Source organism: Sinorhizobium sp. P24N7 (assembly GCF_042436655.1).
Lineage (GTDB): Bacteria > Pseudomonadota > Alphaproteobacteria > Rhizobiales > Rhizobiaceae > Sinorhizobium > Sinorhizobium meliloti_A.
In genome coordinates, this window is sequence record NZ_JBHMIW010000012.1 from 1 (window position 1) to 229,457 (window position 229,457).

General features: G+C 62.2%; 203 protein-coding genes and 2 pseudogenes (1 of these 205 running past the window's edge). 127 read left to right on the forward strand and 78 right to left on the reverse strand.

Features of this window, described 5'->3' with window-relative positions; translation table 11 throughout:
- The 7 genes from ACFHWW_RS20870 to ACFHWW_RS20900 form a co-directional block, all read right to left on the reverse strand.
- Positions 1-283: hypothetical protein (locus tag ACFHWW_RS20870; protein WP_379940564.1), on the reverse strand; the 283-nt coding region annotated here is incomplete at its 3' end.
- A 50-nt stretch (positions 284-333) separates the two neighbouring features.
- Positions 334-1,698 carry an FAD-binding oxidoreductase gene (locus ACFHWW_RS20875; protein ID WP_324763844.1) on the reverse strand — a complete coding sequence of 455 codons (1,365 nt, stop codon included), beginning with the start codon at positions 1,696-1,698 and terminating at the stop codon, positions 334-336.
- Between the two features lie 110 nt (positions 1,699-1,808).
- On the reverse strand, positions 1,809-2,912 hold the full coding sequence (locus ACFHWW_RS20880; protein ID WP_338283863.1) for a sulfate/molybdate ABC transporter ATP-binding protein: 1,104 nt from the start codon (positions 2,910-2,912) through the stop codon (positions 1,809-1,811).
- A gap of 15 nt (positions 2,913-2,927) precedes the next feature.
- Positions 2,928-3,803, reverse strand: a complete 876-nt coding sequence (gene cysW, locus ACFHWW_RS20885) for a sulfate ABC transporter permease subunit CysW (RefSeq protein WP_018097152.1) — start codon at positions 3,801-3,803, stop codon at positions 2,928-2,930.
- Positions 3,793-4,659: a sulfate ABC transporter permease subunit CysT gene (gene cysT, locus ACFHWW_RS20890; RefSeq protein WP_379940567.1), complete on the reverse strand. Its 867-nt coding sequence runs from the start codon at positions 4,657-4,659 to the stop codon at positions 3,793-3,795. Before cysT ends, cysW begins: the two co-directional genes overlap by 11 nt.
- A complete protein-coding gene (locus tag ACFHWW_RS20895; RefSeq protein ID WP_324763842.1) occupies positions 4,656-5,681 on the reverse strand; it encodes a sulfate ABC transporter substrate-binding protein in 1,026 nt (341 codons plus the stop codon). Before ACFHWW_RS20895 ends, cysT begins: the two co-directional genes overlap by 4 nt.
- A 266-nt stretch (positions 5,682-5,947) precedes the next feature.
- Entirely contained in the window at positions 5,948-7,006 is a 1,059-nt protein-coding gene (locus ACFHWW_RS20900; RefSeq protein WP_324763841.1) for a D-TA family PLP-dependent enzyme, read from the reverse strand.
- 157 nt (positions 7,007-7,163) lie between these two features.
- Between ACFHWW_RS20900 and ACFHWW_RS20905 the strand changes: the two genes are divergently transcribed.
- The 6 genes from ACFHWW_RS20905 to ACFHWW_RS20930 all read left to right on the forward strand — a co-directional run bounded on the left by ACFHWW_RS20905 (position 7,164) and on the right by ACFHWW_RS20930 (position 11,455).
- A complete protein-coding gene (locus ACFHWW_RS20905) occupies positions 7,164-8,006 on the forward strand; it encodes a transporter substrate-binding domain-containing protein (protein WP_102764196.1) in 843 nt (280 codons plus the stop codon).
- A 63-nt stretch (positions 8,007-8,069) separates the two neighbouring features.
- Positions 8,070-8,732 (forward strand): amino acid ABC transporter permease, encoded by a 663-nt coding sequence (locus ACFHWW_RS20910; RefSeq protein WP_026168824.1) that lies wholly within the window; start codon positions 8,070-8,072, stop codon positions 8,730-8,732.
- A gap of 5 nt (positions 8,733-8,737) precedes the next feature.
- Positions 8,738-9,397 carry an amino acid ABC transporter permease gene (locus ACFHWW_RS20915; RefSeq protein ID WP_324763840.1) on the forward strand — a complete coding sequence of 220 codons (660 nt, stop codon included), beginning with the start codon at positions 8,738-8,740 and terminating at the stop codon, positions 9,395-9,397.
- A gap of 13 nt (positions 9,398-9,410) precedes the next feature.
- Entirely contained in the window at positions 9,411-10,178 is a 768-nt protein-coding gene (locus tag ACFHWW_RS20920; RefSeq protein WP_338283864.1) for an amino acid ABC transporter ATP-binding protein, read from the forward strand.
- 36 nt (positions 10,179-10,214) lie between these two features.
- Complete coding sequence (locus tag ACFHWW_RS20925; protein WP_100670589.1) at positions 10,215-10,610, forward strand: RidA family protein; 396 nt, start codon at positions 10,215-10,217, stop codon at positions 10,608-10,610.
- Positions 10,611-10,642: 32 nt separating this feature from the next.
- Positions 10,643-11,455, forward strand: a complete 813-nt coding sequence (locus ACFHWW_RS20930) for an IclR family transcriptional regulator (RefSeq protein WP_198516650.1) — start codon at positions 10,643-10,645, stop codon at positions 11,453-11,455.
- Positions 11,456-11,492: 37 nt separating this feature from the next.
- Here the strand turns inward: ACFHWW_RS20930 and ACFHWW_RS20935 are convergent, their stop codons facing one another.
- From ACFHWW_RS20935 to ACFHWW_RS20960, 6 genes are all read right to left on the reverse strand, one after another.
- Complete coding sequence (locus ACFHWW_RS20935) at positions 11,493-12,575, reverse strand: ABC transporter ATP-binding protein (RefSeq protein ID WP_100670585.1); 1,083 nt, start codon at positions 12,573-12,575, stop codon at positions 11,493-11,495.
- Positions 12,572-13,513 (reverse strand): PfkB family carbohydrate kinase, encoded by a 942-nt coding sequence (locus ACFHWW_RS20940; RefSeq protein ID WP_198516649.1) that lies wholly within the window; start codon positions 13,511-13,513, stop codon positions 12,572-12,574. The genes ACFHWW_RS20935 and ACFHWW_RS20940 overlap by 4 nt, the downstream gene beginning before the upstream one ends.
- Positions 13,510-14,535, reverse strand: coding sequence for an SIS domain-containing protein (locus ACFHWW_RS20945; RefSeq protein ID WP_338283866.1), 1,026 nt, complete (start codon positions 14,533-14,535; stop codon positions 13,510-13,512). The genes ACFHWW_RS20940 and ACFHWW_RS20945 overlap by 4 nt, the downstream gene beginning before the upstream one ends.
- Positions 14,532-15,377, reverse strand: coding sequence for a carbohydrate ABC transporter permease (locus tag ACFHWW_RS20950; protein ID WP_338283867.1), 846 nt, complete (start codon positions 15,375-15,377; stop codon positions 14,532-14,534). The genes ACFHWW_RS20945 and ACFHWW_RS20950 overlap by 4 nt, the downstream gene beginning before the upstream one ends.
- Complete coding sequence (locus ACFHWW_RS20955) at positions 15,377-16,258, reverse strand: carbohydrate ABC transporter permease (RefSeq protein ID WP_379940573.1); 882 nt, start codon at positions 16,256-16,258, stop codon at positions 15,377-15,379. The genes ACFHWW_RS20950 and ACFHWW_RS20955 overlap by 1 nt, the downstream gene beginning before the upstream one ends.
- 244 nt (positions 16,259-16,502) lie before the next feature.
- The gene (locus tag ACFHWW_RS20960; RefSeq protein WP_018097137.1) at positions 16,503-17,741 is read right to left on the reverse strand and encodes an extracellular solute-binding protein; all 1,239 of its coding nucleotides are present in this window, start codon (positions 17,739-17,741) and stop codon (positions 16,503-16,505) included.
- A 224-nt stretch (positions 17,742-17,965) separates the two neighbouring features.
- Here ACFHWW_RS20960 and ACFHWW_RS20965 point away from each other — a divergent pair, with 224 nt between their 5' ends.
- From ACFHWW_RS20965 to ACFHWW_RS20995, 7 genes are all read left to right on the forward strand, one after another.
- Positions 17,966-19,195: an ROK family transcriptional regulator gene (locus tag ACFHWW_RS20965; protein ID WP_324763833.1), complete on the forward strand. Its 1,230-nt coding sequence runs from the start codon at positions 17,966-17,968 to the stop codon at positions 19,193-19,195.
- Between the two features lie 207 nt (positions 19,196-19,402).
- Complete coding sequence (gene cysD, locus ACFHWW_RS20970) at positions 19,403-20,302, forward strand: sulfate adenylyltransferase subunit CysD (RefSeq protein WP_100670571.1); 900 nt, start codon at positions 19,403-19,405, stop codon at positions 20,300-20,302.
- Complete coding sequence (nodQ, locus tag ACFHWW_RS20975; protein WP_018097134.1) at positions 20,302-22,203, forward strand: bifunctional sulfate adenylyltransferase/adenylyl-sulfate kinase NodQ; 1,902 nt, start codon at positions 20,302-20,304, stop codon at positions 22,201-22,203. Before cysD ends, nodQ begins: the two co-directional genes overlap by 1 nt.
- Positions 22,200-23,039, forward strand: a complete 840-nt coding sequence (gene cysQ / locus ACFHWW_RS20980; RefSeq protein WP_324763832.1) for a 3'(2'),5'-bisphosphate nucleotidase CysQ — start codon at positions 22,200-22,202, stop codon at positions 23,037-23,039. The genes nodQ and cysQ overlap by 4 nt, the downstream gene beginning before the upstream one ends.
- Positions 23,040-23,084: 45 nt before the next feature.
- Positions 23,085-23,825 carry a PHP domain-containing protein gene (locus ACFHWW_RS20985; RefSeq protein WP_324763831.1) on the forward strand — a complete coding sequence of 247 codons (741 nt, stop codon included), beginning with the start codon at positions 23,085-23,087 and terminating at the stop codon, positions 23,823-23,825.
- Positions 23,822-24,817 carry an ATP-grasp domain-containing protein gene (locus ACFHWW_RS20990; protein WP_379940576.1) on the forward strand — a complete coding sequence of 332 codons (996 nt, stop codon included), beginning with the start codon at positions 23,822-23,824 and terminating at the stop codon, positions 24,815-24,817. Before ACFHWW_RS20985 ends, ACFHWW_RS20990 begins: the two co-directional genes overlap by 4 nt.
- Positions 24,818-24,822: 5 nt before the next feature.
- On the forward strand, positions 24,823-25,749 hold the full coding sequence (locus tag ACFHWW_RS20995; protein WP_324763829.1) for an NAD(P)-dependent oxidoreductase: 927 nt from the start codon (positions 24,823-24,825) through the stop codon (positions 25,747-25,749).
- A gap of 88 nt (positions 25,750-25,837) precedes the next feature.
- Here ACFHWW_RS20995 and ACFHWW_RS21000 read toward each other — a convergent pair whose 3' ends face one another.
- The 5 genes from ACFHWW_RS21000 to ACFHWW_RS21020 all read right to left on the reverse strand — a co-directional run bounded on the left by ACFHWW_RS21000 (position 25,838) and on the right by ACFHWW_RS21020 (position 33,248).
- Positions 25,838-27,001 carry a calcium-binding protein gene (locus ACFHWW_RS21000; protein WP_324763828.1) on the reverse strand — a complete coding sequence of 388 codons (1,164 nt, stop codon included), beginning with the start codon at positions 26,999-27,001 and terminating at the stop codon, positions 25,838-25,840.
- A gap of 259 nt (positions 27,002-27,260) precedes the next feature.
- Positions 27,261-28,343, reverse strand: a complete 1,083-nt coding sequence (locus ACFHWW_RS21005; protein ID WP_379940579.1) for a glycosyltransferase family 4 protein — start codon at positions 28,341-28,343, stop codon at positions 27,261-27,263.
- A gap of 64 nt (positions 28,344-28,407) precedes the next feature.
- Positions 28,408-29,634 carry a glycosyltransferase family 4 protein gene (locus ACFHWW_RS21010; RefSeq protein WP_324763826.1) on the reverse strand — a complete coding sequence of 409 codons (1,227 nt, stop codon included), beginning with the start codon at positions 29,632-29,634 and terminating at the stop codon, positions 28,408-28,410.
- Positions 29,635-29,840: 206 nt separating this feature from the next.
- On the reverse strand, positions 29,841-31,928 hold the full coding sequence (locus ACFHWW_RS21015) for a nucleoside-diphosphate sugar epimerase/dehydratase (RefSeq protein WP_324764629.1): 2,088 nt from the start codon (positions 31,926-31,928) through the stop codon (positions 29,841-29,843).
- Positions 31,929-32,309: 381 nt separating this feature from the next.
- Positions 32,310-33,248 (reverse strand): methionyl-tRNA formyltransferase, encoded by a 939-nt coding sequence (locus tag ACFHWW_RS21020; RefSeq protein WP_324763825.1) that lies wholly within the window; start codon positions 33,246-33,248, stop codon positions 32,310-32,312.
- A 21-nt stretch (positions 33,249-33,269) separates the two neighbouring features.
- On the opposite strand from ACFHWW_RS21020, the gene ACFHWW_RS21025 reads away from it, so the two are divergent.
- From ACFHWW_RS21025 to ACFHWW_RS21050, 6 genes and pseudogenes are all read left to right on the forward strand, one after another.
- A complete protein-coding gene (locus tag ACFHWW_RS21025) occupies positions 33,270-33,740 on the forward strand; it encodes a hypothetical protein (RefSeq protein ID WP_379940582.1) in 471 nt (156 codons plus the stop codon).
- A 131-nt stretch (positions 33,741-33,871) separates the two neighbouring features.
- Complete coding sequence (locus ACFHWW_RS21030) at positions 33,872-34,261, forward strand: hypothetical protein (protein ID WP_379940584.1); 390 nt, start codon at positions 33,872-33,874, stop codon at positions 34,259-34,261.
- 151 nt (positions 34,262-34,412) lie between these two features.
- Positions 34,413-35,285 (forward strand): ATP-binding protein, encoded by an 873-nt coding sequence (locus ACFHWW_RS21035; protein ID WP_164866880.1) that lies wholly within the window; start codon positions 34,413-34,415, stop codon positions 35,283-35,285.
- A gap of 67 nt (positions 35,286-35,352) precedes the next feature.
- Positions 35,353-36,291, forward strand: coding sequence for a sulfotransferase (locus ACFHWW_RS21040; protein WP_324763824.1), 939 nt, complete (start codon positions 35,353-35,355; stop codon positions 36,289-36,291).
- Between the two features lie 40 nt (positions 36,292-36,331).
- Positions 36,332-37,780 carry a pectate lyase gene (locus tag ACFHWW_RS21045; RefSeq protein ID WP_379940586.1) on the forward strand — a complete coding sequence of 483 codons (1,449 nt, stop codon included), beginning with the start codon at positions 36,332-36,334 and terminating at the stop codon, positions 37,778-37,780.
- A 90-nt stretch (positions 37,781-37,870) separates the two neighbouring features.
- Positions 37,871-38,790, forward strand: a pseudogene (locus ACFHWW_RS21050) (IS630 family transposase).
- 118 nt (positions 38,791-38,908) lie between these two features.
- Here the strand turns inward: ACFHWW_RS21050 and ACFHWW_RS21055 are convergent.
- From ACFHWW_RS21055 to ACFHWW_RS21075, 5 genes are all read right to left on the reverse strand, one after another.
- Complete coding sequence (locus ACFHWW_RS21055; protein ID WP_379940588.1) at positions 38,909-40,897, reverse strand: polysaccharide biosynthesis tyrosine autokinase; 1,989 nt, start codon at positions 40,895-40,897, stop codon at positions 38,909-38,911.
- Between the two features lie 314 nt (positions 40,898-41,211).
- Positions 41,212-42,504 carry an O-antigen ligase family protein gene (locus tag ACFHWW_RS21060; RefSeq protein WP_379940590.1) on the reverse strand — a complete coding sequence of 431 codons (1,293 nt, stop codon included), beginning with the start codon at positions 42,502-42,504 and terminating at the stop codon, positions 41,212-41,214.
- A 50-nt stretch (positions 42,505-42,554) separates the two neighbouring features.
- Entirely contained in the window at positions 42,555-43,790 is a 1,236-nt protein-coding gene (locus ACFHWW_RS21065) for a glycosyltransferase family 4 protein (RefSeq protein ID WP_379940592.1), read from the reverse strand.
- Positions 43,791-43,849: 59 nt separating this feature from the next.
- Entirely contained in the window at positions 43,850-44,689 is an 840-nt protein-coding gene (locus ACFHWW_RS21070) for a sulfotransferase (RefSeq protein WP_324764628.1), read from the reverse strand.
- 327 nt (positions 44,690-45,016) lie between these two features.
- Complete coding sequence (locus ACFHWW_RS21075) at positions 45,017-46,369, reverse strand: lipopolysaccharide biosynthesis protein (RefSeq protein ID WP_379940594.1); 1,353 nt, start codon at positions 46,367-46,369, stop codon at positions 45,017-45,019.
- Between the two features lie 419 nt (positions 46,370-46,788).
- Here ACFHWW_RS21075 and ACFHWW_RS21080 point away from each other — a divergent pair, with 419 nt between their 5' ends.
- The 4 genes from ACFHWW_RS21080 to ACFHWW_RS21095 all read left to right on the forward strand — a co-directional run bounded on the left by ACFHWW_RS21080 (position 46,789) and on the right by ACFHWW_RS21095 (position 50,782).
- Positions 46,789-48,042 (forward strand): polysaccharide biosynthesis/export family protein, encoded by a 1,254-nt coding sequence (locus ACFHWW_RS21080; protein WP_379940596.1) that lies wholly within the window; start codon positions 46,789-46,791, stop codon positions 48,040-48,042.
- 61 nt (positions 48,043-48,103) lie between these two features.
- Positions 48,104-48,784: a sugar transferase gene (locus ACFHWW_RS21085; protein WP_379940599.1), complete on the forward strand. Its 681-nt coding sequence runs from the start codon at positions 48,104-48,106 to the stop codon at positions 48,782-48,784.
- Between the two features lie 52 nt (positions 48,785-48,836).
- Positions 48,837-49,523 carry a PIG-L deacetylase family protein gene (locus ACFHWW_RS21090; RefSeq protein ID WP_275599002.1) on the forward strand — a complete coding sequence of 229 codons (687 nt, stop codon included), beginning with the start codon at positions 48,837-48,839 and terminating at the stop codon, positions 49,521-49,523.
- A gap of 68 nt (positions 49,524-49,591) precedes the next feature.
- A complete protein-coding gene (locus ACFHWW_RS21095) occupies positions 49,592-50,782 on the forward strand; it encodes a DegT/DnrJ/EryC1/StrS family aminotransferase (protein ID WP_379940601.1) in 1,191 nt (396 codons plus the stop codon).
- A gap of 37 nt (positions 50,783-50,819) precedes the next feature.
- Here ACFHWW_RS21095 and ACFHWW_RS21100 read toward each other — a convergent pair whose 3' ends face one another.
- A complete protein-coding gene (locus tag ACFHWW_RS21100) occupies positions 50,820-51,662 on the reverse strand; it encodes a sulfotransferase domain-containing protein (protein ID WP_324763814.1) in 843 nt (280 codons plus the stop codon).
- Positions 51,663-52,163: 501 nt separating this feature from the next.
- On the opposite strand from ACFHWW_RS21100, the gene ACFHWW_RS21105 reads away from it, so the two are divergent.
- The 4 genes from ACFHWW_RS21105 to ACFHWW_RS21120 all read left to right on the forward strand — a co-directional run bounded on the left by ACFHWW_RS21105 (position 52,164) and on the right by ACFHWW_RS21120 (position 57,667).
- A complete protein-coding gene (locus tag ACFHWW_RS21105) occupies positions 52,164-53,354 on the forward strand; it encodes a glycosyltransferase family 4 protein (RefSeq protein ID WP_379940604.1) in 1,191 nt (396 codons plus the stop codon).
- Positions 53,355-53,614: 260 nt separating this feature from the next.
- On the forward strand, positions 53,615-55,726 hold the full coding sequence (locus tag ACFHWW_RS21110) for a mechanosensitive ion channel family protein (protein ID WP_379940606.1): 2,112 nt from the start codon (positions 53,615-53,617) through the stop codon (positions 55,724-55,726).
- Between the two features lie 76 nt (positions 55,727-55,802).
- Complete coding sequence (locus ACFHWW_RS21115) at positions 55,803-56,900, forward strand: glycosyltransferase family 4 protein (protein WP_324763811.1); 1,098 nt, start codon at positions 55,803-55,805, stop codon at positions 56,898-56,900.
- Positions 56,897-57,667 carry a polysaccharide deacetylase family protein gene (locus ACFHWW_RS21120; RefSeq protein WP_379940609.1) on the forward strand — a complete coding sequence of 257 codons (771 nt, stop codon included), beginning with the start codon at positions 56,897-56,899 and terminating at the stop codon, positions 57,665-57,667. The genes ACFHWW_RS21115 and ACFHWW_RS21120 overlap by 4 nt, the downstream gene beginning before the upstream one ends.
- Positions 57,668-57,688: 21 nt before the next feature.
- On the opposite strand, the gene acnA is transcribed toward ACFHWW_RS21120, so the two are convergent.
- Positions 57,689-60,337 carry an aconitate hydratase AcnA gene (gene acnA, locus ACFHWW_RS21125; RefSeq protein ID WP_379940610.1) on the reverse strand — a complete coding sequence of 883 codons (2,649 nt, stop codon included), beginning with the start codon at positions 60,335-60,337 and terminating at the stop codon, positions 57,689-57,691.
- Positions 60,338-60,520: 183 nt separating this feature from the next.
- Between acnA and ACFHWW_RS21130 the strand changes: the two genes are divergently transcribed.
- The 10 genes from ACFHWW_RS21130 (at position 60,521) to ACFHWW_RS21175 (ending at position 71,084) form a co-directional block, all read left to right on the forward strand.
- Complete coding sequence (locus tag ACFHWW_RS21130) at positions 60,521-61,447, forward strand: GntR family transcriptional regulator (RefSeq protein WP_100670507.1); 927 nt, start codon at positions 60,521-60,523, stop codon at positions 61,445-61,447.
- Between the two features lie 86 nt (positions 61,448-61,533).
- Positions 61,534-62,628 carry an isocitrate/isopropylmalate dehydrogenase family protein gene (locus ACFHWW_RS21135; protein WP_379940612.1) on the forward strand — a complete coding sequence of 365 codons (1,095 nt, stop codon included), beginning with the start codon at positions 61,534-61,536 and terminating at the stop codon, positions 62,626-62,628.
- 123 nt (positions 62,629-62,751) lie between these two features.
- Complete coding sequence (locus ACFHWW_RS21140; protein WP_379940614.1) at positions 62,752-63,858, forward strand: ABC transporter substrate-binding protein; 1,107 nt, start codon at positions 62,752-62,754, stop codon at positions 63,856-63,858.
- A 63-nt stretch (positions 63,859-63,921) separates the two neighbouring features.
- Positions 63,922-65,682, forward strand: coding sequence for an iron ABC transporter permease (locus ACFHWW_RS21145; RefSeq protein WP_100670500.1), 1,761 nt, complete (start codon positions 63,922-63,924; stop codon positions 65,680-65,682).
- Positions 65,675-66,751, forward strand: a complete 1,077-nt coding sequence (locus ACFHWW_RS21150; RefSeq protein ID WP_324763806.1) for an ABC transporter ATP-binding protein — start codon at positions 65,675-65,677, stop codon at positions 66,749-66,751. The genes ACFHWW_RS21145 and ACFHWW_RS21150 overlap by 8 nt, the downstream gene beginning before the upstream one ends.
- Before the next feature lie 44 nt (positions 66,752-66,795).
- On the forward strand, positions 66,796-67,455 hold the full coding sequence (locus tag ACFHWW_RS21155) for an aspartate/glutamate racemase family protein (protein ID WP_379940616.1): 660 nt from the start codon (positions 66,796-66,798) through the stop codon (positions 67,453-67,455).
- 90 nt (positions 67,456-67,545) lie between these two features.
- Positions 67,546-68,817: a 3-oxo-tetronate kinase gene (gene otnK / locus ACFHWW_RS21160; RefSeq protein WP_379940618.1), complete on the forward strand. Its 1,272-nt coding sequence runs from the start codon at positions 67,546-67,548 to the stop codon at positions 68,815-68,817.
- 124 nt (positions 68,818-68,941) lie between these two features.
- Complete coding sequence (locus ACFHWW_RS21165; protein WP_379940621.1) at positions 68,942-70,342, forward strand: NAD-dependent succinate-semialdehyde dehydrogenase; 1,401 nt, start codon at positions 68,942-68,944, stop codon at positions 70,340-70,342.
- 11 nt (positions 70,343-70,353) lie between these two features.
- Positions 70,354-70,770 (forward strand): cupin domain-containing protein, encoded by a 417-nt coding sequence (locus ACFHWW_RS21170; protein ID WP_379940624.1) that lies wholly within the window; start codon positions 70,354-70,356, stop codon positions 70,768-70,770.
- Positions 70,767-71,084, forward strand: coding sequence for an antibiotic biosynthesis monooxygenase family protein (locus ACFHWW_RS21175; protein WP_379940626.1), 318 nt, complete (start codon positions 70,767-70,769; stop codon positions 71,082-71,084). The genes ACFHWW_RS21170 and ACFHWW_RS21175 overlap by 4 nt, the downstream gene beginning before the upstream one ends.
- 61 nt (positions 71,085-71,145) lie before the next feature.
- Here the strand turns inward: ACFHWW_RS21175 and ACFHWW_RS21180 are convergent, their stop codons facing one another.
- Positions 71,146-71,976 (reverse strand): MBL fold metallo-hydrolase, encoded by an 831-nt coding sequence (locus tag ACFHWW_RS21180; RefSeq protein WP_379940628.1) that lies wholly within the window; start codon positions 71,974-71,976, stop codon positions 71,146-71,148.
- Positions 71,977-72,205: 229 nt separating this feature from the next.
- Here ACFHWW_RS21180 and ACFHWW_RS21185 point away from each other — a divergent pair, with 229 nt between their 5' ends.
- Positions 72,206-73,408 (forward strand): DUF3095 domain-containing protein, encoded by a 1,203-nt coding sequence (locus ACFHWW_RS21185; RefSeq protein ID WP_379940630.1) that lies wholly within the window; start codon positions 72,206-72,208, stop codon positions 73,406-73,408.
- Here ACFHWW_RS21185 and ACFHWW_RS21190 read toward each other — a convergent pair.
- Positions 73,398-74,735 carry a nucleotide sugar dehydrogenase gene (locus ACFHWW_RS21190; protein WP_379940633.1) on the reverse strand — a complete coding sequence of 446 codons (1,338 nt, stop codon included), beginning with the start codon at positions 74,733-74,735 and terminating at the stop codon, positions 73,398-73,400. The two genes, ACFHWW_RS21185 and ACFHWW_RS21190, sit on opposite strands and share 11 nt — an antisense overlap.
- 448 nt (positions 74,736-75,183) lie before the next feature.
- On the opposite strand from ACFHWW_RS21190, the gene ACFHWW_RS21195 reads away from it, so the two are divergent.
- The 9 genes from ACFHWW_RS21195 to ACFHWW_RS21235 all read left to right on the forward strand — a co-directional run bounded on the left by ACFHWW_RS21195 (position 75,184) and on the right by ACFHWW_RS21235 (position 87,395).
- Positions 75,184-76,533: an adenylate/guanylate cyclase domain-containing protein gene (locus tag ACFHWW_RS21195; RefSeq protein WP_100670486.1), complete on the forward strand. Its 1,350-nt coding sequence runs from the start codon at positions 75,184-75,186 to the stop codon at positions 76,531-76,533.
- 8 nt (positions 76,534-76,541) lie between these two features.
- Complete coding sequence (locus tag ACFHWW_RS21200) at positions 76,542-77,510, forward strand: polysaccharide lyase (RefSeq protein ID WP_379940635.1); 969 nt, start codon at positions 76,542-76,544, stop codon at positions 77,508-77,510.
- A gap of 220 nt (positions 77,511-77,730) precedes the next feature.
- Complete coding sequence (locus tag ACFHWW_RS21205) at positions 77,731-79,623, forward strand: ABC transporter ATP-binding protein (RefSeq protein ID WP_100670482.1); 1,893 nt, start codon at positions 77,731-77,733, stop codon at positions 79,621-79,623.
- Positions 79,620-81,521 carry an ABC transporter substrate-binding protein gene (locus ACFHWW_RS21210; RefSeq protein WP_275599016.1) on the forward strand — a complete coding sequence of 634 codons (1,902 nt, stop codon included), beginning with the start codon at positions 79,620-79,622 and terminating at the stop codon, positions 81,519-81,521. Before ACFHWW_RS21205 ends, ACFHWW_RS21210 begins: the two co-directional genes overlap by 4 nt.
- 1 nt (position 81,522) lies before the next feature.
- Positions 81,523-82,521: an ABC transporter permease gene (locus ACFHWW_RS21215; RefSeq protein ID WP_003531312.1), complete on the forward strand. Its 999-nt coding sequence runs from the start codon at positions 81,523-81,525 to the stop codon at positions 82,519-82,521.
- Positions 82,518-83,693, forward strand: a complete 1,176-nt coding sequence (locus tag ACFHWW_RS21220; protein WP_379940639.1) for an ABC transporter permease — start codon at positions 82,518-82,520, stop codon at positions 83,691-83,693. Before ACFHWW_RS21215 ends, ACFHWW_RS21220 begins: the two co-directional genes overlap by 4 nt.
- Positions 83,694-83,772: 79 nt before the next feature.
- Complete coding sequence (locus ACFHWW_RS21225; RefSeq protein ID WP_275599019.1) at positions 83,773-84,987, forward strand: glycosyltransferase family protein; 1,215 nt, start codon at positions 83,773-83,775, stop codon at positions 84,985-84,987.
- A 6-nt stretch (positions 84,988-84,993) separates the two neighbouring features.
- Positions 84,994-86,241: a glycosyltransferase family 4 protein gene (locus ACFHWW_RS21230; RefSeq protein WP_275599020.1), complete on the forward strand. Its 1,248-nt coding sequence runs from the start codon at positions 84,994-84,996 to the stop codon at positions 86,239-86,241.
- A complete protein-coding gene (locus tag ACFHWW_RS21235; RefSeq protein WP_379940641.1) occupies positions 86,223-87,395 on the forward strand; it encodes a glycosyltransferase family protein in 1,173 nt (390 codons plus the stop codon). The genes ACFHWW_RS21230 and ACFHWW_RS21235 overlap by 19 nt, the downstream gene beginning before the upstream one ends.
- A 127-nt stretch (positions 87,396-87,522) precedes the next feature.
- Here the strand turns inward: ACFHWW_RS21235 and ACFHWW_RS21240 are convergent.
- A pseudogene (locus ACFHWW_RS21240) lies at positions 87,523-87,934 on the reverse strand (class I SAM-dependent methyltransferase); the annotation flags it as partial.
- Positions 87,935-88,206: 272 nt separating this feature from the next.
- On the opposite strand from ACFHWW_RS21240, the gene ACFHWW_RS21245 reads away from it, so the two are divergent.
- From ACFHWW_RS21245 to ACFHWW_RS21290, 10 genes are all read left to right on the forward strand, one after another.
- On the forward strand, positions 88,207-90,918 hold the full coding sequence (locus ACFHWW_RS21245) for an ABC transporter transmembrane domain-containing protein (RefSeq protein ID WP_379940643.1): 2,712 nt from the start codon (positions 88,207-88,209) through the stop codon (positions 90,916-90,918).
- Positions 90,919-91,013: 95 nt separating this feature from the next.
- Entirely contained in the window at positions 91,014-91,478 is a 465-nt protein-coding gene (locus ACFHWW_RS21250; protein WP_100670470.1) for a cyclic nucleotide-binding domain-containing protein, read from the forward strand.
- A gap of 80 nt (positions 91,479-91,558) precedes the next feature.
- Entirely contained in the window at positions 91,559-92,308 is a 750-nt protein-coding gene (locus ACFHWW_RS21255; RefSeq protein WP_275599021.1) for an FkbM family methyltransferase, read from the forward strand.
- Between the two features lie 113 nt (positions 92,309-92,421).
- Complete coding sequence (locus ACFHWW_RS21260; protein WP_379940645.1) at positions 92,422-93,516, forward strand: LacI family DNA-binding transcriptional regulator; 1,095 nt, start codon at positions 92,422-92,424, stop codon at positions 93,514-93,516.
- Positions 93,513-94,535: an ABC transporter substrate-binding protein gene (locus ACFHWW_RS21265; RefSeq protein WP_379940647.1), complete on the forward strand. Its 1,023-nt coding sequence runs from the start codon at positions 93,513-93,515 to the stop codon at positions 94,533-94,535. The genes ACFHWW_RS21260 and ACFHWW_RS21265 overlap by 4 nt, the downstream gene beginning before the upstream one ends.
- Before the next feature lie 88 nt (positions 94,536-94,623).
- Positions 94,624-95,451, forward strand: a complete 828-nt coding sequence (locus tag ACFHWW_RS21270) for an ABC transporter permease (RefSeq protein ID WP_018097071.1) — start codon at positions 94,624-94,626, stop codon at positions 95,449-95,451.
- On the forward strand, positions 95,448-96,227 hold the full coding sequence (locus ACFHWW_RS21275) for an ABC transporter permease (RefSeq protein WP_018097070.1): 780 nt from the start codon (positions 95,448-95,450) through the stop codon (positions 96,225-96,227). Before ACFHWW_RS21270 ends, ACFHWW_RS21275 begins: the two co-directional genes overlap by 4 nt.
- Positions 96,220-97,248: an ABC transporter ATP-binding protein gene (locus ACFHWW_RS21280; protein ID WP_100670460.1), complete on the forward strand. Its 1,029-nt coding sequence runs from the start codon at positions 96,220-96,222 to the stop codon at positions 97,246-97,248. The genes ACFHWW_RS21275 and ACFHWW_RS21280 overlap by 8 nt, the downstream gene beginning before the upstream one ends.
- Before the next feature lie 6 nt (positions 97,249-97,254).
- Positions 97,255-98,178: a nucleoside hydrolase gene (locus ACFHWW_RS21285; RefSeq protein ID WP_379940650.1), complete on the forward strand. Its 924-nt coding sequence runs from the start codon at positions 97,255-97,257 to the stop codon at positions 98,176-98,178.
- On the forward strand, positions 98,175-99,956 hold the full coding sequence (locus tag ACFHWW_RS21290; RefSeq protein ID WP_379940652.1) for an adenine deaminase: 1,782 nt from the start codon (positions 98,175-98,177) through the stop codon (positions 99,954-99,956). The genes ACFHWW_RS21285 and ACFHWW_RS21290 overlap by 4 nt, the downstream gene beginning before the upstream one ends.
- A gap of 6 nt (positions 99,957-99,962) precedes the next feature.
- On the opposite strand, the gene ACFHWW_RS21295 is transcribed toward ACFHWW_RS21290, so the two are convergent.
- A complete protein-coding gene (locus ACFHWW_RS21295) occupies positions 99,963-101,132 on the reverse strand; it encodes a M20 aminoacylase family protein (RefSeq protein WP_379940654.1) in 1,170 nt (389 codons plus the stop codon).
- A gap of 151 nt (positions 101,133-101,283) precedes the next feature.
- Between ACFHWW_RS21295 and ACFHWW_RS21300 the strand changes: the two genes are divergently transcribed.
- From ACFHWW_RS21300 to ACFHWW_RS21315, 4 genes are all read left to right on the forward strand, one after another.
- Positions 101,284-101,994, forward strand: coding sequence for a phosphoribosyltransferase (locus ACFHWW_RS21300; protein WP_379940656.1), 711 nt, complete (start codon positions 101,284-101,286; stop codon positions 101,992-101,994).
- A 278-nt stretch (positions 101,995-102,272) separates the two neighbouring features.
- Entirely contained in the window at positions 102,273-103,565 is a 1,293-nt protein-coding gene (locus tag ACFHWW_RS21305; RefSeq protein ID WP_014530473.1) for an NCS2 family permease, read from the forward strand.
- A 169-nt stretch (positions 103,566-103,734) separates the two neighbouring features.
- Positions 103,735-103,974, forward strand: a complete 240-nt coding sequence (locus ACFHWW_RS21310) for a DUF4160 domain-containing protein (RefSeq protein WP_018097064.1) — start codon at positions 103,735-103,737, stop codon at positions 103,972-103,974.
- On the forward strand, positions 103,967-104,374 hold the full coding sequence (locus ACFHWW_RS21315) for a DUF2442 domain-containing protein (protein WP_102762372.1): 408 nt from the start codon (positions 103,967-103,969) through the stop codon (positions 104,372-104,374). Before ACFHWW_RS21310 ends, ACFHWW_RS21315 begins: the two co-directional genes overlap by 8 nt.
- Positions 104,375-104,484: 110 nt before the next feature.
- Here ACFHWW_RS21315 and alc read toward each other — a convergent pair whose 3' ends face one another.
- Positions 104,485-105,507, reverse strand: coding sequence for an allantoicase (gene alc, locus ACFHWW_RS21320; RefSeq protein ID WP_379940659.1), 1,023 nt, complete (start codon positions 105,505-105,507; stop codon positions 104,485-104,487).
- A 9-nt stretch (positions 105,508-105,516) separates the two neighbouring features.
- Positions 105,517-106,932: an allantoinase PuuE gene (gene puuE / locus ACFHWW_RS21325; protein WP_379940661.1), complete on the reverse strand. Its 1,416-nt coding sequence runs from the start codon at positions 106,930-106,932 to the stop codon at positions 105,517-105,519.
- Between the two features lie 167 nt (positions 106,933-107,099).
- Here puuE and uraH point away from each other — a divergent pair, with 167 nt between their 5' ends.
- Genes uraH through xdhC form a run of 4 tightly spaced genes read left to right on the forward strand, consistent with a single transcriptional unit; the run spans position 107,100 to position 112,198 of the window.
- Positions 107,100-107,471 (forward strand): hydroxyisourate hydrolase, encoded by a 372-nt coding sequence (gene uraH, locus ACFHWW_RS21330; protein ID WP_102762375.1) that lies wholly within the window; start codon positions 107,100-107,102, stop codon positions 107,469-107,471.
- Positions 107,472-107,476: 5 nt separating this feature from the next.
- Positions 107,477-108,958, forward strand: a complete 1,482-nt coding sequence (gene xdhA, locus ACFHWW_RS21335) for a xanthine dehydrogenase small subunit (protein ID WP_102764245.1) — start codon at positions 107,477-107,479, stop codon at positions 108,956-108,958.
- Between the two features lie 13 nt (positions 108,959-108,971).
- A complete protein-coding gene (gene xdhB, locus ACFHWW_RS21340) occupies positions 108,972-111,305 on the forward strand; it encodes a xanthine dehydrogenase molybdopterin binding subunit (protein ID WP_379940664.1) in 2,334 nt (777 codons plus the stop codon).
- Positions 111,306-111,340: 35 nt separating this feature from the next.
- Positions 111,341-112,198, forward strand: a complete 858-nt coding sequence (gene xdhC, locus ACFHWW_RS21345; RefSeq protein WP_379940795.1) for a xanthine dehydrogenase accessory protein XdhC — start codon at positions 111,341-111,343, stop codon at positions 112,196-112,198.
- Here the strand turns inward: xdhC and ACFHWW_RS21350 are convergent.
- Positions 112,188-112,580, reverse strand: coding sequence for a winged helix-turn-helix transcriptional regulator (locus ACFHWW_RS21350; RefSeq protein ID WP_379940666.1), 393 nt, complete (start codon positions 112,578-112,580; stop codon positions 112,188-112,190). The two genes, xdhC and ACFHWW_RS21350, sit on opposite strands and share 11 nt — an antisense overlap.
- Positions 112,581-112,680: 100 nt before the next feature.
- On the opposite strand from ACFHWW_RS21350, the gene ACFHWW_RS21355 reads away from it, so the two are divergent.
- Positions 112,681-113,661, forward strand: coding sequence for a zinc-binding alcohol dehydrogenase family protein (locus tag ACFHWW_RS21355; RefSeq protein ID WP_379940668.1), 981 nt, complete (start codon positions 112,681-112,683; stop codon positions 113,659-113,661).
- An 11-nt stretch (positions 113,662-113,672) separates the two neighbouring features.
- On the opposite strand, the gene ACFHWW_RS21360 is transcribed toward ACFHWW_RS21355, so the two are convergent.
- Positions 113,673-114,620, reverse strand: coding sequence for a LysR family transcriptional regulator (locus ACFHWW_RS21360; protein WP_018097054.1), 948 nt, complete (start codon positions 114,618-114,620; stop codon positions 113,673-113,675).
- Positions 114,621-114,769: 149 nt separating this feature from the next.
- Between ACFHWW_RS21360 and ACFHWW_RS21365 the strand changes: the two genes are divergently transcribed.
- Together ACFHWW_RS21365 and guaD are read left to right on the forward strand one after the other, a co-directional pair.
- Positions 114,770-116,008, forward strand: coding sequence for a urate hydroxylase PuuD (locus tag ACFHWW_RS21365; RefSeq protein WP_379940670.1), 1,239 nt, complete (start codon positions 114,770-114,772; stop codon positions 116,006-116,008).
- Complete coding sequence (guaD, locus tag ACFHWW_RS21370) at positions 116,005-117,348, forward strand: guanine deaminase (protein ID WP_379940672.1); 1,344 nt, start codon at positions 116,005-116,007, stop codon at positions 117,346-117,348. The genes ACFHWW_RS21365 and guaD overlap by 4 nt, the downstream gene beginning before the upstream one ends.
- A 187-nt stretch (positions 117,349-117,535) precedes the next feature.
- On the opposite strand, the gene ACFHWW_RS21375 is transcribed toward guaD, so the two are convergent.
- The gene (locus ACFHWW_RS21375; protein WP_379940674.1) at positions 117,536-118,042 is read right to left on the reverse strand and encodes an Hsp20/alpha crystallin family protein; all 507 of its coding nucleotides are present in this window, start codon (positions 118,040-118,042) and stop codon (positions 117,536-117,538) included.
- Between the two features lie 119 nt (positions 118,043-118,161).
- Complete coding sequence (locus tag ACFHWW_RS21380; protein ID WP_275599763.1) at positions 118,162-118,641, reverse strand: Hsp20 family protein; 480 nt, start codon at positions 118,639-118,641, stop codon at positions 118,162-118,164.
- Positions 118,642-119,016: 375 nt separating this feature from the next.
- Here ACFHWW_RS21380 and ACFHWW_RS21385 point away from each other — a divergent pair, with 375 nt between their 5' ends.
- From ACFHWW_RS21385 to ACFHWW_RS21405, 5 genes are all read left to right on the forward strand, one after another.
- Positions 119,017-119,322 (forward strand): DUF982 domain-containing protein, encoded by a 306-nt coding sequence (locus ACFHWW_RS21385; RefSeq protein ID WP_018097049.1) that lies wholly within the window; start codon positions 119,017-119,019, stop codon positions 119,320-119,322.
- A 95-nt stretch (positions 119,323-119,417) separates the two neighbouring features.
- Positions 119,418-119,636 carry a hypothetical protein gene (locus tag ACFHWW_RS21390; RefSeq protein ID WP_379940677.1) on the forward strand — a complete coding sequence of 73 codons (219 nt, stop codon included), beginning with the start codon at positions 119,418-119,420 and terminating at the stop codon, positions 119,634-119,636.
- A 35-nt stretch (positions 119,637-119,671) separates the two neighbouring features.
- A complete protein-coding gene (locus tag ACFHWW_RS21395; protein WP_379940679.1) occupies positions 119,672-119,905 on the forward strand; it encodes an AbrB/MazE/SpoVT family DNA-binding domain-containing protein in 234 nt (77 codons plus the stop codon).
- A complete protein-coding gene (locus ACFHWW_RS21400) occupies positions 119,902-120,306 on the forward strand; it encodes a type II toxin-antitoxin system VapC family toxin (protein ID WP_379940681.1) in 405 nt (134 codons plus the stop codon). Before ACFHWW_RS21395 ends, ACFHWW_RS21400 begins: the two co-directional genes overlap by 4 nt.
- Before the next feature lie 71 nt (positions 120,307-120,377).
- Complete coding sequence (locus ACFHWW_RS21405; protein ID WP_379940683.1) at positions 120,378-120,644, forward strand: DUF982 domain-containing protein; 267 nt, start codon at positions 120,378-120,380, stop codon at positions 120,642-120,644.
- 39 nt (positions 120,645-120,683) lie between these two features.
- On the opposite strand, the gene pbpC is transcribed toward ACFHWW_RS21405, so the two are convergent.
- Positions 120,684-122,828, reverse strand: coding sequence for a penicillin-binding protein 1C (gene pbpC / locus ACFHWW_RS21410; protein WP_379940685.1), 2,145 nt, complete (start codon positions 122,826-122,828; stop codon positions 120,684-120,686).
- Between the two features lie 8 nt (positions 122,829-122,836).
- Positions 122,837-128,284 carry an alpha-2-macroglobulin family protein gene (locus tag ACFHWW_RS21415; RefSeq protein WP_379940687.1) on the reverse strand — a complete coding sequence of 1,816 codons (5,448 nt, stop codon included), beginning with the start codon at positions 128,282-128,284 and terminating at the stop codon, positions 122,837-122,839.
- A 263-nt stretch (positions 128,285-128,547) separates the two neighbouring features.
- Here ACFHWW_RS21415 and ACFHWW_RS21420 point away from each other — a divergent pair, with 263 nt between their 5' ends.
- The 6 genes from ACFHWW_RS21420 (at position 128,548) to ACFHWW_RS21445 (ending at position 134,670) form a co-directional block, all read left to right on the forward strand.
- The gene (locus ACFHWW_RS21420) at positions 128,548-129,291 is read left to right on the forward strand and encodes a DeoR family transcriptional regulator (RefSeq protein WP_018097046.1); all 744 of its coding nucleotides are present in this window, start codon (positions 128,548-128,550) and stop codon (positions 129,289-129,291) included.
- 130 nt (positions 129,292-129,421) lie between these two features.
- The gene (deoC, locus tag ACFHWW_RS21425; protein ID WP_275599044.1) at positions 129,422-130,426 is read left to right on the forward strand and encodes a deoxyribose-phosphate aldolase; all 1,005 of its coding nucleotides are present in this window, start codon (positions 129,422-129,424) and stop codon (positions 130,424-130,426) included.
- A 4-nt stretch (positions 130,427-130,430) separates the two neighbouring features.
- Positions 130,431-132,815 carry an aldehyde dehydrogenase family protein gene (locus ACFHWW_RS21430; protein ID WP_379940690.1) on the forward strand — a complete coding sequence of 795 codons (2,385 nt, stop codon included), beginning with the start codon at positions 130,431-130,433 and terminating at the stop codon, positions 132,813-132,815.
- Positions 132,816-132,939: 124 nt separating this feature from the next.
- Positions 132,940-133,395 (forward strand): RbsD/FucU family protein, encoded by a 456-nt coding sequence (locus tag ACFHWW_RS21435; RefSeq protein ID WP_100670404.1) that lies wholly within the window; start codon positions 132,940-132,942, stop codon positions 133,393-133,395.
- Between the two features lie 19 nt (positions 133,396-133,414).
- A complete protein-coding gene (locus ACFHWW_RS21440; protein WP_379940692.1) occupies positions 133,415-133,843 on the forward strand; it encodes an OsmC family protein in 429 nt (142 codons plus the stop codon).
- Between the two features lie 32 nt (positions 133,844-133,875).
- Positions 133,876-134,670, forward strand: coding sequence for a dimethylarginine dimethylaminohydrolase family protein (locus ACFHWW_RS21445; protein WP_379940694.1), 795 nt, complete (start codon positions 133,876-133,878; stop codon positions 134,668-134,670).
- Between the two features lie 221 nt (positions 134,671-134,891).
- Here the strand turns inward: ACFHWW_RS21445 and ACFHWW_RS21450 are convergent, their stop codons facing one another.
- Complete coding sequence (locus ACFHWW_RS21450; protein ID WP_379940696.1) at positions 134,892-136,265, reverse strand: FAD-containing oxidoreductase; 1,374 nt, start codon at positions 136,263-136,265, stop codon at positions 134,892-134,894.
- Between the two features lie 238 nt (positions 136,266-136,503).
- On the opposite strand from ACFHWW_RS21450, the gene ACFHWW_RS21455 reads away from it, so the two are divergent.
- The 12 genes from ACFHWW_RS21455 (at position 136,504) to ACFHWW_RS21510 (ending at position 148,389) form a co-directional block, all read left to right on the forward strand.
- Positions 136,504-137,421: an ABC transporter substrate-binding protein gene (locus ACFHWW_RS21455; protein WP_018097039.1), complete on the forward strand. Its 918-nt coding sequence runs from the start codon at positions 136,504-136,506 to the stop codon at positions 137,419-137,421.
- Between the two features lie 78 nt (positions 137,422-137,499).
- Positions 137,500-138,699 carry an ABC transporter permease gene (locus ACFHWW_RS21460; protein ID WP_379940698.1) on the forward strand — a complete coding sequence of 400 codons (1,200 nt, stop codon included), beginning with the start codon at positions 137,500-137,502 and terminating at the stop codon, positions 138,697-138,699.
- Positions 138,696-139,634, forward strand: coding sequence for an ABC transporter ATP-binding protein (locus tag ACFHWW_RS21465; protein ID WP_018097037.1), 939 nt, complete (start codon positions 138,696-138,698; stop codon positions 139,632-139,634). The genes ACFHWW_RS21460 and ACFHWW_RS21465 overlap by 4 nt, the downstream gene beginning before the upstream one ends.
- Positions 139,634-140,371 carry an ABC transporter permease gene (locus ACFHWW_RS21470; RefSeq protein WP_100670392.1) on the forward strand — a complete coding sequence of 246 codons (738 nt, stop codon included), beginning with the start codon at positions 139,634-139,636 and terminating at the stop codon, positions 140,369-140,371. Before ACFHWW_RS21465 ends, ACFHWW_RS21470 begins: the two co-directional genes overlap by 1 nt.
- 187 nt (positions 140,372-140,558) lie before the next feature.
- The gene (locus tag ACFHWW_RS21475) at positions 140,559-141,719 is read left to right on the forward strand and encodes a Gfo/Idh/MocA family oxidoreductase (RefSeq protein WP_338283904.1); all 1,161 of its coding nucleotides are present in this window, start codon (positions 140,559-140,561) and stop codon (positions 141,717-141,719) included.
- 12 nt (positions 141,720-141,731) lie between these two features.
- The gene (locus tag ACFHWW_RS21480; protein ID WP_100670386.1) at positions 141,732-142,616 is read left to right on the forward strand and encodes a carbohydrate ABC transporter permease; all 885 of its coding nucleotides are present in this window, start codon (positions 141,732-141,734) and stop codon (positions 142,614-142,616) included.
- Positions 142,613-143,470, forward strand: a complete 858-nt coding sequence (locus ACFHWW_RS21485) for a carbohydrate ABC transporter permease (protein WP_100670384.1) — start codon at positions 142,613-142,615, stop codon at positions 143,468-143,470. The genes ACFHWW_RS21480 and ACFHWW_RS21485 overlap by 4 nt, the downstream gene beginning before the upstream one ends.
- A 29-nt stretch (positions 143,471-143,499) precedes the next feature.
- The gene (locus ACFHWW_RS21490) at positions 143,500-144,729 is read left to right on the forward strand and encodes an ABC transporter substrate-binding protein (RefSeq protein ID WP_379940702.1); all 1,230 of its coding nucleotides are present in this window, start codon (positions 143,500-143,502) and stop codon (positions 144,727-144,729) included.
- Positions 144,730-144,817: 88 nt separating this feature from the next.
- On the forward strand, positions 144,818-145,948 hold the full coding sequence (locus ACFHWW_RS21495) for an ABC transporter ATP-binding protein (RefSeq protein WP_379940704.1): 1,131 nt from the start codon (positions 144,818-144,820) through the stop codon (positions 145,946-145,948).
- 2 nt (positions 145,949-145,950) lie between these two features.
- The gene (locus ACFHWW_RS21500) at positions 145,951-146,451 is read left to right on the forward strand and encodes a GNAT family N-acetyltransferase (RefSeq protein WP_379940706.1); all 501 of its coding nucleotides are present in this window, start codon (positions 145,951-145,953) and stop codon (positions 146,449-146,451) included.
- A gap of 147 nt (positions 146,452-146,598) precedes the next feature.
- Positions 146,599-146,982, forward strand: a complete 384-nt coding sequence (locus ACFHWW_RS21505; RefSeq protein ID WP_379940708.1) for a VOC family protein — start codon at positions 146,599-146,601, stop codon at positions 146,980-146,982.
- Between the two features lie 461 nt (positions 146,983-147,443).
- A protein-coding gene (locus ACFHWW_RS21510; RefSeq protein WP_379940710.1) for an IS630 family transposase occupies positions 147,444-148,389 on the forward strand; the annotation gives its coding sequence in 2 pieces (ribosomal slippage) (positions 147,444-147,782 and positions 147,784-148,389; 945 coding nt in all).
- Positions 148,390-148,479: 90 nt separating this feature from the next.
- Here ACFHWW_RS21510 and ACFHWW_RS21515 read toward each other — a convergent pair.
- The 5 genes from ACFHWW_RS21515 to exoT form a co-directional block, all read right to left on the reverse strand.
- On the reverse strand, positions 148,480-149,004 hold the full coding sequence (locus ACFHWW_RS21515) for a GNAT family N-acetyltransferase (protein WP_100670374.1): 525 nt from the start codon (positions 149,002-149,004) through the stop codon (positions 148,480-148,482).
- Positions 148,997-149,287 (reverse strand): DUF1778 domain-containing protein, encoded by a 291-nt coding sequence (locus ACFHWW_RS21520; protein ID WP_018097027.1) that lies wholly within the window; start codon positions 149,285-149,287, stop codon positions 148,997-148,999. Before ACFHWW_RS21520 ends, ACFHWW_RS21515 begins: the two co-directional genes overlap by 8 nt.
- 145 nt (positions 149,288-149,432) lie before the next feature.
- On the reverse strand, positions 149,433-149,690 hold the full coding sequence (locus tag ACFHWW_RS21525) for a hypothetical protein (protein WP_324763764.1): 258 nt from the start codon (positions 149,688-149,690) through the stop codon (positions 149,433-149,435).
- 76 nt (positions 149,691-149,766) lie between these two features.
- Positions 149,767-150,285, reverse strand: a complete 519-nt coding sequence (locus ACFHWW_RS21530; protein ID WP_379940713.1) for a thermonuclease family protein — start codon at positions 150,283-150,285, stop codon at positions 149,767-149,769.
- A 375-nt stretch (positions 150,286-150,660) separates the two neighbouring features.
- Positions 150,661-152,145, reverse strand: a complete 1,485-nt coding sequence (gene exoT, locus ACFHWW_RS21535) for a succinoglycan biosynthesis transport protein ExoT (RefSeq protein ID WP_379940715.1) — start codon at positions 152,143-152,145, stop codon at positions 150,661-150,663.
- 123 nt (positions 152,146-152,268) lie between these two features.
- On the opposite strand from exoT, the gene exoW reads away from it, so the two are divergent.
- Together exoW and exoV are read left to right on the forward strand one after the other, a co-directional pair.
- Complete coding sequence (gene exoW, locus ACFHWW_RS21540; protein ID WP_018097022.1) at positions 152,269-153,228, forward strand: succinoglycan biosynthesis glycosyltransferase ExoW; 960 nt, start codon at positions 152,269-152,271, stop codon at positions 153,226-153,228.
- Between the two features lie 114 nt (positions 153,229-153,342).
- Positions 153,343-154,293 (forward strand): succinoglycan biosynthesis protein ExoV, encoded by a 951-nt coding sequence (gene exoV, locus ACFHWW_RS21545; RefSeq protein WP_379940717.1) that lies wholly within the window; start codon positions 153,343-153,345, stop codon positions 154,291-154,293.
- Here the strand turns inward: exoV and exoU are convergent.
- Positions 154,284-155,312 (reverse strand): succinoglycan biosynthesis glycosyltransferase ExoU, encoded by a 1,029-nt coding sequence (gene exoU, locus ACFHWW_RS21550; RefSeq protein WP_379940719.1) that lies wholly within the window; start codon positions 155,310-155,312, stop codon positions 154,284-154,286. The genes exoV and exoU overlap by 10 nt on opposite strands.
- 133 nt (positions 155,313-155,445) lie before the next feature.
- Entirely contained in the window at positions 155,446-155,742 is a 297-nt protein-coding gene (gene exoX / locus ACFHWW_RS21555) for an exopolysaccharide production repressor ExoX (RefSeq protein WP_379940721.1), read from the reverse strand.
- 770 nt (positions 155,743-156,512) lie between these two features.
- Here exoX and exoY point away from each other — a divergent pair.
- Genes exoY through exoZ form a run of 4 tightly spaced genes read left to right on the forward strand, consistent with a single transcriptional unit; the run spans position 156,513 to position 160,831 of the window.
- Positions 156,513-157,193, forward strand: coding sequence for an exopolysaccharide production protein ExoY (gene exoY, locus ACFHWW_RS21560; RefSeq protein ID WP_100670362.1), 681 nt, complete (start codon positions 156,513-156,515; stop codon positions 157,191-157,193).
- A gap of 53 nt (positions 157,194-157,246) precedes the next feature.
- Positions 157,247-158,512: an exopolysaccharide production protein ExoF gene (gene exoF / locus ACFHWW_RS21565; protein ID WP_100670360.1), complete on the forward strand. Its 1,266-nt coding sequence runs from the start codon at positions 157,247-157,249 to the stop codon at positions 158,510-158,512.
- 7 nt (positions 158,513-158,519) lie between these two features.
- Positions 158,520-159,827: an O-antigen ligase family protein gene (locus ACFHWW_RS21570; RefSeq protein WP_379940724.1), complete on the forward strand. Its 1,308-nt coding sequence runs from the start codon at positions 158,520-158,522 to the stop codon at positions 159,825-159,827.
- The gene (exoZ, locus tag ACFHWW_RS21575; protein ID WP_379940726.1) at positions 159,824-160,831 is read left to right on the forward strand and encodes an exopolysaccharide production protein ExoZ; all 1,008 of its coding nucleotides are present in this window, start codon (positions 159,824-159,826) and stop codon (positions 160,829-160,831) included. Before ACFHWW_RS21570 ends, exoZ begins: the two co-directional genes overlap by 4 nt.
- Positions 160,832-160,918: 87 nt before the next feature.
- Here the strand turns inward: exoZ and galE are convergent, their stop codons facing one another.
- Entirely contained in the window at positions 160,919-161,905 is a 987-nt protein-coding gene (gene galE / locus ACFHWW_RS21580; protein WP_379940728.1) for a UDP-glucose 4-epimerase GalE, read from the reverse strand.
- 530 nt (positions 161,906-162,435) lie between these two features.
- Here galE and ACFHWW_RS21585 point away from each other — a divergent pair.
- Positions 162,436-164,250 (forward strand): ABC transporter ATP-binding protein, encoded by a 1,815-nt coding sequence (locus ACFHWW_RS21585; protein WP_379940730.1) that lies wholly within the window; start codon positions 162,436-162,438, stop codon positions 164,248-164,250.
- 156 nt (positions 164,251-164,406) lie between these two features.
- On the opposite strand, the gene ACFHWW_RS21590 is transcribed toward ACFHWW_RS21585, so the two are convergent.
- The 3 genes from ACFHWW_RS21590 to ACFHWW_RS21600 form a co-directional block, all read right to left on the reverse strand.
- A complete protein-coding gene (locus ACFHWW_RS21590; RefSeq protein ID WP_102762409.1) occupies positions 164,407-164,853 on the reverse strand; it encodes a hypothetical protein in 447 nt (148 codons plus the stop codon).
- A gap of 11 nt (positions 164,854-164,864) precedes the next feature.
- Positions 164,865-165,242 (reverse strand): hypothetical protein, encoded by a 378-nt coding sequence (locus tag ACFHWW_RS21595; protein ID WP_379940732.1) that lies wholly within the window; start codon positions 165,240-165,242, stop codon positions 164,865-164,867.
- 64 nt (positions 165,243-165,306) lie between these two features.
- Positions 165,307-165,846: a hypothetical protein gene (locus ACFHWW_RS21600; protein WP_018097010.1), complete on the reverse strand. Its 540-nt coding sequence runs from the start codon at positions 165,844-165,846 to the stop codon at positions 165,307-165,309.
- 414 nt (positions 165,847-166,260) lie between these two features.
- On the opposite strand from ACFHWW_RS21600, the gene queC reads away from it, so the two are divergent.
- From queC to queE, 3 genes are read left to right on the forward strand one after another with little or no spacing between them, the layout of a single operon-like run.
- Positions 166,261-166,971 (forward strand): 7-cyano-7-deazaguanine synthase QueC, encoded by a 711-nt coding sequence (queC, locus tag ACFHWW_RS21605; protein ID WP_100670351.1) that lies wholly within the window; start codon positions 166,261-166,263, stop codon positions 166,969-166,971.
- Positions 166,971-167,327, forward strand: a complete 357-nt coding sequence (queD, locus tag ACFHWW_RS21610) for a 6-carboxytetrahydropterin synthase QueD (RefSeq protein WP_026168810.1) — start codon at positions 166,971-166,973, stop codon at positions 167,325-167,327. The genes queC and queD overlap by 1 nt, the downstream gene beginning before the upstream one ends.
- The gene (queE, locus tag ACFHWW_RS21615) at positions 167,324-168,061 is read left to right on the forward strand and encodes a 7-carboxy-7-deazaguanine synthase QueE (RefSeq protein ID WP_379940735.1); all 738 of its coding nucleotides are present in this window, start codon (positions 167,324-167,326) and stop codon (positions 168,059-168,061) included. Before queD ends, queE begins: the two co-directional genes overlap by 4 nt.
- Before the next feature lie 46 nt (positions 168,062-168,107).
- On the opposite strand, the gene ACFHWW_RS21620 is transcribed toward queE, so the two are convergent.
- Positions 168,108-169,928, reverse strand: coding sequence for an ABC transporter ATP-binding protein/permease (locus ACFHWW_RS21620; RefSeq protein ID WP_379940737.1), 1,821 nt, complete (start codon positions 169,926-169,928; stop codon positions 168,108-168,110).
- A gap of 837 nt (positions 169,929-170,765) precedes the next feature.
- Here ACFHWW_RS21620 and ACFHWW_RS21625 point away from each other — a divergent pair.
- On the forward strand, positions 170,766-171,017 hold the full coding sequence (locus ACFHWW_RS21625; RefSeq protein WP_018097005.1) for a helix-turn-helix domain-containing protein: 252 nt from the start codon (positions 170,766-170,768) through the stop codon (positions 171,015-171,017).
- 86 nt (positions 171,018-171,103) lie between these two features.
- Here the strand turns inward: ACFHWW_RS21625 and ACFHWW_RS21630 are convergent, their stop codons facing one another.
- Together ACFHWW_RS21630 and ACFHWW_RS21635 are read right to left on the reverse strand one after the other, a co-directional pair.
- Positions 171,104-171,487 carry a response regulator gene (locus ACFHWW_RS21630; protein WP_379940739.1) on the reverse strand — a complete coding sequence of 128 codons (384 nt, stop codon included), beginning with the start codon at positions 171,485-171,487 and terminating at the stop codon, positions 171,104-171,106.
- Positions 171,484-174,207, reverse strand: a complete 2,724-nt coding sequence (locus ACFHWW_RS21635) for a PAS domain S-box protein (protein WP_379940741.1) — start codon at positions 174,205-174,207, stop codon at positions 171,484-171,486. Before ACFHWW_RS21635 ends, ACFHWW_RS21630 begins: the two co-directional genes overlap by 4 nt.
- A 176-nt stretch (positions 174,208-174,383) precedes the next feature.
- On the opposite strand from ACFHWW_RS21635, the gene exsH reads away from it, so the two are divergent.
- Entirely contained in the window at positions 174,384-175,781 is a 1,398-nt protein-coding gene (exsH, locus tag ACFHWW_RS21640; RefSeq protein ID WP_379940743.1) for an endo-1,3-1,4-beta-glycanase ExsH, read from the forward strand.
- Positions 175,782-175,840: 59 nt separating this feature from the next.
- Here exsH and ACFHWW_RS21645 read toward each other — a convergent pair whose 3' ends face one another.
- Positions 175,841-176,830, reverse strand: a complete 990-nt coding sequence (locus ACFHWW_RS21645) for a sugar-binding protein (RefSeq protein WP_004434499.1) — start codon at positions 176,828-176,830, stop codon at positions 175,841-175,843.
- Between the two features lie 417 nt (positions 176,831-177,247).
- Between ACFHWW_RS21645 and ACFHWW_RS21650 the strand changes: the two genes are divergently transcribed.
- Together ACFHWW_RS21650 and ACFHWW_RS21655 are read left to right on the forward strand one after the other, a co-directional pair.
- Complete coding sequence (locus tag ACFHWW_RS21650) at positions 177,248-177,988, forward strand: ATP-binding cassette domain-containing protein (RefSeq protein ID WP_018097000.1); 741 nt, start codon at positions 177,248-177,250, stop codon at positions 177,986-177,988.
- A 29-nt stretch (positions 177,989-178,017) separates the two neighbouring features.
- On the forward strand, positions 178,018-179,016 hold the full coding sequence (locus tag ACFHWW_RS21655; RefSeq protein WP_379940746.1) for an ABC transporter permease: 999 nt from the start codon (positions 178,018-178,020) through the stop codon (positions 179,014-179,016).
- Positions 179,017-179,068: 52 nt separating this feature from the next.
- Here ACFHWW_RS21655 and ACFHWW_RS21660 read toward each other — a convergent pair whose 3' ends face one another.
- Complete coding sequence (locus ACFHWW_RS21660; RefSeq protein WP_379940748.1) at positions 179,069-180,319, reverse strand: S41 family peptidase; 1,251 nt, start codon at positions 180,317-180,319, stop codon at positions 179,069-179,071.
- Positions 180,320-180,485: 166 nt separating this feature from the next.
- Here ACFHWW_RS21660 and ACFHWW_RS21665 point away from each other — a divergent pair, with 166 nt between their 5' ends.
- Entirely contained in the window at positions 180,486-180,968 is a 483-nt protein-coding gene (locus tag ACFHWW_RS21665; RefSeq protein ID WP_379940797.1) for a DUF1772 domain-containing protein, read from the forward strand.
- A gap of 8 nt (positions 180,969-180,976) precedes the next feature.
- Here the strand turns inward: ACFHWW_RS21665 and ACFHWW_RS21670 are convergent, their stop codons facing one another.
- A complete protein-coding gene (locus tag ACFHWW_RS21670; RefSeq protein ID WP_379940750.1) occupies positions 180,977-181,474 on the reverse strand; it encodes a DUF1772 domain-containing protein in 498 nt (165 codons plus the stop codon).
- A gap of 121 nt (positions 181,475-181,595) precedes the next feature.
- The gene (locus tag ACFHWW_RS21675) at positions 181,596-182,717 is read right to left on the reverse strand and encodes a site-2 protease family protein (RefSeq protein ID WP_379940752.1); all 1,122 of its coding nucleotides are present in this window, start codon (positions 182,715-182,717) and stop codon (positions 181,596-181,598) included.
- A 277-nt stretch (positions 182,718-182,994) separates the two neighbouring features.
- On the opposite strand from ACFHWW_RS21675, the gene ACFHWW_RS21680 reads away from it, so the two are divergent.
- The 7 genes from ACFHWW_RS21680 (at position 182,995) to ampC (ending at position 191,317) form a co-directional block, all read left to right on the forward strand.
- Positions 182,995-184,515, forward strand: a complete 1,521-nt coding sequence (locus tag ACFHWW_RS21680) for an alpha-N-arabinofuranosidase (RefSeq protein ID WP_102764459.1) — start codon at positions 182,995-182,997, stop codon at positions 184,513-184,515.
- Positions 184,516-184,576: 61 nt separating this feature from the next.
- Positions 184,577-185,665 carry an ABC transporter ATP-binding protein gene (locus ACFHWW_RS21685; protein WP_379940754.1) on the forward strand — a complete coding sequence of 363 codons (1,089 nt, stop codon included), beginning with the start codon at positions 184,577-184,579 and terminating at the stop codon, positions 185,663-185,665.
- A gap of 85 nt (positions 185,666-185,750) precedes the next feature.
- Complete coding sequence (locus tag ACFHWW_RS21690) at positions 185,751-187,019, forward strand: ABC transporter substrate-binding protein (RefSeq protein ID WP_275599076.1); 1,269 nt, start codon at positions 185,751-185,753, stop codon at positions 187,017-187,019.
- A gap of 79 nt (positions 187,020-187,098) precedes the next feature.
- Positions 187,099-187,974, forward strand: a complete 876-nt coding sequence (locus ACFHWW_RS21695) for a carbohydrate ABC transporter permease (RefSeq protein WP_018096985.1) — start codon at positions 187,099-187,101, stop codon at positions 187,972-187,974.
- A 3-nt stretch (positions 187,975-187,977) separates the two neighbouring features.
- The gene (locus tag ACFHWW_RS21700; protein WP_004434537.1) at positions 187,978-188,802 is read left to right on the forward strand and encodes a carbohydrate ABC transporter permease; all 825 of its coding nucleotides are present in this window, start codon (positions 187,978-187,980) and stop codon (positions 188,800-188,802) included.
- A 126-nt stretch (positions 188,803-188,928) separates the two neighbouring features.
- Positions 188,929-189,849 (forward strand): transcriptional regulator, encoded by a 921-nt coding sequence (locus tag ACFHWW_RS21705; protein ID WP_324763743.1) that lies wholly within the window; start codon positions 188,929-188,931, stop codon positions 189,847-189,849.
- A 277-nt stretch (positions 189,850-190,126) separates the two neighbouring features.
- Entirely contained in the window at positions 190,127-191,317 is a 1,191-nt protein-coding gene (gene ampC, locus ACFHWW_RS21710) for a class C beta-lactamase (protein ID WP_324763742.1), read from the forward strand.
- Positions 191,318-191,402: 85 nt separating this feature from the next.
- On the opposite strand, the gene ACFHWW_RS21715 is transcribed toward ampC, so the two are convergent.
- Together ACFHWW_RS21715 and ACFHWW_RS21720 are read right to left on the reverse strand one after the other, a co-directional pair.
- Positions 191,403-191,702: a hypothetical protein gene (locus ACFHWW_RS21715; protein WP_100670339.1), complete on the reverse strand. Its 300-nt coding sequence runs from the start codon at positions 191,700-191,702 to the stop codon at positions 191,403-191,405.
- A gap of 199 nt (positions 191,703-191,901) precedes the next feature.
- The gene (locus tag ACFHWW_RS21720; RefSeq protein WP_100670338.1) at positions 191,902-192,951 is read right to left on the reverse strand and encodes a LacI family DNA-binding transcriptional regulator; all 1,050 of its coding nucleotides are present in this window, start codon (positions 192,949-192,951) and stop codon (positions 191,902-191,904) included.
- A gap of 223 nt (positions 192,952-193,174) precedes the next feature.
- Between ACFHWW_RS21720 and ACFHWW_RS21725 the strand changes: the two genes are divergently transcribed.
- From ACFHWW_RS21725 to ACFHWW_RS21750, 6 genes are all read left to right on the forward strand, one after another.
- Positions 193,175-194,206 (forward strand): Gfo/Idh/MocA family oxidoreductase, encoded by a 1,032-nt coding sequence (locus tag ACFHWW_RS21725; protein WP_324763741.1) that lies wholly within the window; start codon positions 193,175-193,177, stop codon positions 194,204-194,206.
- Positions 194,207-194,219: 13 nt separating this feature from the next.
- Positions 194,220-195,122, forward strand: a complete 903-nt coding sequence (locus ACFHWW_RS21730) for a sugar phosphate isomerase/epimerase (RefSeq protein ID WP_100670336.1) — start codon at positions 194,220-194,222, stop codon at positions 195,120-195,122.
- Positions 195,123-195,185: 63 nt separating this feature from the next.
- Positions 195,186-196,418 carry a sugar ABC transporter substrate-binding protein gene (locus ACFHWW_RS21735; RefSeq protein ID WP_324763740.1) on the forward strand — a complete coding sequence of 411 codons (1,233 nt, stop codon included), beginning with the start codon at positions 195,186-195,188 and terminating at the stop codon, positions 196,416-196,418.
- A 114-nt stretch (positions 196,419-196,532) separates the two neighbouring features.
- Positions 196,533-197,435 (forward strand): sugar ABC transporter permease, encoded by a 903-nt coding sequence (locus tag ACFHWW_RS21740; RefSeq protein ID WP_324763739.1) that lies wholly within the window; start codon positions 196,533-196,535, stop codon positions 197,433-197,435.
- Entirely contained in the window at positions 197,432-198,259 is an 828-nt protein-coding gene (locus ACFHWW_RS21745) for a carbohydrate ABC transporter permease (protein WP_004434577.1), read from the forward strand. Before ACFHWW_RS21740 ends, ACFHWW_RS21745 begins: the two co-directional genes overlap by 4 nt.
- Positions 198,256-199,407, forward strand: coding sequence for an ABC transporter ATP-binding protein (locus tag ACFHWW_RS21750; protein WP_379940760.1), 1,152 nt, complete (start codon positions 198,256-198,258; stop codon positions 199,405-199,407). Before ACFHWW_RS21745 ends, ACFHWW_RS21750 begins: the two co-directional genes overlap by 4 nt.
- Positions 199,408-199,538: 131 nt before the next feature.
- Here the strand turns inward: ACFHWW_RS21750 and ACFHWW_RS21755 are convergent, their stop codons facing one another.
- From ACFHWW_RS21755 to ACFHWW_RS21800, 10 genes are all read right to left on the reverse strand, one after another.
- Entirely contained in the window at positions 199,539-200,273 is a 735-nt protein-coding gene (locus tag ACFHWW_RS21755; protein ID WP_018099140.1) for a FadR/GntR family transcriptional regulator, read from the reverse strand.
- 18 nt (positions 200,274-200,291) lie between these two features.
- Positions 200,292-201,260: a galactofuranose ABC transporter, permease protein YjfF gene (yjfF, locus tag ACFHWW_RS21760; RefSeq protein WP_018099141.1), complete on the reverse strand. Its 969-nt coding sequence runs from the start codon at positions 201,258-201,260 to the stop codon at positions 200,292-200,294.
- Positions 201,257-202,270, reverse strand: coding sequence for an ABC transporter permease (locus ACFHWW_RS21765; protein ID WP_033047861.1), 1,014 nt, complete (start codon positions 202,268-202,270; stop codon positions 201,257-201,259). Before ACFHWW_RS21765 ends, yjfF begins: the two co-directional genes overlap by 4 nt.
- Positions 202,271-202,278: 8 nt before the next feature.
- Positions 202,279-203,796 (reverse strand): galactofuranose ABC transporter, ATP-binding protein YtfR, encoded by a 1,518-nt coding sequence (gene ytfR, locus ACFHWW_RS21770; RefSeq protein WP_018099143.1) that lies wholly within the window; start codon positions 203,794-203,796, stop codon positions 202,279-202,281.
- Positions 203,797-203,938: 142 nt separating this feature from the next.
- Complete coding sequence (gene ytfQ / locus ACFHWW_RS21775) at positions 203,939-204,901, reverse strand: galactofuranose ABC transporter, galactofuranose-binding protein YtfQ (protein WP_004434596.1); 963 nt, start codon at positions 204,899-204,901, stop codon at positions 203,939-203,941.
- Between the two features lie 160 nt (positions 204,902-205,061).
- Positions 205,062-206,108: a glutathione synthase gene (locus tag ACFHWW_RS21780; protein WP_275599086.1), complete on the reverse strand. Its 1,047-nt coding sequence runs from the start codon at positions 206,106-206,108 to the stop codon at positions 205,062-205,064.
- Positions 206,109-206,119: 11 nt separating this feature from the next.
- Positions 206,120-208,009, reverse strand: coding sequence for a flavohemoglobin expression-modulating QEGLA motif protein (locus tag ACFHWW_RS21785; RefSeq protein WP_379940763.1), 1,890 nt, complete (start codon positions 208,007-208,009; stop codon positions 206,120-206,122).
- Positions 208,006-208,863 (reverse strand): N-formylglutamate amidohydrolase, encoded by an 858-nt coding sequence (locus ACFHWW_RS21790; protein ID WP_324763735.1) that lies wholly within the window; start codon positions 208,861-208,863, stop codon positions 208,006-208,008. Before ACFHWW_RS21790 ends, ACFHWW_RS21785 begins: the two co-directional genes overlap by 4 nt.
- 39 nt (positions 208,864-208,902) lie before the next feature.
- Positions 208,903-209,115: a hypothetical protein gene (locus ACFHWW_RS21795; RefSeq protein ID WP_018099148.1), complete on the reverse strand. Its 213-nt coding sequence runs from the start codon at positions 209,113-209,115 to the stop codon at positions 208,903-208,905.
- Positions 209,116-209,481: 366 nt separating this feature from the next.
- Entirely contained in the window at positions 209,482-210,573 is a 1,092-nt protein-coding gene (locus tag ACFHWW_RS21800) for a glycosyltransferase family 4 protein (protein ID WP_018099150.1), read from the reverse strand.
- A gap of 272 nt (positions 210,574-210,845) precedes the next feature.
- On the opposite strand from ACFHWW_RS21800, the gene ACFHWW_RS21805 reads away from it, so the two are divergent.
- Positions 210,846-211,292 carry a YqaA family protein gene (locus ACFHWW_RS21805; RefSeq protein WP_018099151.1) on the forward strand — a complete coding sequence of 149 codons (447 nt, stop codon included), beginning with the start codon at positions 210,846-210,848 and terminating at the stop codon, positions 211,290-211,292.
- A gap of 14 nt (positions 211,293-211,306) precedes the next feature.
- Here the strand turns inward: ACFHWW_RS21805 and ACFHWW_RS21810 are convergent, their stop codons facing one another.
- The 5 genes from ACFHWW_RS21810 to ACFHWW_RS21830 all read right to left on the reverse strand — a co-directional run bounded on the left by ACFHWW_RS21810 (position 211,307) and on the right by ACFHWW_RS21830 (position 217,548).
- A complete protein-coding gene (locus ACFHWW_RS21810) occupies positions 211,307-213,526 on the reverse strand; it encodes a copper-translocating P-type ATPase (RefSeq protein WP_324763734.1) in 2,220 nt (739 codons plus the stop codon).
- A 25-nt stretch (positions 213,527-213,551) separates the two neighbouring features.
- Positions 213,552-213,995, reverse strand: coding sequence for a Cu(I)-responsive transcriptional regulator (gene cueR, locus ACFHWW_RS21815; protein WP_026169068.1), 444 nt, complete (start codon positions 213,993-213,995; stop codon positions 213,552-213,554).
- Positions 213,996-214,056: 61 nt separating this feature from the next.
- A complete protein-coding gene (locus tag ACFHWW_RS21820) occupies positions 214,057-216,540 on the reverse strand; it encodes a heavy metal translocating P-type ATPase (RefSeq protein WP_379940767.1) in 2,484 nt (827 codons plus the stop codon).
- 199 nt (positions 216,541-216,739) lie between these two features.
- A complete protein-coding gene (locus ACFHWW_RS21825) occupies positions 216,740-216,961 on the reverse strand; it encodes a heavy-metal-associated domain-containing protein (RefSeq protein WP_324764626.1) in 222 nt (73 codons plus the stop codon).
- Positions 216,962-217,224: 263 nt separating this feature from the next.
- A complete protein-coding gene (locus tag ACFHWW_RS21830) occupies positions 217,225-217,548 on the reverse strand; it encodes a hypothetical protein (RefSeq protein WP_018099156.1) in 324 nt (107 codons plus the stop codon).
- 174 nt (positions 217,549-217,722) lie between these two features.
- Here ACFHWW_RS21830 and ACFHWW_RS21835 point away from each other — a divergent pair, with 174 nt between their 5' ends.
- Positions 217,723-218,088, forward strand: coding sequence for a helix-turn-helix transcriptional regulator (locus ACFHWW_RS21835; protein ID WP_100670321.1), 366 nt, complete (start codon positions 217,723-217,725; stop codon positions 218,086-218,088).
- A gap of 1 nt (position 218,089) precedes the next feature.
- Complete coding sequence (gene arsK, locus ACFHWW_RS21840; protein ID WP_102764473.1) at positions 218,090-219,295, forward strand: arsenite efflux MFS transporter ArsK; 1,206 nt, start codon at positions 218,090-218,092, stop codon at positions 219,293-219,295.
- A 39-nt stretch (positions 219,296-219,334) separates the two neighbouring features.
- Here the strand turns inward: arsK and ACFHWW_RS21845 are convergent, their stop codons facing one another.
- The 3 genes from ACFHWW_RS21845 to ACFHWW_RS21855 form a co-directional block, all read right to left on the reverse strand.
- Positions 219,335-220,318, reverse strand: coding sequence for a L,D-transpeptidase (locus ACFHWW_RS21845; protein WP_324763732.1), 984 nt, complete (start codon positions 220,316-220,318; stop codon positions 219,335-219,337).
- 98 nt (positions 220,319-220,416) lie between these two features.
- Complete coding sequence (locus tag ACFHWW_RS21850; RefSeq protein ID WP_379940770.1) at positions 220,417-221,418, reverse strand: ABC transporter substrate-binding protein; 1,002 nt, start codon at positions 221,416-221,418, stop codon at positions 220,417-220,419.
- 99 nt (positions 221,419-221,517) lie between these two features.
- Positions 221,518-222,144: a TetR/AcrR family transcriptional regulator gene (locus ACFHWW_RS21855; protein ID WP_018099161.1), complete on the reverse strand. Its 627-nt coding sequence runs from the start codon at positions 222,142-222,144 to the stop codon at positions 221,518-221,520.
- A gap of 143 nt (positions 222,145-222,287) precedes the next feature.
- On the opposite strand from ACFHWW_RS21855, the gene ACFHWW_RS21860 reads away from it, so the two are divergent.
- Positions 222,288-224,324 (forward strand): FAD-dependent oxidoreductase, encoded by a 2,037-nt coding sequence (locus ACFHWW_RS21860; RefSeq protein ID WP_379940772.1) that lies wholly within the window; start codon positions 222,288-222,290, stop codon positions 224,322-224,324.
- Positions 224,325-224,583: 259 nt separating this feature from the next.
- Here the strand turns inward: ACFHWW_RS21860 and ACFHWW_RS21865 are convergent, their stop codons facing one another.
- Entirely contained in the window at positions 224,584-224,856 is a 273-nt protein-coding gene (locus tag ACFHWW_RS21865) for an usg protein (protein WP_018099163.1), read from the reverse strand.
- Positions 224,857-225,136: 280 nt separating this feature from the next.
- Here ACFHWW_RS21865 and groES point away from each other — a divergent pair, with 280 nt between their 5' ends.
- Together groES and groL are read left to right on the forward strand one after the other, a co-directional pair.
- Positions 225,137-225,451 (forward strand): co-chaperone GroES, encoded by a 315-nt coding sequence (gene groES, locus ACFHWW_RS21870; RefSeq protein ID WP_026169069.1) that lies wholly within the window; start codon positions 225,137-225,139, stop codon positions 225,449-225,451.
- A 46-nt stretch (positions 225,452-225,497) separates the two neighbouring features.
- A complete protein-coding gene (gene groL, locus ACFHWW_RS21875; RefSeq protein ID WP_324763729.1) occupies positions 225,498-227,126 on the forward strand; it encodes a chaperonin GroEL in 1,629 nt (542 codons plus the stop codon).
- A gap of 199 nt (positions 227,127-227,325) precedes the next feature.
- On the opposite strand, the gene ACFHWW_RS21880 is transcribed toward groL, so the two are convergent.
- Positions 227,326-228,072, reverse strand: a complete 747-nt coding sequence (locus ACFHWW_RS21880) for a thioredoxin family protein (RefSeq protein ID WP_018099166.1) — start codon at positions 228,070-228,072, stop codon at positions 227,326-227,328.
- 271 nt (positions 228,073-228,343) lie between these two features.
- Between ACFHWW_RS21880 and ACFHWW_RS21885 the strand changes: the two genes are divergently transcribed.
- On the forward strand, positions 228,344-228,880 hold the full coding sequence (locus tag ACFHWW_RS21885) for a transcriptional regulator (RefSeq protein WP_379940775.1): 537 nt from the start codon (positions 228,344-228,346) through the stop codon (positions 228,878-228,880).
- Between the two features lie 134 nt (positions 228,881-229,014).
- Positions 229,015-229,457: the 5' portion of a Spy/CpxP family protein refolding chaperone gene (locus tag ACFHWW_RS21890; RefSeq protein WP_379940777.1), read on the forward strand. The gene runs 109 nt beyond the window's last position; 443 of the gene's 552 nt are visible here — the first part of the coding sequence; it begins with the start codon at positions 229,015-229,017; its stop codon lies off the right edge, out of view.

Sequence of the window (229,457 nt, forward strand, 5' to 3'; positions counted from 1 at the left end):
TTGCACTGTTTGGCACAGGCGTTGCGGAAACCATCTTGGCCAGTGGCCCTGTGCGGCCACACCGAAAGGCCGAACATATGGAAGCAAGCGATCCGATCAAAAAATCTGCAAAAAACACTTGCAAGGGAGAGCCGTCCACATAAGGGATGAGGACGGAGGAGAGATTGCATGTTTTTGTCCATTGATCGGCTACGATCAACAGCAGTGGCGCACCGTCGGTACTCAAGGAATTCAAGCGCATCGCCATGCGTGCCGACAAAACCGACCAGAGCTTCAACGCCATTATCCATCTCGCAGCAGCCGTCATAAACTCAAAATGAATCTCAACAGGCCTTAGGCTAAGACCTTGCCGGCATTGAGAATACCGTTCGGATCAAAGGCATTCTTGATGCGCCGCATGAGTTCGAGTTCGGCCGAACTGCGGGAGCGATCGAGAAAGTCGCGCTTCAGGAGGCCGATCCCGTGCTCGGCGGAAACCGAGCCGCTATAGGTGCCGACCAGTCCGTAGACGACGGCGTCGACCGCGTGGGCCGTTTCCTCGGTTGCGCCTGGAACGGAAAAGGCGATGTGAAGGTTGCTGTCGCCGACATGGCCGAAGAACGACACGTGCGCTTCGGGGAACTTGGCCCGGAGCGCCGTGCCGCAATCCTCGGCGAAGCTGCCGATTGCGCCGATCGGCAGGCTGACATCGAAGTTGAGAAGCAGGGGCAGCCGATCCAGCGCGTGACCCTCGCGAATACGCCAGAAGGCTTGAGCCTCTTTTTGCGATTGCGCGATCAGCGCGTCGCCGATTACGCCGTCCTCCAGGGCTCGCCCGAGAAAGATTTCGAACCGTTCGCGTTCCGCTTCATGGCCCTGCAGGTCCTCTTCGACGATGACGGCGAAAGCGGGAGAGGCTTCGAAAAGCCTGAGCCCTTCAGCCTCGCAGTTGAAACGGAAATAGCTCTCCCACATCGCCTCATAGGCGGAGAGGCCGGCGAGTTCCTTCTGTGCCCGCTTGAGCAGAGCGACGACATTCTCATAGCTGTCGAGCGCGCAGAGCGCCGTCAGCCGCCCGGCCGGTAGCGGGCGCAGGCGCAATACCGCCCGCGTGATGATGCCGAGCGTGCCTTCCGAACCGATGAAGAGCTGCCGCAGGTCGTAGCCCGTGTTGTTCTTGATCATCTTGTTCATCGACGAAATCACGGTTCCGTCCGCAAGAACGGCCTCGAGCCCCAGCACATTGTCGCGCGCGACACCGTTGCGGATCACCCGGATGCCGCCGGCATTCGTGGCCAGATTGCCGCCGATCTGGCAAGAGCCGCGCGCCCCCAGATCGATCGGCAACAGGAAGCCGGCATTCTCGGCCGCGCGCTGAGCGACTTCGAGGGGTGTTCCGGCGAGCACCGTCATCGTACCTGCCGCAGCATCGATCTCCTCGATGCCCGAAAGTCTCTCCAGCGATATGGCAACGTCGCCAGCGCACGGATTGGCGCCGCCGGCGAGCCCGGTCAAGCCACCCTGCGGCACCACGGTCTGGCGATGCGCGTTGCAGATCCTCAGCGCGTCGGCGACCTCGGCAACGCTTGCCGGGCGAACGACCGCCAGGGGGAGGATCCGGCCCGTGAGGCTCGCATCGCCGCGGTGACGTTCGGCGATCCGGTCGCCGGTGAGCACGGCATCGCCGAGTGCGCTCGTGAGATCATCGATAACAGACATTGGACGGTTTCTAGCGCAGGATTCATTCGATCGGAACGATTAATTCGGCAGATCAACGCCCGGCGTCCAGACCGGGCGAATCCGCGCTTCCAAAGCCCGGGTTCACCGCCTCACGTGCCGGTGGCCGCGAGCACCGGCGCCTCCGCCTCTATCGGCGGTGCTTCCTTTTGTCCGCCCTTGCGGAATAGCTTCCATCGCGTCGGCCGGAAGGCGATGCGCGTGTGGTCGGTGGAGGCGGCGCGTTCCGGCGGCAGCTCGATCTCGACCGGAGGGTGCGTACGTCCGAGGTCGAGTTCCAGATGCCGGGTGCCCGCCACGCGCCGGCTGGCCGTGACGAGGCCGGCGAGGCAACCGCCGCAGCCGTCGATGAGTTCCACGTCGTGCGGGCGGAAATAGAGGGTTGCGGCGCCGTCCGGTTCGTTCCCGGCACGAAGGCCGATCGGGCGGTCCTCATGCCAGATTTCGCCATTGGCGAGGGTGACGTTGAGGCAGTTGGACTGACCGATGAAGCCGTAGACGAAGGGCGAGACCGGATGGTCATAGATCTCGTCGGGTGTGCCGACCTGCTCGATCGCGCCCTTGCTCATCACGACGACGCGGTCGGCAAGCTCGAGTGCTTCCTCCTGGTCGTGAGTGACGAAGATCGTGGTGTGGCCGGTGCGATCGTGGATTTCGCGCAGCCACCGCCTCAGCTCCTTGCGCACCTGCGCATCGAGCGCGCCGAAGGGCTCGTCGAGGAGCAGAACGTTGGGTTCGACGGCCATGGCGCGGGCGAGTGCGACGCGTTGGCGCTGCCCGCCCGAAAGCTGGGCCGGGTAGCGTTTCTCCAGTCCGGAGAGTTGCACGAGTTCCAGCAGGTCGAGCGCCCTGCGGCGGATGTCGGCAGCCGTCGGCCGTCGTTTGGCGGGCCGCACCTTCAGACCGAAAGCGACGTTGTCGAGCACCGTCATGTGGCGGAAAAGCGCATAATGCTGGAAAACGAAGCCGATGTTGCGCTCCTGCACGGTCTTCTTCGACGCATCCTCGTCGCCGAAGAAAATCGTGCCTTCGGTCGGGCTTTCGAGCCCGGCGACCAGCCTGAGCAGCGTGGTCTTGCCGGAGCCGGAGGGGCCGAGGAGCGCGATCAGTTCACCCGAGCGGATGTCGAGGGAAACGTCCTCGAGCGCGGGAAAACGGCCAAATTCCTTGCGAATATTCTGGACGCGGACTTCCATGGAGGTCTGGACCTTTCAGTGCCTGCGGCTGGCAGCGATCTCGTCGCTGTAGCGAAGTTCAAGAGCAGTCTTCAAAACGAGCGTTACCAGCGCCAGGAGCGCCAGGAGCGCCGCCACCGCGAAGGCGGCGACGAAATTATATTCATTGTAGAGGATTTCGACCTGCAAAGGCATGGTGTTCGTTTGCCCGCGAATATGGCCGGACACGACCGAGACCGCACCGAATTCGCCCATGGCGCGGGCATTGCAGAGAAGCACGCCGTAGAGCAGGCCCCATTTTATATTGGGAAGCGTCACATGCCAGAAGGTCTGCCAGCCGGTGGCGCCGAGCGAAAGTGCCGCCTCCTCGTCGGCCGTTCCCTGTTCCTGCATCAGCGGGATCAATTCACGCGCGACGAAGGGGAAGGTCACGAAGACGGTGGCGAGCACGAGACCCGGAACGGCAAAGAGGATCTGGATGCCGTAGCTCTGCAGGATCGGCCCGAGCGCGCTGTGAGAGCTGAATAGCAGCACGAAAACGAGGCCGGAGATCACTGGTGAAACGGAGAAGGGCAGGTCGATCAGCGTCGTTAGAAACGCCTTGCCCTTGAACTCGAATTTCGCGATGGCCCAGGCGGCCGCCACCCCGAAGACGAGATTGAGCGGCACGGCGATCCCCGCGACGAGCAGTGTCAGACGGATCGCGGAAAAGGTCTCGGGGTCGCCAAGCGCCGTGAAGAACTCCATCGCTCCTTTGCGGAACGCCTCGATGAACACCGTGGCGAGCGGCAGAAGCAGGAAGAGCGCGACGAAACCAAGCGCAACGGCGGTCAGGACAACGCGTGAAAGCGGCGTTTCCGAGGTTGCAGCCGTCACAAGCGTATTAGAAGCGTAGCCGGCATCATGCGCCATAACCATATCTCCGTCTGCTCCACGCCTGGATCACATTGATGACCAGCAGCATCATGAAGGAAAGCAGGAGCATTACCGCGGCGATCGCGGTTGCTGCCGGATAGTTGAATTCCTCGAGGCGGATGACGATCAGAAGCGGCGCGATCTCCGAGACATAGGGAAGGTTGCCGGCGATGAAGATCACCGAACCATATTCGCCGACGCCGCGGGCAAAGGCGAGTGCGAAGCCGGTCAACCCGGCAGGCAGGAGACCGGGCAACAGGACCCGGCTGATCGTCTGGAAGCGGGTGGCGCCGAGGGTCGCAGCCGCCTCTTCGACTTCCTTGTCGATCTCTTCCATGATCGGCTGCACGGTACGCACGACGAAGGGCAACCCGACGAAGATCAGCGCCACGACGATCCCGGCCGGAGCGAAGGCTATCTTGATGCCGAGCGGAGCGAGCAGCGAGCCGATCCAGCCGTTCGGCGCATAAAGCGTCGTGAGCGCAATGCCGGCGACCGCGGTCGGCAGGGCGAAGGGCAGATCGACCATGGCGTCGATCACGCGCTTGCCGGGGAAGCGATAGCGCACGAGAACCCAGGCGAGGAGCACGCCGAAGACCAGGTTGACAACGGCGGCGATGAAGGCCGTGCCGAAGCTGATCGTCAATGCGTTGACCGTGCGCTCGTCAAGCGCCAGTTCCACGAATTTCGACCATCCGAGGCCGCTCGAGCGCCACAGCAGTCCGGAGAGAGGAATGAGAACGATGATGGTGAGCCATGCCAGCGTCACGCCGAGCGCCAATCCGAAACCCGGAATGACGCTCGGCTGCCGAAACCGCCACCGCGTGTTGCTGCGAGCGGCCATCGATATCATTGCCCCGGCCTGTAGATCTGATCGAAGACCCCGCCATCGCCAAAGAACTTCGGCTGAGCTTCCTTCCAGCCGCCGAAGTCGTCGATCGTGACGAGCTTCAATTCGGCGAAGCGCGCGGTGTCCTTGGGATCCGCCAGTTCAGGCTTGAACGGCCGGTAGTAGTGTTTGGCCGCGATCTTCTGCCCGACATCGCTGTAGAGATAGTCGAGATAGGCCTCGGCGACCTTGCGGGTACCCTTGCTGTCGACGTTGCCATCGACCAGCGCAACGGGGGGCTCCGCCTTGATCGAGATCGACGGCGTGACGATGTCGAAATTGTCGGGGCCCAGCTCTTCCAGTGACAGATAGGCTTCGTTTTCCCAGGCCAGCAACACATCGCCAAGGCCGCGCTGGACGAAGGTGGTCGTCGCGCCGCGCGCGCCGGTGTCGAGAACCGGCACATGCTTGAAGAGCTGCGCCACATATTCCTGTGCCTTCGCATCGTCCCCGTTATTGGCGGCACGTGCCCAGGCCCAGGCGGCCAGGAAGTTCCAGCGAGCGCCACCCGAAGTCTTCGGGTTGGGCGTAATTACCTGCACATCCTCCCTGACGAGATCGCCCCAATCCTCGATTCCTTTGGGGTTGCCCTTGCGGACGAGGAAGACGATGGTCGAGGTATAAGGCGCGCTGTTGTTATCGAAGCGGGACTTCCAATCGGCGGGAATTTTGCCGCTTTCCTTGGCGATCGCGTCGATATCCGCTTCGAGGGCCAGCGTCACGACGTCGGCCTCCAGCCCGTCGATGACCGAACGGGCCTGCTTGCCGGAACCGCCATGCGATGTCTGGATCGTCACGGTTTCGCCGGTGTCGGCCTGCCATTTTTCGGCAAAGGCCGCGTTGAACTCCTTGTAAAGTTCCCGAGTCGGGTCGTAGGACACGTTCAGGATCGTCGTGTCCGCAGCCGCGAGGCCAATCGAGCCAAGCTGCAGGCTTCCGACGATAAGCGCTAATTTGACTATTCCGGCAAGACTATTCGAGCTCATTTCGACCTCCATCTTTTGCCAGATAAAGCTATCGATTTGGTAGACTACTTCAACGCAAACTTATGACGCCTGGAGGCGGTTTCTTGAAAAGTCCTGTCAATATGCGAGCTGCTGAAAGAATGCCGTGCCCGTTATCGGTCTTGGCTCTCTGCCGCCGATAAAATAGCACGACATTTTAGAAATGCACTAAAATTGTGGACTAATGGTTTTCGGCTCCCCAACGGGCTCTTAAGGCTCGCCGAGCGCGGTCGTGACCGGGAGCCCGCTCAAAGGACGCGGCCGCGGGCGACGACCGTCCATGTTCCTTTTGGCATGCCGCTCTCGATGACGTGGACCGCGTCGACCATGTTGGTCACGACGCAGGCATGGTTCGGAACGATGCGGACCTGTTCGCCGACCTTTAGCCCGATCGGACCGTCCGAGACAAGGCGGCCATGCTCCTCGGAGAGCTGATCGATACGTATGTCGTCGCGGCCGAGCACGTGGCCGTAGCCGGTGAGACCCAGCAGGTCGGAGGTCAGGACCTTGCTGCCGGCATCGATGATCGCCCGGTTTTCGCTGGGAACCGAGACCACGGTCGCGAGAACGGTGAGGGCGCAGTCGTCCCATGACGCCACGCCACGGGCAACCAGCGACCGGTCGTTATAGATATACGTACCCGGCCTGTGCTCGCTCGCTATCGGCGCCTCGGCTGCCTGCATCATACCGGGCGTGCCCCCTGATGTAATGCACGGAACTTCGAGCCCCTCTGCCTCGATCAGCCGCTTCGCATCGCTCATGAAGGTCTGGACGCGTGCGGCGCCATCGGCCGGCGGATAGGTCATCAATCCGCCGAAGCGCAGCCCCGGTGCCTCGGCTATGCGCCGGGCAAGGCGCGCCGCCTCGGACGGAGTCCCGACGCCGCAGCGATCTGCCCCGGTGTTGCATTCGACAAGTACGGTCAAGGGCTTGCCGGCATCGGCGAAGAAAGCTGCGAGCCCGTCGACGACGGTCGCATTGTCCGCGACGACGCTGACCGTCGCCTTTTCGTTCAGTCGCGCGAGCCGCGCGAGCTTCTCGGTCCCGAGGAGGTTGTAGGTGATCAGCACATCCTCGATCCGGACGCTGCCGTCGACCATCGCCTCCGCCTCCGTCACCTTCTGGCAGGTGATGCCGATCGCCCCTGCATCGAGCTGCAGCTCGGCCATCTGCGGAAGCTTGTGGGTCTTTATGTGCGGGCGCACGCGGATGCCGTTCCGGTCGGCATAGGCTTGAAACGCAAGGACATTGCGCCGGGCGATATCGAGATCGACCAGCACGGCGGGGGTTTCGATCGGCAGTGTCATGCGGGCGTTTCCTCGATGCGAAGTGGATCGGCGGCGAATGTAGCCGATCCTGCTTGACAAGTAATGGCCCAAGGCATTTGATGGGTCAATCCGTTATTCAGGACGCATGTCCATTATACCGGAATATACGAGTGGGAGCGAAAGGGGAGGTCTTTCAATGATCAGCAAATTCACGGTCGCCGCGAGCTTCATCGCGGCCGTGCTGGCGGCCATGCCGGCGCAAGCACAACAGGCATCGAGCAAGCTCGATGAGATTCTGAGCCGCGGCCATCTGATACTCGGCACCGGCAGCACCAACGCGCCGTGGCACTTCAAGAGCGCCGAAGATAAGCTCCAGGGTTTCGACGTCGACATGGGCCGCATCATCGCAAAGGCGCTCTTCGGGGACCCGGAGAAGATCGAGTTCGTCAACCAGTCGTCCGATGCTCGTATTCCGAACATCACCACCGGCAAGGTCGATATCACCTGCCAATTCATGACGGTTACCGGGGAACGCGCTCAGCAGATCGCCTTCACTATCCCTTACTACCGGGAAGGCGTCGGCCTGATGCTGAAGGCGGACGGCGAGTATGCCGATTATGAAGCGCTGAAAGCTGCCGGCTCTTCGGTGACGATTTCCGTATTGCAGAACGTCTATGCCGAGGACATGGTCCATGCGGCCTTGCCGGAGGCGACGGTCGACCAGTATGAATCCGTCGACCTGATCTATCAGGCGCTCGAATCCGGCCGCGCCGATGCCGCCGCGACCGACCAGTCCTCGCTCGCCTGGTACATGACCCAGAACTCGGGGCGCTATAAGGACGCCGGCTATGGCTGGAACCCGCAGACCTATGCCTGCGGCGTCAGGCGCGGTGATCAGGACTGGCTGAACTTCGTCAACACGGCGCTGCACGAAGCCATGACCGGTGTCGAATTCGATTTCTATGCGAAGTCGTTCAAGACCTGGTTCGGCAAGGACCTCACCCCGCCGCAGATCGGTTTCCCCATCGAGTACAAGTGAGCCCTGCCAATGGCGGCTCCGCCTCTTGGTGGAGCTGCCTTGTTCCACGAAACGGCTGCTTCCATGACATATTCCTTGAACTTCGCGGCCGTGTGGCGCTCGTTCGACCTGCTTCTCGAAGGTCTGGCGCTCAGCCTCGGCCTTGCATTTGTCGCGATCCTCGCGGGTTGCGTGATCGGGTTGATCACGGCCTTTGGGCTCGTTTCCAGAAGGGCATTGCTGCGCAAGCCTGCCGGGCTCTACGTCACCGTGATCCGCAACACGCCGATCCTCGTCCTCGTCCTCTTCAGCTATTTCGCGCTTCCTGAACTCGGAGTCCGTCTCGGCAAGATCGAGAGCTTCGTCGCGACGCTTGCAATCTACTCGGGGGCCTATCTTGCCGAAGTGTTTCGCGGCGGCCTCATCGCCATACCGCCGGGCCAGCGCGAGGCGGGGCTCGCGATCGGGCTTACGGAGATGCAGATACGCACGTCGATCATCATTCCGCTGATGCTGCGCAGCGTCCTGCCGTCGCTTAGCAGTACGATGATCTCGCTCTTCAAGGACACCTCGCTCGCCGCCGCGATCGCGGTTCCGGAACTCACTTTCGAGGCACGCAAGATCAACGTCGAGACCTTCCGCGTCATCGAGACCTGGATCGTTGCGAGTTGCCTCTATGTCGCGACCTGCTCGTTGCTGGCCGCGCTTATGCGCGCCGCCGAGCGGCGTCTTGCAGTGCCGAGGTGACCGTCATGGATTTCTCGTTTCTCGACCAGCTCTGGCTTGCCCGGATACCGCTCCTCAAAGGGCTCGGCGTCTCCGTCTCGATATCGCTTCTCTCGATCGTCGTCGGCACCGTGCTGGGTGTCTTCGTCGGTCTGGCGCTCGTCTACGGGTTTCGTCCCTTCAAATGGGTCGTGCGCGGTTACACCGATTTCATCCGCGGCACGCCGGTGCTCGTCCTGGTGCTCGCAAGCTACTACGTCCTGAGCACGATCGGCATCGATCTCGGACCGTTCCAGGCCGGTGTTCTGGCCCTTGCCGTCTTCTGCAGCTCGCATGTCGGCGAACTGGTGCGCGGCGCGCTGCAATCGATCCCCAAGGGGCAGACCGAAGCCGCCAAGGCGATCGGTTTGACCTTTGCGCAAACCTTCGCCTATGTGCTCGCCCCGCAGGCGTTGCGGCAGGCACTTCCTGCCTGGGTCAACACAGCGGCCGAGATGGTCAAGGCATCGACGCTGCTTTCGATCATCGGCGTGAGCGAGTTGCTGTTGCGGACGCAGGAAGTGATCTCCCGCACCTTCATGAGCCTCGAATTCTATTTCTTCGCAGGCTTTCTCTATTTCGTCATCAATTACGGCATCGAGCGCTTTGGCCGTTACGTCGAGCGCAAGACCGCCGTTCCATCGTGAGGCTCGCAATCCGATGACCAACCTTCTCGAAATCCGCGATCTTCACAAACGCTACGGCACGGTCGAGGTGCTGAAGGGCGTCGATTGCTCGATGCGCCAGGGGGAGGTGATCAGCATCATCGGCTCCAGCGGCTCGGGCAAGACGACGATGCTTCGCTGCATCAACATGCTGGAGGAGTTTCAGGGCGGCACGATCGCCATCGACGGCCAGGAGATCGGCTACGAGACGGCAGGAGGCGCCCGCCGGCGCAAGTCCGAGCGGGAGATCGCCCGTCAGCGCGCACTGACCGGCATGGCCTTCCAGCAGTTCAACCTGTTTCCGCATATGACCGCCGCGGCCAATGTCATGCTCGGGCTTGTCAAAGTGAAAAAGATGGGCCGCGACGAGGCGAGGGTGCTTGCCGAGAAATGGCTCGACCGGGTCGGCCTGCTCTCGCGCAAGGATCATTATCCGGGGCAGCTTTCCGGCGGCCAGCAGCAACGCGTGGCGATCGCCCGTGCCATCGCCATGAATCCGAAGCTCATGCTCTTCGACGAGGTCACTTCGGCGCTCGATCCGGAGCTCGTCAACGAGGTGCTGCAGGTCATCAAGGGTCTCGCCGAGGATGGGATGAGCATGCTGATCGTCACTCACGAGATGCGCTTTGCCTACGAGGTCTCGTCCCGGGTGATCTTCATGAACCAGGGGCGCATCGGCGAGGAGGGGGATCCGCGCGAGATGTTCCTGAAACCAAGGACCGAACGCCTGGCGGAGTTTTTGAAGACCTCGACGTTCAACTGAGCAAGCAATGAATTTGATGAAGAAGTGGAGTGAAGCGTGACGATCAAGCGTTATGGAACGGGCGAAACCGGTGCGGGCAAGCAGCCCCTGCCATTTGCACGCGCCGTGGAGGCGAACGGGTGGCTCTATGTTTCCGGTCAGGTCGCCATGGAGGCGGGCGAGATCGTCGGCGGCGGGATCGTCGCGGAAAGCCGCAAGGCGATCGAAAACATGATCGCAATCCTGCACGAAGCCGGCTATGGGCTCGAAGATGTGGTGCGTGTCGGCGTCTGGCTCGACGACCCCCGTGACTTCTGGACCTTCAACGGCGTCTATGCGGAGTATTTCGGCGCCAACCCGCCGGCCCGCGCCTGCGTTCAGTCGCGCATGATGGTCGACTGCAAGGTCGAAGTTGACTGCGTCGCCTACAAGGCTAATCGAGGTCAATTCTGAAGGACCGGAATAGAAGCGGCAAGGAGGGCGCGGTGGTGGAGGCGGAAGACACGATAAATCGCAGGGCGAGGGGTCTCGACCGGGCTTTCGAAATCCTCGATTTCCTGCGTCTGCGGCGTCAGCCCTTGCGCCCCAACGAGATCGCGCAAGGGATCGGCGCGCCGCGTTCGTCGGTCTATGAGCTCGTCAACCTGCTCGTCCGCCAGGGGATCATCGAATATCGCGGCGATGACGGCCGCGTCTTTCTCGGGCGCAAGCTCTATTTCCTCGGCGCGGCCTATGCCGAACAGTTCGACCTGATGCGCGAAAGCGAGCATCTTCTGGCGCGGATCGCCGAGGAGACGCGCGAGACGGCGCAGATGTGCCAGCTCGAAGGCAACAAATATGCCGTCGTTCTGATGAACGAGGGGAGCCGCCCGTTCCGAATCTCCACCAATATCGGCGAACCGGTCGCCATTCCGTGGACCGCATCCGGCCGTCTCCTGGTGGATCACATGAGCGACGAGGAGATCCTGGCCTTCATACCGCAGGAGGATTTCGTCCTGCCGGATGGCACGCGCCTCGAGCCCTCCGAATTCATCGCTCAAGTCCGCAAAGCCAAGAAGGAAGGCTATTTCACCTTCAACAGCATCGTCGACAGCTTCACCCATTGCTTCGCCGTCCCGGTCTACGACGCGGAAGCGGTCTGCATCGCGACGCTCTGCCTCGTAGCACCGAAAGAGGACGGTCTGCGCAATCGCGAGGCCTATCTTCGCGTGCTGATCGACGGAGCTGGCGAGCTCTCCGAGAAGCTTGGCTATCGCAGTGACCGGGAGGCTTCTGCACGAGCGGCTGCCGGACGGTGACAGCCGTCTCCGCATTGGTGGTAGGTCGCTCTCCTCTCTATTCCATTCTGAGCGAGCGGCCGCTTTCCGGATCGAACAGATGCAGGGCCGTCTCGTCGAAGGTGAAGGCATGAGCCGATCCCATTCCGACTGCCGTGCGCGGCGGCAGGCAGGCGGTGATGCGCTGTCTGCCGACTGTGGCCGTGGTCACGAGTTCCGGCCCTGTGAGTTCCACAACCTCGACATGCGCGGTCAATCGCCGAGCCTCTGACCCGGCTGCGAGCCGCAATGCCTCCGGTCGAATGCCGACCTTCACGCGCCGTCCGGCCGAGGCGGCCCCGTTAAAGGCTGCCGGCAGGGGAAGCACCTCCTCGCAACCGTCGAGCTTCAGGCCTCTTGCGGTCACCTCGGCGTCTAGAATGTTCATCGGCGGCGAGCCGACGAAGCCGGCGACATAGAGTGTCGCGGGGCGGTCGTAGACCTCTTCCGGCGTGGCGAGCTGCTCGATGCGACCGTCGCGCATCACGGCGATGCGGGTTGCGAGCGTCATCGCCTCGATCTGGTCGTGGGTCACATAGACGACCGTCGTCTTCAGCATCTGGTGCAGGCGTTTGAGTTCGGTGCGCATCTCCATCCGGAGCTTGGCGTCGAGGTTCGACAGCGGCTCGTCGAAGAGGAAGACCTCGGGGTTGCGCACCAGGGCCCGGCCGATCGCGACGCGCTGGCGCTGGCCGCCGGAAAGCTGGCCGGGCTTCCGGTCGAGCAGGTTCTCGATCTGCAGCAGCCTTGCGGTGTCGCGCACCGCCTTGTCGCGCTCGGCCGGCGGCACGCGGCGCATTTCGAGGCCGAAGCCGATGTTTCGGGCGACGCTCAGGTTCGGATAGAGAGCATAGGACTGAAACACCATCGCAATGTCGCGATCCTTAGGATGGACTCCGAGGACCGAACGCTCGCCGATCAGGATGTCGCCGCCGCTCGGTTCGGCAAGCCCGGCAATGATGTTGAGCAGCGTGGACTTGCCGCAGCCGGAGGAACCGAGCAGCACGAGGAACTCGCCGCTTTCGAGCGCGATGTCGATGCCCTTCAGCGTTTCCACTTCGCCGTAGCGCTTGTGGATGTTGCGGATTTCGAGAGCGCTCATCGCCTGGATTCCTCGAGAAAGGCAGAAAGGGGCTTGCCGTAGCGGCGCGGAAGGGTGGAGATCGCTTCCGAGGCGATCGCAACCCCGGTCTTGAGGCAGGCTTCGAGCGGCATGTCGGCGGCGAGTGCCGCCAGGAAGCCCGCATTGAAGACGTCGCCGGCGCCGATCGTATCGACGACCTGAACCTGCGGCGCCGGCACGGAAAAAATTCCGCCGTCCCGATCGATGGCGAGCGCTCCATTGGGGCCGCGCTTGACGACGACGATGGCGTCCGCAGGCATTTCGCCCTTCAGGCTCAGCGCGGCTTCGGCCGGGTCGGACAGACCCGTAAGCGTGGTCGTCTCCACCTCGTTGAAGAGGGCGCAATGACAGCGTTTCAGCCAGCCGAGCGCCTTGAGCCGGTTGGTCTCCGTCCAGCCCTCGAGCGGCCACCCGGTGTCGAGACCCACTGCGATGTCGTGGGCGTCCGCCCAGTCGAAAAGCGCGTCGTAGGCAAGGGTGAGCGCGTCCGTCAGGAAGGAACCGGAAAGCAGCGCATAGCCGCCTCGAAGTCGGTTGCCGTCTAGCATCGAGTGCACTTGCGGGAAGCTGAACAGCGGCAGATGGCCGCGCGTCGTGAAGAAGGTGCGTTCGCCATCGGGGTGGGTGATGCCCACCGAAAGCGTCGTGCCGACCGCTTCCACCGGCCAGTCGTGCGAGCGCTTCCCGAACGCCTCCTTCAGCCAGGTGCCGAACTGATCGTTGCCGACATTGGCCGCAATCACATAATCCACGCCGAGCGAATCCCAGGCAAGAGCGTTGTTGCCGGCGCAGCCGCCGACGCGCAGTTCGTCATGATCGACGATGACCTCGGTGCCGGGCTTCGGCCAGGGTTCGGCCGGGCCGAGTATCAGATCGACGTTGACGTTGCCGATGGCTGCAAGCGGACGCATCGTCATTCGCTCCGGGTGACCTTGGTGGATCGCACCGGCGTCCCGGCGTTTTCGACGCGGGCGTCGGCAAAGGCGATCATCAGGGATTGTGCGACCGGAAGCATGGCGAGGATCGCGGCCATGCCGGCCGCCGGCTTGAAGGGGATTGTCGTGGCACCCGCGGCCGGAGGCTCGCCCGATGCGTCGAAGACGATAACCGGCGAGCCGGCTTCGGCTGCCGAGGTTGCCATGGCTCCGACGAGCTTGGCGGTCGGATCGGCGGCGCGGAAGAGGACGACGCCGACAGGAGGCCCCAGCATTTCCATCGGCCCGTGGCGCAACTGCCCGCCTTCGAGCGAAAAACAGGGCAGACGTGAGAGTTCCGTAAGCCCAAGGGCGATCGCTTCGGCGAGCCCCTGCAGTTTGCGGCCGGAGGTGACGATCGCGCCGACATCGGCGAGCGTTGCGAGCGCGCCGTCGATTGCCGGCGCCTCGGGATCCTTGAGGGCGTGAAGTGCGTCGGCCGGATCGGCGCCGAGGGCGGCGAGAACCGCCAGGTGCAGCGCAAAGGTCACCGTCAGGCTGCGCGTTGCCGCAAAGGCCCGCTCCGTCCCGCCTGATCCGACGAGCGAAGGCACGGCCTTGGCTAGGAATGCGTCTTCTTCGAGCGTCAGCCCGAATGTCTCGCTTGCGCCGCCGCCCGTTTCGCGGAACCAGCGCAGCACTTCCGCGCTTTCGCCCGATTGCGAAGTGACGAGAACGGTCTTGCCTTCGATCGATAGCGGTTCGCCGAGTTGTTCGGAAAGCGGGACGGCGACCGCCTCGATGCCAAGGGCGCGATAGAGCGGTTCGACGGCGCGGCCGACGGCATGCGAGCCGCCCATGCCGAGAAGCAGAAGCCGGCCCGTCGCTTTCAGCGATGCGGCGATCCGCTGCGCTGTGGCCGTCGCTCCCTCGTAGGAAGCGATCGCGTCGGCATGCTGGCGCGCCATCTCCCGGTCGATTGCAATGAGCCCTGCCGGGCGGTCCTTCGATATGCTCATGGTCATCCCTTGACGCCGCCGCTGGTGAGCCCGGAAATCAGGGCTCTTTGCATGATAAGGCCGATCAACACCGGGGGCAGGGCGGCAAGGACCCCGGCGGTTGCAATCAGCCCGTAATCCGAAACACGGCCGCCGGCGAGGTCGGCGATGGCGACCGTGAGGGTCTTGGCGCGCTGGTCGGAGGTGAAGAGCAGCGCGTAGAAGAATTCGTCCCAGGCGAGCAGGAAGGCAAAGAGCGCCGAGGTCGCCATGACAGGGGCGGCAAGCGGCAGCGTCAGGAGCCTCAGGATCTGGTCCAGCCGCGCGCCGTCGATCATCGCCGCGCTCTCGATCTCCCGCGGTATGGAATCGAAGCCCGATTTCAGGAGCCAGGTCGTGAAAGGGGCGAGAATGGTGAGGTAGACGAGCGCTAGGCCGAAGACGGAATTGAGCAGGCCGAAATAGGCAAGACCCATATAGAGTGGCACGGCAAGGGCGACAGGCGGCAGCATATAGGTGGCGATTACGGCATAGAGCGACCAGGCGACGGCCGGCGTGCGCGACACGGCCCAGGCGGCCGGAATGGCAACGACCACAGCGGCGAGCGTCGCCATTCCGGCGACCTTGAGGCTGTTCAGGAGCGAGGCGATGAAGGCCGCACCGGCACTGTTCTCGACAGCCGACAAAAGCGTGCGGTACCGCGAGAGGTCGATGTCGCTCGGCCACCAGGCCAGCGGTTTGGCACTGAGGTCCGCGGCAGGCGAAATGCTCATGATCAACAGCCAGGCGACCGGCGCGAGGATGACGACGGCCAGAAGCAGGGCACTCGCATGGATGAAGACGGAAAAGAGGGGGCTTTGGCGTTCCATCACGAAGCTCCGGCGGCCTTTCGAAGGAGCGCCGTATAGGCGGCGGCAAGAATTGTCACGAGCAGGGTGACGATGAGTGCAAGCGACGCGCCGGAGCCAGCGCGTTGGAAGGAAAACGCTTCCTGATAGACGAGGATCGAGAGCGTGCGCGTGCTGTTTGCCGGTCCGCCGCGCGTCATCACCCAGATGATGTCGAAGACCTTGAAGGCCTCGATGGTTCGCAGCACCAGCGCCACCAGCAGCGGGCCGGCGAGATAGGGCATGATGACGAAGCGGAAACGGTTGAACGGACCGGCCCCATCGACGAGAGATGCAGCGGTGATGTCGCGCGGCACGGCCTGGAGCGCGGCGAGTGCGATCAGCGCCACCAGCGGAAAGTTCTTCCAGCAATCCGCGACGATCAGCGCGGCGAGCGCCGTTCCCGGCTCGCCGAGCCAGGAGCGATAGCTGTCGAGGAGGCCGAGCTGCGTCAGCGCGGCATTGAGCGCGCCATACTCCGGATTGTAAATGAGCCGCCAGAGGGTCGCGTTGACCACCGTCGGCAGTGCCCACGGCAGGATCATCAATGCACGAAGCGCCGTTCGCCCGCGGAATTGCTGGTTGAGAAGGAGCGCGGCAAGGACGCCGAGCACCATTTCTGCGGCAACCGAAATGACTGCGAACCAGGTCGTGGTGACGAGTGCCCGCTGAAAGTTCGATCCGGTCAGCATTTTGATGTAGTTCGCCGGTCCTATGAAACCGCCCTCGGTGCCGACGAGCTTCGCATCTGTGAAGGAGAGCCGAACGGTGTCGACGAGCGGCCAGCCGATGACGGCGGTCATCACCACGAGGAGCGGCAACATCAGAAGCCAAGCGCGGGTCGAAATCCAGGTGCCGGTCATGAATTGAAACCTCTTCTTCGGTAGCTACCGGCAATACGCAATCAGGACCCTCATTCCTGTGCCTGTCACAGGAAACCAGCCAGCCCAGGTTCCTGGGCTGAAAGCTCCTTCAGCGCCGCAGACGCGGCGCCGAAGGATCGCTGTGACAAGCACAGGAATGACGAGGAAACGCCGTCGCCGCACCGACCGCGCGCTGGGGCGCCGGCCCGGACGGCGAACGCGTCCGCGACCGATCGAGCCGTCATCAGAGACCGCTGTTCTCGGCGGCACTCTTCAGGGCATCTTCCGCAGAAGACTGGCCGAGCAGTGCTTCCTGGATCGCCTGCTGCAGGGCGGTCGAAAGCTCCTGATATTTTGGCGTCGTCGGGCGCGGATACATGGCGGCAAGTCCGCGCTTGGCGGCAGCGATCAGTTCCTCCTGGCCCTTCGTCACTTCGGGGTCCTCATAGGAAGAGGCCCAGATCGGAAGGCTCAGCTTGGCATAGTCGTTCTGCGTCTCCTGCGAGGTCATATGGACGATGTATTTCCAGGCTTCTTCGGGGTGCTTGCTGGTCGCGGTGATGCCGAGCCCCATGGAGCCGTTGACCGCCGAAACCTCGCTCTTGCCGGCAGCGCCCGGGGCCGGAACGACGCCCACCTTGCCGGCCACCTTGCTCTCTTTGGGATCGTTGGCGAGATTGTACATGTAGGTCCAGTTGAGCGCGAAGGCGGCTTCGCCGTTCTGGAAGACCTTCCGTACATCCTCCTCGAGGAATTCCTTCGAGTTCGGGTTGGTGAGCCCCGACGTGTAGCTCGTTACCATGTAGTTCAGCGCATCGAGCCCGCCGCCGGTGGTGAAGGCCGGCTTGCCGCCGTCGAGGAATTTGCCGCCATAGGCGCTGACCAGCGTCGTGTAGTCGCAGATCGCCGCTTCCGCCTGAGACCAGCTCCAGGCGATCGGGCTTTCGAGCAACCCCTTGTCCTTGATCGCCTTGGCTTGCTCGGCAAGTTCCTCCCAGGTCTTCGGCGGTTCCTTGATACCGGCTTTGTCAAGGATTTCCTTGTTGTAGAAGAGATACTTCGTGTCGAGGATCCACGGCATTCCGTAGCGTTTGCCGTCATATTCCACGGTCGTCCATGCTCCCGGCAGGACGCCTTTGTTCATCTCGTCCGTGACGCGGTCCGTAACGTCGAGGAGGACGTTGTTGGTCGCGTATTCGGCAGGCCAGATCACGTCGAAGAGGACGACGTCATAGCCGCCGCCGGAACCCTGGGCGAGCACCGTCTTGTCGTGCAGTCCCTCATAGGGAACGAATTCGAGATTGACCTTGATGTCCGGGTTGGCCTTGGCGAAAGCCTCCGTCATGGCGCGGACATCGGCCTCGCTATAAGCGGCCTGTGCCATGAACAGCGCGTTCAGCGTCGTCTCGGCCTGGGCATGGCCGGTGAAGCCAGCCCCGATGAGGGTCGCGCCGATCAAAGCGTTGCGGGTGGATTTCAACATTGTCGCCTCCAGTAGCTGACCGTTGCAGTCTTCGCTGCGCGCCTGCCGCGCGCCGAACAGGAATTCCGCCGCTTCTCCGCGGCCGCCATCGACAAATCAAACCGGAGCGTTCGCGGGCATTTCGGGCCGCTTTCGTTCCCCCGAGGTTCTTCGACCTCTTAATAAGTCAATTGTCTTGACTTATTTCTTGTTCAATAGTCCAGATGTGTCAAGAGGATTTGTTCATGAACGAGATCCGCCCGATCCGGGCGAAGAGCGGCACCAATCAGGAAGGCGCGAGCGCACACAACCGCCGCGTCATGATTGACGCTCTGCGGCTGAACGGGCACTTGTCGCGGGCCGACCTGGCGCGTGCGACCGCACTCACCAAGCAGGCCGTTTCCAACATCATCGAGGAGCTCGAGAACGACGGGCTCGTGGCGTCGCTTGCCGCGGTGCGCAAGGGGCGGGGGCAGCCATCGACGCCCTATCGGCTGGTGCCGGAGGGCGCTTTTGCCATCGGTCTTCAGATCGACCGCCACGTGACGCGCACGGTCGCCGTGGACCTGGTCGGCACAGTCCTCGCCCGCAACGAGGTAATCCTGCCAGCCGGCGGTCCTGAGACGGGTGTCGGGGCCATACTGACGTTGATCGACGAAACACGGCAGGAACTTTCGGCCATCGCACCGCAATCCAGGGACCGTCTCGTTGGTCTGGGTGTTGCTATGCCCGGCCCGTTCGGCGTCGACGCCGAGGCCGACGATCCCTGGATGATGGCTGCCTGGCAAAGCTTTCCCTTGCTTGAAAGGCTCTCGGCGGGGACCGGTCTCGACGTGCGCCTCCAGAACGACGCGGCGGCGGCCGCGACCGCGGAAAAGATGGTCGGCGCTGCCCATGGAGTGGACCACGCCCTCTGCGTCTATCTCGGTTACGGGCTTGGAGCGGGGCTGATCCTCAATGGCGAACTCTATCGCGGCTCGCATGGCAATGCCGGCGAGATCGGCATGATTCTGAGCAGGCCGCGTGGCGGCGCCGACGACGGGAGGGCACCGCTGGAGCATCGCATATCGATCGCCTCGCTGTGCAAGATTCTCGAGATCGATCCCGCCGATGGCGATCTCTACGGTCGCATCGACGCCATTGCTTGTTCGAAGGATCGTCGCGTAGCTGCCTGGATCGCAGACGCGGCGTTCGAATTGCGGGCGACGATCCAGTTGCTCGAAACGGTTTTCGATCCGCAGACGATCATTCTGTGCGGCGGCATGCCGTCCGGGCTCGCCCGCCTTCTCATGGACGCTCTCCACCCGCTGCTGCCATCGATCGCCGAGCGGAGGCAACGCAGCGCGCCGCGGCTGCAACTGGGTTTCACGGACCCGTGGGCGGTTGCGATCGGTGCCGCGGCCGAGCCGATCAGTCGGACCTTCGATCCGCGGTTCTCGGCGATCCTGAAGACGCGGGCCGTGGGGTTGCCCTGAGCGCTGCCGGGGCGCCGAATCGCTCGCGGAAATAAGGATTGTTATTCTTACTTGAAATATTGCCGATATAGCGCTTAAATGCGCACCAGTCGGCGGGATCACATTTAACTGCTGCACGATTATTTGATTGCGTCTGCAACATTTCGCAGGCGGCTACTTTTTTATTTGCATGCCATTTTTATTATTTAAAATCAGAGGGATTGCGATATGTCTCTTCCCCATCTTCGGCGGCTCGAAGCCGAAGCGATCCATGTCATTCGAGAAGTTGTTGCAACATTCTCAAACCCGGTCGCGCTTTACTCGATCGGCAAGGACTCCTCGGTATTGCTGCACCTGGCGATGAAGGCGTTCTACCCCGCCAAGCCGCCATTTCCATTCCTGCATGTAGATACCAAATGGAAGTTCCGGGAAATGATCGAGTTTCGCGACCGGATGGCGCGAGAGCTCGGCTTCGATCTCCTCGTTCACGTCAATCAGGACGGGATAGATCAGGGCATAGGCCCTTTTACCCACGGCTCCAACGTGCACACCCATGTCATGAAGACGATGGGGCTCCGGCAGGCGCTCGAGAAATACGGTTTCGACGCGGCGCTCGCGGGCGCGCGGCGCGACGAAGAGAAGTCGCGGGCCAAGGAACGCATCTTCTCGATCCGCAGCGCACAGCACGGCTGGGATCCCCAGCGCCAGCGGCCCGAGATGTGGAAGACCTACAATACGCGGGTCGGGCAAGGCGAGACGATGCGGGTTTTCCCGCTCTCCAACTGGACCGAATTCGATATCTGGCAGTACATCCTGCGCGAAGAAATTCCGATCGTGCCGCTTTATTTCGCGGCCAGGCGCCCGGTTGTCAAACGAGACGGCATGCTGATCATGGTCGACGACGACCGCATGCCCATCCAGCCCGAAGAGGAGGTTACCCGACAGCTGGTGCGTTTCCGCACGCTTGGCTGCTATCCGCTGACCGGGGCGGTCGAGTCCGACGCCGTCACTGTTCCCGAGATATTGCGGGAAATGCTGACGGTGCGCACGTCCGAACGGCAGAGCCGACTGATCGACACGGATGAAGTCGGGGCGATGGAGAAAAAGAAGCGGGAGGGCTACTTCTGATGTCGTATGTTCAATCCATACCGCCGCATGACATTGAAGCGCATCTGGCCGAGCACGACAACAAGTCGATCCTCAGATTCATCACTTGCGGTTCGGTCGACGACGGCAAATCGACCCTGATCGGGCGGCTGCTTTACGATGCGAAGCTGGTCTTCGAGGACCAGCTCGCGAACCTCGGGCGCGTCGGCTCTCCCGGCGCCGCCAACGGCAAGGAAATCGATCTCGCCTTGCTTCTCGACGGGCTTGAGGCCGAGCGCGAGCAGGGCATCACCATCGACGTGGCCTATCGCTATTTTGCCACGTCCAAACGCAAGTTCATCGTCGCCGATACGCCCGGCCACGAGGAATATACGCGCAACATGGTGACCGGAGCTTCGACGGCGGATCTCGCCATCATCCTCATCGACAGCCGGCAGGGCATTCTCCAGCAGACCCGGCGCCATTCCTATATCGCTTCGCTGCTCGGCATCCGCCATGTCGTGCTGGCCGTCAACAAGATCGATCTCGTCGATTTTCAACAGCAGGTGTACGAGGAAATCGTCGCGGACTACATGGCTTTCGCCAAAGAGCTCGGTTTTGCCAGCATACGGCCGATCCCGATCTCGGCGCGCGACGGCGACAACGTCATCTCGGCTTCGGCCAATACGCCCTGGTACAGAGGGGCGGCGCTGCTCGAATATCTGGAAACGGTAGAACTCGAGCCAACGGACCAGGCAAAGCCTTTCCGCTTCCCGGTTCAAATGGTCATGCGGCCGAACGCGGATTTTCGCGGCTATGCCGGGCAGATCTCCTGCGGGAGGATTTCCGTGGGCGATCCGGTCGTCGTCGCGAAGACGGGGCAGCGCACATCGGTCAAGGCGATCGTGACCTATGACGGGGAGCTTGCGACGGCAGGGGAAGGCGAAGCGGTGACGCTGGTTCTCTCTGACGAGGTGGATGCGTCCCGCGGCAATATGCTCGTCGCCCCCGGTGCCCGGCCCTTCGTGGCGGACCAGTTCCAGGCGCATGTGATCTGGTTCGATGCGAACCCGATGATGCCGGGACGAAGCTACATCCTGCGCACGGAGACCGACAGCGTCAGCGCGACGGTCACCACGCTCAAGCACCAGGTCAACATCAACAGCTTCATCCGTGAGGCGGCGAAGTCGCTGCAGATGAATGAAGTCGGTGTCTGCAACATCTCGACACAGGCTCCGATCGCCTTCGACGCTTACAAGGACAACCGGGCGACGGGCAATTTCATCATCGTCGACCGGGTGACGAATGCCACGGTCGGTGCGGGGTTGATCGATTTTCCCCTCCGGCGTGCAGACAACGTCCACTGGCATGCGCTCGAGGTGAACAAGAGCGCGCGCAGCGCCATGAAAAATCAGCTCCCTGCCGTTCTCTGGTTCACCGGGCTTTCCGGCTCCGGAAAATCGACCATCGCGAACGAGCTCGACAGGATCCTCCACGCCCAGGGCAAGCACACCTACCTGCTCGACGGCGACAATGTACGTCACGGCCTCAACCGAGACCTCGGCTTTACCGAGGAGGACCGGGTAGAGAACATCCGCCGCGTGGCGGAGGTGGCCAAGCTCATGGCCGATGCCGGTCTGATCGTTCTCGTCTCCTTCATCTCGCCGTTCCGCGACGAACGGCGCATGGCGCGGGAATTGATGGAGGAGGGCGAGTTCATCGAGATCTTCGTCGACACGCCGCTCGACGAGTGTGCGCGCCGCGATCCGAAGGGGCTCTACGAGAAGGCCCTCGCCGGCCAGATCGCGAACTTCACTGGCGTATCCTCGCCCTATGAGGCCCCGGAAAATCCGGAACTCCATATACGCACCGTCGGCCACGAACCGACCGACCTGGCGCTCGCGATCGAGGAATTCCTTGACCGCAGGATGGAGGAGAAATGACGCCCCTTTGCGAAATGCTGGAGCGCATGGCGCTCGATGCGGGTGCGGCAATTCTCGACGTCTACGACGCCGGTCCCCAAGTCTGCTACAAGGACGATCAATCGCCCGTCACCGAGGCCGACGAGCGGGCCGAAGCGATCATTCTCGAGAGACTTGCGGCGGCGTTTCCGCACATCCCCGTGGTTGCCGAGGAGTCTGTTTCCTCGGGCCGCGTCCCGGATATTAGCGGCGGCACGTTCTTTCTCGTCGATCCGCTCGACGGCACGAAGGAATTCATCAATCGCCGCAACGACTTCACCGTCAATATTGCCCTCATCGAGGGCAATGTGCCGGTTGCCGGCATCGTCTATGCACCCGCGCAGCGCTGTGCCTATGTCGCCGATGGCGGCAGGGCGGAAAAGCTTCTGCTCGATCCCGCATGGGCACTCGAGCACCGGCAGCCGATCCGCGTGCGGATGCGGGGTGCGGAACTGACGGCGGTCGCCAGCCGCTCGCACAACAGTTCCGAGACCGAGGCCTTCCTCACCGGCCATGGCGTGATGAATTACGCTTCCGTGGGATCGTCGCTGAAATTCTGCCTGCTGGCGGAAGGCAAGGCGGACGTCTATCCGCGGTTCGGCCGCACGATGGAGTGGGATACGGCCGCCGGCGACGCGGTGCTGAAAGCTGCCGGCGGATCGGTCGTTCGCTTGGACGGCTCGCGCCTCCTGTACGGCAAGACGGTGCAGGAGGAGGACAGCGCCTTCGCAAACCCGCACTTCATCGCCTGGGCGGATATGTCCTTGCTACACCTGTCCGGTGCCGAGGGTCTTTCGCCGGCTTACGCGCTGTTGTGAACAGCGAGATGTCCGCCGTAGCGTTGTCAAAGGGACGAGTGACGCATGAATGGACAGGACAAGATCTGTGCTGGCAGCCCTGCGTTCTGCCGGTATCGGGATCTCAGCCGAGAGCAACTGAACGTGGAGTTCCAGGTCCATACGAGTTGGACCGACGGGCAGGCGACGGCGCTTGAAATCCTTCAAGCGGCCAATGAACGCGGTCTCGCCGCGCTGGCGTTCACCGAGCATGTGCGCGAGGACACGTCGTGGTTTCCGGAATTCAGGGACGAGATTCTCTCCGTTGCACGGGGTTTCGGCCATATGAGCGTCTATGTCGGCTGCGAGACGAAGGCCATGGCTGAAGACGGCAGGCTGGATGTATCGCAGGACGTGCTGGATCAATGCGATATCGTTCTCGGCGTCGTTCACCGGCTCCCGGACGGCCGCGGCGGCTATCTGGATTTCAAGCAGCTTTCCTATGAAGAGACGGCCGAGATCGAGTTCCGCCTGTCGATGGGAATGGTCAGGAACGCGCCCATCGACATCCTGGCCCATCCGGGCGGCATGAGCCTGAGGCGGCACGGGCGTTTTCCGGAAACCTATTTCAGGGACTTGATGAGAGCGACCCTCGAACGGCGGATCGCGATCGAGATCAACTCCTCCTACCTCGTCGACATGCCGGCGTTTCTGGCTCTGTGCGAGGACGTCAATCCATTCGTTTCGATCGGTTCCGATGCACACCGGTTGGACGAACTGGGCCATTGCAGAGATCAGTTAATCGAATTGGGAGCAGGGCGGTCATGAAGGTCTTTATCACAGGGGCAGGCGCCCTGCTCGGGCAAGGCATCATTCGCGCCCTGCGGCGCTCGACGTTGAACGCGAGGGTAATCGTGGGAGACCCAAGTCCGCTCTCGGCCGGGCTTTACTGGGGGGATGCCGCCTATCTCGTGCCGATGGCCAGGGACCCTTCCTATCTGGACCGGCTTGGCGAACTCCTGGGTGCCGAACGGCCCGACATCCTCATTCCGGGAACCGATGTGGAACTTCCGATCCTCGCGGCGAACAGGGAGGCGATCGAGAGAACCTACGGAACCAAAGTGATCATCAGTTCGCCGCGGGTGGTGTCGATTGCCAACGACAAATGGCTGACCTCCGAGTTCTTTCGCGAACGGGGCCTGGGATATGTTCCCTCCTGTCTGCCGGGCGACGAAGACACGCTGATCGAGGAATGCGGATTTCCGCTCGTCGTCAAGCCGAGAGTTGGCGCCCGTTCGATCGGCTTTAGTGTCGTGCGCAATCGGGAGCAACTGGCGCGCGCAATCGAGGAGCAGCCAGGCATCGTGATCCAGAAACATGTCGGCTCCGAAACGAGCGAGTACACCGCCGGGACGCTGACTTTCGACGGGAAATGCCGTGCGACGATCGTCATGCGCAGGGACCTTCGGGACGGCAACACCTACAGGGCATTTGCCGAGCCTTTCCCGGCGCTGAACAAGGCCATGGCAGAAGCTGCCGATGCCCTCGGCGCCTATGGCCCGGCGAATTTCCAGTTTCGTTTGGACGACGGTGTTCCCCGCATCTTCGAGATCAATGCGCGGTTCTCCGGAACGACGGCGGTCAGGATTCATGCGGGCTTCAACGAGGTGGAAATGTGCATCCGCCATCTCCTCTTCGACGAGCCGATCGAGCAGCCGCAGATCACGCCGGTGACGATATTGCGGCACTGGTCTGAAACCGTAGTGAGACCCGGCGATCTGCTCACTGCTTCTTCTGCGAAGCTCGACGAAACGGTGTAGGGGAAATGCGGCTGGCAGTTACCGGCGCGACCGGGTTCATCGGTGCCAGGTTGATCGATCGAGCCCTATCCAGGGGCTACGAGGTCACCGCACTTGCGCGCGATCCGGAGCGGGTGGCAGCCGGAATGGGCTCGGGCCTCCGGATCGAGAGATGGTCGGTTGGCGATCCCCTCCCGCCGCTCGGTCGAACCGATGCGGTCCTTCATCTTGCCGCCTACATTCCCGCCGATCTCAGCGATGCGCGTCAGGCCGCCAGATGTTTCGAGATCAACACGACCGGAACCATCCAGGTCGGCATGCAAGCGGCATCGCAAGGCGTGAAGCGATTTGTTCTGTTCGGATCGGCGCAGGTCTATGCTCCTGGCGCGGGCCTCGCTTCGGAAGCGAGCCCGGCCTTTCCCGTGCACCGCGCGAGCTATTATCTGGCGAGCAAGCTCGCCGCCGAAATCTGCCTGCTCGCCCTCGGCAAATCCAATGCCATGCCGGTGACGGTGCTCCGCCTCGCATCGGTTTACGGTCCCGGCATGCATGACACCGGCATGGTGCCTGTCTTCGTGCGGACGCTCGGAAACGGGCGCTCCCTGGTCATTCAGGACGGGGGCCAGTACAGCGTCGACCTCGTTTATGTCGACGACGTCGTGACGTTGGCGCTCGAGGCTGCGGAGAGAGCCGAAGGCGGCGTCTTCAATGCGGGGAGCGGGCGTGCTTCTACTTCACTGGAGGCCGCCCAGATCGTCGCCGATGCCGTCGGAGCAGAACGGCAGCTCATTGCCGTCGAGGGCGGCAGCACCGATGCGGCGCCGCGCGGCTTCAGGGCCCTCAATGTTTCCAAGGCCGCAAACGAACTGAACTATGCGCCGCTCTCCTTCCGTGAGGGGATCGAAGCATGGAAATCGATGACCGGCCTGACGGATTTCAGGACGGGAGCGTGAACGCTTAGAGGCTTCGAACAGGCAATTGGTTGAAGCGCTGCGCCGCGTGTCCATACGCGCGGCGCAGCTCCGACCCTTCCTTCACCGATCAGGCGAAAAGGAAATCGCTGCTCGAAAAGTTCGCGGCGCTAAGGGTGCCGTTGGGATCGTCCAGCAGAATGGAGAAGGCTTTGCCGGAGGAGTCGTAGCCTTTTACCAGCACGTCGCCTCCGGTGCCATCATAGGCGTAGACGGTGCCTGCAGCGCCTGAGCTGGAGTATTGCTTGATCCCGAGCTTCTCTATCACGAGGAAATCGACACCATCCTGGAAATCCATGACGGTATCCTGGCCGCTGAGCGCTGGGGCGCCTTTGAAGACGAAACGATCGGCGTCGGCTCCGCCCCATAGAATATCGGTTCCCGCCTCGCCAACGAGGACGTCCTGGCCGGCGTCGCCGCGCAGGGTATCGTTGCCGTCGCCGCCGAAAATGCGGTCGTAGTTGTTGCCGCCGCTCAAGGAATCGTTGCCGGTTTCGCCGTACAGCATGTCGTCGCCGTCATCCCCGAAGACCCGATCGTCGCCGGCGCCGACGAAGATCTTGTCATTGCCGCTGCCCCCGTGGGCCTCGTCGATGCCGCCCTCGGAGTCCAGCACGTCATGACCGTCGCCGCCGTCGAGATAGTTGTTCCCGTCTCCGCCATCGACGATGTCATTGCCGATGCCGCCATAGACCCAATCGTTGCCGGATTGGCCCTTGAGAGCGTCGTTGCCCTCTTCGCCATATATCCTGTCGTGGCCGGCGCCGCCGGCAACGGCCTGCTGCGTGACCTGTCCGGTCGCGGGATTTACCCGATTGTTGAAGCCGTCGTCTCCCGAACCAGCATAGATGATGTCATCGCCATCGCCTGCGTCGATATAATCTTCTCCTGCGCCGCCGAAAATCTTGTCGTGGCCCCGGCCGCCCAGGATTTGGTCATGGCCGTCGCCGCCATCGAGGATGTCGCTGCCATCGCCGCCATCTAAGATGTCGTTCCCCAATCCGCCCTTTAGCGTGTCGTGGCCAAGGCCGCCGTCGATCCGGTCGTTACCCACGCCGCCTTCGGCATAGTCGTCGCCGGGTCCGCCGACGATGAAGTCGTTGCCATCGCCGCCAAAAAGCTTGTCATTGCCCTCGACGCCATCGAGATAATCGTCGCCCGCGTAGCCCCAAAGCTCATCGTCGCTCAGAGCGCCGCGGATCGTGTCGGAAAGATTGGTTCCCTTCAGAATCATTTTAATTTCCTCTAGCTTTGGGCCGGAGGGCGGGTAAATTGAGAATAGGTCGCAAAGTGATACTTATCCTATAGTCTCTTGCCGCCATCAGGAATTATTTACGCTTCCAATAAAAATATATTAATACTATTTTTCCTAGAAATCATCAATTACTTTCAACTGCACAGAAAGATTTGATGAAATTCTCTTGTATGAACCTCACTGGAAAAACGATGTTGGGCCATAATTAAACGGGATAGTCATATGTATTTTCTTGTATTCAAGCCGCCAGAAAATCTGAATATTTTGCGGTCACCGCAGCAATCGCATACTCACTTTCGATGCGTTCGCGCGCCGCGCGCGCATAACGCGCATACTCCGCCTCCGGCAGGTCGAGAAAGGCACGCATCGCACCGGCAAGCGCTTGCGGGTCGCGCGCCGGTACTGCGATACCGGCCTTTCCGGCGATCGCGGCCGCGTCACCGACATCCGTCGTGACGATGGGCTTGCCGAAGCTCATCGCCTCCGCGATGACGTTCGGGAAGCCTTCGGTCCGCGAGGAGAGGACCAAAAGATCGATGCTTTGATAGAATGCAGGCATGTCGCCGATCTCCCCCCGGAGATCGACGGCGTGGGCCGGAAGACCGGCTTGTGCCATCAGCTCGACGACGGCCGGGTTGTCGCGGACCAGGCCATTGCCGGCCGCGGAGAAGACTGCCTGCGGGTGGGTCTTCACCACCTGAGCGGCCGCCTTGAAGAAGGTTCCGTGATCTTTCTGCGGGTGGAAGCGACCCACTATACCGATCCGCCGGGCCGTTCGCGGTTCGGGAGCCCCGACTTGCGGAAGGTCGAAGCCGTTGGGAATGACGATCGCGTTCCGATTTGCGTATCCGTAGGCGCGATGCAGTTCGAGCGCGCGGGCGCTGTTGTAGATGATGCCGCTCGGCCGGTGCGACAACAGTTTCGCGGCCGCAATCGCGACGCGGGAACTGCGCGTAAGGGAAGCGGGATCGTCCAGCGACTGGCGCACGTTCCAGAAGACCGGCGCTCCATGCCGAGCCATGCCTGCCGCCAGGGTGCCGGCGACCATCGCGTGGTACATCCAGCAGAGGATCACGTCGGGCTGCTCCTTCCGGATCAGCCGGGCAAGCCGCAGGATCGCGCCCGGAAGCGCCGCGAGCGAAGCGGCGCCTAGCGAGACATAAGCGACCCTCGGATTGTCGGCGAGGCGACGGTTGCGCTCGGAAACGCCGATGAGAGAAACCACGACGATGCGCTCGTCCGTCGCTCCGTGCAGCAGCCGTGCCAGCATCGTTTCGGCTCCGGCACTCGCGGTGAAATTGGTGATGACATGCATTATCATCGCGGTGCCCCATGTCTGTCGCGGCGACGTTCTACATGGCTGATCTGCAGCACCATGAAATCCCTCAGTCGGCCAGGTGCATGCCGGCAAACAGCATCCTGTTGATCATGTGGACGTCAAACTTGGATTCCGCGAGCTCTCGCGACCGCTTTCCCATTTTCTCCGCCAGGTCCGGGTCCCGCGCAAAAGCGGCCATGGCGTCGGCGAGCGCTGCGACGTCGCGCGCCTTTACGACCATCCCGTTGGTTCCCGGCTGCACGGTGTCTCGGCAGCCCGGCAGATCCGTCGTGATTACCGGGCGTCCCGTCGCCAGGGCCTCGAGAATGCTCCGCGGAATTCCTTCACGGTAATAGGAAGGCAGGACGAAAACGTTGGACGCCGCGAGATAGGGCCGCACGTCCACTGTCGTGCCGAGGTAGTCGAGTATTCCCTCGCGTACCCAGCCATCGATTTCCTCGCGCGAAATCGCCGTCGGGTTGCTGTCGAAATGGCCGAGCAGCTGAAATCTGGCATGCGGGAAAGAACGGCGCACGATCCGTGCGGCTTCGACATATTCGACGACGCCCTTGTCGCGCAGCAGCCGGGCGACCATCAGGAAAGTTGGCCCGCCCCGAGGCGGCTTCGAGAATTCGAAATGGTCGAGATCGACGCCCGATCCGGAGATCATCGTCGGCGAGAGGCCGCCCTGCAACATTCGGTAGCGGCGAATGTCGTCGTCGTCCGCGTCGTTGTAAACGAAGACGACGCGGGCACCCCGCAGCGCCGAACGGTATAGCCGGACACACAGGTGTCGTATTGCCCGCGCCTTGAGCGAAGCACCGGCGGCTTCCGAGAATATATGGCCGAGCCCCGTGACGAGGAAGCAGCGCTCCTTTATCCCGAGCGTCCTGGCCGCGATCCCGGCGTAGATGATCGGCTTCATGGTATAGGGAAGGACGATGTCGGGCTGCAGGCGGGCGAAGTGGCGCCGCAGCGTCCAGAAGGTCCGCAGGTCCTCCAGCGGGTTGAGCCCGGTGCGCGCCATGGGGATCTGGATGAAGCGCACGCCGATGCGCGCAAGCTCCTGCTCGACCCGGGGGTCGTGTTCGGGTGCGAAGGCTATGACATCGTGCCCGGCGGCGACCAATCGCTTCAGCAGCTCGAGCCGAAAGATTACGAGAGAGGCTGTCAGGCTGGCGACGACGGCAACAACGCGCTTCTGCCGCAACGGGCGCGCCACTCCGTCGTGTTTTGCCGAACGGTCCGTAAAGTTCTCGGCTTCGGTTCGAGAAACCTTTTCAACAAGATCCACTGCTCGTCTCCCGGGATCGGCTCCACCGTCGAGCGGTGGTATTCAACGTTCAACTTCCAACTGCGTCGGCCGTACACGCGTGCCGCGCGGGGTGCGCCGACTGGTCTGCTGCAAGATCGGCGCGCGACACGGCTTCCGATCGGCGGACTTTCGCAGGCGGCCGCAATGCCGTCCCGATGTATCCGCACCGATCGTGTACGCCGTCGTCACCTTCCGGGCAGGCGGACCTCCGCGCCGTAGCCGCGTGGTGATTTCGCTGCCTTGGCCCTGATCCGGCTCTTCGGCCGCAACGGCGTGCGTGTGCTCGCCGCCGCCGTTTTTAAATCCGCCTCGTGCTCATATCGCGGCAGCAATTCGCGCATGACCGCCACGACGCTGGCCTCGTTGCCACGTTCCGAATAGCGCTGCAGGCGCGCGAACGCGTCCCTCAGCGTCGGCAGCGGAATGGGTTCAGGCACCGCTCCAAGGACGCCCGGCACCGGCGAGCTTATGCGCTTGTCGGTCTCGTCGAAAAGCTCCTCGAAGAGCTTTTCACCCGGCCGGCAGCCGATGATCTTGATTTCGATCTCCTGGTCCGGCGTGAAGCCGGCAAGCCGGATCATCCGGCGGGCGATATCGATGATCTTGATCGGCTCGCCCATGTCCAGCACGAAGATTTCGCCCTGGCCCAGCTGCTTTTCAAAGCCATAGGCGGAAGCCTGCAGGGTGAGTTCAACCGCTTCGCGGATCGTCATGAAGAACCGCGTCATATTCGCATCGGTCACGGTCAGCGGGCCGCCCCGGGCCAATTGACGCTTGAAGAGCGGGATCAGCGAACCGCTGGAACCCAGCACGTTGCCGAAGCGGACCGTCATGAAGCGCGGGCCGAGACCCGTTTCGATGCCGTTCAGGTCGAGCGCCTGGCAGTAGAGTTCGGCAAGACGCTTCGTCGCGCCCATGACGCTCGTCGAATTGACGACCTTGTCGGTCGACACCTGGACCATCGCGAGCGTGCCATATTTCTTGGCGGCGTTGGCGACATTCATGGTGCCGACGACATTGGTGAGCACGCCCTCGCAAGGATTCATCTGCACCATGGGCACGTGTTTCAGAGCCGCGGCATGAAAGACGAGTTCAGGCCGGTGCCGCTCGAATATCTCCTCGACCCGCTGGCTGCGGCGGACGCTGCAAAGATAGCTCCACCGCGGCACTTGGGGGAAGCTTTCCGTGAGCGTCATGTCGATTGCGTAGAGATTGTATTCCGTGTTGTCGATCAGGACGATCTCCGCCGGATCGCAGGCGGCGACCTGGGTCGTCAACTCGCTGCCGATCGAGCCGCCGGCCCCGGTGATGAGTATCCGGCGCCCGCGAACGAGGCGACCGATCGCCTCCCGGTCGAGCGCTGCCTGCGGCCGCTCCAGGAGGTCGGTCAGTTCGATCGAGCGCAGCTCGTAGGGGTTGTCGCCCTTGGCCCGCTTCAGCTCCGTCATCTGCGACAGGCGCGAGACGGCGATGCCCAGCCTTTCGGCGGATCGCAGCAGGCCGTCGGAGGCCTCCTCTCCAAAGGCCGCAGGGGCCTCGGTGAAGACGATATGACGGGGTTGCTTGCCCTGTTGCTGCAACTCCGCAACCACCCCTTCGAAGTCCTGGATACGGCCGGCGATCGGCACGCCGCGCAGGCTCATGCCGATCTGATCCTCGCTTCTGTCGAGGCATGCGACGGGCGTATAAGTCGCGTTGGGATCGCGTGCGAGAGCGCGAAGATAAAGGTCGGCGGCATCGCTCGCACCGATAAGCAGCAGCGGAATTCGGTTGTCGTCCTGCGCGTCCTTGCTGCGCCCGGGCCGCCTCAGCGCGAGTTCCTCGGCGCGGAAGCTCAACCTTGCTGCTGCCAGGAAGGCGATGAGCAGGAGAGACTGCATCGGAACGACGGTGCGCGGGATGTCGGTGAGCCTGGTGGAGAAAAACAGCAGCGTGACGAGCAGCAGGGAGGTCAGCAACACCGCCCGCAAAATGATGAAGAGGTCGGAAATGGAGCCATATTTCCAGTTACGGCTGTAAAGGCCCGAGAGGGGGAAAACGAGTGCGCATATAGCGAGGTATTGCGCACCGGACCAGAACAGCACCGAGGCGGTCTCCGGTCGTGCGGAAAGCTCTCCGACGCCGTAGCGCAGCAATAATGCCATCGCGAGCGCGACGCCGACCGATGCCAGGTCGGTGAGATAGAGGGCAGGATATTTTTGAACGCTGCGGACCGCTCCCCTTATCCGCCTGAAGCCGATATCGAGGGCGGCTCCGCAGATCGCCCAGAATATTCTGGCCGGTGCTCTGCTGCCCCCCTCTCTTCCCAAAATAGTCGGTAACGTCAGGAAATGATTACGAACTGCCTTCGCGGCGGCGTGTATACGCTGCATGACGGCCCCTTCCAATACTTATAAGCCCTACAGCTCCGCCGAACGACGAACGCACGACCCCCAAAGCTCTTATGGTGGCTAAGAACAGTGCGTCTGTTGTGTGTCTGTTCGACCAGCTCGAAAGGCTAGATAAAATGAATTCAACAAAAATAGGCGTTCGCGATCATTCCAACCGCAACGCAAAATTCCTTGGCATATTCGAATACCGTAATAAAAAAGCACGTCTTTAATGGGTTGTAAACAGTTTTCCAGTATTGGCCCAATTATAGTTTTCTACTGTTCTTATGTATTTTGCCCAGAAGCCTGGACCGGCTCCGACCCACCGAGCTTGCCGTGAACCGGGGGCCGCCTGTCCGAGATCCATTTCCATGCGTGCACCTCGATGCATTCCCCGTCGCCGCAAAGCACGATGAACCCTCGCTCCGTATGCGCCTGAATCTGCCCCCTCAGGCCGATATATTGCCTGGAGTTCTCGACCGGGGTTGCCGTATCGATGCGTATTTTCTGGCCTTTGTAGAATGTAAAGGCGCCCGGATAGGGATCTCCGACCGCGCGGATCAGCCGCAAGATGGATGCGGCCGGGTCATGCCAATCGATCCGGCCGTCCTCCGCGGTGCGCTTCGCGCAATAGCTTGCCTCCGCTTCGTTCTGCCCGATCCGGGCCGCGTTTCCCGCTTCCACCTGTGCCGCCGCCACGACGACCATCTCAGCCAGGTTTTCGGTGTGCCTTGTATAAAGACTGCGCGCTGTTTCGTCCGGGGCGACGGGAAATTGCCGCTGTAACAGGATCGGTCCCGAGTCGATGCCGTCGTCCAGCCAGAAAAGGGTCGAGCCCGTTCGTTCCTCACCCCGGAGGATGGTCCAAGGGATGACGCCGCGGCCCCGCAGACGCGGCAAGGCTGCCGGGTGAAAACCGACGGTGCCCGCGCGCGCCACATCCCTGAACGGGCGCCGGCAGACCTGCGACCAGCCGATAACGAGCGAGAGATCCGGGGCGGCCGCTGCAACGGCCTCCAGCGTCGCCTGGGAATTTATGTCTGTCGTGTAATGGATCGCGCTTCCGGCCGCCCGCCCGATCTCCCTGAGGTCCACAAAATCGGAATGGCGCCCCGCCGCTTCGGGCGGCAGCGTTATTACGAGCACCGGTGTGCGCTTTGCCCTTATCAGCGCTTCCAAAGCAATCTTGGAACTCTCGACGGCGCCGATGAATACGATTCGCATGGTCACACCATAAAGCTGAATGTGAAATCACTGACTGCCCTCGAGGGGGACTTCAAAGAAATGCAAGATCAATATCGCCCCATCGAACACAATTGCTACGGGGAAGTCCAGAGTCGTTCCGGGAAAAGCACTTTCGTCGTGAACCCGTGCATTTGCAACAGTTTGGGGAGTTTCGGTGTCGGCGAGGAGGCGTTCGATGCCGGCTGCCTGCAGCCCCTCGACGCAATCTTCTCGCCCGAGGTGCTTGCAGAATCGCAAGGAACTGTATCGGCCCCACCTTCGATAGGTACCGCTTTGCAGGCAAGCATTGGGCTTTGCCTCTCGATGCGGCGACGCAAGTCTCGGCAAATCGGCCGGATTTTGCTGAGTTGCTCCGCGCCCGTTACATGGGACGAAGCCGTCACCTTGTCTCGCAGCAGCAGCGGCGGCCTGGAAACTGCGATGTCTTGCGACATTCGCGTCGTTTCGGAACTCACAGTTTGCCGCGCCTGAGATCAAGCTCGGCTGGATAGGGGGCGGCGGCATGGCGGCACATCTGACGCATTCGATCAGGGCTTCGAATGCTGCTCTCATGCTTCTGACGGGGATCTCGTCAGCGCAAAAAGGGTCTCGCATGGGGGCTGGTGAGTGAAGTGGTCCCGCAAGGGGAGCTGATGGCGCGGGCACGGGCCATCGCAGTGTCATTGTATCGCGGCACCGCGACGGCCAAGGCGAATCTGAAGGCCGCGGTCTCGATGCCACTCGAAAAGGCGATTGAATACGAACGGGATCTGCAGACGATCTGTTTCGCGACGGAAGACGGGGCGGAAGCGCCGGATTTAAGGAAAAGCGCAGCCCGGTTTTCCGGCGCAGATAAACGGCCCGGCGGCATGGGCCGTCAGGACCGAGATCGGAAACATGCGGTGCACAGAATGCTCCGGCGTCTGCGGCCTGAATGGCGGCCGAATAAATCGGCACCACCAGCTAACGTTGCAAATTGCTGCGCCTCGGAAATTATGATACGTCTTGGCTGAGCGGATAACGCCGCCAGTCATTAGATAAGTTTTTGAATATTAAAAACGCATAAGAAGACGCCACGTCGTGGCAAATTTTTTAAGAGGGCGACACCCGCCCTGCGACGGAACGGTATTTCAAGTTCCGAGAAAAATATTCGCTTTTGGTTGAATGGATACGGATTGTCACGCCATGACCGTAAGTGCCAAAAAATTTTATTCATTGAGTTCCAACACGTTCGATCTGGTCTCGGAGTCAGCTTTTTTCGCCCGGTTGAAGATGCGTAATGGCACCTTCAAACTGACTCAGCCGTCCCGATTTCGGGAGCTGGAGGTCGCGTTCCGTCCGTTCATCGCCGAGCGCGCTACTTTCCTCCACGACATCCTGGATGTGGGTGTCTCCACCGGACTGACGACGGTGGAACTGTCAAAATTTCTCGAAAGTTGCGGCGCCGCGGTCCACATTACAGCGACCGATCTATTCGTAGAGGCCCACATCGTCGAATTTTCTCCCGGAATCACGGTCTTTTGCGATCCGGAAGGCTGGCCGCTACAATATGATCTGCGCGGCGTCGCTGTTCGGCCCTGGATCAGAAGGCTTGACTACGTGACGCTGGCATTTGCCCCGCTCCTGTTGGCGCGCGTCCTCTTGCAACCGCGCCTTCGCGACCGCGTACGGGAAGGCAAGAGCAGGCAGGTGCAAATGATCACGCGATCATTGCCCGAGAACGGCAAAATAAATTTCGTCGAAGACGATATTATGAGCCGGTCGCAGCACCTTGCCGGTCGGTTCGATCTCGTGAGAGCCGCAAACATTTTGAATACGAACTACTTCTCGCTGGATCAGATCCGGACAGCAATCGAAAACATCCACTCCTATCTCCGCGGTCCGGGCGCCCTGGTCGTGGTGACCCGAACGAACCGCGCGCAGGAAAACGCCGGAACCTTGTTCGAGCTCAAGGAGGATGGTTCTTTCGCCGCGCTGGAACGCGTCGGGGGCGGATCGGAGATCGAAAAGCTTCTGCTGGACTTCCGGGCATCGTGAGGCGGAGCCATACACGGCCGGAATGGAACGTCGCGGTCTCCCGAAGCGGAGATCAAACTTCTAGAGAATGGAAGGCTTCATGATGCCCTCGCAACCAGTTCGCATCGCTTATATCGCAGGTTACGGACGCAGCGGGTCGACCATACTCGACATTGCGCTGGGACAGCATGCTGCTGTGGTGGGGGCCGGAGAGATAACGTCGCTCACACGTCACGTCTGGCGTCACAACGAATATTGTGCGTGCGGCAATGCAATTCGCGACTGCTCCTTCTGGAGTTCAGTCCGCCGGGAGTGGTCCGCCGGCCAGGAACCCGGACTAATGGAGGAGTATTGCGCCCTTCAGCAAAAGTTCGAAGGGCTTTCGATGATGACGAGATTGCTCGGCGGCATGGGTCTCGGAAAACAATTTTCTCTTTATATGCTTCATACGAAGCGCCTGTTCAGCGCAATGCAGTCATGCTCGGGCCGGCAGGTGATCGTCGATTCCTCGAAGCTGCCGGGGAGGGCGATGGCCGTTGCACAGATACCCGGGATCGACATGCGGGTCATTCATCTGGTGCGTGACGGGCGCGGTGTAGCCTGGTCGTTGCTGAAGGGTTACGAGCGCGATGCCAAATCGGGCTTACAGAAGGAAATCAAGCCGAAATCGGTATTCAGGACAGCCTTGCGCTGGAGCATGGTCAATCTTGCGGTCGAATATCTCTCGCGAAAATTGGGCTCTGAAAAGGTCATGCGTGTCAGATACGAGGATTTCGCGTCTGACCCTGTTGCCGTTATGCAGCAAATCGGGACGTTCCTCGAGCTTGACCTCAGTCAGGTGGGTACATCGCTGCAGAATGGCGAGGCCATGGGGCCGGGACATCAGGTGGCAGGCAATCGGCTGCGCATGAACGCGTCGATCGCGCTCAACAAGGATGAAACGTGGCGAACACGGATGCCGACCCGTCAGCAGGTTTCGTTCGAGCGGCTGGGCGGCTGGATGCTTCGACGCTACGGCTATCGTTGAAGGTCGGTGTCATATTTCTGCGGGTTGGCGGCGCAAGAGCATGACGGTAATCTACCAGGCGCATGACGTAAGGGCATTTAGTTTCACAATAGCGCGTTGCCTGATGCTGGCGGGGTTGGTCTGCGGATCATGGGTCGCCTTCTCGCGGGAAGCTCTAGCCCAGGCGGCACTGGCCGAGCCCCTTTCACCCAAGCTTCCAGACGGGAGACAACGTGCCTTTCCCACGGCCGAAGGCTTCGGCGCCGGCTCTCTTGGAGGGCGGGGGGGCAAGGTGATCTATGTCGTCAACACGAACGAGTCGGGGCAGGGCTCCTTGCGTGCGTGCATCGAGGCATCCGGCCCGCGCATTTGTATTTTCCGCACGGGCGGCACCATTGTTCTTCGCGAAAGATCGCTGGTCGTTCGACATCCATTCCTGACGATTGCCGGAGAGACGGCACCGGGCGGCGGGATCGCCATCCGGAACGGCGAGACGCAAATACGCCCTTCAATCGAAATCGTGACCAATGACGTGATCATCAGGCACATTCGTCTTCGCCCCGGTCCGCATGCCGTGAAGGCTTGCTGTTCCGGAGGCCTCGGAATGTATTCCAACTCGGCGAAGGATATTATGCTTGATCATATCTCCGCCAGTTGGGGATCAGACGAGACGATCGATTCGGAAGACGCGAGCAACTTCACCTGGCAGTGGGGTATTGCGAGCGAACCGCTGCTGCGTGGCGGCCCCGGGAAAGACAAGCGTGCGCGCAACATGTTGTTCACGAAAGGCGGCAACGTCTCCGTGCATCACTCTCTCTTCGCTTTCGGCCAGTTCAGAAATCCGCTGATAAAGATGAAAATTCCCGGCGCCGTCGCGGATGTCGTGAACAACGTGTTTTTCTCGCCGAAGTGGCAATATGTCCTGAGCTTCGGCGATGAATGGGCGCGGATCCAGGCCAATGTGGTCGGCAACTACAAGATCGCTGGGGAAAAGCTGCGAAACGACCATATGGTTCATCTCTTCGAAGAAAGCGGACGCGGGCACGCGATTTACCTGAAGGACAATTACGACGAACCCTATCGCACCGGTGCCAGTCAGGATGACAGCCTCGTTTTAGCCGAGAAACAAAGAAGATTCGTTTCAGCCTCGGCATTTGATGCACCCGCGGTCCGCGCCTCTGCACCCGAAATTGCTTACGAGGACGTCCTGACGGGTGCCGGTGCGACGAAGCCCCGCCGCGACGCCGTCGATCGCCGCATCACCGAGGCGGTCAGGAACCGCAGCGGGCGATTGCTCGTGAACGATCCGCAGGACGTCGGCGGTTGGCCGGACCTCGATGCCGGGGTGCCGTATCCGGACAGCGACATGGACGGTATCTCGGATGACTGGGAGGTCGAAAACGGTACCGACCCGGCAGATGCCAGCGACGGTCGACAAGACTTGGATGGCGACGGATGGACGAATCTCGAAGCATTTCTCCATTTCATGGCGGGCGATACCGTGGACTAGAGTCGGTCAGCCTTAAGCTGAATCGAACCGGGATTCCCTTTTTGTTGCGATTGTAATTCAAGATCATTGCTGGTGCGGAGGGCAGCAATGATGGCGCGACCTCTTTCTCTGATTTACGCCAGCGCGTCGCCGACGCCTTGGCAGGAGGCATAACGGTGCGGGCGGCAGCGTTGCGCTTTGGAATATCAGCGGCGACGGCGGTGCGGATCGGCCAACTCGACCGGTCCGGCCGCGGTTTGGCGCCGGCCAAGATGGGTGGCCATGTCAAACACATGCTGCGGGGCCCGGCGGCCGATGAGGTTCACCGTCGGCTGGCGGCCAAGCCCGATTGGACGGTGCAGGCGCTTGCCGCCGATCTGAAGGCGGCCGGCATCGTTGTCTCTCATGACACCGTTTGGCGTTTCCTGCGCCGCGAAGGTAAGACATTTAAAAAAAAGCTGATCGCCAGCGAACAGGACAGGCTCAAGGTGGCGCGGTTCCGAAGCCGCTGGAAGACCATCAACATCGACTTGATCCGCGCCGCCTGGTGTTCATCGACGAAAAACCAACATGACGCGCACCCGCGGCTGGTGTCAGCGCGGCCAGCCGCTTTTCGCCAGAATACCGCATGGCCATGTGTGGACGCCCCCCTGACGGCATCAATGTGCCACGACCGCATCGTCGCGCCCTTTGTGCTCGATGGCCCGATCAACGGCATTGCCTTCACCGCCTAGGTCGAGCAATGCCTGGCACCAACCCTCAATCCCGGCGATATCGTCATCCTCGACAATGTCGGCAGCCATAAGGGCAAGCCTGCGCGCAACGCCATCCGCGATGCCGGCCCCCATCTGTTCTTCCTGCCGCCTTACAGCCCCGATCTCAATCCGATCGAGATGATGTTCGCCAAACTGAAGACCCTGCTGCGCAAATCCGACGAGCGCAGCGTCGACGCGACATGGAGACGCCTCGGCGAATTCCTCAAAGCCTTCAGCCCGCACGAATGCGCCGCCTATCTCAGGCATGCAGGATAAGTTTCAACATAAACCTAACAGACACTGAGGTCTCCTCATCCTGTGCTTGTGACAGGAACCAAAGATCCAGCAGCGCCGCGTTTGCGGCGCGGGAAGAGTTCTTTCATCCCATGGTGATCTAAGCGACATTCGACGGGCGCGTGATCGAAGGTCTCGCCGCGGGAGCATGAAGCGTGTTGACGTCCGTGTCCGCCCGTTCGGGGAATGCCCCATTGCCTCGGACGCGATGCCAGCGGCCGGCCGGGATGCGCTTGGACGTGATGACGAACCCCCCATAGCGGTGGCGCCTGTGGGTTTCCGGATTGACCTGATTGATCACAGTGCCGATCAGATGCGCATGGTTCATCCGGAGCTGCGTAGCAGCTTCCAGCAGATGCTCTTCAGTCGTTTTGCCCCAATTGGCTATGAGGATCACGCCATCGACAAAGGGCGCCAGCCAACTTGCATCGCCGGAGGCGAGCACCGGCGGAGCATGCAGCACGATGAAGTCGTATCCGCTTTGCTTAAGATCCATGATGAGTTCGCAGAGCTTGTCGGAGTCCAGCGATCTGAATGGTTCCGTCATCACGTGCGTCGCGTCGATGAACCCGAAACCGGGCAAGGTCGGAACGGACTGGACGATCTCGCCTATCACCGCTTGATTTCGGAGATAGCGTTCGATCGGTTCCGGTGAACGTTCCATACTTTTCAGATAGGGAACGTTGTGGCGATTGAAGTCGAGATTCACGAAGGCGGTAGGGCGGCCGTCCGCTGCTGCGGTTGTTGCGATTCCCCAAGCTGTCGACGCGTTTGCGACGTCGTGGACGCAGGAGGTGACCATCACGATGCGGCGCAGTTGCTTCGCGTCGGAGTAGCGACCGGCCATATAAACCGCCCGCTCCGCTTCGGCGGACGTGAAATTGCTCCAGTCCGGAATGCAAGAGGATCGCTTGGCGCCCGGAGAGGTCAGATGCTTCGGGACCTTCGGTATATAGCCAAGATTCGGGATCCGCAGCAGTTGCGCGGCGCGTTGTCCGCTACGGACACGGGTGTCGGTTGTTTCCAGCAGGAGCGCGAGCACGCAGGCCAACAGCGTGGAACCGGCGAATGCCGCCGGAATGATAAGGCCTGGCTTGGGAAACGACGGTGAACTGGGGAGTTCCGCTGTCGATACGATTCGTGCGCTGGGTTTCAGGGACTCGGCTTCGAGATCGGACAGGATTCGCTGGACCTCATCCTCGATCATGCTTCGAATGCCTGCTATCTGCGAATCCGCATCGATCATCTGAGGATGATTCTTGCCGTATTTGGCAGCGAGTTCGGCCTTGCTCTGCAGCAACCGGGCCTCTTCGTTCCGCAGCGTAATCAAAAGCGGCTGTGTCATGCTCTGTCGAAGGAAAGCCACTGCACCGCCGGTGTTAAGCGCGCGTTCCTTGTCCGCGACCCGCTCGTCCTGTTTGAATTCGAGCGAGGCTTCGACATAGAGGGTGGCGATCGTGTTTGCGATTTGCTGGGCGAGTTTCGGATCCTGATTGGTTACGACAAGCCGTACGGCGAGGCTTTCGCCGGTTCGGCTCACCTCGAACTGGGACAGCAGCGCTGAGATCGCGTGATCCCGTTGCGCCCTCACATCCGGTACTACTCGATCGGAAGTCGAAGACCTGCGAATACCGATGAATTCCTTGATGTCGTCCACAAGGCCCTGGTCGTCCGACTTGTCCCCGCCCGGCGCATATGGATTGAAGCTAGGATCACCGATGAGGTTCAACCGGTCCACGATGCGGCCGGCGAACTTCCGCGACTGCAACACGTCCATTTCAGTTTCCGCGGCCGAGCGGTCGCGGTCGATGGACGTCAAAGCTGCATCGGTGGCAAATGGCCGGACATCTTTGCGCTCCAGCACCACCTCCGAGCTGGCGGTATAGGTTTTGGGGAGCGAAAAAGAAACAATTGCGGACAGCAAGGTGCAACCGACGATGATTGACGCAAGAAACCAGAATCGCCTCTTTACCACGGCCCAGAGATCGAAGAGGCCGACTGTAGTCCCACTCTGCTGAGCGGCAAACTCGATGGTTTCTCGGTGATGAGAGCGGGCAGATAGGCTGCCATCGGGAACGAATGTCGTCATGGAAACCTGCTAATATCAAAAAATTTTCTATATTCAGTTACTTTAGTAAAATATTGAATAAGGCGCAATGAATTAGTTCGATGCTGCCAAAATTTACTTCGGCTGCACAAGCACGTTGTATTTGACCAACGCCCTCGGGCATGCCGTGGCGCAGATGAAGTCGCAGATACTATGTCGATACGCCCTGATCAAAAACGAAGGGCGTCACAAGCTTAAGGATACCCCGGATTTCGCGGCACGGCCAGTAAAAATCGTAACCTGAATGTTCTCAGTTGCTGACGGTGCCCGTTTGATTGGGACGTCGCTTGCATGGTTCACTGGGTTTGAGCCTTGGTCGGTCCGACACCTCTCAGCTGCGTAAGGCCCAGTCCGAAACACAGAAGAATCGGCATGGTCCAATATCGCGCATACATATGCGGATTGAAGAGAGCAATTACCAAGAAGACCAGGATTGTCGTCACCACCGCCGCGAGCGCGCGTTTGTCTCCGCCAACCTTCAAAATCGCGAGCGCCAGCAGCATGCCGACGCCCGAAAACATCAACCAGCCGACAAGGGCGAGCAATCCGCCCTCGACCCAGAGGAGAAGATAGATATTGTGAACCGGGGCGCTTTGAACGCTTCTCTCCCGGAATTGATCCGCACCGAGCCCCACGAGCCGGATCTGATCCTCCGAGATTATATGCATCGCCTCCTCCATCAGCGCGGCTCTGGAGAGGAACGTCCCCGCTTCGGATATGTCTCCGGAGGACAACGCGCCCAAAACGCGTGTCTGGAATGTCTTAGGCAGCATCTCCTTACTGCCGAATAGTGCCGCGCCGCCAACGACGATGGCCACTCCAAGTGCCAGTCGCAAGAGCAGCCGCGGCGTCGAAATCATCGCGATGAAGACGGCAAGGCAAAGCGCCGTTGAAAACAGCCCGCTGTTCGAACTCGTCAGGACGACCGTGACGATGACGATCGCGAGAGCGGGCAAAGCGAGGTACGATTTCAGGCGGCCCGAAGACCAGAAAAACAGCAGAATCGGCAGCGTCAGGGCGTTTATCGCCGCGGCAAGGTTTGGGTTGCGCAAAACGGTAGCGAGGCGCTTCCCGCCGGTCACGACGCCCTTACCCTCTCCGGGCACATACCCGACCGTATAGAACGTGATGATTCCGTGAATATCGATGAGAATGACGCTGGCCAGAAAGATGGCGGCCAGCCGATAGGCTTCCCTCGGGTCCTCACGAATGAGGATGACCATCAAGATCAGGTAGGCGAAGAGATATTGCCCCATCACGATCAGCCCGCGTTGCGGACTGCCGTGAAACAGGCTGCCAAGCATGATCCCGATGAACAACAGAGTGAAAGCGCAAAGCCATATCGACGTCGTTTGTTCGAGCGGTTTGCTCCTGATACGCCCGGTGATCAGAAGAAGGAACAGGCTCAAGCAAAAGAAGAAATCGCTGAACGTGAAGAAAAGTTCGGAAAACCGGAATGTTGCGTACGGCGCCAGGAAAACGGCCAAATAGACGACGGCACGTTCGATCGCCGCAAGGCGAAGGTTCTTTCTGCTGGGCTGGCTCGCATAACGAAATTGATGTGCCGTTGTAAAACCGGTTTCTGACACGATCGCCTCACAACTAGCGAGAGCGGGATATGTCCCGTCCGCACTCTTCCTCATCCCGCCCTGGCGGAGCGCTGCATGGCGGTGATGCCTGTCAGCTCTTCATAGACCGATGTAATCGCATGTACGTGACGCTCGAAGCTGAAACGGGATCGTACTTCGCCGCGCGCCGTTTCCACGATGCGATCGCGAAGCGCCGCATCGCTGAACAGTTTCAGGCACGCCCTGGCGAACTCATCCGGATCGTCGGCGCGCACGAGCATGCCGGTCCGGCCATCTTCGACCACTTCCGGATTTCCGCCCGAGTCGGCCGCGACGACCGGCGTGCCGAGAAGCATCGCTTCGACGAGGGTTCTTCCGAGCGGTTCGTTGACGGCCGTCACCAGCAAAGCGTCCAGTCCGGCGATCCAGGGCTCGCCCGGATAACGGAAACCCATGAAGTGTATGCGATCGGCAATTCCAAGCGCCTCGGCACGCGCTTTCGCGGCCTCGTCAAGGCCGTTGAGCGCATTGCCGAAAAACAGACCCGCAACCTTGGTCTCAGGCGAAAGCCGTTTCAGGGCGGCAACCGCTTCGACGAACAGGATCGGTCGCTTACGCTCCACCAGGGTGCCGACATAGCCGAGAAGCTTCGTCTCGGGCGTACACCCGATCGCGGCCAGCACATTGTCGCGGGCTTGCTTGCGCTCGAATCCGGCCATCTTCGTGACGTCGAAGGGGCTGTGCACGACACTGCATTTGCCCGCGGCCGAGAAGAGCCCGGGGCGGGGCGATGCGAATTTCGATACGGCCACAAGGCGGTTGGGAAGCCATGGCGCGACACGGCGCAGACCGAACGAAGTCGCGTCGCCGCGATGATGCCAGAGATGCTTCGACCCTGCGACGCGCGCAGCGAGACCCCAGATGAGGTGTGTGCGGCCATCGTTCGTGTGTACGATCGAGGCATTGTTCGCTCGCAGGAATCGGACGAGCGCGGGCAGTGTGCGCATAACATTGACGATTGCGGCGCCGTTGCGCGGAGCCGCCCGCTTCAGGCGGTTCAGAACCGGAGCGGCGACAAAGTCGATCCCCTCACGGCGAAACAAATCTGCGACCGGTCCATCGGTGTCGTGCAGCACGACCAGTGGTATGAAACGCGATCTTGGGAGATTTCGTATCAGGCCCAGCGAGGACATGTGACTCCCGCCGACAAGATCTCCAATGAAGGGAAGGCACACAACCACCTGATCGCCGCTGCCTATGCTGGGCGTCTCCGCTTGGCTCAGATCAACTGCTGCAGAAGACGTCATTGCCTTAGATCCCAGGGAGCTGATGAAGGGCTTGATCACCCGGTACGCCGGGCCGGATGTCATTTCTCGGGGCCTCTGTTTCTCAGCCAGCCCGTCAGATCCCTTCCGACGAGGGCGCCGAGTTTTTCCGTTTCAGGCGCGAAGTAATCAGTCATCCGCGCGCGAAGATCATGGCTGAGCGGTGCGTATTGAAGCTCACCGGCGATCAGCGAGCGCAGTTTCTTGAAACCGGTATTCTGCCGGAATGGAGCAGCAACCGGCTTTAAGGGACGCAGGAGACGGCGCAGGGTCGGATTGACGACCGGTTCCGATTTGTCCTTCACCTTTTTTGCAAGCGGCTTCAGCGGAACATCGGCTTCGAGCCCGAGGAAGCCGCGGACGCGGGCGAGTTGGACGCGGGCGTCGACCTTCAGGTCCTCGTATAGGAGCACCAGAAGCTGCTCCATGGGGAAGCGATCGAGATAGCCCTGCAACTGCTGAAAATAAAGACCGCCGTTCAGGAAGCGCCCGCCCGCTCCTTGTCGCGGATCGAGGTACTGGGCGATGTCGCGCCCGACCTCGGCGCGGCGATAAAGCATGCAATAATCGGAATAGGCCCGGTCCACCGGATTGCGAAGCTGAGCTATCAAGCGGGCCTGGGGCAGTCTTTCCCTTATTCTCTCCGCCGCTTCCGGCACATCCATGTAGGAGTTGGATTTTTCACCGCGCAGCCGCCGGTGCTCCTGGCCTGCGAAATGTTCCAGATACCATTCGTCGCCGCGCTCGTAATAGCGGCTGAAATAGTGCAGTTCGGGATCGGGCATGAATATGCCCGGGTCCTGCTGCAACGATTGCTGAAGCCACGTCGTCGCGCTCTTCGTCGCTCCGATGATCAGGAAGTCGATATCCCGCATTTCCATCTTTGGCCCTTTCATCGATCGCCTCCAGGGCGATTGCACCGAAACGAACGGTTCGCCGCCCCCCAACAGGGGCTTTGGTCCTGGGTCAAACAGTGCTTCCGAAATTCGCTAGCGTGAATGGGGTGCAGCTACGGTCGGCCGTCGGTGTTGAATGTATAGGTTGAGGTTCCGTGGCGAAGCAGCAGAATTTGCGCGAAAAATCCGGAAAAGCGACCTCAGTTTTAAGTGTTAATCCCAGCAATATTTGAAATAAATAAAATCTGACGGCGAATTTCACAGAAAAATAGGCTGGAGGCAAGATGCTTCTTTAACTTTGCGTTTCAACCCTCACGGCGCAGGGGTTCGGCGGTAGCTCAGCATCATGGTGGACAGCCAGATCGAGGCCATGACGATGTGGGCAACGTTCGCTCCCATCGCGCCTATGACCGGAATAAGGGCGAAGGCGGTGGCATGAAAGCCGATCGCTGCGATCGTTACGCTGCGCAGTATTTCGTTTTCGCGTCCCATTGCGAGAAGTGCCGAGCGGATGACCGCACCGCACAGCGTCATGGTCACTGCGACCGACTGCACCACGACGAGGGGGCCCGCAGCTGCGAAATCAGGCCCGGCGGCCCAGGTGAGCAGCGGGTCGATCACGAGGTAAAGACTGCCGATCAGCAGCAGGCCGCAACCGAGAAGCAGTCCCTGCATCTGCGCGACCGCGCGATGGAAGGCGCCGAGGGCTTTGGTTGCCCATGCCCGGGCGAGTTCCGGATAGAGGACTGCCTGAACCTGCACGCCGGCCTGCTGTGCGATGCGGCCGATGCGTTTTGCAATGTGATACAGGCCGGCGGAGGTCGGATCGGCAAGATAGCCGACGAGCAGCGTATCGAGCTCATTTGCGCTTGAACGAATGGTGAGCGAGAGGTTCGCCGAGATCGCGAACTTCCACAGACCCGGAAACCGCTTGGTAATGCCGCGAAGCGGAGCGCTCATGAGGCCCGAAAGGACGCCCTGCCGTCGCAGTTCGGCCAGCGAGAAAATCACCAGGACGACGGTGCCGAGAATCTGAGCCGCCATCCAGATCAGCGCGAATTCGAATAGGCCTGCGCCGGTGGCGACGCCGATGGCGCAAAGAACGACCCTCAGAACGCTCGTGACGACCTGGCCATAGGCGATCGCCATGAAGCGCCCGTAGAGGCGCAGCACGGCGGTCGGCATGCCGGAGACCTGGAACGGCAGGACCGTGCAGTAGAGAATGGCAAGGTTCGCCCCGTCCCCCGATATGCCGAACCAGGGCGCGGCTACCAGGATTAGCAGGACGGCAACCAGCCATCCCGCCAGTGCCGCGGAGATGTCGAGCAGCAGGCCGAATTTGAGTAAGGCCGGAAGTTCGGTCGCATCGTCGGGGTTCTCCGCGAGCGAATGCGCGCCATACTTGATCAGTGGCTGCCACGACTGGAAGCTGACGATCCGCTCGACCGCGCGCGTGTAGGAGAAGCATAGCGCGAGGACACCGTAGCCTGCCGGACCGAGTGCCCTGGCCGTGAGCGCAAAGCCGATAAGGCCGATGACCGAGCTCAGAATGTTTCCCGTGAGCAGGTGCGCAATGCTTTGCAGCCGCTCCAGCATCGTTTTCTCTCGACTGAGAATTTGCCGCAAGCTGCCAATTTTCTTGAGAAGCTTCTTTCGGAACGCCACTGGAACCGCCTATGATTTAAGAGATAAGAGAATAGGTATATGCAAATGCTTTGTGCGGAGCCGGTAGTCGTACGCCGCTCAGGAACGGACCATCCGCCATGATTTCTTGTGTAGCCTTAAGTGAATCTCGTCAGGGGAAGAGCCGGCGAAAACCGTGCCGACAAGCTCGCAAGCCGTCCGCATTTGTTGCAAGGTGAACCGCCCTTTCCCCCGCCGACGCTCCTCTAAAGACGCAATAAGTTTCTGCAACGGTTTGAAATATTATAAAATTTTCATCCATGAGAGGGATGGCTCAAGGATCAAATCCAACAATGAGGCTGCGAATAGTTAAAAACCTTTGACGTGATAGCGCATCGAAGAATATAGTCGCCTAATATTTTTTGGTAGAGTTTTCTTTATTCCTTTTTGGAGGCTGTGAGATGGGGATTTCACCGGCCGTTTATGGGACGATTTTGCCCCGTTGGAAGCTTGGGGCGTTCCTGCTGCTGATGGTACTTTGGGCGCTTGCGCTCCCGATAATTACGTCTATGCCCGCTCAGGCCGGTGATTACCGGCTCAACTCGGGAGATGTTCTGACCTTCGACTTCCTTGACGATGCCGACTTGCCGGTTACTGCGACCGTCTCGGGCGCCGGCGTAGCGCAGTTTCCCCTCATCGGCGGGGTTGAGGTCGTTGGCCTCACTGTGCCGGAAGCGCTCGCGAAGCTCCGCGGCGAGTACCGCAGGCGCGACGTTCTCGTCGATCCGAAAATCTCTCTCGATATTTCGACTTTTCGGCCGATTTTCGTGCTCGGAGAGGTTAAGACTCCGGGCTCGTTTCCTTTCTACAGCGGGCTGACCGTCGAGCAGGCAATTGGTCTTGCCGGAGGCATGCAGGTCGCTGCGGCGAGCGCATCCGACCGGATCGTCGCACGCGCCCGTCTGCGTGCGGAGGCGGAGGCCGCCAACGCCGAGATCATCCACGAGGCCATCTATGCGGCGCGGCTTGTGGCTCAGTTGAAATCCAGCGACAAGATTGACCTTGCCGATGTGCCTCAGGTGGCTCGCGACTATGTAAACGGCGTGCCCCTCGATGGCGTAATCGAGCTCGAAGAAAAGATTCTGAGGGCAGACCTCGCCGCAAACAAGTCGCAAGCGCAGATCCTGGCCGAGGGCATAACCCAGTCAGAGGGCGGCATCGAGATACTGAATCAACTCATCCTGCAGCAAAAGGACGTGGTCCAGAACAGCAAGGAAGATGTGGAGCGTATCGCTACCTTGCGCAAACGCGGGCTGAACACCGAAAGCGATCTTTCCCGCGCGGAAAACAATGCTTCGGCCGAACAGGCGCAGCTTCTGGAGACCTTTGCCACACTTGCGCGATCGCGCCAGGAGTTGAGCGGGTTGAAGCTGCAGTTGGCAAAGCTTGCAGCCGATCGTGAGAAAGACATACTGACGCAGCTTCAGGCGCGTGAGATCGCTATCAAAAAGCTGATTTCCGGAAAGCACTCCGCCGAAGAGCAAATACTCCTCATGGCCGCGGTGGCCGAAGACGAGTCCAAGAAAAATCAGATTTCATATACCTATGAGATTCGCCGGAACCCGGTCGGCGGCACCCCGACGAGCATAAAGGCATCGACCCTGACTGAACTCGTGCCGGGCGACGTACTCATGGTGTCAATTGCCGGAATGTAAGACTTAATTTCAGATATTTTTAAAACAGGCTTTAAGCGCCCTGCGCCAAGGGAATATTGAGTTGAAAACCTACAGAGAACCTGCGGCCGTCAGCTTTGGCTTGCCTGCCTCCTTGGGATTTTACCGTCTCAAGCGTTTCCTCGATTGCCTGTTTGCCGGAACCGTTTTCGTCCTGTGCCTGCCGCTGATGGCGGTCACGGCAGCGGTCGTTTGGGCTAGCCTCGGCCTGCCACTGTTCTTCACTCAGGCGCGTGCCGGTGCGGGGATGCGCGTCTTTACCGTTGCCAAATTCCGCACGATGACGGATGCGCGGGCGCCTGACGGCACGCTTTTGCCGGATGCGATGCGGCAGACCGCCGCAACCGCTCTGTTGCGGCGGCTGCGTTTCGATGAGCTGCCGCAACTCATTGCCGTGCTTTCCGGCGACATGTCGATGGTAGGCCCGCGCCCGCTTCCCCTGGCGACCGTCGCCGCCTTCGGCGAACTCGGCCGCATGCGCTGCCGCGTCGCCCCGGGCATGACCGGCTGGGCACAGGTGAACGGCAATACGCGGCTTTCGGACGAAGAGAAGATCGCTCTCGACCTCTGGTATGTCGCACACGCCGGTCTCTGGCTGGATGCGCGGATCTTCCTGTTGACCGTGAAGACGCTGGTCACCGGCGAGCGGGTTCATGAACGGCATCTGCAAGAGGCCAGGGAGTTTGTTTCGCGTCGTCTTGGCGCGGAGACGCCGAAGGCGTGATGCGGCGGATGAGCACGCGCCAAGGCGACAATATTTTTGATCAGGAGGTTTTATGGGTGGCGGGCAGATATCTTTCGGGCGCACTCTGGTCGTGGCGCCGCATCCCGATGACGAGGTGCTCGGCGCAGGCGGGACGATCGCAAGGCTTGCGGCCGAAGGCGAAGAGGTGTTCGTCGCGGTCGTGACGGAGGGAAAGCCTCCCGCCTTCGATCCGGAGGGAACTGCGCGGATACAGGCGGAAGCGAGGCAAGCGCACCGCGCCTTGGGCGTGACGGAAACCATATGGCTCCGGCTGCCGGCGGCACAGCTTGCGGAAACGGCGCATGCGACCGTCAATGCCGCCTTGCTCGAGCTCGTTCGCCGGCTGTCGCCGCAAACCGTCTTATTGCCCTTCGTGGGCGACATGCACATGGACCATCAGTTGACCTTCACGTCGGCGCTGGTCGCCTGCCGCCCGCATCAGGCGGAATTCCCGAAGCTCGTTCTCGCCTACGAGACCCTGTCCGAGACCAATTGGAACGCGCCCTATCTGTCTCCGGCATTCGTGCCGAACGTCTTCGTCGATATCAGCGAACATCTCGAGGCAAAGCTCAAGGCGATGGAGATGTTTGCTTCGCAGGTACGCCAGCCGCCGCATGAGCGCTCGATTGCGACCCTCAGGGCGCTGGCGACCTTGCGCGGCGCGACCGTGATGCGGCAAGCGGCCGAAGCTTTCGTATTGGTCCGGCACGTCGTTTAGGTTGAGGAACGGCGTCAAACGGAATTTCTCACTAACGCCATAAGACCCAATTCAATTCGGAGGGACAGATGGGACGCTGGCCGGTTTACGACGAGGAGCAGATCGAGGATGTCGTGTCGGTCCTCAGATCTGGCGAAGTGAATGCCTGGACGGGACCGCACGTACGCAACTTCGAGGCTGCGTATGAGCGCTTTCTCGGCGTAAAACATGCGGTGGCTCTCGCCAACGGAACGGTGGCGCTGGACCTCGCGCTCTACGCGCTCGGACTTGAGCCGGGCGATGAGGTCATCGTGACGCCGCGCAGCTTCATTGCCTCGGCCTCCACGGTGCCGATGGCGGGTGGAGTTGCGGTTTTCGCCGACGTCGATCGCGACAGCCAGAACATCACCGCGGAAACCATAAGGGCGAAGCTGACGCCGAAGACCAAGGGCGTCATCGTCGTACATCTGGCCGGCTGGCCCTGCGACATGCCCGCCATCATGGCGCTTGCCCGCGAAAAGGGGCTGTGGGTGATAGAGGATTGCGCCCAGGCGCACGGCGCCGAAATCGACGGCCGACCGGTCGGCAGTTTCGGTGATATCGCGGCTTTTTCCTTCTGCCAGGACAAGATCATCACCACTGGAGGCGAGGGCGGGCTCGTGGCCATGAACGACGACGAGCTCTGGAAGAAAGCCTGGAGCCGGAAGGACCACGGCAAATCGTATGACGCCGTCTACAACAAGGAGCACCCTCCGGGTTTCCGCTGGCTGCATGAGTCCATCGGCACCAACTGGCGCATGATGTCGATCCAGGCGGTCATGGGATCGCGTCAGTTGCAGCGCCTGACGGAATGGCGCAGCATAAGAGCGCACAACGCGGCCATTATCGCCAGAGCGGCCGAGGAGATCGAGGCTTTGCGCACGCCTCTGCCGCCCCGTGGGATTCAGCACGCGTGGTACAGGTTCTATACGTTTCTTCGGCCGGAGCGCCTGCGGCCCGATTGGAGCCGGGACCGGATCATTGCCGAAATCAACGGCGCCGGCGTCGCATGCTTCAGCGGCAGTTGCTCGGAAATCTACCTGGAAAAGGCCTTTGCGGACATCGGCATGGCCCCGGCGCAGAGATTGCCCGACGCGCGCGAGCTCGGCGAGACGAGCCTGGCCTTCCTGGTCGATCCCGCGCTCGATACGGCGGCAATGGAGAAGACGGCGCATGTTCTGCGGGAGGTGTTTGCAAGGGCCAGCATCGGCAGGCCAGCCCTCGATGCCGCGCGGCGTTAGAGCAGTTCTATCCGCAAACGGGCGCGCAGGTGCGGGGTCAGACGTTCAATCCCGTGTGACCGACGAGACGTTTGGCGGCGACCGTCAGGTCGGCCGCGCACAAACGCTCGACCTCTGCGACCTGCGCTTCGTCCAAGTAGTCCCTGAACCCACCTGCCTTGCCACGGCGCATCCGCAGGCTTTCCACGTCGTTCCGATCGTAGTCATGAGCCGGAATGCCTTCTACCCGTTCCCTGTCCTGCATGGCCTCGAACCGCCCGGCCTCGACTGCAGCCCGGAGCGCCGCTCGATCGACCGGACAGCGGAGAAATTTCAGCACCGCCTCGGTTCGTCCTTCCGTGTCGGCGGAGAGCCCCTCGTAGCTCAGAACGAAGTGCGCGCGGTTGGACAAACCGGCTGCCCAGCGATTGAGATAACTGATCATCTTGGGCATACCCTGGTCATGGTCCTTTATGAACTCCGTAAGGGTGCCCGCGAAACGGTGTTTGTGCCGGGTCGCATGGAAATAGGCCGACACGATCACGTCGCGCGGGTCTCTTACCATCATGATGACCGGACGCCTGAGGAACAGGCTGGCGCGATAGTCCAGGTGACTGACGAGGATCGTCGGGATTGCGTCTTTCGCCTCGCGGAAGCGGTAGCCCGGCATGCCGCGCACCGGGTCGAGATCGAAGTTCGGTACGATCGAAAACATATTGTGAAGGTCAATAGGCTCCGGCACCCGCGAGATTGCCGCGAGATAGTGGGAAAGAACGTATCGAAACCAGGTGCGGCCCGATTTTGGATAGGAGATCAGGAAGCTGTCGGCTTGGGCAGCATGGCTGGTAAGCCGTACCCGCTTCTCGACCCGACGCCATGCCCGCCTGAGAATGCTTGCCATGGTTTGTCCCTCAAATTGAGATCACCGGCGTGCGGTGCACGCATCGTAAATGTAGTTTTGGCGCACTGATCGCGCAGAATAGAACAATATGTCGTTACAGAAATAATTCTACCGCCTATTTTCATAAGGAGATTTGGAATGAAAAAAGAAATTCTTTGAGTATGCAGTGGTCGCGCGTCTTGTGTGGTATTGATTCTTTGAAGCAATTAATTAAGCTTACGGTGCCGGTCGTCCCGTGGCTGGCAATTTCAGGCATTCGTTTTAGCAATTTGAATATGAAATGAAAAACAAGCATTCTGTCAATAACGTGCTTGCATAGGGCGTGAGGCGCGCCCGGTAACATTCCAAACAGCATTGGTGAAGATCGTGATGTTTTGCATCGCGAAGACGGAATGGAGGCACCAGATGATGTCCCTTGGGCGAAGAGAAACCGTTGCTGTGGCGGCAGCCATGACTCCTGTGCGTGACGTTCGCGGGGCTTCAGGGGAGGGGAATTTCGAAATGAACGGCAGTTCGAATTCCCCAGCGCTTGAGGCGTCGAATATTTCCGGAGCACGTGTGACGATCGTCCTGCCGGGCCTTGGCGCCGGGGGCACGGAGCACGTGGTCAACCTTGTCGCCAACCATTGGGCCCGGCTCGGCTGCATGGTCACTCTGATCACTCTCGAGCCGCCGGATGCGAAGCCCTACTACGAATTGGATCCGAAGATCGCGATCAAACGTCTCGATTTGCCGCCGCAAAGGGCTGGGAAGATCGAGGCGGGCCTGCTCGTGCTCAAGAGAATTTATCGCCTGCGTTCCGCCATTCGCCGCTCGCAACCCGATTTCGTGTTGAGCTTCCTGACCCGAACGAACGTACTGACGCTGCTGGCGACGGTTGGGCTGCAGGCTCCGGTGATCGTTTCCGAGCGCAACAATCCGGCCCTCCAGCCTTTCGGTCCAGTCTGGAAATGGGTTCAGCGCCGTCTGTATCCGCGCGCGTTCGGTCTGGTGACGATGACCAGGGGCGCGCTCGACTATTTTCCGGAGAAGATGCGCAGCAGGGGGTGGGTGATCGCCAATGCCGTCGACCTGCCCGGCGAATGGCAGAAGAGACGCGGCAACAATATCTTGACCGCAGTTGGCCGGCTCACGCGTCAGAAGGGCTTCGATCTCCTGATCGAGGCCTTTGCACGGATTGCCACGAGGCACCCCGAATGGAAGCTCGTCATCTGGGGCGAGGGCGATGACAGGAAATCGCTCGAGGCACTGCGGGACGCGCTGGACCTGAAGGACAGGGTTGAGTTACCGGGCGTGACGCAAAGACCGGGGCTATGGGTGGAGACGGCCGACGTCTTCGTATTGTCGTCCCGTTACGAGGGATGGGGTATCGTCTTGCTCGAGGCCATGGCTGCAGGGCTTCCCGTGGTTTCTTTTGCATGCGAGTGGGGCCCCTCGGACATGGTGAAGCATGGCGAGGATGGAATCCTCGTTCCCAGCAACGATGTGGATGCGCTTGCCGAGGCACTGTCTAGGGTGCTCGGCGACGGTGAACTCAGGAGCCGTTTGGCTACCAATGCCGAGGCGAGCGCCAAGAGATACTTGCCAGAACGCATACTTTCGCAGTGGGACGCAGTCGCATCGTCGGCACTGAAACACTCGGCCCGCGAACATGCCTCCACAGTCTCGGCCGCGGAAGCCGGTTCGGCTTGAGCTGGACCATAATCCGGAGAGCCTTGCGCCGGCCTGCGACGCCGCGCCTTACCGGACGCGCAAAGGCCGCTGTGGCACTTTGATCTGCTGCGTGTCGTCTTTGACCGGTTGCGACCAAAGAAGACATGCATGGGCGCCGGCGCTTCGGCGCGAGACCCCGATCCTGCATCCTTCGGGGTGCTACGGGATTGCGGGGTGACGCGTATGTGTTGATATGCCACTATCATCGCCGAGTGGTCTGGCGATCAGGGGGCTATCGCATGGGTTCAGGTGTAGGGCGCGTCGCAGCAGTCGTTGTCTTTTTTCTCCAACTGATCTTTGCTTCTGCGGCTCTCTCGGCGGCTCAAGAGCCGGGGGCAGCGCCTCCGGCCAAGGTCCAGCAGCTCATTCAGCTGCTGGATGATCCCGAGGTCCGTCAATGGATCGAGACCAGGCCGGGGATCGAGACCAGGCAGGCGGCCTCCGGGCCCGTTACCGTCACGCAGCCCCAGAGCTTCGCTTCGCGCTGGATGGCCGAGGCCAGGAGGCACCTTGCTGCGCTTCTGAATGCCGCGCCGCGCGTATTGCCCGAATGGCAGGCGGCGAGAGACCGTGTGTACGGGGACATGGAGGGCCAGGGAAGATTGCCGATCATCTGGGCGTTTGCCCTGGTTCTGCTGATCGGCTACGGCGCCGAGTTCCTTCTGCGCCATCTCCTGCGACGAAGCGCCAGCCGCAACAACGTGCAGGCAGGAAGCGGGTTGGCGGCCTTCGTTCGCATCGCGCCGCTTGTCGCCTTCGCCATTGCGGCCGTCGCTGCTTTCGTGATCGCCGATTGGCCGCATCACCTCGGGGCAGCGGTGGCGCCGCTCCTTATCGCCTGGATCGTGGCTCGACTTCTGATCGCGATCGCATCGGCCGTGTTGACGCCGGCCATCTCGGAGGGGGATCAGGCAAGGTCGTATGTATCGCTTGCTCCGCATCGTGCCCGTTACTGGCTCAGGCGGTCCGTATACTTCATCTGCACCGTCGCTTTCGTATGGGCCGTCGGCGATATGATGCGCGCGCTCGCGTTTCCCGAAGACGTGCGCAACCTCACCGGCGCGGTCCTGGGCCTCTTCGTTCTCGGACTGGCGATCGACACGACCTTGCGCCGGCCGATTGCCGAGATGGCGCCCGCGCGTCGCATCCTGCGAAATGCCTTGATCGTTTCCTTCCTAGTCTTGCTCTGGGTCTTCTGGGTTGCAGGCATGGATGTGCTGTTCTGGCTCGGCGTCTATGCCCTCGGTCTGCCGCCTCTGCTGCGCTTCACCAGCGCCGCGACCAGAACGATGCTGGATGCTGCCGCGGCGGAGGACTTCCGCGTCCTGCGCAATGTTCTGATCGAGCGAGGGGCGAGGCTGGTGATCATCGCGCTCGCGGCCGTATGGCTTGCCATGACCTTCCGCATCGACGGCGCGCAGATGATGCAGGACGATGCCTTCAACCGCATCTTCCGCGGCGTGCTGGCCGGCATCGTCATACTGCTTGCGGCCGATCTCGTCTGGCAGCTTGCCAAGGAATCCATCAACGTGCGCATGGCGCGCGCCAGCCTGACCGTGCAGGATTCCGCCGAGTTCGCGCGCAACACGCGCCTGCGCACGCTGCTGCCGATCCTGCGCAATTTCCTTGCGGCCTTCATCGCGGTCGTCGCCGGTATGATGGTGCTTTCGGGGCTTGGCGTCGCAGTCGGTCCGTTAATCGCCGGCGCTGGGGTCTTCGGCGTCGCCATCGGCTTCGGCTCCCAGACGCTCGTCAAGGATATCATCAGCGGCATCTTCTACATGATGGACGATGCCTTCCGGGTCGGCGAATATATACAGAGCGGCAGCTATAAGGGCACGGTGGAGTCCTTCAGCATCCGCTCCGTCAAGCTGCGACATCACCGGGGACCGGTGTTCACCGTGCCCTTCGGCTCGCTCGGCGCGGTGCAGAACATGAGTCGCGACTGGGTCATCGACAAGTTCCTGATCAATGTTTCCTATGACTCCGACGTCGCCAAGGTGAAGAAGGTCGTGAAGGGCATCGGGGCTTCCTTGCTCGAAGACCCGGAGCTCGCGCCGATGATCATCGAAACGGTGAAGATGAAAGGCGTGGAGCAGTTCGGCGATTACGGCATAACGCTGAGCTTCGCCATGAAAACCAAGCCGGGCCACCAGACCCAGGTGAGAAGAAGGGCCCAGGCCATGATCAAGGAGGCCTTCAAGACCAATGGCATCCAGTTCGCCTCGCCCACGGTCCAGGTGGCCGGAGACGACGTGCAATCGGCGCCGGCGGCAGCTGCCGCGACACGCGACGCGATCGCCAAGAAGAACGCGGCGCTCGCCCAGGGCGGGGAGGCAGCGGCGGAATAGCCGGGGCACTGCAGCCGCACGTCGTCGGGCCGGGGCCTGTTGACATCGCGACGGGAGGCGGGATAGCTCGCGCCGAATGAACATCGTCTTTCATGCGCCACTGAAATCACCCGACCACCCTGTCCCTTCCGGCGACAGACAGATGGCACGCATGCTGATCGAATCGCTGCGGCTGGCAGGTCACGACGTCAGCATTGCCTCGGAGCTGCGCACCTTCTCGCGTGATGCCTCGGATGCGGCATTTTCAGCGTTCCGCAAGGAGGCCGAAGGGGAGATTGCGAGGCTTCGGCGGCTCTGGCAGTTGAAAGGGCCGCCCGACCTCTGGTTTTGCTACCACCCGTACTACAAGGCTCCGGATCTCATTGGTCCCGCGCTTTCCGCGGAATTCTCCATTCCATACGTTACTGCCGAGTGTTCTTATTCCTTTCGGCGCAACCTGGGGTCATGGAAACTTGCGCAAGATGAGGTCGCCGCCGGTGCAAGGCAGGCGGCGGTCAATATCTGTTTCACCCATCGTGACCGCGAGGGTCTCGAAGAGGCGGTACCCGAAGTGCGCTCTGCGCTGCTCGCCCCTTTCATCGATGTGTCGCCGTTTCGTGACCTGCGAAGGACCGGGGCCGGCGGCAACCGCCTGCTTGCCGTCGCGATGATGCGTCAGGGCGACAAGATGGATAGTTATCGCATGCTTGCCCGCGCGCTCGCCCTCGTCGCTGATGTGCCCTGGACGCTCACGGTGGTGGGCGACGGCCCTGCACGGGCTGACGTATCGGAAGCCTTTTCGGCCTTTCCCGCAGGACGGCTGGATTGGCTTGGCGAAAGGTCGCCTCAGGCGATTCCGGAGATTCTCGCCGGCGGCGACCTCTATGTCTGGCCGGGCTGCGGGGAGGCCTACGGCTTGTCCTATCTGGAGGCGCAGGCTGCAGGCCTCGCGGTCGTCGCGCAGCGCACGGCGGGTGTGCCGGAAGTCGTACGTGACGGCGAAACGGGATATCTGACGACGGCCGGGGACATCGACGCACTGGCGGCAGCGGTGCGGCGCTTCCTCGTGGACGGATCCCTACGCAGACAATTTGGCGAGCGCGCGCGGCGCTTCGTTTTCGAGCACCGCTCGCTTCCCGCCGCCGCCGCACGTCTCTCGGGGATCTTCGCCGATTTCGTTGGGAGTGCGAAATGACGATCGCATCGATCTGGGAAACGCTGGCCGACAGGCTCGATCGCCTGCAGGAGGCAGGCCAATCGGTCGACTTTTGGCTGCGGGACGACGACGCCGTCGAGCCGACGGCCGCGCTCCACCGATTGCTCGACCTCACCGACCGCTTTTCGGTGCCGGTGATCTTGGCCGTCATTCCGGCAGGTACCGACGAGCGCCTTTCGCGCTGCATTGCCGGCCGACCGCTTGTCGATGTTGCCGTCCACGGGTGGTCCCATCAAAACCATGCCCCCGCTACAGAAAAACGCCAGGAACTAGGAGGTCACAGGTCGCGCGAGATGGTGGCGTCCGACTTGCGCGCCGGTTGGGCGCGTCTGCGCGCGCTTTATCCTGCCGCTATGGTGCCGCTCCTCGTTCCGCCATGGAACCGGATCGACCCGGGGCTGGTGCCCGGACTGCACGAGATCGGCTTTAGGGCCCTTTCGGTTTTCGGACCGGAGGACGGGAAAAAATCCGCCGTGTTACGCGTCCCGGGGCTGCAGCTCATAAACGCCCATGTGGATGTGATGGACTGGCACGGCACCCGCGGCTGCCGCCCTCATGGCGAGATCCTTCGCGACATCGATCGCCGGCTGGATGAAATCGAGAAGGGCGGCGGGACGGTGGGAATTCTCACCCACCACCTCGTTCACGACGAGAGCGTATGGGAATTATTATCCAGACTTTTCGACATCACCGCCTCGCACGCTGCCTGCCGCTGGCGCAGGGTTGCGGATCTTTTAGGCCAATGACAATTTCCAGCCCGATGGCATCTATTTACTTCCTTCCTTAGTAAATGCGCCGCCCGGTATGGGGCGAACGAAATCGGGCGTCTTGGGTACCACCAGTTCCGCCAGGTGGCGGTCAAGAATGAGGGGAATCATCCCGCCAGCGACAAGCGTTTCAACCTCCTGCTCCGTCTCCACCGCGGCGCGCGCCGTCAATGTCTTGGCTGCGCCAGAGGCGCTCAGCAAGACCAGCCTGATACCGCAGCGCGCTTCTATGTGCCTGGCGTCAACTTCGATGAGGTCCAGTGCCGAAAGTGAGGGAATTGTGTTCTCGATGACGATGGGCAGGATTCCCATGCCGATCAGGTTCGTGCGGTGGATGCGCTCGAAACTTCTGGCGATGACGGCGCGCACCCCAAGCAGCGCAAGGCCCTTGGCTGCCCAGTCGCGCGAAGAACCGGCGCCATATCGCTCACCGGCTACGATCACGACGGAGCGCCCTTCCTGCCGGTAGCGTTCGGCCACCTCCCATAGCGGGCCTTCATCCATGGTAGGGGCATACACGGTTCTTGAGGCCGGTCGCCCGTCAAGCAGGAGGTTGGACGCCGTGGGATTGTCGAAGAGACCGCGGACCATGGTCGCCCAGTTCCCGCGTCTGGCCGCATAGACGTTGAGGTCGTTTGGCGGATCGCCGGCCGCAACGAGATGGCGTCCGGCATAACTCTCGGCATCGATCTGGCCGGCGGGCGAGATGTGATCCGTGGTCATGTCGTCGCCCAGCACGAGCAGCGGATGGGCCGTATAGGTTCCGAGCCGATTGGTGTTGCTCGCGACGGCAAAGGGCGGTCGCCGGATATAGGTGGAGATTTCATCCCAGGGAAATGTTGGAGAGGATGGCGCCTCGAGGGCAAGCCATGCATCGTTCTTCGTGGCGTCGTGAAACGCCCGGCCAAAATCCTCGCAATGCGAAAAGTCACGCAAAATGGCATCGATTTCCTCATCGGACGGGAGGAGATTGCGAAGGCAGACGGCGGATCCGTCCGCGGTGTCCGCGACTTTGACATTCAACGGATCCCGACAGAATTTTCCGATCATCGAGAGGGCGACGACATGCGGCGGCGAGGCGAGGAAGCCGAACTGCAGGCTCGGATGCACCCGGCCGGGGAAGTTGCGATTGCCCGAGAGAAGGGCGGCGGCGACAGTGCCATTGGCGATTGCTTCGGCCATGTCCGGCTGGAGCGGCCCCGAATTTCCGATGCAGGTGGTGCATCCATGACCCACGATGTTGAAGCCGGTCGCCTCCAGATCCGTCAGCAGTCCGCTTCTTCTCAGGAAGAGTTCGGCAGACGGCGAGCCCGGCGCTAATGATGTCTTGACCCAGTGAGGCGGCCGCAGACCGAGCCTGTTTGCCTTGCGGGCCACAAGACCAGCGGCAGCTAGCAGACGCTGGTCGGAGGTGTTGGTGCAACTCGTGATGGCCGCGATAGCAATCGCGCCGTCCGGAATCCCGTTGGATATCTCCTCAAACGGCCCGCCGGCTACCGTCTCCAAGGCAGATGCAGCCTCAGTCAGCGCGCATTTGTCCTGCGGGCGCCGCGGCCCGGCAAGAAGGGGACGCACATTGCCGAGATCAAGTTCGACGACCCGACTGTAGCGCGGCTCCGCGTCCGGATCGAACCAGAGCCCCATCGCTCGGGCGACACCTTCAACCATTGAGCCGTGCTCCGCCCTTCGGCCGGTTCGCCGCAGGTACTCGATAGTCTGTCCGTCGATTGGGAAATAGCCGGTCGTCGCACCATATTCGGGCGCCATATTGGCAATGACGGCGCGGTCGCCGCCGGTGAGCGTCGACACCCCTGGCCCGAAGAATTCGACAAACTCTCCCGAGACCTTGTGGCGCCGCAGGAGGTGCGTGACCTCCAGGGCAAGGTCTGTCGAGAGCACGCCGGGGGACAGCCGTCCGGTCAGGCGCACGCCGACGACCTCCGGCAGCCGTAACGTGACCGGAAAACCAAAGAGGACGCTTTCCGCCTCCAGCCCGCCAACGCCCCAGGCGAGAACTCCGATGCCGTTGATCATCGGCGTATGACTGTCAGTGCCGATGAGCGTGTCCGGCGTCGCCCAGGTTTCGTCGTGCCGCTCCTCGAGACGCATGACGGTCGCCAGCTGCTCGAGATTGAGCGTGTGCATGATCCCGGTGCCAGGCGGATGCACCGTAACACCTGGAAGGGCTTGGGTTGCCCATTTCATCAGGCGGTAGCGCTCACTGTTGCGCTCCATTTCGCGTTGCATGTTAAAGGCGCGGGACCGAGGCTGTCCATACATGTCGACGCCGACACTATGATCGACGGATACGTCGACTGGCAGGACCGGCGTGAGGTTCGCCGGGTCGCCGCCGGCTTCGGCGACGGCGTCGCGCATGGCAGCGATATCGACGAGGGAGGGTACGCAGGTCGTGTCGTGCATCAGGACACGCGACGGATGGAAAACGACCTCAGCCTCACTCGCGCCGCTGACAAGCCAGCGCCGCATGGCTTCAATCATGCGGGGCAGGCAGATTGTGTCTTTCCTGGCGACGTTTTCCAGCAGGATTCGATGAACAAACGGCAGCCTGTGGAAGTCCGGGCCGAAGGTGGACGTGAGATCAATCGCTTTAACGACCCCATGGGACGTAGGCACCTCTCGAAAGCACATGTCTCCTCCGGTGTTGATTTTTAATATGCAAAAAACCAAAAAATCAGCCGTGTCAATGTCAACTTGGCCGATTTTTGGTTTTTCAGGCGGCCGGGTATGCAAATTGTTGGCGCGAATCGTTCCCTTTGCGGCTGTCATGGACTAACGTGCGGCGACGTCATCGTTTTCATAGGATTGACCGAGATGCGCTCCAGCCAGTTGGCACAGACCATTGCAAATGAAATCACCCTCCTGGTCACGTCTGGAGAGCTGGCGGTTGGGGATCACCTCAAGACCCAGCAATTGGCAGATCGCTTTGGCGTCTCCCGCTCACCGGTTCGCGAGGCGATGGACATGCTGGCCACGCAAGGTCTCCTCGAGCAGAAGGAAAACAGGGGGTTCTTCGTCAAGGAGGTCACGGACAGCATTGCCGAACGCGTTCGCGACGATGCGGAGCCGTTCGAGGTCGCCAATGACTACCAGCGTCTTGCAGAAGACTGGCTCACCGACCGCATACCGGCCGAAGTCACCGAGCAGATGCTGAGAGAGCGGTACGATCTGACGAAATCGCAGGTCAACGATGTCTTGATGCGCGCGTCACGTGAAGGATGGGCGGAGCGCAAGCAGGGCTACGGCTGGCGCTTCCTGCCGGTCGCCAAAACGCCCGAAGCCTTCGAACAAATCTATCGGTTCCGCATGCTTATCGAGCCTGCGGCGATGCTGGAACCTGAGTTTCGACTCGATCGCAAGATCATCGAGGAGCAACGGCGCATTCAATTGCGAATGCTGGAATCGGATATCGAGCGACTGCCGGCCGAACGGCTTCTCCACAACGGTGCGCTTTTCCATGAAGAGCTGATCAAGATGTCGAACAATCCGTTTTTCCACCTCTCGCTCGTGCGCGTGAACAGAATGCGCCGGTTGCTCGAATATCGTTCGCGGGTCGATCGCAGCCGCACCGTGCGCCAGTGCAGGGAGCACCTCGAAATCCTTGATCTTCTTGAGCGCGGCGAGGTCGTCGAGGCTTCCTATGCGATGCGACGGCACCTGGGTGGCGCGCTTTCGAAGAAGTCGCCCGTAACCTGGTCCTGGTCGCATCAGGCGCATGAAAAAGAACTTCTCGAAAAATAGTGATTGCATTTTCAGATTTAAAAAGCCAATAATCTGCCCGTGACGTTGCGCGGCCGGTCGGCCGTTGCCTCATGGGAGATTGTCAGATGAAAATATTCGTAACGCCGTGTGATGGGATTGGTCCCGAGATCACCGCGGCAACAATGGAGGTCATGAAGGCCACGGACGCGGCGTTCGGTCTCGGCCTCGAATACCACTTTGAGGACACAGGCTTCGCCAGCCTGGAAAAACACGGTTCGACACTCCGGGATGAGACGATCGAGCTTGCCCGCACCTTCGACGGGATCATTCTCGGTCCCCAGTCGCACATGGACTATCCGCCCCGCGACAAGGGCGGCGTGAACGTCTCGGCCGGCTTCCGTGTCAAGCTCGATCTTTACGCCAATGTGCGCCCGGCACGCTCCCGCGCGTTTTTGAACGATGCGAAGGAGATGGACCTCGTGATCATGCGTGAGGCGACCGAAGGCTTCTATCCGGACCGCAACATGTATGCCGGGACGGGCGAATTCATGCCGACGCCGGATGTCGCCCTCTCGGTCCGCAAGATCACCGCGAATGCCTGCGAGCGCATAGCGCGCCAGGCCTTTCTGCTTGCCATGAAGCGCGGCAGGAAGGTCACGGCCGTCCACAAGGCCAATAATTTCATTCTGACGGATGGCCTATTTCTGCAACAGGTGCGCAAGGTCGCCGCCGAATTCCCGGAAGTCAGGCTCAACGACGTCATCATCGATGCCATGGCGGCGCATCTCGTGCGCGACCCGTCGCGCTATGACGTGATCGTCGCAACGAACTTCTATTCTGACATTCTTTCCGACCTCGCGAGCGAGCTTTCCGGCAGCCTCGGCCTGGCCGGTTCCATCAACGCCAACGCCGAGACCGGCCTCGTCTGCGCGCAGGCACAGCACGGCTCGGCGCCCGATATCCAGAACCAGAACATCGCCAACCCGACGTCGCTCATCCTCTCGGCAGCGATGATGCTGAGCTGGCTCGGCGAGCAGCGCGGCCTTCCGCAATTCGAGGCCGCCGGCGCAGAGATCGAGCGAGCCGTGGACGAGGTCCTCGCCAATCCGGCGACGCGCACGCGCGATCTCGGCGGCAACACCAACACAGACACCTTTGGCTCACTCGTGGCCCGGGCTGTCCAAAATCGCGGCGGCGACCGAAAGGCCGTCAATGCCTAAGCGTTTGCACTTTTGATTTTATAAATCCAAAGTGCAAAGTCGGAGGTCGCGAGGGCGCGGAGTGGCCCTCGCGCAAATGCCCGGAGGAGCTTTGGAGCACGGGCGCTATTGGGAGATCAGACTATGAACAGGCAACACACCGTCCGCTCGACAGCTTTCGCCGTCACCGCGGCATTCATGACCGCGTTTGCAGCCACTGCATCCGCACAGGAAGTACCGGCCGGCTATCCGGCAGACTATGCCGACCTCATCGCCAAGGCGAAGGAGGAGGGCACCGTGTCCGTCTACACCTCTACGGACGCTGCCCAGTCGCAAAAACTGCAGGATGGCTTCACCAAGAAATACGGCATCAAGATCGCGTATAACGACCTCGGCACGAACGGCACCTATAACCAGGTGATATCCGAGGCCGCGGCCGGCCAGACGACAGCCGATGTCGTCTGGAGCTCGGCCATGGACCTGCAGATGACGCTGGTTCAGGACGGTTACGGCATGGAATACGCCTCACCGGAGGCGGGCCAGCTGCCGGGTTGGGCAAACTACAAGAACACACTCTACGCCACGACCGTCGAGCCGATCGGCGTGATCTACAACACCAAGGCCCTGTCGGAAGACAAGCTGCCGAAGACCTATGCGGACATGATCACCTTCCTGAAGGAAAACAAGGACATGCTGCAGGGCAAGGTGGCGACCTTCGATCCTGAGAAGAGCGGCTCCGGCTTCCTTCATCATTCCAACGATGCTCGCAACCGCGAGGACTTCTGGGATCTCGCCAGGGCCATGGGCGACGACGGGGCCAAAATCTATTCGAGCTCCGGAGGAATGAAGGAAACGGTCGTTTCCGGCGAAAACATCATCGCCATCAACATCATCGGCTCCTATGCGCTCGACTGGGTCAAGGAAAGCCCGAACCTCGGCGTCCATTTCGCCAGTGACTATACGCCGGCCTTCTCGCGTCTGGCGCTTATCACCAAGGATGCACCGCATTGGAACGCCGCGAAGCTCTTCGTCGACTACATGCTCTCGGCCAAGGGCCAGTCGCTTCTCGCGGAAGGCGGACTTCCCTCGGTCCGCGAGGATGTGACCTCCGGCCTCAACGTCAAGACGCTCAACGAGCGTGTGGGCGGCGGTCTCAAGCCGATTGCGGTCGATGAAGGCGTGCTCGAATACATGGACCAGATGAAACGCGTCCAGTTCTTCAACGACTGGAAGGAAGCGCTCGGTCGCTGATGCTTCGCTCGCCGCGGCGCCATCGGCGCCGCGGCTCCGCCCCCCGTTTGCGAGAGGCAAGGAATGTCTACCCACGCTCAAGCACCGGCCGCAGTCGAGCTTTCAAAGGCCGCAGCCGAAAAGAAATATCCGGCGAGAATGCCCCGCCACGGCAATGCGAGCACCTACAGGCGCGTCGTCATCGGCCTGCTCGCAATCGCGGTGCTGGCGCCGGTCGGCCTGATCATCTACCAGAGCTTCCTGACGGCTGCCTTCTTCAGCCCGCGCGCCAAGTTCGGGTTCGATGCCTATCGCTACGTCTTCTCCGACAAGAATTTCTACAAAGCCCTCGGCACGACGGCGATCTTCTCGTTCGGGATGGTCGCAATCGCGGTACCACTCGGCGGCCTGTTGGCCTTTCTGATCACGAGAACCGACGTGAGGGCCAAGCGCCTCCTTGAGGTCCTCGTTCTCGTGCCGATGTTCATCTCGTCCATCGTGCTCGCCTTCGGCTACACCGTCTCGGTCGGTCCGACGGGCTTCGTCTCCCTCTTCGTCCGCGACATCATCGGCGTTGTTCCCTGGAACATTTACAGCCTGCCGGGCATGATCCTGATCGCTGGCCTCAGCCACGTGCCGCACGTCTATCTTTACGTGTCCTCGGCCATGCGCAATCTGCCGTCCGACCTCGAGGAAGCTGCGCGCACGACCGGCGCATCGATATGGCAGGTCTCGCGTGACGTGACCCTGCCCATGGTTCTGCCGGCTCTGATCTTTGCTGCCGCGCTCAACATCCTGCTTGGCTTCGAGACCTTCGGCATTCCGCTTGTGCTCGGGGATCCCAACGGCATCATGGTGCTGACCACGTATATCTACAAACTGACGACGCTGTTCGGTACGCCAACCTACCAGCTTATGGCAGTGGTCGCCGTCGTCCTGGTCCTGATCACACTTCCGCTCGTATGGATGCAGCGCAAGCTTTTGCGCAATGCCCGCAAATATGCGGCGATGGGCGGAAAGGGTGCGCGTGTCTCTACCCTCAAGCTAGGCAACAGCGGCCAGATCATCGCTCTCTCGATCATCGGCCTGTGGCTCTTCGTGTCGGTTGTCCTGCCGATCGGCGGAATTACCGTGCGCGCCTTTGTCGACGCCTGGGGAGAGGGGGTCAACCTGTGGTCCCAGCTCACCTTCTCGAACTTCAGCCGCATGCTGGAAGTGCCGAGCCTCTATAACGGTATCATCAACACGATTGTGCTTTCGGTGGTCGGCGGTGCCGTGGCAGTCGCAATCTACCTAGCCGTCGGCCTCGCCGGTCACCGCAACTGGGGCATGTCGAACACGGTGCTGGACTACATCGTGTTGCTGCCCCGCGCGCTTCCGGGCCTGGTGGTCGGTCTCGCCTTCTTCTGGGTTTTCCTGTTCGTGCCCTTGTTGACGCCCTTGCGGCCGACACTCGTCAGCCTCTTTGTCGCCTATCTCGTCGTCGGCCTCTCCTACGGTCTGCGCCTGCTGCAGGGCACGCTGATCCAGGTGGCTCCGGAACTCGAGGAATCGGCGCGCACGACCGGCGCGACAATCGGCCGGACATGGAAGGACGTGGTTATTCCAATCGTCCGTCCGGGCCTCGCCGGCGCCTGGGCGCTGATCATGATCATCTTCCTTCGCGAATATGCGACGGGCGTCTATCTCATGGGCGCAGGCACTGAAGTGATCGGCTCGCTGATGGTCTCGCTTCTGCAGACCGGCGCGATGAACACGATCGCCGCGCTCGCCCTCATCAGCATCGTATTGACGGGCGCAGGCCTCGCACTCGCCCTCCGTTTGGGAGCAAAAATCCATGACTGAACTCGTTGTCAGCAATGTCCAGAAATGGCTCGGCGGCCTGCAGATCCTCAAAGGCGCCTCCTTTACCGCACAGCGGGGGTCGATCGTCGCTCTTCTCGGAGCCTCCGGCAGCGGCAAGACCACGCTTCTGCGCTGCGTCGCGGGGCTCGAGCAGCCGGAAGTCGGCCAGATCGTGATCGGGGGGAAAACGGTCCTCGACGGCGAGAACAAGCTGGCCTTGCCGCCGGAACAGCGCAATATCGGCCTCGTCTTCCAGTCCTACGCGCTATGGCCGCATCGGACCGTCAAGGAGAATGTCGGCTACGGCCTCAAACTCCGGGGCGTCGCGCCGGCGGATCTCGAAAGGCGCGTTCAGGCGATCCTGGAGCGCATGGGTCTCGGGCATCTCGCCGATCGCTTTCCCTCGCAGCTTTCCGGCGGGCAGCAGCAGCGTGTCGCGATCTGCCGCGCGCTCGTCTACGAACCGCGCGTTCTGCTGCTCGACGAGCCGCTCTCGAACCTCGATGCGAAGCTGCGCGAGGAGGCGCGTTACTGGATCCGCAAGCTCATCCTCGATCTCGAGATCTGCGCCATCCTCGTCACCCACGACCAGAGCGAGGCGCTGGCTGCCGCCGACAATATTCTCCTGCTGCAGGACGGGCGCATCGTCCAGCAAGGCGGACCGCAGGAGATCTATTCCAACCCGAACAGCTTCTATTCGGCCGATTTCCTTGGCGCCAACAATATCGTCAAGGCAAAGGTGAAGACGGTTGAAGGCAGGGCGACGGTCATCGGCGGCGACAACTGGAGCCTCGACGGAACGGTGCGCGAAGCGTCGGGCTTGTCGGCATCGCAAGACGCGCGCGCGGTGATACGTGTCGAACAGATCAGCGTCAGCGACCAGCCGGATGCCAATGCGCTCGAGATGAACCTCGACGACAGCATCTATCTCGGAGACAGGTGGGAATACCGTCTGCGCCGCGGCGATTTTGTTGCCAAGGCACATGGCGCCAAGCAGCTGTCTTCCGGGACGGTCTGGGCACGCATTCCACCCGAAAGTGTCTGGGTGTTTTCGGCGGGCCAGCAGTAGCAGGCCCGAAGCGGCGGCCGCCACCTCTTTTCCAGGATCGACAAATGACGACACAGCCGAGAATCGCGCTCATTCACGCGACACCGATTGCCATGGATCCGATCAAGGCGGCCTTCGACAAGGCCTGGCCGGACGCCGAGTGGGTGAACATTCTCGAGGACAGCCTTTCCCCTGACAGGGCGAGGGACGGGGCCTTAACCGAGCAGATGACGGATCGCATCGTAGCATTGGCCAGATATGCGCGCATGATCGGCAGCGATGCGGTCCTGTTCACCTGTTCGTCCTTCGGCACCGCCATCGAACGGGCTGCATCAACGCTTGATATCCCCGTCCTCAAGCCGAACGAGGCGATGTTCGAGACCGCCATCCGCAAGGGCGGGCGAACGGCAATGCTCTACACGTTTCCGCCCGCGAGGGAGGGAATGGAAGCCGAATTCCGCGAGGAGGCCGCCCGTGTGGACCCGTCCGCCGAAATTGAAAGCTTCCTCGTCGAGGGCGCGATCGGAGCCGTGAGGGCCGGTGACGAGGCGACGCACAACCGGCTGGTGGCGGAGGCCGCTGCCAGGCTTGAGGGCTTTGACGCGATCACGCTTGCGCATTTCTCGACGGCGCGGGCGTTTCAGGCGGTGCAGGCGGTCACGACCATTCCCGTGCTGAACAGCCCCGACGCCGCCGTTGCCAAGCTTCGCCGTTTGCTCGGCTAGGTCGCGAACGCGTGTCATCGAGGAGCGGCTGGCTTCGAGCGCAGCGTCATTGTCAGCCCTTCGTCGTAGAACTGAAAGAGAGTAGAACCGATGCTTCTCGGGGTCATTGCGGACGATTTCACCGGGGCGAGCGACATCGCCAACACGATCGCGAAGGGCCTGCCGGGGCAGGGCGGCCTTCGCACCGTGCAATGTCTAGGTGTTCCGAGCGCTGCGGCCGACGCGAAGGTCGAGGCGGGCGTGATTGCGCTGAAGAGCCGCTCCATCGATGCGGCCGTAGCCGTCGAGCAATCGCTGGAAGCGCTGAGATGGCTGCTCGATCAGGGCTGCGAACAGATCGTCTTCAAATATTGCTCGACGTTCGATTCCACGCCGGCCGGAAACATCGGTCCGGTCGCGGAGGCGCTCGCCGACGCGCTTGCCGTGAAGGGTGTCGTCGTCTGCCCGGCATTCCCAGGGGCCGGACGCACGTTATATCAGGGGCATATCTTTGTAAAAGATCGTCTTCTTGACGAGTCTGGTCTGGAGAAGCACCCGCTCAATCCAATGACCGATGCCGATATCCGCCGTTGGCTACGGCTGCAGACGACCTCGGATGTCGGACATGTCGACATTGCCACCGTCCGCAGCGGGACTTCGGCGATCGAGGCCGTCTTGCGCAGGCATGGCGATGACAACCATGCTCTCGTAGTCGTCGATGCGATCACCGATGACGACCTCGTCGTGATCGGCAAGGCTGTCGCCGATCATCGCCTTGTCACGGGAGGCTCCGGAATTGCGATCGGGCTGCCGGCAAATTTTATCGCCCGCGGGTTAGCCAAGGGACAGAGTTCGGTGAGCTTCGGCGTCGATGGTCCGGAGGCCATTCTTGCCGGCAGCTGTTCCGGCGCGACCCGGGAACAGGTGGACCACCATCGGAATTCTTATCCGACGCTTGCCATCGATGTTGCCGGCGTCATGAATGGAACGGTGACGACGGTCGACCTGACTTCGTTCCTGCTTGCCAACCGGGGAAAGGCACCACTCGTCTATTCCTCGGGCACCCCTGACGAGGTTCAGGCGATCCAGGCGCGCTTTGGCCGGGAAAAGGTCGCCGAAGCCCTCGACAATCTCTTTGCTGAGACGGCACGGGAACTGATTGGCGCGGGCATACGCCGGCTGGTCGTTGCCGGCGGGGAAACATCGGGCGCGGTGGTTTCGGCGCTCGATCTTGGTACGCTGACAATCGGGTCTGAGATCGACCCGGGGGTCCCGGTCCTTCTGTCGAAAGGAGATGAACCGGTGGCGCTCGCGCTGAAGTCAGGGAACTTCGGCGCCCCGGATTTTTTCACAAAGGCCTTGGAGAGGCTTGCAGGACGATGAGTGCAGAAAACAAGCTCCGCGAGGACATCGTGGACGGCGTGCTTGCGAGCAGCCGCGACCTGCGTTGACGACGTGCAAGGCCACGCAAGGCTTTACTCAATCAAGAAGAATGAAGGAGATGGCGATGATCGTCACGACCAATCCGGCCACCGGCGAGGAACTTGCCCGCTACGAACTCCATGACGATGCCTTTGTCGATGCAGCGCTTTCGGCCGCCGCAAAGACGCAAAAGGCGTGGCGCAAGAAGCCTGTCCAAGAGCGGGTTCGACTGCTTGGCGCCATGGCCGGAGTGCTGCGTGCCGGCAAGTCGCGCTATGCTGAGATGATCACGCGCGAGATGGGCAAGCCGATCGTCGAGGCTGAGGCGGAAATCGAAAAATGTGCCTACAACTGCGACTTCTATGCCGAGCACGCGGCGCAATACCTCGCCGACGAAACGGTCGCCTCGAATGCGTCCGAAAGCGCCGTCGTCTTCGAGCCGCTTGGTGTTGTCCTCGCCATCATGCCCTGGAACTATCCCTTCTGGCAGTTTTTTCGTTTTGCAGCGCCGGCTTTCGCCGCGGGGAACGGTGCCGTACTGAAGCACGCGAACAATGTGCCGGAATGTGCACTCGCCATCGAGGAAATCATGCGCGAGGCAGGTTGCCCGGAGGGCCTCTTTGCCACCCTGCTGATCGAGCCGGCCAAAGTGGCCGGCATCATTGCGGACGACAGGATCGCAGCTGTCACGCTGACGGGCTCCACCGAAGTGGGCGCCATCGTTGCGTCGCAGGCCGGCAACGCGCTGAAAAAGCAGGTGCTGGAACTCGGTGGCTCCGACCCCTTCATCGTGCTTGCCGACGCCGATCTCGAAGAGGCGACAAACGTCGCGGTCAAGGCGCGCTACATCAATGTCGGGCAGTCCTGTGTCAACGCCAAGCGCTTCATCGTCGAAGAAGCGATCGCCGACCGTTTCGTCGAGCTCTTCTGCGAGAAAGCCGCGCAACTGAAGTTGGGCGATCCCATGGAGCGCGATACCGGTATCGGTCCGATGGCACGGGAAAACCTGATGAGCAGCCTGCACGCACAGGTCGAAAAGACAATTGCGGCGGGCGCTGAATGCAGGCTCGGCGGCGCGCCGCTGAACCGGCCAGGCTATTTTTATCCGCCGACCGTGCTCGATCATGTGCGCCCGGAGATGGCCGCCTTCTGCGAGGAGACCTTTGGACCGGTCGCGGCCATCGTCCGCGTCAGAGATGCCGAAGAAGCGGTTCGGCTGGCCAATCAGACCGAATATGGTCTCGGCTCGGCGATCTGGACCGCAGATGTAGAGCGTGCACGCCGGCTCGCGCGCGAGATCGACGCGGGCGCTGTCTTCATCAACGGCATGGTCGCCTCCGACCCCCGATACCCCTTCGGCGGGATCAAGCGTTCAGGCTACGGCCGCGAGCTCGGTGTCTACGGCATCCGCGAGTTCGTCAACATCAAGACCGTCTGGATCGGCCCGGCCAACGCAGCCCAGCCTGTCGCCAAGGCGCCGGAATAAGGAGAACCCAGATGACCCAGCCAGCAATCCTTCGCCCAAAGGAGCTCAAGAGCAATGATCGTGGCAACGGCGCCCGCACGACGCCGCTCGTGACGCGCAAATGCGGCTCGACCACCATGATCAACGGCATCACCGCTTTCGACCCTAGCGCCGCGATCGGTCTTCACAAACATAATTGCGAAGAGAGCGTGATGGTCCTCGACGGGCAGGCCATTGCCGAAATCGACGGGGTCCGATACCCGCTCGGACCCAACGACACGACCTGGATCCCGGCAAACGTTCCCCATCGCTTCATCAATGCGTCTGAGACCGAGCCAATGCGCATTTTCTGGATCTATGCCTCCATAGATGCGACCCGGACCATGATCGCTACCGGAGAGGAGCGTCCGATCGATGCGGAACACCATCAGCAGGGAGCGAAATCATGATCGTTGAAGTCGCGGAGATTTCCGTCAAACCCGGCAGCGAGGCGCAATTCGAAGCGGGCGTGTCACGAGCGGCGCCCCTGTTTCTGAGGGCGAAAGGCTGCCACGGCGTGGCGCTGCACCGGGTCGTCGAGACGCCGCATCTTTATCGTCTGCTGGTCAAATGGGAGACGGTCGACGATCACATGGTCGGCTTCCGCAATTCTGATGATTTCCAGGAGTGGCGGCGTCTCGTCGGCCCATATTTCGACGGCGCGCCAAAGGTGACCCATTCCGAAGGAGTGGCTTTGCTCAGAAAGGGCGGGCAGGAGCGCTGACGCCTGGGTTGTGACCGGCGCGAATCAGCCGAGCATTCCAGCAGTAACCGTGTCGCAGATCTTATAGATCGATGACCTGACGGTCGCACGCGGCAAAGGCACCCGAGAAGAAAGCCTGGACTTCCTGTTCCATGGCGGCGAGTGCGGCGTCGGTGCGCGACGGATCGTGGTGGAACATGGCGAGGCGCGTGACGCCTGCGGCTTTGGCGAGCTTTGATCCATGCATCCCGGTCGAGTGTCCGTAGCCGCGAAAGGTCGGCATCTCGCTTTCCAGATAGGTGCAGTCATAGATCATCAGATCGGCTCCGGCGATGAATTCGAGGAGTGCGGGGTCGAGAATCCCGGGTTCGTGTTCCGTGTCGTAGACGAGCGCGACCGCCCGTCCGCCCCATTCGATACGGTAGCCGACACATCCCCCGGGATGCACGAGGCTCATGGTGCGAATGGAAATTTCTTCTCGCGGCGATAGTGTTTCACCCGGACGGAAATCGACGGTGTCGAGGCTCGCCTGGCAGATGCCCGTTCCGACCGGGAACCATGGCGGTCTCATGAACTCGTTGATCATTTCGGCCGTGGACATCGTGCCGTGGAGATGGCCGGACCAGAAGCGGACGGCGGAGCTGCAGCGGTAGATCGGCTTGAAATAGGGCAGGCCGATGATGTGATCGTAATGGGTGTGGGTGAAAAAAACGTCGAACTCGGCGATACCTTCGGACATCAGCGACAGCCCGGCCTCGCGCAGGCCCGAGCCCGCGTCGAATAACAACACCTCTTTGCCGCAGCGAATTTCGATGCAGGGCGTATTTCCTCCGTAGTGCAGGAACTGCTCGCCGGAAACCGGCAAGCTGCCTCTTACGCCCCAAAACTTCACTCGAAATGTATCGTCCTGCATTCCGTTCCGGCTTTATCCTGCCTGCCGTGGCATTTTGCCCGGGCGTAGTGATTAGACAAGCACAAATCATGAGGGTCCTGCAATGCCATTGGCGCCGTCGCGCACGCATTGCATGGCGAGAAGAGAAATCTATCCATCGAAGCGAAGGTGCTTTATCCGTCGTAATCGGCTGAAAATCGCTCTAGCCTGGAAATCAGCAACAGATGTCGCCTCTAGGAGTTTGGCAACGATGGTGCAGCCGGCCGACAGGGAATTTTATGCGGGCCTTCCTCTTTTCGAGGCATTCGAAGGGGTCGCCGACGAGGCCAACTACCGGCCCTTGCCCGACGGCTGGTGGCTCGCCGTTGCCGATATCGTTAATTCGACGGGAGCGATCGCCGAAGGGCGATACAAGAGCGTGAACATGGCGGGCGCGAGCGTCATCTCGGCGCTCATGAACGGGCTCGACGAGAAAAACCTCGCATTCGTCTTCGGTGGCGACGGGGCGCTCGCTGCCGTGCCCGGAACGCTGGCGGCAAAAGCGAGGGACGTGCTCGCCGCGGCCAAGACATGGGTGGCGGAGGAACTGGGCCTTGAGCTTCGCGCCGCAATCGTCCCGGTATCCGACGTGCGCGCCAGCGGGTTCGACATGCGTGTCGCCCGCTTCAAGGCCAGCGAGGAGGTCTCCTACGCCATGTTTTCCGGCGGTGGTGCCAGTTGGGCGGAAGCGGAAATGAAGGCGGGCCGCTACCAGATCGAGGCCGCGCCGCCCGGCACGAGACCCGACCTGACAGGATTGTCATGCCGCTGGAATCCGATCGTCTCGCACCACGGAGCGATCGTCTCCATTATCGCGGTGCCGGGGGAGCGGGGCATCGGTCCGGAATACCAGGCGCTGATCGGCGACATCGTGTCCCTGGCCGAGGGGGAGGAGCGAGGCGGGCACCCGGTACCGGAAAAAGGACCCGAGCCGCACCTTTCCGTGCGCGGCATTACGGTGGAATCGCGCGCCGTCGCGCCGAGCGGCCGGCGCTTCCTCGCCTGGTCCTTCGTTGCGGCGCAGAGCCTTGCACTGTTTCTCTGTTTCAGGCTCGGCATCAATTTCGGACCGTTCGACGTCAAGCGATACGCGCGCGACCTCGCCAGCAATTCGGACTTCCGCAAGTTCGACGACGCGCTGAAGATGACGATCGACGTCAGTCTCGATCGGCTGCGCCGTATCGAGGAACGGCTGAAGCAGGGAGCGGCGGCGGGCATATGCCGCTACGGGCTGCACCGGCAGGATTCGGCGCTGATGACGTGCATCGTTCCGAGCCCGATGAGCAGGGACCACATGCACTTCATCGACGGTGCGGCCGGCGGCTACGCGGTGGCCGCCCGGAACCTGAAGGCCGGTCTTGCCGAAGCGGACCTGTCGAGCACCGGGGATACTCCCCCCGCGGTCAAGCCTTGACGATGTGCTCGGCAGCAAGGCCGTGGCGCGCGAAGACGTTGCGCGTGTCGACGATCAGCGGCGACCAGTCGGCAAGCGCGGCATAGTCGAGAGCGTCGTGGTCGGTCGCGATAAGCACGGCATCGAAGCCGCGAACCGTCGCTTCGTCGAAGACGATCGACCGCCGGCCCTTCAAGGCCATGTGTTCTCGGGTCGAGGGAATTTCATCCACATGGGGGTCGTAGAAGGCGGCCTTGCCGCCACGCTCCTCGATGAGTTCTATCAGCTTCAGGGAGGGGCTTTCACGAATATCCGGAACATTCTTCTTGTAGGCAAGGCCGATGACGAGGACCGTAGAGCGGCTGAGCGCTTTTCCCTCCCGCCGGTCGAGCGCCTCGGCGAGCCTCGCCACAACGTGACGGGGCATTGCCGAATTGATCTCGCCGGCGAGCTCGATGAAGCGCGTCGGCAGCTCGTACTCTCGGGATTTCCATGTCAGATAAAAAGGATCGATGGGAATGCAGTGGCCGCCGAGCCCGGGTCCCGGATAGAAGGGCATGTAGCCGAAGGGCTTCGTCTTGGCGGCATCGATCACCTCCCAGACATCGATGCCCATCGCCTCGTAGACGACCTTTAGTTCGTTCACGAGGGCGATGTTGACGGCGCGGAAGATATTCTCGGTCAGTTTCACCGCCTCTGCGGTCGCGTTGGACGAGACCGGAACCACCGTCGTGACCACGGCGGCATAGAACCGCTCCATCAGCGCTGCGGCCGTTGGGCCGTCTCCGGCCACGACCTTGGGGATGCTCGTGGTCTCGTAAGCGCGATTGCCCGGGTCTTCCCGCTCCGGCGAGAATCCGATGAAGAAGTCGGCGCCGGACTTGAGCCCCGTTTCCTCCAGGATGGAGCGCACGATACCGTCGGTGGTGCCGGGATAGGTGGTCGACTCCAGAACGACGAGCTGACCCGGCCGCAAGCGGTCAGCGATCTCGCGCGACGTATTCTCCACGAAGGAGAGGTCGGGATCGCGGTGCCTGGTGAGCGGCGTCGGCACGCAGATGATGATGACGTCGCAAAGGCCAAGGTCCGAAAAGTCGGTCGTGGAGCGGAACCGCCCGGCGCCGGCTTCACGGGTAAGCGCCGCGTCCGAAACCGCTTCGATATAGGAGCTCCCGGCGTCGAGCGCGACGATCTTGCCCGGGTCTATGTCGAAACCGGTGACATGGAAGCCGGAGCGCGCGATTGCAACGGCAAGCGGCAGGCCGACATAGCCGAGGCCGATCACACCGACGCGGGCGGTGCGGCGGGAGATCGATTCGAGCAGCCTGTCGTGATGCGGAGAGGTCAAGATTGGCTTCCAGTTCTGTTGCCGGGAGGGCCGCTTCAGCGATCCGGCTGCGGAGCCCGGTGCCGTTTTGTTGGCGGGAAAGCCACCGCAAGTCAAGCGCGGCGCGCCGTCAGCGAAGCCGCACGTCTCAAGGCCTGCGTCGTTTTGTCTGGCCCGGGCAGGCGCGCGGTCGTGAGGGACCCCAGCAATTTCAGGGTGCAATGCGCAGGGCTGTTGCGTGTACGATCCGGGAACGATCAAAAATCGCTCGTGGTCTCTGGAAAATGTGCTCCCCGGTGAATATCTGCAGGAGCGCAGCGGTGACCCGATCGCTGCACGAACGGCCGCGGGAGGCGGCGGAAGCCTTCTTTCACCGACGGGTACCCACTTCAGTGCTACCGCGAGCGAGCGATCGCTGCTTCGCGGTCGGCGCCGGTGGCGACCGTTGCCGCGACGATGAGGACATGGCATGAGCCCGATCAACGACAACGTTTCCCAAATCCTCCTGGACAAGGTCGCCGACTGGCTCATGCGAACCTCGCTCAGCGACGAAACACTCGAAACCATCGTGCGCGGTTTCTGTGAGCGGTTGGCGGCGGCGGGCCTGCCGCTCATGCGCGTCCATCTGTCTTTCTCGATGCTTCACCCGCTTTACGACGCCCTCGGCTTCACCTGGTGGCGAGGTCAGGGTGTCGAGGTGAGCGGTCTGCGCCATGAGGAATTGGCGCTCAATCCCGAGCGATTCCTGCACAGCCCGTATTATTACCTTCTCAGCAACAATCTCGATCATGTCAGGCGCCGGATCGATCCCGCCTTGCCCTCGGAGTTTCCGATTCTGGACGAGCTGAAGGAGCAGGGAGCGACCGACTACATAGCCTTCATGCAACCTCTTGGAGCCGAATCCGAACACGGAATGGTCGGCTCGTGGACGACGGACCGCCAGGGTGGTTTCAGCGACGACGTCATTGCGGCCCTTCTCAGACTTCAGAATCATCTGGCGATCGCTGCCAAAGTGGCCGTGCTCGGCAAGCTCGCCGACAACATGCTGACCACCTATCTTGGCGCCAATGCCGGGCGCCGCGTGATGAGCGGCCAGGTCCGGCGGGGCGACGGCGAGACGGTACGCGCAGTTCTCGTCATGGCGGATATGCGCCAGTCGACGATGCTTGCCGAAAAGGAAGGCCGGCAGGCCTATATCGAGTCGTTGAACGGATTCTTCGACGCGATCGCCACGCCCTTCAACCGCAACGGCGGACAGATACTGAGCTTCATCGGCGACGGCTTCATCGGCGTCTACCCCTGCGGCCGGCACAAGGAGCCGTCGGAGATGGCCAGCCGCGAGGCATTCGCCGCCGTGGGCGCGGCGACGGCGCGCATGGCCGCCCTCAACGCGGAACGCAGGACTCAGGGCCGCGACCCGATCGGCTACGGCATCGCCCTGCATGTCGGAAACGTCATGTTCGGCAATGTCGGCCTGCGCGACCGACTGACCTTCTCGGTGTTCGGCTCTGCGGTGAACGAGGTTCAGCGGCTGCAGAATCTGACGAAGAAATATGACCACAGCGTCGTCGCGAGCGAGGCCTTCGTGAATTATTGCGGCGGGGAATGGCAAACGCTCGGGCAGGAGAAACTGCGCGGGGTTCGTCAGAAGTTCACGGTCCTCTACCCGCGGGATACCGCACTTGCCGCAATCGCGCAGGAGCGGGCATATGATGCAACCGAGGATGGACTTTCCGAGGCCGAGCATGTCATGTTGCTCTACCGCAACAAGAAGCGGCCGCCTGGCCCGCGCGGTCTGATCGACAAGATGCTGCAATGAGGGGACCGATGTTTCGTATAGCTCTGCTGGCCGCGGCGATTGCCCTGCCGAGTCTCACTTATGCCCAGTCGGCGGAGGAGCCGGCAGTCTACGAACGGAAATTGTTCGATGGTTTCGAGGGCACGGATTTCGCGCCTGAAGGGGGGCTCTACTATCGCAAGAATTTCGAGCAGAGCGCCGGCACATACGAGTTCCAGAGCGCCGTCAAACGCAGCGGCAACGGAGGGCTGAAGCTTAGCATCGTGCCGAATTGCCCTGCGGATCACGACGGCTGCAGCGAACGCGCGGAGATCTGGGAAAAGACCGAGTTGCGGGTGCCCTACGACAAGGGGGTCTGGTACGGCTTCTCGGTAAAGTTCGACGATCCGGTGCCGAGCGACGACCACCGCTATCTCATCGCACAGTGGAAGCGAGAGATCGATCCCGGTGCCGAGGGCGACTTCAGCCCCTTTCTGGCGCTGCGCATGAATTTTGGAAAGCTCTTCGCCACGGTCGAAACCAACGATCTGCCTCCGGTCACCGCCGGCCCTGATGGCGTAGCGGCGCGTTGCGCCCCAGGCCAGGCGCCGGTCTGGCTCCGTCCGGAAGTCAACCAGATGCGCATGCTGGTGGCAACCGACGGCAACTGGAAGCCGGAAGACGGCAGCCTCTTCAATTCATGCACGGACGGGATCACCATTACCAACCATGGCAATCCCTTACCGGATCCGAAGTCCGGCTGGATCGATTTCGTCGTCTTCACGAAACCCGGCCCCGACGGCTCGGGCCATATAGAGCTCTTTGCCAACGGCCAGCCGATCGTCTCCGTCAAAGGCCATGTGGGCCATGCGGACAAGGGTCTCGGTGAGAACCAGTACTTCAAGTTCGGACCTTATCGGGCCGCCGATACGACCGATTGGACGCTCTATTACGACGATTTCCGGCGTTCCCCGCGCTGCGAGGACGTCCTGACCAACGGCAGCTGCCCGTTCTCTTAATGCCGCTCCACGCTTCCTGACCTTCCGGTGGCCTGCTGGACAGCCCGTTTAACCTAGGCTACTGTTTTTGAGTGGCAAAAAGTTACGGTGCCTCCGGCGGGGCTAGCTTTGCACGCGGGGTCAGACGCGCGGCGCTGCAGGAAGTGGCTGCATGATTTTATTTTGGGGGCGGCCTCGAGTTGGAATTGTGCAGGAGGGGTATTGAGGGAAGCGTGCTGCGATGACGTCAGGAGCGGACCTGCTGCGAGTTGAGGGTCTGCGGATCACATTCTCGGTGCTGGGCGGCGAGGTTGAAGCCGTTCGGGGAGCGAATTTCAGAATTCTGCCCGGAAGGGTGACGGCGCTCGTCGGCGAGTCCGGGTCCGGCAAGTCGGCCATCAGCCAGGCGATCATGGGCATCCTGCCGAGCGTGGCAAGCGTCGGCGGCCGGGTGTTGTTCAACGATCCCGAAGCCGAGGCAAAGGGCGTCGACCTGCTTTCGCTGGATACGGATGGGCGCGATATCCAGGAGATCCGCGGCGCACGCATCAGCAAGATCTTCCAGGAGCCGATGACCTCGTTGTCGCCGCTTCACACGATCGGCAACCAGATTTCGGAAGTGCTGAAGATCCATACGGATACCGACAAGGCAGGGCGCCGCGAGAGGACGGAGGAACTGCTCGGCTATGTCGGCTTTTCCGATCCGAAGCGGGCATACGACATGTATCCCTTCGAACTTTCCGGCGGCATGCGACAGCGCGCGATGATCGCGATGGCGCTGATCTGCCGACCGGCGCTGCTCATCGCGGACGAACCGACGACGGCCCTCGACGTGACGGTTCAGGCGCAAATATTGCAGCTTTTGCGCGAACTTCAAAGCAAGCTCAACATGGCCATGCTTCTGATCACCCACGATCTCGGGGTGGTTGCCAACATGGCCGACGAGGTGGTGGTTATCTACCATGGCGAGATCGTCGAGGCAGGACCTGTGGATGCGATCTTCCGTAATCCCCGGCATCCCTATCTCAAGGGTTTGATGGCTGCCGTGCCGCACTTCGACATGAAACCGGGCGAGCGGCTGAAGGCGTTGCGCGAGGTGCCGGTGAAGGCCGGCGCGATCGTCGGCGACCGCGAAGTCAAGAAAGCCGCGGGTCCCAATGTCCTCGTGTCCGTCCGCAACCTTTCGAAGACGTTTTCCACGCGCAGCTCCGGCTGGTTCGGCAGCGGCACCGCATATCGGCATCGCGCTGTCGACAATGTCAGCTTCGACATCCGCCGCGGTGAATGCCTCGGGCTCGTCGGCGAAAGCGGCTGCGGCAAGACGACCGTGAGCAAGATCCTGATGCGGGCCGTGACGCCTGACAAGGGCACGATTACCTTCGACGACGGGGAGGGCGCGCTCGACGTCCTGAAGCTCGACGGCGGGGAACTCAAGGCTTTGCGGGCGAAGATCCAGATGGTCTTCCAGGATCCCGTCTCGTCGCTTTCGCCGCGCATGACCGTAAAGAACATCCTCAGCGAGCCGCTGGAGATTCACGGCCGAGGGACGCCGAAATCGCGTGAGGAACACGTTCGTTCCCTTTTGCAGGCGGTCGGGCTCGACCAGCGCTTCATCAATCGCTATCCCCACAGCTTCTCCGGCGGCCAAAGGCAGCGCATCGGGATCGCCCGGGCGCTCGCGCTCGTGCCGCAGCTTCTGATCTGCGATGAACCCGTTTCTGCGCTCGATGTTTCGGTGCAGGCACAGATCCTCAATCTTCTCAAGGACTTGCAGAAAGAGCTCGGTCTGACGATGCTGTTCATCTCGCACAACCTCGCGGTCGTCGACTACATGGCCGACCGGATCGCGGTCATGTGCGCGGGCCGGATCGTGGAGCTGGCGCCGCGCGAGGTGCTGATGCGCAATCCGGTCCACCCCTACACGAAGTCGCTCCTCGCCGCGGTTCCTTATCCCGACCTCGACCGTAAGCTCGACTTCGATTCACTTGCGGCGAGCGGCGGATCGGACCAGGAGCGCTGGGGCGCGCAATTTTCCGACGGCGGCGAGAACGGTGCTCTTATTCCCGCCGACCTCGGTGGCGGGCACTATGTCCTCGCCCGCGAATCGGTGGATGCTAGGGAGTTACGCCGATGATCACCCGAAGAACCGCGCTTGGCATTCTCGCGTCGGCTGCGTTTCCAAAAGCAATGCTCGCGGCCGCAGGCGGAACCGACGCGCTCGCCGCCCTCGTTCAGGAAGGCAAGCTTCCGCCGGTCGGCGAACGATTGCCGAAGACGCCGAGGGTGATCGATGTCGCGGCGATGGGACGAAAGGCCGGCCGCCACGGCGGCACGATCCGCAGCCTGATCGGCAGTGCGAAGGACATTCGCCTGATGACGATCTACGGCTATACCCGCCTGGTCGGCTACGACGAGAAGCTCAATCTCCAGCCCGACATTCTCGAAAGCTACGAGACGGTCGAGGATCGTATCTTCACCTTTCATCTGCGCGAGGGCCACAAGTGGTCGGACGGCACGCCTTTGACGGCCGAGGACTTCCGCTACTGCTTCGAAGACGTGCTCCTCAACGAGAATCTGACCCCGGCCGGCCTGCCGCCGGCGATGGTCATGGACGGGCAGGCGCCTAAGTTCGAAATCGTCGACGAGCGAACGGTCCGCTATTCCTGGCCGATGCCGAACCCGGTCTTCCTGCAGGAACTCGCTGCACCACAGCCGCTGGTCGTCGTCATGCCCTCGGCCTATCTCAAGCAGTTCCACACAAAATATCAGGACGAGGACAAGCTGAAGACGTTCCTGAAGGAACAGCGGGTCAAGAAGTGGAGCCAGCTGCACATGCGGATGGCGCGCTCTTACCGGCCCGAAAATCCGGATTTGCCGACCCTCGACCCGTGGCGCAACACCACGCCCCTGCCGGCCGAACAGTTCATGTTCGAACGCAATCCCTATTACCATCGGGTGGACGAAAACGGCTTGCAATTGCCTTATATCGACCGGTTCGTGCTCAGCGTCAGTTCGTCCTCGCTCATTCCGGCGAAGGCCGGCACGGGCGAAAGCGACCTGCAGGCCTATGGGGTCGATTTCGTTGACTATACCTATCTCAAAGATGCGGAGAAGCGGCACCCGGTCGAGGTAAAGCTCTGGAAGAAGACGTCGGGGTCACGCCTGGCGCTGCTGCCGAACCTCAACTCTGCCGACCCGGTGTGGCGGCCGCTGCTCAGGGACGTGCGCGTCCGTCGTGCGCTGTCGCTTGCAATCGACCGTCGCGAAATCAACATGGCCGCATTTTATGGGCTGACGAAGGAAAGCGCCGACACTGTGCTGCCTGAAAGTCCTCTCTTCCGGCCCGAATTCGCGAATGCCTGGATCGCCCATGATCCGGAACAGGCGAACGCGCTGCTCGACGCGGCCGGACTGGCCAAGCGCGGCGGCGACGGAATCCGTATTCTTCCCGACGGCCGAAAGGCGCAGATCGTCGTAGAGACGGCCGGCGAAAGCACGCTCGATACCGATGTGCTGCAGCTCATAACCGATTACTGGCGCGAGGTCGGCATTTCGCTGTTCATTCGCACCTCGCAGCGCGATACCTTCCGCAGCCGCGCGGTCGGCGGCGAGATCATCATGTCGATGTGGTTCGGTCTCGACAACGGCGTGCCGACCGCGGACATGAGCCCCAGCCAGCTTGCACCGACCACGGACGACCAGCTGCAGTGGCCCGTCTGGGGTTTGAACTATATGTCGCATGGCGAAATGGGCGAGGCACCCGACCTTCCCGCGGTCGTCGAGCTCCTCGACCTGCTCAAGCGCTGGAGGCATTCCGCGGACGATGCCGAGCGGGCCGACATCTGGAGACAGATGTTGTCCATCTACACGGATCAGGTCTTCTCGATCGGGCTGGTCAACAGCTCGCTGCAGCCGATCCTCGTCACGAAGAAGCTGCGCAATTTCCCCGATGAAGGGTTGTACGGTTTCGACCCGACGAGCTACCTCGGCGCCTACAAGCCCGACACCTTTTGGCTGGAACAGGACGACTGAGATGCTGCGGTACATTCTCTGGCGCATCGCAGTCATGGTCCCGACGCTCCTCATCATCTCCGCGCTCGTCTTCGCCATCATCGAACTGCCCCCGGGCGACTATTTCGAAAGCTACATCGCCGAGATCAGGGCGCAGGGCGAGGGCGTCAACATGGAACAGATCGAGGCGCTGCGTAAGCAGTATGGCTTCGACCAGCCGCCGATCCTGCGCTATGTCCACTGGGTCGCGGGGATGCTCCAAGGCGATTTCGGTTATTCCTTCGAGTATGAATTGCCGGTGAGCGAGGTCGTCGGCGAGCGTCTGTGGCTCACGGTCCTGGTCTCCTTCGTCACCATCATCTTCACCTGGGTCATCGCGTTTCCGATCGGCCTCTATGCTGCCACGCACCAGTACAGCTGGGGCGACTACGGCCTGTCGCTGATCGGACTCATCGGCATCGCAATCCCGAATTTCATGCTGGCCCTGGTCCTCATGTATTTCGCCAATATCTGGTTCGGAACTTCGATCGGCCATTTGATGGACCAGAAGTATCTTTCCGAGCCGATGAGTTGGGAAAAGGCGAAGTCGATACTGGAGCATATCTGGATCCCGGTCATCATCGTCGGCGCGGCCGGTACCGCCGGCATGATCCGGCGCCTCAGGGCCAATCTGCTCGACGAACTCCAGAAGCAATATGTCGTGACCGCCCGCGCCAAGGGGCTTTCGCCCACGCGAACCCTGCTCAAATATCCGCTGCGCATGGCGCTCAATTTCTTCATTTCGGACATCGGGTCGATCCTGCCGGCGATCATTTCGGGTGCGGAAATCACGGCAATCGTGCTGTCCCTCGAAACCACCGGCCCGATGCTGATCAAGGCGCTGCAGAGCCAGGACATGTATCTCGCCGGGTCGTTCCTGATGTTCCTCGCGTTTCTCACCGTGATCGGAGTGCTGGTTTCCGATCTGGCGCTCGCCGTCCTCGATCCTCGAATTCGTCTGCAAGGCAGGAGCACAAAGTGACGTCACCGATCCCGGCGCCCGGCGAGCCCCTTCCGCACTACGTTTCGACCGCGCCCTTCGACCCCTATTCCGTGGAGGTCATGACCGAGGAGCAGGTGCGGGTGAACCAGGCATCGCAGCTGCGTCTGATGTGGTGGAAGTTCAAGCGCCACAAGGTCGCGCTCGTCTCGGGAATCTTCCTCGCGGTGCTCTACGGGATGATCCTGATCTGCGAGTTTCTCGCGCCCTACAACCTGCATACACGCAATGTCGATTTCATCTACGCGCCGCCGCAGAGCGTTCGCTTTTTCCACGAGGGTGAATTCGTCGGCCCCTTCGTCTACGGCCGGACGATGACGCTGGACATGGACACGCTGAAGCGCAACTACACGGACGATACGACGGCCGTCGAGCGGATCCGGTTCTTCTGCCGCGGGGACGACTACCGTTTCTGGGGTTTGTTCGAAAGCAATCTGCATCTGGTTTGCCCGGCGGAGGGAGGGCAGCTTTTCCTCCTGGGCACGGACCGTCTCGGCCGCGACGTGCTGTCGCGGATCATCTACGGCGCGCGGATCTCGCTGACGATCGGACTTCTCGGCATCACCGTCAGCTTCGTTCTCGGCATCGTCATCGGCGGGCTTGCCGGATATCATGGCGGGATCTTCGACCTTGTGGTTCAGAGACTGATCGAAGTCCTGCAGTCGATCCCGAGCATTCCGCTCTGGCTTTCCCTGGCGGCGATCATGCCGGCGACATGGAGCCCGCTTCTCATCTATCTGGGTATAACCGTCATCCTGGGCCTTCTCGATTGGACCGGCCTTGCGCGCGCCGTGCGCTCGAAGCTGCTGGCGCTCAGGGAGGAAGACTATGTCCTTGCCGCGCAGTTGATGGGCGCCAAAAGCGGACGCATCATAGGGCGCCACCTCGTTCCGGGCTTCATGTCCCATCTCATCGCCACGGCAACGATCTCCATACCCGGCATGATCCTTGGCGAAACGGCGCTGAGCTTCCTCGGCCTAGGCCTGCGTCCTCCGATAACCAGCTGGGGCATCCTGCTCACCGAGGCAAAGAGCGTCAGCGTCATTGCCTTCTATCCGTGGCTGCTTTTCCCCACGATCCCGGTCATTCTTGTGATATTGGCGTTCAACTTCCTGGGAGACGGGTTGCGCGACGCCGCCGATCCCTACAAATAAGCCCCGGTATCGCTGTTGGCTGCAAGCGATCGCTGCAATAGACTTCGACGTTTCTATCTTTGAGCGAAAGGTTTTTCGTATGACACGGCGCTTCGAGGATGCCCGCATCCTCATGTACAGCCACGATACCTTCGGGCTCGGCCATCTCAGACGTTGTCGCGCCATCGCCCATGCCCTGGTGGAAGATTACAGCGGACTGCAGATCCTGATCATCTCCGGTGCGACAATCGCCGGCGCCTTCGATTATCGCGCCCGCGTCGACTTCGTGAAGATTCCGAGCGTCATAAAGCTCCGAAACGGCGAATATACTTCGCTGGACCGCCACATCGAGCTGCACGAAACGTTGAAAATGCGGCAGTCGATCATCCGGTCGACGGCGGAAAACTTCCGGCCGGATATTTTCGTCGTCGACAAGGAGCCGATGGGCCTGCGCGGCGAGGTGGAGGATACGCTCGCCTACCTGAAGACGCACGGCACCAGGCTGGTGCTTGGCCTAAGGGAAGTGATGGACTCGCCGCACCTCCTGGAAGAGGAATGGAAGCGGCGCGACACGATGCGCAAGATCGAGCAGTTCTATGATTCGATTTGGGTCTACGGACCGCCGGATTTCTACGATCCGCTGGTCGGGCTCGACGTGCCCGTTGCCGTGCGCGATCGCATGAACTTCGTCGGCTTTCTGCAAAGAAGCGTTTCCCACGATGCGCTGCACGGCCATAAGCCGGAAGGCGACTACATACTGGTCACCACCGGCGGCGGCGGCGACGGAGCGGACCTCATCCATGACGTGATCCACGCCTATCAGGAGGATCCCGAACTCACGCATAACGCGCTCGTCGTCCTCGGCCCCTACATGCCCGCAAAGCAGCGCAACAAGCTGATCAAGAAGGGAAGCAAGATCCCATTCATCAAGATTATCGAGTTCGACAATCGCATGGAGGAACTGGTAGCCGGCGCCAGGGGTGTGGTGTCGATGGGCGGCTACAACACCTATTGCGAGATTCTCTCTTTCGACAAGCCTGCTCTGATCGTGCCGCGTCTTCAGCCACGCGAAGAACAATTGATCCGCGCCCAGCGTGCCTCCGCACTCGGGCTCGTCGACATGCTGCTTCCGCAGGAAGCGGAGGAGCCGCTGCGCCTTGCTGCGGCCCTGAAGGCGCTGCCGCAGCGCGCACCGCCGTCGCTCCGCGCCAATGGCCTGAGGCTGGAAGGCCTCGTCCACATATCCGACATCGTCGGCGAATGGCTCGATCATAGATCGAAGGAGCATTTGGCCGTCGTGAAAAGATCGAACTGAAGACACGTGTTACCGAAACCGAAGATCGCCGTCGTGCTGAAGGGTTATCCACGCCTTTCGGAAACGTTCATTGCGCAGGAACTGCTGGGCCTCGAAAGAGCAGGGCATGAGCTCGTCCTGGTCGCCCTGCGCCGTCCGACCGACAGGAAGCGCCATCCCGTCCATGACGAAATACGCGCGGCCGTCCATTACCTGCCTGAATATCTGCATGAGGAGCCGTGGCGCGTTCTCCGCGCGCTGGTGAAGACCGTCCGGAAGCCCGGCTTCCGGCGCGTGCTCGGGCCGTTCCTCCGGGACCTCGCGCGAGACGTTTCACGCAACCGCTTCCGCCGTCTCGGCCAGGCGCTGGTGCTCGTAACCGAATGGCCGGAAGACGCCGCGTGGCTGCATGCCCATTTCATTCACACGCCGGCCTCGGTAACGGACTATGCGAGCATCATCACCGGCATACCCTGGACTTGCTCCGCCCATGCAAAGGACATCTGGACCTCTGAGGATTGGGAGCTTTCGGGCAAGCTCGACCGGGCCCGCTGGACTGTGACCTGCACCCGAAGCGGCTATGAGCATCTGCGGGACCTGTCGAAGGACCAGACCCGGGTCCATCTGAGCTATCACGGCCTCGATCTCGATCGTTTCCCGGCCTTCGAAGGCGAGCATACCCGGCGCGACGGCTCGGATCCCGACGATCCGGTGCGCATCGTCAGCGTCGGGCGCGCCGTTCCCAAGAAGGGATATGACGTCCTCCTGAAGGCGCTGTCGTTGTTGCCTGCGGATGCCAACTGGCGCTTCGAGCACATCGGTGCGGGAGAGCTCACCGGCCGGCTCCAGGCGCTTGCTGCAAAGCTTGGCATCGAGGATCGCGTCCGCTGGCACGGGGCGCTCGATCAAAAGGACGTTTTGGACCGCTACCGCGAGGCCGACATCTTCGCACTGGCCTGTCGGGTGACGGCCAATGGCGACCGCGACGGGCTGCCGAATGTGCTCGTGGAAGCGTCGAGCCAGCGGCTTGCCTGTATCTCGACCGCAGTCTCCGGCATTCCCGAACTTCTTGAAGATGGCAAAAACGGGCTGGTGGTGCCGCCGGAAAGCCCGGAGCCTCTTGCCGCGGCACTGGAGCGGCTGATCCGCGACCCGGAGCTTCGCCGGCGACTTGGCGCCGCCGGCGAACGGCGCGTGCGCAACGAGTTCGACCATCACTCCAGCGTCGGTCAGCTGGTCGGGCTCTTCGAAAGCGAATGGAGAAGAAGCCCTTGAGCAGGCCCCGCGTCTTTTTCTATGTGCAGCATCTACTCGGTATCGGGCATCTGGCGCGCGCGAGCCGCATTGCCGGAGCGCTGGTCGAGCGGGATTTCGAGGTCACGATGGTGACCGGCGGCACGCCGGTGCCGGGCTTTCCGGGGGAAGGCGTGCAGACCGTGGCGCTACCGGCGGTGACTGCCGGCGACAAAGGGTTTTCCGGGCTTGTCGACGGCGACGGAAACCCGGTCACGGCCCTTTTTCAGGAGCACCGACGGGATCTGCTCATAGAGGCGTTCCGACGCGCGGAACCGGACGTCGTCATCATCGAGGCCTTCCCCTTCGGGCGCCGGCAGATGCGGTTCGAACTGCTGCCGCTGCTCGCTGAAATTGCGGCGAGCGACCGGCCGCCGCTCGTGGCGACGTCGCTGCGCGACATTCTGCAGGAGAGGGTCAAGCCTGGAAGGGCCGAAGAAACCGTCGAACTCGTCAAGAACCATTTCGATCTCGTACTCGTTCACGGCGATCCCGGATTCGCCCGTATCGAGGAAACATTTCCCCTTGCCGACGAAATCCGCGACAAGGTCATCTATACGGGCCTCGTCGCCCCGCCGCCGCCGAATGAAGCGGCCGAGAAATTCGACATTGTGGTTTCGGCGGGCGGAGGCGCTGTCGGCAGGGAGCTGATCGGCGCGGCGCTCGAGGCCGCGAAGCTTCTGCCGAATGCGCTTCGCTGGTGCCTGATAACAGGCCCGAACCTGCCGCAGGCGGATTTCGACACATTCGCGGCCGCGGCTCCGAAGGGCGTCAGCCTCTTTCGTTTCCGGCGGGATTTCGGTGGCTTGCTCGGCGGTGCCCGCCTTTCCGTCTCGCAGGCCGGCTACAACACCGTGTGCGACATTCTGCGTGCCGGATGCGCATGCCTCCTCATCCCCTTTACCGCGGGTGGCGAGACCGAACAGAGCACGCGGGCGGCACGGCTCGAACAGCTCGATCTCGCCGGGGTGCTGCCGGAGGAGGGGATCACGCCCGAGCTTCTGGCCGCGAAGGTGAGGGCGATGCTTGCACGACCGAGGCCGGCCATCCCGCCGCTCGACCTCGACGGAGCCGCAGGAACGGCGAGGATCATCGGTGAGCGCCTTTTGTCGAGACAGCGCTTTAGATCACGATGATTTAGGTCGGATCGACCTGGATCATGATGTGCTAATAAGTCGAGACGAGGCAAGCAGGCGGAAAACCGCACTTTTCCTCATCCCGCTCCAGGAGTTAGACCGACCCGATCAGCATGACGCGCGTGGCGAGTTGCTCGCAGCTCGTGTTGGTCAGCAGATCCGCATTCAGGGCGCGATAGTCGAGCGTGTGCGTATCGGCTCGACCGCGGGATCGAGGTCGCAGCTCACGGCGAATTCGATGTCGAAGCGCAAATCTTCGAGCAGCATGGCCGACAGGACGCCGTACCTGCCGCCGAGCACGACGACCCGGCGACAATCTGCGCCGATGCTCTCGAAGAGCTTGTCGCGCGCCCACATCTTTCAGTCGACCTGCTTGTGGTTGAAGGCGTTGGCAATGTTCGCGTGCGGATGCTTCGCAATGACCCTGGCTATGCCACCGACGAGCCGGCTGCCGGAATACGCAGCCAACCCCGGGCAAGGTCATGGGCGCTTTCGCGCCAATCTTCGGGAAGGCGGGAAGAGTGGCTGGCATGCGTCATGCGGCTGTTGTAAGCTCACGGCTAGTTGAGCGCAAGGCGCCGGAGTGGGCCGCAGGAGTGGAGGCAAGACGCCTGCGCAGATGAGCGGTACTGCGTATCTATCGAGGCTTGACATAGCGCATCGCTCTGCTCTCATGCCGGGTAGTCACGATTTCGTGGAGGTAGCGCAGGCCCATTGACGATCAGGCGGACCGGCACCAATTGCGGCGCTGTAGTCCGCCGGCAGAACAGCCGAGCGATCCCGAATTTCAGATAGGTCTCTTTACCGGCACATGGAACCACGTCTTTCCCGCTACATCTGGACTCACACCCGCAAGCAGCAGCTCTGGATATTGCTGGTCGTGGCGCTGTCGATGGTTCCCTATTTCCTGTCGTTCGATCTGCCGAAGCAGATCGTCAACGGACCGATCCAGGGTGCAGGTTTCGACGGCCCCGAGGCGACTCAACCGTTCCTGCCGATTTCGTTCAACCTGCCGTTCTTCGGTGAGGTCAACCTCTTCTCGGGTTTCGATCTCGGCAGGGAAGGCATGCTGCTGGCCTTGAGCCTGGTATTCCTGCTGCTCGTGATCATCAACGGGCTCTTCAAATTCTATATCAACACCTACAAGGGCCGGCTCGGCGAACGGCTTCTGCGGCGAATCCGCTTCGAGCTCGTCGACCGGGTCCTGCGCTTTCCCCCCGGCTATCTCAAGCGCGTCAAGCCGGCCGAAATCTCGACCATGATCAAGGACGAGGTGGAGCCTATGGGCGGCTTCACAGGAGACGCCTTCGTACAGCCCGCCCTTCTCGGCGGTCAGGCTCTGACGGCGCTCATCTTCATCCTCCTCCAGAGCTTCTGGCTGGGCATCATCGCAGCCTCCATAGTCGCCGTTCAGGCCGTCATTATCCCGCGCATGCGCAGGCGACTGCTGGTGCTCGGCCGCGAGCGTCAGTTGACGGCGCGTGAGCTGTCGGGGCGCGTCAGCGAGATCGTCGACGGCATCGGCACGATCCGCGCCCACGATACCTCGAATTTCGAACGGGCCGACATTGCCGCGCGGCTCGGCCGGATATTCAAGATCCGCTACGATCTCTATCAGTGGAAGTTTCTGGTCAAATTCCTGAACAACTTCCTGGCCCAGGTGACGCCGTTCCTGTTCTATTCGATCGGCGGATATTTTGCGCTTCAGGGCCGGCTCGATATCGGCCAGCTTGTCGCGGTCATCGGCGCCTACAAGGACCTGCCGGGTCCCTTGAAGGAATTGATCGATTGGGACCAGGCGCGCCAGGATGTGCAGGTCAAATATGCCCAGGTCGTCGAACAGTTCAGCGTCGAACCGCTGATCGACCCCAAGGTGCAGGCGATTTCCCTCGACCCGGCAACGCCGCTCACCGGAGCGCTGGCGGCCGTCAACCTTTCGGTCGCCGACGATGGCGGCTCGAAGGTCGTGGAACATGTATCGCTGCAGGTCCAACCCGGGGAAACGGTCGCGGTTACCGGGGGTACGTCCGGAGGCGGCGAGGCGCTGGCCGAGGCATTCGGCCGGCTGACCTGGCCCGCAACCGGCCGAATCCTCATAGGCGACGTCGATATTCATGAGTTGCCCGAATCGGTGGTGGGCAGGCGAATATCCTACGCCTCCTCCGACGTCTTTGCCTTCCAGGGCAGCCTCGGCGACAATCTGCTCTACGGCCTCAAGCATGCTCCGTTGACGGAGGTCGTCTATGAGGGCGACAGGGAAGCTCAACGCAGGTGGGAGCTTGTGGAGGCGAAGCTCGCCGGCAATCCGCATTACGACCTGAACAGTGACTGGATCGATTACCCGGCCGCGGGCGCGACCGGGCCGGATGACCTCTTCGCGAAGATCAGAGCGGTGCTGGACGTCGTTCTCTTGAGCAATGATGTCCTGGCGCTTGCTGTCCGTTCGACGATCGATCCGACCGAGCACGAGGCTTTCGCCGGCGAGATCGTGGCGATGCGCAGCGCGCTTCGGCAAAGGCTCGAGGCCGAGAAGCTCAGCGACCTCGTCGTCTTCTTCGAACCGGGCTCCTACAATGTCGAGGCGACCGTCGGGGAGAACCTGCTCTTCGGCACGGTCACCGACAGCAACCGATGGGAGAAGGCGCTCGAGGACCATCCCTTCTTCAAGACCGTTTTGAAGCGGGCGGGCCTGCACGAGACCTTCTACGAGATGGGGCTGGAAATCGCCGAGAACGTCGTTGAACTGTTCCGCGACTTGCCGCCGGACCACCCGTTCTTCCAGCAGCTCACCTTCATGACGGCCGAGGAAATCCCCGCCTACGAGGCGCTTCTTCAGAAGGTGAGGGGAAAGCCGCTCGAGGAGGTGTCCGAGGATGATGCCATCAGGATCATCCGCCTGTGTTTCGGCTATATCGAGCCGCGGCATCGCTTCGGTCTCCTGACGGACGATCTCATGCAGAAGATCGTCGAGGCGCGCCGTGAGTTCAGCGACGGCCTCCCGGCCGATCTCGTCGGCATCATCGAGCATTACCAGCCGGACCGCTACATGGCCTCGGCGACGATCCTGGACAACGTGCTGTTCGGCCGCATCGGGCACAAGCACACGGACGGGTCCGAGCGGATACGCGCAATCGTGCGTGACCTGTTCGAGTCGCTTGGGCTTTACAACAAGGTGCTCGTGTTCGGGCTGGATTTCGACGTCGGCGCCGGCGGCAAGCGATTGACGTCCGGCCAGCGCCAGAAGCTCAATCTCGCGCGTGCCCTGATCCGGGTCTCGGATTTCTACGTCTTCAATCAGCCGCTTCTGGCGCTCGACCAGCGCACGCAGGATCAGATCACCCGGAAGGCCTTCGCTTTCCTGAGGGATGGCGAGCGAAAGCCCGCTATATTGTGGGTTCTTGCCAATCAGGATCTGGCGGAACTCTTCGACCGCGTCGCCCATTTCGAAAACGGACGGTTGACGCACGACGAACCGGTGGAAACGCACTCAAGAGACAGCGACTACAAGGAACTGGCATCTTGATGTAATATTGTTGTCAGGAGGCAAGCATATGTTCCCGCCGGCCGGGTTAGAACCTGTTTGCACCAAGCGCGACGCATTCGGAGAAGCGGACTGTTATGCTCCTAAAAGATGAAGTGGAAATGCTGCGCCGGATAACGCTGTTTTCCGGACTTCCGCCTGCCAAGCTCAAGCTTCTGGCTTTCACCTCCGACCGGGTGATGTACAGCGCGGGAGAAGATTTGTTTCATCAGGGGGATATCGGCGACGCTGCCTATGTGATCCTTTCGGGCAATGCGGATGTGCTCGTTTCGACGCCGAGCGGACAGCTGAAAGTCGCCGAAGTGGAGCAGAATTCGATCGTTGGCGAGATCGCCATCCTCTGCAACACGCCGCGTACGGCAACCGTCAAGACGACCACCTCACTCGAAGCATTGCGGATCCGGAAGGATGATTTCCTCAAACTATTGGCTGATTTCCCGGAGATGGCAGTCGAGATCATGCGGGTGCTGGCCGACCGTCTCAGCCAGACGACTTCAGAGTTGACGGAGGCGCGCAGCCGCGCCCAGAGGGCAGAGGCCTGAGTTTCGGCCACCCGTACCTGTCTCCCGCAACTTCCCGGAAAACGGTTCCGCTTTGTGAATTCATGCGCTAGAGAAGCGCGATGCGCGCGATCACCTATCACAAGCGAACCGTCTATTTTCCCGACAAGCCGGAAAAGGCACGCTTCTTCAGCCGCCTCCAGGCGGGCCAATGGGAGCCAGGCACCTTTCGCAATATCGCGCGCTTCGTCGACGAGAAAACGACCTATATCGATATCGGCGGGTGGATCGGCGTGACGCCCTATTGGGCGGCGCAAAGCGCCGACAATGTCATCGTTGTCGAACCCGACCCGGTTTGTTTCGGTATCCTCACCGAGATGAAAGACGGAAACGCCGGCGAGGTCGAACTCGTCAACGCGGCTCTCTCGCAGGACGAATGCCTCGTTCTCAATTCAGTGGGTGGCGGTTTCGGAAGCTCCGAAACGTCTGCGCTGATCGCCGACGACACCGGCATGTCCATCGAGGCAAAAACGATCACCATTCCCGAGCTTCAGGCGATGGCGAGGACCGAACGGCTTTGCTTCAAGATCGATATCGAGGGTTACGAGTACAAGGTGCTCGACCAGTTTCGGGCGATCGACCGGAAGAGGACCGCGAGCGTGCTTCTCGCGGTGCATCCGCAAATACTGGCAGCGTCGCTCTCCGGGCCTGCCGTTCTGCGTCTGGCCAGGACTGCGGTGGCGACCCTCCGTCTGATAAGAAGTCTGCGCGGCTTTCGCCTGGAAAACCGGGCGGCGCTCTGGCGCGCGATACGTAAATCGATCTCCAGAGGTGAGATCAAGGGCTTCGACCTGCTCTTCGTCGCGCGGTAGGTGCCCGAGCAGCGCTCGATCCACAGCTTCTTGGGAAAAATGATTCGACAGGGTCAATCGGCTGATATATCGCTGGTTAATCGTTTAATCAGCTTGCGGCGGAAAACTGGACCTTGGCACGTCCCGGACCTAAACTGACGAGGATAGCCACTACTCTCGGCGTCTCCGCGGCGACGGTTTCCAACGCGCTTTCGGGCAAGGGGCGTGTTTCGGCGGAACTCGCCGAAAAGATCCGCGCCACCGCGACGGAGCTCGGTTACGTGCCGAGCCAGGCGGGGCGGGCGCTCAGGACAGGCAGGAGCGGCGTTATCGGGCTGGTGCTGCCCGATATCAGCAATCCGCTTTTTCCCCAGATCGCCCAGGCCATCGAGTTCGCAGCGTCTTCTGCCGGTTACGGCGTGCTGATCGCCGATTCCCGCGGCGACGTCGCGGTCCAGACGAGTGCGATCGAGCGGCTCATCGAACGGGGCGTCGAGGGCATGGTCATCGTGCCGCGCCGCGGAACCCGCATTGCCGATGTCGGTTGCCCGGTTGCAGTGGTGGACACGCCGTCGACGCCAGGCAACACGGTGGCTGCGGATCACTGGGACGGTGGACGCCAGATCGCCGAACATCTCCTGAAGCTCGGCCATCGGCGCCTGCTGATCATCGGAAACAATCCAGCCTCGAACGTACAGAACGACCGCATTGGCGGCCTTCGCTCGGCTTTGGGTGAAGGCGTGCGCGTCGAGACGCTGTGGATCGAGCGGCTGGAGCAGGTAGCCGGCAGGGGTTGCCCGCTGGGGCTGGCCGGGAAGGTAGCGCAGGGCGTGACTGCCTTCGCGGCAGTCTCCGACCTTCACGCATTGCGAGCGCTGACGGAACTGCAGCGCGCCGGTATCCATGTCCCGGAGCAGGCGAGCGTTACCGGCTTCGACGACCTGATCTGGTCGCCGGTCGTGACGCCGGCGCTGACGACGGTCAGAATGGACATGGCGCGCATCGCAGCGATTGCGATCGAAGCGCTGGTGCAGGCGATCGGCACCCGAGAAGCCGAGCCTCGCCCGCTTGGCGCGCCCGTTGCAGCCACCATTTCGAAAGTGCCCATGCAACTCGTCGTCCGCCAGTCCACGGCGACGCCACCCCCCAACGTGCAGCCGCCCCCCAACGTGCAGCCACCCCCCAACGTCCAGCCACCCATTGTCAGCGAAGGAGAACCGCAGCCATGAAGAACATCCTGCTCGCCTCGAGCGCACTTCTCTTGATCGGCGCCCATGCCGCATCCGCTCAGGAGAAGACACTGACCATCTCCGTCTACGGCTTCGCCCAGGACGCGTTCAAGGAGCTGGTCTATGATCCCTTCGAAGCCAAGTGCGGCTGCAAGCTCGTGGTCGAAACCGGCAACAGCGTCGAGCGCCTCGCCAAGATGGAGGCCAACAAGGCAAATCCGGTCATCGACATGGCAGTCGTTTCCATGGCGGACGCGCTTTCCGCTACGAGGGCCGGCCTGATCGAAAAGATCGATACCTCGAAGCTCAGCAATTTCAACAAGCTCTACGACATCGCCAAGGATCCGAACGGCGACGGCATGAGCGTCGGCTACACTTTCTACGCCACCTCGATCGTCTATCGGTCCGATAAGGTGGAAGTCACGTCCTGGGCCGATCTGCTCGGCGACAAGCTCGCCGGGCATGTGGCTCTTCCGAACGTCACGACCAATCAGGGCCCGCCCACGCTCTACATGATCGGTGAGGCGCTGGGGCAGAATGCGCCTGACCTCAAGGCTGCGATCGCCGCCGTCGGCGAGAAGAAGGACGATATCGTCACTTTCTACGTCAAATCCTCGCAACTCGTGCAGTTGATGCAGCAGGAGGAAATCTGGGCAGCGCCGATCGGCCGTTTCTCCTGGGAGGGCTTCACCAAGATGGATCTGCCGATCAAGTGGGCGACTCCGAAGGAGGGCCAGACCGGCGGCATGAACGTCATGGTCCTGGCCAAGGGCTCGAAGAACCAGGATCTGGCGCTTCAGTTCATGGATTTCTGGCTGTCGACGGAAATCCAGACGGCGCTCGCCGAAAAGCTGGTCGACAGCCCGGCCAACAAGGAGGTGAAAGTCTCGCCCGAGATTGCCGAGAATCTCACCTACGGCGAAGAGACGGTCAAGAACCTGAAACTGATCCCGTCGGCCGTGGCGCTCGACAACCGGGAAGCCTGGCTTTCCGAATGGAACGCCAAGGTCGGCCAGTAAGAGCCGGGCTCCTGTTTCGCGCGACGCCAGAATCTGCCGGCGTCGCGCCACGTATCCAACGGCGGCACTGCCGCGGAAAGGCGTAGAGATGTTCCACAACCGGGCCGAGGCGCTGGCGCTTGCCTTGCCGGCGGCCGTGTTCGCCGCCGTCGTCTTTCTGGCGCCGGTTGTCATTCTGCTCGCCGAAGGCTTCCGCAATGCGGAGGGCTGGTCGGTATCCGCCTATACCGGCTTCCTTTCCGATCCGCTCAACCGGACGGTGTTCCTGCGCACGCTGCGGCTCGGCGCGACGGTAACCGTGGTCGCCGCCGTCATCGGCTATGCCGCTGCCTTCGCGATCGTCAACCTGCCGCCGAAGGGCAAGGGCCGGATGATCGGTCTCGTCGTGCTGCCGCTGATGATATCGCCGGTTGCGCGCACCTATGCCTGGATCGTCATTCTGGGAAGGACCGGGATCGTCAATCAGGCACTGACGAGCGTCGGCCTGACGGACGAACCGGTGCGCTTCCTGTTCACGGAGACGGCGGTCTTCGTCGGACTCCTGCAGCTCTTCCTGCCGCTGATGATCCTGGCTCTGATCAGCGCGCTCGAAAACATGCCGAAGGACGCGATCCCCGCCGCGCGGGTACTCGGCGCCAATTGGTTTCAGGTCTTCTGGAAGGTCATTTTGCCGCTCACCAAGGAAGGTCTGGTGATCGGCGGAACGCTCGTCTTCACCGGCTCCCTGACAGCCTATATCACGCCGGCGATCCTCGGGGGCTCCAAGGTCCTGATGCTGGAGACGCTCCTCTATCAGCGTGTGACCGTCGCCAATGATTTCGTCTCCGCAAGCGTCATCGCCTTCATCCTGATCGTCATGAGCTTCGCAGCCAACCTTCTCTTGAAGCGGCTCGCCACCGCGAGGAGCAAGCGATGAATTCCCGTCTTTTCCCGGTAACGGTGCTCGTACTCGTCACCGCGTTTCTGATCGGCCCCTTCTTCATCATCGTCGCGGCATCGCTGTCGGGGGGCGAAACGCTTGCCTTTCCGCCGCAGGGCCTGTCGCTGAAATGGGTCGCAAAGGTCTTCGAGGTCGAGAGCTTCCGCGAGAGCTTCACCATGTCGATGCTGCTTGCCATCGGCGGGACGGCTGCCGCGCTCACCCTCGGCATCCCGGCATCCTACGCGCTTTCGCGTTACCGGCTGCCTTTCGGCGAAACGGTGCGCACCGTCGTCTCCCTGCCGATCATCGTGCCCGGCATCATCGTCGGCCTCGCGCTGCTGCGTTATCTCGTCGTCCCCTTCGGCTTCAACATCACGCTCGCGCTCTTCCTGGCACACACGGCGCTCGTCTTGCCCTATGCGGTGCGGGTCGTTTCGGCGAGCCTCAACAACCTGCGATCCGATATCGAGGAGGCCGCCGTGCTGCTCGGCTCGTCGCGTTCAGGCGCCTTTTTCCGTGTGGTCATGCCGAATATCCGCAGCGGCATTCTCGCCGCCTTCATCCTCGGCTTCGTCACCAGCTTCAATCAGGTGCCGGTTTCGCTGTTCCTTTCCGGCCCCGGCGTGCGCACCCTGCCGATCGACATGCTCTCCTACATGGAGATCACCTACGATCCGTCGGTCGCGGCGCTTTCGGCGCTTCTCGCCTTCATGTCCATCGGCATCGTCTTCCTCGCCGAGCGTTTCCTAGGATTTTCCCGCTATGTCTGACCCCGCCTTCCTCAGCCTCGAAAAACTGACGCTCGCCTATGGCGACACCGTCGCGGTGAAGGATCTCGATCTGTCGATCCGAAAAGGCGAGCTTGTGGCCTTTCTCGGACCTTCGGGCTGCGGCAAGACCACGACGATGCGCTCCATCGCCGGCCTGCTGAAGCCGCAATCGGGCCGTATCAGCCTCGACGGCGCCGACATCACCCGCGTTGCCGCGAACAGGCGTTCCGTCGGTCTTGTCTTTCAGTCCTATGCGCTATTCCCGCATCTCACCGTCTTCGAAAATGTCGCCTTCGGTCTGCGGCTGAAGGGCCTCTCCGGCGCGGAGCTCGAATCCCGTGTCGGGACCGGCCTGAAATCCGTCGGGCTGACGAGCTTTGCCGACCGGAAACCGGCCGAGCTTTCCGGCGGTCAGCAGCAGCGCGTAGCACTTGCCCGCTCTATGGTGATGGAGCCGAAGGTACTTCTTCTCGACGAGCCCCTCTCCAACCTCGACGCGCGGCTGAGGCTCGAGATGCGCACGGAACTGCAGCGGGTCCAGAGGGAAACCGGCGTCACGATGATCTTCGTCACCCATGATCAGGGCGAGGCGCTGTCACTGGCCGACCGCATCGTGGTGATGCTGAACGGTGCGATCGAGCAGATCGGCACGCCGGAAGAGATCTATAACCGGCCGGCCTCCGCCTTCGTGGCCGATTTCGTCGGCTTCGAGAATATCTTTGCCATCGAGAACGGCAAATTGCGCGCCGGAAACGGGCCGATCGAGCTTCCCGGGCCTTTGCCGCATGGTGCGGCGGGGCTTGCCTGGCGCCCGCGCATGGTGACCCTGGGGTCAGGTCCTTTCACGGGCACAGTGCGCGGGGCCTCTTTTTCGGGCAGCACGCGCGAATACCTGCTCGATACGCCGCTCGGTGCACTGAAGGCGGAAGTGGATGCGGCCGTGCCCGCGCACGCCGCAGGCACCACGCTCGCCTTCGATCTGCCGGTCGAAAGGGCCGCGAGGCTGGAAAGGTTCAATTGATCCGCCATGGGCATCTGGATCGACACGGATATGGGCTTCGACGACATCGCCGCGATGCTCGTCGTCCTTCACGCCGGTGAGGCCGTCGACGGCGTCTCGCTGGTCTACGGCAATGTTCCGCTCGGGCAGGTGAAGCGCAACGCTGCGGCAGCAGCGCAGGCCTTCGGTTGGACCTTTCCGATCCATCAGGGACGGGCGCTACCCGTGCTCGGGAAGCTCGAGACGGCGGAGCGCATCCTTGGCAGGACCGGCATTCCGACGGCGGGAATGAGCCTCCCCGATGCACCCGCCCTGCCGGATAGCGACGCGTTCCTTGCTCTCTGCCGCTGGCTGGAGGACGGCGGCGGTCCGCATCGCATCCTGGCGCTCGGGCCGCTGACCAATATCGCTGCCCTTGCTCTGGCACGTCCCGACCTCGCCGCGCGGATCGACGAGTTCACCTGGATGGGTGGCGGTGTTTCCAGTGGCAATCATACGGCGTCGGCCGAGTTCAACGCCTTCGCCGATCCGGAAGCGCTTGCCATCGTGCTTGCCCACGGCGTGCCGTTCCGGATGGTCGATCTCGACCTCTGCCGGAAGGTCATCGCCTATCCGGACGATGTGGAAGCCATGCGCATCGCAGGTGGCGCGAAGGCCGCGCTGCTTGCCGACCTTCTCGCGGGCTACGTCGCGATCGGCACGAGCCGTGGAAGGGCGGGCATGGCGATCTACGATCCCTGCGCAGCCGTTGCGCTGGTCGATGGAAACGCTGTGTCGTTTCGCCCGGCGCGAATCGATGTCGAGCTTGCCGGTGCCTTGACGCGCGGCCGGACGGTGGTCGAGACCCGGGGGAGCCACGAGACATTCAACGCCCATTATGCGGTCGACGTGGATGCGGAGCGTGTCCGCGGGCACCTGCTGGGTGCGCTCGCCAAGGAAGCCGCCAGATGAAGGACCTGCAGCAACCCGCCGATCTCGATGACGCCGGCTTGCGGGCGCGCGCAGTTGCCGCCGCACGCGGAGATGCGCCCTTCGACGTGCTCGTGGCCGGCGGCACGGTCGTGGATGTCGTGACGGGCGAATGCCGGGCAGCGGATGTCGGGATCGTCGGCGCGCTCATCGCGAGCGTCCATGCACCCGGGTCGCGCAGCGACGCAGACACGGTCATCGATGCGGCGGGAGCCTACCTTTCGCCCGGCCTTATCGACACGCATATGCATGTCGAAAGCTCGATGGTGACGCCCGCGGTCTACGCTGCCGCCGTGGTGCCGCGCGGCGTGACCACGGTCGTCTGGGACCCACACGAACTGGGAAATGTGAGCGGACTTGCCGGCGTGCGCTGGGCTGTCGACGCAATGGGCGGTCTGCCCTTGCGCGCCGTGGTGCTGGCGCCGTCCTGCGTGCCCTCCGCTCCCGGTCTGGAGGTCGCCGGCGCGGATTTCGACGCCGATGCCGTCGCGGAAATGCTGTCCTGGCCGGAGATTGGCGGGATTGCGGAGGTCATGAACATGCGCGGCGTCATCGACGGCGCTCCGCGCATGACTGCGATCGTCGAGGCGGGGCTGAAGGCGGGCAAACAGGTCAACGGGCATGCGCGCGGCCTGGCGGGAGCCGGTCTGCAGGCCTTCGTGACGGCCGGCGTCAGCTCCGATCACGAACTCGTCTCCGGCGACGACCTGATAGCGAAGCTCCGCGCGGGACTGACCATCGAGCTGCGCGGCTCGCACGATCACCTTCTTCCCGAGTTCGTGACAGCGCTCGGTGCGTTCGGGCATCTGCCGCAGACGGTCACACTTTGTACCGACGACGTGTTCCCGGACGATCTTCACCGCGACGGCGGCCTCGACGACGTGGTCCGCCGCCTCGTGCGCTACGGGCTCAAGGCCGAGTGGGCGCTGCAGGCGGCAACCCTCAATGCCGCCCGGCGGCTCGGAAGGGCCGATCTCGGCCTGATCGCTCCCGGTCGCCGTGCCGACATCGTGCTCTTCGAGGACATTCGCGATTTCCGTGCGCGGCATGTGCTGGCGAACGGCAGGCTGGTGGCGAGCGGCGGTGGGATGCTTCAGGCGCCCGCCGCGGCCGATGTCTCGCCCTTGCGCAACACGATGAAGATCGAACCGCTGACAGTGGACGATTTTCGCATCGCTGCCACTGGCAGCACGGCCCGGGTCGTGACGATCGACCGGCCGCGCTTCACCCGATGGGGCGAGACGAGAGCCGAGGTTTCGGGCGGATATCTGGTGCCGCCGAAGGGTACGACGCTGATCGCTGTCGCCCATCGGCATGGCCGCGCCGACAGCCGTCCGCGGGTCGGTTTGCTTGAAGGCTGGGGCGAGTGGCGCGGCGCCTTTGCGACGACGGTTTCGCACGACAGCCACAATCTGACGGTCTTCGGCGGCAACCCCCGCGACATGATGGTTGCGGCCAATGCGGTGATTGAAGCCGGCGGCGGGATGGCGGTCGCTGCCGAAGGCAAGGTCGAGGCGCTGCTGCCTCTGCCGCTTTGCGGGCTTGTTTCGGATACGTCGCTGGCCGAAGTCGCAGCAGGGTTCGCGGCCATTCGCGAGGCTGCCGGTGGGATCGTGGAGTGGCAGCCTCCCTATCTCGTGTTCAAGGCCTGCTTCGGGGCGACGCTCGCCTGCAATGCCGGGCCGCACCAGACGGATCGCGGCATTGCCGACGTAGCGACCGGCAAGCTGCTCGAAAGCCCGGTCCTGGAGACGTTCTGACGCTCTTCAGGCCTCGAGCTCCTGTTCCACCAGGGCGGTCCAGAAGGCAGCGCCGGGACCGATCGCCGCGTCGTTGAAGTCGTAGGCGCTGTTATGGTGCAGCGCGCCGTCGACGGCGGGGCCATTGCCGAGCCAGACATAGCAGCCGGGCGTCTCCAGCGCAAAAAAGGCGAAGTCGTCCCCGGCGGTCGAGGGCGGGAAGCTGGTCAGCGCCTTCTCGCCGAAGACGGACCGGGCGGCCGAAAGTGCGCGTGCCGTCGCGTCCGGATCGTTGACGACCGGGGGAATACGCCGCTCGAAACGATAATCGGCCTCGATGCCGTACATCGCCGCGGTCCCCTGCGCCAACCGACCGATCTCTTCTTGCAGCTGGTCGCGCACATGCGGCGTATAGGCGCGTGCCGTGCCGCCGATCTCGACCGTGTCCGGAATGACGTTCAGGGCTTTCGGATCGCCTGCTTGCAGCGCGCAGGCGCTGACGACCGCCGGCTGCAGCGGGTCGACCACCCGGCCGACCACAGTTTGCAGGGAAGCAAGAAACGTCCCTGCCGCCGTGATCGGATCGCGGCCGAGATGCGGCTTGGCGCCGTGCGTGCCGACGCCGCGGAAGGTGAGGCGCCAGCTGTCCGACGAGGCAAGCTGCGGCCCCGCCACGACGGCCATCTCGTCCACTGCAAGGCCCGGCATGTTGTGCAATCCATAGACCGCGTCGCAAGGGAAAAGGTCGAACAGCCCGTCCTCCACCATGCGCCTGGCGCCGCCGCGGCCTTCCTCGGCAGGCTGGAAGATGAAATGGACCGTTCCCGAGAAGTCACGCGTCGCCGCAAGGTGGCGCGCAGCGCCGAGCAGCATCGTCGTATGGCCGTCATGGCCGCAGGCATGCATCTTTCCCGCTACCGTGGATTTGTAGGGCCGATCGGCGAGTTCCGGCATGGCGAGCGCATCCATGTCGGCGCGCAGGCCGATCGCGCGCGTGCCGTTGCCGACCTGCAGCGTGCCCACGACGCCTGTCTTGCCGAGGCCCCGGTGGACCTTGAGGCCTGCTTCTTCGAGGAGCCTCGCTACGAGATCGCTCGTCCGCTCTTCCTCGAAACCGAGTTCGGGATAAGCGTGCAGGTCGCGGCGAAAGGCCGTGAGAAAGGTGAGATCGTCGACAATCCCGGGGGGCACGCGCATCGGCAGGCATTCCTTGAGCAGTCTGGAAAGGGCCTGAATTCCCCAGCTTTTGGCGCTCGGGTGTGCCCTTTCGGTTTGATCGAAGCGGCAATGGGTATAGACGAAAAACTCTGGGATCAGAACCTTTTACTCACCCGAACGGACGCTTGGCATGACGGAAACGAAGGCGATCGAGCCGCACGATTACTGGCAGGAGGTCTTTCCACCCGGTAGCTTTGTCAAGCACGGCGGCTTCCGCGCCTCATTTCCAGCCACTCTCGCGGACGGACGCCAGATCCTGCTGCCGATCCGGCCGCTTTCGGACGGAAAGCATGCGCTGGCCTCGCTGATCATCAATCAGGCGAGCTTCGAGGTGGAGGACGCGCTCGCGGAGGAACTGGCCGGCCGACTGGCGCCCTTCCGGCCGGAAATCGTCGCGGGTCTTCCGACACTCGGACTGACGCTTGCCGCAGCCGTTGCCCGCAAGCTCGGCCACAAGCGCTATGTGCCGCTCGGAACCTCGCGAAAATTCTGGTACGTCGACGAACTCTCCGTTCCCCTGTCGTCCATCACGACACCGGGCCAGAAGAAGCGACTCTACGTCGATCCCCGCATGCTGCCGCTGTTGAGGGGCCGGCGGGTCGCCCTGATCGACGATGTGATATCGAGCGGGGCCTCGATACTTGCCGGCCTGTCGCTGATGGCGGCCTGCGGCATCGAGCCGGTCGCGATCGCTGCCGCCATGTTGCAGTCGGACCGGTGGCGCAAGCCGCTCGCGGACCTCTCGCCGCAATGGCCGGAGCGGACCGTAGGCGTCTTCGCGACGCCGATGCTCGTCCGGGCCGAAGACGGCGCCTGGACCGCGTCCGATACCCGGATCTAACGTTGCCGGTGCCCGGAGCAACGCCCGGAATGCCCTCGAAAACTTGAAAGTCTTTCGCTCCCGGCGTCGAAATCGGTGGCTAGCGATCATGCGCGCGAAAACGCACAATCGGGTGCTTGCGATGGCGTCCCATCCGGCGAGGCCGCACGGCCTGGATCATACCCCCTGAAGAAATATCGGGGCGCGATCAACTAGCAATGGCCGGGCTCTTGGAGGAGCAACACACCCGGTCTCTGTCGTTCGGCTGCGTCGAGATGACGTCTGCCAAGGGAGGAAAAATGTTTGAACGACTCTTCAAGCTTAAGGAGCACGGCACGACCGTCCGCACGGAAGTGATCGCCGGCGTTACCACGTTCCTTACGATGTCCTACATCATCTTCGTCAATCCTGACATCCTGTCGACCACGGGCATGGACCGCAACGCGATCTTCGTCGCGACCTGTCTTGCGGCCGCTCTCGGCTCCGCCGTCATGGCTCTCGTTGCCAATTGGCCGATCGGCATGGCGCCCGGCATGGGCCTCAACGCATTTTTCGCCTTCACGGTCGTCGCCGCCCTCGGCTTCACCTGGCAGCAGGCACTCGGCGCCGTCTTCATCTCCGGCATCATTTTCCTGCTCCTGACGGTCACGGGGGTCCGAAGCTGGCTGATTGCAGGCATACCGCATTCGCTGCGCAGCGCGATCGCGACCGGTATCGGCCTGTTCCTGGGCATCATTGCCCTGAAAAATGCCGGCATCGTCGTCGACAATCCGGCGACGCTGGTCGGCCTCGGCGATCTCAAGCAGACCGGACCGCTGCTCGCGATCCTCGGCTTCTTCGTCATCGCCGTTCTCGACGCGCTCAATGTCCGCGGATCCATCCTCATCGGCATCCTGGTGGTAACGGTCCTGTCGATGTTTCTCGGCGTGTCGGAATTCCAGGGCATCGTCTCTGCGCCGCCGAGCATTGCGCCGACCTTCCTCCAGCTCGACATCATGGGCGCCCTGCATGGCGGTCTTGTCCACGTCATTCTCGTCTTCGTGCTCGTCGAGGTCTTCGACGCGACCGGCACGCTGATCGGTGTCGCCAAGCGCGCGAAACTGGTGGAAGAGGGCAAGCCCAGCCGTCTCGGGCGTGCATTGCTTGCCGACAGCTCGGCCATCGTCGCCGGCTCGCTGATGGGCACCAGCAGCACGACCGCCTATGTCGAAAGCGCCTCGGGCGTGCAGGCGGGCGGGCGCACCGGTCTGACGGCGCTGACGATCTCGGTGCTGTTCCTCGCCGCACTCTTCATCTCGCCGCTTGCCGCCGCCGTTCCGTCCTATGCGACCGCGCCGGCACTGCTTTACGTTGCCGGCCTGATGATGCGCGAGCTCACGGAGATCGAATGGGACGACCTGACGGAGGCGGCACCCGCGGCGCTGACCGCCATCGCCATGCCCTTCACCTATTCGATCGCCAACGGTCTCGCCTTCGGCTTCGTAAGCTATGTCGTCCTGAAGGTCTGCACCGGCAAGTGGAACGTCATCCATCCGGCGACCCAGCTCGTCGCGGCACTGTTCATCGTCCGCTTCGCATTCTTCGCCGAGTGACGGAGCATGGTTGGGGGAGGGTCGCGACCGGCGCGGCCCTCCAAGCCGCCACGGTCGTTGACAAGCCGTCAAACCCCTGGCGTTCTTGCCGGACTTTAAGACATACTTCGCGGCGCTCGCGTGACAAAGTTGGACTTGAGTAACCCATCATGATAGGTTACTTGCGTGTATGGTCACGATCTATCGCGCAAACGGCCTGAGCGTCGTCATCTTTACTGACGATCATGAACCGGCCCATGTACATGTCTTTGGCGATGGGCAGGTCAAGATCAACCTGATCGGACCGGATGGCGTTCCGGAATTGATTTGGGCTGATGGCATGAAGCGGAGCGATGTGCGCCGGGCCGTCCAGATCGTCAACGAACGGCAACAGCAATTCCTCGGCAGATGGAGGGCGATTCATGGCTGAATTGACGGACACCCAAATCGACGCAGCTTTGGAGAGCGGCCGGATGGCGCGAGAAACAGAGCCCCGTGCTGCATCTGCGCGCTATGACGAGCGAAGCGGCCGGATCGTTGTGGAGTTGACCAATGGCTGCACGTTCGCCTTTCCGCCACGCCTGGCGCAGGGACTGGAAGATGGGAGCAGCGATCAGCTCGCCGCAGTCGAGATCCTTGGGCAAGGTTATGGCCTGCATTGGGAGGCCTTGGACGTCGATCTTTCGATTCCGGGCCTTTTGGCCGGCATATTCGGCACCAAGGCTTATATGGCGCGGCGGGCGGGGCAAGCGACATCGCCGGCGAAGGCAGCAGCCGCGCGTGCTAATGGTGCCAAGGGCGGGCGGCCGCGCAAAGCGGCCCGCGGCTAGAGCGGGATTAGGAAAAGTGTGCGCGGTCTTCCGCCCACGTCCCGCTCTAACCTATTGAAATCGATCACACTCACGACTCTAGGGTCAAACCGACCTAATGTCACTCTGATCTAGGATATGCTCGCCTCGGCGACCCGGCCGTAAATGCGCAGGCGGCTGACGCCGCCATCCGGGTAGATGTTCAGGCGCACATGCGTAACCGGACCGGCATGTCCAAGCATATCTGCCCCATACTCATGGATGCTGTCGGCGGAAAGCTTCCGGTGCGGCAGAAGCTCTTCCCAGAACATCGCGGAGGAGGCGGCGAGCATGTCGCACCCGGCAGCCACGCCTGCGAGGTCAGCCGCCTGTAGCGAGCAACCGTCCGGGTAGTTGCCCTTGAAGTGCGCCGTGTCGACGACGATGCGATCGACGTGCCCGCGTGCGGCAAGCTTGACGATGATCCAGTCGTAGCCCGGTTCGCGGCGTCGGCGCGTTTCCCAGCCATCGCCCATATTCGTACCCCGGCCGGGCGCAATGAGGCGCTCGTGGCCGTAATGGCCGTTGGAGAAGGCGACGATCCGGCCCCCGGAAAGGCAGGAGGCGAGATCGATCGTCTCGTTCGCCATAGCCTTGAGATCGAGTGCCGGAGTGCCGTAGACCCGCAGCCGGGCGATACCGCCATCCGGATGGATGCGCAACCGGACATGGCTGTAGACCGCGTCGGAGTGCACGGCGAAGAAGTGATGTGCATTCGGTCCGAGGGCGGTGACCGCCAGCAGTTGGATCCACTCTGTCGCCTCGTCCGGATCTTCCGCCGAATGACAGGCTTCTATCGAGCAGGCGCTCGGATAATTGCCGGTGAAGTGCGACGTGTCGACGTCGAAGCCGGCAATCCGCCCTTTCACGGCGAGCGCGATGACCGCGTAGTCGTGGCCGACACCGCGGCGGCGGCGGGTTTCCCAGCCGTCCATCCATTTGCCGTTATCGTCGTAAAGGCCGGGGTGGAACGCGGCCGGCTCGTCCTTGAGCATGCGCTCCACCGGGCCGAAGAATTCGTCCGTCGCAAAGAGCGCGCGGGCGCCGAGGCCCGCGGAAGCGAGGTTGATCGTCCCGCCCGCAAAGCCGGGGGGAACTTCAGCGGCGCGCGTCATGGCGCCGCCTCAGTCCGCCAAAGTGTCGCGCAGCCGCAACAGCGCGATCCGCTCCACCTGGCGGCACGCGGTGTTGAACTCGGTCTCCCGATCGTTGCCGATACGGTTCTCGAAGGCGGCAAGAATCTCGTCCTTGCTGCGCCCCTTGACGGCCATGATGAAGGGAAAGCCGAACTTCTCGACATAGGCATGGTTGAGGGCCGTGAAGCGCTCGCGCTCCTGATCCGTCAGCGCGTCGAGACCCGCCGAAGCCTGCTCCGAAGTCGAGCTTTCGGTCAGGCGCTTCGCCTGGGCGAGCTTGCCGGCAAGATCGGGGTGGGCTGTAAGGACGGTTAGCCGTTCCTCTTCGCTTGCCTCGCGAAAGACCGCGCAGAGCGCCGCGTGCAGTCCCGACGCGGTGTCGTTGGCGGGGCCAAGTTCGCCTGCGAAGGCGCGTCTGGCGATCCAGTCCGAGTGCTCGAACACGCCTCCGAAGCGACCAATGAAGTCATCTTTCGACAGTCGCGACGGCCGATTTTCATTCGGCTGGAACGGATAGGTTTCTGCCCAGTAGCGGGCAATGTCGATGCGGCGGGCGAGCCAGACCTTCTCGTGGCTCTTCACGTAGTCGAGGAAGCGCGCCAGTGCAGCGGCGCGGCCGGGCCGGCCGACCAGACGGCAGTGGAGGCCGATGCTCAACATCTTCGGTGAGCCGGCAGTGCCCTCGGCGTAGAGAACGTCGAAACTGTCCTTCAGATAGCTGAAGAACTGGTCGCCGCTGTTGAAGCCCTGTGGCGTTGCGAAACGCATGTCGTTGGCGTCGAGGGTGTAGGGGATGACGAGCTGGTGCCGACCGGCATGTTCGTGCCAGTAGGGCAGGTCGTCCGCATATGCGTCGGAGACGTAGTCGAAGCCGCCGGTCTCGGTCACGAGGTCGAGCGTGTTCACGGAACAGCGGCCGGTATACCAGCCGGTCGGCCGTTCGCCGGTTACGATCGTGTGAAGGCGGATCGCCTCGGCAATCTCGGCGCGCTCGCGCTCCGCGTCGAAATCCTTGTGCTCGATCCATTTGAGGCCGTGGGAAGCGATTTCCCAGCCGGCGTCCTGCATGGCGGCCACCTGGGCGGGCGATCGCTTGAGGGCCGTGGCCACGCCGTAGACGGTTGCCGGTATCTCCTTTTCGGTGAACAACCGGTGCAGCCGCCAGAAACCGGCGCGCGCGCCGTATTCGTAGATCGATTCCATGTTCCAGTGGCGCTGACCTGGCCAGGCCTGAGCGCCGACGATTTCCGAGAGAAAGGCCTCCGACGCCGCGTCGCCGTGAAGCACGCAGTTCTCTCCGCCCTCCTCGTAATTGATCACGAATTGCACGGCGATCCGGGCGCCGTCGGGCCAGGCGATGCGCGGGTTTGGACCATGGCCCAGGAGATCGCGGGGATATCTCATAGCAGCAGCTCCTCCAGAGATTGTCTCGTCGCCCAATTCGTAGCGAGAATTCCGCTCTCCCATTCCCCCCGAAAAATTTGAAAGTCTCGAAGGTTGAGCCCGCTACACAAGGGCGCCCGCCCCCCGGATACTCTATCCTCGATGCTGACTTTCGGAGGAGCGACAGAATGCAAGTTCAAGACGGAACGCCCGGGCGCCTGACGACCCACGTATTGGACACGGCGAGCGGGAAACCGGCAAGCAATCTGCGCATCGATCTCTACCGGATTGAAGGTGAGCGGAGTGAGCTCCTCTCCTCTACCCGCACCAACGATGACGGGCGCTGCGACGCGCCGCTTCTCAACGGCTCCACAATGGCAACCGGAACCTACGAACTGCGCTTTCACGCCGGAGAATATCTCGGCACTGCGGATGAGCGCGGCACGCACCCGTTTCTCGACGTGATCCCTATCCGCTTCGGGATCGCCGACCGGGCCGCGCATTATCACGTGCCGCTCCTGCTTTCGCCCTACGGCTATTCCACCTATCGCGGGAGCTGACGGCAATGACCACCGAAATCCGCAATACGATCCGTTTCCTTTTGAACGACCGGCCCGTCGAGCTTGCCGATGTATCGCCGGTGCAGACGCTGCTGGACTTTCTGCGCATCGACCGGAGTCTGCGCGGGACGAAAGAAGGCTGCGCGGAAGGCGACTGCGGCGCCTGCACCGTGCTTGTCGGCCGGCTTCTCGACGGCAAGCTCAAATACGAATCCGTCAACGCCTGCATCCGCTTCGTCGCATCGCTTGACGGCTGCCATGTGGTGACGGTCGAAGCGCTTGCGCAGCCGAACGGGCCGCTGCACCCCGTGCAGCAGGCGATGGTCGACACGCACGCCTCGCAATGCGGTTTCTGCACACCCGGTTTCGTGATGTCGCTCTACGGCCTCTGGATGACGAATGCGAAGCCGAGCGTTCAGGAAATCGAGAAGGCGCTGCAGGGCAATCTCTGTCGCTGCACCGGTTATGCGGCGATCATTCGGGCGGCGGAAGCGATTGCATCGGTCGGCGAGCTCGGCAAGGATCCGCTGATCGTGGAACGCGAGGAGATCACGCGGCAACTGGAGGCGCTTCGGGACGGGCGCCGCGTCGAGATCGGAGGCGAAGACGAGCGCGTCGTGCTTCCGGCCTCGCTGGACGATTTCGCCGTGGTTCTTGAGACGAACCCCAAGGCGACGATCGTCGCCGGTTCGACCGATGTCGGGCTCTGGGTCACCAAATTCATGCGCGACATCGCGCCGGTCGTCCATCTCTCGCATCTTGAAGAACTGCGGCGGATTTCCGTCGACGCGAACGGGATCAGCCTTGCCGCCGGCGTAAGCTACACGGAGGCCTATCCGGTCATCGTCCGGCACTTCCCGCAACTTCGCGAGCTCTGGGATCGTATCGGCGGCGAGCAGGTGCGCAATATGGGCACGGTCGGAGGCAATATCGCCAACGGTTCGCCGATCGGCGACACGCCGCCGGCGCTGATCGCACTTGGCGCTTCGGTGATCCTGCGCAAGGGAGCACGCCGCCGCACGCTACCCCTCGAAGCCTTCTTCATCGAATACGGCAAGCAGGATCGCGAACCCGGCGAATTCGTAGAGACTGTCCGGATCCCCTTCCTGGACGAGACCGACCGCTTCGCCGTCTACAAGATCACGAAACGATTCGATGAAGATATCTCCGCAGTCTGTGGCGCGTTCCGCGTGAAGCTCGACGGTGACGGCAAGGTTGCCGACGTGGCTATCGCCTTTGGCGGCATGGCGGGCACGCCGAAGCGCGCGTCGAACGTGGAGGCCGCTCTCAAGGGCGCGCAATGGAACGACGCTGCCATCGAGGCTGGCGTAGCGGCCTTCGAGCGGGATTACACGCCGCTCACCGACTGGCGCGCCTCCTCCGAATATCGGATGCTCGTTGCAAGGAATCTTCTGCGGCGCTTCCATCTGGAAACGCAGGAAACGCGCAATATCCGGATCGACCGCACGGTCGCGGTGGCTATGTAGAGAGGGTGGACCCATGAATGTGATGCAGCCCGTCGATCGCGTCCGCGGCGCCGTCCACGACAAGGAACGCCACGAATCCGGTCACAAGCACGTTTCCGGAACCGCAGAATACATCGATGACATTCCCGAGCCCGCGGGCACCCTTCATGGCTATCTGGGGCTCTCGCAGCGCGCGCATGCCGAAATCCTGTCGGTGGATTTCGAGGCCGTGCGTAACAGTCCTGGTGTCGTGGGAGTGCTCACGGCGGAGGACATACCCGGCGAGAACGATATCAGTCCGGCGCACAAGCACGACGATCCGGTCTTCGCGACCGGCAAGGTCGAGTTCCACGGCCAGCCCATCTTCGCGGTCATCGCGACCTCGCGCGAGGCCGCCCGGCGCGCGGCCGCCAAGGTAAAGATCGATTATCGCGATCTGCCGCATGTGACCGATGTTCTCGAAGCCGCGGCTGCGAACTATCCGCCGGTGATCGATCCCCTGAAGCTCGAGCGCGGCGACATCGATGCCGGCTTTGCCAAGGCTAAAAACACCGTTTCCGGCGAAATGCGTATCGGTGGCCAGGATCACTTCTATCTCGAAGGCCAGATCTCCTTTGCGATCCCCGGCGAGGATGACGAAGTGACGGTCTTTTCCTCGACCCAGCATCCGAGCGAGACGCAACTCATGGTCGCCCATGTGCTGGGCGTGCCGTCGAATGCAGTGACCGTGAACGTCCGGCGGATGGGCGGCGGCTTCGGCGGCAAGGAGACGCAGGCAAATCTTTTCGCTGCGGTTGCGGCAGTGGCCGCGAGGAAATACCGCCGCGCGGTCAAGGTGCGCCCGGACCGCGACGACGACATGACGGCGACCGGCAAGCGCCACGACTTTCACGTCGATTACAAGGTCGGCTTCGACGACGAGGGCCGCATCGAGGCGGTGGACGCGGTCTTCGCCGCCCGCTGCGGCTTCTCGGCCGACCTTTCCGGACCGGTGACCGATCGCGCGCTCTTCCACGCCGACAATTGCTATTTCTACCCGAACGTCCGGCTGCGCTCGCGGCCGCTGAAGACCAACACGGTCTCGAACACCGCGTTCCGGGGTTTCGGTGGACCGCAGGGCATGGTCGGCGGCGAGCGGATAATCGAAGACGTCGCCTACGCGCTCGGCAAGGACCCGCTCGAAATCCGCAAGCTCAATTTCTATGGCGGCGAGGGGCGTAACCTGACGCCGTACCACCAGACGGTGGAGGACAACATCATCGGCCGGATCATCGACGAGCTCGAGGCTTCGTCCGACTATGCGGCCCGGCGGCAGGCGGCCGTCGCATTCAACCGCGAGAGCTCCGTCATCAAGCGCGGCATCGCGCTGACGCCGGTGAAGTTCGGCATCTCCTTCACCAAGACGGAATACAATCAGGCCGGCGCCCTGGTCCATGTCTATACGGATGGCTCAATCCAGCTGAACCACGGCGGCACGGAGATGGGGCAGGGGCTCTACACCAAGGTGGCGCAGGTCGTAGCGGACGAGTTCCAGGTCGACCTCGACCATATAAAGGTGACCGCGACCTCGACCGGCAAGGTGCCGAACACCTCGGCGACGGCCGCTTCGTCCGGCTCGGACCTCAACGGCATGGCAGCCGCCAATGCCTGTCAGCAGATCAAGGAGCGGCTCGTGCGCTTCGCGGCCGAGCACTACGGCGTGAGCGAAGCTGATATCGCCTTCGAGCCCAACACGGTCCGGATCGGCGCCGGACGCATCGCCTTTACCGATCTTATCAAGGCGGCTTATGCCGCGCGCGTGCAGCTTTCGGCGGCCGGTTTTTACAAGACCCCGAAGATCCACTGGAGTCGCGCCGAAGGGCGGGGGCGTCCATTCTATTACTTCGCCTATGGCGCCTCCTGCTCCGAGGTCAGCGTCGACACACTGACCGGTGAGTACCAGGTCGAGCGGACCGATATCATCCACGATGTCGGCAAGTCTCTGAACCCGGCGCTCGACCTCGGCCAGGTCGAAGGCGCCTTCGTGCAGGGCATGGGCTGGCTGACGACGGAGGAACTCTGGTGGGATGCCAAGGGCCGGTTGCGGACGCATGCGCCCTCCACCTACAAGATCCCACTCGCCTCCGATCGCCCGCGCGTGTTCAACGTGCGCCTGGCCGAATGGTCCGTCAACCGGGAGGAGACGATCCGGCGCTCGAAGGCGGTCGGGGAACCTCCTTTCATGCTGGGGATTTCGGTTCTGGAGGCGATATCCATGGCAGCGGCGAGCGTCGCGGATTATCGTATTCCGCCGCGCATCGATGCCCCGGCGACGCCGGAGCGCGTGCTGATGGCGGTCGAGCGCCTGCGCGCCCACCGGGACGGGTAGGGACGATCGCGCGGCGAAGAGAATGGATGACTGAGATGGCGCGCCGAGAAGACATCCGGGATTTCCTGAGCCGTGAAAGCGCCTGCGTGCTTGTCGAGGTGGCGAGCGCGGCAGGCTCGACGCCGCGCGATACCGATGCCTGGATGCTCGTTTCAAAAGACCGCACCTTCGCCACGATCGGCGGCGGACAGCTGGAATTCATGGCGATCGACCACGCGCGGAAACTCGTTCAGGGGGCGAAGGCGGATCTTCGACTGGCGATCCCCCTCGGCCCGGAGATCGGCCAATGCTGCGGCGGCCACGTCGCGCTTTCCTTCAAAAAGGTCGATGCGGACACGCGTGCGACACTCATCGAGCGCAGCGACGATGAGATCGCGCATCGGCCGCATGTCTATATCTTCGGCGCCGGCCACGTCGGCAACGCGCTCGCCATGGCGCTGTCGCACGTGCCGCTCAGGACCGTTCTCGTCGACACCCGCGAACATGAACTCTCGGCCGCCGACGTGCCGGGTATCGAGACCTGCCTGACCGCAATGCCCGAAGCCGTCGTGCGCGACGCGCCCCCGGGCAGCGCCTTCGTCGTCCTCACCCACGATCACGCACTCGACTTCCTGATCGCGGCTGAGGCGCTCGGGCGCGAAGACGCCAGTTACGTCGGCATGATCGGTTCGAAGACGAAGTGCGCGACTTTCAAGAACTGGCTGTCGCGAGAGGTCAATCGTCCTGAGCTTTTCGAGAGGCTGGTTTGCCCGATCGGCGGTACGGTGGTGAAGGACAAGCGGCCGCCGGTGATCGCAGCCCTTGCCGCGGCCGAGATAATGACCGCGGCGCTGAACCGCCATCTGCAGCCTCGCGCGCTCGCCCCGAAGAGCCAGAGATCGATCAAGGCATAGGCCGGTTGTCGCCCTTTCGCGGGCGGATCACGCAGTCTGTCACGCGATCGGCCTCGTTCAGTTCGGCGGTGTGGCGCTGACCCCACTCGCAGAGTGCCAGCAGGACTGGCTCGAGGCTGAGGCCGAGCGTCGTCGCAGAATATTCGACGCGCGGCGGTATCTCGCGGAAAATCTGCCTGTGTACGAGGCCATGCTCCTCCATTTCGCGGAGCTGCTGGATCAGCACTTTCTGGCTGACGGCGGGTATCAGCCTTCGCAACTCGGAAAGCCGCTTCGGCCTATCGAACAGATGGTAGAGGATGATGGCTTTCCAGCGTCCGGAGATCACCTTGAGTGCGCGCTCGGAGGGCAGCACCGGCAATTTCTTTATGATCTCGGCCATGGTTACCCATCGGTCAGTATGGAACGAAAGAGTGTGTAGATGCGGTCCGAAGACTACCCCTAAATAACCGCGCAAACCAACAGTTTCGAGGTAAGTTCTTATGAAGGCCATTGAATTTCGCCGCTTCGGGGCGCCAGACGTGCTCCGAAGCGTCGATGTCCCTACACCGAGCCCGGGCAGAGGCGAGGCGCTCATCCGCGTGGGTGCCGTCGGCGTCAACTATTTCGAGGTTCTGATGCGGCAGGACCGCTACGCGGTCACGCCCGAACTGCCGATGATCCCGGGTGTGGAGGTCGCCGGCGTCGTCGCAGCGGTCGGAGAGGATCTTCCTCAAGATCTCGTCGGCAGTCGTGTCGCGGCCCCGATGTTCGCTCATGGGCGGGGTACCGGCGGATATGCCGAATATGTGGCGGTCGAGGCCGCGATGCTGGTGCCGATCCCGGACGGACTTTCCTTCGAAGCGGCTGTTGCCATGATGGTACAGGGCCTCACGGCTCTTTATCTCGTCCGGCAAAGCGCGCTGCAGAACAAAACGCTGCTGATCAGCGCTGCGGCAGGCGGTGTAGGTTCACTGCTCGTGCAATTGGCAAGGAAAGGCGGTGCGCGGACGATCGTTGCCGTTGCGAGTTCGGAGGAAAAGCTCGACTTCGCCCGTTCGATGGGTGCTCACGTCGGCATCAACTATGCGGCCCCTGATTGGACGGCAACGCTCAGGAGGGCTTTGAACGGTGGCGGAGTCGACATTCTCTACGATTTCGTCGGCGGCGAATTTACCGGCGCTGCGATCGATCTGCTGGCACCGGCGGGAGAGCTGGTTTTCGGGGCCCTCGGCAGGTTTGCGTTGAGCGCCCGGCAAGCAGAATCGATGTTCGCACTGAACCAATCCCTGCGCGGCTTCGCCTTACTGCCGCTCTTGAACCTCGCCGGCTTGAAGGCGGATCTCACCGAGCTTTTCAACCGGGCGCAAGAGGGCGCCTTGACGGTCGCGATCGACAGCCGCTTTTCGCTGGATCGGGCAGCGGACGCACACCGGGCGATCGAGAGCCGCCGAACGATCGGTAAGGTCGTGCTTGTGCCTTGAGGGCGCTGCGCTCAAGCGCTTGAACGCTCCTGCACCTCATGAGGCTCGGCAAGCACTTTGCCGATCAGCCGCTGACAGCGCTCGGCCATGAAGTCGATCATCAGCCGGACCTTCGGATCCTGGAAGCGCTTGTGCGGGTAGATCGCCGCAAGCTGGGCGCCGAGCGGCGGCGTCTCCTCGAGCACCGGGACGAGCAAGCCCTCGTCGATATGCTGTTTCACCTCGAAGAGCGGCTTGTTGACGATGCCGCGTCCGTCAAGCGCCCACTGGGTGAGCACGTCGCCATCATCCGAATCATAAGGACCGCCGACCTCGAACTTGCGGACGCCATCCGGTGTCTGCAAGGTCCAGTAATACTCCTTCGACCCGGGATAGCGCAGCAGAAGACAGTCGTGGCTGTGGCTTAGGAGGTCGTCCGGCGACGAGGGGATGCCGCGCCTTTCGAAATAGCGCGGCGACCCGCAGAGCACGCGGTCGCAGTTCATGATGCCGCGCATGCGCAGGTTCGAATCCTCGAGTATGCCGAGCTTGAAGGCGATGTCGACGCCCTCGGCAAGGATGTCGACATTATGATCGGAGAGGCGCAACCGCACCTCGATATCCGGGTAGCGGTCGTGAAACTCCGGTATGCCGGGCGCGATCAGCCGCCGGCCGATGCCGAGCGGGGCGGTGATCTTCAGCGCTCCCTTCGGATTTCTTGAAAGATCGGCGATGGCGCTCTCCGCCTCGTTCACCGCTTCGAGGATCTTTACCGCGCCTTCGTAGAAGACGCGTCCGTGCTCGGTCGGCGTCAGTTTTCTGGTGGTGCGGTTGAACAGGCGCACGCCCATATGCCGCTCCAACTCCTTGATTCTGTTGCTGGCAACCGCCGGCGTGACGCGCTGATCGCGGCCCGCTGCCGACAGCGTTCCAAGTTCCACGACGCGCACGAACACACGCACATTATCGAGATAGGACATGCTTCCGCCTCTGCTCTTCCGGCGCGAACGTAGCGCTCCGGCCCCTCTTCGATTTTATAGTTTTTTTTGAAAGAGTTGGTGCGATGGCGCCGTTCCCGCCTCCCCAAGCAATGACACATAATGAGCGCGAGAGAAATGGGGAGAACTCAATGTACGAGTATGCCATCGCCTGGGATTGGCTGACATTTGCGGTGAGATGGCTGCATGTCATCACCGGCATAGCCTGGATCGGCTCATCCTTCTACTTCGTCGCGCTCGACCTGGGGCTGAAGCAGCGTCCGGGCATGCCGGTCGGCGCCTACGGCGAAGAATGGCAGGTGCATGGCGGCGGCTTCTATCACATCCAGAAGTATCTGGTTGCGCCGGAAAACATGCCGGAGCACCTGATCTGGTTCAAGTGGGAGTCCTACGTCACGTGGCTCTCCGGTTTCGGCATGCTTGCGCTCGTCTATTATGCCGGCGCGGACCTTTACCTCATCGATCCGAACGTGCTCGACGTCTCCAAGCCGATGGCCATCGCCATCTCGCTGGCCTCGCTCGGCTTCGGCTGGCTTGCCTATGACACGATCTGCCGTTCGCCGTTCGGCAACGACAATACGCAGCTGATGGTGCTGCTCTATTTCATCCTCGTCGCCGTCGCTTGGGGTTACACCCAGCTCTTCACGGGCCGGGCTGCCTATCTCCATCTCGGCGCCTTCACGGCGACCATCATGTCGGCCAACGTGTTCTTCATCATCATCCCGAACCAGAAGAAAGTCGTGGCCGACCTGATCGCAGGCCGTACGCCCGATCCTGCGCTCGGAAAGCAGGCGAAGCAGCGTTCGACGCACAACAACTATCTGACGCTACCCGTGCTGTTCCTGATGCTTTCGAACCATTATCCGCTCGCCTTCGGCACGCAGTATAACTGGATCATCGCCTCGCTGGTCTTCCTCATGGGGGTCACGATCCGTCACTGGTTCAACACCCGCCACGCCAACAAGGGCAGCCCGACCTGGACATGGCTCGCGACGGTGCTTCTGTTCATCGCCATCATGTGGCTCTCCACCGTGCCCAAGGTTCTCTCCGAAGGCGGAGAGGCCAGGGCTTCGACGGCCGTCGAGGCCGTCGTCGCGTCGCCGGACTTTTCCAAAGTGCGCGATACCGTGCTTGGCCGCTGTTCCATGTGCCATGCGCGCGAGCCCGGATGGGAAGGCATAATCGTGCCGCCGAAGGGCGTCGTTCTCGAAGCCGACCGCGACATCGTCGCGCATGCCCGCGAAATCTACCTGCAGGCGGGGCGATCGCATGCCATGCCGCCTGCCAACGTCACCGGCATCACCGAGGAGGAACGCCAGCTTATCGCCTCCTGGTACGAGACGACCGTAAAGGAAGGAAAGGTCCAATGAACGATCTCTTGATCCGCGGCCGCGTGCTGACTTTCGTCAAGGAACCCGAGAGCATCGACGATGCCAGCTCCTACCGCTACTTCGAGGACGGCGCCGTTTTCGTGAGGAACGGCAAGATCGAGGGCCTCGGCCCTTACGGCGACATAGCGAGGCAGGCGGGGCCCGGCGTAGAGGTCGCCGATCATCGGCCGCACCTCGTACTGCCCGGTTTCATCGATACGCACCTGCATTTCCCGCAGACACAGGCTATCGCCTCCTACGGTGCGCAGCTCCTCGAATGGCTGAACACCTATATCTTCGTCGAGGAGCAGAAGTTCAAGTCGCCCAAGCACGCCGCCTTCATCGCGGGCCGCTTCATGGACGAACTCCTCTCCAACGGCACGACCACCGCAGTTGCCTATTGTTCTGTGCATCCGGAAAGCGTCGATGCCTTCTTCACCGCGGCCGAAGAGCGAAACATGCTGATGATCGGCGGCAAGGTGATGATGGACCGCAACGCGCCGGACGCGCTGCAAGACACGCCGGAAAAGGGCTATGACGAGACGAAGGCGCTCATCGTCAGGTGGCACGGCCGCGGCCGCGCGCATTATGCGATCAGCCCGCGGTTCGCGATCACTTCGACGCCGGAGCAGATGGAGGTGAGCCGCGTGCTCGCTGCCGAGCATCCGGATTGCTACGTTCAGACCCACCTGTCCGAAAACCGGGACGAGATCGCTTTCGCCACCTCGCTCTATCCGGAAGCGAAGGACTATACCGACATTTATGCGCGCTACGAGCTGCTCGGCCGCAAGACTCTGCTCGGCCATTGCATCCATCTGAGCGACCGCGAGATATCGGTCCTCGCAGAGACCGGGGCGGTCGGCGTTTTCTGTCCGACCTCGAACCTGTTCCTCGGCAGCGGGCTCTTCGATCGCGATCGTTTCGACAGGCTCGGCGCACGCCATGCGGTTGCGACCGATGTCGGCGGCGGTACGAGTTTCTCGATGCTGGAAACGATGGACGAAGCCTATAAGGTGCTGCACCTGCAGGGCCAGCGGCTCTCGCCGCTCAATTCCTTCTACATGTTGACGCTCGGCAATGCGCGCGCGCTCGATCTTGAACATCGGATCGGCTCGCTGCATGCTGGCGCGGATGCGGACATCGTCGTTCTCGACAGCCGCGCCAAGCCGGCCATGGAGCTCAGGATGCAGGTTGCCTCGACGCTTGCCGAAGAGCTCTTCATTCTGCAGACCATGGGCGACGACCGCTCGGTGGCCGAGGTATATGTGGCGGGCGAGCCGATGAAGAGCGGCCGGCGGGAGACGAAGGCCGAGGCCGTGAGGGCACTGGCGACGGCATAGCTGAAAGTACGATCAAAGGAAGCGTGCAGCAGGCCCGCATCCGCCTGCCGGCAGCTCGCCCATTTAGATAGTGAGCTTCGCGAGGGACGGGGAAGGTGCCGCGAACCCCTTCGCCCCCGCCTGTGGGGAGCAGGTGCCGGCAGGCGGGTGAAGGGCCTTCGCCGACGGCGGGGACCGCAACAGGCAACTACCGCCCGTTGATCGCAATGCGCTTGGCTTTCGACTGGGCCTGCTCCGTCTTCGGCAGGGTCACCGTCAGGACGCCATTGCGGAAGGTCGCATTCACCCTGCTTTCATCCACCTCGTATCCGAGCGGAATGCGCCGTTCGAAGCGACCGTAATATCGCTCAGAGAACTGGTTTTCCTCGTCCTCGGTCTCTGCCCGTTTTTCGCCTCGCAGCGACAGCACGCCCTCGGACAAGGACAGTTCGACATCCTTTTCCTCGAGACCCGGCAGTTCAGCGGTCACCTTGATTTCCTTATCCCGGTCGGAGACCTCCACGCTCGGCCAGCCGCCTGCAAGACCCGTAAGGCCGCTGAAGGGCAGGCGGGTTTCGAAGCTGCGGAAGGCGTCGTCGAACAGGCGGTTCATTTCCCTGTGGAGCGCCAGGAAGGGATTTCGGTCGTTGTCGCGATAGGAAGCCGGCACCTGGCCCTGCGCGCGGCCCCATGGGATGAGATCACGTACATTCATCGGTCCGTTCCTTTCTTTGCACTAGGAGCGGGGTGTGGCGTCTTGCGGCCTCTCCCGCTCCCATTCCGGAACCGAAGCGTCAGCGTCCGCCGGCGCTTCGGTGCGATTGGCATGCGCAGCTACGCTGCGTGCTTTTCGCCTTCGATCTGTTTCGAGGCCTCGCCGGCCGGCAATGCCTCTGCCTGATGTATCTCTATCCGACGCGGCTTCATCTGCTCGGGAAGCTCACGGACGAGGTCGATCTTGAGCAGGCCGTTGGCGAGGTTGGCGCCGGTGACGCTGACAAAGTCGGCGAGCTGGAAGCGACGCTCGAAGTTGCGGGCGGCAATACCGCGGTAGAGATACTCGGTGTCGTCTTCCCCGGTTTTCGCACCGGTAACGGTCAGCATCTGCTGCTCGTGCGTGATGGTGATCTCGTCCGGGGCGAAGCCCGCTACCGACATTGCGATCCGGTACTGGTTCTCACCGACCCGCATAATGTCGTAGGGCGGCCAGTTGTCGTTAGGCGCCAGGCGACTTGCGGAATCCAAGAGATCGAACAGATGTTCGAAGCCAACGCTGGAGCGCGACAGCGGCGAGAAATCGAAGCTTGTTCTCATAGCCATATCCTCCTTGAGCAACATGGACGATGAGGAGCGCCGAAGAGAACGGAGCTCCTCGACTGCGAGCCCCTTACAGGCGGCTCTCGCACCCGATTTAGTCATTCGAAGCCGGGTTTCAAGGGTCTCCGGGCATCGATTTTCGTCCGTTGCTCCGGGCCGGTGGTGGCCGCAAAAACCGGCCGTTCGAACGAGGGCTCAAGCCGCTGATCGAGGTTCTTGAATTTACCTTTTCCGCTCCAATATCTGGTGAGCGCGATACGTTTTCGAGACGCGCAGAGATCAATACGGCACCTCGCAGCGCTGCCTGGTTCGTTCGACCCGTGAGAGTGCAGCGGGCGTGCAGTTCATTGACGGCATAGGAAAGGAGGAAAAATGCTTCTCAATGAGATCCCCTGGACGATCCCTCTCACCGTGCGCCTTTCCAACGGTCTGACGCACACTTTTGCCTCCGTTTACGAGGCCCTCGACTTCCTGGAAAACGAGTGGCCGCTCAGGAAGGGCGAACGCTACGAACGGGCGGTGCGGACCTGTCGGCGGGCGTTGAACCGGATGACGCCGGCGGCAGTGGCGCGGGAAGCCTTCATCGCCGCTTGCCTTGAAGCGGGCATGCCGCTCGTCATGGCACCGCCGGCCCGCGAGCCGCAGGGCGATAGCGTCAAGGCCGCGCAAACGGCGTAAAGCGGGAGGATCAGGTCATCATGCACAGACCCCGGCATGCGCGCCGCGGCGCCGTCTTCATTTCGGCGACGCGAAACGTCTGTTAAGACGACGAAATGGCCTCCGGGCGGGGGCCGGACGATGATCTGCTACCAGATACGCGCGACGCCGGTAAATGCTGCGGCTGTACGCGCGAGCAATTGCGTGTGATCGCTGGCCGGGCGCGCAGTTGGGAGGGGGCGTTTCCCGATGTGGAAGCCGTGCTCGACGAGGCCCTATCGCTCGTCGAGCGCATGCTTGCACGCTCCGTTCTTGAAATCGAACGTGTAAAGTAATACCTGAAATGAAGCATTCCTTACCGAGGTAGATGATGAGCGCGACGGTGACGACAAAAGGTCAGGTGACCATCCCGAAGCCGGTGCGGGACTTCCTTGGCATCGTGCCGGGAACACGGGTGGATTTTCTGCGTGCCGCAGACGGCACCGTGGTTTTGACGCGGGCGGATGAGAAGCGGCCTGCGAGCCGCTTCAGCAAGCTGCGCGGCCATTCCGGGAAGGGTTTGAGCACCGATGCCATCATGGCGCTGACGCGCGGTGACGAGTGACGTTCGTCGATACGAACGTCCTGCTCGATGTGGTGACCGACGATCCGACCTGGGCGGATTGGTCGATCGGGCAACTCGAAGCCGCGACGTTGCGCGGGCCGCTTCTGATCAATGATGTCGTCTATGCCGAACTTGCGGTGCGCTACGAGCAGATCGAGCGACTGGATGCGTTTGTGTCGGAAGCCGGGATCGATATCGCCGCCATGCCGCGGCCGGCGCTTTTTCTGGCTGGCAAGGTGTTCCTGAAATATCGCAAGGCAGGTGGACAGCGCACTGGCGTCCTGCCGGATTTCTTCATCGGCGCGCATGCCGCCGTCGACCGGTTGGATCTGTTGACGAGGGATACGGGGCGGTATCGGAAGCATTTCCCGACTGTAACGTTGATTACGCCGGACCGATAGGTCGCTTAATCGCGGGGATGCGCCGAAGCGGGCTCTAGCAGCAACAGATTCCCTGGACGATCCCTCTCACCGTGCGCCTTTCCAACGGTCTGACGCACACTTTTGCCTCCGTTTACGAGGCTCTCGACTTTCTGGAAAACGAGTGGCCGCTCAGGAAGGGCGAACGCTACGAACGGGCGGTGCGGACCTGTCGGCGGGCGTTGAACCGGATGACGCCGGCGGCAGTGGCGCGGGAAGCCTTCATCGCCGCTTGCCTTGAAGCGGGCATGCCGCTCGTCATGGCATCGCCGTCCCGCGAGCCGCAAGGCGATAGCGTCAAGGCTGCGCAAAGGGCGTAAAGGAGGCGGACCGGCGGTCGCCTGGAGGGTCCGTTCGTTTCACTGGACGAAGACGCGTACGCTGGCGGCACGCCCCAGCGCATCGATGACCGTGAGTGTCGAGTAGCCGCCGCCATCCGGCAGCCACTGGCTGACGCGCCGTCGGGTCACGTCGGGTAGCGGGCGGCCGTTGGCAAGCCAGCGAAAGGGCGCCCGGCCGCCCTGGAGCTTCAGCGTCAAGGGCGTGATCTCGCCGTCCCCATGCGCGCCAAGCTCGACGCGGGCGCCTTCCGGCGGGAACACGATCTGCGGCGCCGCTTCACGGGCCGAGGCCGAAAGCAGCCCGTTCGCCGTGACCGAGAAGCGCCGCTGGCTGATCGGCAGATCGGCCTGAACAAGCCGGACGGCGCCCGCGGGCGGGCCGGGCAGGGGTGTTATCGCGATCCCCGCCTTGGCAAATCCTTCGAAGAGAATCGGCGCCGCCGCACCGTAACCGGTCAGGCCGGGCACGGCGCCATTGTCGGCCCGGCCGACCCAGACACCGAGCACATAGCGGCCGTCGAAGCCTACGGACCAGGCATCGCGATAGCCGTAGCTGGTGCCGGTCTTATAGGCGATGCCGTGCCGGCGGCTTCCCGCCGGTGGCAGCACGTCGGAGAGTATGTCGGCGACATGCCAGGCGGCGACCGCCGACAGGAGCGGTTCGCCGTCGATGGGGCCGGGCACGCCTTCGATGCCGTCGCCGAGGCGCACCGGCCAGCCCTGGTTCGCCAGGCCCGCATAGAGCTGCACGAGCTCGCGAAGCGTGATGCCGACGCCGCCGAGGCCGATCGCAAGCCCCGGCGCCTCGTGCGGCGGCAATTTCGGCCTGACGTCGGCGCGCCGGAAGCGCACCATCAGGCGCGACGGACCGATGGCATCGAGCAGGCGGATCGCCGGCACGTTCAGGGACAGTTGCAGCGCCTCACGCACGCTGACGTCGCCCTGATAACTCATGTCGAAATTGCGCGGCCGGTAGCCGAAGAAGTCCGCCGGCCGGTCTTCGATGATCGTCTCCTGGCTGACGAGGCCCTCCTCGAAGGCAAGACCGTAGATGAAGGGTTTCAGCGTCGATCCGGGGGAGCGGGTGATCCGCGTCATGTCGATCCAGCCCGAGCGGCTTGCGTCGAAATAGTCGGCCGAGCCAACCTCGCCGACGATCTCGCCGGTCCTGCTATCGGCCATGACCATGGCGACCGACACCTTGGGGCCGAGCCTTGCAGCACCTTCGCGGGCGACGCCTTCGAGGCCCCGTTGGATATTGCGGCTAAGCGTTGTCGGATGCCTGCGCTCCGCCGGATGCTTCCGTCGCGCCGCCTCGGCGAGATGGGCAGCATGGGCGGGAAGCTGCAGCCGGCGCGTCGGTATGGCGGTCATCGCCGCCCGCTCCGCTTCGCCTTCGCCGATCACCCTGGCGACCGCGGCGCGGGCGAGCACGCGTTTGCGGGCTGCTTCGGCAGCGGCAAGATTGCGGTCGGGCCGGCGCCTTTCCGGCAGTTGCGGCAACGCGACGAGCAGTGCTGCCTCTCCAGCCGAGAGGCGGCGCGGCTCCTTGCCGAACCAGGCGAGGCTTGCCGCGCGCACGCCCTCGAGATTGCCGCCATAGGGCGCATGGGTCAGATAAAGATCGAGAATCTCGTCCTTGCCGAGGCGCCGTTCGATCTGGATGGCGCGCGCCACCTGCCGAAGCTTCGCCGCCAGCGTGCGTCTCTCCCGCGGCTCGATAAGCCGCGCCACCTGCATGGAGAGCGTGGAAGCGCCGGAAACGACATGGCCGCTGGTGATGAACTGCAGCGCGGCACGAGCGAGCGCCAACGGATCGACCCCGTGATGTTCGCGAAAGCGCTGGTCCTCATAGGCGATCAGCATTGCGATGAAGCGCGGGTCGACATCCTGCGCGGTCGTCTTCAGCCGCCACAGGCCATCCTTGGTCGCGAAGGCGCGCAGGAGGTGGCCGTCTCTGTCGAGAACTTCGGCCGAGACCGTTTCGGCCTCGGAGAGCGGCGGCGGAAAGGCCCTGTCGGCCCATTCGAGGGTGAAGACTGCGAGAGCGGACAGGATCAGGACGAGGGATACGACGACGATCGCCCGGCCGCGTCTGGATGGGTCGCGTAGGGCTGCTGCCCCAATGCCTTTGCGGTTCGACTTCCGCAGAGAGAACATCATCCTGCGTCCTACTGGGCTGCCTGCACCTCCATGCGTCCCGTCGCCGTGCGCGCCGAGAATTGCGGCCGGTACATGTCCTCCACGCTCGCGGCCGGATGGTCGTATGTGCCGGGCGTCACCGCGCGTACGACATAGGCGAGGGTGATTTCGCGGTTGTCGCCAGCCGAACGGTCGAAGGCGGCCACGAAGCGGTCGCTGCGGAATTCGGTATGGGCAGCCTCGACCTGGCCGATCCATTCGAAATTCGAAAGCTGGGCGCTGTCGACGAGGCTTGGATTGTCGATCTCGAATCCGGCGGGCAGGAGGTCGGTGATAAGCACCCGGGACGGCCAGTCGTTGCTCTCGGTCACCTTCAGCACCGCGACATAGCGCTCGTTCTGCCGGGCCTCGCTGACATTAGCGGCCGTTCCCTCGAGCGTGTAATAGCTCCGCTCGATGGAGAAGCCTTCGCCGCCGGCCGAGAGCGGCTGGGCTGGCGCCGCCACCGTCGTCACGACGGCGGAGACCATGTCGGTGCCCTCGTTGCGGATAACGACCGGATGCTCGATCAGCGCATCGCCGGTCATGCGGGCGGCGTAACTGCCCGTGCGCGCTGCGCCGTTGACCTCGATCCTCATGTCTTCGTCGCCTCCCTGGATTGCGCGTGCGGCCAGGAGCATCCAGGTCTGCTCCTGGGTGCTCGTGTATCTCGCCTGCTGCCATTCCCGGGCGACGACCCTGGAAAGCTCGGGAATGATCGGCGGCACGGGCCGGCTCTCGGCTGCCAGCGCCAGCACGGCCGCGCCGTCGCGAAGCGAAGAGCCGTAGTCGGAGCGGGCGAGGCTGACAGCGACGAGCCCAGTCGACATGTTGGCCGCGGCCGCGAAGATATCCTGCGAGCGCCGGGCGTCGCCATAGAGCGCGAGCGCCGCGGCGATATGGGCCTTGGCGAGCGGGGTCGGGAAATCGCCGAGCATCGTGTCCGCATAATAACGCAGATCGCTGATCGCGGCCTTGCGGTTGCGCGCCAGGACATAGAGCGCATAGGCGATCTCGTTGCCGCGGTCCTTGACGTTGGTCTCGTAGCTCAGCGCGTTCTGCAGGTTTTCGAGCGCCTGCACCATCGATTGTTCCGGCACGTCGAATTTCTGCTCCCGCGCGCGGGTAAGGAAATCGGTGACGTACGTATCGAGCCAGAGATCGCCGGAGCCGGGGCTCCAAAGGCCGAAGCTGCCGGTGGAGGATTGATAGGCAAGGACCCGATAGATCGCCTCCTGCACGCGCTTCTTGACGCCCTCTTCGTCGGCAAGCCCGGCTTGCTTGGCAAGCTCGCTGAGATAGAGCAACGGCAAGGCGCGGCTCGTCGTCTGCTCGGCGCAGCCATAGGGATAGCGGTCGAGCGTCATCAGAAGCGCCGGCACGTCGAAGGCGGCCGAACGCGTCACGTTGAGGCTGACCGAAGCGCCCTGCAGCAGGCTGTCGGCGAGCAATTGCTCGTCCACCGTGAGGCTGCTGCCGGCGGCGACATTGACGACATGACGCTGAGTGACCGGCAGGGCTGCCGGGCGGACAGGAATGTTCAGCGTCTGCTCCAGCGACAGGCCCGAGGCGTTCGATAGCCTGACGGTGACGAGACCGTCTCCCGGATACTGTCCGGCGAGCGGCAGGGTAAGAGCGGATTTGCCGCCGGCGCCGAGGTTCACCATTTCGGCCGCTGTCTGTTCGACGGTGACCGGGCCGTTGGTCGTGACCTGCAGTTGATAATCGCCCGCCGGCCCGTCGGTGTTGGCGATATCGAGCCGCAATTCGGCCCGGTCTCCCGGCGCCAGGAACTTCGGCAGGCTTGCGGTCACGACGACCGGATCGCGGATGACCACGTCCTTCACGGCATGGCCGACGCCGGACTTCGTCCAGGCGACCGCCATGATCCGTGCCGTTCCGTTGAATTGCGGAATGTCGAATCGAACATTCGCCATGCCTTCGGCGTCGAGCTTGATGGCGCCCGAGAAGAAGGCGACGAGCTTTTCGGTCGGGGGGCTGCCCTGGAGCGGCATTTGTCCGCCGTCGCCGCCCGTGCGCAGCCGGCCGGTCGCGCCGAGCGAGCCGTCGATCAATCGTCCGTAGAGATCGCGCATCTCGAGCCCGATCCGCCTCTGGCCGAAATACCATCCGTCCGGGTCCGGAGCCTCGTAGCGCGTCAGATTCAGGATGCCGACATCGACTGCGGCAACCGTGACATAGGCGTCTTCGTTGGCGCCGGCGCCCCGGACCTGAAGGCCGATATCGAGCGGCCGGCGCGGCTCGGTCTTCTCGGGCGCGTCCAGGCTGACGGCGAGCTTTCGATCCGCGGGATCGACGGCCAGCCACTTGATGCCGATCGCCCGCATGGGCATGCGGCTCTCCTGCGCTTCGCCCGGGCGGTAAAGCGTCGCCGTGACATAGGTGCCCGTACCCCATTCGGCCGTCACCGGCAGTTCCACCTCGCCGCCGGCTTCGGCAATGGCCGCGGTCTTCGTCGTCACCAGGGTTTCCGTGCCGACAGTCACCAGCAGTTCGCCGGCGAAGCGCGGCGAAACCTTGAGCTTCGCCGTCTCGCCGACCGCATAGTTTTCCTTGTCGAGTGCGATCTCCAGCCCGTCCGGGGTCTCCGTCGAGGAGGCCTCGACGTACCAGCCCGCATCGAACTCAACGCTCGAAGCCGGCCCGTCAAGGGCTGCCGCCTCGATCTCCAGCCGATAACGGCCCCAGCCGACCGGGACGGAAATTTCAGCCCCGTCCTCCGTCACGTCGGCCGAGCCGCTCGCCACCTGTTTCGTGGAGACGACCGGCTCGTATTTCCAGGCGGTGCCGTCGCGATACCACTGATAATTCCGTTCGACGCTGATCAGCCTCCAGGGGAGACCCGGCATCGCGGTTCTGGTGCCGTCCGCGTCGACGGCGATGACGTGGAATTTCCCGACAGAATTTTCGGCGAGGTCTCCGGAGAACTCCGGCTTGATCCCGATCATCGGACCCTCGGGTTTCACCGGCAGGGTCAATGTGCGCTCGACCGCGCGGCCGCCGGCCTCGCGCATGCGAACCGTCACACTGGCGTTGAGCAGCTGCGTCGTTCCGGGGACCTCGGTCAGATCGACGTCGAAAACCGACTTGCCGTTTTCATCGAGCGGCTCCAGACCTTCCAGCGGCAGGCGCGTGTCCTCGCTTGCCTCTTCGTCAGCGAGGCCGAAGAAATAGCCGTTGAACGCCTCGCTCCGGCGTGTCGGCCTGACGGCAATTTCGCCTTCCAGCGTCAGGCCCGCGGCGGGTGAGCCGTAGAGGTAGCGTCCGTCGACGGCGATTTCGACGGGGGTGCCGACCTCGATCGCCTCTGCCTCGCTCGTCAGGTCGAACTCGGTGCGGTCCGGCACGAAATCGTCGACGAGGAACTGCTTCTCGGCGATCGCAGAGCCCTTCGTATCGGTGAATATCTGCATCGTCCAGGTGCCGCGCATCGCATTTTCTGGGACCGGCAGATCGAGCGTGTGCCCGCCGAGCTTGCCGCCGTCGCTGACGAGGCGGCGGTCCTCGACGCCGTCCGGGCGCAGGAAAACGAAGGTCAGCGGCAACTTCTCGATCGCGGCACCGTTGACGTCGCGGGTGAGCGCTGCGGCATGAACGGTTTCGCCCGCGCGATAAATGCCGCGTTCCGTCCAGGCGAAGACGTCGATCGCACCCGGTGCGGCGCGTCCGGTGACGCCTCGGTCGGAAAGGTCGAAGCCGGCGCGCGTCATGTCCAGGAACACGTAGTCGTCGCTACCCTTTCGGGCGGTGATCGCCGCCGGCGTCATGCTGGCCGTGCCGCGGATCAGTCCGGCGGAAAAGGTTGCGCGCCCTTCCGCATCGGTCGTCGCCGTCCCGAGCACCTCATTGTTCTTGGCGACCAGCTGCAATTCGACCTCTGCAAGAGGCTTGGCGCTCGCAAGCGAACGCGCGAAGACGGTAAGCCCATCCGTGCCTGCAAAGGTCGATATGCCGATGTCGGACACGACGAACCATTGCGTGGCGCGGGCGTCCCAATCCTGTGTAAGCCCGGTTCCGGAGCTCGCCGTCAGCACGTAGACGCCGGGCTTGCGCTGCGGCAGAGCCTCGTCGACCGGAAAGCTCGTCACCACTTCCTTGTTAAGCTCGGTGGCGATGTCGATGCTGCCCTGCCAGACCAGCTCGCCGCTCTCGTCCTTGATGCGCTCCTCGCTGTAGCCGTCGAGTTGGGTCAGGAACTGGGAGCTCGTGAGCAGCGAAGAGATGTTGCGGTCGCCGATACGGTAGAGCTTGAGCTTGGCGCTTTCCGTATTGACCGAGACGATCGGAATGCCGCGCCGCGCAGTCGAAGGCAGAACGAAGCTGTCGCCGGTGAAGCGGACCATCGGCCCGCGGTCCTTCACGTACACGTCGAGGCTGATGGGGATCTCGATGACTTCCTCGACGGAGGAGGGCAGGCCCTGCCTCAGCACGAGTTTGTAACGTTTGCCATGCGCCAGGCCTTCGACGCAGATTTCGCTGCCCTTGGCTTCCACCGCCTTCGGCGCGGCGCCATCGAGGGTTACGAAGGAGGAATAATCGGGACCGTTCTTCAGTAGCGGCTCGGAGAATTGCACGCAGGCGCGGGGGCTGGCGCTGTCTGCATCGACCGTGTGGCCGGTGACCCGAAAGCCCTGCCGTGCCTTGAGATCGAGATAAGCCGTCTCGACCGACTTTGCCTGCACGAGTTCGAGGCTCGCTTTGTAGGCCCGGAGCGCGGCACGATAGTTCTGCAGCTTGTCGAGCGCCTGGGCGAGAATAGCCAGCGCATGCGCGCGACTTTGCGCGGTCCGCGTCAGTTGATAGCCGTTAAGCGCGGCAAGGGCGGCTTCGCTCGCCAGGTCCGTGCCGCCCGTATACCGGTTGGCGGCCTCAGCCGCCTCCAGCCACAACGCGCTGTCATCCGGCGTTACCGCAAGCGCACCGCGGAAGGCCTGGAGGGAGGCGACGAAGTTGCCGGCCGTCAACTCGCTGCGCGCCGCCTCGATGAGGCCGTTGACCCCGAAACCCTGCTGCTCGTCGGCCAGAACGAGATTCGCCTTTACATCGCGCGCCTGCTGAAGGAGGTCGTCCGAGACGAAGTCAAGGCGCGGCGGTGCCCCGATGTCGGCTTCGCCCGCGGCGGTTTCGACGACCTTGCCGGCGAGGGCCCCCGGGAACGTGTTCAACTGGTTGAAGTCGGACTTGAGGAAGCACCACTTCACCTTTGGATTGTAGGTGAAGGCCCTGCAGGAGCGGTCGGCGATGCAGGCACTCTGGCATTGGTCGAGCGATACGTTCTGCTCGGTGCGCAGATCGAAGCCGAAATAGTCGGCATCATTGGTAATCTCGATCCGGCGTTCCGGCTCGGCCGCTGCGATCGGCATCCCCAGGGAAACGAGTGTGAAGAGAAGAGTGGAAAGACCGAGAAACGCGCGCATAGACAAAAGTCCCCCCGACGCTGGCCGCTTCGATTGTACATCACTCTTTCAACCTTCGCCGGGCGTTGTCAATCGAGGAAACGGCGAGTTCAGGGGACACCCTATGGCTGTGCGGCGCCCAGTGTGCCTTGAAGCACGAGCCCATAGGCCAGCTCGTCCGTCCAGCTTCGCCCCGGCGGATCGCTTGCGGGCCGAGGCAGTCCTGTGATATTTCTCACAGATTAACATTGCACAAAATGCTTTCTTTATAATTTGGAAGAGCCATGGCCAGCCGCAGGGAAACACGCATCGCCACCTTGTCCGACGCGCTTTCGGCGCGGCGCGTCGTGCATCTGAAAGAGGCGGCGGCGCTGCTCGGCGTATCGGAAATGACCGTCCGCCGTGATGTCGCCGACCATCCTGGGCTGTTCGGATATCTGGGCGGCCATATCGTCCCGGCCGCCGAGATCGAGAGCGATGCGCCCTACGAACTTGCCCGCGCGGCCGACAGTCACGCCGCCGCCAAGCGGCAGGCTTGCATTCATGCCGCCCGGCACATTCGCCCGGATGAGACGATTTTCATCGATTGTGGTACGACGCTGGAATATCTGGTCGAGCTGATACCGGACGATTACGCAATTACGGCGATCTGTTATTCCCTGAACACGGCCGAAAGGCTGACGCGGAAGAAAAATCTCCGCATGGTAATGCTGGGCGGCGTCTATCACCCGTCGTCGGCTTCGTTTTCCGGTGCGCCCGGCATCGAGACGCTCGACCAGCTCGGCATCAATGTCGCCTTTCTTTCGGCGGCCGGGATAGACCCGGCGAGGGGAGCGACCTGCGTTCATTTCCACGAGGTGCCGGTCAAGCAAAAGGTGATTTCGCTGGCGCGCGAGAATTACCTCGTCGCCGACAGCAGCAAGCTCGGCAAGCTGAAGGCGGCTTTCTTTGCTCCACCCGGTGCTTTCCGGTCGCTTATCACGGAAGACGGCGAAACCGCGCTGACGCCTGTGCCTGGAAAAGTATGAGCGCGCGCAACCAGCCTTGACAGGCGGCGGAAATGATGAAAGTTTAACAAATATCGTGTTAGAAAACTAACATTCTGGTGTTCGCTCTTGAAGCGCGCCGCCGGTGGTCCGGGTAGAGGGGAGAAATCGGTTGGAAGACCTTGCTCTGAGAAGCGCGGCGGTGCACCCCGCCGGCGCGGGCCACAACTGGCCGCGCAATGACGGTGTCGAGCTCGACCTGTCCTGGGTGCTCGATCAGCGCGTCAATCTCTCTGCGGCAGAGCGCCGCGTTCAGACGCTGCCTGGCCGGCGCACCGTCAAGAAGGATGCGCAAGCCGCCTGGCTCTTGAAAGCCGTCACCTGCATCGATCTCACGACGCTCAACGGCGACGATACGACCGAGCGCGTAAAACGCCTCTGCGCAAAGGCGCGCCAGCCGGTGCGTCAGGACATTCTCGAAGCGCTCGGCATGGGCGATCGAGGTATCACGACCGGCGCAATCTGTGTCTATCATCGCTTCGTTTCGACCGCGGTGGAGGCCCTGGAGGGCTCCGGAATTCCGGTGGCGGCAGTGTCCACGGGCTTTCCGGCAGGTCTCGTTCCCCATGACGTCAAGCTCAGGGAGATCAAGGCCTCGGTTGCCGATGGTGCTCGGGAAATCGACATCGTCATTACCCGCGAGCACGTCCTGACCGGCAATTGGCAGGCGCTCTACGACGAAATGCGCGATTTCCGTGCGGCCTGTGGCGATGCGCATGTCAAGGCCATCCTCGCGACCGGCGATCTCAAGACGCTTCGCAACGTCGCGCGGGCTTCGCTCGTCTGCATGATGGCGGGCGCCGACTTCATCAAGACGTCGACCGGAAAAGAAGGGGTGAACGCGACCCTGCTCGTCACGCTCGCCATGCTCAGGATGATCCGGGCCTATGAGGAGCGAACCGGAATCAAGGTCGGCTACAAGCCGGCCGGCGGCATCTCCGTCGCGAAGGACGTGCTGAACTATCAGTTCCTCATGAAGGAAGAGCTTGGGCGGGAATGGCTCGAGCCCGACCTTTTCCGCGTCGGCGCATCGAGCCTGCTCGCCGATATCGAGCGACAGCTCGAACATCATGTCAGCGGCGCGTATTCGGCCCTCAACAGACACCCGATCGGATAATCAGATGAGCGTTGCCACTTTCTTCGACGATATGTCCTATGGCCCGGCCCCCGAAGCCGACACCGAGGCGCGCGCCTGGCTCGCTCGGCATGAAGGCAAGTTCGGCCATTTCATCAACGGCGCCTCTGTCGGGTCGGTTTCCGGCAAGACGTTCGACACGTTCGAGCCGGCGACGGGCAAACTGCTCGCGAAAATCGCACATGGCGGGCGCGACGACGTGAACGCGGCGGTGGCGGCGGCGCGCAAGGCGCAAGGCCCGTGGGCCAAGCTCTCCGGACATGCGCGCGCCCGACACCTTTATGCACTCGCGCGAATGATCCAGCGCCATGCGCGCCTGATCGCGGTCGTCGAAGCGCTCGACAACGGCAAGCCGATCCGGGAAACGCGCGACATCGACATTCCGCTCGCCGCTCGCCACTTCTATCATCATGCCGGCTGGGCACAGCTGCAGGAGACGGAATTCGCCGACCAGGTGCCCGTGGGCGTCGTCGGACAGGTCATCCCCTGGAACTTCCCCTTCCTGATGCTCGCCTGGAAGGTTGCCCCGGCGCTGGCGCTCGGTAATTCCGTCATCCTGAAGCCTGCGGAGTTTACGCCCTTGACGGCGCTGCTCTTCGCGGAGCTTGCCGCTGCAGCGGGCCTCCCCGCGGGCGTGCTGAACGTGGTGACGGGCGAGGGCGAGACGGGGGCGCTGATCGTCGAACACGAGGATATCGACAAGATCGCCTTTACCGGCTCGACCGAAGTCGGACGCCTCATCCGCGAGAAGACGGCAGGGAGCGGCAAGTCGCTGACGCTGGAACTCGGCGGCAAGTCGCCCTTCATCGTCTTCGACGATGCCGATATCGACGCGGCGGTCGAGGGCGTCGTGGATGCGATCTGGTTCAACCAGGGCCAGGTCTGCTGCGCCGGTTCACGCCTTCTGGTGCAGGAGGGCGTGGCGCCGGTCTTTCATGATCGCCTGAAGCGGCGCATGGAGACGCTCCGCGTCGGTCATCCGCTCGACAAGGCGATCGATATGGCGGCGATCGTCGCGCCGGTGCAGCTCCAGCGCATCGAAGAGCTGGTGGCGAAGGGTGTCGCCGAAGGCGCTTCGATGCATCAGCCGAAGATCGAACTGCCGAAGGGCGGCAGCTTCTTTCGGCCGACGCTGCTGACCGGGGTCCAGCCGACTTCCGTCGTCGCGACCGAGGAAATCTTCGGGCCGGTGGCCGTGTCGATGACCTTCCGCACGCCGGAGGAGGCCATCCAGCTTGCAAATCATAGCCGCTACGGCCTTGCGGCCAGCGTCTGGAGCGAAACGATCGGTCTTGCCCTGCATGTTGCCGCCAAGCTTGCGGCCGGCGTCGTCTGGGTCAATGCGACCAACCTCTTCGATGCATCGAGCGGCTTCGGCGGAAAGCGCGAGTCCGGCTTCGGCCGCGAGGGCGGGCGCGAAGGCTGCTACGAATATCTGAAGCCGAGGGCCTGGATGGGGCGCAAGCTGCGCGCCGAGTACGGCTTGCCGGCCCCGAAGCAGGCCGCCGGTGATTTCGCCGTTCCGGCGCTCGACCGCACTGCCAAGCTCTTCGTCGGCGGCAAGCAGGCTCGGCCGGACGGGAACTATTCGCGGCCTGTGCTTTCCCCGAAAGGCAAGGTGATCGGCGAAGTCGGCGAGGGCAACCGCAAGGATATCCGCAATGCCGTCGTTGCGGCGCGGGGCGCCACGGGCTGGTCTTCGGCAACTGCGCATAATCGCGCCCAGATCCTCTATTACATCGCCGAGAACCTGAGCAGCCGCGGGGCGGAATTCGCCGACCGCATCGCCGCCATGACCGGGGCTTCGGCAGCCAATGCCCGAGCGGAGGTCGAAGCTTCGATCGCGCGGCTCTTCAGCTACGGAGCCTGGGCGGACAAGTATGAGGGCACCGTGCACCAGCCGCCCTTGCGCGGCGTCGCGCTGGCCATGCCGGAACCGCAAGGCGTCGTCGGCGTTATCTGCCCCCCGGAAGCACCGCTGCTCGGACTTGTCAGTCTCGTTGCACCGCTGATTGCGGTCGGAAACCGGGTGGTCGCCGTGCCGAGCGAAGCGCATCCTCTGGCTGCGACCGACTTCTACTCGGTCCTCGAGACCTCGGACGTGCCGCCGGGCGTCATCAATATCGTCACCGGATCTGCGATCGAACTCGCCAAGGCACTCGCAGCGCACAACGACGTGGACGCGCTATGGGCGTTCGGCTCGCCGGAGCTTTCGACACTGGTCGAGAAGCTGTCCGTCGGCAATCTCAAGCGTACCTTCGTCGATTACGGCAGGGCGATCGACTGGACGAATCGCTCGGCCGCCGAAGGGCAGGCGTTCCTGCGGCGAGCGGTCGACGTCAAGAATATCTGGATTCCCTACGGCGAATAGCATCCCGCTCTTGGATGAGCGGGTGGTCGTCCCATCGAAGCGTGGAGAAAGAGCAACAGGCTGTTGACGGCGCGCGCCAGAAACGGCCTGATGCGACCGCGCTTTGCAGTGGAGGAGGACAGGAATGCTCAAGAATATCGACCCGGCTCTCAATGCCGATGTGCTGCACGCGCTGCGATCGATGGGCCATGGCGACACGCTGGTGATTTCCGATACCAATTTCCCATCGGATTCCATCGCGCGGCAGACCACGCTCGGCAAACTGCTGCACATCGATAATGTTTCGGCGGCGCGCGCGGCAAGGGCCATCCTTTCAGTCCTGCCCCTCGACACGCCGCTTCAGCCTTCGGCCGGGCGCATGGAAGTCATGGGGGCGCCGGACGAGGTCCCGGCAGTGCAGCGGGAGGTGCAGGCCGAGATCGACCGCGCCGAAGGGAAGCCCGCTCCGATGTACGGCATCGAGCGCTTTGCCTTCTACGAGGAAGCAAAGAAGGCCTATTGCGTCATCACCACCGGCGAGACCCGCTTCTACGGCTGCTTTCTTTTCACCAAGGGCGTCGTTCCGCCGGAAAACGTCTGAGCCGCGCGAGGTTACGCCCATGGCCGAGCTCAAGGTAAGGACGCGGGAAACTGGCGCAACCGCCGTCGTCGGCCGCACCGGCTTTCCGCATGTGAGATCGCTGACCGGCGGCGAACTCGCTATCGTCACCAGTCCTTCGCAGCCGGGATTCGGGCCGCTGGACCTTCTCTATGCATCGCTCGCGAGCTGTCTGGTGCTCAGCGCCCGCATCGCCGCGAGCCGTTTCGGCGTGCTCGACCGGCTCGCGGAAGTTTCGGTCAAGGTGACCGGTGAGAAGGCCCATGACGAACCGTCGCGGGTCGCACGGTTCCACATCGCCTTCGTTATCACGGGCGAATTCGACGACACCGTACGCCACGCCATCATGGAGGCGGCGGAGGAGGAGATCTGCACAGTCAGCAACACCTTGCGCGGCAGTCCGGATTTCGTAAGCACTGTGTCGGCTTAAATAAAAGTCAAACTGAGGGAGAAGAGTCCGCAATGACGCGTCCGGCTTATCGATTCAATTCCATCATCGTGCGTTCGCCGTCACGATCGGTCGTCAACGGCTTGCGCGCGGAGGATCGCGGCAGCCCCACCTATGAGGGAGTGAAGGCCGAGCACGACGCCTATGTCGAGGCGATGCGCGATGCCGGCGTGAAGGTAACGGTCCTGCCGGCGCTCGAGACTTTTCCGGACTCGATTTTCGTGGAGGACCCCGCTCTGGTCTTCACAGAGGGGGCGGTCCTGCTTCGGCCGGGAGCGGCCACGCGCGTCAAGGAAGTCGAGGAAATCGCGCCGACGCTGCGTGACATGTTCGAGACGGTGCTCGACCTGCCGCAAGGCTATGCGGACGGCGGCGACGTGCTGACGACGCGGGAAAGCGTGATGATCGGCCTGTCGGCGAGAACCGACAAGGCAGGCGCGGCGGCGCTGCAGGCCTGCCTCGAAAAGCTCGGGCGCAAGAGCGAGGTCGTCGCGACCCCGGAGGGCGTCCTGCATTTCAAGACCGACTGCTCGCTCCTCGACGACGAGACGATCCTTTCCACCGATCGTCTTGTACGATCCGGCGTCTTCGGGAAGTTCCGGCAGATGGTCATTCCGGAGGGCGAAGAGCCGGCCGCCAACGCGCTGCGCGTCAACGACGTGGTCTTGGTCGGCTCCGATTTTCCCAGGACGATCGAGATGCTCGACAAGGCGGGCTACAGGGTCGTGCCGTTGAAGACCACGGAAATAGGCAAGATCGACGCGGGGCTTTCCTGCATGTCGCTGAGGTGGTTCAGCGAAAGGGCTTGACCGGAGCCGGCGAGGACCGCGTTCCACCCAAGAACGACAGGCCGGATGCTGCCCCTCATCCCGCTGCCGCGACCTTCTCCCCGTCCGAAACGGGGAGAAGGGACAAGCGGCGCGGCCACAGTTCTCCAGCGGAGTTGAAGCATGCGGAGGGACCCAAGGGTCCCTTCGCCCCGCTTGCGGGGAGAAGGTGCCGCAGGCGGATGAGGGGCAATCCCCCGACGCTACGCCGGCGACAGATCTCCGAACACCGTGGGGATGAGTTCCGATACGGTCGGGTGAATATGCACCGCGCGGGCGATCGTCGTGTAGGGCTTCTTCGCATACATCACGTCAAGAATGCTCTGGATCGCCTCGTCGCCGCCCGTTCCGAGGATCGATGCGCCGAGGATGTCCTTGGTTTCCGCATCGACGATGACTTTCATGAAGCCCTGCGTCTCGCCCTTTTCGACCGCGCGGCCGACCCGTGTCATGGGGCGCGTCCCGATCAGGAGCTTGTGACCTTTCTTGCGGGCCTCGGTTTCGGTCATGCCGGCGCGGCCGAGCGGCGGGTCGATATAGAGGGCGTAGGTCTGGATGCGGTCGCTCACCCGGCGCGGATCGTCGTCGATGAGATTGGCGGCAACGATCTCGAAGTCGTTGTAGGACGTGTGCGTGAAGGCGCCGCGGCCGTTGCAGTCGCCCATTGCGAAAATATGGGGAACATTGGTGCGCAGGCTGTCGTCGACCTCGATATAGCCCCGTTCGTCGGTTTTCACGCCCGCCTTGTCCAGGCCTAGATCATCCGTATTGGGGTGGCGGCCGGTTGCAAGCAGCACATGCGAGCCGGTCACCTCGGGCTCGCCCGACGTGCAATCAACGCCCACGACGATGCCGTCCGCATGGTTCGAGAAGCGGATGCATTCCGCATTCGCGCGTATTCGAATGCCCTCGTTCTCGAGGATCTCACGGATCGCGTCGGAGACCTCCGGATCCTCCCGCCCGATCAGCCGCGGGCCCTTTTCGATGACGGTGACGTCGGAGCCGAAGCGGCGGAACATCTGGGCGAATTCGAGCCCGATATAGCTGCCGCCCACCACGACGAGATGTTCAGGCAGCTCGTCAAGGTCCATGATCGAACTGTTGGTGAGATAAGGAATCTCGGTCACGCCCGGCAGATCGGCAACCGCGGCGCGGCCGCCCACATTGACGAAGATCCGCTCCCCCGAAATCAGTTCGTCGCCGATGCGGACGTCACGCGGACCTTCGAAACGGGCGTGGCCCTCGAAGACGGTGCAGTTCTTCATACCCTTGAGCCACTTCTCGACGCCTGAGCGGGCATCGAGACGGACCTTTTCCTTTCGCGCCATGACGCGACCGAAATCGACCGAGACGGGCCCTGTCGTCATGCCGTATTCGGCTCCGCGTCGGGCGGTGTGGATCGCATAGGCGCTCGCGACCATCGCCTTGGTCGGCATGCAGCCGGTGTTGACGCAGGTGCCACCGAAAAGCTTGCGCTCGATCAGCGCGACGGTCTTGCCCACATCCGACAGCCGTCCGGCGAGTGAAGGTCCCGCCTGGCCGGCACCGATGATGATCGCATCGAAATGCTTGTTCATGACAACCCCCGAGGAGATGCTGGCGCCGGGCGGAAGAGTGGTCCACATTGCGTCCGATTGCAATGCGCATTGACGGCGACGCGCGCGGCCCGATCCGGAGGGCGCCATGGAACGGATATCAAGTGCAGACAGCTTAAGCTCGATTTTTTCCGGAAAGCTGACATATATGGAACGTCTTGGCCGGACGCAGCGCGGAAAGCGTGATCAAAATTCGAGATCAAAACCGAGGGAGACAATCATGCGACTGAACTTCACCAGGACACTGATCGGTGCCGCCATTGCGCTTGCACTTACCACCGCGGCTGCCGAAGCCGACGTCGTCGTTTCCTCGAAGATCGACACGGAGGGCGGCGTTCTCGGCAACATCATCCTCTCGGTCCTGAACGCCAACGACATCAAGACAACGAATCGCGTGCAACTCGGCGCCACTCCTGTCGTGCGCAAGGCGATCATCGCCGGCGAGATCGACATCTATCCCGAATATACCGGCAACGCCGCCTTCTTCTTCGAGAAGGCCGACGACCCGGCCTGGAAGGATGCGGCGAAAGCCTATGAAGAGGCGAAGAAGCTCGACTATGACGCCAACAAGATCGTCTGGCTGACGCCGTCTCCGGCCAACAACACCTGGGCAATCGCGCTGCGCAAGGACGTTGCCGAGAAGAACAACCTCAAGACCCTCTCGGATTTCGGCAAATTCGTTTCTGACGGCGGCGAGGTCGTGCTCGCGGCTTCGTCCGAATTCGTCAACTCCGCCGCCGCCCTGCCTGCGTTCCAGACCACCTATTCCTTCAAGCTGAAACCGGAACAGCTCATCACGCTCTCTGGTGGCGATACCGCCGCGACGATCGCGGCTGCGGCAAACCAGACGAACGGCGCCAACGCGGCAATGGTCTACGGCACCGATGGAGGGATCGCGCCCTCCGGTCTCGTGGTTCTCGAGGATGACAAGGCCGTCCAGCCGGTCTATCAGCCGGCGCCGATCATCCGCGAGGCGGTTCTCAAGGAAAATCCGGCGATCGAAGAGATCCTGAAGCCCGTCTTCGAAAAGCTCGACCTCACCACCCTGCAGGAGCTCAACGGCCGCGTGCAGGTCGGTGGCGAGTCGGCCAAGGCCGTTGCCGAGGATTTCCTGAAGGCGAACGGCTTCCTGAAATAGCTTGACGCCGGGGAAGGGCGCTGGTCCGATAAGACTTCGACCGCGCTCTCCCTCACCCTGCGTCGAACGGACGGCTGAATGGCGATTGGCATCATCCAGAAAAAGGAACGCTTGGCCTTCCGTTTCGACAAGCTCGGCCTGGTCATCGCGATCCTCGTCCTCTATGGCGCTTTCGTTGCTCCTTTCGCGACGTTTCGTGCAAACCGGATCATTCAGGGCGAAGCGCGGGCCATCCTGGAGGCACTTCCGCCGCCGCTCGGCTACGGGCTCCTCGCCCTCGTGGTCGCCGGCGCTGTCATCGCGTTTGGGAGGACGCCGCGCCTCTTGCGGATGGGCGTGGCACTGGCTGCGCTGGCAGCTCTCGCTCTTCTGATCGGAGTGGCAGCCGATCACCTGACGCCGCCCGACAACAGCTTTGCACGCGTGTCTCCGGCTTCCGGCTTCTGGGTCCTGGTCTTTGCCTTCTCATTGTTGCTCGCGGACGCCTTGACCCGCCTCAACCCGGGGCCTGGTCTGCGGCTTCTCGTTTTCGCGGGCGTCCTCGTCCTCGCTGGAGGAATGCTCGTCACCGGCCGCTGGGACGACCTTTCGATCATGAAAGAATATGCCAACCGCGCCGAACTGTTCTGGACCGAGGCGGGCCGTCACGTGACGCTGGCGCTCGGCTCGCTTGGCGCGGCGACCGTCGTCGGATTGCCGCTCGGCATTCTCTGTCACCGCGTCGAACGGTTGCGGGCCGGCGTGCTCAATGTCCTGAATGCCATCCAGACGATCCCTTCCATTGCACTGTTCGGCATTCTGATCGCGCCGCTCGGCTGGGTCGCGGCGAATGTTCCCGGCGCTGCGGCGATCGGCATCCGCGGCATCGGGGCCGCCCCTGCATTCGTCGCGCTCTTCCTCTACTCCCTGCTGCCTGTCGTCGCGAATACGGTCGTCGGGCTTGCCGGCGTGCCGCACGCGGCCACCGACGCGGCGCGAGGCATCGGCATGACGGATCGGCAGCGCCTGGTCGCGATCGAGTTTCCGCTGGCCTTTCCTGTCATCCTGACCGGCATCCGCATCGTGCTGGTGCAGAACATCGGGCTTGCGACGATCGCCGCCCTTATCGGCGGCGGGGGGTTCGGGGTTTTCGTCTTCCAGGGGGTGGGTCAGACGGCGATGGACCTTGTGCTGCTCGGTGCCATTCCTACCGTCGTACTGGCCTTTACCGCCGCAATCGTGCTCGACGCCCTGATCGAGATGACCATGCCGAACCGCAGCCGAGGCAACGCCGCATGATCGAAATCGAGGGAATAACCAAGCGCTATGCCGATACGGCAGTCGTGAGCGACGTGTCGCTGACGGTCGCGCCGCATACGGTCACCGTCGTCGTCGGAACCTCCGGCTCCGGCAAGACGACGCTCCTCAGAATGATCAATCGCCTCGTCGAGCCGACGGCCGGGACGATCAGGATAGACGGGGAGGACAATCGGTCGATTCCCGGTTTCGAGCTGCGCCGGCGGATCGGCTACGCCATTCAGGGCCATGGCCTCTTCCCGCACAGGACGGTCGCGCAGAACATCGCAACAGTGCCGACGCTGCTCGGCTGGGAAAAAGCCCGCATCGATGCCAAGGTCGAGGAGCTGCTGAAGCTGTTCCAGCTCGATCCCGCGGAATTCGGACCGCGCTACCCCCACGAGCTTTCCGGCGGGCAGCAGCAGCGGGTGGGCGTTGCAAGGGCACTGGCGGCGGAGCCCAACGTGCTCCTGATGGACGAGCCCTTCGGCGCGCTCGATCCGATCATCCGCGCCAAGGCGCAGGACGACCTCGCCGCCATCCAGAAACATTTCGGCACCACGATCATCCTCGTCACGCACGACATGGAAGAGGCCTTCCACCTTGCCGACAGGATCGCGGTGATGGACAAGGGCGAGGTGGTGCAATATGCCACGCCCGCCGAAATGCTCGTCAGGCCCGCCACACCCTTCGTCGAGACGCTGGTCGGCGCCAGCGAGCGTCCATTCCGGCTGCTGGGCATCGAGACGGTCGGCGAGGCGGTGGAGCCCGGCTCGGCCGAGGGCCGGCCGGTCCCGGAGGTTCTCAGCCAGCGTGACGCGCTGTCGGAGCTTCTGTGGACGGGCCGCTCGGCACTGCCGGTCGCGGCGGCGGACGGCGCGATCCTGGGCAAGATCACGCTCGAAGCGATCGTGAAGCGTGCGGCGAGGCGGCAGTGATGGCCACGCTGCCCAATCTGTTTCGGCTGACCGTGCTCGCCGTGTTGCTGGCTTTCCTGCTGCAGCCCGCCTGGTTCGAACCGCTGCTTAAACCTCTGGTGCAGGAGAACGCGCCGGCCATCTACAACCAGGGCAGCCTGTTCTGGCTGACGGTCCTGCACTTGCGGACTGTATTCGTCGCGACGGTGGCCGCGACCCTCGTCGCCGTATCACTGGCGATCATCGTTACGCGGAAGGCCGGCGCCGAGTTTCTGCCGCTCTCGCGCAGTCTGGTGAACATCGGCCAGACTTTCCCGCCGGTGGCGGTCCTCGCGCTTGCGGTCCCGATTTACGGCTTCGGCGAGAAGCCGACCCTGATCGCGCTCTTCCTCTACGGCCTTCTGCCGATCTTCGAAAATGCCCTGACCGGTCTGACGACGCTGCCGCCGACGGTGATGGAGGCCGCACGCGGCTCGGGAATGACCGGGCGCCAGCGGCTCTTCAGGATCGAACTTCCGCTGGCGCTGCCGGTGATCCTGACAGGCATCCGCCTTTCCGTCGTGATCAGTCTCGCGACGGCGACGATCGGCTCGACCGTCGCGGCCAAGACGCTTGGCGAGGTCATCATCGCAGGACTTCAGTCCAACAATCTCGCCTTTGTTCTCCAGGGCGGCTTGATCGTCGGCGCGCTGGCCGTCCTCATTCACGATGCGCTCCAGGGGCTTGAACGGGCATTCGCCGGTCGAGCGCACATCTGAAGCGCCTCGCGTCCAATCGGATTGAGGGATGGGTTGGGCCGCTGCTTGCGCGTGCGCTAAGCTTGACGGCTGAGAATGAAAATGAATTTCACAATCTGCCGCAATTTCCGATTTTTTATTGACGAGGTGAAAAATCTGTCCCAGTCTACGAAAAATAATTACGCCGAGACAAGGGAACAGCGCGAGCATGAAAGTCGGGATAATCGGACTCGGATTCCGTCTAGGGTATCTGGGCTATGTCTTCAAGGCGATCGACGAAGCCTTCGAGATCGCGGGATATGTTGATCCCGAACCAGCCGGCCTTGCCACGCTTACCGAAAAAGGCATTTCCGCCGGCAGGGCCTACGCCACGCCTGAAGAGCTGATCGCCGGCGAAAAGCTCGATCTCCTGATGATCGGCTCGCCAAACCACATGCATCTCGATCATATCCGCATCGGTCTCGAGGCCGGCATCAAGGTCTTCTGCGAGAAGCCGATCGTCAGCACGATAGAGCAGAGCCTGGAACTTGCGGCGCTGCTTTCGAAACACGGGCCCGACCGGCTGATGGTCGGTCTCGTGCTGCGTTATGCGCCGCTCTATCGTGACCTGCGCGCTGCGCAAGCCGCGGGAACGCTTGGTCACGTGGTTTCGATCGAGGCCGCCGAGCACATAGAGCCCTATCACGGCGCATTCTTCATGCGCGACTGGCGCCGCTACGGACGTTATGCCGGAAGCTTCATGCTCGAGAAATGCTGTCACGATCTCGATCTCTACAATGGCGTGGTCGGCGCGCGGCCGGAACGCGTCGCCAGTTTCGGCGGCCGCAAGAGCTTCATTCCGGCCAATGACCCCAGTCGCGACGGCGTCAACGACCTGCAGCTCTTCCACCGCAAGCCGAGCGGCTGGCTCGGTTCCGACAAGGTCTTCGACAGTGACGGCGACATCATCGACTATCAGGTCGCCATCGTCGAATATGCCAACGGCGTCGCGATGAACTTCCACACCAACCTCAACGTGCCGGACCAGTTCCGCCGCTTTTGCGTCGTCGGATCGCGCGGCATGGCGGAGGGCGACTTCATTCGCGGCTATCTGGACGTGCACGAGGTGCTGTCGGGCAGGAAGGTCGTCGAGAAGCGCTACGCCAAGGAGACGGCGCTTTCGCAACACTACGGCGCCGACGAGCAGATGGCGGCCGAGATCATCGCGCATGTGCGGGATGGCGGTCCCCTGCCGGTCTCGCCGCTCGACGCGCTGGAAGCGGGCATACTGGCGCTGTCCATGGATGAGGCGCGGATGAAACGGACAGTCGTCGATCTTCGGCCCCTCTGGGACCGCTTCGATGAAGCCCTGCATGCCCGTGCGGCTTGAGAGGGGGAGGGGATGAGCGTTCGGCGCAGCACGATCATCTTCGCCTGGATCCTGCTGCTTCCGGCCGTTTTCTACGTGACGGTTATCGTCGCCTATCCGCTGGTCGATACCTTCGTCCTGTCCTTCACCGATGCCTCGCTGAAGAAGACGACCAATTGGATCGGCACAGCCAATTACGACAAGATCTTCAACGCCACCTTCGCGGAAGTGATCCTCCGCACCTTCGTCTGGACCGCCTTCTCGGTGACGATCAAGATGATCATCGGCACATTCGGCGCCGTGATGCTGAACGCCGCAGTCCCGGGGCGGGCGCTTTTTCGCCTGCTCACCATGCCGCCGTGGATCGTGCCCATGGCGATCGGCATCTTCATGTGGGGCTGGATGTATAACGGCCAGTTCGGGATGATCTCCGGTATGCTCCAGAACTGGGGGCTTGTGGACGGTCCGGTCGCCTTCCTGGCGCATGGCTCCACCGCTTTCTGGGCGACCATCGTCACCGACGTCTGGATCGGCGTGCCTCTGGTAACGCTCTACATGCTCGCCTCGATGCAGGCGATCCCGCAGGATCTCTACGAGGCCGCCTGGACCGACGGAGCAGGGCGCTTCTACCGCTTTCGCCGCATCACCCTGCCGCTCCTCGTGCCGTCGATGATCACCATGTCGATGCTGTCGCTGATCGCCACCTTCAACTCGTTCGACATCATCTGGATCCTGACCCAGGGCGGGCCGAACGGCGACACGACCACGATGATCATCGACACCTACCGCACCGCGATCGGCTCGAAGAAGTACGGGGAGGGCGCGGCGCGCGCCGTGCTGATCTGCATCTTCCTGTCGATCTTCTGCATCGCCTATTTCCGCGTCACGCACCGTCTTGCCACGGGAGAAAGCCGATGAGCCAGCCCGCAATGATCAACCGCTATCGCTGGTACGAGCTCGTCGGCATCTATGCGGGCATCTTCGTCTTCCTCACTTTCATTCTCGCGCCTTTCGTCGAAGGCTTCCTCGTATCTCTGAAGCCGCTGAGCCGCCTTTTTTCCTCTCCCTACCGCTTCTGGCCCGAGGACGGCTCCTTCGAAGCCTATCGCACCATGTGGGTGAGCGTGCCGGGCTTCGCGCGCTATATCTTCAACTCCTTCTTCATTTCCATCATCGTGACAGCCGTCGTGCTGGTGCTGGTGGTGCCGGCGGCCTATGCCTTTGCGCGCTTCAGGTTCCGTGGCAGCGGGGCGCTGCTTGCCGCTTTCCTGGCGGTCAACATGTTCTCGGGCGCCGTGCTGCTCATCCCCCTCTTTCGGCTGATGCGCAGCTTCGGCGTGCTGAATACCTATTTTGCCATGATCGTGCCGGGTGTCGCCTTCCTGATCCCCTCTGCTATCTGGCTTCTGCGCACCTACATGATGCGCATCCCGCGCGAGCTGGACGAGGCAGCCTTCGTCGACGGTGCGAGCCATTTCTACACGCTTCGCCGGGTGATCCTGCCGATCGCCATGCCGGGTATCACCGTTGTGGCAATCACGACCTTCATCGGCTCCTATGCCCAGCAGTTCATTTTCGCGCTGACCTTCAACTCAAAGAGCGAGTACATGCCGCTGCCCGTGGGCCTTTTCGCCTATTTCGGCCGGCAGGAGGTGGTCTGGAACGAGCTCATGGCGGCGAGCTTCGTCGGCATCGCTCCGGCCGTGATCGTGATTTTCTTCCTTCAACGCTATCTCGTCAGCGGCCTGACCGCCGGCGCGGTGAAACAATAAGCAACCATTAAAACAGGGGAGTTTCATCAGTGACTATTGCTTGCAAAGCTACCTTTTTTACGCTTGCGCTGCTCGGATCGACCGCTCTCGGCAGCGTCGCCGCACAGGCCGCGGACCAGGAGATCAGCTGGATCTATTGCGGCGACACGATCGATCCTATCCACGAGAAATACATCAAGGAATGGGAGGGGAAGAATCCCGGCTGGAAGGTCACGCCCGAAGTCGTCGGCTGGGCTCAGTGTCAGGACAAGGCGACGACGCTTGCCGTGGCCGGGACGCCGGTCGGCATGGCCTATGTCGGATCGCGCGCGCTCAAGGAGTTCGCCGAGAACGAATTGATCGTTCCGGTCCCGATGACCGAGAACGAGAAAAAAGGCTACTATCCGAATATCGTCGACACGGTGACATTCGAGGGAACGCAGTGGGGTGTCCCTATCGCGTTTTCCACCAAGGCGCTCTACTGGAACAAGGACCTTTTCAAACAGGCCGGTCTTGATCCGGAAGTCCCGCCCAAAACCTGGGCCGAAGAGATCGCCTTCGCCAAGCAGATCAAGGAAAAGACCGGTATTGCGGGCTACGGACTTCCGGCCAAGACCTTCGACAACACCATGCACCAGTTCATGCACTGGGTTTACACCAATAACGGCAAGGTCATCGACGGCGACAATATCGTCATCGACAGCCCGGAAGTCCTTGCCGCCCTGCAGGCCTACAAGGACATCACCCCCTATTCGGTCGAAGGGGCGACGGCTTACGAGCAGAATGAAATCCGCGCCATCTTCCTTGACGGGAAAGTCGGCATGATCCAGTCGGGCTCCGGGGCTGCCGCCCGACTGAAGGAAACGAAGGTCAATTGGGGTGTAGCGCCGCTGCCGCTCGGCCCTTCGGCCAAGGGTGAAGGCACCCTGCTGATCACCGACAGCCTTGTGGTGTTCAAGGATACGGGTGTCGAGGAGAAAGCGATCGAGTTCGCCAAGTTCATCACCTCTCCCGGCCCGCAGGGCGAGTACGAGTTGCAGGGCGGTGCAGGTCTGACGCCGCTTCGGCCGTCTCCGAAGGTAGACGAATTCGTCAAGGCCGATCCGTCCTGGAAGCCGTTTATCGACGGGATAGCCTATGGTGGTCCGGAGCCGCTCTTCAAGGACTTCAAAGGTTTCCAGAACACGATGATCGAGATGGTCCAGTCGGTGGTGACCGGCAATGCCGAGCCGGCGGATGCCTTGAAGAAGGCGGCCGCCGACCTCGAACAGTACAAATAAACCCGCCGGGACCGCAGGGCCTCGGCTCGGCGGTCCCGCCTTCCCTATTGGCGGCTATGCCGCTGCGCCGGTGGCCGGAGACAGATTATTGGGACAGCTCACTCTCAACAAGGTTCAGAAATTCTACGGCACCTACGAGGTGCTGAAGAGCATCGAGCTCGAAGTCGGGAATGGCGAATTCGTGGTCTTTGTCGGACCCTCTGGCTGCGGCAAGTCCACGTTGCTCAGAATGATCGCGGGGCTTGACGAGACGACCGCCGGCGACATCGTCATCGACGGGAAGCGCGTCAACGATCTGCCGCCGGTCAGGCGGGGCATCGCCATGGTCTTCCAGTCCTATGCACTCTACCCGCACATGAGCGTGTTCGAGAATATCGCCTTTCCGCTCAGGGTCGAGAAAATGCCCGAGGAGAAACTGAAGGCGAAGGTCGAGCATGCCGCCCGCATATTGCATCTCGACCAGCGGCTGGAGCAGAAGCCCGGCATGCTTTCAGGCGGCCAGCGCCAGCGTGTGGCAATCGGGCGGGCGATCGTGCGCGAGCCGAAGATCTTCCTCTTCGACGAGCCTCTGTCGAACCTCGACGCGGCATTGCGCGCCGACATGCGCATCGAGCTTGCGAAACTGCACCGGCAATTGAAGGCGACGATGATCTACGTCACGCACGACCAGGTCGAGGCGATGACGATGGCGGACCGGATCGTCGTGCTGAATGCCGGTGAGATCGCCCAGACGGGAGCACCGCTCGAGCTCTATCACAAGCCCGCCAATATATTCGTCGCCGGCTTCATCGGGCACCCGAAGATGAATTTCCTGCCGGTCATCTGCACCCGCGTCACGGAGGCCGGCGTGGAAGTGGACTACAAGGGGCAGACGGTCCTTGTGCCGGTCATGCCCCGCGCAGGCATGGCCGGCCGAACCCTGACGCTCGGAGTCCGGCCGGAACACATCCAGATGGGTGCCGCCGATCTGACGCTGACGGTCACCCCATCGGTAATCGAGCGTCTCGGCGCTCACACCGTGGCCTATGTGGCGCTCGACGGGGAGGGCGAGAACTATTGCGCCATGCTGCCGGGAACGCTCGCGATCCGTGCGGAGGAAACGATCAGGACCGGCATCCGCGCCGCCGACTGCCATCTCTTCGACGAGAACGGGGTCGCCTTCGAGCGCCGGGTCGAGATGACCGACATCGACATGGCCCTCTTCGACCCGGCGGCGTGATCGTGAGCACGACGATCAGACTGCTTGTTATCGACGATGTCGCGACCTTCCGCAGCATTCGGCTGGAGGCGCTTCGGACGGAGCCGGCCTCCTTTGCCAGCAGCGCCGAAGATTGGGAAAAGCTGCCGGACGAGGAGTGGCGGCGCAGAACCGTCGGCAACCCCGTCTTCGTTGCCTTCCAGGACGATGTCCCAGTCGGCATCATGGGCCTGATGCGTCAGAGCGCCAGCAAGATGGCGCATCGCGCGACGCTCGTCATGGTCTATTTGCGCCGGGAACTGCGCGGAACCGGGCTCGCGAGGCGGCTTCTGGATGCTGTCGCGGATTACGCACGAAATGAGGGCATCAAACAGCTGGAGCTTGCCGTCAGCGCCGACAACCCGACGGCGATCCGATTTTACCATCGCGAGGGCTTTTCTTTAGCCGGCCGCATTCCAGGCGGTTTTCTTCACGAGGGCCGGGAGATTGACGATGTCATCATGGTGAAACGCATCGCCGATTGAGTGCCGGCCCGTCTCACGTGCGGGCCGCCCCTCGCCGCACGAGGTGGGGACCAGCAGCCGCGAAAGGGACATTGACGTCGCCAGTAATCGCGCGAAAATCGGTAGCGTATTTGGGCTGTTCTGGTGAACTCGGATCGGGAGGCGGGAATGTCGGAAACAACCGTCAACGTGCGTTATATGGTGGACGACGTCGAGGCTGCGGTCGAATGGTACACGAAGTATCTCGGCTTTTCGCTTCTCTCCAACCACGCTCCCGCTTTCGCGGATGTCAGGCGGGGTGCCCTGCGGCTGTTGCTGAGCGGCCCATTGAGCTCTGCGGGACGGCCAATGCCGGACGGCGAACGTCCTTCGCCGGGCGGCTGGAACCGGATTCATCTCATCGTCGACGACCTGGCTGTCGAGGTCGAGCGCCTGCGTGTCGCCGGCGTCAGGTTTCGCAACGACGTCGTGACCGGACCCGGCGGATCGCAGATACTGCTGATCGATCCCTCCGGCAATGTCGTGGAGCTGTTTCAGCCAGCGGCTCGCTGACGGTTGCAGGTTCCGGGTCGAGAGTGGTTCACTGTTCCTGTGAAACAGTGAAACGCTATAGCCCTTTGAAGCTACGTGCGCCCGAAAGATGCCGTATCCACCGTCCCTGTCGAGAGGGCGAATGGCGATGCGCTTGAATTTCTTGAGTACCACCGTGCGCCCACTGCATGTTTCCTTTGATCGTAGCCGATCATCTCTGTGCTTGTCACAGATGAAAGCAGCGCCGCGTCTGCGGCGCGGGAAGCGTTCTTTCAGCCCAAGGACTTGGTCTGGCTGGATTCCTGTGACAAGCGCAGGAATGAGGAATTCAACAAGCGGCGGCGGGTATTCGATCTCAACAGGCCTGAGGGCCGTGCAGTCGGCAGAGCTAGAGTCGGTCAGCCTTAAGCTGAATCGAACCGGGATTCCCTTTTTGCTTCGATTGTGATTCAAGATCATTGCTGGTGAGGAGGCCAGCAATGATGGCGCGACCTCTTTCTCTTGATTTACGCCAGCGCGTCGCCGACGCCTTGGCAGGAGGCATGACGGTGCGGGCGGCAGCGTTGCGCTTTGGAATATCAGCGGCGACGGCGGTGCGGATCGGCCAGCTCGACCGGTCCGGCCGCGGTTTGGCGCCGGCCAAGATGGGTGGCCATGTCAAACCCATGCTGCGGGGCGCGGCGGCCGATGAGGTTCACCGTCGGCTGGCGGCCAAGCCCGATTGGACCGTGCGGGCGCTTGCCGCCGATCTGAAGGCGGCCGGGATCGATGTTTCTCATGACACCGTTTCGCGTTTCCTGCGCCGCGAAGGCAAGACATTTAAAAAAAACGCTGATCGCCAGCGAACAGGACAGGCCGAAGGTGGCGCGGTTCCGAAGCCGCTGGAAGACCCATCAACATCGACTTGATCCGCGCCGCCTGGTGTTCGTCGACGAAACCTGGGTCAAAACCAACATGACGCGCACCCGCGGCTGGTGTCAGCGCGGCCAGCCGCTTTTCGCCAGAGTACCGCATGGCCATTGGAAGACGCTGACCTTCCTCGCCGGGCTGCGCCACGACCGCATCGTCGCGCCCTTCGTGCTCGATGGCCCGATCAACGGCATTGCCTTCACCGCCTGGGTCGAGCAATGCCTGGCACCAACCCTCAATCCCGGCGATATCGTCCTCCTCGACAATCTCGGCAGCCATAAGGGCAAGCCTGCGCGCAACGCCATCCGCGATGCCGGCGCCCATCTGTTCTTCCTGCCGCCTTACAGCCCCGACCTCAATCCGATCGAGATGATGTTCGCCAAACTGAAGACCCTGCTGCGCAAATCCGACGAGCGCAGCGTCGACGCGACATGGAGACGCCTCGGCGAAGTCCTCAAAGCCTTCAGCCCGCACGAATGCGCCGCCTATCTCAGGCATGCAGGATATGTTTCAACATAAACCTGACAGACTCTAGGCCATAGGTCGTTATCGGGCTTCAGCGATCTTTTGGCTTTGCGGAGACGGTCTCGTTGTTCCTTTTCTGATCGGCTATTCGCCCTGCGCGGCATCCAGAGCGTCGATGATGGTCTTGAATGGCAGGATCAGGCTAAGGGGGCTGCTGTCGAGCAGCGGCATTGCGCCGAAACGCTCGTACCAGCACGCCGCCTTCTCGTCCTTGGCGTCGATGGCAAGCGCCACCCCACCGACCTGCGCGGCAACGGCAAGCGCTCGCGCACCGGCTGCCAGCAAAAGATCGCCGCCAAGCCCCCGACCCTGCAGCGGAAGCGCCACCGCCAGACGGGCAAGCCGATACACGGCGACCTCGTAGCGGCCCAATCCTTTGGTCAGGGGGGCGGGGACTTTTGCGAAGGCAATTGAAGCGGGGCTGATGGAATAGTAGCCGAGTATGGTTTCGGGCGCGGTTGGAGCCACCGCCACGAAGGTCTTGGAGCCGCCGCCTTCGTGGTTCTGACGGGCGTGCCGGCGTAGATACTCGTTCAGTTCCGGCGTGCCGCAATCGAACGCCTTGCGGTCATGGTGGCGTCCGATAGGTTCCTCCCGCCAGTCAAGCACTCTTGCCGTCTCGTGCGATACGGCGGCGGGCTGCGGCGAGCAGAGCCGGCGTCGGGGCCGGCGGATTTTCCAGAAGATCGAGCACGCGCAGGGAATCCCGCTCCGACAGCGAAATACGTTCCGCGTTCTCAACCACCTCGCGCGCGGCCGGCAGGACAGCGCGCATGATGAAGCTGGTTACGTCCAGCCGCTCATGGGCGGCGGCGGCGGTGAGAAGCCGCTTTTCGTCGCGCGTGGTGCGCAGTTCGATGCGGTCGTCACGATTAGCTTGCATCTGGGCCATAACGATCTCCGTTCTATATGTACGGATAATAGCCGTACCATAGAAGAATATCAAGATGACGCTCAACGGCCTAGCCCCTGCAGTCGGCGGAGCCAGGCCATAGGTCGCTCCAAGGGCGCACGGTCCGACCTGAAATTATCGGGATTCAGCGATCCTTTGGCTTTGCGGAGACGGTCTTGGTGTCGCCTTCGCGAAGCGGCTTCGCCAGCTCGTCAACCTCGCTCTGGCGTTTTGCCGCAACCAAAGGGTCCTTCGATTTGAGCGAAGGCACGAAGATCGCCGCCAGAACACCGATCGGCCCGAGAAGACAGCCGATGAGCAGCCAGAGCAGACTATGGCCGCCTCGGACCGCCGCGACGACGGCGGTAACAATGGCGCACAGGATCCAGAGTTCTAAGATCATTGGCTCTCGTTTGCAGCCTTCAACAATTCGGCTTTCGGTTTAAGCGGCCGACGCGCGCCGCGCAGGCGTGTTCGGGCTATGCGCGCCAGATTCCGGCACCGTTCGATTTGGCAGTTTGCTGCGCGGATGCATAGAGGCCTTTGTTGTCCGTGTCGCGATCGACTGCATTGCCGGACTCGATCAACCAGCGGTTCACGTCCCTGCCATCCGCCCGGAAACACGTTCCGACGAAGCGGCCGTAACGATCCCGTCCGGCAAACTCGCAGCGGGTCGGACGGGATGCCGACAAGAATGCATCCAGGGCCGAGGCCGATTCCTTGCCGCACCGATAATCTGCTCCTTTTTCATCGAGGCAGACCTGCCACTCTTCCGGCGCGTCCACACTGTTAAGTTGGACGGGTTCGCCCGCGATTTCAATAGTATCGCCGTCGATCACCGAGGCGTGACCAATGATCGGATCTGCGGCCTCGGCGTTATGGGTCATAAGAAGCGTCGCCAGAGCGGCGCCGAGTGCCCGCGCGCCGGCAGAGACCGGTCGTGCCGAGTGCTGTGCGCGCCTGCCGCCGGCAGCTACCGCGCTTTTGATGCCGATCATGCCCCATCCCCGTCCAGCTGAATTACCCGAACAGGCTAACCCAGGTGGGTGCCATTCACATCCTTCAAAACTATGGGTGAATGCCACCGCGGCGTGCATAACGGCGTGACTGAGCGCGTGTAGTCGCGCGACTTTTGCTCGTCAGGCGGATGATTCGCGATGCCGCGCGGTCAGAAGACGAACATATAGAGCAGGATAATGACGATGAGGGGAACGCCCATCAACCAAAGAATAATGCCTTTCATCTCGACCATCCATGTTGTTGCCGTCGAACTGTAACGCGGCGTGCCGCAAACCGTTCCCGCGGCCGCGCCCTGGCGGTAACAAAAGGGCGGGACGACTCGTCCGTTTTTCTCAACAGTCGGGCTCGTCTGACTATTCGGCGGCTCCTGCGGGAGCGGCTCTCGGCTTGCGTGCTCGCGCCATTTCCAGGAGCCTCCGCAACAGCGATCGCTCCGTCAAAAGGATCAGAACCGTGTAGATCACGGTGCCGATGACCGTTCCGGCGACCAATTGCAGAACGGCGTTCGGCACATGGGCGCCGAAATGCTCGAGCAGGAAACGGACGACGAGCGCCATCAGCAGCGCCGCGATCATCGGCCGGCTGGATAGGAACAAGCCCTTGACGAAGGGCGTGCTGTCGGCACGAAACACCACCCAGGAGTATCCGACAAGCGTTACGGCATTGACGATGCACAGCCAGATCATCGCCTCCACCAGCGAGCCGTCGATGGCTCCGTAGGCGACCGCACCCGTTGTCGCAATCGCGCGAATCAGCGCCCACCAGAACAGGACGGCTCCCTGGCCGACCCCCTTCAGATAGGGGATGAACGTGCTGCAGGGGGTGAGAATCCCTTTCGATAGCGCGAGAAGTCCGAGGACCGGCCAGGCATAGGCCCATTGGCTCCCGAAAAGTACGAGCATCGCCGGCTCGGCAAGTGCCCAGAGGCCGAACATCATCGGCGCCAGCAGGACGGTGGTCACCTGAGTGCTAAGCATCAGCGCCTGTGATCGCCGCTCGCGATCATGCATCATCTGGCCGAAGGTTGGGAACAGCACACCCATGACGGCGGAGAGGACGACCTGGTTCGGGATGCTCGCGAACCGATTCGCCGCCGAATAGGCACCGGCGTCGGACAGCCCGAGATAGCGGGATATGACGACCATCGGGGATTGGAAGGTGATAAAGTTCGCGATCTCGGAGCCCATCATGCCGAAACTGAAGCGGCTGAGCGCCAGAACGCGTTGCAGCGAGAATACGAAGCGCGGTGTGTAGCGGGAAACGGCATAGAGGCCGGACAGGCGCACCAGCGCCGAGACGAAAAGCTGGGCGAGCAGCGACCATATGCCGAAACCGAGCAGCGCCAGAAGGACGGCAATGACGGCACCGAGCGATTCGGAGATCATGCTCCAGACGGCGTCCTTGCGGAAATTCATCCTCCGGGCAAGCAGCGAATAGGCGACGTCGCCGCCGAGCTGCAGCGGGATCAGCAGGCTCATGATCCTTAGCAGGTAGGCAGCCTCCGGCGCGCCGAGCAGCGTGGCCAGAGGCTCGGCAAATACGAACAGTCCGAGCGCCATCATGAGCGCGATGGCGAGGTTTGCCCAGAAAACCGAGTGCACGGTTTCCATCTCCTCATCCTGCTGGATGACGAGTGCGGAGGTGAGGCCGGCGCCGCCGATCATGGCGAGGAACTGCACCACGGTGAGCGCAACGGCGACGGCGCCGAACTCCTCGGGAGACAGAATGCGGGCCAGAATCGGCACCGTGACAAATTTAAGCCCGAATGTCCCTGTCTTGGAAAGAACGCTCCAGCCGACGTTGCGCGTTACGGTTTTTGCGTTAACGGTTGGGGTCATTGGCGAGGATTCCGTGAAAGTCCTTTGAAGGAGGAATGCAAAGGACAAACTCTAGATATACGGCCGCGACCCGGTGGGAGGAGACCACGCAGACTCTTTTAGAGAAACCGCAGGGGCGAAAAGATGGCGAAGCTCACAGTTGTCATTCCGTACTACCAGAAGGAACCCGGAATTCTCCGGCGCGCGCTGGCATCCGTTTTTGCTCAGACGCTCGAGGATTTCCACGTTCTCGTGATCGACGACGAATCCCCCTATCCGATAGCGGACGAGCTTGCCGGGCTCGCCCAGGAAAAAAGGGAGCGCATCACCGTCATCCGCCAGCCGAACGGCGGGCCGGGTGGCGCGCGCAATACCGGTCTCGATAATGTTCCTGCCGACAGCGACTTCGTCGCTTTCCTCGATTCCGACGACGTCTGGACGCCGGATCATCTCCTGAACGCCTATCAAAGCATGACGCGTTTCGACGCCGACTGCTATTGGGCCTCGATCACGGGCGGCGACGCCTTCTACTATCATTTCGGGGTCGCGGATCTCGAAAAGAGCGAGACGGTCACGCGCCTCTCGGAAAGCCCGCTCGTCGTCGAGCTCCCCGAGCTTCAGGACGTCATGCTGAAGAACTGGAGCTTTCTCCACATGTCCTGCATGGTGATCGGGCGCAAGCTCTTCGAAAAGGTGCGCTTCGAGGCCACGCTCAAGCTTGCGGCCGAGGACGTGCTCTTCTTCTGCGACTGCGTCCTCGCATCCAAGCGCGTCGTTCTTTGCGATGCAGCGGGCGCGGTGCGCGGCGAAGGGCTCAACATCTTTCATTCGATCGATAACGACTCGCCTCAGTTCCTGAAGCAGCAGTTCAACACCTGGGTTGCACTCGACACGCTCGAAGGCCGATATCGTAACCGGCCAAAGGCGATGGAGGCGATCCGATCCTACAAGCATACGGCGCGTCGGCAGGCGCTATGGAGCCAGGCACGCCGGATAAAGCGCAGGAAACTGCCGCAATTCGATCTTCTTGCCCGCTGGCTGTGGCGAGACCCGCGATTGATCGGCAGCGCCGCCGAGTTGGCGGTTGGAAAACTATCCCGCTAACCTCCTTCGGCCCGATCGGGCACGCGCTGCTTGCGCTGACAACACCCGGAAATCAAGCGACGACATTCGCCGCGGCGCGTGTCGGGTCGCCTCACATTACAAACGGAGACGGTCATGAAGCCGTACTATTGGGAATCCCAGCACGGAAATTTTGGTGACGACCTCAACCTGTGGCTTTGGGATTTCCTGCTGCCCGGTTTTCGCGAGGTCCACCCGGAGACGCTGCTCGTCGGGGTCGGAACGGTCTTGAACCGCGCTCTGCTGCCCGAGGCCACCCATAAGCTCGTCATCGGCAGCGGTTTCGGCTACGGCACGCTTCCCGACATGAGCGACCCTAAGGAGTGGGATATCCGCTCGGTCCGCGGCCCGCTGACGGCTGCGAAGGTCGGCGTGGCTCCCGAGCTCGGCATCATCGATCCTGCGGTGATGGTCGCTGACCTTCCGGAGTTTCAAGACCTTCGAAAGATTTATAAAAGAAGCTTCGTACCACACTGGGAATCGGCGATCGCCGGATTGTGGCCGGCGATCTGCGACGCGGTCGGGCTCAACTATATCGACCCGCGTGGCGAGGCCAAGGACGTCATCCGAAAGATCGGCCAGTCGGAGATCATCGTCGCCGAATCCATGCACGGCGCCATTCTGGCCGACGCGTTCCGCGTTCCCTGGACCGCGGTCAGTACGTCGCACAGCATCAACAGTTTCAAGTGGAACGACTGGGCCCAGACCCTCGGTGTCACCTATCGCCCCCGCCGGGTGCCGGTATCGACGCGGGCGGAAGCCATGATCAAGGGTGCCCGTTTCTGGGGCATGGATTTCCAGGCGAAAGAGCCGCAGCCGGAGGACCCGAACCGCCGGCAGATCGACGGAGACCTGGCCGTCGCCGAGCGTGAACCACGCCAGACTTCATTGCGCGCTGCCGCCAAGCGAGCGCTCGCTGCGCCGGCGACGCTGGCGCTGTGGCAGGCAAGCCGCGCGGCGCCGCAATTGAGCAGGGACAGTGCGCTGGCAGAGCGCAAGGAGCGTTTCCGCACTGTGCTCGACGGCATACGCCGGGATTATTTTTGAGGCTGATCCACGGCGAGAGTCTCGAGCAGATAGCGCACTTCGCCCTTTCCACCGAGAGCGAGGGGCGCGGGCGAACCGGACGGACGAAAACGTTCGGTCTTGTCCGCAAGAATTCCGCCAACGATCGCCGGCAGTGCGGCCGGATGGGTCAGGGCGTAGCCGATTGCACGACCAAAGCCCTGCTGATTCTTGAGATCGAGAAAATGCCGTAGTTCGTAGCGGTCGCGAATGTGCCGCTCATGGCGGCGGACCACCGCTTCGCCGTCGCTGCTCAGTCGGCTCCCTGCGAGAATTGCACGGTCCGCCTCGTAGAGACGCTTGAGGTCGATCGTCCGGTGACTGCCGCTCAGCGAGTTGCCGCGGACGACGGCGGCATAGCCGCAACTGTGGATGATCTTGTAGCGTGCGCCATTGGCGAGCGCGCGAGCGTACAGATCGTAATCTTCACCGAGGCGCAGCGTCTCGTTGTAGCGCAGGCCGTGCTGGTCGAGGAAGGCGCGCCGCATCAGCGGCTTCAGAAAGCCGATTTCGCCGCGCCGCAAGCCGCGCCGCGAGATGTTTCCTTCGACGAAGCCGACAAGATCGATGAGCCGGGGAGTAGGGTCGAATCGGTCGATCCTGCCATGCGCGTTTGCCGCCTGCGCGGCATCGATGAAGGCGATGTTGTCGGCGACGAAGTCCCAGCCGTCCTGCGAAAGCAATTGGCCCAGACGTCCCGGAAAGAAGAAATCATCCGCGTCGAGCACGCCGATAAGCGGAGAATGCGAGATCGCAATCGCATGATTGCGCGCGGCCGCGGGGCCGCGGTTTTCTTCGAAGCGAACGACATTCAGCCGCCCCGTTCCGTCATCCGCAGCGCGTGCTACCGAAGCGGTATCATCGGTCGAGCCGTCATCGATGATGACGACTTCTGCCGCCTCCGGTTCGGCAAGCGCCGAAGAAATCGCGCGTGCGATGGTGTCGGCGGCATTCTTTGCGGCAATGATGATGCAGACGTCCGTCGGCGCGGCTGCGGTCATGTGAGGCCTCCAGCAAGTTATCGGCTGCCGCGCCTCAAGGGCGCGAAGGTGCCGAACCATGCCGCGCGATCATGTCGCAAACGCGTCAGGCGAAAAATTTTTTGCAAGTGCGAAGGAGAGCAGCGTCAGCCGCTCAGGAATTGAGATGATGAGGCCGGTTCAGTCTGCGCAACGAGACCTTCCCCGGTTGCTTCTCATCGTTGGCGGCTTCGGCCGTCACGAACTGCTTCTGAGAAGAAAGCCTGCGGCGCTCCCGTGCCTCTTTCCATACGAGGAACAGGACGGCGACGAAGTAGCCGACCTGAATAAGGACTGCGCAGATCAGGGTCTGAATCGCCGTCGAGGCGAGCGATCCGTTGAGGTAATAAGTTGCAACGGCAAAAGCCGCCAACGCGCCGAACATGCTCAGAAAAACACGCGGTGCGAACATGGCGCTAACCTACCTTCGGGTCTGCGATTGGGAACCTCATTAGAGTTGTTGCCCTCTCCTCCTGCCCGGCCACTATATTAGCGCCCGCTTTTCTCTTCAACCAGGAAACGCTACTTTGTTGCAGTCGAGCATACATCGGAAATCTTTCCGCCGTCTTTAAGCATTGGCTCCATTTCGCACAATTCAAACGGGTGTGATCGCGGATAAGTTCCCCATTTCGGGGGCAGTTTGCCGCTTGAAATGGATGCGGAGCGAACGCGGTCGCCGTGCCCCTAAAATTGCAGGGCCTTTCGTAAAGCTGTCTTGCACGCTGCCTCTAACGGCGTGTAGCCGACCCTTTTTTCCAATCAACTTTTGTTACACCTGTTTGGGCGGGTAGCCCGAGCAACTGTGCGCCGCAATAAAATGTTGCAATGCAAAAACTGTCGAGGAAAGTTGCCGCGCGTCAATTTCGGGCGCCAGTGGTCCGCCGTCCGCCAGTGCAGAATGATGCGTCTATTAACAATACTTTATAATCCGAAATAACTAGCCCCCGATGATGTTTCCGGTGTGCGATGCCGCGGGGAACTATCCTGAGCCTGATTTGCGCTCTCCGAAATTAACTCTTCGTAATATTTCGCGACTTTAGCTGGCTTGAAGCCGTTGGGGGAAGGGCGCCGGAGGGCTGCCATCATTCCGCCTTTAAAAAACAAATTCTGACCACACACTCACGTTAGATGAGCCCGCGTCCCACGGGACCGACAATCGCCAACGTAAATGGAGTCACCTCTATGAAGTCCGCGACTCGCTCGGCCAGTTCGCCGTTTTTTATCCCCGAGGAAACCGGGGCAGTCCGACCGATCGGGGGCATGGCAAAACGCAGTTTCGACATTCTTGCCGCCTCCGTGGCCCTCCTTCTCTTCAGCCCGCTCTTTTTGCTCATCATGGCCCTCGTCAAGTTCTCGGACGGCGGCAGTGTCTTTTATGGCCATCGCCGAATCGGTCACAACGGCCAATCCTTCAAGTGCCTGAAATTCCGTACGATGATGGAAAAGGGCGACCAGGTCCTGGAAGAGTTTTTCAGGAACAATCCCGACGCCTACGAAGAATGGCGTACGACCCGCAAGCTTCAGAATGATCCGCGTGTCACCGTTGTCGGGACAGTCCTGCGTAAGCTCAGCCTCGACGAGTTGCCGCAACTCCTCAACATCATTCGCGGTGAAATGAGCGTCGTCGGCCCCCGTCCGGTGGTCGAAGACGAACTCGAACTCTATGATTCGGCCGCCGTGTTTTATCTGCGTTCGCGTCCCGGCCTGACGGGGCTCTGGCAGATCAGCGGCCGCAACGACGTCTCCTACGCCACGCGCGTCGCATTCGACACGCAATATGTCCAGAACTGGTCGCTTTTCGCCGACCTTGTCATTGTCTTCAAGACGATCCCTGCCGTCTGCCTCTCCCGCGGCAGCTACTGAAATCTTGGCGCCGGCCCGGCACGGGCAACGCCGAGCAACGGAAATATCCAAAAATGCAATCGAATAGACGATCAGCGAAATCCGCTGGTTCCCGCATGGCTTCCTATTTTACCCGCCTGGCGCTCCTTGCTGCACTCGCAGCCTCAGGGGCGTCGCTGGCGTCGGCCGATGAATACCGGCTCGGCGTCATGGACAAGCTTCGGGTTCGCGTGGCCGAGTGGCAAACCGCCGAAGGAACGGTCCGCGACTGGTCTGCCGTCAGCGGCGACTATACGGTAGGCCCATCCGGCAACCTTTCCCTGCCCTTCGTCGGCGATCTGCCTGCCTCCGGCAAGACGACGCAGGAGGTGGCCGAAGAGATCGGCGTCAAGATGCAGAAGCTTTTCGGCCTCAGGGATCGCCCATCCGCGTCGGTGGAGATGGCGCAATATCGTCCGATCTATCTCTCCGGCGAGGTGCAGACGCCGGGAGAATACCCCTATGCTCCCAACTTGACGGTCTTGAAGGCCGTCAGTCTCGGGGGAGGGCTGCGGCGGGCGGATAACGGCCAGCGATTCGCGCGCGACTACATCAATGCCAGCGGGGAATCCGCGGTGCAGGTTGCGGAACGCAGCCGCCTGCTCATTCGCCGCGCGCGACTGCTTGCCGAAATCGGCAAGCGCGACACAATCCCCATGCCCGAGGAGCTCAAGAACGTTCCGGACGCCGACAAGCTGCTCGCCAGCGAGATCGCGCTTATGGAATCGCGTGACAAGCGCCAGAAGCGTCAGCTCGATGCGCTTGCCGATCTGAGATCCCTCCTTCAAAGCGAGATAGAAGCACTAGCAAAGAAAGCCGAAACGCAGGCGCGCCAGCTCGACCTTGCAACCGAGGATCGCGACAAAGTCGACAGCCTTGCCGAAAAAGGGCTGGCGCTCAGCCAGCGCAAACTGTCCCTCGAGCAGCGGGTCGCGGACGTTCAGGCGTCGCTGCTGGACATCGACACCGCATCCCTCAAGGCGAAGCAGGATGCGAGCAAGGCGGCGCAGGACGAAACGAACCTCCGCAACGACTGGGATGCTCAGCTCGCTCAGGAACTGCAGAACACCGAAGCCGAGCTGGACACGCTGACGTTGAAGCTCGGCACCAGCCGGGATCTCATGACCGAGGCGCTGCTGCAGTCGGCGGATGCCGCCCAGCTCGAAGATCAGGCCGCCGAGATCACCTATTCGATCATTCGCGACAAGGACGGCAAGCCGACCGAAATCGCCGCCGACGAGAACACACCCGTGCTCCCCGGCGATGTCATCAAGGTGAATACCGCCCTGGCAATGCGGTGAGGCAGGCATGAGGATATCCAAGGCGAGCCTTGTCAGACCTGGAGCGAATGAAGTCTACGGCATCTTCGCCTTGGCCTTGTCGCTCTTCGTCTTTGCCTATTCGGCGCGCTTCGGACAGGTTTCTATCCTCGCCTATTATGGCCTGTGGCTGCCGCTCGTCCTCGTGGACTACCGCAAGGTTCTCGGCAACTACGCCAGCTATCTCTGGATATTCGCTTTCACCATCTTCGCCTGCATTTCGATCTTCTGGTCTGCGGCCCCGTCCTTGTCGCTGCGCACCGGAATACAGTATCTGAGCCATGTCGTCTGCGCGCTCATCGCGATGCGCACGATCGACACCCGCACGCTGACGCGCGGCATGATTGCGGGCGCCGCAATCGTGCTCCTCTATTCGCTGCTCTTCGGTACCTATCATTACGATCCGCTGGACGGCACCTACAGCTTCGTTGGCGCATTCGCGTCGAAGAACCAGTTGGGCTTCTACGCCTCGCTCGGCATCTATTTCGCCTTCGCGGCCGTCTTTGTGCTCGGGGAAAAGGGCCTGTGGATGGGCGCGGCAGGGGTTGCCGGATTGCTTGCAGCCTATTGCCTGCTGACGTCGCAATCGGCGACCTCCGTGTTGACGACCGCGGCCGTCATCGGTCTTTGCCTCGGGATGGGGGCGATCACGGCCTTGCGTCCCGCGAGCAGGAAGCTCCTCTTCATTGCCGCGTCGGTGTTCGGCGGCGTTGCCGCCGTCGCGATGATCTATGCCGGCGGCGTCGATCTGATCCTCGGCGCCTTCGGCAAGGATTCGACGCTCACCGGGCGCACCTATCTTTGGCAGCAGGGCATCGAGGCGGCGAAGGCGTCGCCGCTCTTCGGCGTCGGCTACCAGGCCTATTGGGTGCAGGGCTTCTCCGAGGCCGAGCGTCTATGGGAGGAGTTCTATATCGGTTCGCGCGCCGGGTTCCATTTCCACAACACCTTTATCGAAGCGGTCGTGGAGACGGGCCTGGTCGGCCTGATCCTGCTTACCATGGTGCTGGTCATAGCGCTCGTCGGCCAGTTGAAGCGCCTGCTTGCGGAGGATCGCGACCCGGAGGCGATGGTGCTCTTCGGTGTCGGCGCGCTGCTCTTCGTTCGTGCCTTCGTCGAAATCGATATTCTCACCCCCTACCACGTCGGATCCTTCCTTTTGTACTTCACGGCGGGGAAACTGACGATACCGCGTCGCCGGCAGGCAGCGACCCTGCTCTGGCCGGCAGGATTCCATCCGGCGCCCTACGGGCGGTCTTTCGGCCCGATGATGCCGCGGCCGGGAGACGGCCATTGAAGACGATCTACGGCATTCAATATCTTCGCGCGGCTGCGGCAATCGCCGTCGTGCTCTTCCATGCTGCGGAAAAGACAGGCTATCATTTCACGATCGGAGCCGCCGGCGTCGATGTTTTCTTCGTCATCAGCGGCTTCATCATGTGGGTCATCAGCGACCGCCGATCCGTGACCCCCGTAGAATTCATCGCCGATCGCTGCCGCCGCATCGTGCCGGTCTATTGGCTCGCGACCGCCGTGATGGTCGCCGGGGCACTGGCGGGTCTGTTCCCCAATCTGGTGCTGACACTGGAACATGTTCTGGCGTCGCTGTTCTTCGTGCCCGCGCGCTCGCCGAGCAGTGGAGAGATTTGGCCTGTGCTGGTGCAGGGCTGGACGCTCAATTTCGAGATGCTCTTCTACGCGGTCTTCGCCGGCTCTCTGTTCATGCCGCGCAACTGGCGGCTGCCCGTCGTCACAGGGCTGTTCCTTGCCTTGGTGATCGTGGGCCGCGTGGTCGCCTTCGACGATCCGGTGATGCTGACCTATACGCGACCGGTCATTCTGGAATTCGTCGCCGGCATGATCATCGGGGAGTTCTGGCTGAAGGGCAGGGTACCGCCGCTCGCCGTCGGATCTGCCCTGCTCGCCTGCTCGCTCGGCGGCTTCGCTCTCATCGGTGTGCTCGGCCTGCCATTCGACGAACTGGCGACCGGGCCGCTGGCGGTTCTGCTCGTCACCGGGGTGCTTTCGCTCGAGGTGAACGGCTGCGTGCGGGCGCTGCCGCTGCCGGGGCTTCTAGGAGACGCCTCCTATTCGATCTATCTCTGGCACACATTTGCGATTTCTGTCGTGGCCAAGGCAGGCCTTGCGATCGGTCTCGGCGCACCCGTGACGATGTTCGCGGGGGTTCTTTCGGGAACGCTCATAGGGATCGCTGCCTATATGATGCTCGAACGCCCGTTGCTGCGGCGCGGCCGCACCCGGCGTGTCACGGCGGGCCCGGCACGCCGAGCGGCCGAATAGAAAAGCTCCAGGAAAAGCCCGAACGGTTTACCTGAAAGACCGGGCTGCCCCGTCACTTCCGGCAGCCACGGTCGCTGGTCGGGAAGATCAGCCGCCCTGATTTCTGCGCGAGTGCCAGTTCCAGGCCGATTCGGTGATCGCCGCGAGATCGTATTGCGGCTCCCAGCCGAGAACCTGACGCGCCTTGTCATTCTTGGCGACAAGCGTGGTCGAGTCGCCTTCCCGGCGTTCGGCGTAGCCGATGTTGAACGGTCGCTTGGCCACTTTTTCGATCGCGTCCAGCAGCTCCTTCACCGTGGTACCGGTGCCGGTCCCGAGATTGAGTGCGACGCTCTCGCCACCCTCCAGGAGATAGTCGACGGCCCGCACATGGGCATCCGCCAGATCGAGGACGTGGATATAATCGCGGACGCACGTTCCGTCACGCGTCTCGTAGTCGGTGCCGAAGACCTTGAAGCCTTCGCGCCGCCCAAGTGCCGCATCGATGGCGAGCGGGATCGCATGGGTCTCAGGCTCGTGCCATTCGCCGATGCGGCCCTCGAAGTCTGCACCCGCGGCATTGAAATAGCGCAGGATGACCGAGCGAAGGCCCTTGTAGAGACCGTAGTCCTTCAGCGCCTGCTCGCAGATCCACTTGGTGCGACCATAGGGATTGATCGGCGCCTGCTTATGGCTCTCGTCCATCGGTACGCTGTCGGGTAGTCCGTAGGTCGCGCACGTCGATGAGAAGACGAAGGCATCGATGCCCGCGGCAAGCGCCGCAGACAAAAGGGTCAGCGTGCCGATGACGTTGTTGTCATAGAAGGCGGCCGGGTCCTTGACCGACTCGCCCACCTCGATCATCGCCGCGAAATGCAGGATCGCCCGCGGCTTGTGCCGGGCAAGAACCTCTTCAAGACGCTGCCGGTCACGGATGTCGCCCTTTTCAAGGACGCCCCATTGGACGAATTCCTCGTGGCCGTTGGAGAGGTTGTCGTAAACGACGGGTTGGTAACCCTTTGCCGCAAGCTGAAGGCAGGTATGCGAGCCGATATAGCCGGCGCCGCCGACCACGAGAATGTTGTTGTTCTGCACGGGCAACCTCTGAGGATGATTTCTGAAATTCGACAAGGCAGGCTTTGCAATGAATAGCGGCGAAATTTCCAACACATTATGAAGGTTCTGCAAAATCGCGGCATTTCAACAGCTTCGCGGCGGAACCGCGGACTGAACCGTGGTTCGATCCCGGATGCCGCAGGCTATGGCCGCATGTCGCGCCGTGATCCGGCAGACTGTTGCAAACTTGCAGCACGCCGGCTCTGCTTGCAGGAAAATACAATATAGGCGCTTGGCGCGCGCCGCGTCCTCAACTATAAGCGGTCCTCCGGCAATCAGATTAGGGAGGTTACGATGCAGGCATTTTCTTCTCCCTACGGGGCGGATCCACGATCCTGACCTTCTGACGCAAGCGTTCGCGCTTCTTCGCAGCAGGCAGGAATTGTCATCGCCCCACCGCTTCTTCTTAGAAGCCGGCGATCCGCTGATGCCGTTCTGACCCTTTCCCCAACGGCATTTTCACGCTTTCGAAATATTGAGGCCGGTGCGCTCGTCACCGGGCAACACCTATGGCATTTACTCGTTTTACGGCGCGCAACCGCGCCTTCCGTAGCGTTTTTCGATTCTCCTGGGCCCATTGGAAGAAGCAGCCGGTGCGGCTCGCGGCTCTACTGTCAACCGTGCTGCTTTCGACGCTCGCCGATGTGCTTACGCCGCTCTACTCCGGCCGGCTGGTCGACGCGGTGATTTCAGGTGCGGCGAGCGACGAGGTTGCCTGGAACGCGGCGATGGCGGCCTTCATGATGTTGATGGCCCTGTCGTTCGGAGCCATCATCCTCAGGCATGTGACCTTCATGGGTATCGTCAGCCTCACGCTGAAGATGATGTCGGATATCGCCGCGGCCGCCTTTCATCACATCCAGCGGTTCTCCAGTGACTGGCATGCCAACAGCTTCGCCGGTTCCACGGTCCGCAAGGTGACGCGCGGCATGTGGGCGCTCGATCTCTTGAACGATACGCTTCTCGTCGCGCTTTTCCCTTCTATCGTCATGCTGGTCGGGTCCACGGCGCTGATGGCCTGGTACTGGCCGATGATGGGTGTGATCATCGGTCTCGGCTCGATCGCCTTCATCGCCGTTACCGTTTCCCTGTCGCTCGGCTATGTGGCGCCGATGGCGAGCCTTGCCAACAGCTGGGACACACGGCTTGGCGGGGCGCTCGCCGATGCGGTCAGCTGCAATACCGTCGTCAAGGCCTTCGGTGCGGAAGGGCGCGAGGACGCGCGTCTCGCCAAGGTTCTCCGCAAATGGGAGAACCGGACGCGTCGTACCTGGTCGCGCGGCACGCTCAACGGTACGGCGCAGGGCGCAATGCTGCTCGTCCTGCGCGCGGCCGTGATCGGCTTTGCCCTCCTGCTGTGGGCGAGAGGGCAGGCGACCGCAGGCGACATAACGTTCGTGCTCACCTCGTTCTTCATCCTGCAGGGTTATCTGCGGGAGGTGGGGATGCATATCCGCAACCTGCAGCGGTCGATCAACGACATGGAGGAGCTCGTCGCCATTCACGGCCAGCCGCTCGGCGTCGAGGACCGGCCGGGCGCAAAACCCATCCGCATCACCGAGGGCGAGATCGAGTTCCGCGATGTGACTTTTCACTACGGGGCCCATCGCGCACCCCTTTACGAGGGATTCTCGGTCAATATCGCGGCCGGCGAGCGTGTCGGTCTCGTCGGGCATTCCGGTTCCGGCAAGACGACGTTCATCAAGCTGATCCAGCGTCTGCATGATCTGAATGCCGGCGAGATCCGCATCGAGGGGCAGAATATCGCCGACTTCACCCAGGCGTCGCTGCGCCAGCAGATCGCCATCGTGCAGCAGGAGCCGATCCTGTTTCACCGCTCGCTTGCCGAGAATATCGCCTATGCACGGCCGGGAGCGACGCAACGCGAGATCGAGGAGGCGGCAAGGCTTGCCAGCGCGCATGACTTCATCGCCGCCTTGCCCAAGGGCTATGGGACGCTGGTCGGCGAACGTGGTGTGAAGCTCTCAGGCGGCGAGCGCCAGCGGGTGGCGATTGCCCGCGCCTTTCTGGCGGATGCACCCATCCTCATCCTGGACGAGGCGACGTCGAGCCTCGATTCGGAGTCCGAGGTGCTGATCCAGCAGGCGATGGAGCGATTGATGACGGGACGCACCACGCTCGTGGTCGCACACCGGCTTTCCACGGTGCGTGCGCTGGACCGGCTGCTGGTCTTCGATCGGGGCCGCATTGCGGAAGAAGGCGATCACGGGGCACTCATCCGCGTCAAGGGCGGCATCTATCGCAGTCTCTTCGAAAGACAGGCACTGGAGCTGACGAAGGGGCTCATTCTCAGCGAGGGATGAGGCCACAAGCCCGGGCAAACGGCCGGTCGACCGCTGCGAGCAAAGATGCGGCGATCGACCGGTCGTGTAGACAGGCGCACGGCTCGGCGGGCAGGGCCGCGCCAATTTTCAACGAGTTACAAGGTCTTGGGCCTGCCTGAGGTCCGAATGCCGCAGTCACTCTTGCGGCAACGGAATCAACGTATTCGTCGTGCTTTTGGTCGGCTTCTCGCCCGGAACATGGGACATGGTCTTCGTCCGGCTCTGCAGTCCGTCGTCCGTAACCTTGGTCTTGGTCTGTGACTTGCTGAACGTTCCTTTGTCCATGGCCTGAGCCTTGGACTGTCCCTGCAGCTGGGAGGGATTCTCGTTTACCTTCGTCTGGCTCTTTGCCTTTCCTTGCGAGGTTGCTGCGCTTCCGCCGACGCCGATCGAGGATGTCGTTCCGTCATCGGTTCTGCATGTGCCGGCCGTTCCCAACGTGCTGGCTGAGGTGCCGCCGGCCGCGGCACTTCCGCCAGATCCGACAGTTCCGGCCACATCGCAGTCCTGAGCGTGCGCTGGTACGAAGGCAGCCGACGCCGACATCACGACGGAAATTGCGAGTATCGTTCTTCGAAGCATCACAGCTCCTTTCATTTTTTCGGCTGGAGGATTGCGCAGGTTCCATCCGACCGGCGCGTAATGGTGGTGCCATCGGGGCGGGTCACGCTCGCGGTCGCAAAGCTCTCTCCGCCGGAGGATCCGCTCGTCGCCGAGGATGCGGAACTGCTGCTGGCAGACCCACCGCTCGCTGCTGTGCCGCCGCCAACCGTCGTGGACGAGGATACGCTGCCAGAACCGGCTGTGACCGACGACGAAACGCTGCCCCCTTCCGACTGTTCATGTTCGATGACCATGCATGTCGAACCGTCGTCGAGTTTGATCTCTTTCGCCACGGCATGGTCCGGGGCCGCTATAGCAGCCGCGAACAGTGCCGTGACAACCGGGATTAAAAATGAACTGGAGGTCATCGGAGCTCCTCCTTTTTGAAGAACGCTGGCTTCGGAGGGCGCTCCGAAGCCAGCCGAGTTGACGTCAGCAGGACGGTTTGTTGCCCTTTGAGGCGTCCTGCTTGGCGAGGCCAGGAGGACAATTCTTGTTGCTCTCATCATCCTGAGCGGCGTCGCGGGCGCTGTTTTCATCGCCCTGGACACTGCCGGTGGTCTCATCCGATGTTCCGCCACCCGAGCCGGCGGCTGAACCACCGGTTCCAACGGAGCTGCTGGAGCTTCCGCCGCCCGCGGACGAGCCGCCGGTGCCAAGGGTCGAAGCGGAGCCGGCGCTACCCGAGCCGGCGGCCGATCCGCCCGTCCCGACCGAGCTGCTTGACGTACCGCCGCCGGCCGAAGATCCGCCCGTTCCCAGCGTCGATGCAGAGCCGGATTGGCAATCGCTGGTGTTCGGATCGCAACCGCCACCAGCCGAGCTTCCGCCCGTTCCGACCGTGCTGCTGGAGGTCCCGCCGCCGGCGCTGGTGCCGCCGGTACCGATGGTTGTGCTGGATTGCGCGAACGCGCCGAGGGTGGTGCCCGCGAGAAGGCCCGCCGCGAGGGCCGTCCTGATGAAATACCGCATTGGAGTTCCTTTCCTGACGTTGATGTCCTTGAGGCTGCAACCTGCCTACCAACCCAAACCCGCGTAACGTGTTCCGGGCCGGGACTTCGGACCGAAGGGATGCCGGCACATAGTCTGGAAGACGATCGGACCTTTGTCGGTTCGGCGCGTGCATAGGTCCGAGCGGCGCTTGCGAATGGAACCGGTCTGGCATGCGGTTCGTTTTGTGCCCTTGGTTTTCGGGCAACTCTTTTCAACAAACTGACAGTGCTTGCTCCCGGGGGGGAGCCCTGTGGCTCAGTTTTTGATTTTTGGCCGTTGGACAATCCGTTCCTTCCATACCGGTCGGCCATTCACAAACGGTCCTCTATGGCCTAGAAGGCGCGCAGTAGAACTCCGGTCGCAGCCTACCCGGTCAAAACAAGGACACCTGTCATGAAGACAATTGTAATCTGCTCCGGCGGATTGGATTCCGTTTCGCTTGCGCACAAGGTCGCGGCTGAACAGTCGCTTTGCGGCCTCCTGTCGTTCGATTACGGCCAACGGCACCGCAAGGAACTGGATTTCGCCGCCGCCTGCGCCATGCGCCTCGGCGTCCCGCACCAGATCATCGACATCCGCGAGATCGGCCGCCATCTCACCGGATCGGCGCTGACCGACGATTTGGACGTGCCGGACGGGCACTATGCCGAAGAGACGATGAAGGCGACGGTGGTGCCGAACCGCAACGCCATCATGCTTGCCATCGCCTTCGGCGTCGCTGCAGCCCGCAAGGCGGATGCAGTCGCGACCGCCGTGCATGGCGGCGACCACTTCATCTATCCCGATTGCCGGCCGGGTTTCATCGACGCTTTCCAGGCGATGCAGAACCGCGCGCTCGACGGATATGCGGATGTTGCGCTCTATGCGCCCTATGTGAACGTCGCCAAGGCCGACATCGTAGCGGACGGAGCCAGGCACGGCACGCCCTTTGCCGAGACATGGTCCTGCTACAAGGGCGGCGCCCACCATTGCGGGCGCTGCGGCACCTGTGTCGAGCGGCGCGAAGCCTTTCACCTCGCGGGTGTCCCTGATCCGACGGAGTACGACGATCCGCTTTTCTGGGTCGCGGCGACCGGCTCCTTCGTTGCCGAAGAGGTGAAATGATGTTCCGCATCACCAAGGAATTCCATTTCTCCGCCTCGCACCAGCTGAAGAGCCTTCCGGCCGAGCATCAATGCGCCCGGCTGCATGGGCACAACTACATCGTCGAGGTCGAGCTTTCCGGCGAAAGGCTGAACGAGCATGGATTCGTGCGCGACTATCACGAGCTCGCACCGCTGAAGCAATATATCGACGAGTGCTTCGACCACCGCCATCTGAACGACGTGCTCGGGCACGATCGGGTGACGGCGGAATGCCTGGCGCAGCATTTCTACGAATGGTGCAGAGCCCGGCTACCCGAGACGACGGCCGTTCGCGTCAGCGAGACGGCAAAGACCTGGGCGGAGTATCGCCCATGAACCACACCCGATCCGACGAAATCCGCGTTAGCGAGATCTTCGGACCGACGATCCAGGGGGAGGGGGTGCTGATCGGCCTGCCGACGGTATTCGTCAGGAGCGGCGGCTGCGATTTCCGTTGTTCCTGGTGCGACAGCCTCCATGCCGTCGACAGCAGCTACCGGCATGAATGGCAAAAGATGTCGACCGAGGAGGTCTGGCAGGAAATCGTTCGGCTTTCGGGCGGAGAAGCTGTGATGGTTTCGCTATCGGGCGGCAACCCGGCAATACAGCCGTTCGGCGATCTGATCGCCCGCGGGCACGAAAAGGGCTATCGATTTGCCCTGGAAACGCAAGGTTCGGTTGCCCGCGACTGGTTCGCCGCTCTCGACGTTCTGGTGCTCAGTCCCAAGCCGCCCTCGAGCGGGATGGAGACCGACTGGGAAGCCTTGGACGACTGTCGCCGCAGTGCCGGGGGCAAGCCGCAGACGGTGTTGAAGTTCGTGGTCTTCGACGAGACGGATTATGCCTATGCGCGGGCCGCCGCCGCGCGCCAGCCGGATCTGCCCGTCTATCTGCAGCCCGGCAATCATACGCCGCCGCCCGCGGACCAGGCGGACGCGCCGATCGATATCGACGGCGTGATGGAGCGGATGCGCTGGTTGGTCGACAGGGTCGTTGCAGACCGGTGGTTCGGGGCGCGGGTCCTGCCGCAACTGCATGTCCTCATCTGGGGCAACAGGCGGGGTGTTTGAAGCAGCAGTCGCGCGTCTCGTCAGGCCGTAGCACGCTGATCCGACTTCAAGGCGCACCGCGTACGGCCACCTCCAGGCCCGAAACGCCTCCGCCGAGGCGAACCGGCTTCAGGGCCGGGCCTTCGGCGTCCTTGACGAGATGGATCACGCGAGAGAACTGCACTCCGTTCCGCGGCGTTCGGCCGATCTTGATTACCGCGGTCTCCCGCAGGTCGGCCTCGAAGATCGAAAGGGCCCGTTTCAGGGCATCGGCGTCCATGGTCTCCAGCGCTTCGTCGATGACGACCCAGCGGGGTTTCTGCACGAGAAGCCGGGCGAAGGCCAGGAGGCGCTGCTCGTCGTCGCCGAGTTCGCGTTCCCAACGGGCCTCGCGATCGAGCGAAGTCGCAAGGTGGTCGAGCCCGACCTTCGAAAGCGCAGTCACGAGCACTTTGTCGGGAAAACTGTCGGCGTGCGGATAGGCAAGGGCGTCGCGCAGCCGGCCGCGGGGGAAATAAGGCGCGCGAGGAATGAAGGCCACGGTTTCGCCGGCAGGCATTCCCACGCGACCGCTTCCCCAGGGCCAGAGCCCGGCGAGCGCGCGGAAGACCAGCGTCTTCCCGGCACGCGGATCGCCGATGATGTTGACCCGTTGACCGGGGGCGATCTCGATACGAGACTCTGCCAGCCTGGTTCGCCCCGAGCGGGAGACCACCTCGAGGTTCTCGAACGTCATGGTGGCAGTGTCGTTCTCGACGAAGTCGATACGCTTTTCGTCGCCATGCAGCGTGTCTGCGGTGATCAGCGCGCGGCGGAAGGCGGCAACGCGCAGCAGCGTTGCGCGCCAGTCCGTTATCGCGCTCACATTGGCGACGAACCATTTCAGCGACGAATGCACCTGATTGAACGCCCCCACCGCCATCATAAGGCCGCCGAAGCTGATGTTTCCCGCGAAATAGACGGGCGCCGCAACCAGAATCGGCGCGACGACTGTGACCCAGCCATAGCCGTCCTGAACCCAGGCAAGATTGATTTCGGCTCGGAATATGTTGCGCGTGGCGTCGAGCACGGAGGAGAGGTCGAGTTGCAGACGCCGTCGCTCTCCAGCCTCGCCGCCCGCAAGCGAGATGCCGTCGATATGCTCGTTGGCGTGCATCATCGAGAAGCGAAGATCGGCCTCGCGGGCGTAGCGCTCGCCGTTCAGAACGATCAGCCGGCGGCCGACGAGCCAGCTCAGCCACGACGCGGAGCCGGCGTAGAGGATTGCAGCCCACACCATGTAGCCCGGAATTTCCAGCGATCGTTCGCCGATCTGGAAGGCAAAGCCCGCTGAAAGGGACCAGAGGACGCCAACGAACGAAATGAGCAAGATCGACGATTGCAAAAGCCCGAATCCGAGGCTGGTCGTGAGATCGGCAAGGTGTCCGGCATCTTCCTGCATGCGCTGATCCGGGTTCACACCGATCGTGCCGGCATTGGCCAGCCGGAAGGCACGTCGCGGCCGCATCCACTGGCCGATCAAGTCCAACGTCAACCCTTCGCGCAGCTTCAAGCGCACCATCTGATTGAGCCATTGCTGGGCGACGTTGAACACCAGAAGGACGCCGGCGAGCAGGACGAACAGCATGAGCTGATAGAAGAAGCTGTTGAGATCACGCCGCTCGATCGCGTCGAAGAAGGGCCGGTACCAGCGATTGAGAACGATCTGCCCGATGGCGGTGACGATGATTATGGTGAAGCTGCCGGCCGCGAGCCACAGGATAGGCTTCAAAACCGGCGAGTCGACGAAGGCGTGCCGCATCATCTCGAACTGCTGCCAGATACTGCTGCCTTCCGGTGGGGCGGTGGGCGTTCGGGCCTGAGCCTCATTGCCGGTTTGGTTCTTCATCTCCAATTTCTCCTCGGCGCACACGGCATCCCAGTCTAATCCGCGAAAAGCGCGAACGGAAAATATCCGGGACATTGTGTTTACGGTCGCCTCTGTGGCTTGAACAATCTGCCGGCCGGGGCAAGTGCCGTATGGCAGCGCCCGGTTTCATGCTCGGCGGCGGCGGTCCGCCAAGTGGAGATTCTGTACCGAGCAACAGTCGGTACGAAGCAAATAGGCCGTTAAAAATCTGTAATAGAGCTAATTTAGAAATCCCCATACTGCTCAATGTATGGACAACGGCGCCGCCTGAAAACCGGATTTTGATCCGTTCCGAGACAGTCGGACCCTACCCGTTTTCCGGAACGGCATCGCTGCGCATGCAGCCGCGACGTGCGACCCTTTGAATGTATTCGCGATTTTCTTCTGCAATTGTCGCTTGGGAAGTACCTGACAGGTCCCACCGCCTATACAGTAAACTTTTGTGATCTACGAGGCCTGACCGTTATCGCGGCCGGACATTTGCTCGTCGCCAGCAATATTGAGCGCGATTCTCGGCCCGGTCGCCGAATCGGGACATCGCAACCCCCCGGTGCCGAATCCACGTTCCAGTGCCCGACTGCCGCTTCCGGTGCACAAGAGCGATTTCGGCTTGTCCATGTTACAGCGATGACATAAAACGTTACCGCCGTCCTGCAGCGCCGCGCGTCTCACGCGCACAAAGGTTGCTGCAGCACTTTTATCTGTTGCATGTCTTTTCCCTTGAATCGCGGTTCAGGGGGCATGCAGTGACGCGTGTCGACCCGTACTCAACAGCAAAATTCGTAAGAATTTTCATGCCAAGAGAAGGAGACATTTATGTCTATTTCACCCTCCAACATTGGCGACAAGGAAGCCGCTCCGATGCCCAACGGCGACATCGCCGCTCGCGTCAAGGCCGCGCGTGAAGCGGTCGGCTACAGCATCGAGGATCTCGCGGTCACCTGCGGCCTCGCCGTCGTCGAAATCAACGATATCGAGAACGGCACGGAGTTCAGCCCGGCGAAGCTCAAGCGCGTCGCCGGCGCACTGCAGGTGCCGCTTTCCCATTTCCTGCCCACGGAAATGTGAGATCGGCAGAACGAGGTGCGCGGTTCCGCCATCCTCTGCCGGAAGCGCTCAGCACCTTGACCCGTTTTTAATCTGGCCCGGCCGGCTCATACGCCGGCCGGGCTGCCATGAAACGGGTGAAGGCCTTTTATCTTCTGGATGAGCTGCGTGCCGTTGAAGGGTTTTGCCAGGCGAGGCAGGGCACGAAATCGTTCAGGCAAGTCAAACACGGTGTAACCGGTCAACAGAAGCACCGGCACCTCGCGCTCCATGAGTTCATCGACAAGTGGATAGGCGAACTCGCCTCGTAGGTTCAGGTCAAGGGTCGCGATATCGAACGGGTGTACGCGGACTGCGGAAATCGACTGTGCGAGGCTCGTGAATGGGCCGATCACCGAATAGCCCGCCGCGACGAGATCGTCCTCAATCTGAAGCGCGACAAGAAACTCGTCCTCGACGACGAGCACACGGCATCGGTCGCCGGGGTTCATCCCGGAGCTCCGCGCGGATAAGGAACGTCGATCGTACAAACCAGGCCTTGCGGCGCAAACTCGAGATGCACTTCACCGCCAAGATCAGAGGCGAGGACCCGCTCGAGCAACAGACGCCCGAAACCGTTGTGCTTGGGCGCAACAACCGCCGGTCCGCCCGTCTCGCTCCAGCATATCCGCAGCCGTTCACTTGCCACGTCGATCATCCACTCGATATCGACTTTTCCGCTCTTGACGGAGAGTGCCCCATGTTTCGCGGCATTGGTTGCAAGCTCGTGCGCCGCCATGCCGAGGGTGAGCGCATGCTTGGGCGGCAACATCGCCGGCGGCCCCGCAAGGGTCACGTTGGTCCTGCCGTCGTCCTGATAGGGTGCCAGTTCGTCGAACAGCACGGTCTTCAGGGAAACTCCAGACCAGCTCGCCTCCGCCAGGCGCGTATGCGTCTGCGCGAGCGCCCTTATGCGCGCATCGAAGGAACGGTGCGCCGCGGTGGCGTCCGGATTGGTCGAGAAGGTCTGTCGTGCGATCGAGCCGACGATCGCCAGCGTGTTCTTCACGCGGTGGCTGAGCTCGGCGACGAGGAGATTGCGCTGCGCTTCGGCCTCCCTGCGCTCCGTGATGTCCATGCAGACGCCGATCAAACGCCTTTTGGGGCCGTTGCGCGGCGAAAGCTGTCCGAAAGCCTCGATCCACCGGGTAGTCCCGTCGGGGAGCTGAGCACGGTAGACGACGTGGTAGTCTCGCTCTTCCTCGATCGCCCTGGCCATCTCGCGCTCGATCAAGGGAAGATCGTCCGGGTGTATGTCGCGCTTGAAGTCGGCCAGCGTTCCACCGAACGATCCGGGCTCGATACGGTGAAGCGCCTCCAGCCCCGGCGACCAGATCACCTCACCCGTTTCGAGGTTCCACTCCCAGGCGCCCATATGTCCGGCATCCAGTGCGAGCTGCAGGCGCCGTTCGCTTTCCTGGAGCGCCTCCTCGGCCTGCTTGCGTCCGGTGATGTCGACAGCGGCAGCGACAGCTCCGACCACTTCACCTGTGACGTCGCGCAGCGGAGTCGCGTTGCCGAAGATATGACGGGAGCTTCCGTCGTCGAAGCGTATTTCCTCCTCGAAGTTCTGCACCTCTTCGCCGCGCGCCGCCCTTTGTACGGGCATCTCCTCCGGCGACAATGCCCGCCCTTCCGAGAAAACGCGGAAGTTGGTGGGGTGTTCGCCGGGAGGCGCCGACATCGAAAGGTTGCTGTCGTGCGGTAGCCGCAAAATCTCGTAGGAGCTGTTATTGCCGCTGATGACGCGGCAATCCGGCGTGCGCGCCATCCAGATCAAAGCCGGGACGGCCTCCATGATCGCCGCCAACTCGGCCGCGCGCGCCCTTTCGTTCGCCTCGTTGCGGCGCAACTGCTCTTCCGCCTGGCGCCGCGCATATTCGGCTCTCATGCGCTGAATGCTGAATCCGAGTTGCCGCGCGATGGTAAGCGCCATGCCGATCTCGGTTTCCGCAAACTGATGTGGCCGGTCGTAATAGGTCATGAATTTGCCTATCAGCCTGCCTTCCGTGACGAGCGGGAAGAAGCCGAGCGCGCCAATACCTTCGCCGACTATGCTCTCCTTCAGCTCTCGCGAGATTTCCGTCTCGTCGATATTCTCGACGAAGATCGGCTCGGGTTCGTTCGCTCCCGTATGCCAAGGGGAGTGTCCGTCGACAGCGCGCTGGTAATGCTCTGAAAGGCCGCGAGCGGCGACGAACCGCATGGTCCCGGAATCATCGAAAAGCAGAATCGACGCACGGTCGCAATTCAACGCGCCCTGGATGGCGTCCAGTGTCGCCTCGTAGACTTCTTCTATCCGTTTGGTACGCTGAACCCTTTCGGTCAGACGATACAGTGCGGCCTGCTCACGAAAGCGCGCAGCCAATGCCTCTGCCGCGCTTTTCGTCTCGGTGATGTCGCGGGCGATCTTGGAGGCGCCGATGATGCGGCCGGTTGCATCCCTGACGGGCGAAACGGTGAGCGAAATATCGACGAGAGTCCCGTCCTTGCGCCGGCGCTTGGTCTCGAAATGGTCTACCAGTTCGCCTCTACGAATGCGTTCGAGAATGCCGGGCTCCTCGCTCAGACGTTCCGGTGGTATGAGGATGGTGATCGACTTGCCGATAACTTCTTCCGCCGTATAGCCAAAAAGCCGCTGCGCGCCGCGGTTCCAGCTGGTGATGATCCCGTCCAGGTTCTTCGCGACGATCGCATCGTCGGAAGATTCGACGATCGCGGCGAGATAGCGGGAACTGCGCTGCATATCCTTCGCGCCGCTGAGGTCCACGAGAAGATTGACGGCTCCTGTCAATGCGCCCGTGTCGTCGAAGATCGGCGTCGGATGCGGGAGAAGCGGGACCGAGGTGCCGTCCGGCCGGACCGCGATAAGTTCTTCTCCCCTTATCGGCCGCCCTTCTTTCAATGCCCGCGCCATCGGGCACTGGTCGTGCGCAAGAGGCGAGCCGTCCGGCCGCCTCAGTTGCCAACTGACGCACCAGCGATCCTTGCCGAGCTCCGGCTTGCGCCCCGCAACGGCAACGGCCGCGGCGTTGCAGTAGGTGACGATACCTTCAGCGTCGGTCGCGTATACCGGCACCGCGAGTGCGTCGAGCACGGCCCGATAATCGGTCGCCTCTGAAGTCGTGACATCGTCGATCGTCGTTTTGGGTAGAATTTCTGCGCCGTGCATGTTCCCTCCGCAGCCGCCGCCAACTTCAAAGAACGCAACCATCGCTGCTTTGTTCCGCGCCCATCCCCCAAACTCTTGGGGGTTATTAAAACGGCAGCCCCGTCTAGATTAGGCCTGAGGACGCGATCAGCGCCAGGGCGAGCGGAGGAACCGAACATCAAACCGGAGACATTTCGATGAGCAAAACCGTATTGAACGCCGTGGGAACGCCGCTTTACTACAGCGGCAGTTCGACTGCGTGGTTCTCCGCCACCGGCTCTGGCCCCACGCTCCATGGCACTGCCGGCAACGATTCCATGTGGGGCGACAGCTCCGTGAACGTCACCATGATCGGCGGCAGGGGCGACGACATCTACTACCTGTATTCGTCGATCAACCGGGCATCGGAAGCGGTCGGCGAGGGCGTCGACACGATAAGCACGTGGATGAGCTACACCCTGCCGGCAAACTTCGAGAACCTCACGGTTACCGGAAGCGGCCGTTTCGCATTCGGCAACGATACGGACAACATCATAAAGGGCGCGTCGGGAACGCAGACGATCGACGGGCGCGGCGGCAACGACGTCCTGATCGGCGCGGGCGGTGCCGACACCTTCGTGTTTGCGCGAGGCAACGGAAGCGACCTGATCACCGATTTCAACTACGACGACATCGTACGCCTCGACGGCTACGGCTTCACGTCGTTCGAGCAGATTCTGTCCAATGTGGCTCAGGAGGGCGCCGATCTCCGGCTCCATCTCGCCGATGGCGAGAGCCTGGTATTCGCGAACACCACCGCCGACGAATTGCAGGCGCACCAGTTCAGGCTGAGCCTCGACCGCTCCGTCCTGTCTCAGACTTTCTCGGACGAGTTCAATACGCTTCAGCTCAGAAACGGTACAAGCGGGGTCTGGGACGCCAAATTCTGGTGGGCGCCGGAAAAAGGAGCGACGCTTTCCAGTAACGGCGAGCAGCAATGGTACATCAATCCGAGCTATGAGCCGACCGCTTCCGTCAACCCGTTCTCCGTCAATAACGGCGTGCTGACGATCACGGCCGCGCCGGCGTCGGAGGCGATCCAGGCCGAGATCAACGGCTATGATTACACGTCCGGAATGCTGACGACCTACTCGTCCTTTGCCCAAACCTACGGCTATTTCGAAATGCGCGCGGACATGCCGGACGACCAGGGCGTCTGGCCGGCCTTCTGGCTGCTGCCCGCCGACGGTTCCTGGCCGCCGGAACTCGATGTCGTCGAAATGCGCGGACAGGACCCGAATACTGTCATCGCCACGGTGCATTCCAACGAAACGGGCTCGAGAACGAGCATCGAAAATGCGGTGAAGGTCGCAGATGCGAGCGGGTTTCACACATACGGGGTGCTTTGGACGGAAGAAGAGATCGTCTGGTATTTCGACGATGCGGCGATCGCGCGCGCCGATACGCCTTCCGACATGCACGACCCGATGTACATGCTCGTCAACCTGGCGGTCGGCGGCATCGCCGGCACGCCCAGCGACGGTCTCGCAGACGGGTCCGAAATGAAGATCGACTACATCAAAGCCTATTCGCTCGACGCGGACTGGCAGATCTGAACCAGGGAGTGCGAAGGCCGGCAATCCTGCGGCGCTGCAGGCTGCCGGCCTTCGACCGACTATTTCTGGATGCAGGTATCCGCGGTCTCCTTGGTGCACTCGTCGAGGCCGGTGAAGACCGGGTCTTCGACCGGTTTGCCGGCGATCAGGTCCAGCATGACCTGCGGGGCCTTGTAGCCCATTTCGAATGGCCGCTGCCCGACGAGAGCGGTGACCAATCCTTCCCTGGCGATGGCGACCTCCTCGCCGATCGTATCGGCAGCGCCGATGACGAATTCGTTCTTGGCGATCTTGTCGGCCATCGGCTTGAACAGATCGCGATAGGGCTGTGGCGCGCCGAACAGCGGCCACCCGCCCATGATCCCGAAAGCATCGAGGTCGGGATTGGCGGCAAGGATGTCGGTCATCGCCTGCACGCCCTTGGCACCGTCGTCATTGGTGAAGACCGGGCAGCCCGCCACTTCGGTCCAGTTGCCTTCGCCCTTGAGCTCCGCCAGGCCTTTCTGGCCGGTCAGGGCGTCCCGCATGCCCTGGGCGCGGCGCAGAATGTTGTCGGCGCCGGGATTGCCCTCGATGGTGCAGATCTTGCCGCCATCGGGCTTGGCCTTCTTGATGTACTCGCCGATGCGGTAGCCCATCAGATAGTTGTCGGTCCCGAGATAGGTCTTGCGCAGGGCAGAGTCTTCGGCGGCGAGATCCGCGTCCACGGTCATGACCGGCACCGATGGATTGGCAGTCTTCAACGTCTGGGCGATGAGCTTCGCATTGGATGGCGAGATGGCGATTGCGGCGGTTTCAGCCTTGCCCAGCATGTCCTGAACGATCTGCGCCTCGCCGGCCTCATCCGAGGTCGAAGCCGGGCCTGTGTAGAAGCACTCGTATTCCGAGTCCGGATTTTCCTTGTTCCACTTCTGGCAACCCTGGTTGATCGCTTCGAAAAAGGGATTGTCCAGCCCCTTCACCACGATGACGAGCTGTTTCTTCTGGGCCATGGCCGTTCCGGCGCTGAGTGCCAGAGCGGCAACGGCAAGCAATAGTGCCTTCCTCATTCCTTCCTCCCTTGAAACAAGCGGACATGCGCGTGCCCGCGCCTTGAAATATCAGAGTTTCGGGTAGGCGGCGGCGTCGCGCAGCCGTCGATCCATCGAGGCATTGAAGAGCGGCCGGTCGCGCGCGGATCGTCAAGCAGCGCCGCGATGAGGTCCGCCTGACCTTGCCCGTGCCTCGGGGACAAGGATCAGCATGCTCTCCTCCCAGCACCAGCTAATATCCGCGCGAACGGCACGTCAACGACTATTTGTATGACAATATTCGTTTCAGCGTATGTGCGGAGCGATTTGTAGGACTATTGATTGACGCTTTCCCGCGCATTTGCGTAAATGGAAGCGGTCGCCTTGCCGGGAGAGCGCGAGAGCGGGGGCAAGCGACCGAGGAGGCGGCCCGCTGCTTCGGGAGGCTAGACGGCTGTGGCAGTTCTCGAACTCGTCAATATTTCCAAGCATTTCGGCGCCATTCAGGCTGTCAGCGACGTGTCGCTCTCGCTCGACCGCGGCGAGGTGGTCGGGCTCATGGGCGACAACGGCGCCGGCAAGTCGACACTGGTCAAGATGATGGCCGGCAACTTCCGGCCGAGCCATGGAACGATCCGGCTCGACGGTGCGGAACTCGTGATGCATCGCCCGGTCGAGGCGCGGCAGCACGGCATCGAGATCGTCTATCAGGATCTGGCGCTTTGCGACAACCTCACGGCTGCTGCAAATGTCTTTCTCGGGCGGGAGATCAGGCGCGGCATCGGGCCGCTGCGCATACTCGACTACAGGGCGATGTATCGCCGCGCCGGCGAAATTTTCAAAGAACTGAAGTCGGAGACGCCGCCGCGCAACCTGGTCAGGCAAATGTCGGGTGGTCAGCGGCAGGCGGTTGCAATCGCGCGGACGATGCTTTCAGAGGCCAAGATCGTGCTCATGGACGAACCGACGGCGGCCATTTCGGTACGGCAGGTGGCCGAGGTGCTGAACCTGATCCGCGAGTTGCGCGACCGGGGCATCGCCGTCGTGCTGATCAGCCACCGTATGCCGGACGTCTTTACCGTCGCCGACCGGGTCATCGTCATGCGGCGGGGCAGGAAGGTTGCCGACAAGCCGATCGCCGCGAGTTCGCCGGAGGAGGTGACGGGCCTGATCACCGGCGCCATCGAACAGGTGTGAACCATTCGGAAAGAAAGCGAAGGTCGACAATGGCAATTACGCTCGATCGAGCAGTCGGACAGAGAGACCGCGGATGGCTCTCGTTCCTGTTGGCCAGCCAGGCATTCTGGGTCCTGGTGGCGGTCATCCTCGCCTGCCTCTTCCTGTCGGTTGCCACCGACTCCTTCGCAACGGCCAAAAACCTCTACAACATCACGCGCAACTTCACCTTCGTCGCGATCATCGCGCTCGGAATGACGCTGGTCATCATTACCGGCGGCATCGATCTGTCGGTCGGGTCGGTCCTCTGCCTGTGCAGCATGGTGCTGGCCGTGGTCATGCATGCCGGCTACGGCATAGAGGTGGGTATTGCCGCCTCGATCGGCACGGCTCTGATCGCCGGCGCATTCAACGGGGTCATGATAGCCTATCTCGGCTTTCCACCTTTCGTGATCACCCTCGGAATGCTCTCGATCGCAAGAAGCCTGGCGATGGTCGCATCCAACAATACGGTCGTATTCGAGTTCGGCCCGGACCACGACACGCTCCTGGCTCTTGGCGGCGGCGCCTGGTTCTTCGGTATCGCCAATCCGGTGCTCTACATGATCGTCCTGGCCCTCCTCACCGGCTTCGTTCTGCGCTGGACGAAGTTCGGCCGCTACGTCTTCGCCATCGGCGGCAACGAGCACGCCGCGACGCTCACCGGCGTTCCGGTGAGAAGGATCAAGGTTGCCGTATACATGATCTCCGCGCTCGCGGCGGGAATTGCCGGCATTATCCAGACCGGCTGGCTCGGCGCCGTGACGACCAATATCGGTGCAGGAATGGAGCTTCAGGTCATCGCCGCTGCCGTCATCGGCGGGGCAAATCTTGCCGGCGGCGCCGGCACGGCTTCCGGTGCCCTGATCGGAGCTGCGCTGATAGAGGTGATCCGCAACAGCCTCGGCTTGCTCGGCATTAACGCATTCTGGCAGGGCGCCTTCATCGGCGGCGCCATCGTGCTCGCGGTGCTTTTCGACCGGATCCGAAACTTCCGGCAAAGCGAATAGACGGGGGAAGGGCGGGCCGACGCGGCCCGCATTCAAGAACCGGTTCGCCGGCTCAGCCCTTGGCGAGGATGCGCCGCATCTCTTCCATGGCGGCTTCACGCTGGGGGTCGCGTCCGTCGGCATAGGGCAGGGGGAACGGAACGGTTACGTCCGGCTCGACGCCGCGCCCCTCCAGACGCACGCCGTCATCGATCACCGCGTCGGAAACCGCAAGCTCCAGAATGCTGTCGTCCGGCAGGATATAGGCGCGGCCGGCGAGAAGCGCCCCCGCCGTGCGCGTCCCGACAAGCGGGATTCCGTTGGTCTTCAACGCATAGGCGAAGAGTTCGAGGCCGCTTCTCGATCCCTCGTCTATGATGGCGACGATCGGGCGTCGCCAGCGGACATTGGCGAGCATATCCTTGCCGTTGCGGGAGATCAGCCTGAAGTTCGGCGTATCGCCGACGAAGAGCTCCGCCGCGTCGGGCGGACCGCCGCCCCAGCGTCCGCGCAGATCGACGACGACTCCATCGGCGTCCTTGAGACGGCCGGTCGCCAGTTCACGCGCCGCGATGTCGAGACCGTCGGGACTTGAAAGGGTCCAAAGACGCAGGTAACCGATGCGCCGCCCATCGCTCTCGTTGACGGACACGCTGTCCTCGATCGCCTTTTCGAATGTGGGCAATGGCCGCAGCCGTTCGACCGCGACACTGGCCGTGAAGGGCTGTGCGTCGCGATTACGGCGCAGGCGTATCTCCACCTGTTGTCCGATCCTGTCGCGGAAGGATTCGATTTCGCGATACGGCGCGCCATCCACCGACAGAACCTCGTCGCCCACCCGGATACCCGCCTTGTCCGCAGGCGAACCGTCATAGACGTCGCTGACGAACAGCAGGCCGTTTTCCATCCGGGCGACCATGCCGACCCCGGCATAGCTGGCCCGGCCATCCAGCGGGAACAGCCGCTTCATGTCGTGGCGGATAGCGTAACGGAATATGTCGGCGAGTTCGTAATAGGCAATCGTATCCCGAGTGAAGCGAGCGGTATGCGACGCGTCGAGGCTCGCGAGGACTCTCTCGACCGCAGCATCGACCCGGGGCTCCGTGCTCTTCGGGTTCAGCGGGTCGCCGCCGTCGAGTTCCTGCCGCACCGCTGCGCCGAAGCCGTCGAGCGCTGCGGGATCGTGAAAGTTGTCGACGACAAGCGTGACGACGCGGTCGAATATCGGATGACCCGAGCGCGGCAGGTCGAGGCCGAAGCCCTGGGCAGGAACGAGGAGAAGCAGGAACCCGGCCAACAGGCCCCCGGGCATCTTCGCGTGCATGGATCGATCTCCGTTGTCCGGGGATCATACCGGCACATCGGCGACTGCAGTGAGGCCTCTCTCAACAACATTCCGTGAGGTCGGCGAGAGCGGCATAGTCTCTCTTTTCATGGAACACTTGCCCCTCGCCAAAGTTGTAGGCCAGGCGCCGATGAAAGGCGGGGAAATGGTCGTCTATCTTACAGGCCTTGTATCGCTGCTGCTCGCCGCTCTCAGCCTCGGCCCCTCCTTTGCCCATGTATTGGAGGCACCGCCCCGGCTGTTCGTCTGGGCGCCGGAACTGTGGCGCGAGGCAACCGTCTTCAACGGCCAGTTCGCGCTTTTTGCAAAGTTCGGCGGGCCGCTCGACGTCACGACGATACTGGCGGCGTGCTTTCTTTCCTACCTGCTCGCCAACGAGCGGCCGGCGTTCTGGTTCGCCCTCGCCGGCGCGATTTTATTTGCTGGAGCGCTGGCGGCGTGGTTCACGCTGGTCGCTCCGGCAAATGCGATCCTGGCCACCTGGAAACCAGGCCCGATCCCGCCGGACTTCGAAGCGATACGCCTCAGATGGGAGACGGGCCACATGGCCGTCGCCGCGTTGAAGGTCCTCGCCTTCGGGTCGATTTCTATCGCCCTGCTGGCACCGCGCCTTGGTAGTGGCACATAGCGCAGTTCTCAGAGAGCTATCGCCGTTGCGAGCAATACGAGGCTGGCGAGGCCGAGAACGGCCCGTACGACATGGGATCGCTCCCAGCGGTCCCGCAGGACGGTCCAGTCCGCGTTTTCCGCGGCCGTCGAAGCGCGTTGCGCGCCGAAAGCGAAAAAGCGCGCACCCGTTCCTCCCAACTGCGTATCCTTGAGCCAGAAGTTGTTCACGGGGTGCGTCAGGATCCAGTACGCCGCGTGCATCGCCAGCAGCCCGGCGAATGCGCCGACAGTCAGCCAGAAGGCCGTTCCGCCGGGCATCAGGAAGAGGAGAGCGGCAGTAAGAAGCAGGGCCGCCGGCTCTGCTGCGCCCCCGATGGTGAATCCCGGATAGTAGATTGCCTGCATCGCCAGATATTGTTCTCTAGGCAATCGCAATTTGCCGGGCAACTCGAGTGCATGGGCAAGGGCCAGTGCCGTTGCTGTCGCGACCAGGACGATCGTGAGAACTTCTACCGTCACGAGCATTAAGTCGATCCGATTTGCCTGCTGCAGGTTCCTCGACTTGCGTGTTTCCCCAAGACGCGCAGCGCCGTAGGGTTGTGGCCCGAACTCCGGAGCGCCGATTCGGTTCCCTCAATCTTCGGGCTCAGCCTCGGCTTCCGGTCTGCCGCAGGTGGCCGAACCGGAAGCGGCCCGGGGCGGCCGCGCGCACCATCATCATCTCGCCGATCGTTTCGTGCGTCATCAGCCCGACGAGGCGGCCGGAGCCGTCCAGAACGGCGAGCGCCGGCGAACGGGATTCCTGCATGAGCAGCAGACTTTCCTCGAGGCGTTTGCGATGATGGATCGTCGGCAGGTTGCGGCGCATCGCGGCGACCACCGGTGTCGATGGGCCTTTCTCCTTCAGAGCGCGGATCATGTCGTCGCGCGTCAGCAATCCCTCGAAGTGGCCTGCGGCATCGACCACCGGAAATTCGCGCTGCGTGGTGGCAAGCAGCGTGTCGATGGCGTCGTCGATGGTCGCCGACCGGTCAAGGGTCGCGAATTCGGTGATCATCACGTCTGAGATCATCACGCTGCCGGAGATCTCGCGGATCTGGGCGTTCTGGGCTTCCGCCGTTGCGGCCAGATAGACGAAGATGGCGATGAAGATGAGAAGAGGATTGTAGAACAGACCGACGAAGCCGAAGACGAAGGCAAGGCCCTGGCCGATCGTTGCGGCGATCTGGGTCGCACGCGACCAGCTGAGCCGCGAGGCGAGAGCGGCCCGCAATACGCGGCCGCCGTCCATCGGGAAGGCGGGGATCATATTGAAGAGCACGAGGAAAACATTGACGCCGGCGAGCCGTGCCAGAAATCCGCTCTGGGGGTCTTCGACGCCCGCTATCTGCTCCATGCCCGCCGAGCTGCCGAGGATGGCGATGAGTACCGCGGCAATCGCCACATTGACCAGAGGACCGGCGATGGCGATTACGAATTCCTGGCCGGGCTCTTCCGGCATGCGCTCCAGTCTGGCGACGCCGCCGATCGGCAGCAGCGTTATGTCCGGCGTCTTGATCCCGAAACGGCGTGCCGCGGCGATGTGGCCGAACTCGTGGAGCACGACGCAGACGAAGACGGCGACTATGAAAGCAATCCCCTCCATCGCAGCCGGTGTGCCGCCGATCCGGTAGTGCATCAGCCATATCCAGATCAGAAGCAGCGCGAAGGTCACGTGCACGCGAATTACCGTGCCGGCAATCGTTCCGATACTGAAGGACCAAGCCATGAGCGATATGCTCCGTCCAGTTCTCAGGCCCGCTGAGGAAGCGCCGTTCCATCATGACAGTTGCTGCCGCGCCACACAATCGCAGGTGCCCTTAGCCGTCTAATCGGTTGGCCGGGGGATCGTTCCGCAGGCGGTGGCGAGACGAGGCCAAGGGCGAAAAATCGAGGGAGGCGTTCGCGTCTGCATCGGATATTTTGATACAAAACAAAACTCTTGAAATAAAAAATCATACAATTTAGCTTCATCCAAAATCGACTTCAATAAACGAGGAAACACCATGCGAGCGAAGGCTACCCTTAATCGGGAATATACAATCTCGTCCGTCGACAAGCGGGTCTACGGCTCGTTCCTGGAGCATATGGGCCGTGCCGTTTATACGGGGATCTATGAGCCCGGCCACGAAAATGCGGATAAGGACGGCTTTCGAACCGATGTTTTGGATATGGTGCGCGATCTCGATATGCCGATCGTCCGCTATCCCGGCGGCAACTTCGTTTCCGCCTATCGCTGGGAGGACGGTATCGGGCCGCGCGAGGAGCGTCCGGTGCGCCTCGATCTCGCCTGGCGCACGCGCGAAACCAACCAGGTCGGCGTCAACGAGTTCGCCGATTGGGCAAAGCTTGCAGGTACCGAGATGATGCTGGCGATGAACCTCGGTTCGCGCGGTCTCGACGACGCACGCAACTTCCTCGAATACTGCAATCATCCCGGCGGCACCTATTGGAGCGATCTGCGCGCAAAGCATGGCTACAAGGAGCCGCACAATGTACGCATCTGGTGCCTCGGCAACGAGATGGACGGACCTTGGCAGGTCGGCCACAAGAGTGCGGCCGAATACGGCCATCTCGCCAACGAGGTGAGCAAGGCCTTCAAATATTTCGACAAGACGCTGGAAACCGTCGTCTGCGGCTCCTCGAACGACAAGATGAAGTCCTACCCGGAATGGGAGGCGACGGTTCTCGAAGCGAGCTACGACAGCGTCGACTACATCTCGCTGCACAAATATTTCGGCAACGAGGAGCAGGACACCCTCAATTATTATGCCAAGGCGATCGAGCTGGACCGGTACATAGTCACGATCGGCGGCGTGATCGACTACATCAAGGCGAAGAAGCGTTCGAAGCGCGACGTCAAGATCTGCTTCGACGAGTGGAACGTCTGGTATCACGACCGCAAGGAGGACGGCGAGCGGATTGCCAGCTGGGACTGGCCGGAAGCGCCGCCGCTGCTGGAAGAGCTCTACAATCTCGAGGATGCGATCTTCGTCGGCTCTCTGCTGAACGTCTTCATCCGGAGATCGGACCGCGTCAAGATCGCCTGCATGGCACAGCTGGTCAATGTCATAGCGCCGATCCTCACCAAGGCCGGCGGCCCCGCCTGGCGGCAGTCGATCTACTATCCGCTTCAATATGCCTCGAAATACGGCCGCGGCACCGCGCTCACCGTGGCGCAGTCCGGCCCCACCTACGATTGCGAGGTGGCTCAGGACGTGCCCTATCTCGACCTGTCGGCGGTGCTGCACGAGGACGGCAAGTCGATCGCCGTCTTCGCGATCAACCGCAGCCTCGACGAGCCGCTCGGCCTCACCCTCGATCTTCAGGGCTTCAAGGGGGCGAAGATCGTCGAGCACCAGATGCTCGCAGGCGACGACCTGAAGGCGCGTAACTCGGTCGAGGATCAGAACCGCATCGTTCCCAAAGCCGGCAGGGAACTCGCCATCGACGATGCGGGGACGCTGGTCGGTTCGCTGCCGCCGCGCTCCTACCACTTCGTCCTTTTGTCCGTCGCTTCTGCATAAGCCTTTCCGGCCCGGGCGGCCGGGTGACGCCCGGGCCGGAATTCACTATCGGGGAGGTTCAATGTCCGGAATCAAATTGACCGGCGTCAGCAAGTCGTTCGGCGCCGTGAAGGTGATCCATGATGTCGATATCGAAATAGGGCAGGGCGAGTTCGCTGTCTTCGTCGGGCCCTCGGGCTGCGGGAAGTCGACACTGTTGCGCATGATCGCGGGGCTGGAGGAGACGACCGGCGGCGAAATCAGGATCGATGCCGAGGACGTCACCCACAGGGAGCCATCGAAGCGCGGCGTCGCCATGGTCTTCCAGTCCTATGCGCTTTATCCGCACCTCTCCGTCTTCGACAATATGGCGTTCAGCCTTTCCATCGCCCGCCGGCCGAAGGCGGAGATCGAGCAGAAGGTCAAGGCAGCCGCGGAAATCCTTCGGCTCTCGGACTATCTGAACAGCAAGCCGAGCCAGCTTTCGGGCGGCCAGCGTCAACGGGTCGCAATCGGGCGTGCAATCGTGCGCGAGCCGCGGGTCTTCCTTTTCGACGAGCCGCTTTCGAACCTCGATGCCGAGCTCAGGGTCAAGATGCGCATGGAGATCGCCCGGCTGCACCGCCAGATCGGCGCGACGATGGTCTACGTCACCCACGATCAGGTCGAGGCGATGACGCTGGCGGACAGGATCGTCGTGCTGAAGGCCGGCGTCGTTCAACAAACGGGTGCGCCCCTCGAGCTTTATCGTAATCCGGACAACATGTTCGTTGCGGGCTTCATCGGCTCGCCTGGGATGAATTTCCTGAAGGCACGCGTCGTTCCCGGCGGCGGCGACAGGCTCACGATCGAGCTCCACGACGCGCCAGGAGTTCCGTTCGAAATTCCGGCTCGGGCGCGTGTCGCCGCGGGCGAAGAGATTTTCATCGGGGTAAGGCCGGAGCACATCACGCTCGGCGAACGGGAGGGCGGCGTCGGCCTGGACGTGACGGCCGAGTTCATCGAGGAACTCGGCGGGACCGGCTACCTGCACGCCCTCACGACGACGGGGGAGGAAATGACCATCGAGTGCCGCGGCGATGAGCGGCCGCAACCCAAGCAGGCGGTCCGCCTGACCTTGGCACCCCAGGAGATGTTCGCCTTCGAGGGAAGCGGCGATCGGCTCCGTTGAAAGCGGTTCGGATGGGACGTCATCCGGGCGAGGAGCAATGCGGCGCAAGCCGGTGGATTGAACTTCAAAACAGGAGGAGAGAGACGTGAAGAAGCTACTGAAACTTGCCCTTGCGGGTGCGCTGGCGATCCTGCCTTCGGCAGTCGCCCATGCGCAGACGGACATTACCTGGTGGGACTTCCTGAGCGGCGGTGACGGCGTCCGCATGAAGGCGCTCATCAAGGAGTTCAACGACACGCACCCGGACATCCGCATCAACGCGACCACGCTCGAATGGGGCGTACCCTTCTACAGCAAGGTCCAGACGGCGGCCGCCGTCGGCCAGCAGCCCGACATCATGACCTATCATCTGTCACGCTTCCCGCTTGCCATACCCTCGGGCGTTCTGCGGCCACTGGCACCTGAAGAACTCGAGGCAGCCGGAATCAAGAAGGAAAACTATGTCGAAGCGAGCTGGAACTCGGCTTCTGCCGACGGCAAGACCTATGGCATTCCCTTCGACGTGCATTCGGTTGTCCTCTACTACAACAAGAACATTCTGAAGGAGGCGGGCCTGCTCGGGGACGACGGCCTGCCGAAGGGCCTGGACGGCCTCGACAACTTCAACGCCGCCCTCGAAAAGATCAAGGCGACCGGCAAGGTCCAATATCCGCTTTCGCTCCACACCGACGAAGGCGGCTCGATGTGGCGGGTGTTCTACACGCTCCTTTCCCAGCAGGGCGCCAAGTTCATCGAAGGCGAGGAGATCCTGCCCGGCGAGGCCGGCGTCAAGGCGCTGACATCGATGGCCAACTGGGTTTCGTCCGGCTATTCGCCGGAACTCATATCCTATGAGGCTTCGATCGCTCTTTTCACCTCCGGCAAGGCGGCCATGCACATCAACGGCGTTTGGGAAGTGCCGACGATGGTCGATCTCGAGAAGAACAACGATCTCGGCTTCGAATGGGGCGCTGTCCAGATCCCGGTTCTGATGGGACAGCCTGCAACCTGGGCGGACTCCCATGCCTTTGCCGTTCCGAACAGCGAAGAAAAGCCGATCTCGCCGGAGAAGCTGAAAGCGGTTCTCCAGATCATTGCCTGGATGAACGAACACAGCATCTCCTGGGCCGGTGCCGGCCACATTCCAGCCTATAAACCGGTGACCGAGAGCGCCGAATTCAAAGCGATGCAGCCGAATTCGACCTACGTCAAGCTCGCCGACACCGCGGTCTTCGATCCCGTCTCTCCGCTGGCCGGCGTTGGCGGACCGATCTACGAGGCGACGCAGAATTTCATCGTGCCTGCCTTGAACGGCCAGCTCGATCCGGCGGATGCCATCGAGCAGATGCGCGAAGAACTGAAGAGCCAGATGTAACGCGAAAATCAACGGACCGGCCGGCCACTGCGCCGGCCGGTGGTTCGTACATTTGGCAACGGGGAGGACTATTTCGGTGATGACGAGCGAGAGACGGAGCAAGACGCTGACCGCGGTTCTGATGATCACACCGTTCGTGATCACCTATCTGACGGTCTTTGCGTATCCCGTCTACAAGATGTTCGCCTTGAGCTTTACCAACGCGCCGCTGATCGGCGAAGGCGAGTGGGTCGGCTTCGACAATTATCTGAAGCTGCTCAACCAGAAACTGTTCTTCACATCTGTGTGGAACACGGGCTATTTCGTCGTGCTCACCGTCGTACCCAACACGCTGATCGGTCTCGGTCTGGCGCTCATGGTCGTGCGCCTCAAAGGCTGGCTTCAGAGCCTCATCCTGGTGCTGTTCTTCCTGCCCTATATCCTGCCTGTCTCGGTCGTGACGCAGATCTGGGAGTGGGTGCTCGATCAGCAATTCGGGATTGCGCAACATGTCATCGAATTCGTCACCGGCAGGCGCATCAGTGTCTTTCGCGATCCTCTCTGGGCAATGCCTATGGTGGCCCTCGTCACCGTCTGGTGGACCAACGGCTTCAACCTTCTGCTTTTCATAGCCGGCCTGCGCAACATTCCGGCCGACTATTACGAGGCGGCAATGCTCGACGGCGCGACGCGCTGGCAATGCTTCAAGCGCATCACGTGGCCGCTGATCTGGCCGGTCACCGCGCTCGTCCTGACACTGCAACTCATCCTGCAGCTCAAGATTTTCGATCAGGTCTATCTGATGACGGAAGGCGGTCCCTTCAACTCGACCTACGTCCTGCTTCAGCTCGTCTATCGCGAGGCGTTCCGCCTCAACCACGGCGGGCTCGGCTCGGCTGTGGCGGTCTTCCTGTTCCTGATCATCGTGACCGTATCGGTGCTTCAGTACCAGCTTCTGCGCGTGAGGGGGCGCTGAGCGATGCAACGGAAATCCATCGGCAATATCCTTCTTCTGCTTCTTACCCTGTGCGTCGCGTGCATGTGGGCGTTTCCCCTCTACTGGGCGGCGGTGACGTCGATGAAGCCGGAACAGGAGGTCATCAGCAAGACGACCTTCATCCCCGACGTCTTCAACTTCTCGGCCTATTATTTCGCTTTGTTCGAGACCAATCTCGCAACCTGGTATGTGAACTCGCTCGTCACCTCGATAACCGTCACCGTGGTCGTCATCCTGATCAGCGTAATGTGCGCCTATGCGCTGTCGCAGATCGTCTTTCCGGGCCGGCGGCTCCTCTACGGGATCATTCTCGCGAGCTTCATGGTTCCCTCCCAGGCCCTGGTCGTTTCGCAATTCGTGCTGATGTACCGCTTTGGCCTGATCAACAGCTGGGGCGGCATCATCCTGCCGCAGCTCATCGTCCCGGTGGTCGTGATCGTCTACAAGCAATTCTTCGACTCCGTGCCGAAAGAGCTGCGCGAGGCGGCGAAGCTCGACGGCTGCGGCGATTTCCAGATCCTGTTCCGGCTTTATCTTCCGCTCAACTGGGGGATCACGACGGCGCTGGCGATCATCACTTACATCATGGCCTGGAACGCCTTCCTCTGGCCGTTCCTCGTGACGAATTCGGAGGAGATGATGACGGTGACCGTCGGTATCACGCAGGTCGACGACGCCTTCGGCGTGAAATATGCACGCGACATGGCCGTCGCAATTCTCGCGGCGATGCCGGTCGCGCTCGCCTATCTGCTCTTCCAGAAGAGGGTGACGCAGGCGCTGATGCTGTCATCCGGCATCAAGGGCTGAGCGGACGATCCGCGGCGGTTTCGACCGCCTCGGATCGGCATTCGTGAAACGAAACAGTGCGACAATTGGCGGAGGGGCGTGTTATCAGCGCAGATCACGCCTGAGCCGGAGCGGCAGTAGCAGAGTATGGAGACGAAGCTTCTTACAGTGGACCCGATCAAGGATGCGGATGTCGTCCAGGCATTGGGCTCGGCAACGCGCATCGAGATGCTCAACCTTCTGCGCCTGAAGGGGCCTCTGAACGTCAACGAGATCGCGACCCATATGGGCCTGCCGCAATCGACGACGGCGACCAACCTCAAGTCTCTGGAGAGGGCCGGCCTCATCCAGACGCATACGATGAAGGCGACCAAGGGCAACCAGAAGATCTGTTCCAGCATCTACGGCGAGATCCTCATCCGTTTCGACGACCGCACCAATCTTGCGGACGACGTCGTGACCGTCAGCATGCCGATCGGCCTTTTCACCGAATTCGAGGTGGAAGCGCCCTGCGGACTCTGCTCGATCAACAACGTCATAGGCATGCTCGACGTCCAGGAAGTCTTTCTCGATCCGCAGCGCATGCAGGCCGCACTGCTCTGGTTCACGCGCGGCTATGTCGAATACAAGTTTCCGAACAATGCCAAGGTCACGGGGCGGACGGTCCGGAAGATCGAGTTCTCCGCCGAACTGAGCTCCGAGACGCCGGCCACCAACGCCAACTGGCCCTCCGATATCTCCATCTGGATCAATGGCATCAAGGCCGGCTACTGGACGTCGCCCGGTGATTATGGCGACCGGCGGGGCATGTATTCGCCGGCCTGGTGGAAACTCAGCGGCTCGCAATACGGCAAGCTCAAGACCTGGTCCATTGACGACCGCGGTACATGGATCGACGGCGCGATGGTGTCGACTCAGACGATAAATTCCCTCGGCATACCGGATCATCATTCGATACGGTTCCGGATAGGCATCGACGAGAAGGCGGAGAACCCCGGAGGGCTGAACATCTTCGGCAAGGGTTTCGGCGATTTCGATCAGGACATCGTCATGACGATCTATTTCTAGGGTCGCGGTGTCGGGCAAAGGGTAGCGGCGGTTCGTGGTCTCGACATGCCGGGCCCGGAAGGACCACATGCAATGCGATGCCCAAGTTCTTCTAATTGCTCGCGCAAGTTCTTGTCGTTTGTGAAATGCGCACAGGGCTCATAAGCATGTCCCGTCCGTTTGCCTCGTCCGGTTGCTGTGCGCCGGGCACGCGCCGCAGCTTCGGCGCGTCCGGCCTGACGGACGGCCGCACCCGCCATGCGGGAGATCCAAACGAACACGAGGCTAGACACCTGTCATGACAAAGATTTCCGCGACGAAATTCGCAGTGGCTGCGGCTGCTTTGCTCTGCTGCGGAGCCGGTGCGCACGCCGCCGACCGAGGCGATGAAGGACAGCTTGCACGCGTAGTGGACGAGACGATCCGGCCGCTGATGAAGGAGAATGGCGTTCCGGGAATGGCGGTCGCGGTCACCGCCCGCGGAAAGAGGTACATCTTCAATTACGGCCTCGCGTCGAAAGCGAGCGGGCAGAAGGTCACCGACGAAACGCTGTTCGAGATCGGCTCGATCAGCAAGACCTTCACGGCGACGCTCGCATCCTATGCCGAAGCGCGTGGGGACTTGGTCCTGTCCGATCCTGCCGGCAAATACCTGCCGGCGTTCGCCGGAACGAGCTTCGACGAGATCAGCCTTCTCGATCTCGGGACCTATGCCGCCGGCGGACTGCCCTTGCAGTTTCCCGATTCCGTTGCCGATCAGAAGAGCATGATCGACTACTACAGGGGCTGGCGCCCGACCTATGCCGCCGGCACGTACAGGCTCTACTCGAACCCGAGCATCGGCCTCTTCGGCTATCTCGCCGCAACGAGCATGGGCGAACCCTTCGCCGATCTGATGGAGAAGAGGATATTCCCGGCCCTCGGCCTGACGAGCACCTTCATAGCCGTGCCGCAGGACCGGCTGGACGACTATGCCTATGGTTATTCGAAAGCCGGCAAGCCCATCCGCGTCACGCGCGGCGTTCTCGACTCTGAAGCTTACGGCGTGAAAACGACCGCTGCCGATCTGATCCGCGTCGTTGAGGCGAACATGGATGGCACGAGCCTGGACGAGACGATCCGGCGCGCAATCGCCGCAACGCATACGGGATATTTCAAGGTCGGCCCCATGACGCAGGGGCTCGGTTGGGAGATGTATCCCTATCCGACGAAGCTCGACGATCTGCTCGCCGGCAATTCCAGCCGGATGGCACTCGAGCCGCACAAGGTCACCAGACTCGTTCCACCCGCGGCGCCCAGGGAAAACGTGTGGATCAACAAGACCGGCTCGACCAACGGGTTCGGCGCCTATGCAGCCTTCGTCCCGGCCGAGCGCATCGGCATCGTGATGCTGGCCAACAGGAACTACCCGATTCCTGCCCGCGTGAAAGCCGCATACCGGATCCTGTCGACGCTCGAGAGCGACCCCGGATCCGCAGACGCCCGCTGACGCCGGCCGCCATCGTGCCGCGCTCCGATCGGGCGCGGTGCCAGACCCGCATGACGAGAAGTGCGGTTCTCGACGCCTCGGTTATTCAATAACCCCTCGGGGGTACAAACAGACAGATCGTCTTCCCATAGGCTTTACCCGCCGCAGAGCACCAGTGGTACTCGCCGTCCGGCGACATTCGGACCCTGCTGTCGGCATAGGGGAGGACTTCGCCAGTTGCTCTGACGATATAGCCTTGCGGTCGCTCGCTGATCGCGGTCTGCGCGACCTGGCGGCAATCCATTGTTGAACAGCAGGCGCTCGGATACTGCCAACCGCTTGGAGCGTCGTGGGCAAAGGCCGTCGTTGCGGACAGCCCGGCGAGTAGGAAGAAAAATCCGCGCATGGGGTCTCCTTTCAGGAGCAGTCACCGATCCGGACTGCAGCCGGCAGGTTCCTACGGCGGCGTGTGCCCAAGCGCAGAACCCGCCCAGCACTTTGCGTGCTCCATGACATTGCCCCGCAATCTGCTCGGATTTAAGGAATCATGCAGCAAGCTTCAAACCTGCGGATCGGTAAAATGATCCACCTCGGCGGGGCTTATGTCAGCCACGACTTTCGTCGCCATTGACGAGAAAGCCGTCGCTTTCGCCCTCGACCAGTTCCATCGGCCAGACCGCGTTTACCGGCGCTTGCGGATAATGGTGCTTGAAGGCAGGCATGGTCGACAGAAGCGTTTCCGCAAGCGCTATGCCGAGGTTGCGCAGCGACAAGCGAAAGCAGGTGAGCGGCGGCGAGAGAAAGTGTGCATGCGGGCTGTAGCGCCCGATCACCGCAATGTCGCGGCCCGGCCTGACGCCCGCTTCGGAGAGGCCCTGGTAGAAACCGATGGCAATCGTCTCATTGACGAGCAGGGCCGCCGTCGGTCGGTCCTCGAGCGCCAGGAGCTCGCGCGCGATCTGATAGCCGCCGGTCTCGTTCGGCGTCGATCGGAAGATCAACTCTTCCTCCAAGGGAAGGCCATGCGCGGCAAGCGCTTCTCGGCAACGGTCGACGAAGATGTAGCCGAGGTTGGCATCGTCGTGCGGACGGGTGACCGCGATGCGGCGATGTCCGCGCGCAACCAGACGGTCGATGGCGATCTGCGCCATTCCCTCGAAATCGAGGTCGAGCCAGGGGCGGCCGGCATCCGTCAGGCTTCGGCCGAGCGTTACGAAGGGGATGTTGCGTTCGGCCAGAAACTCTATGCGCGGATCGTGGCGCCGCGTTGCCGAAAGGATCAACCCGTCGGCAAAACCGCGCGCGACGACGCGGCGCAGGTAATCGGTCGGATCTTCCTCCGACGAGCAGAGCAGGGCAACGAGGTCGAGCTTGTGCCTGGCGAAAACCGCCTGCACGCCGTCGAAGACGCTCATGAAGAACGTGTCGCCCTGGCCGGTGATCTCCGTTCCGGTCTGCATCATGAAGCCAATGATGTTGGTGGTGCCCTGCCTCAGGCTGCGGCCAGACTGGTTCGCCACATAGCCGAGCCTTTCAGCCGCCTCCAGGACACGCCTGCGCGTCTCCTCATTGACGTCGGGGCGGCCGTTCAGTGCGCGCGAAACGGTTCCGATCGAAATATCGAGATGTTGCGCCAGGCGCCGAATTCCCTTCATGCGAAGCGCTTTTCCTCTCTGGTCACCGGTGACATCGACCGGCAATCGACACGAGCGAGATACTGTGCAGTTGAACCGGTCAGGCGGCCATAAGCAGTCCGCCATTCCCCGGCACCGGCCCAGTTTTCCGAATCCCTATTGACATGTTTCGGAAAGTCCGCATAGTTCCGTAAACGTTTACGGTGGCTGAAACAAGCCGGAAACGCAGGTTTGCGGGAGGAGAATGGTGATTTTGCGCGCAGTTCTGTGCGGGTGCGGAGCTATGGCCAAAGGTTGGCTCAAGGCGATCGCCGCGGACCGCGAACTCCAGTCGGCAATCCGGATCGTCGGGCTTGTCGACGTGAACCCCGAAGCGGCTCGTGCGCTCGCGGTGGAGTTCGAGATCGAAGACGCCGTTATCGGTTCGGACCTCGATCGCGTGTTGACGGAAGCGGCACCCGACATCCTCTTCGACATTGTCGTACCGACGGCGCGCCGCGACGTGGTCGCCACCGCGCTCAGGCATGGCTGTCACGTGCTGAGCGAAAAGCCGATGGCGGCCTCGCTCGAAGCCGGCCGCGAGCTGATCGAACTCGCCAGGAATGCGGGCAGGATCCATGCAATCGTACAGAACCGCCGCTTCATCTCCGGCATACGCCGCATCCGCCGCTTTATCGAAAGCGGCGCGATCGGCGATCTGACGGGCATCCATTGCGACTTCTTCATCGGCGCGCATTTCGGTGGTTTTCGCGAAGAGATGGAGCATGTGCTGCTTCTCGACATGGCGATCCACACCTTCGATGCCGCCCGGTTCATCGCCGACAAGACGCCGCTCGCCGTATATTGCCACGAAGAAAACCCGCAGGGCTCCTGGTACGCGCACGGCGCGGCCGCCACCGCGATATTCGAGCTTTCCGACAATGTGACCTTCACCTATCGCGGTTCCTGGTGTGCCGAAGGGGCCAATACGAGCTGGGAAAGCGAGTGGCGGATCATCGGCACCAAGGGCACGCTGCTCTGGGATGGCGCCGAGGCGCTGAGCGCCAACCGTGTCGCCGGCAGCGAGGGTTTCTTCCGGCCACTCGTACCGGTCGAAGTTCCCGAACCAGCCGATCCGCTTGAGACGCACGGACATGCCAGCGTCATCGCCGATTTCGTCGCTGCGGTCCGATCCGGCACCAAGCCGGAGACAGCGGGCGACGACAATATCAACAGCCTTGCCATGGTCTTTGCGGCGATCGAAAGCGCCCGCACCCGGCAACGCGTGACAATCTGAAGTGAGGCATCTGATGAGCAATCCAGCCAAATCCATCCGCGTCGGCACCATGATCAGCGCCACAAAGGGCGAAGCCGCGAAGCGCATAGGCGAGATCGCCGATCTTGGGTTCGAAAGCTTCGAACCCTTCTTCTGGCAGACCACCAACGGCCAGGATCTTGCCGAGCTCGGCAAGCGCTGCCGTGAGGCGATCGGCGACCGCGACATCACGATCTCGACGCTCGGCATGTTCGGCAATCCGCTGGAGGAGACCGACATCGACCTCCAGAGCCTGCAGGGCTGGAAGGACTGCATCGACAACGCTCACCATTTCGGCGCGACATGCGTTGCCGGCTTTACCGGACGCATCCGCAACCGGCCGCTGACCGACAGCCTGCCGCGCTACCGCAAGGTCTGGCGCGAGCTCGCCCAGCGCGCCGCCGACAAGGGCGTAAAGATCGCCTTCGAGAACTGCGCCATGGACGGCAACTGGGCAACCGGCGACTGGAACATCGCTCACAATCCGGACGCCTGGGAACTCATCTTCAACGAGACGCCGGACGATAACATCGGCCTGGAGTGGGAGCCTTGCCACCAGATGGTCTATCTGATCGATCCGCTGCCGCAGATCCGCAAATGGGCGCACAAGATCTTCCATGTGCACGGCAAGGACGCGACGATCCGCTGGGACGTCATCCGCGAGCACGGCATCTTCGGCAAGGAGAAGTTCGTCTTCATGCGCACGCCCGGGTTCGGCGACAGCAACTGGACCGACATCATCTCGGAACTCCGGCTCGCCGGCTGGTCCGGTTCGATCGACATCGAAGGCTGGCATGACCCGGTATATCGCGATGCGCTGGAAATGACGGGCCAGGTGCACGCTCTGAATTATCTGAAAGGCTGCCGCGGCGGCGACTTCGTCGCCGATCCGGCCTGAGACATGCCCGACGGCCGGCACGGGGGGCGCCGGCTGCGGAAAAACCCGAAAGAGGAGGAGTCCATGGGTATCCGTAAATTTGCAATGCTGGGCGCATTCGCCCTTGCCAGTGTTTCCCTGCCGGCGTTTTCGGCAAGCGCCGAGGACGTCACGATCAGCGTCTGGTCGCTCGACCGGGACATCCAGCCGGCGCCTAACTTGATAAAGGATTTCAACAAGCTGAACACCGGAATTAAAGTGGAATATCGGCAAATCCAGTTCGACGACGTGGTCAGCGAAGCAATGCGAGCCTATTCGACGGGGCAGGCGCCGGACATCATCGCTGTCGACAATCCCGAACACGCGCTCTTTGCGTCCCGCGGTGCATTTCTCGATCTGAGCGAGATGATCGCGAAGTCCTCGGTCGTCAAGCCGGAGAACTACTTCAAGGGGCCTCTCGCCTCGGTGACCTGGGATGGCAAATATTACGGCATTCCAAAGGCCACCAACACGATCGCCCTTTACTACAACAAGGACATGTTCAAGGCGCGGGGCCTGGACCCGAACAAGCCCCCGCAAACGTGGGACGAGCTCGTCGAGGCGGCGCGCAAGCTGACCGACCCGGCTCAGAACGTCTACGGCATCACCTTCTCAGCCAAAGCCAACGAGGAGGGGACATTCCAGTTCCTGCCCTGGGCGCAGATGGCCGGTGGCGGTTACGACAACATCAACGCCGAGGGCGCGGTCAAGGCGCTCGACGTCTGGAAAACGATCATCGACGAGAAGCTCGCCTCGCCGGACACGCTGACGCGTAGCCAATGGGACGCCACCGGTACTTTCAATTCCGGCAACGCGGCCATGGCGATCTCCGGCCCCTGGGAAATCGATCGCATGCTCGAGGAAGCGAAGTTCGATTGGGGCGTAGCGCTGCTGCCCGTACCGGAAGTCGGCGCCGAACGCTCTTCGGCCATGGGCGATTTCAACTGGGCGGTCTTCGCAAATACCGAGCATCCGGAAGAAGCCTTCAAGGTTCTCGAATATTTCGTTTCTCAGGACGACCGGATGTTCAAGGACTTCGGACAGCTGCCGCCGCGCTCCGACATCGCTATTCCGGCGACCGGCGAACCGAAAAAGGACGCGGCACTCCAGGTCTTCGTGGAACAGCTGAAATATGCGAAGCCCCGCGGCCCCCATCCCGCGTGGCCGAAGATCTCCAAAGCCATTCAGGACGCCATCCAGGCGGCGCTTACCGGGCAGATGAGTTCCAAGGAAGCGCTCGACCAGGCGGCCGAGAAGATAAAGGCGGTTCTCGGCTGATTGTCGCGACGATCCGCCCAGGATTTTCTCCCGAGAGAGGCGATCCCCGGCTTCGGCCGGGGTCGCCGCTGCACAGGCCGCGCGAGACTCGGCCCAAGGGACAGGTGATCGCCAATGAAAAGAATTCTATCGAGCATAACGGATGGCAGGGGCTTCGATATCGGTCTTGTGAGCTTGCCGCTCGCATTCCTGTTCATCCTCTCCGGGCTGCCGCTTGTCTACAATGTCGTGATGAGCTTCCAGGAAGTCGACATGTTCAGCCTCGGCAGCTTTACGCGGCCGTTCGTGGGCTTCAAGAATTATATCGACCTTTTCGCTCAACCCGAAACCTGGCCCATTCTCCTCAACACGGCCATCTTCGTGACCGCCTCGATCGCGGGACAGTTCCTCATAGGCTTCGGTCTCGCGCTCTTCTTCTGGGTCAATTTCCCCGGTGCGTCGTGGCTGCGCGGCCTCTTCCTCGTCTCCTGGGTCATGCCGGGCCTCGTTGTCGGCGCCATCTGGAACTGGATTCTCTCCGGCGATTTCGGCGTTCTCAATTTTCTGCTGCGGGAAACAGGCGTGATTTCCGGCAACATCTTCTGGCGTTCGGACCCGAGCTATTCGCTCTGGGCCGTGATCATCGCCAATATCTGGCTCGGCACCTCATTCAACATGATCCTGCTATCGGTCGGCCTGTCAGGTATTCCGAAGGACCTCTACGAGGCGGCCGAGCTCGACGGTGCCAATGCGTTCCAGCGCTTCTGGACGATCACTCTGCCGATGATGCGCTCGACGATCGGTGCCATTGTCGCGCTGGGGCTCATCTTCACTTTGCAGCAGTTCGATCTCTTCGCCGCCATCACGTCCGGAGGACCGAACAACACGTCCAACGTCACGCAATACTGGGCCTGGGACCTTTCCTTCCGTCAGTATGATTTCGCCAAGGGCGCGACGATTTCGGTCATCATGATCGTCTTCGTGATGTTCGCCTCCGTCGTCTATGTCCGCTCGACGCGTCATGAGGTCAGAGGATGAGTGACACTTTCCGCAACCGGTTGATGCTGGCTGTCGCGCTCGTGCTCGCCGCCATCTATCTCTTCCCGCTCTACTGGATGTACATCACCGCCCTGAAGACCGGCTCGGCGATGTTTGCCACCCCGCCGAAATTCTGGCCGAGCGAGCCGCAATGGAGCATCTACGCCTTCGTCTGGGAGAGCCGCAACATGGCGCGGTATCTCTGGAATTCGCTCGTCATCGCTTTCGGCTCGGTGGCGCTGATCGCCGTGCTCGGCGTCGGCTGTGCCTATGTGCTCGCGCGCTATCGCAACGTCTGGGTGGACATCGGCCTGTTCCTCATCCTGATGCTGCAGGTGTTGCCCGCTTCCCTGATGGTGACGCCGATTTTCGTCGGCTTCTCGCAAGTGGGCCTCCTCGATACGCCGCGTCTTGCCGTGATCCTGGCGATCGCTGCCAAAAGCATGCCCTTCTTCGTGGTTCTCGTCCGCGCAACCTTCATGAGCGTGCCGATGGAGCTCGAAGAGGCAGCGCTCGTCGACGGCAATTCGCGCATCGGCGCCTTCTTCAACATCGTGCTGCCGCTCGCCCGCAACGGCATTCTCGTCAGCGCGATCCTGATCTTCATGCAGGCCTTCGGCGAATTCGTCTATTCGAAATCGATGATCCAGGCCGTCGAGCTGCAGCCCGCAAGCGTTGGCCTCAACACCTTCATGGGCCCGAACACCAATGAATGGAACAATATCATGGCCTATGCCACGATCTATGTGACGCCCATCCTTGCCGCTTTCATCCTCTTGCAGCGCCGCATCGTTTCCGGCCTCACTTCAGGAGCCCTCAAATGACCCTTCAGATCGAGCTCAACGGCGTCAACAAGTTCTACGGTTCCTACCACGCACTCAAGGACATCGATCTCGCGATAGAGGAGGGGACGTTCGTCGCCCTTGTCGGACCTTCCGGCTGCGGCAAGTCCACGCTCCTGCGGTCATTGGCCGGGCTCGAGAAGATCTCGGCCGGTGAGATGAAGATCGCGGGGGCGCGGATGAACGACGTTCCGCCGCGCAAGCGCGACGTCGCAATGGTCTTCCAGTCCTATGCGCTCTACCCCCATATGACGGTGGAGGAGAACCTGACCTACAGCCTGCGCATACGCGGCGTGAAAAAGGCCGACGCATTGAAGGCGGCGGCCGAGGTGGCGACGACCACCGGCCTTTCCCATCTCATGAAGCGCTATCCTCGCGAACTTTCGGGCGGGCAACGCCAGCGGGTCGCGATGAGCCGCGCCATCATCCGTCATCCCAAGGCATTCCTCTTCGACGAGCCCTTGTCCAATCTCGATGCCGCGCTGCGCGTGCATATGCGCAAGGAGATCCGGGCGCTGCATGACCGGCTGGGGGCGACCTCAGTCTATGTGACGCACGATCAGATCGAGGCAATGACCATGGCGGACCATGTCGTCGTCATGCGCGACGGCGTGATCGAGCAGCAGGGCCGCCCGCTCGATCTTTACGACAGGCCGGCCAACCGCTTCGTTGCCGGGTTCATCGGCTCGCCGGCGATGAACTTCATCCCCGCGGTCGTGCAGGACGACGGCGGCCACCTGGCTCTGGACCTCGGCGCAACAAAAGCGAGGCTCTCGCTCATCGACCCGGTATCGCCGGGGGCGTCGGTCACCGTCGGCATTCGGCCCGAACACATCCGCATCGTCGGCGCGGGGCAGGGTGCCTTCGACATTCCCGTCGGCGTCGTGGAGTCGACCGGCTCGGCCACCTACATAACTTCGGCGACCCAGCCGGAACTCATGGTCGTGGAGACCGGACGCTCCGCTGCATCGGGCGGGGAGCTTATCGGTCTGGCGATAGACCCGAAGCAATTGCATCTCTTCGATGCGGAAACGGGCAAGCGCCTCGAACCCAGAAGAGCGCAATTGGACGCCCAAATTACGCCTCGCGCCGCCCCTCATCCCGCTGCCGCGACCTTCGCCCCGTCTTGACGGGGAGAAGGGGCAAGCGGCTGCGTCACAATCCTCTCAGCGGGTCGCAAGTGAGGCGGAGGGTCCGCGAGTCCCCGCCCCGCCTGCGGGGAGAAGGTGGCCGGCAGGCCGGATGAGGGGCCATCGCGTCGCTAACTCTCCCGCCCCTTCAGATCCATGATCAACCGCTCCTGACCGACGCGGATCACATGCTCCATCGCGCTGCGTGCGCCTTCCTCGTCGCGGCGCCGGATTTCCTCGACGATGCGGATATGCGCGATCGCGACGCGGTCGATCTCCGTTTCATCGGCTGTCGGGCTGGTAAGCTGAAAAACGCCCATCAGCGCCGCCTCGATCAGGCTGCCGACCGTTCGCATGAACGGATTGAGCGAAGCCTCCAGGAGGCGGAGGTGAAATTCGAGATCGGCGAGCGCCAACGTGTGGGGGCTGTGGCCGGCATCGCCCATCGCGACGGCAAGCCGCATCATCCGGGCGATGTCCGCGTCGCTGGCACGGCGTGCTGCCAGTGCCGCCGCATAGGGTTCGAGGGCCAGCCGCACCTCGCTCACATGACGCAGGAAATCCTCGTCGACACCGGCACCGAAATGCCAGGTGAGCACATCGCTGTCGAAGAGGTTCCAGTGAGTCCGGGGCAGCACCCGGGTGCCGATGCGGGCGCGGGCGACGACAAGGCCTTTGGCGGCGAGCGTCTTCATCGCTTCGCGCAGCACGGTGCGCGATACGTTGAAGCGCGCAGCGAGATCGGTGTCGCCGGGTAGCGTGTCGCCGACGGAAAACTCGCCGCTGACCACCGCCTGGCCGAGTTCGTCGACGACGAGCCTGTGGCTCGTGCGTTTGCCCCGTTGGCTACCGAAGATTCCCGGCATGGCGCGCGGACCCCGCGGCTACGCCCGCTGCCGTTCGGGGCGCGACAGGTGGATGATCCCCTTCTGCAGCAGGATGAAGGCAAAGAGCAGGAGTCCGATCAGGATCTTCGTCCACCAGCTCGAAAGCGTGCCGTCGAACGTGATGTATGTCTGGATGAGACCCTGGATGAGGATGCCGACCAGCGTTCCGGCAACGAAGCCGGATCCGCCGGTGAGCAGCGTCCCGCCGATAACGACGGCGGTGATTGCGTCCAGCTCGACACCGACGGCCGCCAGCGAGTATCCGGCGGAGGTATAGAGTGAGAAGACGATCCCCGACAGGCCGGCCAGCAACCCGGACAGCGCGTAGATACGGATCGTGGTGGCAGCGACCGGAACGCCCATGAGCTTCGCCGTCGCCGTGCCGCCGCCGAGCGCGTAGATATTCGTGCCGAAGCGGGTGCGGTGGGCGATGAGAATGCCGACCGCGAAGACGAACAGCATCAGGCCGCCTATGAGGGTGATGCGCCCGCCGCCGGGCAACTTGAAATAGAGGCTCTTCAAGGTCGTGTAGAAGGGATGCTTGATCGGAATGGAGTCGATCGACAGTACGAAAGCCATGCCGCGGGCGAGAAACATGCCGGCGAGCGTAACGATGAATGCCGGCATTTCGAGATAATGGATGATCGCGCCCATCAGCGCTCCGAACAGCGTCGTGATGGCCAGCAGCAACGCGAAGGCGACGAGCGGATGCATGCCGCCTTGCTCCAGTACGACGGCCAGAAAGACACCGGCAAATGCGATCACAGCGCCGATCGACAGATCGATGCCGCCCGAAAGGATGACGAAGGTCATGCCGACGGCGGCGATGCCGAGGAAGGCATTATCGGTCAGAAGGTTTCCGATCACGCGGGTCGAAAGCATGTTCGGATACTGCGCGACGCAGAGCGCGTAACTTAAGACAAAGATCAAGATCGTTGCCGTAAGTGGAAGATATTTCTGCTTCATTTCGCTTCTCGCTCGGTCGGCTTGCCGGCTGCCTTCGGGATACTCAGAAACGAGACCCCCGTGCGGAAGCGCGGTGACTGGAGCACCAGGATGAAGATGATGATCGCTGCCTTGATGATGAGGTTGAACTCGGGCGGGAAGCCGGACAGGAGAATGCCGGTATTGATCGCCTGGATGATGACGGCGCCCAGCACAGACGCCGCAATGCTGAAGCGGCCGCCGAGCAGCGACGTGCCGCCGACGACCACCGCAAGGATGGCGTCGAGTTCCAGCCAGAGCCCGGCATTGTTGGCATCGGCACCGCGGATGTCGGCGGCGGCGATGATGCCGGCGATCGCGGCGCAAAGGCCCGAGAGCACGTAAGCGGCCACCAGGAGGACGGGCGTGAGCACGCCCGAGAGCGTGCTTGCCTGGCGGTTGATGCCGATCGCCTCGACAAGCATGCCGAGTGCCGTCCGTCGAACGAGGAGCGCAACGAGCAGGCCGAAAACCAGCCAGATGACGATCGGCATGGGCAGACCCGCAAAGGAACCGCTACCGATGAAGATCAGGCCGGGGTGGTTGAAAGTGAGAATAGTCCCCTCGGTGATGAGTTGGGCTATACCGCGCCCAGCCACCATCAACACGAGTGTCGCGATGATCGGTTGGATGTCGAGGAAGGCGACCAGAACCCCGTTCCAGATGCCGCAGATGATGCCTACCGCGAGCGTCGCGAGCAGGGTCTCTGCAAGCGAATGCCCGGACGTGATCAGCGAGGCGGCAACCGCGCCGCAGATCGCCATCACAGCGCCGACGGAAAGATCGATCCCCTTGGTGGCGATGACCACGGTCATTCCGATCGCCAGAAGAACGACGGGCGCGCCGCGGTTGAGGATGTCGATCATGCTTCCATACAGCCGGCCATTTTGGATCTGCAGGTTTAGAAAACCGGGAAAGACAATTGAAATCGCTATGACAATTGCCGTCAATGCGATGAGCTGCGGCAGCAGGCGGCCGGCATAGGTCCGCATGATCGGAATCAAGACGCTTCCCTCCCGTTGGTCGCGGCGATCGCTTCGACGATCCGATGTGCGGTCAATTGAGCGCCATCGAGTTCGGCGACGTGGGCGTGGTCGCGAAGGACGACCACCCGCGTGCTGTAGGCGACGAGTTCTTCTATTTCCGAGGAGATGACGATGAGCGACATGCCCTTCTCGCGCAGGCTTTCGATGAGCCTGATGATTTCCGCATGCGCCCCGACGTCGATGCCACGCGTCGGCTCGTCGAGGATGAGCAGTTCCGGTTCGGTCGCGAGCCAGCGCGCCAGAATGGCCTTTTGCTGATTGCCGCCGGAAAGCAGCCTGATCGGTTTCTCGCGATCCGCGGTGCGGATATCGAGTGCCCGGATGTAGTGGTCCGCGAGACGATTCTGCTCCGCGCGCGGGATCGGGCGGGTCCAGCCGCGCCTTGCCTGAAGGGCGAGCACGATGTTCTCGCGCACGGACAGATCGCCGACGATGCCCGCGGTCTTGCGGTCCTCCGGGCAGAAGCCGAACTTCTGCCGGATTGCGGCACGCGGCGAGGAAAGATCGACCGTCCGGCCTTCGATCTCGGCGGTACCGCTATCGGCACGGTGGGCGCCGAAGAGGATTTCTGCGGTTTCCGTCCGCCCCGAGCCGAGCAGGCCCGCCATGCCGACGACTTCGCCGGCGCGGACATCGAGATCGAAGGGGTCGATCTTTCCGCGGCGGCCAAAGTTTCGAAAGCGGTAGCGTGGCTCACCCGCGACCGCGTCGGAATGGGCGGAATGGATCTCCGTCGCCAGTTCCCGACCGATCATCATTGCGATCAGCTCGCGCCGATCGAGATCGGCCGCATTGCGCGTGCCGACCAACTGCCCGTTCCGCAGAACGGTGATGCGATCGGAGATGGCGTAGACCTGCTCGAGGAAGTGGGTGATGAAGATGATGCCGAGCCCGCGTCCCTTGAGGCGCCGTACGATGCGGAAGAGCATCTCCACCTCGTGTGCGTCGAGGCTCGCGGTCGGCTCGTCCAGGATCAGAACCTTGCCGGAAAGATCCACGGCCCGGGCGATGGCCACGACCTGCTGTATCGCTACGGAATAGCTCGCAAGATCACGGGTGACGTCGATGTCCAGTTCGTATTCCGCGAGCAGTTCCCGCGCCTTGCGGTTCATGGTGCGCGTGTCCACCATGCCGAAGCGGCGGGGCTGCCGTCCGAGAAAGAGGTTCTCGGCAACAGTGAGGTTCCCCAGCAGGTTGACCTCCTGGTAAACGGTCCCGATGCCCAGCCTCTGGGCATCGAACGTGTCGCGCGGGTCGGCCTCGGTTCCGTCGAGCAGCATGCTGCCGCCATCCCGGCGATAGGCGCCGGTCAGGCATTTGATGAGCGTCGACTTGCCGGCGCCGTTCTCCCCGAGGAGCGCGTGAACCTCGCCGCGCCGCAGATGAAAATCCACCTTGTCCAGCGCCTTCGTGCCGGGAAAGCCCTTTTCGATCCTTGTGGCCGAAAGGATATTGTCGCTGCTGGTCTGCATGGCTGCCGTCTCTGGAATGCCGCCTGACGAACGAGCGGGCGTCCGTTCGATGGGAATGGCCCGCGGCGGCTGCCGCGGGTTCTAGCTCAGTGCGCTCGGCCCGATAATCGGTGCCGATTTTTCGGGCCGAGCACTGGCGGGATCAGTAGCCGAGGCCCTTCTTTTCTTCGTAGACCTTCATCGGATCATCGGCCTGCGTGTAGAGCTTCGATTCCGTCTGGATCCATTTCGGAGGCTCTTTGCCGTCCTTGAGGAAGGCGGCAAGCGCGTCGAAGGCGGGGCCTGCCATGTTCGGCGTGAGCTCGACCGTCGCATTGGCTTCGCCGGCAGCCATCGCCTGGAAGATATCCGGAACAGCGTCGATCGAGACGACGAGGATGTCCTTGCCGGGCTTCAGACCGGCTTCCTTGATCGCCTGAATCGCGCCCACCGCCATGTCGTCGTTATGGGCGTAGAGCGCACAGATGTTCTTGCCACCGTCCTCGGCCTTCAGGAAGCTTTCCATCACTTCCTTGCCCTTGGTCCGGGTGAAGTCGCCGGTCTGGCTGCGGACAATCTTCAGGTTGTCGTTGCCGGAAAGCGCCTGCTCGAATCCCTTCTTGCGGTCGATCGCCGGCGAGGAGCCGGTGGTGCCCTGAAGTTCGACGACGTTGCACGGCTTGCCCGCGACGGTATCGACAAGCCATTTGCCGGCCACGCTGCCTTCGTGGACGAGATCGGAGGTGACCGCCGTCAGGTAGAGATCGTCGGAGGCGTCGACGGTCCGATCGAGCAGGATGACCGGGATCTCCGCGTCCTTGGCCTCCGCCAGGACTTCATCCCAGCCGGTGGCGACGACCGGAGCGAGAAGGATGGCATTCACCCCTTGCGCGATGAAAGAACGGATCGCCTTGATCTGGTTTTCCTGCTTCTGCTGCGCGTCGGCGAATTTGAGGTCGATGCCGCGCTCTTCCGCCTGCTGCTTCGTCAGCGTCGTTTCGGCTGCACGCCAGCCGGATTCCGATCCGATCTGAGAAAAGCCGACGACCAGTTCGGCGGCCGAAGCGCTGCCGAAAGTGCAGGCAGCAAGGATCGTTGCACTCGCAAGTGCCTTCACGATTTTCATGATTTCCTCCCAAAGAAAGCTGCTCTTCCATGCAGCTGATCGAGAAAAAATCATACTATATTACTTTTGTAAACTCACTTTTGCTGACGACGGGACGCGTCGGTGGATTCGCCCACAGATCGTGCAGTGCGCGAGACCGGAAGAGCATGCCGGCGCGCGGTCAAAGGACCGCTAACGTGCGGTTCGGAATGGTCCCGCGGTAGAGTTCGTGGATTCGCAGTTTGTTTTCCAGCGCGATGATGATCTCTTCGCTGAAGTCCACACCGCAGAGCGCTGCAATCTCGGGAAGACCGCCCGGCGTGAAGACATTGGCTTCCAGCACCTTGTCACCGACTATATCGAGCCCGACCAGGAACATGCCGTCTTCGATGAGCTTGGGGCGAAGCCGTTCCGCGATCTCGAGGATCTGAGGCGTAACGGTCGCGGCTTCCGGCTTGCCGCTCACATGCATGTTCGAGCGGACGTCGCCCTCGGCAGGAACGCGCCGGAAGGCGGCGTAGACGCCGTCGCGCTCGAGCGGCCTGCCATTCAACAGGAACAGACGAATGTCGCCGGCGACCGCGTCGGGAATGTAGTTCTGCGCGATCAGGTAGCCGCCGCCGCTGGCGACCTCGAAGATCTGGTTGAGATTGGCTTCGTCCTTGGAGTTGATCTTGAAGACGTTCTTGCCGCCGGAGCCTTGCAAGGGTTTCAGGATAGCCCCGCCCGGGTGATCCTCGATGAAGCTGCGGATTTCCTCGATGCTTCTCGAGATCAGGCTGGTTGGCCGGATGATCTCGGGGAATTCCTGAAAATAGAGCTTGTTCTGCGCGAGCGACAACCCGTCCGGGTCGTTTACGACCAGAATGCCGCGCGCGGCGGCGAGCCGCCCGAAATTCGTGCCGACATAGACTGCCCAGGGCCGCGTGTCCGCGTCTTCGGAAGGGTCGTTCCGCAGGAAAAGCACCTGAACCTCACGCAAATCGAGCGTGGTGATCTGCGCCTGCTCTCCCTTGAGCGCTGTGAGCAGCGTCTCCGGCTTCTTCGGCTTCGTGCCTTTCAGCGTCGTTGCGCGGATCAGGAGGCTGTCGTCGGGGCGCAGCACGAAATCGCCCGGCGTGACGTAGCAGACCTCGTGACCGCGTGCGAGCGCCGCGAGCGCCAGCCATGTCGTCGTGTAATAGGGGGCTTCGCCTTCGATGGAGTTGACGAAAAAAGCGATGCGCATGTGAGCCGCTCCTATTGCCGCAGCATATCGAGTGGAGCCATCCGCTCGCGCGCTCTGGCAAGCCGCGACGGCGCTTCCGGACCATCCAGAAACATGGGTCGAACCGAAGGACCGCCGAGCAGACCACGGGCATGAAGTTCCTGCATGACGGCAAAATGGGAGGCGGCGATCTTGCCCATCCAGAAGGGCTCAAGCGCGCCCCCGGCTGCGAGATGATCGAGGAGTTCCAGAAGGCCCCGCAGGTAGATCGCGTCCTTGACGAGGCCACCGCCGCGATATACCCGCAGAACGACGTTGAAGGCGTCCGCCCTCTGGAATCCGTGTTCCTTGACGAGCAGGCGGTACACCTCCGGCAAGGACGCGCCATCGATCATCGCGGCGCAGGCGAGCACACGGGCGGCGAGAAGACGCAGCCGCTCGCCGGTCATTCCCCCCGAAAGATATTCCGCGAAGACCGCAAGGCCCTCCTGCATTCCTTCATACCCGGCAAGACCGGAGCGAAACAGGCGAAGCCCCTGCGCCGATCCATTGAAATAGGTCAGGAGGTGAACGCCGATTTCGTGGCTGAGGATCGGATCGACACGACCGGGCTCCATGACCGTGCTGCGCGCGATCAAAAGCCGCCTTCCCGAAACCAGCAACCCGGCGGGAAGATCGTCCCGCACCTCCACGAGCGCTTCGAAGCCCGCATACTGCCGGGCATATGCGGCGATCATCTCGCCCGCCCGCATTTCGACGAAACGGCTGTCGGCACCGCGTTCGGCGGGTGCTTGCGGGTGCGCGGCGATTTTCCGGGTGCGGGCGAGGATCTCTTCGGCCGCGCGCAGGAGGTCCGGCTCGACCGGACCGTACAGTGCACGGCCGAACTCGATGAACTTCTTCGTTTCACGGGCGGAGAGCATCGTCAGCTGCAGATCGACTTCCTGCTGCTTTTCACGGTAGAGTTGATAGAGCACCGGGTCTTCGAGGTGATCGAAGGGGATCGAGAACAGCGTCTTCTTTGCGGCTTCGATCTCGATGATCAAAGGCCGGTAGAGGAAACGCGGCGCGCGCGCGAAATCGCTCGCCGCGAATTCGCTCCAGGCGGCTTCCGCGTTTATCGGCGTGACGGCGAGAAGAAAATCGAAGCTCGAGGCGACTTCGTCGACGCTGCGGTCGGTGCGCTCCACGGCATCGATGAATGCCTTTCTGCCGAGGGCGCGATGGGTCGGGAATTCGAGGCTGCGCGTCGACCGGGCGAAGGCGGCGAACGCGTGCAGGGCGGCATCGAAGATGCTCGCGATCAGCCGCTCGCGCACTTCCGGGAAGATGCGGCCGGAATTGCGCTGCCGGTAGACCGGAGCGAAACGAACCCGCATCGAGGGGAATGGCAGCTCGAGCGTCTCTCCCTCCAGTGCGGAATCCTGCGGCTGCTCACGGAGCTCGACCCGCGGCGTTCGGAACTTCGCGGGGATCGCTTCGACGGCTTCGACGAAGGCCATTGCTGCGGCTCGGATATCTCCCTCGGCGCCCGCCATCACTTCGACCTTGAAGGGCGGCAGCAAAGGCGCATGGTCGGTCAGGAGCTCATCCTGCGCGAGTTCGTCCATTTCGAGCACCATGAAGGCGCCGAAGCGACGCTCGAGCAGTTTTCCGATTGCGGCAACGATAGGTTTCGCCGTGGCAGCATCCGGCGCGAGCAGGTGGGAGGCGTTCGCGCGGACCACTTCGCGCGCAACGGGTGCCTCGTCGCTGCCGGCCAAGTGCACGCAGAGAAAGGGCAGGGCGCGGTCGATGTGGAGGCGTCCGCCGCCTTCGAACTCCTTGCGCACGGCCCTGCCTGCCTCGATTGCGGCCAGCGCCTCCGCCAGCCAATCGGGAGGATCGACCCCCGCCTCGATGGGTATGCGCGCAAGCTTCATCGACCCTGCTCCAAAGCGTCGTTGAGTGCCGGCAGCGTCGAGGCGAGCAATCTTCTGAGCGCTGCGAGCACTTCGGGGCGCGGCTCGCCCGTCCATTCCTCCATGAAGACCTTCTTGAATTCGACCGCGATGGCACAGCCCGTGTCGGGGAAGTGCTCATGGATGAAGCGCGTCTGTTCGCCCCGCCCCTGAAAGGCGATGTTTTCGCGCACGTCCAGTGGTCGGCCGGGAAAATCGAAGGAGCGAAGCGCCGCCATGAAGCTGTCGACCACGTGCGCCCATTTTCGGCGGTCCATCGAGATTGTGCCGATATTGATGTCCGGCGCATCGGTCGAAAGCGTCGGCTCCGCTTCCGGTCCGGCACGGCGATGATTGTAGCTGTGAACGTCGATGACGACAAAGCGTCCGTGGCAACGTTCGATACCGGCCAGGAACGATGTCAGCATCGCATAATACTCGTCGTGCATGGAAAGGGATGCATCGACGAGGGCCTGCGGCGGTTCTTCCGCCCACACGTCCAGGCCCCAGGCCTGTTCCGGCCGCAGGTAGACTGCGCCGCCGCGGGGACGATTGATGTCCACCTCGAACCGCGAACGATGGACGATGATCCGATTGGCGAAGTCGCGGATCAGGAATTCGGTGAAGGGATCCTCCTCCCGCAGACGTTCTTCTTCGGAAATCGCGAACATGCGCCGCACCGCGGCACGCGTGGCATGGCCGTCGTGAATGGCGGTCGCGACGACGGGCGTATCGCCACGGTGCTGGGTCCACCAGGCGGATGTGGCGGATGGCGTCAGATCCAGCAACTGTTCAGAGGCAAGATTCATGTCCGTCGCTTCCGCGGGCGCGTTCACGGATTAAAATTCCGGATCGCGATTTCGGTTCCAGGCGCCTCAGGCACGATTGATCGTCGGAAGGAGGAGTTCCACTTCGCGCTGCATCTGCGGCGACAGCGTCTCGATGTTCGTCCTCCAGAAGTCTTCCGCCTCCTTGGGCTCGTTCTCCCAATTCCTGACCGATGTCTGGTTATCGTCGATGACCACCCGGCGATGGCCGCCGAGACGCAGGTACTCGGTCGCAAGTTTACGCGCGTTCGTCAGTTCCATGGCTCTACTCCAGGTCTTGAGTTTCGCGACGCCAGCCGGCTGCCACATATGCGAAAACGCTCCGGGCTTCTGGACGTTCCCGGTCCATTGCGACTTTGATCCTGCTCCCGATTCTACCGGTCCGGAGGCAAAATCCGGTTTGACGCCAACGACTAAGCCATCAGTCTCATGACGTCAGAAGCCGGTAGGCCAGATAGGCGACGGCGAAACTTGCAGCAAAGCCGAGCGCCACGAGGAACCCGTTTCGGAGCAACAGGAGCGAGCCCTTCATGAACGGATAACGCCTGACGCGATGGCATCCTTCGCGTCAGGCGTCTTTCGTCAAAGGCGCCGCAGAAAAATCTTATCTGTCGTCCGATGCGTTCCTCATGCCGCCTCGAGGCCGACTTTCTTGGGCTCGCCTTGCGGGGTGGGGGCGGTCTGCCTCAGGACACCCGGAAGGTTCTGGTAAATGTCGAGATAATCGCGTGTCATCCGTTCGGTAGTGAACCGTCTCTCGAAGCTTTCGCGAACCTTACGCCTGTCGAGTTCCAGCACCCGTTCGAGGCTTTCGATCGCTTCGTCGACCGTGTCGACCAGGATCCCCGACACACCGTCGTCGATCACCTCCGGCGCCGAGCCATAGCGGAAGGCAAGCACCGGAGTGCCGCAGGCCATCGCCTCGATCATCACGAGGCCGAACGGTTCCGGCCAGTTTATCGGAAAAAGGAGTGCTGCCGCATTGCCGAGGAAGTCCGCCTTCTGGTTTTCGTCTATCTCGCCGATGTATTCGACGTTGGAATGGCTTGCGACGAGAGGTTCGACGACTGCTTCCCAATAGGCGCGATCCTGGGCGTCGATCTTCGCAGCGATCTTCAGAGGCATGCCGGTCCGTGCGGCGATTTCGATCGCGCGGTCGGGACCCTTCTCCGGTGCAATGCGCCCGAGGAATGCCAGATACGCGTCAGATCGTCTTTCCCGCAGCGCCAACACCGTCGGGTCCAGTCCATGCAGCACAGTGCCCCTCCAGTTGACCGGCGGCATCGGCGCTCGCTGGTGCTGCGAGATCGAAACCAGGGGGATATCGGGGAAGGCGAGATAGAAGGGTTGCAGATCGGGCAGATCGAGGCGTGTATGAAGTGTCGTCACCGTCCTGTCGGCGAAATCTCTGATCAGGGGGAAATGCAGGAATTCGATATGGAAATGCAGAACGTCGAACTGAGGCGCGCGGCGGCGGACCTCTTCCAGCATTGCGATGTGATGGGGAAGGAAATCTTGAACTTTCGCATTGAGCCTGAGCGCGACATCGCAACAGGGCACCAGCTCGGCACTTGTAAGCGAATCGCCGCTGGCAAAAAGGGTCACGTCATGGCCCAGCCTTACGAGTTCTTCGGTCAGGCAATGGACGATTCGCTCCGTGCCTCCGTAAAGCTTCGGCGGGACGCGTTCTGCAAGGGGTGCGATCTGCGCAATTTTCATCGCTCAACTCCTGATATCGAGGGGCGTCGGCAGGACGTACCTCGGCGATAAAAAGGATGTTCTCACCCCTGCACAATTGTCGGAGAGCCGCTCTTGTTCCGGAGTGCCGGCTGTGTTTGCAGAGTTGGACCGCGCGCACGCACCTGCGGCTGCATGGCCGTCCGCCTTACAGCCGCAGGGAAGCTGTGCGCGCCACTTCTGGTAGCGATGGCGTGACGATAATAACCAGGGGTTTTATGATGATGTCGACCAGTGAAGAGACCTGAGAACCCATGACCGCAGCTTACGCCGGCCTCTTCCTCGTCGCCTTCGGGGCAGCCACCGTCCTGCCGTTCCAGTCCGAGCCGTTGCTGGTGGGGCTGCTCGCTTCAGGCAAGTTTTCGCTCGTGGCACTTATCGTCGTGGCTAGCCTCGGCAATATCCTCGGAGCCGTATGCAATTGGTTCCTCGGGAGGTTCATCGATCGTTTTCACGACAGACCATGGTTCCCGGTGAAGGAGGCGTCGCTTGAAAGGGCAGGCGGATGGTACCGGCGTTACGGCCGCTGGACCCTGCTTCTCTCCTGGATGCCCGTTTTCGGCGACGCCTTCACCGTGATCGCCGGCGTCTTGCGCGAGCCGCTCTGGTCCTTCCTGATCCTCGTCGCCATCGCCAAGACGGGCCGATACGTCTTCCTTGCCGCGGCCACTCTCGGCGCCAAAGCCGTTCTCGGTTTCTGAGGCGCTCGCATTTGCTATATCCGGACGCCTCTCAGTCTCAGTGAATTGGCGATTACGCTGACCGACGAAAGGGCCATTGCCGCCGCTGCGATGATCGGTGAGAGCAGGAGGCCGAAGCTAGGATAGAGAATGCCTGCGGCGACGGGGACTCCCGCAGCGTTGTATATGAAGGCGAAAAACAGGTTCTGGCGGATGTTCTTCATCGTCGCATGGCTTAACTGCCGTGCCCGGGCGATTCCCTGAAGGTCGCCTTTGATCAGGGTCACGCCGGCGCTCTCGATTGCCACGTCCGTACCGGTCCCCATGGCAATGCCGACATCGGCCGCGGCGAGCGCGGGGGCGTCATTGACACCGTCTCCAGCCATGGCGACGATACGTCCGTGCTGGCGCAGGCGCGCGACGATTTCGCTTTTGTGATCCGGAAGCACTTCGGCCTCGACTTCTTCGATCCCGAGTTTGCGTGCGACGGCTTTGGCGGTGGTCTTGTTGTCCCCGGTGAGCATGACGACACGGATGCCCTCATTGATCAATGTTCGCATGGCATCGGGGGTTGTCGCCTTGATGGGATCGGAAATCGCGAAGAGACCGCCCGCGCGGCCGTCGATGGCCACGAAAATGACGGTTGCTCCTTCGCCGCGAAGACGTTCGGCTTCTTCCGCAAGGGCTGACACATCGACGCTTTCTTCTTCCATGATCCGGTGGCTGCCGATGATCAGCTTCCGGCCATCGACCGAACCCGTGACGCCTTTGCCGACCGGGCTGTCGAAATCCTCCGCCTTGCCGAAGGTTAGACCGCGCGCCGCCGCGGCGTCGACGATTGCGTCTGCCAGCGGGTGCTCACTCCCCCTTTCGAGGCTTGCGGCCAATTGGAGAAGCTCATTCTCGCCCAGCCCTTCGGTCGCGACGATCGACGTCACCCTGGGCTTGCCCTCGGTGAGCGTTCCTGTCTTGTCGACCACCAGCGTATCTACTTTCTCGAACCGCTCCAGTGCCTCGGCATTCTTTATAAGCACGCCCAAACGCGCGCCGCGCCCTACGCCGACCATGATCGACATCGGTGTGGCGAGACCGAGGGCGCAGGGGCAGGCGATGATGAGCACCGCGACAGCAGCGACAAGGCCGTGAATGAATCGCGGCTCCGGTCCGAGCCACATCCAGGTGGCGAAGGCGGCGACGGCGGTCGCGATGACGGCGGGAACGAACCAGCCGGAGACCTCGTCGGCCAGACGCTGGATAGGGGCGCGCGAGCGCTGCGCTTCGCCTACCATCCGCACGATCCGCGACAGCATGGTATCGCGTCCCACCTTGCCCGCCTCCATGACGAAGCCACCCGTCTTGTTCACGGTGCCGCCTATAAGGTGATCGCCGGCTTCCTTGGTGACCGGCATGGATTCGCCGGTGATCATCGACTCGTCCACCGAACTGCGGCCTTCGATGAGCTTGCCGTCTACAGGCACTTTCTCGCCCGGCCGCACGCGCAGCCAGTCACCGACGGCCACGGTTTCCAGGGGTACGTCCACTTCGTTACCCTCACCTTCGATGCGGCGAGCGGTCTTGGGCGCAAGGTCGAGCAACGCTCTTATGGCGCCGCCCGTCTGTTCGCGGGCGCGCAGCTCCAGAACCTGGCCGAGCAGGACCAGCACCGTAATCACGGCAGCCGCTTCGAAATAGACCGCAACCGCTCCGCCGTCGGAACGGTACGTTGCCGGAAACTGGCCCGGCGCTGCTGTTGCGACGACGCTGTAGACCCAGGCAGCTCCAGTGCCCATGGCGATCAGCGTGAACATGTTCAGGTGCCGCGCTATGATGGACCGCCATGCCCTTTCGAAGAACGGCCAGCCACCCCACAGGACCACCGGCGTGGCAAGGACGAGCTGCAGCCAATTCGACATTTGCGGCGTGAGGAGCATGTGTAGATCGACGAGATGGCCGCCCATCTCCAGTATCAGCACAGGCATTGCCAGGACGAGACTGATCCAGAACCGCCGACGCATGTCGGCGAGTTCCGGGCTCGGTCCTGTTTCATTAGTCGCGATTTCCCGCTCCAGCGCCATGCCGCAGATCGGGCAGTTCCCGGGGCCGACCTGTCTTACCTGCGGATGCATGGGGCAGGTGTAGATCGCGTCCTCTGCCTGAGCGGCGACCGCGCGCTTTTGCGTGCGGGCCTGGTTCTCGCCTTGCGCATTATGGCGGTGATGGTGGTGTCGATCCCCATGATCTTTTTGATCTGCCATCGAAGTCTCCATTCCGAGTTGGACGCTATTTCAGCGACGCGACGCCGAAGCGGGGATTGACCTCGGTATTCACCCGGGCGGACCCGTTCGCGATTTCTTCGATGATCGGGCAGTCCGGCCGATCGTCGCCGTGACAATGGCCCGCGAGATGCTTGAGCGTCCGCGTCATTTCCTGGATGGCGGCTATCTTGCGTTCCAGTTCCGCGATGTGTTCCAGGGCGACCGCCTTGACGTCGGAACTCGCCCTGGACCGATCGCGCCAGAGGGCAAGCAGTTCCTTGATCTGCTCCACCGAAAACCCCAGATCGCGTGCCCGGCGCACGAAGCGAAGCGTATGGACGTCGTTGTCGCCGTAAGTCCGATAGCTGGACGCGGTTCGAAGGGCGGGACTGATAAGCCCGATCTGTTCGTAGTAGCGGATCATTTTGGAGGAGACGCCGCTGGCCTTGGAGGCTTCGCCGATATTCATGTGTTTCTCCTTTTCTGCGGGCGTGGCTTACGGCCGGCCGGTCGCCCTCGCACCTGCGCCTTCATGCCGGGTTGACCGATTTCAGCCGCAAAGCATTGCCGAGGACGAAAACGCTCGACATCGCCATGGCCGCTGCCGCGAAAATCGGCGAAAGCAGGATGCCATTCACCGGGTAAAGCACGCCGGCTGCGACCGGTATGAGACTGACGTTGTAGGCGAATGCCCAGAACAGATTCTGTTTGATGTTCAGGATCGTCGCCTTGCTGAGCGCGATCGCCTTCGCAACGCCGTTCAAGTCGCCGGACATCAGCACGACGTCGGCGCTTTCTATCGCGATGTCGGTACCCGTCCCGACGGCGATGCCGACATCCGCTTCGGCGAGAGCCGGCGCATCATTGATGCCGTCGCCGATGAACGCGACCGAGCGGCCGTCGTGTCGAAGCTTTCTGATCGCCTCGACCTTGCCTTCCGGCAAGACCTCGGCGACGACCTCGTCAATGCCGAGCTTTCTGGCGATCGCCTCGGCAGTGAGGCGGTTGTCACCGGTGATCATCGCCACTTTGAGGCCGAGCTCATGCAGGGACTTGATCGCCTGAGGCGTCGTTTCCTTGACCGGATCCGACACTGCGATGATCGCCGCCAGCCGCCCGTCGATGGCCGCATAGAGCGGCGACTTGCCACTGGCGCCGAGCCGCTCGGCCTCGGTCGAGAAACCGGAAACGTCGATCCCGCTCGTGGCGAGCGCTCGGTCCGCGCCGACCAGCACCTGCCGCCCGGACACCGATCCGCTTACGCCAAAGCCGGGCGTCGCTTCGAAGCCGGCGACCGCGGCCGTCGCGATCCCCTTGGACTTTGCCGCCGACACGATGGCCTCCGCGATCGGATGCTCGGAAAGCGTTTCGAGACTCGCGACGAGGAAGAGCACTTCGTCGGCCTCGAAGCCCTCTGCAGCGACGAGGTCGGTCAGTTCCGGGCGGCCCTTCGTCAAAGTCCCGGTCTTGTCGAGCGCGACCACGTCGGCGTCGCGCAGGCTCTGGAGAGCCTCTCCCTTGCGGAACAGGATGCCGAGTTCGGCGGCGCGGCCGGTACCGACCATGATCGAGGTCGGGGTCGCCAGGCCCATCGCACAGGGGCAGGCGATGATCAGGACCGCGACAGCATTCACGAGGGCGAATGAGAGCGCAGGCGAGGGGCCGAAGGCGTACCAGGCGGCAAAAGTCAGCACGGCTGCGAGAATCACGGCCGGAACGAACCATCCGGTAACCCTGTCGACCTGGGCCTGGATCGGCAGCTTCGAGCCTTGGGCGGCTTCGACCAGTTTGATGATCTGCGCAAGCAGCGTGTCGTTGCCGACCTTGGTGGCCTTGAAGGTGATGGACCCGGTCTTGTTGATCGTGCCGCCGACCACCGCGCTGTCGGCCGTCTTCCGGATGGGAAGGGGTTCACCGGTGATCATCGACTCGTCGACATAGGAGCTGCCGTCGATGACCGTGCCGTCCACGGGGATCTTCTCACCGGGCCTAATGCGGATGACGTCACCGGCCACGACCTCGCTGATTTGCGCCTCGACGAATTCGCCGCCGCGCAGCACGAAAGCCGTTTTCGGCTGCAGGCCGACGAGCCGCTTGATCGCCTGACTCGTGCGACCCTTCGCCCGTGCTTCGAGATAGCGGCCGAGGAGGATCAGGGTGACGATCACGGCAGCGGCCTCGTAATAGACATTCGCCGTTCCCGAAGGCAGAACGCCGGGGCTGAAGGTCGCCACGACCGAATAACCCCATGCGGCGGTGGTCCCGAGGACGACCAGCGAGTTCATGTCGGGCGTCCAGCGCAGAAGGTTCGGCACGCCCTTCCGGAAGAACCGCAGCCCCGGTCCGAAGAGGACGAACGTGGCGAGTGCAAACTGAAGGTACAGATTGTTTCGCATGCCGATCGTACCCATGATCAGCTCATGGACGCCTGGAATGAAATGTGACCCCATTTCGACCAGGAAAAGCGGAAGGGTCATCAGCGCCGAGATCGTCACGGCGTATCTGAGAGAGCGGAGCTCGGTGGCGCGGTGATCCTCTTCGCCTGCCGAAGCCTCGGCGGCCTTCGTCTTGCGAAGCTCGTATCCGGCACCGCGGACTGCAGCTTCGAGGGCGGACATGTCGACGGTTCCGGAAAGCAGGCGCACGGTCGCCTTCTCCGTCGCAAGATTAACGGCCGCATCCGCAACGCCTGGGACGGCCTTCAACGCCTTCTCTACGCGAGAAACACAGGAGGCGCAGGTCATGCCTTCGATCTGGAGTTCCTCGGTGGCGATCCTCGGCGCGTAGCCGGCTTTCTCGATCGCGCGGAGCACCGCAGGCGTGTCCGGCTCTCCATCGAACCGAACCGTTGCCCGTTCCGTCGCCAGGTTGACATTCGCAGAGGCCACACCCGGCACCGCGGTGATCGCCTCTTCGACGCGTCGGACGCAGGAGGCACACGTCATGCCCTCAATGCCGAAGTCGGTGGGAATCGGAAGCGGTGTGGATTTTTCGATCTTTTTCAGTGCAGTCATCGGAAGGTCCTTTCCAAACTGCACCCTTCATAATCCTTCCAATAATGGGAAGGTCAAGCACCTTTGCGTGTTTTCTTCCCTCCACGGCAAGCAGCAGCGGGAGTGCCTAGGGTCTTCGGCTCGGAAGGACGTCGTATCAAATACTTGGAGCGGTTCGGTGAAACACCGAACCGCTCCAACCTCCGGCCTTACGGGGCATTCAGATGCCTTGGCTGCAGCAGGCATTGCCAATGGACGCCTTGTAACCGGCATTCTCAATGGCGGCGACAAAGGCAGCGGGACCAATGTCGGACTCGATCGATGCGATTTTCGCCCGGAGATCAACGGTGACCTTGGCGTTCGGATCGACTGATTTCACCGCCTTTTCGACGGTGCCGGCGCAGTGGCTGCAGGTCATATCGGATATGCTGATATCGTACATGGAACACCCTTGCTTCACGAAACCGCCACAGCATGCATCTTCCAACGATGTCAGGGTCAAGGGAGCGCCCGGACTTTATTTTCGGGCGCTACGGCCCGTTCACCGCCACTTCAGCGGTGTTGCCGCTTCCCGCCAGCCGTTGCCCTCCATGCAAGGGTCGGCTGGCCGGCATTCATCTGCGACAGCGGCAAGCCAGCCGGGGTGCTGACATCGAACTTGCGCGCAGCCCTTATCATCCGGGCCGCCCCGAATGGCCGCTGGCTTCATTCGACGACGCAATCGTCAGCCTTCGCGGCGGCTGTCTGCTCGCCTGACTGCTGAGCTTCGGCATCCTGCTGCGACGTGGCGAGGTTCTCGTCTCCTCCGCCCTGTTGGTTAGCCAGAGGCATCGTCTGACCGTCCTTGCTCGCAGCATTGTTCCCGGTTTCCAGCGGGGCTTTGGTTCCGTCCTTTGCTATCCCCGGCTTTTCGGCATTGATGGAGGCGGTGGTGTCCGCCGAAGTACCATCTTTGCAGGCGGCCGTGGCTGTACCGGATGCGAGGCCCGCAATCGAAATTGCCGTAAGGATCGTAGCGAGTACCTTCATTGTAATCTCCTTTATCTCGGAAGCAGATGTGTGAAAACCAATCGGCAGGCCGATCGTTCCATCGCTTGCGCGGACCAGGGATTTAAAGCTCAGGAAGCGTGATCTCACTTCGGACTTGCCGATCCGCGTCAGGTCGGCTACGCATCAATTTGATTATTGTAGGAAGATTGAAATATGGAAGAGCGACAAGCCCGATCGTCCTTCGCCGCCCTGTCGCAGGAGACGCGCCTGGGAATTGTGAGAACACTCGTCGTTGCGGGGCCGGGGGGCATGGCTGCGGGCGCGATAGCAGAAAAGATGGGCGTCTCGCCCTCGAACGTCTCCTTCCACCTGAAGGAACTGGAACGGACCGGATTGATCGCGCAGAGGCGCGAATCACGCTCGATCGTCTACAGCGCCAGCTACGAAACCCTTGCCGATCTTGTGAAGTTCCTGATGGAGGACTGTTGTGTCGGACACGCCAGCGTACGTGCATCCTTGAACGGGCCCAAACCGTGTAGCGTGGCATCCTCCGGGCCGGCCGAAGGCGGGAACGGCTGATATGAAGTCCGGGATCCCCGCGGGCATCGTCGCCGCACTCGGCCTCACCCAGATCATCGGCTATGGCACGCTCTATTACAGCTTCAGCATTCTAGCGCCCGGAATGGCACGCGACCTCGGCCTGACCGTCGAGCAAGTGTTCGGCGTGTTTTCCGCTTCGCTGCTGGTGGGTGGCCTTTCGGCTCCTCTCGTTGGGGGATGGATGGATCGGTTCGGCGCCGCGACGATTATGACTTCCGGCTCGGCCGTCTCCGCTCTGGCTCTTTTGCTGTGCGCCTGGTCTCCCTCGACGGCCGTGTTCGCCATTGCCATAGTCCTCCTGGAAGTGGCCTCCGGCATGGTGCAATATCAGGCGGCCTTTGCGGCACTTGTGGAAATTCGCCCCAAGGCGGCTTCACGCAGCATCACCTATCTGACGTTGATCGGAGGCTTCGCTTCGACGATCTTCTGGCCGATTGCCGCAACCCTTGGAGAGTTTCTCTCGTGGCGCGAAATCTACATCGCTTATGCGGCGTTGAACCTGCTCGTCTGCCTCCCGCTGCATCGCTGGATCATGCGAAGCCGGACGTCTGCAGCGATCGAATCTGCCGGCCTGGACCGGGAAGCGATTGCCGGCGCGCTTCCGGCACAGGCCAGACGGCGTGGCATGCTTCTCGTATCGTTAGCCTTTGCCCTACAGGGATTCACGCTTTCCGCGATACTGACGCATATGGTTCCGATGCTGGGAACGATCGGCTTCGGTGCGGCAGCCGTGATGATCGGCTCGCTCTTCGGACCGTCGCAGGTTCTGAGCAGGCTCATCAACATGACGTTCGGCGCAAACTTGCTGCCGCCCATGCTCGCGACCCTGTCCGCCACGCTCATCGTAGCGGGTGTCGTCATCCTCGGTCTTTCCGGAACCTGGCTGCCCGGGGCTGTGGTCTTCGCGATCTGTCTCGGTCTCGGATCGGGCATCAACAGCATTGCGCAGGGATCGCTTCCGCTCTGGCTGTTCGGATCGGCCGGTTACGGTGCGATAACGGGAAGAATGGCCGCCGCACGGCTGGCGGCGGGCGCGATGGCACCCTTTGTCTTCTCCGTCCTGATGGAACGTTTCGGCACTGATGTCGCCTTGTTGGCCAATGCCGGCCTCGGCGCGGTCGGCATGGGCGCCTTCGTGGCGGTGGCATCGGCCGCCAAGCGTCGGCCGGATGCTCTCACTCTTTGACGCTGCGTTGCCTCAGCCGGGTTCGGAGTCGACTGAGGTTCAGTCGGTGAACTCGGCGACCACCCCCGGCTTGACCATCGCCGCCAGTTCCTCGGCGTCCCAGTTCGTCAGACGAACGCACCCGTGTGACTGGGCTTTATCGATCAAGGACGGTTCGGGCGTGCCGTGGATTCCATAGGTGGGCTCCGTCAGATCGATCCAGACGGTTCCCACCGGATTGTTGGGGCCTTTGGGAAGGGTCAGGGGCTTGTTGTTGTCGCCCTGCTTGAAGTTGACATCGGGGTCGTATTCGTAAGGGGGCATTCGCGCGACCCCCTTGACCTTGTGGATGCCCGTGGGGGAGGGGGTCCCTTCGCTGCCGATGGAGGCGGGATAGGCAGCGAGCGGCGAACCATCTTCGGCGAATGCCAGAACTTGCCCCGTTCGTTTGCGCACTTCTATCCTTTTGACCGCGCCTTCCTTCGCGGCGCCGGGCTTTGCAACCCAAACCGTCTCCCCGACGGCAAACGACGCACCTGGATTCAGCGCCTTCAGAAGGTCGACGTCCATGTGAAACCGTTCGGACAACCTCTCCTCGACGCTCGTATAGCCGAGGTGATCCATCTTGGCCTGCTTGGAATAGTCGTCGGGAATCTCATCGACGAGATCCTTGGCATCCTCTTTGGTGATGACATAGGACTGGATGACAGGCTGATCCTGCGAAAGCCGGCTGACGACTTCAGGGTCCAGCCTTCCATCGACGGGAAGACGTTGCATGGCCTCGAATCCCGCAACGGCCTTGGTTACATTCTCGCCGTAGTAGCCGTCGATTACCCCGGGAGAGGCCCCCGCGCGATCCAAGAGGATCTGGAGATGGACGATGGCGGGATCCGGGTGAGGCGGCTCTTTCGGCGGCCGTTCCGGTGCGATCGCGGCAATCGGCGCATTGTTGACGGCTTCCGGCTGAAGGTCTTCAGCGCTGGCGGTGGAATGGAGGCCCAATGACAGGGCGGTTGCGACAAGGATGATGTTCTTCATGAACATCAAATGGCCAGCCGGCCCGACTTGTTCCGCCCGCTGATTTCCTTGCCCTCGGCAGTGGATGCGGCGTGCCTCTTGCACGCCGCACGGGCGCAAGGCCGTCAGAGCGCCGCTTTTATCTTCTCGGCGGCTTCAGGCGAGACCCACTTCGACCACATGTCTTCGTTCTCTTCGAGGAAGCGCTTCGCACCTTCTTCACCGCTGGCCTGATTGTCGGTCATCCAGGCCATGAGCTGGCTGACGGTATCGTTGCTCCAGGAGCGCTTGGTCAGATAGTCCATGACCTCGGGACCGACCCGCTCGGAGAAGGGCTTGGCAACCAGCGTCACGATCGTGTCGACCGGCCATGCATTCGGCTTGGGGTCGGGGCAATCCGCTACGGTGTTGCAGCGCTTCCATTCGGCCGCGTCATGGGGCACGCCGGGGTCCAGCTTGACCATCTTGTATTTGCCGAGCAGGGCGGTAGGAGACCAGTAATAGGTAAGAAGACCCTCCTTGCGTTCATAGGCCTTGGCGATGGCCCCGTCCAGGCCGGCAGCAGAGCCGCTGTCGACCAGGGTGAAGCCCGCCTTCTCGCCGTCGAACGCGCTGAAAAGCTGCGTCGTCACCACCGTGCCGCCCCAGCCTTGCGGTCCGTTCAGGATCGCGCCCTTGCTGGGGTCCTCGGGGGCCGGAAAGAGCTCGGGGTGCTTCAGCGCGTCGCCGATCGTCTTGATGTCGGGGTGTGCGTCGGCGAGGTATTGGGGGATCCACCATCCCTGGACGCCGCCGTCGGGCAGCGGTGAGCCGACTGTGATGATACGACCGTCGTCCTGGCCCTTCTTGACGACATCGGGCAGGAGGTCGATCCACGCCTCCGGCGCGATATCGGGCTGGCCCTTTTCGGCCATGGAGGTGATCGTCGGCACGGTGTCGCCGATCGTGATCTCGGCACTGCAGCCGTAGCCTTCATTGAGAATGAACTTGTCCAGGTTGGAGAGGACCTCGGCACTCTGCCAGTTCATGCTGGCAATGGTGACGCTCCCGCACTCGGCGGCATTCGACGCCGATGCTCCTACGATGAGGCCAAGCATCAGACATGTCGACGCAAGCAGCTTTCTCATTACACTGTTCCCTCTTCTTTTTTTGCGGCGTCTTATCGGAAGAGCAGGGTGCCGCGTCTGCCCGCTCCTGCCTCGCTCGTTCTTTATCGCCCTCTATCGCTATCCGGAGTAGCCGTGCCGGGCGAAGAAGCGATCAAGCTCTCTCTGCTCCGGAGCTTGTCCGGTGAAGATCTCCACATATTCCGGAATGCGCTTCATCCGCACGGATACGTCTTCCTTCGTCTGCATCGAGATGTAGCCGATCTGCACGAGATAAATCGTGCGCGCACGCACATCGGCCCGCGCCTCGCCATGCCCGAACCGCAGGAACATGCGCGTGAGCGCGTCGAGTCGCTGCTGATCGGCGCTTTGGACTTCCGCAAGAATTTCAGGCGACTGCAGGGCCCAGCTTCGCACCGCGAACTCGAACTGAGAATCGAAGAGACCGCCATCAAGCCAGCAGTCGAAAACGTTGAGCATCGCTTCGGCAATCGTCTCGGCATAGGCCTCGGACTGTCTTACCAGATTGCCCGTGTTCTTTTCGCGCCAGCGCGAGACGAGCCTGTCGAGCAGTTCCTCGCGGTCCTTGAAAAACCAGTAAAAGCTCGTCCGCGACAGATTGAGCTTCTTCGCAAGCGGCTGGATCTTCACCGCATCAATGCCGGCATCGAGCAGGGATTCGTAGGCTGCTCCAAGCCAGACATCCGGGGAACCGCGCCAGCCGCTGTCGCTCGTGATGTGCTCCATCGTCGCTATTTAGCAGATCGACGGGTACCCCCGCAAGAAAAATGTACATCAGTGTCTCCGACCCTGACTTCAATGCCTGATTTGTTGACACATGTGTACATTTTCACTTACGCTGCCGCCACGTCCAAGCCGGAGCCCCGCAAATGCCGAACGATCCCCTCCTTCAACCGTACCAGCTGAAGCACCTGACGCTGCGCAACCGCATCATCGTAACGGCGCACGAGCCGGCCTATCCGGAGGACGGCATGCCGAAGGAGCGCTATCGCGCCTATACGGTGGAGCGCGCGCGGGGCGGCGTGGCGATGACGATGACCGCCGGTTCGGCGGCCGTCTCGAAGGACAGCCCGCCGGTCTTCAACAATCTGCTTGCCTACAAGGACGAGATCGTGCCGTGGATCAGGGAGATGACCGACGCCGTGCACGAGGAGGGGGCGGCGATCATGATCCAGCTCACTCATCTCGGCCGGCGCACGCGGTGGGACAAGGGAGACTGGCTCCCGGTCGTCGCTCCCTCGCATCATCGCGAAGCGGCGCATCGCGCCTTTCCCAAGAAGATCGAAGACTGGGACATCGACAGGATAATCAAGGATTTTGCCGATGCGGCCGAGCGCATGAAGGCCGGCGGCATGGACGGCGTCGAGCTCGAGGCCTACGGTCACCTCATCGACCAGTTCGCCTCGCCATTGACGAACGAACTCGATGGTCCTTACGGCGGCTCGCTCGACAACCGCATGCGCTTCTGTTTCGACGTTCTGAAGGCGATCCGGGCACGTGTCGGAGACGAGTTCATCCTGGGCGTGCGATACACGGCCGATGAATGCCTTCCCGGGGGGACGGACAAGGCGGAAGGTCTTGAGATCTCGAAACGTCTCAAGGGAAGCGGACTTATCGACTACCTGAACATCATTCGCGGCCATATCGATACCGACCCAGGACTGACGGATGTGATCCCTATTCAGGGCATGGCCAATTCGCCGCATCTGGACTTCGCCGGCGAGATCCGCGCAGCGACGAATTTCCCGACCTTCCATGCGGCGAAGATCCCCGACGTCGCGACCGCGCGCCATGCGATTGCGTCCGGCAAGGTCGACATGGTCGGGATGACCCGCGCCCACATGACCGACCCGCACATCGTCCGTAAGATCATCGAGAAGCGGGAGGACGACATTCGCCCCTGCGTAGGCGCGAACTACTGTCTGGACCGCATCTACCAGGGGGGCGCCGCCTATTGCATCCACAATGCTGCGACCGGACGCGAGCTGACGATGCCGCACAGCATCGCGAAGGCATACTGTCGCAGGAAAGTGGTCATCGTCGGGACCGGACCGGCCGGTCTCGAGGCGGCACGCGTGGCGGGGGAGCGTGGCCACGAGGTGGTTGTGTTCGAGGCGGCAAAAGATCCCGGCGGCCAGGTCCGCCTGACTGCGCAAAGCCCGCGCCGGCGGGAAATGATCAGCATCATCGACTGGCGCATGAGCCAGTGCGAAAAGCTGGGCGTCACCTTCCATTTCAATACATGGGCGGAAGCGGAGGCTATTCAGGCGGAAAATCCTGACGTCGTCATCATCGCCACCGGCGGGCTTCCGCATACGGAGGTGCTGTCGAGGGGCAACGAGCTGGTCGTGTCGGCGTGGGACATTATTTCCGGCGATGTGAAGCCGGGCACCAACGTCCTGATTTTCGATGACGCCGGCGACCACGCCGCTCTGCAGGCCGCCGAATTTCTCGCCAATGCCGGCGCAAGAGTGGAGATCATGACGCCCGACCGCTCCTTCGCGCCGGAGGTCATGGCGATGAACCTCGTGCCTTACATGCGTTCCCTGCAGAAGCTCGATGTGACCTTTACCGTCACCTACCGTCTGGAAGCGGTCGAAAAGAGCGGCAATCAACTGGTCGCCCATGTCGGCAGCGACTACGGGGGTATCTCCAAACAGCGGACCTTCGACCAGGTGGTCGTCAATCACGGAACCATCCCGCTCGACGATCTGTACTTCGAGCTGAAGCCCTCCTCCAGCAATCTGGGCGAGATCGCGCACGACCAGCTGATCGCCGGGGAACCGCAATCGGTCGTCCGCAACGCGGAGGGCAAGTTCCAGCTCTTCCGGATCGGCGATGCGGTCGCGGCGCGCAACACCCACGCCGCGATCTACGACGCCCTCCGCCTTCTCAAGGATATCTGACGCCAGGCAGATCCACCGGCGTGTTCGCACCTTGAGGCGGGGACTGGAATCTCTCCCTTGCCTCATCTGTGCTCGTCACAGGGATGAGAGCAGCGCCGCGTCCGCGGCGCGGGAAGCGTTCTTTCAGCCCAAGGACTTTGGTCTGGCTGGATTCCTGTGACAAGCACAGGAATGAGGAAACCAAACAAGCCGCGGCGGCTGTTCCAAATCTCAATAGGCCTTGGCGCGGGAGACGCAAGTGCCCTTTCAACGCCGGAAATCAGTGAATGTTGAATTCGCCATCCACCTGCCGCCACTCGTTCGGCCCGATCAACCGTTTGTGGGTGAACCGCACGGAGTGGAGCGGCCCGTCCAGATTGGTCTGCCAGAAATCGAGGAACTTTCGCATCTGGGGAAATTCCGGTGCGACGTCGTAATCCTGCCAGACATAGGTCTGCAGGACGGATTCGAAGTCGGGAATGCGGTAGAGGATATGCGCGGTCGTGAGACCGTAACCGTTGAGCTGGCGCTCGAGATCCGATGAAAATCGCATACTTCATCTCCGTTACATATCATTCGCCGGCTCCCCGCTGATCCTGCGAGGCCCCCGGCATGACCTTAACGTCACAACGAAAATTCAGGTTCCTTTCCAGTCTGTTAGCAGCCGCGTCGAAGCGCTGCTGATTTTTTTGCGGGGACCTCTTGAAATCCATTTTTTGCCCAACCAGATCAACCCGCGCGAAGTGCTCGAACGAGGCTTCGCACCCGTCCGGATTGGTCATCCGGTCCGGGATGGGGAACAAGATCATCAATGTTTGTCCATGGAGGAAAACATGGCGTTTCGACCGCTTCATGATCGTATTCTCGTCCGCCGCGTCGAGTCCGAAGAGAAGACCAAAGGCGGCATCATTATCCCCGACACTGCCAAGGAAAAGCCCCAGGAAGGCGAAGTCATCGCTGTAGGTCCTGGCGCGCGCAGCGAACAGGGTCAGATCCAGCCGCTCGACGTCAAGGTGGGCGATCGCATCCTGTTCGGCAAGTGGTCCGGCACCGAGATCAAGATAGATGGCGAAGATCTGCTGATCATGAAGGAAAGCGATGTCATGGGAATCATCGAGGCCCAGGCCGCCGAGAAGATAGCCGCCTGAAAATGCGAAGATACAGTCAACAAGCTGCCTATTGAGGAGTGAAGAAATGGCTGCGAAGGAAGTCAAATTTCAGACCGACGCACGCGAGCGCATGCTGCGTGGTGTCGATGTGCTGGCCAATGCCGTAAAGGTAACCCTCGGCCCGAAGGGCCGTAACGTCGTCATCGACAAGTCGTTCGGTGCGCCGCGGATCACCAAGGATGGCGTCTCCGTCGCCAAGGAAATCGAACTCGAGGACAAGTTCGAGAATATGGGCGCGCAGATGCTGCGCGAAGTCGCATCCAAGACCAACGACCTTGCCGGGGACGGAACGACGACCGCGACCGTGCTCGCACAGGCAATCGTCCGGGAAGGTGCCAAGGCCGTCGCCTCCGGCATGAACCCGATGGATCTGAAGCGCGGCATCGATCTCGCAGTCGATGCGGTCGTGAAGGAATTGAAGAACAACGCCAGGAAGATCTCCAAGAATTCCGAGATCGCCCAGGTCGGCACCATTTCCGCGAACGGCGACACTGAGATCGGACGCTATCTTGCCGAGGCCATGGAGAAGGTCGGCAATGAAGGGGTGATCACGGTCGAGGAGGCCAAGACGGCCGAGACTGAACTCGAGGTCGTCGAGGGCATGCAGTTCGACCGCGGCTATCTCTCGCCCTATTTCATTACCAATCAGGACAAGATGCGCGTGGAACTGGAGGACCCCTATATCCTCATCCACGAAAAGAAGCTCTCGAACCTGCAGGCCATGCTGCCGGTGCTCGAAGCCGTCGTCCAGTCCGGCAAACCGCTCCTTATCATCGCCGAGGATGTGGAAGGCGAGGCGCTCGCCACCCTCGTGGTCAACAAGCTGCGCGGCGGCCTCAAGGTTGCGGCCGTCAAGGCGCCCGGCTTCGGCGACCGCCGCAAGGCCATGCTGGAAGACATCGCCATCCTGACCGGCGGTACCGTCGTCTCGGAAGACCTCGGCATCAAGCTTGAAAGCGTCACGCTAAACATGCTCGGCCGGGCCAAGAAAGTCTCGATCGAAAAGGAGAACACCACCATCGTCGACGGTGCGGGTTCCAAGGCCGAGATCGAGGGCCGTACCACGCAGATCCGCGCCCAGATCGAGGAAACGACCTCCGACTACGATCGCGAGAAGCTGCAGGAGCGCCTTGCCAAGCTCGCCGGCGGCGTCGCGGTGATCCGCGTAGGCGGCTCTACCGAAGTCGAGGTGAAGGAAAAGAAGGACCGCGTCGACGACGCCTTGCATGCGACGCGGGCGGCAGTCGAGGAAGGGATCCTGCCCGGCGGTGGCGTCGCATTGCTGCGGGCGGTCAAGGCTCTCGACGGCCTTGAGACCGCCAACAACGATCAGCGCGTCGGGGTCGATCTCGTGCGCCGCGCTATCGAAGCCCCCGTTCGCCAGATTGCGGAAAACGCCGGAGCCGAGGGCTCTATCATCGTCGGCAAGCTGCGCGAGAAGGCGGAGTTCTCCTATGGCTGGAATGCCCAGACCAACGAATATGGCGATCTCTATGCCATGGGCGTCATCGACCCGGCCAAGGTCGTCCGCACCGCGCTTCAGGACGCAGCGTCGGTCGCCGGTCTTCTCGTTACGACCGAAGCCATGATCGCAGAAAAGCCCAAGAAGGAAGCTGCACCGGCGCTTCCGGCGGGCGGCGGCATGGACTTCTAAGCGATCGGTCAGGCCCGCCCTTGCCCTCGGGGGCGGGCCTCCCTTCCGGGCGGAAACATACTTTCCCTCATACCGCTCGAACGTATCGGAGGACTGCAATTTCTCCTCTTCTTCATCTCTCTGTGCTTGTCACGGAGATGAGAGCCGCGCCAACGTCTGCGGCGCGGGAAGCGTTCTTTCGGCCCAGGGTCGCCCCGATCTAGTCCTGGTTCCGGAACGCCGCCTCTCCGGCGTCCGACACCTCGACCCACTTCTTGTCCGGCTCGGCGTCTTTGACGTAGCTGTCGTGCCAGTTCCACCACTTGTAGGTCGGGGTCTGCGGATAGCCCTCGGGCGAATCCTCCCAGACTTCCTGCCGGCCGAGCGGCGTGATGTCGAGGTAGTTCCACGTGCTGCCCATCTGCTCGTCGCCGCGATTATTGATGAAGTAGGTACGGAAAACGCGGTCGCCGTCGCGATAGAACACGTTCGTGCCGTGCCACTCGTCCACCCCGAAATCGGCGTCGAAGCTGTCTGTCACGGTAAACCACGGGATTTGCCATCCCATGCTCGCCTTCAGCCGGGCGATGTCCGCCTGGGGCGCCCGCGAGACGAAGACGAGGGTTGTGTCACGGGCGTTCAGGTGGGCGAGGTGCGCCACCTGATCGGCCACCATGGAGCAGCCTCTGCAGGCGTGGTCGGGCCAGCCGAAAACGCCCGGTTCGAAGAAGGCGCGGTAGACGATCAGCTGACGGCGACCGTCGAACAGGTCGACGAGGCTGACCTTCCCCGCAGGGCCTTCGAACGCATATTCCTTCTCTACAGCCATCCATGGCATCCGCCGGCGCTCGGCGGCCAGCGCGTCGCGCGCCCGGGTCAGTGCCTTTTCCTTGACGAGGAGCTGCTCGCGCGCAGCCTCCCAGGCCTGCGGCGGGACGACGGGTGGCGTGTGCATCGGTTTCGTCATGGCTCGGCACCTCCAGTTTGTGCGCTTTGGCAATCTGTACGCATTGGCGCCTCTCGGAGGCGCGATCCCGACCACGCCATCGCCTGGCTGTCGGGCTTGAAGTAGTTTGGCACCGGGACGCCGGTGGTGGGAGTAACAAGTGTGGCGCCATTCCATCGGAGCTGCTGGCGGCCGCGTGGCATTCCGACATATCGCGCGAGATTCCCTGGACATGTCGATCGAGCGGGACTGACCTAGATTACGTTGGTGCATTGGAAGAACGTGGCCGCGAATGATCGTATTCCTGGATTTCGAAGCATCGTCTCTGAACAAGAAAAGCTTCCCCATCGAGGTCGCCTGGGTCTTCCAGGACGGCCGCTCGCGTTCCTATCTGATACGGCCGGCTCCGGATTGGATCGACTGGTCCGCCGAAGCCGAGGAAGTCCATGGCATATCGAGGGATCTGCTTCGGGCGGAGGGGCTCCCCGTCGCGTTCATCGCCGAAGAAATGATCCGTGAGCTTGCCGGACACCAGCTCTATGCCAGCGCACCCTCCTGGGACGGCAAATGGCTGAGCGTGCTGTTGAGAGCCGCCGGGCTGCCAAGGCACGCTCTACGGCTGAAAAGGTCCGACGAGGCCTTCCTCGATGCGGCACGGCGCAAGATGGGCGAGAGGTTTTCGGATAAGGAGATATCGGACCTGGTCCTCGGCGTCATCGGCGCAACCGGACCGTCGCCCGTCCATAGAGCGCTTCCCGATGCGCGCCTCGAGCTGGATCGATTGAGGCTGGTCGCCGAGGCGGCGGCGGAGCGTGCCGGATCGGTGTAGCTCGTGCTCGCGTCCTCGAGTTTACGGCGCAGCGGCGGCTTTACATTTCTTTACATTCGCCCAGAACGGTCGAAACGTTGTCGAGTTAGCTTTTCTCCATCGCAGCAGGTGCTGCGGAGCAAAGGAGACTGGCAATGGACAACGAAGAAAAGGACCTGTCGGGCCTGGGCGCCGGCAAAGCCGTTTCGAAAGGATGGGGACGGCACGCGGCAATCGGCGGCCTCGCAGCCGTCGCGGCCGTCAGCGCGGTGGGATTTGCAGCCGCGCGCAGCGACGATTTCGGCTTCGGCATGGGCCGTTTCGGCATGGGCGGCCATGTAATGCAGACGCATATGGGAGGTGGCGGCTTTATGGAACACCGGATCGGCACCATGCTCGACGAGCTCGATGCGACACCCGAACAGGAAGACAAGCTTTGGGACATCATCGATAATGCCCGCGCCGAGATCAGGCCGACTTTCCGGGACTTCCGCGAGACGCGGGAGGAGGTTATCGAGCTCCTCGGCGCGCCGAGCATCGACCGGGCCGCCGCCGAGAAACTTCGCAGCGAACGCATTGCAGCCATCGACGAGGCCTC

Coding starts and splice junctions, on each gene's coding strand:
- arsK (WP_102764473.1), top strand. CDS start 218,090: ATGAAGTCCGGGATCCCCGCGGGCATCGTCGCCGCACTCGGCCTCACC.
- exoV (WP_379940717.1), top strand. CDS start 153,343: ATGAAGCCGTACTATTGGGAATCCCAGCACGGAAATTTTGGTGACGAC.
- ACFHWW_RS21480 (WP_100670386.1), top strand. CDS start 141,732: ATGAGCGTTCGGCGCAGCACGATCATCTTCGCCTGGATCCTGCTGCTT.
- ACFHWW_RS21685 (WP_379940754.1), top strand. CDS start 184,577: ATGTCCGGAATCAAATTGACCGGCGTCAGCAAGTCGTTCGGCGCCGTG.
- ACFHWW_RS21675 (WP_379940752.1), bottom strand. CDS start 182,717: ATGGCTTGGTCCTTCAGTATCGGAACGATTGCCGGCACGGTAATTCGC.
- nodQ (WP_018097134.1), top strand. CDS start 20,302: ATGTCGTATGTTCAATCCATACCGCCGCATGACATTGAAGCGCATCTG.
- ACFHWW_RS21665 (WP_379940797.1), top strand. CDS start 180,486: ATGGTCGTCTATCTTACAGGCCTTGTATCGCTGCTGCTCGCCGCTCTC.
- ACFHWW_RS20990 (WP_379940576.1), top strand. CDS start 23,822: ATGAAGGTCTTTATCACAGGGGCAGGCGCCCTGCTCGGGCAAGGCATC.
- ACFHWW_RS21740 (WP_324763739.1), top strand. CDS start 196,533: ATGAAAAGAATTCTATCGAGCATAACGGATGGCAGGGGCTTCGATATC.
- ACFHWW_RS21280 (WP_100670460.1), top strand. CDS start 96,220: ATGTCTGACCCCGCCTTCCTCAGCCTCGAAAAACTGACGCTCGCCTAT.
- alc (WP_379940659.1), bottom strand. CDS start 105,507: ATGACGCGCGCCGCTGAAGTTCCCCCCGGCTTTGCGGGCGGGACGATC.
- ACFHWW_RS21450 (WP_379940696.1), bottom strand. CDS start 136,265: ATGAACAAGCATTTCGATGCGATCATCATCGGTGCCGGCCAGGCGGGA.
- ACFHWW_RS21880 (WP_018099166.1), bottom strand. CDS start 228,072: ATGACGAAACCGATGCACACGCCACCCGTCGTCCCGCCGCAGGCCTGG.
- ACFHWW_RS21390 (WP_379940677.1), top strand. CDS start 119,418: ATGGCCTCCGGGCGGGGGCCGGACGATGATCTGCTACCAGATACGCGC.
- ACFHWW_RS21165 (WP_379940621.1), top strand. CDS start 68,942: ATGATCGTCACGACCAATCCGGCCACCGGCGAGGAACTTGCCCGCTAC.
- ACFHWW_RS21130 (WP_100670507.1), top strand. CDS start 60,521: ATGCGCTCCAGCCAGTTGGCACAGACCATTGCAAATGAAATCACCCTC.
- ACFHWW_RS21700 (WP_004434537.1), top strand. CDS start 187,978: ATGCAACGGAAATCCATCGGCAATATCCTTCTTCTGCTTCTTACCCTG.
- ACFHWW_RS20895 (WP_324763842.1), bottom strand. CDS start 5,681: ATGAGCTCGAATAGTCTTGCCGGAATAGTCAAATTAGCGCTTATCGTC.
- ACFHWW_RS21795 (WP_018099148.1), bottom strand. CDS start 209,115: ATGGAACTGACGAACGCGCGTAAACTTGCGACCGAGTACCTGCGTCTC.
- ACFHWW_RS21630 (WP_379940739.1), bottom strand. CDS start 171,487: ATGAACCCCGGCGACCGATGCCGTGTGCTCGTCGTCGAGGACGAGTTT.
- groL (WP_324763729.1), top strand. CDS start 225,498: ATGGCTGCGAAGGAAGTCAAATTTCAGACCGACGCACGCGAGCGCATG.
- ACFHWW_RS21485 (WP_100670384.1), top strand. CDS start 142,613: ATGAGCCAGCCCGCAATGATCAACCGCTATCGCTGGTACGAGCTCGTC.
- ACFHWW_RS20920 (WP_338283864.1), top strand. CDS start 9,411: ATGACCAACCTTCTCGAAATCCGCGATCTTCACAAACGCTACGGCACG.
- ACFHWW_RS21455 (WP_018097039.1), top strand. CDS start 136,504: ATGCGACTGAACTTCACCAGGACACTGATCGGTGCCGCCATTGCGCTT.
- acnA (WP_379940610.1), bottom strand. CDS start 60,337: ATGTGCTTTCGAGAGGTGCCTACGTCCCATGGGGTCGTTAAAGCGATT.
- ACFHWW_RS20915 (WP_324763840.1), top strand. CDS start 8,738: ATGGATTTCTCGTTTCTCGACCAGCTCTGGCTTGCCCGGATACCGCTC.
- ACFHWW_RS21845 (WP_324763732.1), bottom strand. CDS start 220,318: ATGTTCATGAAGAACATCATCCTTGTCGCAACCGCCCTGTCATTGGGC.
- ACFHWW_RS21440 (WP_379940692.1), top strand. CDS start 133,415: ATGGCCGAGCTCAAGGTAAGGACGCGGGAAACTGGCGCAACCGCCGTC.
- ACFHWW_RS21415 (WP_379940687.1), bottom strand. CDS start 128,284: ATGCGCGCGTTTCTCGGTCTTTCCACTCTTCTCTTCACACTCGTTTCC.
- ACFHWW_RS21625 (WP_018097005.1), top strand. CDS start 170,766: ATGTCTATTTCACCCTCCAACATTGGCGACAAGGAAGCCGCTCCGATG.
- ACFHWW_RS21225 (WP_275599019.1), top strand. CDS start 83,773: ATGACACGGCGCTTCGAGGATGCCCGCATCCTCATGTACAGCCACGAT.
- ACFHWW_RS21745 (WP_004434577.1), top strand. CDS start 197,432: ATGAGTGACACTTTCCGCAACCGGTTGATGCTGGCTGTCGCGCTCGTG.
- ACFHWW_RS20880 (WP_338283863.1), bottom strand. CDS start 2,912: ATGGAAGTCCGCGTCCAGAATATTCGCAAGGAATTTGGCCGTTTTCCC.
- ACFHWW_RS21210 (WP_275599016.1), top strand. CDS start 79,620: ATGATCACCCGAAGAACCGCGCTTGGCATTCTCGCGTCGGCTGCGTTT.
- ACFHWW_RS20910 (WP_026168824.1), top strand. CDS start 8,070: ATGACATATTCCTTGAACTTCGCGGCCGTGTGGCGCTCGTTCGACCTG.
- ACFHWW_RS21155 (WP_379940616.1), top strand. CDS start 66,796: ATGACGACACAGCCGAGAATCGCGCTCATTCACGCGACACCGATTGCC.
- ACFHWW_RS21385 (WP_018097049.1), top strand. CDS start 119,017: ATGCTTCTCAATGAGATCCCCTGGACGATCCCTCTCACCGTGCGCCTT.
- ACFHWW_RS21005 (WP_379940579.1), bottom strand. CDS start 28,343: ATGATAATGCATGTCATCACCAATTTCACCGCGAGTGCCGGAGCCGAA.
- ACFHWW_RS21645 (WP_004434499.1), bottom strand. CDS start 176,830: ATGAGGAAGGCACTATTGCTTGCCGTTGCCGCTCTGGCACTCAGCGCC.
- pbpC (WP_379940685.1), bottom strand. CDS start 122,828: ATGATGTTCTCTCTGCGGAAGTCGAACCGCAAAGGCATTGGGGCAGCA.
- ACFHWW_RS21300 (WP_379940656.1), top strand. CDS start 101,284: ATGACGGAAACGAAGGCGATCGAGCCGCACGATTACTGGCAGGAGGTC.
- ACFHWW_RS21585 (WP_379940730.1), top strand. CDS start 162,436: ATGGCATTTACTCGTTTTACGGCGCGCAACCGCGCCTTCCGTAGCGTT.
- ACFHWW_RS21000 (WP_324763828.1), bottom strand. CDS start 27,001: ATGATTCTGAAGGGAACCAATCTTTCCGACACGATCCGCGGCGCTCTG.
- ACFHWW_RS21470 (WP_100670392.1), top strand. CDS start 139,634: ATGGCCACGCTGCCCAATCTGTTTCGGCTGACCGTGCTCGCCGTGTTG.
- ytfR (WP_018099143.1), bottom strand. CDS start 203,796: ATGCAGACCAGCAGCGACAATATCCTTTCGGCCACAAGGATCGAAAAG.
- xdhA (WP_102764245.1), top strand. CDS start 107,477: ATGACCACCGAAATCCGCAATACGATCCGTTTCCTTTTGAACGACCGG.
- ACFHWW_RS20950 (WP_338283867.1), bottom strand. CDS start 15,377: ATGGAACGCCAAAGCCCCCTCTTTTCCGTCTTCATCCATGCGAGTGCC.
- ACFHWW_RS21360 (WP_018097054.1), bottom strand. CDS start 114,620: ATGTCCTATCTCGATAATGTGCGTGTGTTCGTGCGCGTCGTGGAACTT.
- ACFHWW_RS21670 (WP_379940750.1), bottom strand. CDS start 181,474: ATGCTCGTGACGGTAGAAGTTCTCACGATCGTCCTGGTCGCGACAGCA.
- ACFHWW_RS21590 (WP_102762409.1), bottom strand. CDS start 164,853: ATGCTTCGAAGAACGATACTCGCAATTTCCGTCGTGATGTCGGCGTCG.
- exoY (WP_100670362.1), top strand. CDS start 156,513: ATGAAGTCCGCGACTCGCTCGGCCAGTTCGCCGTTTTTTATCCCCGAG.
- ACFHWW_RS21715 (WP_100670339.1), bottom strand. CDS start 191,702: ATGCGCGGATTTTTCTTCCTACTCGCCGGGCTGTCCGCAACGACGGCC.
- exoW (WP_018097022.1), top strand. CDS start 152,269: ATGGCGAAGCTCACAGTTGTCATTCCGTACTACCAGAAGGAACCCGGA.
- ACFHWW_RS21595 (WP_379940732.1), bottom strand. CDS start 165,242: ATGACCTCCAGTTCATTTTTAATCCCGGTTGTCACGGCACTGTTCGCG.
- ACFHWW_RS21020 (WP_324763825.1), bottom strand. CDS start 33,248: ATGCGAATCGTATTCATCGGCGCCGTCGAGAGTTCCAAGATTGCTTTG.
- ACFHWW_RS21235 (WP_379940641.1), top strand. CDS start 86,223: ATGGAGAAGAAGCCCTTGAGCAGGCCCCGCGTCTTTTTCTATGTGCAG.
- ACFHWW_RS21205 (WP_100670482.1), top strand. CDS start 77,731: ATGACGTCAGGAGCGGACCTGCTGCGAGTTGAGGGTCTGCGGATCACA.
- ACFHWW_RS21765 (WP_033047861.1), bottom strand. CDS start 202,270: ATGCGGACCTATGCCGGCCGCCTGCTGCCGCAGCTCATCGCATTGACG.
- ACFHWW_RS21800 (WP_018099150.1), bottom strand. CDS start 210,573: ATGAAAATTGCGCAGATCGCACCCCTTGCAGAACGCGTCCCGCCGAAG.
- queD (WP_026168810.1), top strand. CDS start 166,971: ATGTTCCGCATCACCAAGGAATTCCATTTCTCCGCCTCGCACCAGCTG.
- ACFHWW_RS21180 (WP_379940628.1), bottom strand. CDS start 71,976: ATGCAGGACGATACATTTCGAGTGAAGTTTTGGGGCGTAAGAGGCAGC.
- ACFHWW_RS21520 (WP_018097027.1), bottom strand. CDS start 149,287: ATGGCCCAGATGCAAGCTAATCGTGACGACCGCATCGAACTGCGCACC.
- ACFHWW_RS21245 (WP_379940643.1), top strand. CDS start 88,207: ATGGAACCACGTCTTTCCCGCTACATCTGGACTCACACCCGCAAGCAG.
- ACFHWW_RS21460 (WP_379940698.1), top strand. CDS start 137,500: ATGGCGATTGGCATCATCCAGAAAAAGGAACGCTTGGCCTTCCGTTTC.
- ACFHWW_RS21785 (WP_379940763.1), bottom strand. CDS start 208,009: ATGAAGCTTGCGCGCATACCCATCGAGGCGGGGGTCGATCCTCCCGAT.
- ACFHWW_RS21825 (WP_324764626.1), bottom strand. CDS start 216,961: ATGTACGATATCAGCATATCCGATATGACCTGCAGCCACTGCGCCGGC.
- ACFHWW_RS20900 (WP_324763841.1), bottom strand. CDS start 7,006: ATGACACTGCCGATCGAAACCCCCGCCGTGCTGGTCGATCTCGATATC.
- ACFHWW_RS21885 (WP_379940775.1), top strand. CDS start 228,344: ATGATCGTATTCCTGGATTTCGAAGCATCGTCTCTGAACAAGAAAAGC.
- ACFHWW_RS21090 (WP_275599002.1), top strand. CDS start 48,837: ATGGGTGGCGGGCAGATATCTTTCGGGCGCACTCTGGTCGTGGCGCCG.
- ACFHWW_RS21195 (WP_100670486.1), top strand. CDS start 75,184: ATGAGCCCGATCAACGACAACGTTTCCCAAATCCTCCTGGACAAGGTC.
- ACFHWW_RS21170 (WP_379940624.1), top strand. CDS start 70,354: ATGACCCAGCCAGCAATCCTTCGCCCAAAGGAGCTCAAGAGCAATGAT.
- ACFHWW_RS21185 (WP_379940630.1), top strand. CDS start 72,206: ATGGTGCAGCCGGCCGACAGGGAATTTTATGCGGGCCTTCCTCTTTTC.
- ACFHWW_RS21705 (WP_324763743.1), top strand. CDS start 188,929: ATGGAGACGAAGCTTCTTACAGTGGACCCGATCAAGGATGCGGATGTC.
- ACFHWW_RS21350 (WP_379940666.1), bottom strand. CDS start 112,580: ATGGCCGAGATCATAAAGAAATTGCCGGTGCTGCCCTCCGAGCGCGCA.
- ACFHWW_RS20945 (WP_338283866.1), bottom strand. CDS start 14,535: ATGACCATGAGCATATCGAAGGACCGCCCGGCAGGGCTCATTGCAATC.
- ACFHWW_RS21805 (WP_018099151.1), top strand. CDS start 210,846: ATGACCGCAGCTTACGCCGGCCTCTTCCTCGTCGCCTTCGGGGCAGCC.
- ACFHWW_RS21475 (WP_338283904.1), top strand. CDS start 140,559: ATGAAAGTCGGGATAATCGGACTCGGATTCCGTCTAGGGTATCTGGGC.
- ACFHWW_RS21035 (WP_164866880.1), top strand. CDS start 34,413: ATGGATACGGATTGTCACGCCATGACCGTAAGTGCCAAAAAATTTTAT.
- ACFHWW_RS21860 (WP_379940772.1), top strand. CDS start 222,288: ATGCCGAACGATCCCCTCCTTCAACCGTACCAGCTGAAGCACCTGACG.
- ACFHWW_RS20875 (WP_324763844.1), bottom strand. CDS start 1,698: ATGTCTGTTATCGATGATCTCACGAGCGCACTCGGCGATGCCGTGCTC.
- puuE (WP_379940661.1), bottom strand. CDS start 106,932: ATGAGATATCCCCGCGATCTCCTGGGCCATGGTCCAAACCCGCGCATC.
- xdhC (WP_379940795.1), top strand. CDS start 111,341: ATGGCGCGCCGAGAAGACATCCGGGATTTCCTGAGCCGTGAAAGCGCC.
- ACFHWW_RS21835 (WP_100670321.1), top strand. CDS start 217,723: ATGGAAGAGCGACAAGCCCGATCGTCCTTCGCCGCCCTGTCGCAGGAG.
- ACFHWW_RS21850 (WP_379940770.1), bottom strand. CDS start 221,418: ATGAGAAAGCTGCTTGCGTCGACATGTCTGATGCTTGGCCTCATCGTA.
- ACFHWW_RS21735 (WP_324763740.1), top strand. CDS start 195,186: ATGGGTATCCGTAAATTTGCAATGCTGGGCGCATTCGCCCTTGCCAGT.
- ACFHWW_RS21465 (WP_018097037.1), top strand. CDS start 138,696: ATGATCGAAATCGAGGGAATAACCAAGCGCTATGCCGATACGGCAGTC.
- ACFHWW_RS21755 (WP_018099140.1), bottom strand. CDS start 200,273: ATGCCGGGAATCTTCGGTAGCCAACGGGGCAAACGCACGAGCCACAGG.
- ACFHWW_RS20960 (WP_018097137.1), bottom strand. CDS start 17,741: ATGTTGAAATCCACCCGCAACGCTTTGATCGGCGCGACCCTCATCGGG.
- cysD (WP_100670571.1), top strand. CDS start 19,403: ATGTCTCTTCCCCATCTTCGGCGGCTCGAAGCCGAAGCGATCCATGTC.
- ACFHWW_RS21395 (WP_379940679.1), top strand. CDS start 119,672: ATGAGCGCGACGGTGACGACAAAAGGTCAGGTGACCATCCCGAAGCCG.
- ACFHWW_RS20995 (WP_324763829.1), top strand. CDS start 24,823: ATGCGGCTGGCAGTTACCGGCGCGACCGGGTTCATCGGTGCCAGGTTG.
- ACFHWW_RS21445 (WP_379940694.1), top strand. CDS start 133,876: ATGACGCGTCCGGCTTATCGATTCAATTCCATCATCGTGCGTTCGCCG.
- groES (WP_026169069.1), top strand. CDS start 225,137: ATGGCGTTTCGACCGCTTCATGATCGTATTCTCGTCCGCCGCGTCGAG.
- ACFHWW_RS21730 (WP_100670336.1), top strand. CDS start 194,220: ATGAGCAATCCAGCCAAATCCATCCGCGTCGGCACCATGATCAGCGCC.
- ACFHWW_RS21780 (WP_275599086.1), bottom strand. CDS start 206,108: ATGCGCATCGCTTTTTTCGTCAACTCCATCGAAGGCGAAGCCCCCTAT.
- ACFHWW_RS21095 (WP_379940601.1), top strand. CDS start 49,592: ATGGGACGCTGGCCGGTTTACGACGAGGAGCAGATCGAGGATGTCGTG.
- ACFHWW_RS20955 (WP_379940573.1), bottom strand. CDS start 16,258: ATGACCGGCACCTGGATTTCGACCCGCGCTTGGCTTCTGATGTTGCCG.
- ACFHWW_RS21820 (WP_379940767.1), bottom strand. CDS start 216,540: ATGACTGCACTGAAAAAGATCGAAAAATCCACACCGCTTCCGATTCCC.
- exsH (WP_379940743.1), top strand. CDS start 174,384: ATGAGCAAAACCGTATTGAACGCCGTGGGAACGCCGCTTTACTACAGC.
- ACFHWW_RS21430 (WP_379940690.1), top strand. CDS start 130,431: ATGAGCGTTGCCACTTTCTTCGACGATATGTCCTATGGCCCGGCCCCC.
- ACFHWW_RS21120 (WP_379940609.1), top strand. CDS start 56,897: ATGACGATCGCATCGATCTGGGAAACGCTGGCCGACAGGCTCGATCGC.
- xdhB (WP_379940664.1), top strand. CDS start 108,972: ATGAATGTGATGCAGCCCGTCGATCGCGTCCGCGGCGCCGTCCACGAC.
- ACFHWW_RS21635 (WP_379940741.1), bottom strand. CDS start 174,207: ATGCACGGCGCAGAAATTCTACCCAAAACGACGATCGACGATGTCACG.
- ACFHWW_RS21600 (WP_018097010.1), bottom strand. CDS start 165,846: ATGCGGTATTTCATCAGGACGGCCCTCGCGGCGGGCCTTCTCGCGGGC.
- ACFHWW_RS21725 (WP_324763741.1), top strand. CDS start 193,175: ATGGTGATTTTGCGCGCAGTTCTGTGCGGGTGCGGAGCTATGGCCAAA.
- queC (WP_100670351.1), top strand. CDS start 166,261: ATGAAGACAATTGTAATCTGCTCCGGCGGATTGGATTCCGTTTCGCTT.
- ACFHWW_RS21315 (WP_102762372.1), top strand. CDS start 103,967: ATGGCTGAATTGACGGACACCCAAATCGACGCAGCTTTGGAGAGCGGC.
- ACFHWW_RS21275 (WP_018097070.1), top strand. CDS start 95,448: ATGAATTCCCGTCTTTTCCCGGTAACGGTGCTCGTACTCGTCACCGCG.
- uraH (WP_102762375.1), top strand. CDS start 107,100: ATGCAAGTTCAAGACGGAACGCCCGGGCGCCTGACGACCCACGTATTG.
- ACFHWW_RS21720 (WP_100670338.1), bottom strand. CDS start 192,951: ATGAAGGGAATTCGGCGCCTGGCGCAACATCTCGATATTTCGATCGGA.
- ACFHWW_RS21660 (WP_379940748.1), bottom strand. CDS start 180,319: ATGCACGCGAAGATGCCCGGGGGCCTGTTGGCCGGGTTCCTGCTTCTC.
- ACFHWW_RS21250 (WP_100670470.1), top strand. CDS start 91,014: ATGCTCCTAAAAGATGAAGTGGAAATGCTGCGCCGGATAACGCTGTTT.
- exoX (WP_379940721.1), bottom strand. CDS start 155,742: ATGTTCGCACCGCGTGTTTTTCTGAGCATGTTCGGCGCGTTGGCGGCT.
- ACFHWW_RS21695 (WP_018096985.1), top strand. CDS start 187,099: ATGACGAGCGAGAGACGGAGCAAGACGCTGACCGCGGTTCTGATGATC.
- ACFHWW_RS21065 (WP_379940592.1), bottom strand. CDS start 43,790: ATGACGTCTTCTGCAGCAGTTGATCTGAGCCAAGCGGAGACGCCCAGC.
- ACFHWW_RS21200 (WP_379940635.1), top strand. CDS start 76,542: ATGTTTCGTATAGCTCTGCTGGCCGCGGCGATTGCCCTGCCGAGTCTC.
- ACFHWW_RS21150 (WP_324763806.1), top strand. CDS start 65,675: ATGACTGAACTCGTTGTCAGCAATGTCCAGAAATGGCTCGGCGGCCTG.
- ACFHWW_RS21055 (WP_379940588.1), bottom strand. CDS start 40,897: ATGACGACATTCGTTCCCGATGGCAGCCTATCTGCCCGCTCTCATCAC.
- yjfF (WP_018099141.1), bottom strand. CDS start 201,260: ATGAAGCAGAAATATCTTCCACTTACGGCAACGATCTTGATCTTTGTC.
- otnK (WP_379940618.1), top strand. CDS start 67,546: ATGCTTCTCGGGGTCATTGCGGACGATTTCACCGGGGCGAGCGACATC.
- ACFHWW_RS21525 (WP_324763764.1), bottom strand. CDS start 149,690: ATGATCTTAGAACTCTGGATCCTGTGCGCCATTGTTACCGCCGTCGTC.
- ACFHWW_RS21620 (WP_379940737.1), bottom strand. CDS start 169,928: ATGAAGAACCAAACCGGCAATGAGGCTCAGGCCCGAACGCCCACCGCC.
- ACFHWW_RS21115 (WP_324763811.1), top strand. CDS start 55,803: ATGAACATCGTCTTTCATGCGCCACTGAAATCACCCGACCACCCTGTC.
- ACFHWW_RS21810 (WP_324763734.1), bottom strand. CDS start 213,526: ATGGCAGATCAAAAAGATCATGGGGATCGACACCACCATCACCGCCAT.
- cysT (WP_379940567.1), bottom strand. CDS start 4,659: ATGATATCGATGGCCGCTCGCAGCAACACGCGGTGGCGGTTTCGGCAG.
- ACFHWW_RS21040 (WP_324763824.1), top strand. CDS start 35,353: ATGGAAGGCTTCATGATGCCCTCGCAACCAGTTCGCATCGCTTATATC.
- ACFHWW_RS21255 (WP_275599021.1), top strand. CDS start 91,559: ATGCGCGCGATCACCTATCACAAGCGAACCGTCTATTTTCCCGACAAG.
- ACFHWW_RS21080 (WP_379940596.1), top strand. CDS start 46,789: ATGGGGATTTCACCGGCCGTTTATGGGACGATTTTGCCCCGTTGGAAG.
- cysQ (WP_324763832.1), top strand. CDS start 22,200: ATGACGCCCCTTTGCGAAATGCTGGAGCGCATGGCGCTCGATGCGGGT.
- ACFHWW_RS21140 (WP_379940614.1), top strand. CDS start 62,752: ATGAACAGGCAACACACCGTCCGCTCGACAGCTTTCGCCGTCACCGCG.
- ACFHWW_RS21305 (WP_014530473.1), top strand. CDS start 102,273: ATGTTTGAACGACTCTTCAAGCTTAAGGAGCACGGCACGACCGTCCGC.
- ACFHWW_RS21135 (WP_379940612.1), top strand. CDS start 61,534: ATGAAAATATTCGTAACGCCGTGTGATGGGATTGGTCCCGAGATCACC.
- ACFHWW_RS21070 (WP_324764628.1), bottom strand. CDS start 44,689: ATGGAAATGCGGGATATCGACTTCCTGATCATCGGAGCGACGAAGAGC.
- ACFHWW_RS21285 (WP_379940650.1), top strand. CDS start 97,255: ATGGGCATCTGGATCGACACGGATATGGGCTTCGACGACATCGCCGCG.
- queE (WP_379940735.1), top strand. CDS start 167,324: ATGAACCACACCCGATCCGACGAAATCCGCGTTAGCGAGATCTTCGGA.
- ACFHWW_RS21375 (WP_379940674.1), bottom strand. CDS start 118,042: ATGAATGTACGTGATCTCATCCCATGGGGCCGCGCGCAGGGCCAGGTG.
- ACFHWW_RS21570 (WP_379940724.1), top strand. CDS start 158,520: ATGAGGATATCCAAGGCGAGCCTTGTCAGACCTGGAGCGAATGAAGTC.
- ACFHWW_RS21355 (WP_379940668.1), top strand. CDS start 112,681: ATGAAGGCCATTGAATTTCGCCGCTTCGGGGCGCCAGACGTGCTCCGA.
- ACFHWW_RS21110 (WP_379940606.1), top strand. CDS start 53,615: ATGGGTTCAGGTGTAGGGCGCGTCGCAGCAGTCGTTGTCTTTTTTCTC.
- ACFHWW_RS20940 (WP_198516649.1), bottom strand. CDS start 13,513: ATGACGATGCGTCCGCTTGCAGCCATCGGCAACGTCAACGTCGATCTG.
- ACFHWW_RS20965 (WP_324763833.1), top strand. CDS start 17,966: ATGAACGAGATCCGCCCGATCCGGGCGAAGAGCGGCACCAATCAGGAA.
- ACFHWW_RS21290 (WP_379940652.1), top strand. CDS start 98,175: ATGAAGGACCTGCAGCAACCCGCCGATCTCGATGACGCCGGCTTGCGG.
- ACFHWW_RS21100 (WP_324763814.1), bottom strand. CDS start 51,662: ATGGCAAGCATTCTCAGGCGGGCATGGCGTCGGGTCGAGAAGCGGGTA.
- exoF (WP_100670360.1), top strand. CDS start 157,247: ATGCAATCGAATAGACGATCAGCGAAATCCGCTGGTTCCCGCATGGCT.
- ACFHWW_RS21830 (WP_018099156.1), bottom strand. CDS start 217,548: ATGAAGGTACTCGCTACGATCCTTACGGCAATTTCGATTGCGGGCCTC.
- ACFHWW_RS21380 (WP_275599763.1), bottom strand. CDS start 118,641: ATGAGAACAAGCTTCGATTTCTCGCCGCTGTCGCGCTCCAGCGTTGGC.
- ACFHWW_RS21530 (WP_379940713.1), bottom strand. CDS start 150,285: ATGATCGGCATCAAAAGCGCGGTAGCTGCCGGCGGCAGGCGCGCACAG.
- exoU (WP_379940719.1), bottom strand. CDS start 155,312: ATGACCGCAGCCGCGCCGACGGACGTCTGCATCATCATTGCCGCAAAG.
- ACFHWW_RS21855 (WP_018099161.1), bottom strand. CDS start 222,144: ATGGAGCACATCACGAGCGACAGCGGCTGGCGCGGTTCCCCGGATGTC.
- ACFHWW_RS20905 (WP_102764196.1), top strand. CDS start 7,164: ATGATCAGCAAATTCACGGTCGCCGCGAGCTTCATCGCGGCCGTGCTG.
- ACFHWW_RS21295 (WP_379940654.1), bottom strand. CDS start 101,132: ATGCGCGTGCCCCCCGGGATTGTCGACGATCTCACCTTTCTCACGGCC.
- ACFHWW_RS21105 (WP_379940604.1), top strand. CDS start 52,164: ATGAACGGCAGTTCGAATTCCCCAGCGCTTGAGGCGTCGAATATTTCC.
- ACFHWW_RS21145 (WP_100670500.1), top strand. CDS start 63,922: ATGTCTACCCACGCTCAAGCACCGGCCGCAGTCGAGCTTTCAAAGGCC.
- ACFHWW_RS21420 (WP_018097046.1), top strand. CDS start 128,548: ATGGCCAGCCGCAGGGAAACACGCATCGCCACCTTGTCCGACGCGCTT.
- cysW (WP_018097152.1), bottom strand. CDS start 3,803: ATGGCGCATGATGCCGGCTACGCTTCTAATACGCTTGTGACGGCTGCA.
- ACFHWW_RS21215 (WP_003531312.1), top strand. CDS start 81,523: ATGCTGCGGTACATTCTCTGGCGCATCGCAGTCATGGTCCCGACGCTC.
- ACFHWW_RS21045 (WP_379940586.1), top strand. CDS start 36,332: ATGACGGTAATCTACCAGGCGCATGACGTAAGGGCATTTAGTTTCACA.
- ACFHWW_RS21505 (WP_379940708.1), top strand. CDS start 146,599: ATGTCGGAAACAACCGTCAACGTGCGTTATATGGTGGACGACGTCGAG.
- ACFHWW_RS20985 (WP_324763831.1), top strand. CDS start 23,085: ATGAATGGACAGGACAAGATCTGTGCTGGCAGCCCTGCGTTCTGCCGG.
- ACFHWW_RS21175 (WP_379940626.1), top strand. CDS start 70,767: ATGATCGTTGAAGTCGCGGAGATTTCCGTCAAACCCGGCAGCGAGGCG.
- ACFHWW_RS21265 (WP_379940647.1), top strand. CDS start 93,513: ATGAAGAACATCCTGCTCGCCTCGAGCGCACTTCTCTTGATCGGCGCC.
- ACFHWW_RS21750 (WP_379940760.1), top strand. CDS start 198,256: ATGACCCTTCAGATCGAGCTCAACGGCGTCAACAAGTTCTACGGTTCC.
- ACFHWW_RS21655 (WP_379940746.1), top strand. CDS start 178,018: ATGGCAATTACGCTCGATCGAGCAGTCGGACAGAGAGACCGCGGATGG.
- ACFHWW_RS21865 (WP_018099163.1), bottom strand. CDS start 224,856: ATGCGATTTTCATCGGATCTCGAGCGCCAGCTCAACGGTTACGGTCTC.
- cueR (WP_026169068.1), bottom strand. CDS start 213,995: ATGAATATCGGCGAAGCCTCCAAGGCCAGCGGCGTCTCCTCCAAAATG.
- ACFHWW_RS21365 (WP_379940670.1), top strand. CDS start 114,770: ATGTACGAGTATGCCATCGCCTGGGATTGGCTGACATTTGCGGTGAGA.
- ampC (WP_324763742.1), top strand. CDS start 190,127: ATGACAAAGATTTCCGCGACGAAATTCGCAGTGGCTGCGGCTGCTTTG.
- ACFHWW_RS20935 (WP_100670585.1), bottom strand. CDS start 12,575: ATGAGCGCTCTCGAAATCCGCAACATCCACAAGCGCTACGGCGAAGTG.
- guaD (WP_379940672.1), top strand. CDS start 116,005: ATGAACGATCTCTTGATCCGCGGCCGCGTGCTGACTTTCGTCAAGGAA.
- ACFHWW_RS21680 (WP_102764459.1), top strand. CDS start 182,995: ATGCGAGCGAAGGCTACCCTTAATCGGGAATATACAATCTCGTCCGTC.
- ACFHWW_RS21310 (WP_018097064.1), top strand. CDS start 103,735: ATGGTCACGATCTATCGCGCAAACGGCCTGAGCGTCGTCATCTTTACT.
- ytfQ (WP_004434596.1), bottom strand. CDS start 204,901: ATGAAAATCGTGAAGGCACTTGCGAGTGCAACGATCCTTGCTGCCTGC.
- ACFHWW_RS21435 (WP_100670404.1), top strand. CDS start 132,940: ATGCTCAAGAATATCGACCCGGCTCTCAATGCCGATGTGCTGCACGCG.
- exoT (WP_379940715.1), bottom strand. CDS start 152,145: ATGACCCCAACCGTTAACGCAAAAACCGTAACGCGCAACGTCGGCTGG.
- ACFHWW_RS21270 (WP_018097071.1), top strand. CDS start 94,624: ATGTTCCACAACCGGGCCGAGGCGCTGGCGCTTGCCTTGCCGGCGGCC.